Origin of the sequence: Nocardia sp. NPDC049707, from assembly GCF_040674855.1 — a bacterium.
Classification (GTDB): domain Bacteria; phylum Actinomycetota; class Actinomycetes; order Mycobacteriales; family Mycobacteriaceae; genus Nocardia.
Genome location: NZ_JBFANN010000001.1, coordinates 115,099 through 338,920 on the forward strand (window position 1 = coordinate 115,099; position 223,822 = coordinate 338,920).

General features: G+C 65.6%; 223 protein-coding genes and 12 pseudogenes (1 of these 235 cut by a window edge). 122 read left to right on the forward strand and 113 right to left on the reverse strand.

What is annotated here, in order from left to right; translation table 11 throughout:
- The 3 genes from AB0J29_RS00540 to AB0J29_RS00550 form a co-directional block, all read left to right on the forward strand.
- Positions 1-1,202, forward strand: partial view of a glycosyltransferase gene (locus tag AB0J29_RS00540; RefSeq protein WP_364777006.1) — the 3' portion only. 25 nt of this gene lie to the left of the window's left edge; only the last 1,202 of its 1,227 coding nucleotides appear in the window; its start codon lies beyond the left edge, outside the window; it ends in the stop codon at positions 1,200-1,202.
- A 29-nt stretch (positions 1,203-1,231) separates the two neighbouring features.
- Positions 1,232-3,442 (forward strand): RNA polymerase recycling motor ATPase HelR, encoded by a 2,211-nt coding sequence (gene helR / locus AB0J29_RS00545; protein WP_364777008.1) that lies wholly within the window; start codon positions 1,232-1,234, stop codon positions 3,440-3,442.
- Between the two features lie 204 nt (positions 3,443-3,646).
- On the forward strand, positions 3,647-3,829 hold the full coding sequence (locus tag AB0J29_RS00550) for a hypothetical protein (RefSeq protein WP_364777010.1): 183 nt from the start codon (positions 3,647-3,649) through the stop codon (positions 3,827-3,829).
- Positions 3,830-3,907: 78 nt separating this feature from the next.
- Here AB0J29_RS00550 and AB0J29_RS00555 read toward each other — a convergent pair whose 3' ends face one another.
- From AB0J29_RS00555 to AB0J29_RS00565, 3 genes are all read right to left on the reverse strand, one after another.
- A complete protein-coding gene (locus AB0J29_RS00555; RefSeq protein WP_364777012.1) occupies positions 3,908-4,384 on the reverse strand; it encodes a nuclear transport factor 2 family protein in 477 nt (158 codons plus the stop codon).
- Between the two features lie 186 nt (positions 4,385-4,570).
- A complete protein-coding gene (locus AB0J29_RS00560) occupies positions 4,571-5,035 on the reverse strand; it encodes a hypothetical protein (protein ID WP_364777014.1) in 465 nt (154 codons plus the stop codon).
- Positions 5,036-5,104: 69 nt separating this feature from the next.
- Positions 5,105-5,635, reverse strand: coding sequence for a DUF1772 domain-containing protein (locus tag AB0J29_RS00565; RefSeq protein WP_364777016.1), 531 nt, complete (start codon positions 5,633-5,635; stop codon positions 5,105-5,107).
- Between the two features lie 87 nt (positions 5,636-5,722).
- Here AB0J29_RS00565 and AB0J29_RS00570 point away from each other — a divergent pair, with 87 nt between their 5' ends.
- Together AB0J29_RS00570 and AB0J29_RS00575 are read left to right on the forward strand one after the other, a co-directional pair.
- Positions 5,723-6,310, forward strand: coding sequence for a TetR/AcrR family transcriptional regulator (locus tag AB0J29_RS00570; protein WP_364777018.1), 588 nt, complete (start codon positions 5,723-5,725; stop codon positions 6,308-6,310).
- Positions 6,311-6,361: 51 nt separating this feature from the next.
- Positions 6,362-6,910 carry a DinB family protein gene (locus AB0J29_RS00575; protein ID WP_364777020.1) on the forward strand — a complete coding sequence of 183 codons (549 nt, stop codon included), beginning with the start codon at positions 6,362-6,364 and terminating at the stop codon, positions 6,908-6,910.
- 157 nt (positions 6,911-7,067) lie between these two features.
- Here the strand turns inward: AB0J29_RS00575 and AB0J29_RS00580 are convergent, their stop codons facing one another.
- Positions 7,068-7,568 (reverse strand): GNAT family N-acetyltransferase, encoded by a 501-nt coding sequence (locus AB0J29_RS00580; protein WP_364777022.1) that lies wholly within the window; start codon positions 7,566-7,568, stop codon positions 7,068-7,070.
- 197 nt (positions 7,569-7,765) lie between these two features.
- A pseudogene (locus AB0J29_RS00585) lies at positions 7,766-7,920 on the reverse strand (response regulator transcription factor); the annotation flags it as partial.
- Between the two features lie 138 nt (positions 7,921-8,058).
- On the opposite strand from AB0J29_RS00585, the gene cqsA reads away from it, so the two are divergent.
- Positions 8,059-9,291 (forward strand): alpha-hydroxyketone-type quorum-sensing autoinducer synthase, encoded by a 1,233-nt coding sequence (gene cqsA, locus AB0J29_RS00590; protein ID WP_364777024.1) that lies wholly within the window; start codon positions 8,059-8,061, stop codon positions 9,289-9,291.
- 14 nt (positions 9,292-9,305) lie between these two features.
- On the opposite strand, the pseudogene AB0J29_RS00595 reads toward cqsA, so the two are convergent.
- The 3 genes and pseudogenes from AB0J29_RS00595 to AB0J29_RS00605 all read right to left on the reverse strand — a co-directional run.
- A pseudogene (locus AB0J29_RS00595) lies at positions 9,306-9,416 on the reverse strand (DNA-binding response regulator); the annotation flags it as partial.
- Between the two features lie 84 nt (positions 9,417-9,500).
- Positions 9,501-11,102, reverse strand: coding sequence for an NTF2-like N-terminal transpeptidase domain-containing protein (locus AB0J29_RS00600; protein ID WP_364777026.1), 1,602 nt, complete (start codon positions 11,100-11,102; stop codon positions 9,501-9,503).
- Positions 11,103-11,694: 592 nt separating this feature from the next.
- Complete coding sequence (locus tag AB0J29_RS00605) at positions 11,695-12,303, reverse strand: hypothetical protein (protein WP_364777028.1); 609 nt, start codon at positions 12,301-12,303, stop codon at positions 11,695-11,697.
- A gap of 283 nt (positions 12,304-12,586) precedes the next feature.
- Between AB0J29_RS00605 and AB0J29_RS00610 the strand changes: the two genes are divergently transcribed.
- From AB0J29_RS00610 to AB0J29_RS00620, 3 genes are all read left to right on the forward strand, one after another.
- Complete coding sequence (locus AB0J29_RS00610; RefSeq protein WP_364777030.1) at positions 12,587-13,165, forward strand: TetR/AcrR family transcriptional regulator; 579 nt, start codon at positions 12,587-12,589, stop codon at positions 13,163-13,165.
- Positions 13,162-14,382 carry an NADH:flavin oxidoreductase gene (locus tag AB0J29_RS00615; protein WP_364777032.1) on the forward strand — a complete coding sequence of 407 codons (1,221 nt, stop codon included), beginning with the start codon at positions 13,162-13,164 and terminating at the stop codon, positions 14,380-14,382. Before AB0J29_RS00610 ends, AB0J29_RS00615 begins: the two co-directional genes overlap by 4 nt.
- Before the next feature lie 61 nt (positions 14,383-14,443).
- Positions 14,444-14,602 (forward strand): SDR family oxidoreductase, encoded by a 159-nt coding sequence (locus AB0J29_RS00620; RefSeq protein ID WP_364777034.1) that lies wholly within the window; start codon positions 14,444-14,446, stop codon positions 14,600-14,602.
- Positions 14,603-14,643: 41 nt separating this feature from the next.
- Here AB0J29_RS00620 and AB0J29_RS00625 read toward each other — a convergent pair whose 3' ends face one another.
- Both AB0J29_RS00625 and AB0J29_RS00630 read right to left on the reverse strand, forming a co-directional pair.
- A complete protein-coding gene (locus tag AB0J29_RS00625) occupies positions 14,644-15,468 on the reverse strand; it encodes an alpha/beta fold hydrolase (protein ID WP_364777036.1) in 825 nt (274 codons plus the stop codon).
- An 8-nt stretch (positions 15,469-15,476) separates the two neighbouring features.
- A complete protein-coding gene (locus AB0J29_RS00630) occupies positions 15,477-16,970 on the reverse strand; it encodes a PucR family transcriptional regulator ligand-binding domain-containing protein (RefSeq protein WP_364777038.1) in 1,494 nt (497 codons plus the stop codon).
- 169 nt (positions 16,971-17,139) lie between these two features.
- Between AB0J29_RS00630 and uraD the strand changes: the two genes are divergently transcribed.
- From uraD to AB0J29_RS00725, 19 genes and pseudogenes are all read left to right on the forward strand, one after another.
- Positions 17,140-17,652: a 2-oxo-4-hydroxy-4-carboxy-5-ureidoimidazoline decarboxylase gene (uraD, locus tag AB0J29_RS00635; RefSeq protein ID WP_364777040.1), complete on the forward strand. Its 513-nt coding sequence runs from the start codon at positions 17,140-17,142 to the stop codon at positions 17,650-17,652.
- Positions 17,649-17,948, forward strand: coding sequence for a hydroxyisourate hydrolase (uraH, locus tag AB0J29_RS00640; RefSeq protein WP_364777042.1), 300 nt, complete (start codon positions 17,649-17,651; stop codon positions 17,946-17,948). The genes uraD and uraH overlap by 4 nt, the downstream gene beginning before the upstream one ends.
- A 3-nt stretch (positions 17,949-17,951) precedes the next feature.
- Positions 17,952-18,827 (forward strand): factor-independent urate hydroxylase, encoded by an 876-nt coding sequence (gene pucL, locus AB0J29_RS00645; protein ID WP_364777044.1) that lies wholly within the window; start codon positions 17,952-17,954, stop codon positions 18,825-18,827.
- Positions 18,828-18,829: 2 nt separating this feature from the next.
- Positions 18,830-19,705: an FAD binding domain-containing protein gene (locus tag AB0J29_RS00650; RefSeq protein WP_364777046.1), complete on the forward strand. Its 876-nt coding sequence runs from the start codon at positions 18,830-18,832 to the stop codon at positions 19,703-19,705.
- Complete coding sequence (locus AB0J29_RS00655; protein WP_364777048.1) at positions 19,705-20,175, forward strand: (2Fe-2S)-binding protein; 471 nt, start codon at positions 19,705-19,707, stop codon at positions 20,173-20,175. The genes AB0J29_RS00650 and AB0J29_RS00655 overlap by 1 nt, the downstream gene beginning before the upstream one ends.
- Entirely contained in the window at positions 20,172-21,563 is a 1,392-nt protein-coding gene (locus tag AB0J29_RS00660) for an 8-oxoguanine deaminase (protein WP_364777050.1), read from the forward strand. The genes AB0J29_RS00655 and AB0J29_RS00660 overlap by 4 nt, the downstream gene beginning before the upstream one ends.
- 94 nt (positions 21,564-21,657) lie before the next feature.
- Entirely contained in the window at positions 21,658-23,991 is a 2,334-nt protein-coding gene (locus tag AB0J29_RS00665; protein ID WP_364777052.1) for a molybdopterin cofactor-binding domain-containing protein, read from the forward strand.
- 124 nt (positions 23,992-24,115) lie between these two features.
- On the forward strand, positions 24,116-25,558 hold the full coding sequence (locus tag AB0J29_RS00670; RefSeq protein ID WP_364777054.1) for an NCS2 family permease: 1,443 nt from the start codon (positions 24,116-24,118) through the stop codon (positions 25,556-25,558).
- 4 nt (positions 25,559-25,562) lie between these two features.
- Positions 25,563-26,630 (forward strand): XdhC family protein, encoded by a 1,068-nt coding sequence (locus AB0J29_RS00675; RefSeq protein ID WP_364777056.1) that lies wholly within the window; start codon positions 25,563-25,565, stop codon positions 26,628-26,630.
- Positions 26,631-26,749: 119 nt separating this feature from the next.
- The gene (locus AB0J29_RS00680; RefSeq protein ID WP_364777058.1) at positions 26,750-27,130 is read left to right on the forward strand and encodes a gamma-glutamylcyclotransferase; all 381 of its coding nucleotides are present in this window, start codon (positions 26,750-26,752) and stop codon (positions 27,128-27,130) included.
- On the forward strand, positions 27,127-27,930 hold the full coding sequence (locus tag AB0J29_RS00685) for a TIM barrel protein (RefSeq protein ID WP_364777060.1): 804 nt from the start codon (positions 27,127-27,129) through the stop codon (positions 27,928-27,930). The genes AB0J29_RS00680 and AB0J29_RS00685 overlap by 4 nt, the downstream gene beginning before the upstream one ends.
- Positions 27,927-28,799 carry an NAD(P)-binding domain-containing protein gene (locus AB0J29_RS00690; RefSeq protein WP_364777062.1) on the forward strand — a complete coding sequence of 291 codons (873 nt, stop codon included), beginning with the start codon at positions 27,927-27,929 and terminating at the stop codon, positions 28,797-28,799. The genes AB0J29_RS00685 and AB0J29_RS00690 overlap by 4 nt, the downstream gene beginning before the upstream one ends.
- Positions 28,800-28,801: 2 nt before the next feature.
- Positions 28,802-30,577 carry a glyoxylate carboligase gene (gene gcl / locus AB0J29_RS00695; RefSeq protein WP_364777064.1) on the forward strand — a complete coding sequence of 592 codons (1,776 nt, stop codon included), beginning with the start codon at positions 28,802-28,804 and terminating at the stop codon, positions 30,575-30,577.
- Between the two features lie 7 nt (positions 30,578-30,584).
- Positions 30,585-31,679 (forward strand): annotated as a pseudogene (locus tag AB0J29_RS00700) (glycerate kinase); the annotation flags it as partial.
- 237 nt (positions 31,680-31,916) lie between these two features.
- Complete coding sequence (allB, locus tag AB0J29_RS00705; RefSeq protein WP_364777862.1) at positions 31,917-33,278, forward strand: allantoinase AllB; 1,362 nt, start codon at positions 31,917-31,919, stop codon at positions 33,276-33,278.
- On the forward strand, positions 33,275-34,441 hold the full coding sequence (gene alc, locus AB0J29_RS00710; RefSeq protein WP_364777066.1) for an allantoicase: 1,167 nt from the start codon (positions 33,275-33,277) through the stop codon (positions 34,439-34,441). Before allB ends, alc begins: the two co-directional genes overlap by 4 nt.
- 197 nt (positions 34,442-34,638) lie before the next feature.
- Positions 34,639-35,571, forward strand: a complete 933-nt coding sequence (locus AB0J29_RS00715) for a DMT family transporter (RefSeq protein WP_364777068.1) — start codon at positions 34,639-34,641, stop codon at positions 35,569-35,571.
- Positions 35,572-35,774: 203 nt separating this feature from the next.
- Complete coding sequence (locus AB0J29_RS00720; RefSeq protein WP_364777070.1) at positions 35,775-35,927, forward strand: hypothetical protein; 153 nt, start codon at positions 35,775-35,777, stop codon at positions 35,925-35,927.
- 164 nt (positions 35,928-36,091) lie between these two features.
- On the forward strand, positions 36,092-37,627 hold the full coding sequence (locus AB0J29_RS00725) for a DHA2 family efflux MFS transporter permease subunit (protein ID WP_364777072.1): 1,536 nt from the start codon (positions 36,092-36,094) through the stop codon (positions 37,625-37,627).
- A 42-nt stretch (positions 37,628-37,669) separates the two neighbouring features.
- Here AB0J29_RS00725 and AB0J29_RS00730 read toward each other — a convergent pair whose 3' ends face one another.
- A complete protein-coding gene (locus AB0J29_RS00730) occupies positions 37,670-38,455 on the reverse strand; it encodes an alpha/beta fold hydrolase (protein ID WP_364777074.1) in 786 nt (261 codons plus the stop codon).
- A gap of 13 nt (positions 38,456-38,468) precedes the next feature.
- Positions 38,469-38,900, reverse strand: a complete 432-nt coding sequence (locus AB0J29_RS00735) for an SRPBCC family protein (RefSeq protein WP_364777076.1) — start codon at positions 38,898-38,900, stop codon at positions 38,469-38,471.
- 420 nt (positions 38,901-39,320) lie between these two features.
- Between AB0J29_RS00735 and AB0J29_RS00740 the strand changes: the two genes are divergently transcribed.
- The 4 genes from AB0J29_RS00740 to AB0J29_RS00755 are packed head-to-tail and all read left to right on the forward strand — an operon-like array spanning position 39,321 to position 42,106.
- Complete coding sequence (locus tag AB0J29_RS00740) at positions 39,321-40,751, forward strand: sensor histidine kinase (RefSeq protein WP_364777078.1); 1,431 nt, start codon at positions 39,321-39,323, stop codon at positions 40,749-40,751.
- On the forward strand, positions 40,751-41,179 hold the full coding sequence (locus AB0J29_RS00745) for a roadblock/LC7 domain-containing protein (RefSeq protein WP_364777080.1): 429 nt from the start codon (positions 40,751-40,753) through the stop codon (positions 41,177-41,179). The genes AB0J29_RS00740 and AB0J29_RS00745 overlap by 1 nt, the downstream gene beginning before the upstream one ends.
- Positions 41,176-41,526, forward strand: coding sequence for a DUF742 domain-containing protein (locus AB0J29_RS00750; protein WP_040689530.1), 351 nt, complete (start codon positions 41,176-41,178; stop codon positions 41,524-41,526). Before AB0J29_RS00745 ends, AB0J29_RS00750 begins: the two co-directional genes overlap by 4 nt.
- Entirely contained in the window at positions 41,501-42,106 is a 606-nt protein-coding gene (locus AB0J29_RS00755) for an ATP/GTP-binding protein (protein WP_364777082.1), read from the forward strand. The genes AB0J29_RS00750 and AB0J29_RS00755 overlap by 26 nt, the downstream gene beginning before the upstream one ends.
- Positions 42,107-42,490: 384 nt before the next feature.
- Here the strand turns inward: AB0J29_RS00755 and AB0J29_RS00760 are convergent, their stop codons facing one another.
- Both AB0J29_RS00760 and AB0J29_RS00765 read right to left on the reverse strand, forming a co-directional pair.
- Entirely contained in the window at positions 42,491-43,402 is a 912-nt protein-coding gene (locus AB0J29_RS00760; protein ID WP_364777084.1) for an NAD(P)H-binding protein, read from the reverse strand.
- Positions 43,399-43,803, reverse strand: coding sequence for a hypothetical protein (locus AB0J29_RS00765; protein ID WP_364777086.1), 405 nt, complete (start codon positions 43,801-43,803; stop codon positions 43,399-43,401). Before AB0J29_RS00765 ends, AB0J29_RS00760 begins: the two co-directional genes overlap by 4 nt.
- Before the next feature lie 208 nt (positions 43,804-44,011).
- Here AB0J29_RS00765 and AB0J29_RS00770 point away from each other — a divergent pair, with 208 nt between their 5' ends.
- Positions 44,012-44,206 carry a hypothetical protein gene (locus tag AB0J29_RS00770; protein WP_364777088.1) on the forward strand — a complete coding sequence of 65 codons (195 nt, stop codon included), beginning with the start codon at positions 44,012-44,014 and terminating at the stop codon, positions 44,204-44,206.
- A 125-nt stretch (positions 44,207-44,331) separates the two neighbouring features.
- Here the strand turns inward: AB0J29_RS00770 and AB0J29_RS00775 are convergent, their stop codons facing one another.
- Positions 44,332-45,183, reverse strand: coding sequence for an alpha/beta fold hydrolase (locus AB0J29_RS00775; protein ID WP_364777090.1), 852 nt, complete (start codon positions 45,181-45,183; stop codon positions 44,332-44,334).
- Positions 45,184-45,364: 181 nt separating this feature from the next.
- Here AB0J29_RS00775 and AB0J29_RS00780 point away from each other — a divergent pair, with 181 nt between their 5' ends.
- Positions 45,365-45,763: a hypothetical protein gene (locus AB0J29_RS00780; protein WP_364777092.1), complete on the forward strand. Its 399-nt coding sequence runs from the start codon at positions 45,365-45,367 to the stop codon at positions 45,761-45,763.
- Between the two features lie 2 nt (positions 45,764-45,765).
- Here the strand turns inward: AB0J29_RS00780 and AB0J29_RS00785 are convergent, their stop codons facing one another.
- From AB0J29_RS00785 to AB0J29_RS00795, 3 genes are read right to left on the reverse strand one after another with little or no spacing between them, the layout of a single operon-like run.
- Positions 45,766-46,980 (reverse strand): sugar ABC transporter permease, encoded by a 1,215-nt coding sequence (locus AB0J29_RS00785; RefSeq protein ID WP_364777094.1) that lies wholly within the window; start codon positions 46,978-46,980, stop codon positions 45,766-45,768.
- Positions 46,980-47,714 carry an ATP-binding cassette domain-containing protein gene (locus tag AB0J29_RS00790; RefSeq protein ID WP_364777096.1) on the reverse strand — a complete coding sequence of 245 codons (735 nt, stop codon included), beginning with the start codon at positions 47,712-47,714 and terminating at the stop codon, positions 46,980-46,982. The genes AB0J29_RS00785 and AB0J29_RS00790 overlap by 1 nt, the downstream gene beginning before the upstream one ends.
- The gene (locus AB0J29_RS00795) at positions 47,711-48,787 is read right to left on the reverse strand and encodes a sugar ABC transporter substrate-binding protein (protein WP_364777098.1); all 1,077 of its coding nucleotides are present in this window, start codon (positions 48,785-48,787) and stop codon (positions 47,711-47,713) included. Before AB0J29_RS00795 ends, AB0J29_RS00790 begins: the two co-directional genes overlap by 4 nt.
- Before the next feature lie 107 nt (positions 48,788-48,894).
- On the opposite strand from AB0J29_RS00795, the gene AB0J29_RS00800 reads away from it, so the two are divergent.
- A complete protein-coding gene (locus tag AB0J29_RS00800) occupies positions 48,895-50,070 on the forward strand; it encodes an ROK family transcriptional regulator (protein ID WP_364777100.1) in 1,176 nt (391 codons plus the stop codon).
- A 22-nt stretch (positions 50,071-50,092) separates the two neighbouring features.
- Here the strand turns inward: AB0J29_RS00800 and AB0J29_RS00805 are convergent, their stop codons facing one another.
- Entirely contained in the window at positions 50,093-50,284 is a 192-nt protein-coding gene (locus AB0J29_RS00805) for a hypothetical protein (protein ID WP_364501969.1), read from the reverse strand.
- 317 nt (positions 50,285-50,601) lie between these two features.
- Between AB0J29_RS00805 and AB0J29_RS00810 the strand changes: the two genes are divergently transcribed.
- Positions 50,602-51,342 carry a protein phosphatase 2C domain-containing protein gene (locus AB0J29_RS00810; RefSeq protein ID WP_364777102.1) on the forward strand — a complete coding sequence of 247 codons (741 nt, stop codon included), beginning with the start codon at positions 50,602-50,604 and terminating at the stop codon, positions 51,340-51,342.
- A 112-nt stretch (positions 51,343-51,454) separates the two neighbouring features.
- Here the strand turns inward: AB0J29_RS00810 and AB0J29_RS00815 are convergent, their stop codons facing one another.
- Together AB0J29_RS00815 and AB0J29_RS00820 are read right to left on the reverse strand one after the other, a co-directional pair.
- Entirely contained in the window at positions 51,455-52,756 is a 1,302-nt protein-coding gene (locus AB0J29_RS00815; RefSeq protein ID WP_364777104.1) for a carotenoid oxygenase family protein, read from the reverse strand.
- A gap of 17 nt (positions 52,757-52,773) precedes the next feature.
- A complete protein-coding gene (locus AB0J29_RS00820; RefSeq protein WP_364777106.1) occupies positions 52,774-53,334 on the reverse strand; it encodes a hypothetical protein in 561 nt (186 codons plus the stop codon).
- A 90-nt stretch (positions 53,335-53,424) separates the two neighbouring features.
- On the opposite strand from AB0J29_RS00820, the gene AB0J29_RS00825 reads away from it, so the two are divergent.
- Together AB0J29_RS00825 and ald are read left to right on the forward strand one after the other, a co-directional pair.
- The gene (locus AB0J29_RS00825; RefSeq protein WP_364777108.1) at positions 53,425-53,943 is read left to right on the forward strand and encodes a PadR family transcriptional regulator; all 519 of its coding nucleotides are present in this window, start codon (positions 53,425-53,427) and stop codon (positions 53,941-53,943) included.
- 192 nt (positions 53,944-54,135) lie between these two features.
- Positions 54,136-55,242 (forward strand): alanine dehydrogenase, encoded by a 1,107-nt coding sequence (gene ald / locus AB0J29_RS00830; RefSeq protein WP_364777110.1) that lies wholly within the window; start codon positions 54,136-54,138, stop codon positions 55,240-55,242.
- A 28-nt stretch (positions 55,243-55,270) separates the two neighbouring features.
- Here ald and AB0J29_RS00835 read toward each other — a convergent pair whose 3' ends face one another.
- The gene (locus AB0J29_RS00835; protein ID WP_364777865.1) at positions 55,271-55,774 is read right to left on the reverse strand and encodes an Lrp/AsnC family transcriptional regulator; all 504 of its coding nucleotides are present in this window, start codon (positions 55,772-55,774) and stop codon (positions 55,271-55,273) included.
- Between the two features lie 239 nt (positions 55,775-56,013).
- Between AB0J29_RS00835 and AB0J29_RS00840 the strand changes: the two genes are divergently transcribed.
- A complete protein-coding gene (locus AB0J29_RS00840) occupies positions 56,014-56,934 on the forward strand; it encodes an EamA family transporter (protein WP_364777112.1) in 921 nt (306 codons plus the stop codon).
- 89 nt (positions 56,935-57,023) lie between these two features.
- Complete coding sequence (locus tag AB0J29_RS00845) at positions 57,024-57,182, forward strand: hypothetical protein (RefSeq protein WP_364777114.1); 159 nt, start codon at positions 57,024-57,026, stop codon at positions 57,180-57,182.
- Between the two features lie 46 nt (positions 57,183-57,228).
- On the opposite strand, the gene AB0J29_RS00850 is transcribed toward AB0J29_RS00845, so the two are convergent.
- The 7 genes from AB0J29_RS00850 to AB0J29_RS00880 all read right to left on the reverse strand — a co-directional run bounded on the left by AB0J29_RS00850 (position 57,229) and on the right by AB0J29_RS00880 (position 63,599).
- A complete protein-coding gene (locus tag AB0J29_RS00850) occupies positions 57,229-57,798 on the reverse strand; it encodes a DJ-1/PfpI family protein (RefSeq protein ID WP_364777116.1) in 570 nt (189 codons plus the stop codon).
- A 59-nt stretch (positions 57,799-57,857) separates the two neighbouring features.
- Entirely contained in the window at positions 57,858-59,246 is a 1,389-nt protein-coding gene (locus AB0J29_RS00855) for an amidase (protein WP_364777118.1), read from the reverse strand.
- A 190-nt stretch (positions 59,247-59,436) separates the two neighbouring features.
- A complete protein-coding gene (gene rbsD / locus AB0J29_RS00860; protein WP_364777120.1) occupies positions 59,437-59,826 on the reverse strand; it encodes a D-ribose pyranase in 390 nt (129 codons plus the stop codon).
- Positions 59,827-59,851: 25 nt separating this feature from the next.
- Positions 59,852-60,796 (reverse strand): ribokinase, encoded by a 945-nt coding sequence (locus AB0J29_RS00865; RefSeq protein WP_364777122.1) that lies wholly within the window; start codon positions 60,794-60,796, stop codon positions 59,852-59,854.
- The gene (locus tag AB0J29_RS00870; RefSeq protein ID WP_364777124.1) at positions 60,793-61,629 is read right to left on the reverse strand and encodes an ATP-binding cassette domain-containing protein; all 837 of its coding nucleotides are present in this window, start codon (positions 61,627-61,629) and stop codon (positions 60,793-60,795) included. The genes AB0J29_RS00865 and AB0J29_RS00870 overlap by 4 nt, the downstream gene beginning before the upstream one ends.
- A gap of 9 nt (positions 61,630-61,638) precedes the next feature.
- Complete coding sequence (locus AB0J29_RS00875; RefSeq protein WP_364777126.1) at positions 61,639-62,607, reverse strand: ABC transporter permease; 969 nt, start codon at positions 62,605-62,607, stop codon at positions 61,639-61,641.
- Entirely contained in the window at positions 62,604-63,599 is a 996-nt protein-coding gene (locus AB0J29_RS00880) for a substrate-binding domain-containing protein (protein WP_364777128.1), read from the reverse strand. Before AB0J29_RS00880 ends, AB0J29_RS00875 begins: the two co-directional genes overlap by 4 nt.
- A 161-nt stretch (positions 63,600-63,760) precedes the next feature.
- Here AB0J29_RS00880 and AB0J29_RS00885 point away from each other — a divergent pair, with 161 nt between their 5' ends.
- Both AB0J29_RS00885 and AB0J29_RS00890 read left to right on the forward strand, forming a co-directional pair.
- Positions 63,761-64,765, forward strand: a complete 1,005-nt coding sequence (locus AB0J29_RS00885) for a LacI family DNA-binding transcriptional regulator (RefSeq protein ID WP_364777130.1) — start codon at positions 63,761-63,763, stop codon at positions 64,763-64,765.
- 163 nt (positions 64,766-64,928) lie between these two features.
- The gene (locus AB0J29_RS00890) at positions 64,929-65,396 is read left to right on the forward strand and encodes an NUDIX domain-containing protein (RefSeq protein WP_364777132.1); all 468 of its coding nucleotides are present in this window, start codon (positions 64,929-64,931) and stop codon (positions 65,394-65,396) included.
- A 167-nt stretch (positions 65,397-65,563) separates the two neighbouring features.
- Here AB0J29_RS00890 and AB0J29_RS00895 read toward each other — a convergent pair whose 3' ends face one another.
- Entirely contained in the window at positions 65,564-65,794 is a 231-nt protein-coding gene (locus tag AB0J29_RS00895) for a hypothetical protein (RefSeq protein WP_364777134.1), read from the reverse strand.
- A 161-nt stretch (positions 65,795-65,955) separates the two neighbouring features.
- Here AB0J29_RS00895 and AB0J29_RS00900 point away from each other — a divergent pair, with 161 nt between their 5' ends.
- Positions 65,956-66,402 carry a MarR family transcriptional regulator gene (locus tag AB0J29_RS00900; protein ID WP_364777136.1) on the forward strand — a complete coding sequence of 149 codons (447 nt, stop codon included), beginning with the start codon at positions 65,956-65,958 and terminating at the stop codon, positions 66,400-66,402.
- A 137-nt stretch (positions 66,403-66,539) separates the two neighbouring features.
- The gene (locus tag AB0J29_RS00905) at positions 66,540-67,208 is read left to right on the forward strand and encodes a cyclase family protein (RefSeq protein WP_364777138.1); all 669 of its coding nucleotides are present in this window, start codon (positions 66,540-66,542) and stop codon (positions 67,206-67,208) included.
- A gap of 189 nt (positions 67,209-67,397) precedes the next feature.
- On the opposite strand, the gene AB0J29_RS00910 is transcribed toward AB0J29_RS00905, so the two are convergent.
- The 3 genes from AB0J29_RS00910 to pruA all read right to left on the reverse strand — a co-directional run bounded on the left by AB0J29_RS00910 (position 67,398) and on the right by pruA (position 71,602).
- Positions 67,398-68,831, reverse strand: coding sequence for an amino acid permease (locus AB0J29_RS00910; protein ID WP_364777140.1), 1,434 nt, complete (start codon positions 68,829-68,831; stop codon positions 67,398-67,400).
- Positions 68,832-68,996: 165 nt separating this feature from the next.
- On the reverse strand, positions 68,997-69,956 hold the full coding sequence (locus AB0J29_RS00915) for a proline dehydrogenase family protein (RefSeq protein WP_364777142.1): 960 nt from the start codon (positions 69,954-69,956) through the stop codon (positions 68,997-68,999).
- Complete coding sequence (gene pruA, locus AB0J29_RS00920) at positions 69,956-71,602, reverse strand: L-glutamate gamma-semialdehyde dehydrogenase (protein WP_364777144.1); 1,647 nt, start codon at positions 71,600-71,602, stop codon at positions 69,956-69,958. Before pruA ends, AB0J29_RS00915 begins: the two co-directional genes overlap by 1 nt.
- Positions 71,603-71,733: 131 nt before the next feature.
- On the opposite strand from pruA, the pseudogene AB0J29_RS00925 reads away from it, so the two are divergent.
- Positions 71,734-72,942 (forward strand): annotated as a pseudogene (locus AB0J29_RS00925) (helix-turn-helix domain-containing protein); the annotation flags it as partial.
- Positions 72,943-73,025: 83 nt separating this feature from the next.
- Positions 73,026-73,640 (forward strand): dihydrofolate reductase family protein, encoded by a 615-nt coding sequence (locus AB0J29_RS00930; protein WP_364777146.1) that lies wholly within the window; start codon positions 73,026-73,028, stop codon positions 73,638-73,640.
- Positions 73,641-73,782: 142 nt separating this feature from the next.
- On the opposite strand, the gene AB0J29_RS00935 is transcribed toward AB0J29_RS00930, so the two are convergent.
- Entirely contained in the window at positions 73,783-75,342 is a 1,560-nt protein-coding gene (locus AB0J29_RS00935; protein ID WP_364777148.1) for an amino acid permease, read from the reverse strand.
- Between the two features lie 162 nt (positions 75,343-75,504).
- Between AB0J29_RS00935 and AB0J29_RS00940 the strand changes: the two genes are divergently transcribed.
- Complete coding sequence (locus AB0J29_RS00940) at positions 75,505-77,040, forward strand: NAD(P)/FAD-dependent oxidoreductase (RefSeq protein WP_364777150.1); 1,536 nt, start codon at positions 75,505-75,507, stop codon at positions 77,038-77,040.
- 88 nt (positions 77,041-77,128) lie between these two features.
- The gene (locus AB0J29_RS00945) at positions 77,129-77,479 is read left to right on the forward strand and encodes a hypothetical protein (protein WP_364777152.1); all 351 of its coding nucleotides are present in this window, start codon (positions 77,129-77,131) and stop codon (positions 77,477-77,479) included.
- A gap of 9 nt (positions 77,480-77,488) precedes the next feature.
- Here AB0J29_RS00945 and AB0J29_RS00950 read toward each other — a convergent pair whose 3' ends face one another.
- The 8 genes and pseudogenes from AB0J29_RS00950 to AB0J29_RS00985 all read right to left on the reverse strand — a co-directional run.
- Complete coding sequence (locus AB0J29_RS00950; protein ID WP_364777154.1) at positions 77,489-77,626, reverse strand: hypothetical protein; 138 nt, start codon at positions 77,624-77,626, stop codon at positions 77,489-77,491.
- A gap of 327 nt (positions 77,627-77,953) precedes the next feature.
- Positions 77,954-79,153, reverse strand: a complete 1,200-nt coding sequence (locus tag AB0J29_RS00955) for a Dyp-type peroxidase (protein WP_364777156.1) — start codon at positions 79,151-79,153, stop codon at positions 77,954-77,956.
- Positions 79,146-79,616, reverse strand: coding sequence for a copper chaperone PCu(A)C (locus AB0J29_RS00960; RefSeq protein ID WP_364777868.1), 471 nt, complete (start codon positions 79,614-79,616; stop codon positions 79,146-79,148). Before AB0J29_RS00960 ends, AB0J29_RS00955 begins: the two co-directional genes overlap by 8 nt.
- 293 nt (positions 79,617-79,909) lie before the next feature.
- Positions 79,910-80,461 (reverse strand): hypothetical protein, encoded by a 552-nt coding sequence (locus tag AB0J29_RS00965; protein WP_364777158.1) that lies wholly within the window; start codon positions 80,459-80,461, stop codon positions 79,910-79,912.
- A 126-nt stretch (positions 80,462-80,587) separates the two neighbouring features.
- A complete protein-coding gene (locus AB0J29_RS00970; RefSeq protein ID WP_364777160.1) occupies positions 80,588-81,499 on the reverse strand; it encodes a TIGR03619 family F420-dependent LLM class oxidoreductase in 912 nt (303 codons plus the stop codon).
- Between the two features lie 460 nt (positions 81,500-81,959).
- A complete protein-coding gene (locus tag AB0J29_RS00975; protein ID WP_364777162.1) occupies positions 81,960-82,223 on the reverse strand; it encodes a transposase in 264 nt (87 codons plus the stop codon).
- Between the two features lie 117 nt (positions 82,224-82,340).
- On the reverse strand, positions 82,341-83,033 hold the full coding sequence (locus tag AB0J29_RS00980) for a carbon-nitrogen hydrolase family protein (protein ID WP_364777164.1): 693 nt from the start codon (positions 83,031-83,033) through the stop codon (positions 82,341-82,343).
- Between the two features lie 71 nt (positions 83,034-83,104).
- A pseudogene (locus tag AB0J29_RS00985) lies at positions 83,105-83,536 on the reverse strand (transposase); the annotation flags it as partial.
- 128 nt (positions 83,537-83,664) lie between these two features.
- On the opposite strand from AB0J29_RS00985, the gene AB0J29_RS00990 reads away from it, so the two are divergent.
- From AB0J29_RS00990 to AB0J29_RS01000, 3 genes and pseudogenes are all read left to right on the forward strand, one after another.
- Positions 83,665-84,294, forward strand: a complete 630-nt coding sequence (locus tag AB0J29_RS00990) for a TetR/AcrR family transcriptional regulator (RefSeq protein ID WP_364777166.1) — start codon at positions 83,665-83,667, stop codon at positions 84,292-84,294.
- Between the two features lie 25 nt (positions 84,295-84,319).
- The gene (locus AB0J29_RS00995; protein WP_364777871.1) at positions 84,320-85,201 is read left to right on the forward strand and encodes an alpha/beta hydrolase; all 882 of its coding nucleotides are present in this window, start codon (positions 84,320-84,322) and stop codon (positions 85,199-85,201) included.
- A 65-nt stretch (positions 85,202-85,266) separates the two neighbouring features.
- Positions 85,267-85,413: pseudogene (locus AB0J29_RS01000) on the forward strand (IS481 family transposase); the annotation flags it as partial.
- Between the two features lie 30 nt (positions 85,414-85,443).
- Here AB0J29_RS01000 and AB0J29_RS01005 read toward each other — a convergent pair.
- On the reverse strand, positions 85,444-85,656 hold the full coding sequence (locus AB0J29_RS01005) for a hypothetical protein (RefSeq protein ID WP_364777937.1): 213 nt from the start codon (positions 85,654-85,656) through the stop codon (positions 85,444-85,446).
- A 302-nt stretch (positions 85,657-85,958) separates the two neighbouring features.
- On the opposite strand from AB0J29_RS01005, the gene AB0J29_RS01010 reads away from it, so the two are divergent.
- Together AB0J29_RS01010 and AB0J29_RS01015 are read left to right on the forward strand one after the other, a co-directional pair.
- A complete protein-coding gene (locus tag AB0J29_RS01010; RefSeq protein ID WP_364777168.1) occupies positions 85,959-86,957 on the forward strand; it encodes a VWA domain-containing protein in 999 nt (332 codons plus the stop codon).
- Positions 86,958-87,266: 309 nt separating this feature from the next.
- Positions 87,267-88,220, forward strand: coding sequence for a DUF5996 family protein (locus tag AB0J29_RS01015; RefSeq protein ID WP_364777170.1), 954 nt, complete (start codon positions 87,267-87,269; stop codon positions 88,218-88,220).
- Between the two features lie 168 nt (positions 88,221-88,388).
- Here the strand turns inward: AB0J29_RS01015 and AB0J29_RS01020 are convergent, their stop codons facing one another.
- Both AB0J29_RS01020 and AB0J29_RS01025 read right to left on the reverse strand, forming a co-directional pair.
- On the reverse strand, positions 88,389-89,684 hold the full coding sequence (locus AB0J29_RS01020; RefSeq protein ID WP_364777172.1) for a glycosyltransferase: 1,296 nt from the start codon (positions 89,682-89,684) through the stop codon (positions 88,389-88,391).
- A 3-nt stretch (positions 89,685-89,687) separates the two neighbouring features.
- Complete coding sequence (locus AB0J29_RS01025; RefSeq protein WP_364777174.1) at positions 89,688-90,977, reverse strand: glycosyltransferase; 1,290 nt, start codon at positions 90,975-90,977, stop codon at positions 89,688-89,690.
- Between the two features lie 119 nt (positions 90,978-91,096).
- On the opposite strand from AB0J29_RS01025, the gene AB0J29_RS01030 reads away from it, so the two are divergent.
- Complete coding sequence (locus AB0J29_RS01030; RefSeq protein WP_364777874.1) at positions 91,097-92,086, forward strand: Gfo/Idh/MocA family oxidoreductase; 990 nt, start codon at positions 91,097-91,099, stop codon at positions 92,084-92,086.
- Here the strand turns inward: AB0J29_RS01030 and AB0J29_RS01035 are convergent.
- The 3 genes from AB0J29_RS01035 to AB0J29_RS01045 are packed head-to-tail and all read right to left on the reverse strand — an operon-like array spanning position 92,069 to position 105,485.
- The gene (locus AB0J29_RS01035; protein WP_364777176.1) at positions 92,069-93,145 is read right to left on the reverse strand and encodes an alpha/beta fold hydrolase; all 1,077 of its coding nucleotides are present in this window, start codon (positions 93,143-93,145) and stop codon (positions 92,069-92,071) included. The two genes, AB0J29_RS01030 and AB0J29_RS01035, sit on opposite strands and share 18 nt — an antisense overlap.
- On the reverse strand, positions 93,142-95,376 hold the full coding sequence (locus AB0J29_RS01040) for a thioester reductase domain-containing protein (protein ID WP_364777178.1): 2,235 nt from the start codon (positions 95,374-95,376) through the stop codon (positions 93,142-93,144). Before AB0J29_RS01040 ends, AB0J29_RS01035 begins: the two co-directional genes overlap by 4 nt.
- Entirely contained in the window at positions 95,373-105,485 is a 10,113-nt protein-coding gene (locus AB0J29_RS01045; protein WP_364777180.1) for an HAD-IIIC family phosphatase, read from the reverse strand. Before AB0J29_RS01045 ends, AB0J29_RS01040 begins: the two co-directional genes overlap by 4 nt.
- Before the next feature lie 244 nt (positions 105,486-105,729).
- Between AB0J29_RS01045 and AB0J29_RS01050 the strand changes: the two genes are divergently transcribed.
- Positions 105,730-107,058, forward strand: coding sequence for a cytochrome P450 (locus tag AB0J29_RS01050; RefSeq protein ID WP_364777182.1), 1,329 nt, complete (start codon positions 105,730-105,732; stop codon positions 107,056-107,058).
- Positions 107,059-107,099: 41 nt separating this feature from the next.
- On the forward strand, positions 107,100-107,471 hold the full coding sequence (locus AB0J29_RS01055) for a hypothetical protein (protein ID WP_364777877.1): 372 nt from the start codon (positions 107,100-107,102) through the stop codon (positions 107,469-107,471).
- Between the two features lie 207 nt (positions 107,472-107,678).
- On the opposite strand, the gene AB0J29_RS01060 is transcribed toward AB0J29_RS01055, so the two are convergent.
- The gene (locus AB0J29_RS01060; RefSeq protein WP_364777184.1) at positions 107,679-108,383 is read right to left on the reverse strand and encodes a class I SAM-dependent methyltransferase; all 705 of its coding nucleotides are present in this window, start codon (positions 108,381-108,383) and stop codon (positions 107,679-107,681) included.
- 964 nt (positions 108,384-109,347) lie between these two features.
- On the opposite strand from AB0J29_RS01060, the gene AB0J29_RS01065 reads away from it, so the two are divergent.
- The 3 genes from AB0J29_RS01065 (at position 109,348) to AB0J29_RS01075 (ending at position 112,579) form a co-directional block, all read left to right on the forward strand.
- Complete coding sequence (locus AB0J29_RS01065) at positions 109,348-110,415, forward strand: thiolase family protein (protein ID WP_364777880.1); 1,068 nt, start codon at positions 109,348-109,350, stop codon at positions 110,413-110,415.
- Between the two features lie 7 nt (positions 110,416-110,422).
- Positions 110,423-111,628: a cytochrome P450 gene (locus tag AB0J29_RS01070; RefSeq protein WP_364777186.1), complete on the forward strand. Its 1,206-nt coding sequence runs from the start codon at positions 110,423-110,425 to the stop codon at positions 111,626-111,628.
- A 237-nt stretch (positions 111,629-111,865) separates the two neighbouring features.
- Positions 111,866-112,579 carry a TetR/AcrR family transcriptional regulator gene (locus AB0J29_RS01075; RefSeq protein ID WP_364777188.1) on the forward strand — a complete coding sequence of 238 codons (714 nt, stop codon included), beginning with the start codon at positions 111,866-111,868 and terminating at the stop codon, positions 112,577-112,579.
- On the opposite strand, the gene AB0J29_RS01080 is transcribed toward AB0J29_RS01075, so the two are convergent.
- Positions 112,546-113,796 (reverse strand): FAD/NAD(P)-binding oxidoreductase, encoded by a 1,251-nt coding sequence (locus tag AB0J29_RS01080; RefSeq protein WP_364777190.1) that lies wholly within the window; start codon positions 113,794-113,796, stop codon positions 112,546-112,548. The genes AB0J29_RS01075 and AB0J29_RS01080 overlap by 34 nt on opposite strands.
- A complete protein-coding gene (locus AB0J29_RS01085; RefSeq protein WP_364777192.1) occupies positions 113,763-113,951 on the reverse strand; it encodes a ferredoxin in 189 nt (62 codons plus the stop codon). Before AB0J29_RS01085 ends, AB0J29_RS01080 begins: the two co-directional genes overlap by 34 nt.
- Before the next feature lie 136 nt (positions 113,952-114,087).
- Here AB0J29_RS01085 and AB0J29_RS01090 point away from each other — a divergent pair, with 136 nt between their 5' ends.
- Entirely contained in the window at positions 114,088-115,470 is a 1,383-nt protein-coding gene (locus AB0J29_RS01090; RefSeq protein ID WP_364777194.1) for a phenylacetate--CoA ligase family protein, read from the forward strand.
- A gap of 161 nt (positions 115,471-115,631) precedes the next feature.
- Here AB0J29_RS01090 and AB0J29_RS01095 read toward each other — a convergent pair whose 3' ends face one another.
- Positions 115,632-116,954: a family 1 glycosylhydrolase gene (locus tag AB0J29_RS01095; RefSeq protein WP_364777196.1), complete on the reverse strand. Its 1,323-nt coding sequence runs from the start codon at positions 116,952-116,954 to the stop codon at positions 115,632-115,634.
- 376 nt (positions 116,955-117,330) lie between these two features.
- Here AB0J29_RS01095 and hutH point away from each other — a divergent pair, with 376 nt between their 5' ends.
- From hutH to AB0J29_RS01110, 3 genes are all read left to right on the forward strand, one after another.
- The gene (gene hutH, locus AB0J29_RS01100; protein WP_364777198.1) at positions 117,331-118,878 is read left to right on the forward strand and encodes a histidine ammonia-lyase; all 1,548 of its coding nucleotides are present in this window, start codon (positions 117,331-117,333) and stop codon (positions 118,876-118,878) included.
- A 142-nt stretch (positions 118,879-119,020) separates the two neighbouring features.
- Positions 119,021-120,673 (forward strand): urocanate hydratase, encoded by a 1,653-nt coding sequence (gene hutU, locus AB0J29_RS01105; RefSeq protein ID WP_364777200.1) that lies wholly within the window; start codon positions 119,021-119,023, stop codon positions 120,671-120,673.
- A 392-nt stretch (positions 120,674-121,065) separates the two neighbouring features.
- Complete coding sequence (locus AB0J29_RS01110) at positions 121,066-121,803, forward strand: DJ-1/PfpI family protein (protein ID WP_364777883.1); 738 nt, start codon at positions 121,066-121,068, stop codon at positions 121,801-121,803.
- 14 nt (positions 121,804-121,817) lie between these two features.
- Here AB0J29_RS01110 and AB0J29_RS01115 read toward each other — a convergent pair whose 3' ends face one another.
- From AB0J29_RS01115 to AB0J29_RS01130, 4 genes are all read right to left on the reverse strand, one after another.
- Positions 121,818-122,186, reverse strand: coding sequence for a DUF1304 domain-containing protein (locus AB0J29_RS01115; protein ID WP_364777202.1), 369 nt, complete (start codon positions 122,184-122,186; stop codon positions 121,818-121,820).
- A gap of 50 nt (positions 122,187-122,236) precedes the next feature.
- Complete coding sequence (locus AB0J29_RS01120; protein ID WP_364777204.1) at positions 122,237-123,925, reverse strand: protein kinase; 1,689 nt, start codon at positions 123,923-123,925, stop codon at positions 122,237-122,239.
- A gap of 67 nt (positions 123,926-123,992) precedes the next feature.
- Entirely contained in the window at positions 123,993-124,883 is an 891-nt protein-coding gene (locus tag AB0J29_RS01125) for a bile acid:sodium symporter family protein (protein ID WP_364777207.1), read from the reverse strand.
- Positions 124,884-125,108: 225 nt separating this feature from the next.
- Positions 125,109-126,635, reverse strand: coding sequence for an FAD-dependent oxidoreductase (locus tag AB0J29_RS01130; RefSeq protein ID WP_364777209.1), 1,527 nt, complete (start codon positions 126,633-126,635; stop codon positions 125,109-125,111).
- 46 nt (positions 126,636-126,681) lie between these two features.
- On the opposite strand from AB0J29_RS01130, the gene AB0J29_RS01135 reads away from it, so the two are divergent.
- Positions 126,682-127,413, forward strand: a complete 732-nt coding sequence (locus AB0J29_RS01135) for a TetR/AcrR family transcriptional regulator (protein ID WP_364777211.1) — start codon at positions 126,682-126,684, stop codon at positions 127,411-127,413.
- Positions 127,414-127,420: 7 nt separating this feature from the next.
- On the opposite strand, the gene AB0J29_RS01140 is transcribed toward AB0J29_RS01135, so the two are convergent.
- Positions 127,421-127,564, reverse strand: a complete 144-nt coding sequence (locus AB0J29_RS01140; RefSeq protein ID WP_364777213.1) for a hypothetical protein — start codon at positions 127,562-127,564, stop codon at positions 127,421-127,423.
- 299 nt (positions 127,565-127,863) lie between these two features.
- Here AB0J29_RS01140 and AB0J29_RS01145 point away from each other — a divergent pair, with 299 nt between their 5' ends.
- Both AB0J29_RS01145 and AB0J29_RS01150 read left to right on the forward strand, forming a co-directional pair.
- Positions 127,864-129,903, forward strand: coding sequence for a CocE/NonD family hydrolase (locus AB0J29_RS01145; RefSeq protein WP_364777215.1), 2,040 nt, complete (start codon positions 127,864-127,866; stop codon positions 129,901-129,903).
- Between the two features lie 16 nt (positions 129,904-129,919).
- A pseudogene (locus AB0J29_RS01150) lies at positions 129,920-130,270 on the forward strand (hypothetical protein); the annotation flags it as partial.
- Here the strand turns inward: AB0J29_RS01150 and AB0J29_RS01155 are convergent.
- On the reverse strand, positions 130,259-131,179 hold the full coding sequence (locus AB0J29_RS01155; RefSeq protein ID WP_364777886.1) for an LLM class F420-dependent oxidoreductase: 921 nt from the start codon (positions 131,177-131,179) through the stop codon (positions 130,259-130,261). The pseudogene AB0J29_RS01150 and the gene AB0J29_RS01155 sit on opposite strands and share 12 nt — an antisense overlap.
- 455 nt (positions 131,180-131,634) lie before the next feature.
- Here AB0J29_RS01155 and AB0J29_RS01160 point away from each other — a divergent pair, with 455 nt between their 5' ends.
- Entirely contained in the window at positions 131,635-132,147 is a 513-nt protein-coding gene (locus tag AB0J29_RS01160) for a gluconokinase (protein ID WP_364777889.1), read from the forward strand.
- Position 132,148: 1 nt separating this feature from the next.
- On the opposite strand, the gene AB0J29_RS01165 is transcribed toward AB0J29_RS01160, so the two are convergent.
- Entirely contained in the window at positions 132,149-132,370 is a 222-nt protein-coding gene (locus AB0J29_RS01165; RefSeq protein ID WP_364777217.1) for a hypothetical protein, read from the reverse strand.
- 287 nt (positions 132,371-132,657) lie between these two features.
- On the opposite strand from AB0J29_RS01165, the pseudogene AB0J29_RS01170 reads away from it, so the two are divergent.
- Positions 132,658-133,056, forward strand: a pseudogene (locus tag AB0J29_RS01170) (phosphatase PAP2 family protein); the annotation flags it as partial.
- 17 nt (positions 133,057-133,073) lie between these two features.
- Here the strand turns inward: AB0J29_RS01170 and AB0J29_RS01175 are convergent.
- From AB0J29_RS01175 to AB0J29_RS01195, 5 genes are all read right to left on the reverse strand, one after another.
- Positions 133,074-133,874 (reverse strand): M50 family metallopeptidase, encoded by an 801-nt coding sequence (locus AB0J29_RS01175; RefSeq protein ID WP_364777219.1) that lies wholly within the window; start codon positions 133,872-133,874, stop codon positions 133,074-133,076.
- A 51-nt stretch (positions 133,875-133,925) separates the two neighbouring features.
- Entirely contained in the window at positions 133,926-134,975 is a 1,050-nt protein-coding gene (locus AB0J29_RS01180; RefSeq protein ID WP_364777221.1) for a Gfo/Idh/MocA family oxidoreductase, read from the reverse strand.
- Between the two features lie 70 nt (positions 134,976-135,045).
- The gene (locus AB0J29_RS01185) at positions 135,046-135,585 is read right to left on the reverse strand and encodes a hypothetical protein (RefSeq protein WP_364777223.1); all 540 of its coding nucleotides are present in this window, start codon (positions 135,583-135,585) and stop codon (positions 135,046-135,048) included.
- Between the two features lie 125 nt (positions 135,586-135,710).
- Entirely contained in the window at positions 135,711-136,382 is a 672-nt protein-coding gene (locus AB0J29_RS01190; RefSeq protein ID WP_364777225.1) for a response regulator, read from the reverse strand.
- The gene (locus AB0J29_RS01195; protein WP_364777227.1) at positions 136,364-138,064 is read right to left on the reverse strand and encodes a sensor histidine kinase; all 1,701 of its coding nucleotides are present in this window, start codon (positions 138,062-138,064) and stop codon (positions 136,364-136,366) included. Before AB0J29_RS01195 ends, AB0J29_RS01190 begins: the two co-directional genes overlap by 19 nt.
- A 146-nt stretch (positions 138,065-138,210) precedes the next feature.
- Here AB0J29_RS01195 and AB0J29_RS01200 point away from each other — a divergent pair, with 146 nt between their 5' ends.
- Genes AB0J29_RS01200 through AB0J29_RS01210 form a run of 3 tightly spaced genes read left to right on the forward strand, consistent with a single transcriptional unit; the run spans position 138,211 to position 140,949 of the window.
- Positions 138,211-139,017 carry an ABC transporter ATP-binding protein gene (locus AB0J29_RS01200; protein ID WP_364777229.1) on the forward strand — a complete coding sequence of 269 codons (807 nt, stop codon included), beginning with the start codon at positions 138,211-138,213 and terminating at the stop codon, positions 139,015-139,017.
- The gene (locus AB0J29_RS01205; protein WP_364777231.1) at positions 139,007-139,894 is read left to right on the forward strand and encodes an ABC transporter permease; all 888 of its coding nucleotides are present in this window, start codon (positions 139,007-139,009) and stop codon (positions 139,892-139,894) included. The genes AB0J29_RS01200 and AB0J29_RS01205 overlap by 11 nt, the downstream gene beginning before the upstream one ends.
- Positions 139,855-140,949 (forward strand): ABC transporter substrate-binding protein, encoded by a 1,095-nt coding sequence (locus AB0J29_RS01210; protein ID WP_364777233.1) that lies wholly within the window; start codon positions 139,855-139,857, stop codon positions 140,947-140,949. Before AB0J29_RS01205 ends, AB0J29_RS01210 begins: the two co-directional genes overlap by 40 nt.
- Positions 140,950-141,009: 60 nt before the next feature.
- Here AB0J29_RS01210 and AB0J29_RS01215 read toward each other — a convergent pair whose 3' ends face one another.
- Entirely contained in the window at positions 141,010-141,774 is a 765-nt protein-coding gene (locus AB0J29_RS01215; RefSeq protein ID WP_364777235.1) for a siderophore-interacting protein, read from the reverse strand.
- Positions 141,775-142,077: 303 nt separating this feature from the next.
- On the opposite strand from AB0J29_RS01215, the gene AB0J29_RS01220 reads away from it, so the two are divergent.
- The 3 genes from AB0J29_RS01220 to AB0J29_RS01230 are packed head-to-tail and all read left to right on the forward strand — an operon-like array spanning position 142,078 to position 145,262.
- Complete coding sequence (locus AB0J29_RS01220; RefSeq protein ID WP_364777237.1) at positions 142,078-143,505, forward strand: amino acid permease; 1,428 nt, start codon at positions 142,078-142,080, stop codon at positions 143,503-143,505.
- Positions 143,506-143,531: 26 nt separating this feature from the next.
- Positions 143,532-144,554, forward strand: coding sequence for an FAD-dependent monooxygenase (locus AB0J29_RS01225; protein ID WP_364777239.1), 1,023 nt, complete (start codon positions 143,532-143,534; stop codon positions 144,552-144,554).
- Between the two features lie 54 nt (positions 144,555-144,608).
- Positions 144,609-145,262, forward strand: coding sequence for a class I SAM-dependent methyltransferase (locus AB0J29_RS01230; RefSeq protein WP_364777241.1), 654 nt, complete (start codon positions 144,609-144,611; stop codon positions 145,260-145,262).
- 116 nt (positions 145,263-145,378) lie between these two features.
- Here the strand turns inward: AB0J29_RS01230 and AB0J29_RS01235 are convergent, their stop codons facing one another.
- Positions 145,379-145,594, reverse strand: coding sequence for an FAD-dependent oxidoreductase (locus tag AB0J29_RS01235; RefSeq protein WP_364777243.1), 216 nt, complete (start codon positions 145,592-145,594; stop codon positions 145,379-145,381).
- 250 nt (positions 145,595-145,844) lie between these two features.
- On the opposite strand from AB0J29_RS01235, the gene AB0J29_RS01240 reads away from it, so the two are divergent.
- Both AB0J29_RS01240 and AB0J29_RS01245 read left to right on the forward strand, forming a co-directional pair.
- Positions 145,845-146,054, forward strand: coding sequence for a hypothetical protein (locus AB0J29_RS01240; protein ID WP_364777245.1), 210 nt, complete (start codon positions 145,845-145,847; stop codon positions 146,052-146,054).
- Complete coding sequence (locus AB0J29_RS01245) at positions 146,051-146,788, forward strand: hypothetical protein (protein WP_364777247.1); 738 nt, start codon at positions 146,051-146,053, stop codon at positions 146,786-146,788. The genes AB0J29_RS01240 and AB0J29_RS01245 overlap by 4 nt, the downstream gene beginning before the upstream one ends.
- A 6-nt stretch (positions 146,789-146,794) precedes the next feature.
- Here the strand turns inward: AB0J29_RS01245 and AB0J29_RS01250 are convergent, their stop codons facing one another.
- Positions 146,795-148,207: an MDR family MFS transporter gene (locus AB0J29_RS01250; RefSeq protein WP_364777249.1), complete on the reverse strand. Its 1,413-nt coding sequence runs from the start codon at positions 148,205-148,207 to the stop codon at positions 146,795-146,797.
- A gap of 435 nt (positions 148,208-148,642) precedes the next feature.
- On the opposite strand from AB0J29_RS01250, the gene AB0J29_RS01255 reads away from it, so the two are divergent.
- Complete coding sequence (locus AB0J29_RS01255) at positions 148,643-149,524, forward strand: SDR family oxidoreductase (protein ID WP_364777251.1); 882 nt, start codon at positions 148,643-148,645, stop codon at positions 149,522-149,524.
- A gap of 12 nt (positions 149,525-149,536) precedes the next feature.
- Here AB0J29_RS01255 and AB0J29_RS01260 read toward each other — a convergent pair whose 3' ends face one another.
- Positions 149,537-150,286 (reverse strand): hypothetical protein, encoded by a 750-nt coding sequence (locus AB0J29_RS01260; protein ID WP_364777253.1) that lies wholly within the window; start codon positions 150,284-150,286, stop codon positions 149,537-149,539.
- Positions 150,287-150,444: 158 nt separating this feature from the next.
- Between AB0J29_RS01260 and AB0J29_RS01265 the strand changes: the two genes are divergently transcribed.
- Positions 150,445-151,461 carry an NADP-dependent oxidoreductase gene (locus AB0J29_RS01265; protein ID WP_364777255.1) on the forward strand — a complete coding sequence of 339 codons (1,017 nt, stop codon included), beginning with the start codon at positions 150,445-150,447 and terminating at the stop codon, positions 151,459-151,461.
- 294 nt (positions 151,462-151,755) lie between these two features.
- On the opposite strand, the gene AB0J29_RS01270 is transcribed toward AB0J29_RS01265, so the two are convergent.
- From AB0J29_RS01270 to AB0J29_RS01280, 3 genes are read right to left on the reverse strand one after another with little or no spacing between them, the layout of a single operon-like run.
- Positions 151,756-151,911, reverse strand: coding sequence for a hypothetical protein (locus tag AB0J29_RS01270; RefSeq protein WP_364777940.1), 156 nt, complete (start codon positions 151,909-151,911; stop codon positions 151,756-151,758).
- Positions 151,912-151,927: 16 nt separating this feature from the next.
- Positions 151,928-152,287 (reverse strand): hypothetical protein, encoded by a 360-nt coding sequence (locus tag AB0J29_RS01275; RefSeq protein ID WP_364777257.1) that lies wholly within the window; start codon positions 152,285-152,287, stop codon positions 151,928-151,930.
- A gap of 59 nt (positions 152,288-152,346) precedes the next feature.
- Complete coding sequence (locus AB0J29_RS01280; RefSeq protein ID WP_364777259.1) at positions 152,347-153,195, reverse strand: SAM-dependent methyltransferase; 849 nt, start codon at positions 153,193-153,195, stop codon at positions 152,347-152,349.
- Positions 153,196-153,471: 276 nt separating this feature from the next.
- Here AB0J29_RS01280 and AB0J29_RS01285 point away from each other — a divergent pair, with 276 nt between their 5' ends.
- The gene (locus AB0J29_RS01285; protein WP_364777892.1) at positions 153,472-153,747 is read left to right on the forward strand and encodes a hypothetical protein; all 276 of its coding nucleotides are present in this window, start codon (positions 153,472-153,474) and stop codon (positions 153,745-153,747) included.
- Between the two features lie 122 nt (positions 153,748-153,869).
- A complete protein-coding gene (locus AB0J29_RS01290; RefSeq protein ID WP_364777261.1) occupies positions 153,870-155,012 on the forward strand; it encodes an aminotransferase class I/II-fold pyridoxal phosphate-dependent enzyme in 1,143 nt (380 codons plus the stop codon).
- Here the strand turns inward: AB0J29_RS01290 and AB0J29_RS01295 are convergent.
- Both AB0J29_RS01295 and AB0J29_RS01300 read right to left on the reverse strand, forming a co-directional pair.
- A complete protein-coding gene (locus tag AB0J29_RS01295) occupies positions 154,984-156,024 on the reverse strand; it encodes a PDR/VanB family oxidoreductase (RefSeq protein WP_364777263.1) in 1,041 nt (346 codons plus the stop codon). The genes AB0J29_RS01290 and AB0J29_RS01295 overlap by 29 nt on opposite strands.
- Positions 156,024-156,320, reverse strand: a complete 297-nt coding sequence (locus tag AB0J29_RS01300) for a hypothetical protein (RefSeq protein WP_364777265.1) — start codon at positions 156,318-156,320, stop codon at positions 156,024-156,026. Before AB0J29_RS01300 ends, AB0J29_RS01295 begins: the two co-directional genes overlap by 1 nt.
- 99 nt (positions 156,321-156,419) lie before the next feature.
- On the opposite strand from AB0J29_RS01300, the gene AB0J29_RS01305 reads away from it, so the two are divergent.
- Both AB0J29_RS01305 and AB0J29_RS01310 read left to right on the forward strand, forming a co-directional pair.
- Complete coding sequence (locus AB0J29_RS01305) at positions 156,420-157,037, forward strand: helix-turn-helix domain-containing protein (protein WP_364777268.1); 618 nt, start codon at positions 156,420-156,422, stop codon at positions 157,035-157,037.
- A gap of 51 nt (positions 157,038-157,088) precedes the next feature.
- Positions 157,089-157,280 (forward strand): hypothetical protein, encoded by a 192-nt coding sequence (locus AB0J29_RS01310; RefSeq protein ID WP_364777270.1) that lies wholly within the window; start codon positions 157,089-157,091, stop codon positions 157,278-157,280.
- A gap of 12 nt (positions 157,281-157,292) precedes the next feature.
- Here the strand turns inward: AB0J29_RS01310 and AB0J29_RS01315 are convergent, their stop codons facing one another.
- Entirely contained in the window at positions 157,293-157,493 is a 201-nt protein-coding gene (locus tag AB0J29_RS01315) for a hypothetical protein (protein ID WP_364777272.1), read from the reverse strand.
- Between the two features lie 407 nt (positions 157,494-157,900).
- Between AB0J29_RS01315 and AB0J29_RS01320 the strand changes: the two genes are divergently transcribed.
- From AB0J29_RS01320 to AB0J29_RS01330, 3 genes and pseudogenes are all read left to right on the forward strand, one after another.
- Positions 157,901-158,227, forward strand: coding sequence for a hypothetical protein (locus AB0J29_RS01320; protein WP_364777274.1), 327 nt, complete (start codon positions 157,901-157,903; stop codon positions 158,225-158,227).
- 79 nt (positions 158,228-158,306) lie between these two features.
- Positions 158,307-158,792 (forward strand): annotated as a pseudogene (locus AB0J29_RS01325) (polyphosphate kinase 2); the annotation flags it as partial.
- Between the two features lie 71 nt (positions 158,793-158,863).
- On the forward strand, positions 158,864-159,574 hold the full coding sequence (locus tag AB0J29_RS01330; RefSeq protein ID WP_364777895.1) for a DNA alkylation repair protein: 711 nt from the start codon (positions 158,864-158,866) through the stop codon (positions 159,572-159,574).
- Here the strand turns inward: AB0J29_RS01330 and AB0J29_RS01335 are convergent.
- From AB0J29_RS01335 to AB0J29_RS01360, 6 genes are all read right to left on the reverse strand, one after another.
- On the reverse strand, positions 159,535-160,413 hold the full coding sequence (locus tag AB0J29_RS01335) for a proline dehydrogenase family protein (protein ID WP_364777276.1): 879 nt from the start codon (positions 160,411-160,413) through the stop codon (positions 159,535-159,537). The genes AB0J29_RS01330 and AB0J29_RS01335 overlap by 40 nt on opposite strands.
- Before the next feature lie 107 nt (positions 160,414-160,520).
- Positions 160,521-161,813 carry a dihydrolipoamide acetyltransferase family protein gene (locus tag AB0J29_RS01340; protein ID WP_364777278.1) on the reverse strand — a complete coding sequence of 431 codons (1,293 nt, stop codon included), beginning with the start codon at positions 161,811-161,813 and terminating at the stop codon, positions 160,521-160,523.
- Positions 161,814-161,826: 13 nt separating this feature from the next.
- The gene (locus AB0J29_RS01345) at positions 161,827-162,810 is read right to left on the reverse strand and encodes an alpha-ketoacid dehydrogenase subunit beta (RefSeq protein ID WP_364777280.1); all 984 of its coding nucleotides are present in this window, start codon (positions 162,808-162,810) and stop codon (positions 161,827-161,829) included.
- A gap of 41 nt (positions 162,811-162,851) precedes the next feature.
- Positions 162,852-163,913: a pyruvate dehydrogenase (acetyl-transferring) E1 component subunit alpha gene (gene pdhA, locus AB0J29_RS01350; protein ID WP_364777282.1), complete on the reverse strand. Its 1,062-nt coding sequence runs from the start codon at positions 163,911-163,913 to the stop codon at positions 162,852-162,854.
- A gap of 9 nt (positions 163,914-163,922) precedes the next feature.
- Positions 163,923-165,377, reverse strand: a complete 1,455-nt coding sequence (gene lpdA / locus AB0J29_RS01355) for a dihydrolipoyl dehydrogenase (protein WP_364777284.1) — start codon at positions 165,375-165,377, stop codon at positions 163,923-163,925.
- Between the two features lie 155 nt (positions 165,378-165,532).
- Complete coding sequence (locus AB0J29_RS01360) at positions 165,533-166,741, reverse strand: helix-turn-helix domain-containing protein (protein WP_364777286.1); 1,209 nt, start codon at positions 166,739-166,741, stop codon at positions 165,533-165,535.
- Between the two features lie 42 nt (positions 166,742-166,783).
- On the opposite strand from AB0J29_RS01360, the gene AB0J29_RS01365 reads away from it, so the two are divergent.
- A complete protein-coding gene (locus tag AB0J29_RS01365; RefSeq protein WP_364777288.1) occupies positions 166,784-166,915 on the forward strand; it encodes a hypothetical protein in 132 nt (43 codons plus the stop codon).
- A gap of 45 nt (positions 166,916-166,960) precedes the next feature.
- Here the strand turns inward: AB0J29_RS01365 and AB0J29_RS01370 are convergent, their stop codons facing one another.
- Entirely contained in the window at positions 166,961-167,455 is a 495-nt protein-coding gene (locus tag AB0J29_RS01370) for a phosphoribosyltransferase (protein WP_364777290.1), read from the reverse strand.
- A gap of 97 nt (positions 167,456-167,552) precedes the next feature.
- Here AB0J29_RS01370 and AB0J29_RS01375 point away from each other — a divergent pair, with 97 nt between their 5' ends.
- From AB0J29_RS01375 to AB0J29_RS01385, 3 genes are all read left to right on the forward strand, one after another.
- The gene (locus tag AB0J29_RS01375; protein WP_364777292.1) at positions 167,553-168,137 is read left to right on the forward strand and encodes an NAD(P)H-binding protein; all 585 of its coding nucleotides are present in this window, start codon (positions 167,553-167,555) and stop codon (positions 168,135-168,137) included.
- A gap of 114 nt (positions 168,138-168,251) precedes the next feature.
- Positions 168,252-168,617 carry a hypothetical protein gene (locus tag AB0J29_RS01380; RefSeq protein ID WP_364777294.1) on the forward strand — a complete coding sequence of 122 codons (366 nt, stop codon included), beginning with the start codon at positions 168,252-168,254 and terminating at the stop codon, positions 168,615-168,617.
- A 28-nt stretch (positions 168,618-168,645) separates the two neighbouring features.
- Positions 168,646-169,287 (forward strand): hypothetical protein, encoded by a 642-nt coding sequence (locus AB0J29_RS01385; RefSeq protein ID WP_364777296.1) that lies wholly within the window; start codon positions 168,646-168,648, stop codon positions 169,285-169,287.
- A gap of 25 nt (positions 169,288-169,312) precedes the next feature.
- Here AB0J29_RS01385 and AB0J29_RS01390 read toward each other — a convergent pair.
- Positions 169,313-169,984 (reverse strand): annotated as a pseudogene (locus AB0J29_RS01390) (HEAT repeat domain-containing protein); the annotation flags it as partial.
- A 1-nt stretch (position 169,985) separates the two neighbouring features.
- Positions 169,986-170,195, reverse strand: a pseudogene (locus tag AB0J29_RS01395) (GntR family transcriptional regulator); the annotation flags it as partial.
- A 514-nt stretch (positions 170,196-170,709) separates the two neighbouring features.
- Between AB0J29_RS01395 and AB0J29_RS01400 the strand changes: the two are divergent.
- Genes AB0J29_RS01400 through AB0J29_RS01415 form a run of 4 tightly spaced genes read left to right on the forward strand, consistent with a single transcriptional unit; the run spans position 170,710 to position 174,476 of the window.
- A complete protein-coding gene (locus tag AB0J29_RS01400) occupies positions 170,710-172,305 on the forward strand; it encodes a hypothetical protein (RefSeq protein ID WP_364777298.1) in 1,596 nt (531 codons plus the stop codon).
- A complete protein-coding gene (locus AB0J29_RS01405) occupies positions 172,302-172,772 on the forward strand; it encodes a FixH family protein (RefSeq protein ID WP_364777300.1) in 471 nt (156 codons plus the stop codon). The genes AB0J29_RS01400 and AB0J29_RS01405 overlap by 4 nt, the downstream gene beginning before the upstream one ends.
- Before the next feature lie 31 nt (positions 172,773-172,803).
- Positions 172,804-173,931 carry a hypothetical protein gene (locus tag AB0J29_RS01410; protein WP_364777302.1) on the forward strand — a complete coding sequence of 376 codons (1,128 nt, stop codon included), beginning with the start codon at positions 172,804-172,806 and terminating at the stop codon, positions 173,929-173,931.
- Positions 173,931-174,476, forward strand: coding sequence for a hypothetical protein (locus AB0J29_RS01415; RefSeq protein WP_364777304.1), 546 nt, complete (start codon positions 173,931-173,933; stop codon positions 174,474-174,476). The genes AB0J29_RS01410 and AB0J29_RS01415 overlap by 1 nt, the downstream gene beginning before the upstream one ends.
- Positions 174,477-174,478: 2 nt before the next feature.
- Here AB0J29_RS01415 and AB0J29_RS01420 read toward each other — a convergent pair whose 3' ends face one another.
- Positions 174,479-176,275 (reverse strand): acyl-CoA dehydrogenase, encoded by a 1,797-nt coding sequence (locus AB0J29_RS01420; protein ID WP_364777306.1) that lies wholly within the window; start codon positions 176,273-176,275, stop codon positions 174,479-174,481.
- A 110-nt stretch (positions 176,276-176,385) separates the two neighbouring features.
- On the opposite strand from AB0J29_RS01420, the gene AB0J29_RS01425 reads away from it, so the two are divergent.
- Positions 176,386-176,994, forward strand: a complete 609-nt coding sequence (locus AB0J29_RS01425; protein ID WP_364777308.1) for a QsdR family transcriptional regulator — start codon at positions 176,386-176,388, stop codon at positions 176,992-176,994.
- Here AB0J29_RS01425 and AB0J29_RS01430 read toward each other — a convergent pair.
- Both AB0J29_RS01430 and AB0J29_RS01435 read right to left on the reverse strand, forming a co-directional pair.
- Complete coding sequence (locus AB0J29_RS01430; protein WP_364777310.1) at positions 176,979-177,971, reverse strand: pyridoxal-phosphate dependent enzyme; 993 nt, start codon at positions 177,969-177,971, stop codon at positions 176,979-176,981. The two genes, AB0J29_RS01425 and AB0J29_RS01430, sit on opposite strands and share 16 nt — an antisense overlap.
- A gap of 267 nt (positions 177,972-178,238) precedes the next feature.
- On the reverse strand, positions 178,239-179,054 hold the full coding sequence (locus AB0J29_RS01435; RefSeq protein ID WP_364777312.1) for a class I SAM-dependent methyltransferase: 816 nt from the start codon (positions 179,052-179,054) through the stop codon (positions 178,239-178,241).
- A gap of 86 nt (positions 179,055-179,140) precedes the next feature.
- Here AB0J29_RS01435 and AB0J29_RS01440 point away from each other — a divergent pair, with 86 nt between their 5' ends.
- Positions 179,141-179,623: a MarR family transcriptional regulator gene (locus AB0J29_RS01440; protein ID WP_364777314.1), complete on the forward strand. Its 483-nt coding sequence runs from the start codon at positions 179,141-179,143 to the stop codon at positions 179,621-179,623.
- A 397-nt stretch (positions 179,624-180,020) separates the two neighbouring features.
- On the opposite strand, the gene AB0J29_RS01445 is transcribed toward AB0J29_RS01440, so the two are convergent.
- The 4 genes from AB0J29_RS01445 to AB0J29_RS01460 form a co-directional block, all read right to left on the reverse strand.
- Positions 180,021-180,440, reverse strand: coding sequence for a hypothetical protein (locus AB0J29_RS01445; protein WP_364777316.1), 420 nt, complete (start codon positions 180,438-180,440; stop codon positions 180,021-180,023).
- A 257-nt stretch (positions 180,441-180,697) separates the two neighbouring features.
- On the reverse strand, positions 180,698-180,877 hold the full coding sequence (locus AB0J29_RS01450) for a hypothetical protein (RefSeq protein WP_364777318.1): 180 nt from the start codon (positions 180,875-180,877) through the stop codon (positions 180,698-180,700).
- Positions 180,878-180,912: 35 nt separating this feature from the next.
- A complete protein-coding gene (locus tag AB0J29_RS01455; protein WP_364777321.1) occupies positions 180,913-181,164 on the reverse strand; it encodes a hypothetical protein in 252 nt (83 codons plus the stop codon).
- A gap of 74 nt (positions 181,165-181,238) precedes the next feature.
- Entirely contained in the window at positions 181,239-181,724 is a 486-nt protein-coding gene (locus AB0J29_RS01460) for a DNA-directed RNA polymerase subunit beta (RefSeq protein WP_364777323.1), read from the reverse strand.
- A 444-nt stretch (positions 181,725-182,168) separates the two neighbouring features.
- On the opposite strand from AB0J29_RS01460, the gene AB0J29_RS01465 reads away from it, so the two are divergent.
- Together AB0J29_RS01465 and AB0J29_RS01470 are read left to right on the forward strand one after the other, a co-directional pair.
- Complete coding sequence (locus tag AB0J29_RS01465; RefSeq protein WP_364777325.1) at positions 182,169-183,098, forward strand: helix-turn-helix transcriptional regulator; 930 nt, start codon at positions 182,169-182,171, stop codon at positions 183,096-183,098.
- A complete protein-coding gene (locus AB0J29_RS01470) occupies positions 183,095-183,301 on the forward strand; it encodes a DUF397 domain-containing protein (protein WP_364777328.1) in 207 nt (68 codons plus the stop codon). The genes AB0J29_RS01465 and AB0J29_RS01470 overlap by 4 nt, the downstream gene beginning before the upstream one ends.
- A gap of 71 nt (positions 183,302-183,372) precedes the next feature.
- Here the strand turns inward: AB0J29_RS01470 and AB0J29_RS01475 are convergent.
- Positions 183,373-183,591: pseudogene (locus AB0J29_RS01475) on the reverse strand (transposase); the annotation flags it as partial.
- Positions 183,592-183,861: 270 nt separating this feature from the next.
- The gene (locus AB0J29_RS01480) at positions 183,862-184,518 is read right to left on the reverse strand and encodes a TetR/AcrR family transcriptional regulator C-terminal domain-containing protein (RefSeq protein WP_364777331.1); all 657 of its coding nucleotides are present in this window, start codon (positions 184,516-184,518) and stop codon (positions 183,862-183,864) included.
- A 100-nt stretch (positions 184,519-184,618) separates the two neighbouring features.
- On the opposite strand from AB0J29_RS01480, the gene AB0J29_RS01485 reads away from it, so the two are divergent.
- Both AB0J29_RS01485 and AB0J29_RS01490 read left to right on the forward strand, forming a co-directional pair.
- On the forward strand, positions 184,619-185,005 hold the full coding sequence (locus AB0J29_RS01485) for a nitroreductase family deazaflavin-dependent oxidoreductase (RefSeq protein ID WP_364777334.1): 387 nt from the start codon (positions 184,619-184,621) through the stop codon (positions 185,003-185,005).
- Positions 185,006-185,287: 282 nt separating this feature from the next.
- Positions 185,288-186,220 (forward strand): MerR family transcriptional regulator, encoded by a 933-nt coding sequence (locus AB0J29_RS01490; protein ID WP_364777337.1) that lies wholly within the window; start codon positions 185,288-185,290, stop codon positions 186,218-186,220.
- A 6-nt stretch (positions 186,221-186,226) separates the two neighbouring features.
- Here the strand turns inward: AB0J29_RS01490 and cysC are convergent, their stop codons facing one another.
- Genes cysC through AB0J29_RS01505 form a run of 3 tightly spaced genes read right to left on the reverse strand, consistent with a single transcriptional unit; the run spans position 186,227 to position 189,917 of the window.
- The gene (cysC, locus tag AB0J29_RS01495) at positions 186,227-188,065 is read right to left on the reverse strand and encodes an adenylyl-sulfate kinase (protein WP_364777340.1); all 1,839 of its coding nucleotides are present in this window, start codon (positions 188,063-188,065) and stop codon (positions 186,227-186,229) included.
- Positions 188,065-188,997 carry a sulfate adenylyltransferase subunit CysD gene (gene cysD, locus AB0J29_RS01500; protein ID WP_364777343.1) on the reverse strand — a complete coding sequence of 311 codons (933 nt, stop codon included), beginning with the start codon at positions 188,995-188,997 and terminating at the stop codon, positions 188,065-188,067. The genes cysC and cysD overlap by 1 nt, the downstream gene beginning before the upstream one ends.
- Positions 188,998-189,029: 32 nt before the next feature.
- Positions 189,030-189,917: a helix-turn-helix domain-containing protein gene (locus AB0J29_RS01505; RefSeq protein ID WP_364777346.1), complete on the reverse strand. Its 888-nt coding sequence runs from the start codon at positions 189,915-189,917 to the stop codon at positions 189,030-189,032.
- Positions 189,918-190,006: 89 nt separating this feature from the next.
- Here AB0J29_RS01505 and AB0J29_RS01510 point away from each other — a divergent pair, with 89 nt between their 5' ends.
- The 3 genes from AB0J29_RS01510 to AB0J29_RS01520 are packed head-to-tail and all read left to right on the forward strand — an operon-like array spanning position 190,007 to position 193,119.
- Positions 190,007-191,170 (forward strand): hypothetical protein, encoded by a 1,164-nt coding sequence (locus AB0J29_RS01510; protein WP_364777349.1) that lies wholly within the window; start codon positions 190,007-190,009, stop codon positions 191,168-191,170.
- The gene (locus AB0J29_RS01515; RefSeq protein ID WP_364777352.1) at positions 191,170-191,946 is read left to right on the forward strand and encodes an SDR family oxidoreductase; all 777 of its coding nucleotides are present in this window, start codon (positions 191,170-191,172) and stop codon (positions 191,944-191,946) included. The genes AB0J29_RS01510 and AB0J29_RS01515 overlap by 1 nt, the downstream gene beginning before the upstream one ends.
- Positions 191,947-191,955: 9 nt before the next feature.
- Positions 191,956-193,119 carry a sulfotransferase gene (locus AB0J29_RS01520; protein WP_364777355.1) on the forward strand — a complete coding sequence of 388 codons (1,164 nt, stop codon included), beginning with the start codon at positions 191,956-191,958 and terminating at the stop codon, positions 193,117-193,119.
- 44 nt (positions 193,120-193,163) lie between these two features.
- On the opposite strand, the gene AB0J29_RS01525 is transcribed toward AB0J29_RS01520, so the two are convergent.
- The gene (locus AB0J29_RS01525) at positions 193,164-193,835 is read right to left on the reverse strand and encodes a PaaI family thioesterase (protein WP_364777358.1); all 672 of its coding nucleotides are present in this window, start codon (positions 193,833-193,835) and stop codon (positions 193,164-193,166) included.
- A 229-nt stretch (positions 193,836-194,064) separates the two neighbouring features.
- Between AB0J29_RS01525 and AB0J29_RS01530 the strand changes: the two genes are divergently transcribed.
- On the forward strand, positions 194,065-194,718 hold the full coding sequence (locus tag AB0J29_RS01530) for an HAD family phosphatase (protein ID WP_364777361.1): 654 nt from the start codon (positions 194,065-194,067) through the stop codon (positions 194,716-194,718).
- Between the two features lie 97 nt (positions 194,719-194,815).
- Here AB0J29_RS01530 and AB0J29_RS01535 read toward each other — a convergent pair whose 3' ends face one another.
- Entirely contained in the window at positions 194,816-195,436 is a 621-nt protein-coding gene (locus tag AB0J29_RS01535; protein WP_364777366.1) for a TetR family transcriptional regulator, read from the reverse strand.
- A 21-nt stretch (positions 195,437-195,457) separates the two neighbouring features.
- Here AB0J29_RS01535 and AB0J29_RS01540 point away from each other — a divergent pair, with 21 nt between their 5' ends.
- Together AB0J29_RS01540 and AB0J29_RS01545 are read left to right on the forward strand one after the other, a co-directional pair.
- Positions 195,458-195,826: a hypothetical protein gene (locus AB0J29_RS01540; protein ID WP_364777369.1), complete on the forward strand. Its 369-nt coding sequence runs from the start codon at positions 195,458-195,460 to the stop codon at positions 195,824-195,826.
- Positions 195,823-196,326 (forward strand): hypothetical protein, encoded by a 504-nt coding sequence (locus tag AB0J29_RS01545; RefSeq protein WP_364777372.1) that lies wholly within the window; start codon positions 195,823-195,825, stop codon positions 196,324-196,326. The genes AB0J29_RS01540 and AB0J29_RS01545 overlap by 4 nt, the downstream gene beginning before the upstream one ends.
- Positions 196,327-196,462: 136 nt before the next feature.
- On the opposite strand, the gene AB0J29_RS01550 is transcribed toward AB0J29_RS01545, so the two are convergent.
- From AB0J29_RS01550 to AB0J29_RS01565, 4 genes are read right to left on the reverse strand one after another with little or no spacing between them, the layout of a single operon-like run.
- On the reverse strand, positions 196,463-197,719 hold the full coding sequence (locus tag AB0J29_RS01550) for a sigma-70 family RNA polymerase sigma factor (RefSeq protein WP_364777375.1): 1,257 nt from the start codon (positions 197,717-197,719) through the stop codon (positions 196,463-196,465).
- 8 nt (positions 197,720-197,727) lie between these two features.
- Positions 197,728-198,075: a YciI family protein gene (locus tag AB0J29_RS01555; protein WP_364503209.1), complete on the reverse strand. Its 348-nt coding sequence runs from the start codon at positions 198,073-198,075 to the stop codon at positions 197,728-197,730.
- A 42-nt stretch (positions 198,076-198,117) separates the two neighbouring features.
- Entirely contained in the window at positions 198,118-198,999 is an 882-nt protein-coding gene (locus tag AB0J29_RS01560; RefSeq protein WP_364777378.1) for an ATP-binding cassette domain-containing protein, read from the reverse strand.
- Between the two features lie 43 nt (positions 199,000-199,042).
- On the reverse strand, positions 199,043-199,714 hold the full coding sequence (locus tag AB0J29_RS01565; RefSeq protein ID WP_364777381.1) for an FCD domain-containing protein: 672 nt from the start codon (positions 199,712-199,714) through the stop codon (positions 199,043-199,045).
- Between the two features lie 117 nt (positions 199,715-199,831).
- Here AB0J29_RS01565 and AB0J29_RS01570 point away from each other — a divergent pair, with 117 nt between their 5' ends.
- Positions 199,832-200,104 (forward strand): hypothetical protein, encoded by a 273-nt coding sequence (locus AB0J29_RS01570; protein ID WP_364777384.1) that lies wholly within the window; start codon positions 199,832-199,834, stop codon positions 200,102-200,104.
- 64 nt (positions 200,105-200,168) lie between these two features.
- Positions 200,169-202,448 carry a LuxR C-terminal-related transcriptional regulator gene (locus tag AB0J29_RS01575; RefSeq protein WP_364777387.1) on the forward strand — a complete coding sequence of 760 codons (2,280 nt, stop codon included), beginning with the start codon at positions 200,169-200,171 and terminating at the stop codon, positions 202,446-202,448.
- Between the two features lie 4 nt (positions 202,449-202,452).
- Here AB0J29_RS01575 and AB0J29_RS01580 read toward each other — a convergent pair whose 3' ends face one another.
- Positions 202,453-202,968 carry a DinB family protein gene (locus AB0J29_RS01580; RefSeq protein WP_364777390.1) on the reverse strand — a complete coding sequence of 172 codons (516 nt, stop codon included), beginning with the start codon at positions 202,966-202,968 and terminating at the stop codon, positions 202,453-202,455.
- A gap of 162 nt (positions 202,969-203,130) precedes the next feature.
- Positions 203,131-203,835: a response regulator transcription factor gene (locus AB0J29_RS01585; protein WP_364777393.1), complete on the reverse strand. Its 705-nt coding sequence runs from the start codon at positions 203,833-203,835 to the stop codon at positions 203,131-203,133.
- A 284-nt stretch (positions 203,836-204,119) separates the two neighbouring features.
- On the opposite strand from AB0J29_RS01585, the gene AB0J29_RS01590 reads away from it, so the two are divergent.
- Positions 204,120-204,761 carry a maleylpyruvate isomerase family mycothiol-dependent enzyme gene (locus AB0J29_RS01590; protein ID WP_364777396.1) on the forward strand — a complete coding sequence of 214 codons (642 nt, stop codon included), beginning with the start codon at positions 204,120-204,122 and terminating at the stop codon, positions 204,759-204,761.
- Between the two features lie 19 nt (positions 204,762-204,780).
- Here the strand turns inward: AB0J29_RS01590 and AB0J29_RS01595 are convergent, their stop codons facing one another.
- Complete coding sequence (locus AB0J29_RS01595) at positions 204,781-205,719, reverse strand: tyrosine-protein phosphatase (protein WP_364777399.1); 939 nt, start codon at positions 205,717-205,719, stop codon at positions 204,781-204,783.
- A gap of 57 nt (positions 205,720-205,776) precedes the next feature.
- The gene (locus tag AB0J29_RS01600; protein WP_364777898.1) at positions 205,777-205,932 is read right to left on the reverse strand and encodes a PEP-utilizing enzyme; all 156 of its coding nucleotides are present in this window, start codon (positions 205,930-205,932) and stop codon (positions 205,777-205,779) included.
- On the opposite strand from AB0J29_RS01600, the gene AB0J29_RS01605 reads away from it, so the two are divergent.
- The gene (locus AB0J29_RS01605; protein ID WP_364777943.1) at positions 205,871-206,026 is read left to right on the forward strand and encodes a hypothetical protein; all 156 of its coding nucleotides are present in this window, start codon (positions 205,871-205,873) and stop codon (positions 206,024-206,026) included. The genes AB0J29_RS01600 and AB0J29_RS01605 overlap by 62 nt on opposite strands.
- Before the next feature lie 165 nt (positions 206,027-206,191).
- Positions 206,192-206,455 (forward strand): hypothetical protein, encoded by a 264-nt coding sequence (locus AB0J29_RS01610; protein ID WP_364777402.1) that lies wholly within the window; start codon positions 206,192-206,194, stop codon positions 206,453-206,455.
- Here the strand turns inward: AB0J29_RS01610 and xylB are convergent.
- On the reverse strand, positions 206,443-207,855 hold the full coding sequence (xylB, locus tag AB0J29_RS01615; protein WP_364777405.1) for a xylulokinase: 1,413 nt from the start codon (positions 207,853-207,855) through the stop codon (positions 206,443-206,445). The genes AB0J29_RS01610 and xylB overlap by 13 nt on opposite strands.
- Entirely contained in the window at positions 207,855-208,853 is a 999-nt protein-coding gene (locus tag AB0J29_RS01620; protein WP_364777408.1) for a zinc-dependent alcohol dehydrogenase family protein, read from the reverse strand. The genes xylB and AB0J29_RS01620 overlap by 1 nt, the downstream gene beginning before the upstream one ends.
- A gap of 67 nt (positions 208,854-208,920) precedes the next feature.
- Here AB0J29_RS01620 and AB0J29_RS01625 point away from each other — a divergent pair, with 67 nt between their 5' ends.
- The 3 genes from AB0J29_RS01625 to AB0J29_RS01635 all read left to right on the forward strand — a co-directional run bounded on the left by AB0J29_RS01625 (position 208,921) and on the right by AB0J29_RS01635 (position 211,310).
- Complete coding sequence (locus tag AB0J29_RS01625; protein ID WP_364777411.1) at positions 208,921-209,433, forward strand: hypothetical protein; 513 nt, start codon at positions 208,921-208,923, stop codon at positions 209,431-209,433.
- A 205-nt stretch (positions 209,434-209,638) separates the two neighbouring features.
- A complete protein-coding gene (locus AB0J29_RS01630) occupies positions 209,639-210,121 on the forward strand; it encodes a cation:proton antiporter regulatory subunit (RefSeq protein ID WP_364777414.1) in 483 nt (160 codons plus the stop codon).
- A 4-nt stretch (positions 210,122-210,125) separates the two neighbouring features.
- Positions 210,126-211,310 (forward strand): cation:proton antiporter, encoded by a 1,185-nt coding sequence (locus AB0J29_RS01635; RefSeq protein ID WP_364777417.1) that lies wholly within the window; start codon positions 210,126-210,128, stop codon positions 211,308-211,310.
- Here AB0J29_RS01635 and AB0J29_RS01640 read toward each other — a convergent pair.
- A complete protein-coding gene (locus AB0J29_RS01640) occupies positions 211,212-212,159 on the reverse strand; it encodes a rhomboid-like protein (protein WP_364777420.1) in 948 nt (315 codons plus the stop codon). The genes AB0J29_RS01635 and AB0J29_RS01640 overlap by 99 nt on opposite strands.
- Before the next feature lie 280 nt (positions 212,160-212,439).
- Between AB0J29_RS01640 and AB0J29_RS01645 the strand changes: the two genes are divergently transcribed.
- The 3 genes from AB0J29_RS01645 (at position 212,440) to AB0J29_RS01655 (ending at position 214,346) form a co-directional block, all read left to right on the forward strand.
- Entirely contained in the window at positions 212,440-212,796 is a 357-nt protein-coding gene (locus tag AB0J29_RS01645; protein ID WP_364777423.1) for an ethanolamine ammonia-lyase light chain EutC, read from the forward strand.
- A 583-nt stretch (positions 212,797-213,379) separates the two neighbouring features.
- A complete protein-coding gene (locus tag AB0J29_RS01650) occupies positions 213,380-214,156 on the forward strand; it encodes an MHYT domain-containing protein (protein WP_364777426.1) in 777 nt (258 codons plus the stop codon).
- 40 nt (positions 214,157-214,196) lie between these two features.
- Entirely contained in the window at positions 214,197-214,346 is a 150-nt protein-coding gene (locus AB0J29_RS01655) for a hypothetical protein (protein ID WP_364777429.1), read from the forward strand.
- 412 nt (positions 214,347-214,758) lie between these two features.
- Here the strand turns inward: AB0J29_RS01655 and AB0J29_RS01660 are convergent, their stop codons facing one another.
- The gene (locus AB0J29_RS01660) at positions 214,759-216,111 is read right to left on the reverse strand and encodes an RNA polymerase sigma factor (RefSeq protein ID WP_364777432.1); all 1,353 of its coding nucleotides are present in this window, start codon (positions 216,109-216,111) and stop codon (positions 214,759-214,761) included.
- Positions 216,112-216,307: 196 nt separating this feature from the next.
- Entirely contained in the window at positions 216,308-217,066 is a 759-nt protein-coding gene (ppgK, locus tag AB0J29_RS01665; RefSeq protein ID WP_364777435.1) for a polyphosphate--glucose phosphotransferase, read from the reverse strand.
- Between the two features lie 180 nt (positions 217,067-217,246).
- On the opposite strand from ppgK, the gene AB0J29_RS01670 reads away from it, so the two are divergent.
- The gene (locus tag AB0J29_RS01670) at positions 217,247-218,152 is read left to right on the forward strand and encodes an inositol monophosphatase family protein (protein ID WP_364777438.1); all 906 of its coding nucleotides are present in this window, start codon (positions 217,247-217,249) and stop codon (positions 218,150-218,152) included.
- A 67-nt stretch (positions 218,153-218,219) separates the two neighbouring features.
- Here AB0J29_RS01670 and cei read toward each other — a convergent pair whose 3' ends face one another.
- The gene (gene cei / locus AB0J29_RS01675) at positions 218,220-218,900 is read right to left on the reverse strand and encodes an envelope integrity protein Cei (RefSeq protein ID WP_364777441.1); all 681 of its coding nucleotides are present in this window, start codon (positions 218,898-218,900) and stop codon (positions 218,220-218,222) included.
- A gap of 429 nt (positions 218,901-219,329) precedes the next feature.
- On the opposite strand from cei, the gene AB0J29_RS01680 reads away from it, so the two are divergent.
- Entirely contained in the window at positions 219,330-219,632 is a 303-nt protein-coding gene (locus AB0J29_RS01680; RefSeq protein WP_364503266.1) for a DUF4193 domain-containing protein, read from the forward strand.
- 67 nt (positions 219,633-219,699) lie between these two features.
- Here AB0J29_RS01680 and AB0J29_RS01685 read toward each other — a convergent pair whose 3' ends face one another.
- Positions 219,700-220,179 carry a DUF3093 domain-containing protein gene (locus tag AB0J29_RS01685; protein WP_364777444.1) on the reverse strand — a complete coding sequence of 160 codons (480 nt, stop codon included), beginning with the start codon at positions 220,177-220,179 and terminating at the stop codon, positions 219,700-219,702.
- A gap of 159 nt (positions 220,180-220,338) precedes the next feature.
- Between AB0J29_RS01685 and dut the strand changes: the two genes are divergently transcribed.
- On the forward strand, positions 220,339-220,833 hold the full coding sequence (gene dut, locus AB0J29_RS01690) for a dUTP diphosphatase (RefSeq protein WP_364777447.1): 495 nt from the start codon (positions 220,339-220,341) through the stop codon (positions 220,831-220,833).
- A complete protein-coding gene (locus tag AB0J29_RS01695) occupies positions 220,833-221,831 on the forward strand; it encodes a DUF3710 domain-containing protein (RefSeq protein WP_364777901.1) in 999 nt (332 codons plus the stop codon). Before dut ends, AB0J29_RS01695 begins: the two co-directional genes overlap by 1 nt.
- Here the strand turns inward: AB0J29_RS01695 and AB0J29_RS01700 are convergent.
- Positions 221,828-222,544, reverse strand: a complete 717-nt coding sequence (locus AB0J29_RS01700) for an alpha/beta hydrolase (protein WP_364777450.1) — start codon at positions 222,542-222,544, stop codon at positions 221,828-221,830. The two genes, AB0J29_RS01695 and AB0J29_RS01700, sit on opposite strands and share 4 nt — an antisense overlap.
- A 130-nt stretch (positions 222,545-222,674) precedes the next feature.
- Between AB0J29_RS01700 and AB0J29_RS01705 the strand changes: the two genes are divergently transcribed.
- Entirely contained in the window at positions 222,675-223,052 is a 378-nt protein-coding gene (locus tag AB0J29_RS01705; protein WP_040692536.1) for an OB-fold nucleic acid binding domain-containing protein, read from the forward strand.
- A 3-nt stretch (positions 223,053-223,055) separates the two neighbouring features.
- Positions 223,056-223,784 (forward strand): DUF3159 domain-containing protein, encoded by a 729-nt coding sequence (locus AB0J29_RS01710; protein ID WP_364777453.1) that lies wholly within the window; start codon positions 223,056-223,058, stop codon positions 223,782-223,784.
- Positions 223,785-223,822: the final 38 nt, after the last annotated feature.

A 223,822-nucleotide genomic window follows, 5' to 3' on the forward strand; every position in this document is an offset into this window, starting at 1 on the left:
GGTCGCGCGGAGATGTGGAGCCGATGGTGGCGCTAGCGGTACGGCTGCGGGAGCTCGGCGCGCAGGTACGGGTGTGTGCGCCACCGGATGAGGATTTCACGCGGCGGCTGGCCGAGGTCGGCGTGCCGATGGTGCCGATTGGTCAGTCGGTGCGGGCGGCGGGGGCGCCGCTGTCATCGGACCTGTCTCGGCATGCGACCGAATTGATCGCGAGGCAGTTCGACGCGGTCACCGCGGTCGCCGCCGCGGCGGCGGGGTGCGATGCGCTGGTTGCGACCGGAATGATGCCGGTCGTGGCCGGTGTGCGATCGGTGGCCGAGAACCTGGGCATCCGCTATGGGTACGTGACCTTCCACCAGCTCACGCTGCCGTCGCCGCACCGTCCGCCGCTCGCGTATCCGGGTCGGCCGTTTCCGCCGGATGTCGACCCGATTCCCGGACTGGACATCAACGCGCTGTTTGTTGCGGCGCTCAACACCTACCGGGCGTCGATCGGCCTGTCACCGGTGGACGATGTCCGCGATTATGTCCGCGATTACGTCATCGGCGATCGGCCGTGGCTCGCGACGGACCCGACCTTGGACCCGTGGCAGGAGACGCCGGATTTCGACGTTGTACAGACCGGCGCGTGGATCCTGCCGGACGCACGTCCGCTCCCGGCCGATTTGGCGGCGTTCCTGAAAGCTGGCGCACCGCCGGTGTTTGTGGGCTTCGGCAGCATGCCGATGCACGTCTCGGCCGACGTCGCCCGGGTGGCGATCGAGGCGATCCGCGCGCAGGGCCGCCGTGTGCTCGTCGGCCGCGGCTGGGCCGACCTGACTCTGATCGACGACCGGGATGACTGCTTCGTCGTGGGCGAGGTCAATCAGCAGGCGCTGTTCGCCCGCGTGGCCGCCGTCGTGCACCACGGCGGCGCGGGCACGACGACGACGGCGACCCGGGCCGGTGTGCCGCAGGTGGTGATACCTCAGGCGGCGGACCAGCCGTATTGGGCCGGTCGGGTGGCTGCGCTGGGGATCGGTGCGGCACACGACGGTTCGATTCCGAGCATCGAGTCCCTGTCGGCCGCGCTCGGCACGGCCCTGAGCCCCGAAACCCGCACACGAGCGACCGCCGTGGCCGACACGATCCGCACCGATGGGGCGACGGTGGCCGCGACGCTGCTATTCGATGCGCTAAGTCGAGAAACCGTGTCCGCGTGAACCTATCGAGCCGGGAAAGGAGGGGCATTTTGACTACCCAGGGGTATGAAGACGAACTGCGGTCCGAGCGGGACTATGTGGCCGGACTCTATGCGCGGCTCGATGCCGAACGCGCGCGAGTGAAGGGGCGGTACAGCGCGGCGTTGCGGGGAAATGGCGGGTCGCCGATGGAACGGGATGTCGAGGTGCGGGCGCTGGCCAAGGAGGCGAAGCGGCTGGACGTGGCGGACAACGGTCTGTGTTTCGGGCGGTTGGATACCGTGTCGGGCGAACATTCCTACATCGGCCGGATCGGCATTTTCGATGAGGACAACGAGTACGAACCGTTGTTGCTGGATTGGCGGGCGCCCGCCTCGCGCGCGTTCTACATCGCCACCGCCGCGACCCCAGAGAATATGCGTCGGCGCCGCCAGTTCCACACTCGTGGGCGTCACATTGTCGATTTCACCGATGAGGTTCTCGGCCGCCCGAGTGCCGGTGCGCGAGGGGACGCGGCGCTGCTCGCCGCGGTGAACGCACCGCGCGGTGCCGGGATGCGCGACATCGTGGCGACGATCCAGGCCGAACAGGACCAGATCATCCGGCTCGATCATTCGGGTGTGCTGGTGATCGAGGGTGGTCCAGGCACCGGCAAGACCGTGGTGGCGCTGCACCGCGTCGCGTACCTGCTCTACACCCAGCGGGAGCGGATGGAACGGCACGGGGTGCTCGTAGTCGGACCGAATCCGGCTTTCCTCGATCACATCGGCCGCGTGCTGCCATCGCTGGGCGAGACGAATGTCGTATTCATGACCACCGGCGACCTCATGCCCGGTCTGCGCGTCACCGCCGAGGACACCCCGGAAGCCATGCGGCACAAGGGTTCGCTGCGGATCCTGGACGTGCTCGCGACGGCGATCGCCGATCGCCAGCGGCTGCCGGAACAGCCGGTGCGCATCGAACTGACCGATGTCGCCATGCGGATCGACGCCGAGACAGCGGAGTGGGCAAGGGAGGAGGCGCGCGCGAGCGGGCTGCCGCACAACGAGGCCCGCGCGGTGTTCAGCGAGATCGTCACCTACGTGCTCACCGAACGGGCGATAGCCCGGATCGGCCGCGGCTGGCTGAACCGGAAGGATCGCGAAGCCTGGGAGAACCTGCGGACGGATCTGCTCGCCGAACTCGCCGACAACGACCAGTTCACCGCCGCGCTCGACGAACTCTGGCCGATAATGACGCCGGAAACACTACTGGCACAGCTGTATTCGTCCCCGGAGCGGTTGCATGCGACCGGTGCCGACCAGTCGCTGTGGCGTGCCGACGGTGCGGCGTGGACGGTGTCGGATGTGCCGCTGCTCGACGAACTGGTCGACCTGCTCGGCCGCGACAAGGCGGCCGACGAGGCCGCCGCACGCGCCGCCGAGCGGGAACGCAAGGCCGAGGCCGAGTACGCCGCCGGTGTGTTCGACACCCTCATCAAGCGCGAGGACCTGAACGACGACATCGGTCTGCTCGCCCAGGACATGCTCTACGCCGAAGACCTTGCCGAGCGTTTCCTCGAACGCGACACCCGTGAACTCGTGGAACGCGCTGCCGCGGACCGTGATTGGACCTACCGGCATATCGTGGTCGATGAGGCCCAGGAACTATCCGAAATGGACTGGCGGGTATTGATGCGGCGCTGTCCGGGCCGATCCTTCACGGTGGTCGGCGATCTCGCCCAACGCCGCTCGGTGGCCGGGGCGACATCGTGGGACGGGATCTTCGAGCCGTACGTGCCCGGACGCTGGGTCTACCGGTCGCTGTCGGTGAACTACCGCACCCCGGCGGAGATCATGACCGTCGCCGCCGCGGTGCTCGCCGAGTTCGCACCGGGAGTCCAGCCACCGGAGTCGGTCCGTGCGTGCGGTGTCCAGCCGTGGGTCAGGCGGGTGGCCGAGGGCGAATTATCCACTGATATAGCGGAATTCGTGCGCAACGAGGCGGTTCGCGAAGGCACCAGCGTCGTGATCGGGCCACCGGGTGTGCCGGGCACGGTGCCGGCATCGGAGACGAAGGGTCTGGAATTCGACGCCGTCCTGGTCGTGGAACCCGAGCGGATCCTCGCCGACGGTCCACGCGGCGCGGCCGAACTCTACGTCGCCCTTACTCGCGCCACCCAACGCCTCGGCGTCTTGCACAAGGGCCCCTTGCCGCAGGCCCTCACCGGACTTACCGAAATCCGCCCACCTGCCGAGTCCGGGAGTCAACAGTTGGCATAGCGATTCGCGTGGGCCCCAGGCATGTGAATTCGCCGGGGCCATCGAGGAGCTCGCCCGTGTGGAACAGTGCGCCGTTTGCGGTGGTGGAGACGGGATCACTCCATCGCACCACAAACGGGTCGCCCGACTCGTCCTCCGAAATGATGACGTACGCCGGGCCTTTCGGCCGACGAATGGCACCCGGCCTGGCGGCAGGATTACAGCATGCAGATACGACTCGCGACCATCTTCGGGGTATTGCTCGTTGTCGCTGGGGCAGCGTTGTGGCTTTTCGCGCGGGACGCCGAATTCTTCTGGTTCCGGGGTGGGCCACTTGGGGCCGTGCTCGTAGTGGTCGGGGTGATCGACATCGTAAACGCGCGCAGGACGGACCGGCGGCGGCTTTGACGTGGATGTGCTTCTCGATCGCGGCAGCGGCAACCGGGAAGGCTCCGCACGTCGGCCCGGCCGGCAACTGCGAGATTGCTATTGCGGTGCGTTCGAACCGCTTTGATCGTGCTCAGGTGCCTGTGTTTCGAATGCCTGGGCGACGGCGAGGCTGTCCTCGTAGACGTGATGACGGGTGATGAGGCCGTTTTCGATGGTGAGGTGTAGCGCGAAACGGGAACGATAGGCGCGTCCGGTGGCGCGGGCGGTCTGGCGGATTTCGCCCAGTACCACCGCATCCGGGCCGTCGACCAGGATGCGTTCGATCACGGTGCCCACCCGTTTGGGTAAGTGGTGGCGAGCGATTTCGCGGTAGTGTTCGGCCGCGTCGGCGCGCGTGGCGCGGTGCCGGATCCACGGGGTGGCGGATCGGTTGTGCTCGTTGTCCGGCCAATTCAGTTTCCAGTCGCTGACCGGGGCGTAGAGCGCGGCGGTGGCGTCCGGATCGCCCGCACCGATCCGGCGCAGCAACTCCTCGACGACGGTGCGAGTGGTGGTCGTCCCGAGATCGTTCATGCCTGCCACCGTGCCAGCACCGATGTGCCCCGTCGATTACCTCCGACGTAATACCTCAGCAATGATTCTCGGTTTCCTGGTCTCCGGGTGTTTCAACACACCCGCGTCGACGAGGGAGATGGCGTTACCGCGCAGCCGAAGCGACGCGGTAGACATCGAATTACGTTGGCTGGGCCCGGAGTTGGGCTAGCTGGCCTTGTATTCGACGGTGCAGTCGCCGTTGGTGTAGTTCTGGCCCGATCCGTGGTTGGCAGCTGCGAGTGTGAGCGGGACCCGGCCTGGCTCGGTCTTCATATCGGGAATGGTCAGCACGTTGTCGGAGCCCTGGACACGCGCTGTGGTCTCGGCTTGACCGTTCTTGCCAGTATCGAGATTCGACCAGGTGACGCGGAATATCTGGTCGTAGGGAGTCTCGGACTTCGCATCAGTGTGCATGGTCAGCGTGATCGATCCGTTGTTGTTCGGCTCGACGAATACCTCACTCGATGCCGTGACGGAGAAGTCGTCGGGCGTTGGATAGGTGATCGTGCACAGTTTTTCCGATGACGAGCCTGGCGCGGCGATTGCTCCGGGCGCGCCGACGAGTGCTGCCGCACCCAGGCATGAGATCGCGACGATGGCTGAAAAGCGGTAGGAGGTAAGCAAATTCATCAAAACCTTCCGAACGAACTGGCTGCTGGCCTTGAGCCTAACAGGGCAATACCGAGGGGCGGAGCACGTTCACCGGGCCGTTGCGGGGATCTCGGCCGAGGGGTTGTAGGCGGCAGGGCGGGGGGCTCGGGTGTCGTCGTGTGACCGGGTGGATCCGACGACGACTGCGATCACCAAGAGGAAGGCGAGCAGTGCGCAACCGGTCCGGGTGAAATGGAATAGTTCCCAACGCCGCAGGATATCGGCATAGTCGCTGGGCGGGGTGCCCACGGCCCAGCGCTTGATCTGCTGGTTGATCGGCACATTCCCGAACCGGGTCACCAGGAACGAGAGGAATGTCAGCGCTGAGGCACTCGCCGCGATCCAGCGGGGCCAGGACTTCGACCGCGTTGCCAGGATCAGTGTGCTCAGGACGGCGAGCCCCATCAGCGCCTGCATCACCGGGCCGTTGACCCGCATCAGCGCGGTATGGAAGGTGAATCGAACATCAAGGGGCACTTCGCGAAACGCGTACAGCACGTTCACCGCCCCGTATCCGAACGCCCCGGCGAGCAGACCGGGGAACAGCAGCGCCGCGGCGCGGACGGATTTCGACAGCATCGGAACTCCCATCTCAGATATCGCAACATCGAGTTGCGATATTGTCAGCGTGCCCTCTGCACGTCGATATCGCAACAAGGAGTTGCAATGAGTTCTGTCGCACCCCTCGGACGGGGACCGAAGGTTCGCGCTGCCGTGCTCGCCGCGGCCGTCGACGAGCTGAGCGAGCACGGGTACGCCGCGTTCACCGTCGACAACGTCGCCCAGCGCGCCGGTGTACACAAGACCACCGTCTATCGGCGCTGGCCCGACCGGGATGACCTGATCGCCGATGCGCTGGCCGACAGCGTTGCCGCGGAAATCCCCATCCCCGATACGGGTTCGATCGAGGACGACCTTCGCGCGCTGGCGCGCAGTCTTGTCGCATGGATCAGCAGCCCGTCCGGCCGGGCGGTCCTCGCTGTCATGCTGGCCAATGCCACCGGACAGCCGGCGCCACCCGCCTCCACCCGACATGCTTTCCGCGACCGCATCCGCAAGGCGCTGCCGGTCGTGACGCGCGCCGTCGAACGCGGTGAGCTTGCTGCTGGCACAAACCCCGCCGAGCTGATCAAAACCCTTGTGGCACCGATATATTTTCGCGCGCTGATCACCCGTGAGTCGGTGGACGACAGCACCGCCGACGCGGCCGCCGCAGTGGCGATGGCGGCGGCGCGCGCCGGTGTGTTCGGCTGAGTCGGGATAAATCAGTTGTCGCAATCAGTGCGGCCGAGCAGGCTGTCGTGCATGGTTGCGTCGCGTTCCGCTCTGCTGCGCTGGCAGTTCGAACTGGTCTGGTCGTTGTTCGAATTTCATCTCGAGCGACTGGAGCCGGGCGACTTCTTGTGGGAGCCGGCAGGTTTGACGTGGACAGTGCGCCAGGACGAGACCGGCGTCTGGGTGCCGGACTGGGCGGACTCCGAGCCCGATCCGATCCCCGTGCCCACCATCGGTTGGATCAGCTGGCATATCGGATGGTGGTGGAGCGTCACCATCGATCACCTGCGGGGCCGCACTCCACCGGACCGCACCGAGATCACCTGGCCGGGACCAGGGCCAGCGACCATCGACTGGCTGCGCGGCCTGCACAGGGACTGGTTGCAGATCCTGGACCAGAATGTCGATCTCGATGCGCCAACCGTGCTTCCATGGCAGAACGACCCCGACAAATCCATCGCCCACACCATCGCGTGGGTGAATGCCGAACTGATGAAGAACGCCACTGAGATCGGCCAGTTGCGGCTACTGCGGACGGCTCGGTCGCCAGAGGCTGTGCCGACACCCGGTCCTCGATGACGTCGTCGGGTAGATGGTCGATCGAAAACCAGTGAGTCGATCACCGCAGCCGACAGGCGTGTCGGCGAATCTATGCACCACTAGTTCGACGGGAAACCGTCAAGGGCGGGCAATTCCTGCCTCGGCTCGCGAATCTGGCGGGAAAACACCGGCTCACCTAGCTTTTCGGCGAAATGGCGATCTGTTTGACGTAACGGTGGGCGGGAACTGGTACTGGGCCGTTGGGGCCCGGGGCCTGGTGACTGAACAAGCCCTCATCGATCCATCCGTTGCGGGCATAGAAGGCGCGGGCTCGGGTGTTGCCCGGAACTACGGCCAACCAGGCTCGGGAATGCCCTTGCGCGCCTATGCGATGTTCGGCGGCGGCGAGTAGAGGGGTGGCGACTCCGGTGCCGCGGTGGTGGCGGGACAGGTAGACCTGGTCGACCTCGTCATCGAGGGTCATGACGAAACCGGCTACCTCGTTGTCGATGATCGCGACGACGGTGTCGTCGATGCGTTGGGCAGCGCGCGTACCGAAGGAGTCCGGTGGGCGGACGGCGATGAGTTCGTCGGGGACATTGCCGAGGTGGGCGTCGCGCCAGCCCTCGTACCAGATGGCCGCGATGGATTCGGCATCCTCGGGTTGGGCGGGACGCAGGTGCGGGGAATCGGTCATCTGGGGAATGTAGCGCGGTCGGAGTTGACATGAACCATGGTTGAGGTTGAAGGCTGGCGGTATGAATCGACCGGGTCGCCGGTGAACACCCGATCCGCTAGCGTCAGTGCGCGATTGATGTTTCCACACCGAGAGCATGTGCGACTGGACGGGAACCAGCGATCCGCCACCAGCACCGGTCCGCCGCGCGAGTGCTACACGACGACGTCATAGTCGTTCACCCGACTCGCTCCAGCACATCCGCGCCGTCGTACAGCACATCGACCGCCATCGCATGTCGCCGCAGCCCATAGGCTGTCGCGTCGGCCAGCAACCGCTCGTCCTCGACCACCAGTACCCCGCACCCGACCATCGGGCCCGTTGTCGCTGTCGGCTCTGTTAGCGCGACACTCGCGTCGAGTCGGTGAATCCTGCGCATGTCGCGATGGGGAATGATTCAATCTGCTCGGTGTGTGCTCTGTAGTAACTGATTGCAGTGAAAGGAGTTCAGATGACGATGTCGGTCGCCGACCGCATATTCCTTCGCGTCAACCGATTCCATACCGAACGCATCGCGGTCGCATGGGGCGGACGGCATATTCTGCACGGTCGCAAACCGAGGTCGGGTGACATCGTGCTGACCAGTAACGACCATCTCGCGCTCGCTCGCGAGCCGTATATCATCGGTGCGATGTGCGCGGCGTTGCAGAACGCGAGCGGGGGAGCGCCGCCGTCGGGCGTCTTCCTGCACGGCCCGGACCATCCGCAGATCGCGCTGGAGCGGACGCTTGCCGAACATATGCGGGCGGCGGCCGGAATTCTGTGTCAGTCGGGCTGGGATGCGAATGCCGGATTGCTCCAGTCGATCGCCGACGTGCATACGCCGGTCTATGTCGATCACATTGCCCATATGTCGTTCTGGCACGGCGCGAAAACCGCTGGTGCGCCGGTATATTCGTTCCGGCACAATTTTCCGGGCCATCTGCGCGAGGAGATTCGTCGACACGGCCCCGGCATCATCGCGGTGGATTCGATCTATGGCACCAACGGGAGCCGCTCTCCGCTGACCCAGATCTGCGATGTCGCCGACGAAACCGGCAGTGTGCTGGTGGTCGACGAATCGCATTCGCTCGGCACCGACGGGCCGTACGGCGCGGGCATGGTGGTCGCGCTCGGCCTCACCGACCGCGTGCCGTTCCGAATCGCCAGCCTTGCAACGGCTTTCGCGGGACGCGCCGGATTCATCGCCGCGAACAGTATCGACTTCGTCGACTACTTCAAGATGGAATCCGATCCCGCCGTCTTCTCCGCGACGCTGCTGCCGCACGATATCGCCGGTCTGGCCGCGACGCTCGAGGTGGTTCGCGTCGACGATTGGCGGCGGGTCCGGCTGCGCGAGATCTCCGCTGTCGTGCGCCGTGCGCTGATGGCATTGGAATTCGACCTGGAGGGTTCGGCCAGTCATATCGTCGCGCTGCAGACCGGTCCGGATGAGCGCACGATCGCGATCCGCGACTTTCTGGAGGCCCGCGGCGTTTTCGGTTCGGTCCTCTGCTGGCCGGTCACCGCGCCCGAGCGCGCGCTCATCCGCTTCTCGCTGCATGCCGGTCTCACCGATATGCAGGTGGATCGACTCATCCAGGTGTGCGCCGAGGTTCGCGACATCTTCGGCGCGATGGCACCGATGTGGCACGAAAGGCCCAGGCTCGAACCGCCTGCGGCGCAACTCGTGCCGACTCGGTGAGCTGGCCGGCGCAGCAGTCCGGTGCGTTTGTCGTCGACCTCATCGCGCGCGGACAGCAACAGCATCGGCGCGGCGACCCTGCCCGCGCGCAGCCGCCGCAACAGCCCGAACCCGTCCATGTCCGGCTCTGCTCTGCTCATTCAATCAGGGGGCCGTGCGGAACAACGGCCGAGCTCAGGACACGATGGGCGTTGGCTGTGAGCCGTCGGTCAGCTATCGGGCTCCGGATGGAAAATGCGTTTGGCTGCCTGAATCAGGGTCTCGCGGCTGTCCGGGTTCTCGACATGGAGCGCGAAGGTCAACTCGCCGGTATTCGCCAGCAGCCAGCCCTGCCCGCCCGTGGTGGTGATATATCCGCCGCCGCCGATCAGGCCACGGAGCTGGTCGACCGCCTTGGTGGGCAAGGGTGTCGACGCGGCGGAAGTCGTCGCCGGGCGACCGACCTCGATCATCGGCGGGGTTATGCGCCCATTGGCAATCGCGGCGGTGAAGATCGCCATGCCGTAGGGGCTGGCCTGGATGTCATTTGTCCGGCCGCCGCCTCGGACCTCATCGGTGCCCGGCGCCGGGATCCGCGAACTCGCCTTGTCCAGACCATTCAGCTCGAAATCGACGCCGAGGCCGAACATGCGGGCGGCCTGGGTGATCTCGTCGAGGGATACGTTCTGCGGCGGTTTGTGTGCGATGTTCGCCGCGGCCGTGCGCAGTAGTTCGGACGTGCCGCCGATCGGGGCGAGTCCGGCGAAGGCCATCGATTCGTTCGCGCTGGCCGCATTGTTGTCGGCGGCGGCGACTACGGCTCCGGTCGCGGTGCGGATGACGACCACGGCCGTTGGATTCCCGACGTAGTTGACCGCATCCTGGGCAGCGCGTTGCCAGTGCGGATCCAGGGTCGCGGACACATCCGGTGCCGGTGCGCCCAGCTGTCCGGCGAGGTTGGCTATCGGATGCCCGTCGAGTCCCGAGAGCTGCACCGCCCAGCCCGCGGTCCGGTCCCGGTTCTCCTGCCACGCCGTGCGCAGCGCGTCGAGCATGGGTGATTGGATGCGCCGGTCGGCGGCGATCAGCCGTGGCTGCGCCTGCGTCACCACCCCCGGAATCGGCGCGATATCCGGTTCGAGAACCGCGAAGTCGTCCTGCCGCAGATTCACCGCGACCACTGGCTTACCTTGGGCGGCGGCGAGTTGCGCGCGCAGGGACTCACCCGTGATCACCGGGGCAATCGGTTCGATGGCCTTGGCCAGCGCGTTGGTGGTGGCGACCGGATCGCTGATGCGGGTGGGATCGAGCCGGACCACATCGATGATCTGCTCGGTCATCAGTGTGTGTCCGAGGCCGTCCTTCACCACGGGTGTCGGCGGCGCGTAGGCCTTTACCAAGTGGACCGTGCTGCTGTTATCCAATTTCGGCACCACGATGGTCGGGTCCCAGGAGATGCGCCAGCCGGTCGCCAGCTTTCGCACCGTGCCCTGCGCATCGTAGGTCCATTGTCGATCGGGTCCGAATTTCCAACCGCCCTGCAGGGCGAAGATTCCTTCCCCCTTGCCCAATGGGATGAATTGGGTCAAATGGAAGTCCGGGGCACCCTTGCTCAGTCCGTCGAATACCTGTCGCAGCGACACCACGGCACTGCCCGGTTGGGCGGTCAACTTCGCGGCGTTATCCGCGTCCCGCTTGTTCAACAGTTCGGTGAACCGTTCGACCGCCACCCTGGCGTCCTCCGGATACTCGTCGAACGAACCGGCGCATCCGCCGAGTGCCAGTGCGAGGATTACGGCCCCCAGGGCCGCCGAGCAACGTGCGCGGATCATATGAAGTCCGGCGCGATGACCAGGGAAATACTCATCGGGATCCTCGATTCTCGAGTTCAACCGTGACTGATGGTCGTCAGCATCCGATAGCGCAGCGCACCGGACTTCGAGGCTAGCCCGCGCATTCGGCAGCAATCCACTCGATAAATCGGATAGCTGCCGAATTGCGATGGACTCGAAATATGGCCTTATGTTGGCTTCCCGCAACATGTTCGAGCCGAGCGAGGGACCCCGGCGAGTGGCCGAGGTCCCGTCGGATGACGACTGCGCGGTGGGCAGAAGACGCGAAGTTGTCGAGGATGTGCGCGAAAACGAGGCCGTCCTCGCCGGGATCGTTGCGCCAAGTCGTTCGGCTTCGCGACCGTGGCCGCGGCATCCTGGACGAGTGCGGAGAAGGTCGCGTGATCGGCCGACGCGTCGGTGGTACGCGAGATGCCGCCGCTGGGTGCTTCGCTCGCGGGATAGCTGACCAGGTCGTAGGTGTAGGCATTCGGGTCGGCGGCGTAACCCCAGCCGAACAGGTCGCGGCGAACTTCTCGACCGCTTGCGGCTTATCGCTGCCGACCTGGAGCCGCGGATCGGGTTGCTTCGGTCAGCGGCGGGGGGAGACCAGCATCGGTTCGTGTAGGTCGAAGAATTCGACTTCGCCCATGAGTTCGCTTTCCTCGTCGAACAGGGCGCGTAGATCGTCTGGGATCTCCAGCTTTTCGTGGGCGCGGGCCTCGGCTTCGGAGGTGAAGTAGACGGCCTCTACGTAACCGTCGCTGCCGTAGGTCGCCAAGGTGCCGCCGAGAATTTCGGGACGCAGTTCGTGGATGCGCTCGGTGCCTTCGGCGAGCAGTTCGCGCATGCGGCGCGGATTGCGGGTGTGGCCCTCCATGACCTGGACGAACCCGGCCTGATCCGAGCCACCGCCCAGCCACTGCGTTACCTCGGGGCAGTCCATGAATGTCACCGGTCCGTCGAAGCACTGCTCGGTCTCGGCCCACCACGCGCCCTGCTCCGGACGATCGCTATTGCGCCGAGCCGCCTCCTCGGATTCGAACCTCGTCAATGCGATGAACGTCCCGTCATTGCACAACCCGCTCGTCATCCCGAGATAGCCGGTGGCTCCCGGCTGCAAGTCCTTGGTCCACCGATCCATGCAGCGACGCAGCCGATCGGCGTCGGCAACCTTTCCTTGAATAACTTGGATGAACATCGAGTCCTCCTAGTGCGGAGGGGTCACTCCGCTGTGTTGCGAGGCTGACGCATCGTGGTCCACCGAGGGCGCTTGGACCGCACGGCCCGCGAACGCGGCCACCGCACAGCTAATGGTTCGCCGCCGGGTGGATGAACGCAAGCGTGGCGACTCGCCTAATCCAATGGCCAGTTCTCGACGTGTCTTCCGATGATCGGCATAGCGGGGCGCGGAATCGACCGGACCTGTTCCACTGATTCAATCAATGATTGAAATACCGATTGAGATGTGGTTGGCTACGTTCATGACAGAGAAGCTTTCGTCGGATACGCGGGGTCGTCTGCTCGCCGCGGCCGAGCGGTTATTGCTGACCGAGCGCTATGACGAAGTTTCCGTGCGGGCGATCTGTGCCGCGGCCGGGGCCAACCCGGCCGCGGTGCATTATCACTTCGGGTCAAAGGAGGCGCTGGTCACGGCGATGCTCGAGGACCGACTCGGGCCGCTGTGGGCCGACCGGTTGTCAGTGGTGACGGGTGCGCGCGGTTCGGTGGCCGACGTGGTGGACGTGGTGCTGGAACCGTTCGTCACGTTGGCCGATGATCCGGTGGGTCGCTTGCACTTACGGCTGCTGGCGCAGTTCGTCCTCGGCGGGCATCCGATGCTGTGGAATCAGCGGTGGTTCCGCATGGCGTCCTGGGTGGAATTGCTACCCGAGCTGACCGAGGCCGAAAGCCGTCGGCGCTGGGCCCTGGCCTTCGATCTGATCATCATGCGATTCGGCGGAACCGGATCGCAGGACCGGGGGATGTCGCAGGCGGCGATCGCCGCATTGCGGGAGTTCGTGGTGGCCGGTCTGACCGCCCCGTCGAAAGAACTGAAATGACAGACATATTCACACCGGCACGGCTCGGGCCGATCACTCTGCGCAATCGCGTGATCAAGGCGGCGACATTCGAGGGACGCACCCCGGATGCCCTGGTCACCGATGATCTGATTGCCTTCCACCGCGAAGTGGCGGCCGGCGGCGTCGGTATGACGACCGTCGCCTACTGTGCGGTGGCGCCGGGCGGGCGCACCGACCGGCATCAGATCTGGATGCGCCAGGAGGCGGTCCCGGGTCTGCGGCGGCTGACCGCTGCCGTACACGCCGAGGGCGCGGCGGTCAGCGCGCAGATCGGACATGCGGGTCCGGTCGCCAATGCGGCCTCCAACCGTTACCCCGCCCTCGCGCCGAGCCGTATGTTCAGTCCGCTGGGCATGAAACCGATGAAGGTGCCCAGAGAGCACGAGATCGGCGAACTCGTCGCGGCGCATGCCACGGCCGCGCGGCTGGCCGAGGAATCGGGGTTCGATGCGGTCGAGATCCACTTCGGGCACAACTATTTGACGAGTTCGTTCCTCAGCCCACTGCTCAACCGGCGCACCGATCGCTACGGTGGTTCGACCGAGAATCGAGCGCGGTTGGCGCGCGAAATCGCCCTTGCCGTCAAGGAAGCCGTGGGTGACCGGCTGGCGGTGACCGCGAAACTGAACATGGAGGACGGCGTCCGGGGCGGTCTGACGGTCGCGGAGTCGCTGCGAGTGGCGGCTTGGCTGGAAGCCGACGGCGCACTGGATGCTCTCGAATTGACCGCGGGCAGTTCGCTATTGAATCCGATGCTGCTGTTCCACGGCACCGCGCCGCGCAAATCGTTCGCGAAAGTGCTTCCGGCACCGGCACGTTGGGGCTTTCGCGTGGTCGGCCGCTCATTCTTGAAGGAGTACCCGTATCAGGAGGCATACCTCTTGGAGCGGGCCCGCCACTTCCGGCGGGAGTTGTCGATGCCGCTGATCCTGTTGGGTGGCATTACGAATCTGGACACCATGCGGCTCGCCAGGACCGAGGGCTTCGAATTCGTCGCCATGGCCCGTGCGCTGCTGCGTGAACCGAATCTGTTGCACCGCATCGAATCCGAGGTAGCCACCCGGTCCGCGTGTATCCACTGCAACGAATGCATGCCGACCATTTACACCGGAACCAAGTGCCTGTACCGGCTCGACAGCCCGGTGATCGCCGAAACGCCGCCGGTCGACGCCACCGTGCCGGAGGCGCGGGCGTGAGCGTCGTCAGCGGTGGTGCGCGCGGAATGGGCGCGGCACATATTCACTACGGAGGAAAGCGGTGGACGTCGATCGGAACGAGAACACCTTGGGCCGCTTGGGCTTGCCCGAGGAGGTGACGAGTCTGGTCGTTTTCCCGGCCGGTACCGAGTCGAGCTTCTGCAATGGTGCAGAGTACGCCGTCGACGGCGGCATGACCGCAGGGTCCGCCTTCGGCTGATCCCACGGCAATACGCGAGCCCGGCGCGGGCAAATCCCGAGTCAGCGCGCTTCGGCGCGGTCGGTCAAGAAGGTTTCGACCAGTTGGTTGACGACATCGGGAACTTCGGCGGCGGCGAGGTGTGCGGCATTCTCGATAACCGTCAGCTCCGCGCCGGGAATGCTGCGCGCCATGGACTCGAGTTCGGGTACCGGAAAGGTGCGATCCTCGCGACCGCCGACGACCAGGGTGGGGCAGGTGATCGCGGCGAAGCGGTCGCGTTGGTCCTGGCGCTCGATGACCACGGATCGGACCGCGTGCACGACCGATTTCGGGTCGTTGCGGCGGGCGGTATCGACGACTCGGCGCACGACATCGGGGCGCGTGCGTTCGGTTGTCGGTCCAAGGAAAGCACGCACCACCGATCGGGTGAGCGGCGGGCGGATACCGCGCAGAATACCGATGATGCCCAGCAGCGCCATGTACTGCAATTTCTGACCGGCCGGGGCCGGTGAGGCCGTGCCGTTCATCAGGATGGCGGATCGGACGCGGTCCGGAAATGCAGCGGCGAAGGTGCCACCGATCATCGCGCCCCAGGAGTTTCCGATGAAGTGGGTCCGCGGTAGTTCGAGGTGGTCGAGGATGTCGACCACACAGCCCGCGCAGTCGTCGAAGGTGAAGCCGTGGGTGAGTGGACCGGATTTTCCGTGGCCGGGTGGGTCCACCGCGATGGTCAGGTAGTTCTCGGCGAAGTGGGCGACCTGAGGGTCCCAGAGACCGGCGTCCATGAGCAGGCTCGGCCACAGCACGAGCGGATCGCCGTGCCCGGTTGTGACGACGTGCAAGGTACCGAGTCGGGTCGGGATGTAGAGATCCGTACTGTTCATGGGTTCCTTCAACGTAGGGCCAGGGCGAGGAAGAAGTCGACCCGGTCTTCGAGGCGGGACAGATCGCGGCCGGTGAGTTCTTCGATGCGCTGGATGCGATAGCGCAGGGTATTCACGTGAACGTGAAGTAGCTCAGCGCATTTGGTCCACGAGCCGGACACTTGGAGGAAGGTCTCCAAGGTGTGCACGAGGTCGGCGCGATTCTCCTGGTCGTAGCTGCTCAACGGGTCGAGCAGGCGCAGGCGGAACATGCGCCGAACTTCGTCGGGAACGCTGGCCAGCAGGAGCATATGGGTGGCCAGTTCGTCGTGGCCGACGACGCTGGTCGGGGTGGGGCGATCGGCGGCCAGGCGGCGGGCGTAACGGGCTTCTTCCACAGCACCGCGCAGACCTTCGCCGTCGACGATGCCGCTGATCCCGATCGAGAGGTGAGCGCCCCGCAGGCCGGGCTCCAAAGCGGTTACGGCGCGGTGGATTTCGCTGATTATCGAGTCTTCAGCGGGAATCAATGCGATGGCTTCGTCGTCGACCACACCCGCGGCCGGCCTTTTGCCGTACAGAATTTCGCGCAGCAGGACACGTAATTCACCGGGGCGCAAGGCATCTGCACCGGCGGCCACCGCGATATAGGTCTCGGCGGGGCCGAGGCCGGTCAGTGCGAGACGGGAAATGATCTCGGCGGGTTTGGCATCGGAGACGATCAGTTCGACGAGTTCCTGAGCCAGGCGGCCCTCGACGCTCTGGCGATCGTCGAGGCGAGCGCGTTCGAGGGATACGACGGCGGCGAGTTCGCCGGTCAGGGCGCGGCGTTCTTCCGGCCAGTCCTTGTGGTCGCCGTCGAAGACCAGAAACCAGTCGGCGGCGCGAGAAGTGCCGTGCTCGTCGACGGCGAACAGCGAGTAGCGAGCCTTGTTGTGGACCAGCACATGGGGGAGGCGCCGCGCGTTCAGGAACGCGGCCGTGACCTCGACCGGCGGTAGTGCGGCGGGTCCGGCCACCACGCGCCCGGTGGACGCAACGACCCAGCAACGCATCCCCAGATCGCGTTCGATCAGCTCCAGCACCGAGCTCAGTCCGGTACCCGAAACCAGTTGGCGGTGGCGATCGAGGATGGCGGTCAGATCGGCGGCGCGCCCGGTGGACAGATTGCGCGTCAACGTCTCGACGATCTGGGCGAAAGAGACATCCGCACTGACCCGGAACAGCGGCATCCGATGCCGCTCACAGGCCTCGACGATATCGGGCGGCGCGCTGCCGTAGCGGGCATCACCTGTGGCGAGTCCGGCGACTCCGGCCCGCGCCAGCGCCCGTACGAAGGTCTCGCTGTCCTCGGGGGTGCGATGCCAATACAACCCGGTCAGCACCAGCTCACCGCCGGAGAGAAAACGACTCGGATCGAGCATGTCGGTGGTTACTGCCCAGCGCACGAATCGGTCGAGTTCTTCCTCGCCGGTGACGAACTCGAGACCGAGATCCATGGTGAGAAGTGATCTGAGTCGCACACTTGCCGAGGCTAACAGCCAATCCTGAGCTAGCCCAGAGCCCACATTGGATATTTGCACAAACCTGCGCATGTGAACTGTCGCACACTTCAGATTTCTGGTTCCTAGCAGCGCTGATGAACGGCGGGTGTACTTACGACATCGCAAAACAAGCTCGATGGGAGATCGGATGTCCGGTGAGATCGGATGGCTCAACGCACTGCCTCCGGACCAGGCCGAGGCGGAACTGCTGACCTGCTGCGCCTCACGCGTCTGGGCGCAGAAGGTGGCGGCGCACCGGCCCTACGTGGACAGCATGAGCCTGACGGCCGCCGCGGTCGCCGGGGTGCGGGAGCTCGGTTGGCCCGATGTCGAGGAGGCGCTGTCGGCGCATCCGCGCATCGGCGACCGCGCGAAGGCTGGCACGAACGAGCGCGAGGCCAAGTGGTCCGCCGGTGAGCAGTCGGGGACCTCGGGAGCCAACCCCAAGACCCTCGATGACATCGCGGCGGGCAATCGGGCCTACGAACAGCGGTTCGGACACGTCTTCCTGATCCGCGCCGCAGGGCGCTCCGCCGACCAGATCCGCGCCGAACTGCGCAGGCGTCTGGCGAATACCGCCGAGGGCGAGCGCATCGCGACCCAACGCGAACTCGCCGATATCACCCGGCTGCGAATCCGAAAGCTGTTGGAGGACAGGTGAGTCTGTCCACCCATGTGCTGGATGCGGCATCCGGTCGCCCGGCGGCGGGGCTGCCGGTGCGGCTGGAAAAGGCCGACGGCAGCGTGCTTGCCGAGCGTCGCACCGATGACGACGGGCGCATCAAGGATCTGCCCGCGCCCGAAATCGGTATCCACCGGCTGATTTTCGAAACCGGTGAACTCAGTCCGTTCTTCCCGTCGGTGACCATCGACTTCCGTGTCACCGACCCAGCCGAGCACTACCACGTGCCGCTGTTACTCAGTCCCTATTCCTACTCAACCTACCGAGGTAGCTGAACAATGTCGATCAAGCTTGGGCCGAATAGGTACGGCAAAGCAGAAAACCGTGTCGTCCGGGTAACGAAAACCGGTGGCGTCCATGAGATCCGGGATCTGAACGTCGGTGTGTCGTTATCCGGGGATATGGAAGAGGTCCACCTGACCGGCGACAACGCGACGGTCCTGCCGACCGACACCCAGAAGAACACCGTCTTCGCCTTCGCCAAGGAACACGGCATCACCTCGCCGGAAGCGTTCGGTCTTGTGCTGGCACGGCATTTCGTCGATTCCCAGTCGACCATCCACCACGCGCGGGTCTCGCTGGAGGAGTACGCCTGGGAACGCATCGTGGTCGGCGCCGGCGACAAGCAGTATTCGTTCGTGCGCTCCGGCCAGGAAACTCGGACTGCGCGGGTGCACTACGACGGCGAAAACGCCTGGGTGGTTTCGGGTTTGACGGGGCTGGTCGTACTCAACTCGACCGGTTCGGAATTCCACGGCTACATCAAGGACAAGTACACAACGCTGCAGGAGGCCTACGATCGCGTACTGGCCACCGAAGTCAATGCGGAGTGGCGTTTCGCGAGCGAACCGGGGGACTGGGACAAGGCCTACCGCGAGGTCCGCGGCGCCCTGCTCGAGGCATTCGCCGATACCTACAGCTACTCGCTGCAGCAGACGCTCTACGCCATGGGCGACCGGGTGATCGCCGCGGTGCCCGAGGTCTGCGAGGTCCGACTGTCGCTGCCGAATAAGCACCACTTCGCCGTCGACCTGTCCAGCTGTGGACTGGAGAACGACAATGAAGTGTTCTACGCCGCCGACCGCCCCTATGGCCTGATCGAGGGCACCATACTCAGCGAGGATGCCCCCACGTCCGGACCGGCTTGGGAGTGACGATGGATTTCCTACGACCCGATACCTGGGCCGAGGCGCTGGCGCTCAAGGCCGCCAACCCGGAGGCCAAACCCATCCAGGGCGGCACCGATGTCATGGTCGAAATAAACTTCGACCACGGCCGTCCGACGGCATTGCTCGATCTGAACCGCTGTCGCGACCTGTTCGATTACTCCACCGAGCCCAACGGCCGGATCCGGATCGGCGCGGGCGTTCCGTACGTGCGCATCATCAACCGGCTCGGCCGCCAGTTGCCCGGTCTGGCCCAGGCTTCGCGTACCGTCGGTTCGCCACAGATCCGCAATCGCGGCACGGTCGGCGGCAATCTCGGTGGCGCGTCCCCGGCCGGTGACGCCCATCCCGCGCTGCTGGCTGGCAACGCGGTGATCGAGGTGGAATCGGCCGCGCGCGGCACCCGCCTGATCCCGATCGACGACTTCTATGTCTGGGTGAAGCGCAACGCCCTGGAGCCCGACGAACTGATCCGCGCCATCTGGCTCGAGCCCGCGAGCGGACCGCAGTACTTCGCCAAGGTCGGCACCCGCAATGCCATGGTGATCGCGGTCTGCGCGTTCTCGATCGCATTGCACCCCGAGACCCGCACGGTCGGCACCGGCATCGGATCCGCCGGACCGACGCCGCTGCGCGCCGAACCGGCCGAGCAGTTCCTCGCCGATGCGCTGAACTGGGATGACCCGGCCCCGTTGCCGTCCGATGTCGTCCGCGAATTCGGTGAACTGGTCTCGGCCGCCGCCAAGCCGATCGATGACGTGCGCGGCACCGCGGAGTACCGCAAACATGCCCTGAGGGTGCTGGCCCGCCGCACCCTGTCCTGGGCCTGGACGGACTACCTGGCAGAAAGCAGGAGGGCAGCCTGATGCGTGTGACCTTCGATGTGAATGGCTCGCAAGAGTCCGTCGACGATGTGTGGGAGGGCGAGAGCCTGCTCTACATGCTGCGTGAGCGCATGGGCCTGCCCGGTGCCAAGAACGCCTGTGAACAAGGCGAATGTGGTTCGTGCACAGTCTATTTGGACGGCACGCCGGTGTGTTCCTGCCTCGTGGCCGCGGGCCAGGTGCAGGATCGCTCGGTGCGTACCGTCGAGGGCCTGGCCGAGGGCGCGAAGCTCGATCCGATGCAGCAGGCGTTCGTCGAGGCCGGTGCGGTCCAATGCGGTTTCTGCACACCGGGTCTCATCGTGCAGGCGCACGATCTCATCGAACGCAATCCCGATCCCTCCGACGTGGAGATTCGCGAGGCGCTCGCCGGAAACCTCTGCCGCTGTACGGGATACGAGAAGATCCTCGACGCGGTGCGGTTGGCCGCGGCACGGAAAGCCGGCGGATGAGTACAGCCTCGCGTAGCGATTCCGGGAGCGGTGGTGGTCGGGTCACGGACGGGCGTAAGACTGTCGTTGACAATGCCTACATCGCCCCGGTGGTCGGTGCCGAGATCGCGTCCGGATATGTCGTCATCTCCGATGGCCGCATCGAAGCCCTCGGCGCGGGACCGGCACCGATCGTGCCCGGCGCCGAAACGATCGACGGCACCGGCTGTTTGGTGACCCCGGGCCTGGTAAACACCCATCACCACCTCTTCCAGTGGGCGAGCCAGGGCCTGTTCCAGGATTCCACCCTGTTCGAATGGCTGACCGGCCTCTACCGCACCTGGGCGCGCATGGATGCGGATGTCGTGTACGGTGCGGCTGCCGCCGGCCTGGGCTGGCTGGCGCTGACCGGCTGCACCACCAGCAGCGACCACCACTACATCTTCCCGAAAGGGCGCGGCGACCTGTTCGAGGCCGAGGTGCGCGCGGCGGGTGAGATCGGCCTACGTTTCCACCCGTGCCGCGGTTCCATGGACCGTGGACAGCGGGACGGCGGTCTGCCGCCGGATGAGGTGGTCGAGAGTCGCGACGAAATCCTTTCCCACACTGCCGAAGTCATCGATAAGTACCACGATCCGTCGTTCGATTCGATGCTGCGGGTCGCCGTCGCGCCCTGCTCGCCGTTCTCGGTGAGCGAGGGGCTCATGATCGATTCGGCGACGCTGGCCCGCGCCAAAGGTGTTCGGCTGCATACCCATCTCGCCGAAACGCTCGACGAGGAAGAGCACTGCATCGAGCAGATGAGCTGCACCCCGGTCGAATATATGGAAAAGCTGGGTTGGCTCGGCGAGGACGTCTGGTTCGCGCACGCGGTGCACCTGCACGACGCCGATATCCGGCGCTTCGCCGCGACCGGGAGCGGCTCCGCACATTGCCCCAGCTCGAATGCCCGGCTCGGTGCGGGTATCGCCCGCATCAGCGATCTGGTGGCCGCCGGTGCGCCGGTCGGCCTCGGTGTGGACGGTGCGGCCTCGAGCGAACTGACGTCGCTGGCCGGGGAAATGCGCCAGGCCATGCTGTTCCAGCGCGCGATCAACGGCCCGACGGCCTTCACCGCGCGCCAGGCGCTCGAGATCGGCACCCTGGGCGGTGCCCGTAATCTGGGCCGCCACAACGAGATCGGCAGTATCGAGCCCGGCAAACTCGCCGACCTCGCCATCTGGCGGGTCGACGGGTTCCGCTCGGCGATCGAGGATCCGATCTGCTCCCTGGTTTTCGGACCGACACCGCCGCTGGCCTGGCTGCTCGTCGGCGGGCGCACCGTCGTCGCGAACGACGAATTGCTCACCGTCGCACAGGATGTCGTCGCCCAAGCGGGTGTTGCGGCCCGGAAACGGCTGATGCGTTGATTGCCGTGACGACACTTCGCTGGCGTTCGGCTTCCCCCCTCGATTTATGCCGTCCCGGTCGGCGCAGGAACTTCCATCGAACTCAGGAGGATCGATGACCATCCCACGAACAACCCGGTTTCCGCAGCAGTTTGCCGCACCGGGCAAGGGCGGCATCGGCGAGAGCCCGCTGCGCCCTGACGGCACGCTCAAGGTGAAGGGCGAATTCGCCTATTCGTCGGACCTCTGGATCGACGGCATGCTGTGGGGCGCGACCCTGCGCAGCCCGCATCCGCGCGCGATTATCCGCAGTATCGATATCGCGCCCGCGCTCGCCATGACCGGAGTGCATGCGGTCCTCACCCATGAAGATGTGCCCGGGCGCAAGATGTACGGCCTCGAACACACCAGGGATCAACCGGTTCTGGCCATCGGAGAGGTGCGCCACCACGGTGAGCCCATCGCCCTCGTCGCCGCCGACCACCCCGAGATCGCCCGGCGTGCCCTCGCCGCCATCGACATCGATTGGGAGGTACTGGAACCCATTACCGATCCGATGGCGGTGATCTCGGCTCCGAAGCGGCTGAAGGTGCAGGAGCGCGGCGGCATCGTCCGGCATCAGCCGGTTCGCTTCGGCGACATCACCGCGGGCCGTGCGCTGGCCACCGTGGTGGTCACCGAGGAATACGAGGTGGGCATTCAGGACCAGGCATTCCTCGGGCCTGAATCCGGCCTGGTGATTCCGGCCGAGGACGGCGGGCTCGACTTCTATGTCGCCACCCAGTGGATACACAATGACCTGGTCCAGATCGGCCCGTGCCTCGGCCTGGACGACGACCAGATCCGCATGACCATGGCCGGTGTCGGGGGAGCCTTCGGTGGTCGCGAGGACCTGTCCATGCAGATCCACGCGGGCATGCTGGCCCTGCACACCGGCAAGCCCATCAAGATGGTGTACAACCGCGAGGAATCGTTCTTCGGGCACGTGCACCGGCATCCCGCGAAGATGCTCTACGAGTATGGTGCCGATGCCGCCGGAAAGCTCACCTACGCAAAGGTCATCATCGTCCTCGACGGAGGCGCATACACCTCGTCGACGGTGAATGTCACCGCTAACGCAGCCTCACTCGCCGTGGGCCCGTACGAGATTCCGCATGTCGAGATCGACGCGTACGGCGTATACACCAACAACCCGCCGTGCGGTGCGATGCGCGGATTCGGTGCGGTGCAGGCCTGTTTCGCACACGAGTCGATGATGGACAAGGTGGCCGAGGCGCTGGATCTCGATCCGGTGCACGTGCGTCAGATCAATGCCGTGTCACAGGGTTCCAAACTGCCGACCGGTCAGGTGTTGCACGCGCCGACGCCGATGGCCGAAATGCTCGGGCAGTTGCGGGATATGCCGATGCCACCCGATCTGGACGCCTCGGATATCCGGAACCTACCGGGCGGCGCATCACAGACCACCCACGGCGAGGGAGTGGTGCGTGGTGTCGGCTACGGGGTCGGGCTCAAGAACATCTGCTTCTCCGAGGGCTTCGACGACTATTCGACGGCACGGGTGCGGCTGGAAGTGATTGCGGGAGAACCGGTTGCGCTGGTGCACACCGCCGCCGCCGAGGTCGGCCAAGGGCTGGTAACGGTCGAGGCGCAGATCGCGCGCACCGAACTCGGTATCGAACGGGTCACCATTCACCCGGCCGACAACCAGGTCGGCGACGCGGGTTCCTCATCCGCCTCCCGGCAGACCTATATGACCGGTGGCGCGGTGAAGGCGGCCTGTGAAGCCGTGCGTGAGCGCGTTCTCGCCTTGGCCCAGGCCAAACTCGGTGCCTCCCTGGGGCTGAGACTGGTCGGCGGCAAGGTGGTGTCGCCCACCGGGGAGGTGCTCGCGGCGATTGTCGACGTCCTGGATGAGGGGGTTGTCGAGGAGACCCGCGAGTACCACCACCTGCCGACCAGCCCGATGGATCCGGTTACGGGACAAGGAAATAGCCACACCCAACTGGCTCTCTGCGTACACCGCGCGGTGGTGGACGTGGACACGGACCTCGGTCTGGTCAAGGTCGTCTCCCTGGATGCGGTCCAGGACGTGGGCAAGATCATGAACCCCCTGTCGCTGGAGGGCCAGATCCACGGCGGCTCCGTTCAGGGGCTCGGCCTGGCGGTCATGGAGGAAATCCAGGTAAAAGACGGTAAGGTGCGCAACCCGTCCTTCACCGACTACCTGATCCCGACGATTCTCGACACGCCGTCACAGCGGCTGGAGATTCTCGAGAATGCCGATCCGCACGCCCCCTACGGGCTGCGCGGCGCCGGAGAGCCACCCACGCTCTCCTCGACACCCGCGATCGCCGCGGCGATCCGTGACGCCTGCCGATCACGGGGTGGAAACGTGCGCATCAACCGTGTTCCGGTGCGACCGGAAGACATTATCCGGAGCAGTTGATCAACAGGGCAGCCGGGCCAACCAACCGTTGGCCCGGATAGACCCACAACCGCAGTACCCGAACCGTGCGGTCTGGACAGGAGCACCCGACCGTAGGCCGGCTACGCCCGAGGAGGGCACGCCAATGACCCACACGCAGAGCAAGCCCAGGACAGCAGAGCCGGTAGCAGGACGGTCTGCGCTCGACCGGTTCTTCCGGCTGAGCGAACGCCGAACCACCGTTTCCCGCGAAATCCGTGGCGGCATTACGACTTTCGTAGCTATCGCCTACATCATCATCTTGGTGCCGCTGGTTCTCAGCAGCGTCGCGGATGTCAACGGTGATAAGTTGAGCACCGCTCAACTCACCACGACCACCGCGTTCTCCGCGGGACTCAGCACCATCCTGATGGGTGTGGCGGGCAATGTGCCGTTGGCGCTCGCCGCCGGACTGGGTTTGGTTTCGGTGGTTGCCTTCCAGGCGGCACCGCATATGACCTGGCCGCAGGCCATGGGTCTGGTCGTGGTGATGGGTGTGATCATCGTGGTGATGGCGATGACCGGGCTGCGGACGATGATCGTCAATGCCATCCCGCTCGGTCTCAAGAATGCGATCGGCGTCGGGATCGGCATGTTCATCGCGATGATCGGACTGGTCTCGGCCGGGGTGGTCGGGCACGGCGCGCAGACCGGTCCGCCGGTCACCCTCGGGGCGGGTGGTCACCTGTCCGGTTGGCCCGTAGTGGTTTTCGCGGTCGGCCTGCTGGCGATGCTGGCTTTGTACATTCGCAAGGTGCCGGGTGCGATTCTGATCAGCATCGCCATTTCGACGGTGCTCGCCATTATCGTCAACGCGCTGGCGAAGATCGACCCGCAAACCTGGGGCCCGGTGGTGCCGGAGAAGCCGAAGGGGTTCTTCGCCGCACCCGACTTCGGGTTGGCATTGCATATCGACCTTTTCGGCGGATTCGCCGAGGCGGGTGCGGTGGTCGCGGGGGTGGTGCTGTTCACCCTGGTGCTGACCGGGTTCTTCGATGCTGTGGGAGCGGTTTTCGGAGTCTGTGACGAGGCCGGACTGCTCGATGAGAAGGGCACCATGCCGGGCATCGGCAAGGTCCTGACCATCGACGGTATCTCCCAGGTCATCGGCGGTGTCAGCGGTGGTGCCGGAAATACCGTGTTCGTCGAATCCGCGACCGGTGTCGGTGAGGGCGCCCGCACCGGACTGGCCAGCGTGGTGACCGGCGGATTGTTGTGCTTCACCGTCTTCTTCACCCCGCTTGCCGCCGTCGTGCCGATTCAGGCTGCCGCGCCGGCGCTGGTGATCGTCGGTGCGCTGATGATGACTCAGGCCCGCAAGATCGATTGGAACGATCTCGAGATTGCGGTGCCCGCCTTTCTGACGATCGTGGTGATGCCGTTCACCTACTCCATCACCAACGGTGTCGGCGCGGGCCTGATCGCGTACGTGGTGATCAAGCTGGCGTGCGGCAAGTTCCGGGAAATCCATTGGCTGGTTGGGATGCTCAGCCTCGTCTTCGCCGGTTACTTCGGCATCTCGGCCATCGAACTACTCTTGGGCGGATAGCAGCATGCGTGACCTTGCGGTAGAACTTCGGAAATGGCATGCGGCGGACAAGGATTACGCCGTGGCCACCATCATCGGTGTCACCGGAAGCGCGCCTCGGCCGCCCGGCGCGGCGCTGGCGGTCGACGCCGACGGCATTGTCATCGGAAGTATCTCAGGCGGCTGTGTCGAGGGCGCGGTCTACGAACTCTGCCGTGAGGTGCTGCGCACCGGGCAGCCCGTGCGCGAGACCTTCGGATACAGCGATGATGACGCCTTCGCGGTCGGCCTGACCTGCGGCGGCAAACTCGAGGTCTTCGTCCAGCGGATCACCGCGGTGGACCGGGTCGCCATCGAGGCGATGCTGCGTGCCGACGAGGCGGTGGCGCTGATACGGAGCCTGGAAACCGGTGCGGCCATGGCGATAGGGTCCTGGTGGACCGTCGGTGCCGGCTTCGACGAGGTGGTCGTGGCCGAGGCCAGGGCCGTGCTCGATACCGGCGCCACCGGTGTGCGGGAGATCGGCTGTGGCGCCGGTGCTGTCACGGTCTTCGTGGAATCATATGTACCGCCGCCGCGCATGATCGTCTTCGGCGCAATAGATTTCGCGGCTGCCGTGACCAGAATCGGCCGGTTCCTCGGATACCACGTCACGGTCTGCGATGCCCGTCCGGTATTCGCTACGCGTGCACGTTTTCCGGACGCCGACGAGGTCGTCGTGCAGTGGCCGCACCGGTATCTCGCACGCACACAGGTCGATTCGCGCACCGTGCTGTGTGTGCTCACCCACGACGCCAAATTCGATATTCCGCTGCTCGAGGTGGCGCTGCGCCTGCCGGTGGCCTATGTGGGCGCGATGGGTTCCCGCCGGACGCACGCGGACCGCATGGCCGGGCTGCGCGCCGCCGGGGTGACGGAATCCGAACTGGCCCAATTGCATTCGCCGATCGGGCTGGATCTCGGTGCGCGGACCGCGGAGGAGACCGCGGTATCGGTCGCCGCCGAGATCATCGCGGTGCGCCGCGGCGGCTCGACCCGCCCGCTCACCACCAGCGACGGACCGATCCACCGGGATCTGGTCCCCACCTGGTAGCTGGAGCATCCTACGAAATCGGCTTCGGGATACCCGATCTGCTTCGGGTTTATCGCCGCTATTCCGACAATGCGGTCGGCCCACATAATTGACGAAATCGCGAACAAAGGATTCACCGAATGCCGTTGATATTTCTGAATGGTTCCGCCATGCGCGGAGAACCGCTCAATCACCTACTCGGCGGCGCGCCTTTCGCGGGCGAAGTGAAAACCGCGCCGCGCTACCGTTTCTATTCGGTCGGCGATCGGTTCCCGGGCCTGGATCCTGTTGCCGACGGCGGTGAGTCGATCTCCGGTGAACTCTTCGATATCCCCATGGACGTGCTGCGCCAGCGGCTGCTGCCCGCCGAGCCACCCGAACTCGAACTCGGCGCGATCGAACTCGACGACGGCCGTTCGGTCCTATCGATGCTGCTGCGCCGCGCGCCGACCTCGTATCCGGAGCTGATCGATATCACCGCCATCGGCAGCTGGAAGAAATACCGTCAAGGAGCTCAATGAGTAATCAGGCCGGGGGCATCGCGTTCCCGAAATTCGATGTCAATTGCTCGATCCTGTTCACCGATCTCCCGCTGCTGCAACGCCCCGCCGCGGCAAAGCAGGCCGGATTCGACGCGGTCGAATTCTGGTGGCCGTTCGGCGATAATCCGACGCCGGGCGATAGCGAGATCGACGCGTTCGTCCGCGCGATCCGCGATGCCGGTGTGGAATTGGTCGGACTGAACTTCATCGACCTGATCCCGGCGGGCGGCCGTGGTCTGGTCTCGGTGCCGAGTGAGATCACCCGGTTCCGCGACAATATCGATGTCGCCGTCGGTATCGCCGAAGAGACCGGCTGCCGCGCGTTGAATGCCCTCTACGGCAATCGCGTCGCGGGCGAGAGCCCGGAAAAGCAGGACGAACTCGCGCTGGAGAACCTGAGTCTCGCCGCGCGGGCAGCCGGTTCGATCGGAGCCACCGTCCTCGTGGAGGCACTCAATTCCTTCGAGTCGCCGGACTATCCGATCGTCAGCGCCGCGCACGCCGTGCAGATCATCGAGCAGACCGGTGAACCCAACGTACGGTTCCTCTGCGACCTGTACCACCTGTCCCGCATGGGCGAAGACCTGAACTCGGTGATCCGTACACACGCGGCGCATCTCGGCCACGTCCAGATCGCCGACAATCCCGGTCGCGGCCGCCCCGGCACCGGTGAACTCGACTTCGGCGCGCTGTTCGAAACCCTGGCCGAAAGCGGCTACGACGGCTGGATCGGCCTCGAATACAAAGACCCCGAGCTGGATTGGAAGTGGATGAAATGAGCAGGATCGGTTTTATCGGCCTGGGGATCATGGGCAGCCCCATGGCGGGCCACCTCGTTGCCGCCGGGCACGAGGTGACCGGTTACGACATCGGTCCAACCGGACTCGAGAAGCTGAAGGCCGCGGGCGGTTCGGCCGCCGCCGGTGTCGCGGAAGCGGTGCGGGACGCCGACATCGTCATTACGATGCTGCCGCAGGACGAGCACGTCGAGGCGGTCTTCGCCGATGTGCTGGTACATGCCGCGCCCGGCACGCTGTACATCGATTTCTCCACCATCACGCCCAAGACCGCGCGCTGGACCGCCGAGCGGGGCGCCGAGAAGAACCTGCGGGTGCTCGACGCCCCGGTCTCCGGCGGTGAGCCGGGCGCGATCAATGCCGCGCTGTCGATCATGGTCGGCGGGAACGAGGCCGACTTCGCTGAGGCCACTCCGATTTTCGAGGCGGTCGGCAAGACCTTCGCCCTGGTGGGACCGAACGGTGCCGGTCAGGTGGTCAAGGCCGCCAACCAGCTCGTCGTCGGCGGTACCTACGCCCTGGTGGCCGAGGCGATCCTGCTGATGGAGAACCTGGGCGCGGATGCCGAGCGAGGACTCGATGTGCTGGCGGGCGGGCTCGCGGGCAGCAAGATCCTCGAACTCAAGCGTGCATCCATGCTGCGGCGGGATTTCAAGCCCGGTTTCCGAATCGACCTGCACCACAAGGATATGGGAATCATCCTGCAAGCCGCCCGCGACGCCGAGGTGTCGATCCCGATGGGCGCGCTGACCGCGCAGTTGATCGCCGCCGCCCGCGCGATGGGACACGGCTCGCTGGACCACTCGGGTCTGCTCAAGGTGACCGAGGCGCTGTCGGGTCGGGAGAGCTGACCGTGGCACGCATGCGCACCGTGGACGCCGCGGTTCTGATTCTCGAAAAGGAAGGTGCGACACAGGCATTCGGCTTGCCTGGCGCCGCGATCAATCCCTTCTACAGCGCGATGCGCGCACACGGCGGTATCAAGCATGTGCTGGCCCGCCACGTCGAGGCCGCCTCGCATATGGCGGAGGGGTACACCCGGGCGGCGGCCGGCAATATCGGGGTGTGCGTCGGCACCTCGGGGCCCGCTGGCACCGATATGATCACCGGACTGTATTCCGCCAGCGCGGATTCGATTCCTATCCTGTGCATCACCGGTCAGGCTCCGGTGGCCAAGTTGCACAAGGAGGACTTCCAGGCCGTCGATATCGCCGCCATCGCCGCACCGGTGAGCAAGTGGGCGGTGACCGTGCTCGAGCCTGCGCAGGTGCCAGGGACCTTCCAGAAGGCCTTCCGGTTGATGCGCGAGGGTCGGCCGGGGCCGGTCCTGATCGATCTGCCGATCGATGTGCAACTCGCCGAAATCGAGTTCGACATCGAGACCTACGAGCCGCTCACGGTGCACCGCCCGGCCGCGACCCGGGCGCAGGCGGTCAAGGCCATCGAGATGTTGAATGCGGCGCAGCGGCCGCTGATCGTCGCGGGTGGCGGCATCGTGAATGCCGATGCTGCGGCGCTGCTGGTCGAATTCGCCGAGCTCACCGGTGTTCCGGTGGTGCCGACGCTGATGGGCTGGGGCACGATTCCCGATGATCACGCGCTGCACGCGGGCATGGTCGGACTGCAGACCTCGCACCGGTACGGCAATGCCACCCTGCTCGAATCCGATTTCGTGCTCGGCATCGGAAACCGTTGGGCCAACCGGCATACCGGTGGTGTGGACACCTACACCAAGGACCGCACCTTCGTGCACGTCGATATCGAGCCGACCCAGATCGGTCGGGTATTCGCACCGGACTACGGCATCACCTCCGATGCGGGTGCGGCACTGCGCGTCTTCGTCGAGGTCGCGCGCGAGCTCGACAGGGCCGGACAGCTGCCCGATCGCAGTGTGTGGGCCGAGCAGTGCCGCAACCGGAAACAGGTGGGGCTGCGCAAGACGCACTTCGACGATATGCCGATCAAGCCGCAGCGCGTCTATGAGGAAATGAACAAGGCGTTCGGGCCCGATGTGCGCTACGTCAGCACCATCGGCCTGTCCCAGATCCAGGCAGCGCAGCTGCTACACGTCTACCGGCCGCGGCACTGGATCAATGCGGGCCAGGCCGGGCCGCTCGGTTGGACGGTGCCCGCGGCCATCGGCGTCGCGACGGCCGATCCGGATGCCACCGTGGTGGCGCTCTCGGGTGACTACGACTTCCAGTTCCTGATCGAGGAATTGGCGGTCGGCGCGCAATTCAATATCCCGTACATCCATGTCGTGGTGAACAATTCATACCTGGGTCTGATCCGACAGGCACAGCGGGCATTCGACATGGACTACTACGTGCAGCTCGCCTTCGACAATATCAACAGTCCGGAGCTGGCCGGGTACGGCGTCGACCACGTCAAGGTCGCGGAAGGCCTGGGCTGCAAGGCGATTCGGGTATTCGATCCGGCGGAGATCGGTTCGGCCCTCGACGAGGCGAAGAAGCTGGTGGCCGAATTCCGGGTGCCGGTGATCGTCGAGGTCATCCTGGAACGGGTGACGAATGTGTCGATGGGACTCGAGATCGACAATATCGTCGAATTCGAGGAACTGGCGCAGTCCGCGGCCGACGTCCCGACCGCGACTGCGAAACTGGACTGAGCGGCCCATGAGTCGAGTCCTGATCGCATCCGACAAGTTCAAGGGGTCATTGACCGCCGCACAGGTCGGTGCCGCTGTTCGCGCCGGTATCCACCGCGTCCGGCCCGATGCCGAGGTGTCGGTGGTGCCGATCGCGGACGGCGGGGACGGCACCGTCGCCGCCGCATTGGCCGCAGGGTTCGAGGCGGTCCCGGTGATCGCGTCCGGACCCACCGGCGAACCGGTGCGCACGGCGTATGCCCGCCGCGACGATACCGCCGTCGTGGAACTGGCGGACGTATCCGGACTCGTGCGACTACCGGGTGGGAATTTCGCACCGATGACAGCCACCAGCCGCGGCACCGGCCAGGTGATCGCCGCGGCGATCGACGCGGGCTGCCGCCGGGTGGTGCTCGGCATCGGCGGCAGTGCGGGCACCGATGGCGGCGCCGGGCTGCTCGCGGCGCTCGGTGCGCGTCTGCTCGATGCCGACGGCGCCGAAATCGACGACGGCGGTGCGGCATTGGCGCGATTGCGCACGATCGACCTTGCGCCGGTGTGGGAACGGCTGGCCGGGGTCGAGATCACCGTTGCCTGTGATGTGGATAATCCGCTCACCGGTCCGCGCGGTGCGGCGGCCGTCTACGGGCCGCAAAAGGGCACCGATGGTGACCAAGTTGTGGCGCTGGATGCGGCACTCACGCATTGGGCCGACTGTGTCGCGACCGCGATCGGTACCGATCTGCGTGCTCGCGCGGGTGCCGGGGCGGCTGGCGGGGTCGGGTTCGCAGCCGTTGCCGTGCTCGGCGCTCGGCTGCGTCCCGGGATCGAATTGGTTTTGGAGCTGTTCGGTTTCGCCGAGCGGGTGACCGGTGCGGATCTGGTGGTGACCGGGGAGGGCATGCTCGACGAACAGACTTTGTACGGCAAGGCACCGGCCGGTGTCGCTACCGCCGCTGGGGTCTCGGGTGTACCGGTAGTCGCCGTATGTGGCCGGAATACGTTGTCCACCAAGCGATTGCATGAGGCGGGTTTCTCCGCCGCATATGCCTTGGCCGATATCGAACCCGATATCGCGCGCTGCTTCGCGGAGGGTGAGCTGCTGCTCGAACAACTGGGTGTGCGGATTGCCACCGAACATCTGCCGCCGGATCCTACGACGGAGCGGCCATGTGCCGGGCAGCAGTCGCCGCAGACCGCTACGGACCACGCGCGACCCGGGGCTGCCGCTCCGGAGCACACCGTGGCCGATCTGGCCGACGACATCATCGCCACCACCGCAACGGCGGCGGCACAAGGACATTCGACGGGAGATTCCGATGCTTTCCGACGGAGTGGCGTAGTGCGGAAAAATTCCGAGATCCAGACGATCTCACCGGTTCCCGCACACCTGGATCTGGTGATCCGCGCGGAGCGGATCATCGGGACCACGGGGGAGACCAGCGGCTCGATCGGTGTGCGCGATGGCCGGATCGTGGCGATCGAGCCGCTGGACTCCGCCATGACCGCGAAGTCGGTCGTCGAGCTGGCCGCCGACGAGGTGCTGCTGCCCGGTGTTGTGGACGCCCATGTGCATGTCAACGATCCCGGCCGTACGGAATGGGAGGGCTTCCCGAGCGCGACGAAGGCGGCCGCGGCGGGCGGTGTCACCACCATTATCGATATGCCGCTCAACAGCATTCCGCCGACCTGCGATCTCGCGGCACTCGAGGTGAAGCGCAAGACCGCGCGGGATCGGGTGTACATCGATGTCGGATTCTGGGGCGGCGCGATTCCCGGCAATGTGGCCGACCTGCGGCAACTCCAGGACGCCGGGGTATTCGGCTTCAAATGCTTTCTGCTGCACTCCGGCGTCGACGAATTCCCGGCATTGGACGCCACTCAGCTGGAACTGGCCATGCGGGAGATCCGATTATTCGACGGCCTGCTCATCGTGCACGCCGAGGACGCGCACGCGATCGAGCACGCGCCGATTCCGCAGGGGGACAAGTACTCCGGGTTCCTGCGTTCGCGACCGCGCGGTGCGGAGAACCTGGCCGTCGCCAAGGTGATCGAACTGGCCAGATGGACCGGCTGCCGCGTGCACATACTGCACGTGTCGAGTTCGGATGTGCTGCCGATGATCGCCTCCGCCCGCCGCGACGGCGTCCGGATCACCGCCGAGACCTGTCCGCACTATCTGTCGTTCGCGTCGGAGGAAATCCCGGACGGTGCAACGCAGTTCAAATGCTGTCCGCCGATCCGCGAGAGCGGCAATCGCGAATTGCTCTGGGCCGGGTTGCGCGATGGCACCATCGATATGGTGGTCTCGGACCACTCGCCGTCGACCGCCGACCTGAAGTGCTTCGACACGGGTGACTTCGCCCGCGCCTGGGGTGGCATTTCCTCACTGCAACTCGGACTTTCGGCCGTCTGGACCGAGGCGCGATTGCGCGGATTCACCTTGGTCGACGTCGCTCGGTGGATGAGCCGAGCGCCCGCCGAACACGTGGGACTGCGACGCAAGGGCGCTATCGCGGTCGGCTACGACGCGGATTTCTGCGTCTTCGCACCCGATGACGCCTTCGTCGTCGACGTGCAGCGCTTGCACCACAAGAACGCCGTCACACCATACGCGGCCCGCCCACTCGCTGGTGCGGTCCGCGGTACCTGGTTGCGCGGCAACCGAATCGATATCGATGACGAGCCGCAGGGGCGGCTCCTGGCCCGAGGAGAATTATGACCGATCGATCCGCCCCCGCCTTCACCCGACTGCCCGATCTCGCCTCACGTGCACTCGCGGGCAGTGTGGTCTACGCCAATGACGAGTTGTTCGCCGAGCGGGAGAATCTGATCCGGCCCGGCCGTGCGGTTTTCAGCACCGAGGACTTCGGCCACAAGGGCAAGACCTACGACGGTTGGGAAACGCGGCGACGCCGCGAGACCGGCAATGACTACGCGGTGGTCCGGCTCGGCGTGCCGGGCCGGGTGCACGGTGTGGTCATCGACACAGCCTGGTTCATCGGCAATTACCCACCCTTCGCCTCGGTCGAGGCGACAAGTGTGGAGGGCCAGCCGTCCGCGGCGGAACTCCAGCAGGCCGACTGGGTGACCTTGGTCGCGAAGTCGGATATCGCGGGCAATACCGACAACTTCTTCGAGGTCACCGACGTGCGCCGCTTCACCCACGTCCGGCTCTCGATCTACCCGGACGGTGGTGTGGCCCGCTTCCGCGTACACGGGACCGCGCTGCCGGATCCCCGTTTCCTCAGTGGCACCGTCGATCTCGCCGCGCTGGAAAACGGCGGCGATGTGGTCGACTGCTCGAATATGTTCTTCTCCGCGCCGACCAATATCCTGCTGCCCGGCCGTTCACGGCAGATGAACGAGGGCTGGGAGGGCGCGCGTCGCCGCGACGCGGGCAATGATCACGTCACGGTGCGGCTGGGTGCGCGCGGGGCGATTCGACGGGTGGAGATCGATACCTCGAATTTTGTCGGCAATGCGCCCGGTTGGGCGGTGCTGCGTGGGGCCGATGCCGATTCCGGTGCGGATCTGGATGACCCGTCGTCGTGGCCCGAATTGCTGACGCGCACGCGGCTACAGCCGGATGCCAGGCACTTCTTCCAGATCGCGGCGGACGCACCGGTCACCCATGTGCGGCTCGATGTGTACCCCGACGGCGGTGTGGCCCGGTTGCGGGTGCACGGCGAGATCGATCCGGAGACCTTGGTCGGCAATACCGTCGCGTGGCTCGGGGCCCTGCCCGAAGCGCACGCACTTCAGGTACTCACCACCGATGGTGGGCTGTCTCATGACGCAGCGCGAAAGCTGCTCGCGGAAGGCCCCTTTGCGAGCCCCGACGTGGTGCCGTCGGCCGTGATAGACGCACTGCTCGCGGTGTAGTCGCAGATCGGACTGGTAATCGAAGCTGCCATCGCCGGTCGTCCAGCGGTGCCGTCAGGAACCAGGTGGCGAAGCGACGAGCAGCATCGGCACCAATCACACCGCGTGCGGCGAATAGTCGGTTCACGGGCTTCGACCGGCGTTGCGGCGTCCGAAAACCGCTGGCGCTGGTCGACCGGCTGATCTAGGTTCGGCCCATGGTGCGTGCGAATGGGTCGGTCGAGCGGCAAGCGATTGCCGCCGCCGCGGTGACGGTGGTCTTGTGGGCTTCGGCATTCGTCTTCATTCGCAGTGCGGGACACGACTTTTCGCCGGGTGCGCTGGCGCTCGGGCGATTGCTCGCCGCATCGATCACACTGGTGCCGATCCTGGTTGTTCGTGGTGAGGGTTTGCCGCCGCGGGCCGCATGGCCGGGCATCATCATCTCCGGGGTGCTGTGGTTCGGCGTCTATATGGTGGCCTTGAACTGGGGTGAGCGGAATGTCGACGCCGGGACCGCGGCGATGGTCGTTGGCATCGGCCCGGTGCTGATCGCGGTGCTCGGCGGGTTGGTCCTGCGGGAAGGATTTCCGGCCCGGCTGATGGTCGGACTGGTCGTATCGTTCGCCGGAACCTTGGTCGTCGGACTGTCGACCTCCGATGGCGGCGGCGCGGCGGTGCTCGGTGTCGCGCTGTGCCTGCTGGCGGCCATCGTCTGGGCCGCATCGACCATCGCACAGAAACCGGCGCTCGCGAGCGCATCCGCATTGCAGGTGGTCACCTTCGGCTCGGTCATCGGTACCGTCGCGTGCCTGCCGTTCTCTTGGCAACTGATCACCGAGGCGGCCGCCGCGCCGCTGTCGTCGACGCTGAGTCTGGTGTACCTGGGCGTCTTTCCCACCGCTTTGGCATTCACCACCTGGGCGTTCGCACTCGCCCGCACGACGGCCGGAAAGATGGGCGTAACCACCTACGCGGTCCCGGCCCTCGTCGTGCTGATGTCGTGGATGACACTGAACGAGGTGCCCGGCGCGCTCACCATCCTCGGCGGTGTCCTGTGCCTGGCCGGTGTCGCCATCACTCGGTCCCGGTCTCGGTCACGCGTCACCGCTTCCGTCGAATCCGAAGCCGCCGAATCCGCCGCACGCTGAGTACCAGTGCTGACCGCACGTCGTCGTTGGCCACCCGCCTCGAGCAGGTGGGCGCATCGGCACTATCGCGACCAGGCTTTGATCCTGACGCGCGTGTTCGTTGTCCCTGCGATGCGGCTGCTGGATACGGGAACGACGCGGGCCGCAGCGGTGTAGCGCGTTCGGCGGTGTGCGGGGCGGTCGCCGCGGCAGAATCGACAGGCGTGGACACCGTTGATCCCACGGTGGACCTGGTGGACCACGCATTGATCCGAAATGGGCGAGGTCGTCGCAGCGATTCGGCCGGAGTAGCGGCCTTTGCGACGCCCGGTACGGGCTGGGATGTGCAGGCGTTCGTACGGCATGTCATCGGGTAGATCCTGCGGAATTTCCCGACTTCGGCGCGTGGCGAAATGGTCGTTTGGGGAAACGTCGGGTTCCGGAACCAGGCGGTGCCGAAGCATCCCAGCGGAACCCCGACGTGCGGCGAAGGTCGCAGAATGTGCTGGTCATTTGGCCGACGAGATGCAAGGCTTAACCGGTGACACATCCTCCGGATACCACGTCGGTCGCAGCGGATCCCGCGACCGACAAGCTCGACATCGCGGTTTTCAAGGTGGCAGGGGTGGTCGTGCTCGGCGCGATCATGTCGATCCTTGATATCACCGTCGTAACCGTCGCGATCCCGAAATTCCAGAACGAGTTCCACACCACCACCGCGATCGCGGCCTGGTCGATGACCGGCTACACCCTCGCGCTGGCCAGCGTCATCCCGCTGACCGGTTGGGCGGCGGACCGATTCGGCACCAAACGGTTGTACATGCTCGCGCTGACGCTGTTCGTGCTCGGATCGGTGCTGTGCAGCCAGGCATGGGGCATGGAGTCGCTCATCGCTTTCCGTGTCATCCAGGGGCTCGGCGGCGGCATGTTGATGCCGCTGGGCATGACGATCATGACCCATGCGGCGGGCCCGCAACGCGTCGGGCGGGTGATGGCGGTGCTCGGGGTGCCGATGCTGCTCGGTCCGATCGCCGGTCCGATCCTGGGCGGTTGGCTGATCGACAGTTACGGCTGGAAGTGGATCTTCCTGATCAATGTTCCGGTCGGGATCGTCGCGCTCATCTTCGCCTTCATCGTGTTCCCTGCGGATAAGCCGGAGCCATCGGAGTCCTTCGACTTCCTCGGCATGCTGCTGGCCTCGCCGGGTCTGGCGCTGTTCCTGTTCGGCGTCTCCTCGATTCCGGGTGAGGGTACGGTCATGGCGCCCAAGGTGCTCATTTCCGCCGCCATCGGCTTGGTGCTCCTCGCCCTGTTCGTCGTGCACGCGCTGCGCATCGAACATCCGCTGATCGATCTGCATCTGTTCCGCAATCGGTCGCTGACCTTCGCGGTGTTGACCATGGTGCTGTTCGCGACCGCGTTCTTCGGTGCCGGTCTGCTGCTGCCGACGTATCTGCAGCAGGTACGCGGCGAGACGGCCATGGCGGCCGGTCTGCTGCTGGCGCCGCAGGGCCTCGGCGCGATGGTGACGATGCCGATCGCGGGCCGGCTGGTCGACAAGATCGGTCCGGGCAAAATCGTGCTGACCGGTATTTCGCTGATCTCGCTCGGCACTGTGTTCTTCGTGCAGTTGAAGGCGGATACGTCGTATCCGTACTTGTTGGGCGCGTTGTTCGTGATGGGCCTCGGCATGGGCTGCACCATGATGCCGACCATGACCGCGGCGATGCAGACGCTGACCCACCAGCAGGTCGCGCGCGGCACGACGCTGATGAACATCGTCAACCAGTCCGCCGGGTCGATCGGCACCGCGACGATGGCGGTGGTGCTCAGCAGCCTGCTGAACCGGCATCCATTCGCCAAGCCCGCGATCGCGTCGAACTACGATCCCTCGATTGCGGCGCAGTTGCCGCCCGGTGCGGTCGAGACCGGATTGAACCAGGCCGCGACGGCATTCAGCCACACCTACATTGTGGCGCTGGCGCTCATCGTGCTGACCTTGGTGCCCGCGGTGTTCCTGCCGCGCACCAAGCCGCAGACGGCCGAGGTAGCCGACACACCGGTGCTGGTTCATTAGCCCGCTCGGTCCGAGTTCGCCTGTGCACCAGGCGAACTCGGACTACGGACGGTTCGCGTCCAGGAACTCCAGCACGAGCGGGCTTGCGGTGCTTCGGAATTCGTCGAAATAGGCGTGCCGGGCGCCCGGGATCCACGCCAGCCGCGCACCCGGAATCCGTTCCGCGAGCACAGGCGCGTTGGCCGCGGGATTGAATCGGTCCTCGCTCCCGTGCACGATCAGCGTCGGAACCGTGATATCCGCGAGCACCTCCCACGCGTCGTGTTTGTTGCTCGCGTAGAGATGTCTGCGCTTCGCGTAGGCTGGCATGCCCGGATCGCCGAGGGTGTCGAACGGGCCGGACGTGTTCGCCAGATACCCCGGGGTGTACATCAGCTCCAACAGCGCCTGTCGCGCCGCCACCGGATCGGGCTGAGCCAGCGACTTGCGCACCTCGGCATCCCGCTCGACAGCGTGGCGACCACCCGGCGAGGTGCAGCCGAGCACCAGCGTATGCACCCGATCCGGGAACCGCGCGGCCAGCCACTGCGCGACCCGACCGCCCATGGAGGTGCCGTACACCGCGCTCTTCTCGATGCCGAGATCGTCGAGCACCGCGATGGCGTCCTCGGCGAATCCGAGGGTGCTGTAGGGGATGTCCGGCTTGTCGCTGTCACCGGTCCCGCGATAGTCCAGCGAGACGGTGCGATACGCGGTCTCGAAGTCGGCACGCACCGCATCCCACCAGTGGTGGTTATTGGCCTGCCCGGTGAGCAGCAGCAGCGGCGGGCCGTCGCCGCCGGTCTGATAGGCGATCCGGGTGCCATCCATGGCCTTGGCATACGGCACGTTCGAACTCCGATCAGCCGTAGAGCGCGACGAAACGCTCCAACGAGCGCTCGATATCGCCCCTGAGCGCCCGCGCGACACCGGAACCGATCGGGCCGAACAGGGGCGCGCCACCCAGATCGATATCGACGGTGACTTCCGAGCCCGCACCCTTGGCGGCGACGAGCAGTTCGAGCTTGAATTTGGTGCCGCCCTTGCCCTGGCCGCTCAAGGCCAGGCGCCGCGGCGGTTCAGCGGCCTTGACCGTCCAGGTGACTCGATTGCGCAGTCCCTTGACCGATGCGACACCGACCAGTTGGGTACCGACGGTGAGTTCGGCGGGCACCTCGTCGCGCCACGCCTCGTGCATCAGGAGCCATTTGTCGAGTTCGGTCAGGTTGGCGGTGTGCGACCAGGCCTCCTGCGGGGAAATCGGCACGTCGACGGACACCTTCAGCTTTGCCATTTGCGCATAGTATCCGGTACTCGCGGTTCGCTTTTGTGGCATTCGGACATAGCGGCCGGCTACTGAACCGGTTTCGAGCGGGTGCCGCCGGAGCGAAATTCCCGCAGGCCGAATCGAACCGATCGGGCGATGCGTGAAATGCGTGGGGGCGCTGGCGGTTCGAGGAATCGGAATGTGGCCTCGGATCGAGAGAGACTTCCGGGCGATGCTGCTACTGTGGGCGGGTCGTCGGGTGCCGAGCTACTGATCGGCTCGATCCGCGCGGTGGGTGATTCCTTCGAATTGCTTGCCCTGCGGGCACTCTGGGGTTGGTGCCAGTGTCTATGTGGCCGCATTCGACGAATGTAGATCCTGGTCGGCGTCGCGAGGAAGGCGAGACAACGCGCAGTGACACCGGCTGTCGCAACGACGAGAGAGCTGATGAATCAAGATATCGCCGTGGTGCTTTCATGGATCCTCGCCCCCGCTCTCATTATTGCCGTGGCGGCGGCGTTGTATGTAGCGCAGTACGCGAAACAACAGAAGCTCCGCGCCGACACGCTCAATAAAGCGATTCGGGCGCAGGAGGAAACCCTCGAGCACTTCGCCGGCCAGATACTGCCGGCGATGACCGATGCGGTGCGTCGCTTCGAGGCACCGGTTTCGGCTATCGAGGTACCGACGGGCCAGGAGAATTCCCGGTTCGTCCAGTGCCTGCAATGGATTTCCGAGCGGTACGCCGACGATCTGCGCATGGTGCAGTCGGAGGCACACGAGCACGCTGTGCACGAGGCCGAGGAAAACGCTCAGGAGACGATCAAGGCGACCGAGGACGGCACTCGCGTCGAGATCGAATCCGCCTCGCGGGCCGCGACCAGTGCGGCAGTGCGTTCCTTCGGCACTTCCGTGGTCAGCCTCGGCGCGGATGTCAGTCAGGTGGTGAGCGCCGCGCTGCGCGAGCACCGCGACGACGAGGTGTACGCCACCCTCACCCGCATCGACCACACCGTGCAGCAGATGCTGCGTCAGGCGCAGTCGTATGTGATCGTGTGTGGTGGTCTGCCGGGTCGGCGCTGGCCCGCGCAGTCGCTCACCGATGTGGTCGGCGGCGCGGTCGGCCGCGTCCGCGACTACCTGCGGGTGCGGGCCAACCAACTCGACCGCATCGTCATCAGCCGCGCGGTGGAACCGCTCGTGCACACCCTGGCCACCCTGCTGGACAACGCGCTGCGCTACTCGCCGCCGACGTCCTATGTGGATGTGAGCTTCCAGGAGGGCCACCACGGCGTCACGGTCATCATCGACGATGCCGGTGTGCGGATGAACGCGGAGCAGATGGAGGAGGCCAGGCAGGTGCTCGCCAACGAGCGCCCGATCGACATCCACCAGCTCGGCCCGTCCCCGCGCGTCGGTTTCCCCGGCATCGCGGCACTGGCTCGGCGCTACGGGTTCACCGTCTACATCGATGGCCCGAACGTCTACGGCGGTATGCGGGCGATGGTCTACATTCCCGAGGCACTGCTCGTCACCGCGGTGACGAACGGCGAGTCGGCCGCACCCGCCGTCACCCCGGCCCCGGAACCCGTGCCGACCGCGGTCACCGAGGATAAGCCCTTCGAGTTATCCCCGGTTCCGGTCTTGGCCGGGGTGGGCGAACAACCCGCCGAGAACGAGGACTTCGCTGTGCACGAGATCACCAGTGGTGGCTTACCCAAGCGACGCCGTCGGGCAGTGTCTGCGGTGCCCACTCAGGCCGGCACCGAATCCGAAGCGGGACAGGCTCGTCCCGAAATCGCCTCCGCCTGGCAGACGGGTTCCAAGAGCGGCCGTGAGGCTGTTGCCTCCGATAACAGCGAAGGGATGTCATCCTGATGGGCACACCGGTGACCGACAGCAAAAATAGGCTGGGTTGGCTACTCGAGGATCTCAGCAACGTTCCCGGCGTCCGGTTCGCGGTGCTGCTGTCCGACGATGGACTGCGGATCGCGCACTCCGACGGTGTCAACAAGGATGACGCCGAGCGTTTCGCCGCGGCCGCCTCAGGTCTGCGCTCACTAGGTAAAGCGCTCGGCGAATTCTGTGGTGGCCTCGGCAACAGCGTGCGTCAGAACATGACCGAATACGACCAGGGCATGATTCTCATCACCGCGGCGGGTGACGGTGCGCTGCTCGGTGTTTCGACGACGCCTGAGACCGATATCGGTCTGGTCGCACACCGCATGAACGAGCTCGCCGGGCGGGTCGGGCACGAGTTAGGCGCCCAGCCACGCGGGAGAGTTGAGGGCGGCTCGACGTCATGACGAGGTCCCGGCGAGACCCCGACTTGGTCCGGGCCTATGTGCGCACCGGGGGGCGGATTCGTCCCAGTCGTGACTTGGACCTGGTCACCTTAGTCGTCGCCGCCAAGGATCCGGCACCTGGTGCGACACCCGATGCGCGTCAGGTGCTGAACCTGTGCAGCCGTCGCAGCGCGTTGTCCATCGCCGAGATTGCCGCCTATCTCGACTTGCCGCCGTCCGTGGTGAAGATCGTCGTCGCCGATCTGCTGGACAGCGAACATCTGGCCACTCCGACCCCGGCCGAAGTCATGCCGGAGATCACTCTGCTCGAGGAGGTACTCAATGGGCTCCGCGCTCTCCCGGCCTGACCGCACTGTCGACTATGTGCCGGAGACTGTGACCCGGTCGGTAAAGCTCTTGGTGGCAGGCAATTTCGGTGTCGGCAAAACGACATTCGTGAACAGCGTTTCGGAGATCCGGCCGCTGCGCACGGAGGAGACGATCACCGAGGCCAGTGTCGGCATCGACGATATGGCCGGGCTACCCGGCAAATCGCAGACGACCGTGGCGATGGATTTCGGCCGCATCACGCTGAATCCCACACTCGCGCTGTATCTTTTCGGGACGCCGGGGCAGCGGCGCTTCGTCCCGCTGTGGGAGGAATTGGCGCGCGGCGCGCTCGGCGCCCTGGTCCTGGTGGACACCCGGCGCATCGAGAAGGCGGACGAGGTGCTCTCCGTGCTCGAGGAGCGCGGGGTGGCGTATTCGGTCGCGGTCAACCAGTTCGAAGGCGCCACGCGCTATCCGCTCGAAGAGATCCGTGACGCACTGGATCTCGCACCGGACACTCCGCTGACATCGCTCGACGCCCGGCAGCGCAGCACGTGTCTGATGTCGCTGATCACGCTCGTCGAGTTCCTGTTCCATCGTCAGGAGTCTCGGAAGTAACGATCCGTCGCACGACGAGGGCTATGCGATGCTCATGGCAAGCTGCCGGTGACGCTGGCGGCGGGGGAGTAGTCCACCTGAAAAGCCGGGCCCCCTTCCGATTTCGATCGGGAGGGGGTTCGTGCCTTTCCGGGGCCAGTCAGCTCAATACGTCGGTGCGGCCCTGTTTCCGGGCTTGGGCCAGCCCGCGCCGGGCCATTAATCCGTTGGCCAGCAACAGCAGTGTCGTGTTCGGGGGTGCGATGAAGCCCGACCGGGTGTGGGGTGCGTTAGGTCGCGTCGCTGCCGTCGATGTCGATCCAGCCGGTGTGCTGGCGGCATTCGAGACCGACGACCTGTCGGCGGTAGCGGCAAGGTGGTTCACGACGCCGTACCGCACGACCATTATGAGAACAGTTCCGAGTGTTCGGCCAGGTACTGCCCAACCGTGGATGGCGGCTGTCCCGTGATCTTCTCGACGTCGTCGGTGGCTCGGTCGTAGCGTCCAGCACGGTGTAGCAGTGCCAGTGTGGTCAGGTGCTGCTCGAGATGCGCGGGTAGACCTTGGGGCCTGAGGACCTCCTCGACCCAGGTTTCATGGGGAATGTCGGTGCCGCGAATCCGTCGGTGAAGTCCCAGGGTGTACTCGGCGGCCAGGCCATCGATATCCAAACTCACCGGACCGGTCAATTCGTAGACGTCGCCGATGCGTTGGGCGGGGTCTACCAGCACTGCCGCAACCGTGCGGGCCACGTCGCTGGTAGCTATCGGTGACGTGCGACCCGTTCCGAAGGGCAGGGCCAATACGTTTCGCTCGCGCAGCGACGGTGCCGCGAATCCGGTGAAGATCGGATTGTCCAGAAACACCGTCGGCCTGATGTGCACGACCGGCACACCCGACCAGTTCAAGACGTGCTCGGCGAGGTAGTGCAGCCGATGTTGACGAGACTCTCCCACACTGGTCAGCGTCATTTGAGAAACGGTCATCTGGGACATGTTCACGACCACCTCGAGGTGGCCGTATTCCAATGCGGCTTCGCAGACGACCACCGTTGCCTGCAGGTAGTCCGGCGAGACACTCATCGAAAAGAACATGCGATCGGTACCGGTCATCGCATCGACCACATCTCGTGGGTCGGTCAAGTCCCCGACTACGACTTCAGCGCCGAGTGCACGTAACGGCTCGGCTCGGGCGTCGTCGCGGTGCACCAACGCGCGAACGCGATCCCCACGTTCCCGCAATCGCTCGATCACCTGCCTGCTAACGCCACCGGTGCCACCACCCGCCCCGGTGATCAGGTACAGCGGCGCGCTCATGCTCCTCCTCGAGGTGTGTTTTCCCAATGCTTGGCAAGGGGTGTGCCGGCGAACCTCTCGAGCATCAAGCGGGACAACAGCAGCACGGAGCTGCGTGGCCGGTGGTTCACCACGAGGCGCTGGGCCTTTCCGGCGGCGTTGAAGGTAACCAGGACGATGACATGAATCGGCACGCCGCGGACTGATGAGGTGTAATCCTCGAGGAAACTGTTCTCGCCGCAGGGGCCGGCGTAGTGGAAGTCTTGGAACTCGTATATCTCGCGGGCGGCGACCACGACTTCATGGACGGCCTCCGCGCCTTGTATGGCGCCGTCCCACGCCGCGCCTTCCCCGGTTACGTCGTCGGCCAGGTTGTCCAGCCACAACGGGTAGTAGGGCTTGCCCAGATACGTCGATGTCATGCCGCGCCTTCCATCGAATCCGGCAGCGAGCCGGCTCGTCGATAAACGCCCACGATGTCTGACCTATGACCGTGCCACTATATTGCCTGGCAGCCCGGACTGCGGGGAATCCATTTGGACAATGTGGTTCGGCGCGCAGAGCTTGCCGACATGTCCGAATCGGCGCGGCGGTTCCGGCCATGGCCTGATCTCCACTGCGCTGACTCTGTTGAGTGATCAGCGCTTGAACGCGCTGCTTGGTTCGGCAACGCCGGTGGGGACGGGCCTGCCGCGATTTCTGCTGGACGGCGGACCGCAGCTCACCGCACTCGTCAGCATGTTCATCGACGACAAGGAGCGCGACTCCTCCGCATGGCCGCAGGTGCGCCGGTCTTTTCTCGATGAGGTACTGCAGATCGCTTGACGCCGGCCGGCAGGCCCGCGGGGTGCCGGTCAACGCCGTCAGCTCCGGACCCACCCGCACCGAGGGCCTCGGCCGTGGGCGAGGCGCTCGACGCGCTGGCGGCAGCAGCAGCCGCTGGCGTGCGGTCAGCGGTGGAGGAATTCGAGGGTGGCTCGTTCGAAGGCGGCCTTGGCTTCGATCATGACCCAGTGGCCGCTTTTCGGGAATACGTGTAGTTCCGCGTTGGGGATCTGGCGCATCGGTACCAATGCCATATCCGGTGGGCTGACTCGGTCGTCCAAGCCCCAGGTGAGCAGGGTTGGGCACTGCACCTTGTGCAGCATCGACCAGTACGGTGGCGTATTCGAATTCGCCAGGAATTTCTGCTGCATATCCCAGGCGGCGGAGCCGTACATCATCGCGGCGGTCTTCTGGGTGTCCGGATGCTGCGCGGCCGCCCAGCGCTCCTCGATGATTTCATCGGTGATCACCGCGGGGTCGTAGACCATGGCCCGCAACCAGCGCAGCAGTTTGTCCCGATCGGGTTTGTCGGCGAATTCCTGCAGCAGCCGGATCCCTTCGCTCGGACTGGAGCTGAAGATATTCGGACCGATCCCGCCGATGGTGACCAGCTTGCGCACCCGGTGCGGATGCTGAATCGCGAGATTCGCCGCGACGACACCACCCATCGAATTGCCGACCATGGCCGCGGATTCGATGCCGAGCCCATCCATGAATCGCAGCACCGCCGCGCCCGCGGTCAGCACGGGATGACCGTCGACCGGGTCGCTCACGCCGAAGCCGGGAAATTCCAGGATGTAGCAGTGGAAGTGCTCGGCGAAGACCGCGAGATTTCCGCGATAGTTCCGCCACCCGTTCACGCCGATCCCAGAGCCGTGCAGCAGTAACAGCGGTGGCCCGTCGCCCGCCTCGTGATAGCGCAGTACGCCCTGATCGGTGGTCAGCTCGCGTTTCGTGCCTTCGTATGTCACGTCCATACCCAACACGTTAGAACACGTTCTAGCTCGGATCGCGAATGACCGCTGATATCGGCGCGCAAAACCAACCGCCGGGTACACAATTGCGAAACGCTCGAGCGATTTCGGATATAGCGGCCCCGGTGGGCCACTATCTATGATCTCCGCTGGCAACTCGGCACCGCACGACGAGGACCGAATCATGAGCTACCGAACGATCACGACCGCGACTGTGCTGGGCACGGCGATCGCCGCCCTGGCGTGTATCGCGCCGACGGCAAACGCCGTGGTGACGCGGGTGGGTGTGCTGCCGGATTCGAATTACGGCCTGGCGACCAATTACGGCACCGATTGTCCGGCCACCGCCAAGGCATATGTCAGCAATGCAGCCGAACCGGTCGCCTTCTACGACAACGGAGTCCCGTTCGGAGTGGTCCGCCCGCTGGGCGGCATCGCCCAGCTGACGTGGATCCCGAAGACCACGGGCCCGCATACGATCAGCGCCGTGCAGGCCCCGGACGTCACGCCGATTGGAACGGTGGACGTCCGGGTCGGCACCGGTGTGCCCGTCGGCTTCGCCTGCCTCGTCTTCGGCAGCTGAACTCAGCGGGCCGCTTCGACTCCGCGCCGGGCCACCGAATCGATGGCAACCGCAACGGCGAGCACCGTGCCGGTGACCATGAACCGTACCGACGAATCGACATTCAACAGCAGCATGCCATTCGTAATCGATTGGATGACAAGGATTCCCAGCAGCGCCGCATAGGCGCGTCCACGTCCGCCGAAGAGACTGGTGCCGCCGATGACCGCCGCCGCGATGGCATTGAGCAGAATATCGCTGCCGCCGGAACTCTGGTTCACCGCGACCAGTCGAGATGCCGCGAGTATCCCGCCGACCGTTGCGAGCGCGGAACATCCGATGAACGCGGCGATGCGCACCCACGTGACATTGATCCCGGCCCGCCGCGCGGCCTCGGCATTGCCGCCAACGGCATAGATGCGCCGACCGAAGACGGTGCGCCGCAACACCAGATCGACGGCGAGGATGAGCCCACCGAAGATCACCAGGGTCAGCGGAACCCCGCGATCGGAGTTCAGTACCAGCACCGTGGCGGCCAGCAGCAGTGCCAGCCCGCCGGAGCGCACCGCGATCCACGCCGGAGCCGAAACCGTCAGTTCGGCGCGAACTCGCTGCCGCCGGGTCAGCAGACTCGCGATCAGATGCCCACCCGCCAGCACCGCCACCAGTAGCCAGGCCAGCCACGGCAGCAACCAGGTATCGCTGATCTTCGCGATCCCGCGATCGAACGGCAGATTGACCGTGCCTTCCTTGCCGAGCAGATACAGCATCAAGCCCTGCCAGCCGATCAACCCGGCCAGCGTCACCACGAACGACGGCATGTTCAGCTTCGTTCGCATCACCCCGTGCAGCAGCCCGATGGTCGCGCCGACGGCGAGCGCGGCGAATATCGCGAAGACCGGATTCCAGCCGTGGTGCACATACAGTTGTGTCATCACCACGGCCGTCAGCCCGCTCACCGATCCGGCCGACAGGTCGATCTCACCGAGCAGCAGCACCAGCACGATGCCGAGCGCGATGGTCCCGGTCGCGGCCATCTGCAAGGCCAGATTGGTGAGATTCTCCGCGGACAGGAAATGCGCGTTGAGTCGATCGAAGACCACCGCGATGATGACCAGCCCGACCGCCACCGGCATGGCGCCGACGTCGCCGCGACGCAGTCGATCCGCGAGCGCATCGGTCAGCCCGCGCGGCGGATTTCCTTGCAGTGTGGGTTGTTTCATGGCGAGCTCACTCATCACACGGCTCCCGTGATCGCGGCGACAATCGCCTCCTGACTGGCCTGCGCCGTCTCGAATTCGCCGGCATTGCGGCCGAGGCGTAGGACCACGATGCGATCGCTGACTGTCCGGACATCGACCAGATTGTGCGAAATCAACAGCACCGCGAGGCCGTGCTCGCGCAGGCGACCGATCAGCGCGAGCACCTGGGCGGTCTGCTCGACGCCGAGTGCGGCGGTCGGTTCGTCGAGGATCACCATCTTGGGCTGCCCGAGCAGCGCCCTGGCGATCGCGACGGACTGCCGCTGTCCGCCTGACAGCGCGGACACCGGTGCCCGCACATCCTTGATCTTCACATCCAGCGACCGCAGTAGGTCCCGTGCGCTGCGCTCCATCGCGATCTCGGAGAGCACGCTCAATTTCCTTGTCTCCGTGCCGAGATGGAGATTGGCGACGACATCGAGGTTGTCGCACAGTGCGAGATCCTGGAATACCGTGGTGATCCCGAGTGCTTGCGCATCCTGCGGACGGCCGATCCGCACCGGCGCCCCGGCGAAGGTGATCTCCCCCTCATCGGCGACGATCGCCCCGGAGATCACCTTCACCAGCGTCGATTTGCCCGCGCCGTTGTCACCGACGAGCGCGACCACCTCACCGGCCCGCACCTCGAGATCGGCACCGGCAAGTGCCTGTACTGCACCATAACGCTTGGTGATGCCGCGGGCGGCGAGAACGGTTGTCGCCGTCATCATTCGAGTCCCGCGGCCCGACATGCCGCCACGACATCCGGCGTGCAGATTTCGGTGACGGTGTAGAGGCCGTCTTTGACGATCGTGTCCTTCAGGTTGTCCTTGTGCACCGGGATCGCATCGAGCAGGAACGACGGAATTTTCGCCGAGCCGTTATCGGTTGTCGCAGGGGCAGTGGGCTTTTGGCCCTTGCCGACGGCGACAGCGAGTTCGGCTGCCTGTTCGGCCTGCGCCCGATAGTTCAGGTAGATGGTCATGGTCTGCTCGCCGGTCAGAATCCGTTGTACGGCAGTGAGTTCACCGTCCTGGCCGGTCAGCGGCGGCAGGTTCGCATAGCCGGCCCGCTTCAGCGCCGCGATGATTCCGCTGGCCATACCGTCGTTGGCCGAGTAGACGCCGACGATCGAATCCTTGCCGAGTGCGGTGATCGCCTGCTCCATCTCCTGCTGTGCCTTATCCGGTGACCAGTCGGGAGTGTCGAATTCCCTGGCGACCTTGACCTTTCCGTCGAGTGCCTGGTGCGCGCCGGTCTTGTAATCGCCGGCACTCGGATCGGTGGGCGCACCGTTGATCATCACCACCTGGCCCTTATCGACGGTGCCGCGCTTGTTCAGCTCGGCCAGCAGCGCCTCGCCCTGCACCCTGCCGACCTTCACATTGTCGAACGAGACGTAGTACTCGTAGCCGATACCGGAGATCAGCCGGTCATAGGCGATTACCGGGATCTTCTTCTGCTTGGCCTGATTGACCTGCGGCGCAACGGCATCGGCATTGACCGCGTCGAGCACGATGACATCGGCGCCCTGGGTGAGCGCGGATTCGAACTGACTCTGCTGTTTGGCCGCATCCTGATCGGCATTGAAGTAGAGCACCCGGCAATCGGCGCACAGCTGCTTGGTCTTCGCTTCGAACAGCGGTCGGTCGAATGCCTCGTAGCGGGTGGTCTTGGACTCCGGGAGCAGCAGCGCGATGGTTGGGTTGTCACCGCCCGATGTGGAATCGCTGGAGCCCGAGCTACAGCCCGCCGCCAGGACGAATGCGGCTGCCGCCGCCGTGATGAGCAGAATTCGACGCATGAGAATCACCGTGCCGAGAGGGATCAGAAGGTGCGCCCGGTTGAGCGTTGATAAGAAAGGTAGTTTACTAACAGCGGGGTGTCCAGTGGTTACGCGGAGGAGGATCGGTGAGTAGGATCGGCAATCCCCAACTGCTGCGGACGATGAACGAGCGACTGCTGCTCGATCGGCTCCGGGTGCACGGGCCGTCCTCGCGCGGAGAGCTGGCCAAGGCCAGCGGCCTGTCCAAACCGACCGTCTCGGCGGCGCTTTCGGGCCTGGAGGAAGCCGGCTTGGTGCGGCTGGTCGGTTCGCTGAGCGGGCGGCCGGGACCGACAACGGCGATCTATGACGTCAATGTGCGCGCCGGTGTGGTGGCGGGAGTCGATATCGGCAGGCACTGGGTCCGGCTCGCCATAGCGGATCTGCGCGGTGAATTCATCGCCCGTGGCGATATCCGCAATTCGGCCCGCTCGGCCGTCGACCTGGTGCGCCGGGTCCGCACACTGGCGCACCAGGTCGCGGCCGATGCCGAAATGGATTGGACGGCGGTGCATTACGCGGTAATCGGCAGCCCCGGTGTCCTCAATTCGGCCACCGGTCGGCTCGATTACGCCCCGAATCTGCCCGGTTGGGGCCGGGCGGGACTGGTCGGACAGTTGCGTGACGCGCTGGAAGTCGAGTCGGCGATCGAGAACGACATCAATCTCGCCGCCGTTGGGGAACTCACCTTCGGTGCGGGCGTTGGTGTGCGCAACTTCGTATTGGTCTCGATCGGCACCGGCGTCGGCATGGGCATCGTGATCAACGGTGAACTCTACGTCGGCAGTACCGGTGCCGCGGGTGAGGTTTCCTTCCTACCCGCCACCGAGGTCGACGCGCCGCCCGATGACGCGCGCCAGCGCGGTATGACCGAAACCGTTGCCGCGGCGGGCGGAGTCACCCGCAGTGCGCGGCGGGCCGGGATGAGCCCGGCCTCGGCGAAGGAGATCTTCGCCGCGGCCGCGGCCGGTGATGCGCGGGCGCGTTCGGTAGTCGAGGCCGAGGGCCGTCGCATCGGCGCCCTCATCACCGCGGTGGCGGCCATTCTGGATCCGGAACTCGTGGTTCTCGGCGGCGGTATCGGCCACAATGTCGACCTGCTCGGCGACTCCATTGCCCGGCGCATGGCCGAACTCGGGCCGCTGCGTCCGCGGATTGTCGCCAGCACGCTCGGCGATGACGGCGTGCTCAGCGGTGCGGTATCGCGTGCGCTCGGGGTGGCGCGCGATCGGCTCTTCGATCGACGCTCGCCGAGTGCGTGAGGTGGCATTCGGCCCCGGAGGCTCACAGCACCGCGATGGCCTTGAGTAGTAGCAGGGTCAGACCGGTGGTACCCGCGAAGGCGACGCCGCTATCGCGGATCACGATGCCCGCGGGAGAGCCGCTGACCTTGGAGAGGATTCCGGAAATCACCGCGACGATGATCCCGACGAGCACGGCGACGACAACGAACAAGACCCGAACGGTAGTGGACACTCGACGCTCCCTCGATGTGGATCGTCGCAGTGTAAAGGGTGTGATGGCTACCGGGTAGCAAAGTTGCCGATGCGGCGCGGCCAGGTCGTTTTGGTGGCCGCCGATCCGTACCTGCAGCCTGGCGCCGATCAGGGCATTGATCACCGCGCCGAGCCATCGTATTTCGGGAACCGGGCCCCTACGGCGGAGGCGCCGAGGATTCACAGAGTTTCCTTGGGTAATTTTGGCACGGTACACGGAAAATCAAGGTTCACTGGAGTTGCAGAGTTGTGCGGATCGGCAGCGTTGGCGCAGGTCCAGCCCAAGGAGGTCAGACCTTGCAGACAACCGCTTCGATCGCCGTCGTCCGCCCCGAGCAGGTACGGCTCGGCGGCATAACACCCGGTGTGGTGAGCACCCGTGGTCGGCGCTCGCTCAATGCCGACGCCTTCGCCACCTACACCGACCCCACCGTCGGGCGTACCGCGTTTGTTGTCGCCGACGGGGTCGGCGACAACCTGGCCGCGGCCAGGGCGGCGCGGACTGTGGCTTCGACCGCGGCGCGGATCGGGGCGGGCTACGGCGCATTGGCCGGTGTGGTTGCGGCCCAACAGGAGTTGCTGCGGCAGTTCCCGGAGCAGCAGGCCGATAGCGTGCTCGTGATCGCGGTGCTGCCCGCCGCCGATCAGCCCGATGGGCCGTGCGATATCGCCTGGGTCGGTGACTGTCGTGCCTACCGCTGGAATGGCCGGGTGCTGCATCAGATCACCACCGACCACACCGTCGCGGAGTACATGCGCGCCAAAGGGGTTCGCCCGGCGCACCGCATGGACCACCTCGTCACCACCTCCGCCCGCACCGCCAGTCCGGAGGTCATCGGTCGCGCCGCCACCGGATCGAGCCGGGGCCGACTGCTGTTGAGCACCGATGGCGTGCACAAGCGGCTCGATATGGTCGCGATCAAGTCGATACTGGTCGCTGGCCGAACCGCCGCCAATACTGCGGAAACCTTGGTGGACAACGCATTACAGGCGGGTAGCACCGATAATGCGACGGCACTCGTCGTGGACTGCCGGTAGCCTCAGCGATCACCGCGGAGTTCCCACTGTCCGAGGTCGCCGCCGAGGCGCACCGGTTGATGGGCGGTCGCGCCTCGACCGGCAAACCGGTGCTCGCCGTCAACGGCTGAAATCATTTGTCGGCGAGCCAGTTTCCGTGGAATCCGTAGGGCACCCGAGCGGGTAGGTGAACGGTCGCCAGTGGTGGCGCCGCCAGCTCGGACGCGTCGACGATGACGAGATCGCTGCGGTCGCTGTCGGCGTTGTAGACGTAGGTCATGAGATAACCGTCGCCGCCCGGGCTGTCGTCCGCGGGTGCGAAGGCGGCCTCGGCCGGAATGCGGCCCGGACCGAATTCGTGTGCCGTGCTGGTGCCGGTGTGCAGGTCATAGCGCAGCAATGCGCCGCTGTCCCCGGTGACGGTGGCATGGCCGAAGTGGGAATCCAGACCAGCGAGTCGATCGTCGATGCGCGGGAATTCGGCGTCGCGATCGTCGAGCTGTTCCTCGGTGACGACGCCGGTGACCAGATCGATGGTCCAGCGCCAGAGCGCGGCATGTTCGGGAATATCCGAATCCTGCCGCCACAGACTGGGATAGCGGATTACGTGCAGCACGATCCGGCCGGGCTCGTCGTGGGCGTTGAGCGTGTGGAAGACGTAGCATGGATCGATCGAGAACCATCGGATCGCGCCGTGCGGGTCGTCGCGACGCAGCACTCCGAGCCGGGCCGCGTAGTCGTCGCGCCACCGGAATGGCATGCCGCCACCGGATTTCGCGGTTTCGAGATCGAAAACCACGGGCAGATCCATGAATACGACATGCGCGGCGGTGAGGTTGAAGTCGTGGTGCATGGTCGCGGCCGGTACCTCGATCGGGCGGCTGACCAGCAGATTGCCCGCGGCGTCCGCGCGATGGTAGGTCAGATAGGGCGCGGTGTAGGCGTAGCCGAAGAAGTGCAGTTCGCCGGTGGTCGGGCAGGTCTTGGGGTGCGCGGTCATGGCGGTGCGCAGCTTGCCGTCGAAGTCGTAGGGGCCGACGGTATCCAGCTCGCAGGTCAATTCGTACGGATACGACGATTCGACGAGTGCCAGGGTGCGTCCGGCGTGCCGGATCACGTGGGTATTGGCGAGTCCGGCGGTGAGATCGACGTTGCCGTCGGCATCGCGGAGCTGAGCACCATCGGTGAAGGTGGACGTGCGGATCCACCGGTTGCGGTACGAGACCGCGCGACCCTGTTCCAGCCGGACGCCGTGCACCATGCCGTCGCCGAGGAACCAGTGCGCAGAGGCCGCGGCGTGCGGATTCGGGCCGTTGCGCAGATACCAGCCGGTCAATTCGGCCGGAATCGCTCCGGTGACCGGCAATTCGTAGGCGGTGAGTTCTTCGGTGACCGGCGCGTAGTTGCCGGTGAGGTGCGGTACGGAGGTGGTCATGATGAGAACCGATCTGTTCAGGATGCGGACGGGTCGAGTGTGTTCGCCTTCGCCTGGATGTAGGCGACGTAGCGGATCGTGAAGAGCACCGGAAGGACGAAGGCGAGCATCTGCACGATGGTGCGCACACCCGATACCGAGTGTGCGAGCGCGGCCAGCGCGACGCAGCCGATGACGAAACTCGCGGTCCACACCGAGGTGATGACATATGCCGTGCGAATGAAGACCGGGTGATCCCAAAGCTCCTGCGGCGTGGTCTGTTTGGCGATCGGCAAGGTGAACGGCGTGCGCACGGCCAGCGAGATGCCCGCGACCACCGCGAGCACGCCGGAGGACAGCGCAGGGACGTAGGGGTGCAGGGCGCTGTTCGGATCGGCGAAGGCGAGCACGGTCAGTGCCGCGAAGAAGACGACCGAGCCGATATCGATGGCCATCGCCGCCATGCGCCGACCGGCCCGGACCTGCTGGGCGATGCCGAGAACCGAGACGCCGAAGGCGACGAGCGCGGCCCATTGCCAGTACTGCGACGGGATCACCGCGAAGACGATCCATGGGGCGAAAGTGCGCAGATACGACATGTCCGAGAACTCCTCGATATTCCATTTGTGACATGTCTAAGTTAGAGGCTCCTCTTTCGACATGTCAATAGCGGAAGGTAAGGTGGTGGCATGAGTCTGCGGTATGCCCTGCTCGGACTGCTGGCCGATCGTCCCGCCAGCGGCTATGACCTGCTGCAACGATTCAAGGTGTCGCTGGCCAATGTCTGGCCCGCGACCCAGAGTCAGATCTATACCGAACTCACCAAACTCGCCGACGCGGGCTCGATCGCGGTATCGGATGAGGGGCCCCGCGGGCGCAAGGAATACACGATCACCGACGCCGGCCTGGCGGATCTGCGGGAGTGGCTCACCACGACCAAGCCGAAACGCGTGGCGCGCAACGAAATGCTGTTGCGCGTATTCTTCCTCGGCGCGGTTTCTCGCGCGTATGCCCGTGACTACCTGTCCGATATCGAAACCGGGTCCGCGAAGGCTGCGGCCGAACTGGCCACACTCGAGGCGTCGATCGATTGGGGCGATGACGACCTCTCTGTCTACGGCCGCATCGCGATGGAGTGGGGTAAGCGCTTCTATGCGATGAATCAGGAGTGGGCCGAGTGGGCCGTCGGTCAGATCCCGAAGCATTAGTACTGGCGTCGAATATGTTTCGGATCGGCAGTCCAGCAGATGCTCGAATATGAATTTCGACATGCTCAATCGGTAATCTGGAGAATTATCTTCACTGATTGGAGCTGATCTTGAATTATCTTCATAATAACACCAAGGCGATCGAACGATCGCATGTCGCTGATCCCGCCGGATCGACGTACAGGAGTGTTGATGAAGATCGGAATTCCCCGCGAGGTCAAGAACCATGAGTACCGGGTCGCGTGTACCCCCGCGGGTGCGCACGAGTTGGTTTCGCGCGGACACGAGGTGTATATCGAGGCCGGTGCCGGTCAGGGCTCGGCGTTCGAGGATATGGCGTACGCGGCCGTAGGGGCGCGGGTGCTGGATACCGCGGACGAGGTCTGGGGCACGGCGGAAATGGTGCTCAAGGTGAAAGAGCCGGTGGCCGAGGAGTATTCGCGCATGCGGGCCGGGCAACTGCTGTTCACCTACCTGCATCTGGCGGCATCCAAGGAGTGCACCGACGCACTGCTGAACTCCGGGATCACCTCGATCGCCTACGAGACCGTCACTGGGAAGGACGGATCGCTGCCGCTGCTGGCGCCGATGAGCGAGGTTGCGGGGCGGCTTGCGTCACAGGCCGGTGCTTATCACCTGATGCGCAGCGGCGGCGGCCGCGGCGTGCTGATGGGCGGTGTGCCGGGTACGCGTCCGGCCAAGGTGGTCGTATTGGGCGGCGGTGTTTCGGGGAGCAACGCGATCGCCGTCGCGGTCGGCATGCACGCCGACGTGACGGTATTGGATCTGAATATCGCGCGCCTGCGCGCGCTGGACGAACAGTGCCGCGGTCAGGTACGGACCATCATCTCCAACAGCTTCGAGGTGGAGAGTCTGGTCCGGGAGGCGGATCTGGTGATCGGCGCGGTGCTGGTCCCCGGCGCGAAGGCGCCGACGCTGGTGTCCAATGAGCTTGTCGCACAGATGAAGCCGGGTTCGGTGCTGGTCGATATCGCCATCGATCAGGGCGGTTGCTTCGCGGATTCGCGGCCGACCACCCACGCCGAGCCGATCTATCGGGTACACAATTCCGTCTTCTACTGCGTCGCCAATATGCCCGGCGCGGTACCGTACACCTCGACCGTGGCACTCACCAATGCCACACTGCCGTACGCGATTTCGCTCGCCGAGCGCGGCTGGCGCGACGCGGTCGCCGCGGACCAGGGCCTGGCCGCCGGTCTGAGCACGCACCGTGGCCATCTGCTGTCCGAATCCGTTGCGGCCGCACACAATTACGCCGCCGAGACGCTGGCGGCCTAACGGGACGGCCGCCGGCGGGGTGGGTGAGCTAAGCCATCGGGCTGGTTCTGGGGCGTACGTGCTCGAAGATGAGGATCGTCTCGGTGGAGGCGACCGCCCGGTGCGCGCTCAGATGTTGCAGTACGAAGACCCGAAGTTCCTCGGTGTCTGCCGTGGCAACGTGGATCAGATAGTCATCGGCGCCAGCGATGAAATACACATTCAGCACCTCATCGAGTTCGGCCAATTGCTCCCCGAACTCGGCGAGGTGCGGACGTGCGTTGGCATGCACCCGAACCGCGATCATGGCCTGTAGATTCCGGCCGAGGGCCGCCGGATCGATATCGGCATGGAATCCACGAATCACACCGCGCTCCACCAGCGACCGCACCCGCCCCAGACAGGTCGAAGGCGCGATACCTGCGACATCGGCGAGCGCGCTATTGGTCATGCGCCCGTCCCGTGCGAGCTGATCGAGCAGTATCCGGTCGATATCGTCCAGTTGCACCGCCGGACGCGGGGGCGTCCGCGCGGCACCGACCGCCGGTCCGATCGGTGAATCAATCTTCCTCACCGGCTCAACTCTATCGAAGCTCATTCGATCCAGGTCCGGTCATTGCGCTAGGATCGTCGCGTGGATATCTATTGGCATGCTGTCACGCCGCCGCCGTGCGCCTGATCGGGCGCACCTGCTGAATTTCTGATTCGCGGTCCGGGCTGTTCTTGCAGGCAGTCTTGGGGTGATGTCGTGCGCCCGTTTCGAATCCCTGTTGAATTCGATGACGGAAGTGCATGGCCTTGTCTGAGATCAAATCTGTTGTTGCGGTTGAACATTCGGGTGTTCAGTGGTTCAGCGGTTCGGTTCCCATCCTGACCGCGGCGGTGCTGTGGGGGACCACCGGAACCACCAGTTCTTTGGCTCCCGCGGGTGCGCCCGCCGCGGCGATCGGATCCGCCGGGTTGGTGCTCGGTGGGCTGTTGTTGTTCTTGTCCACCGGTAAGCGGTTGCGGTGCACGCCCGGTGAGTGGGGGTTGGTTGTTGTCGGGGCATTGGCGGTGGCGGGATATCCGGTCACCTTCTATCCGGCCGTGGCGCGGACGGGGGTGGCCGTTGCCACGGTGATCGCGCTCGGCAGTGCGCCGGTTTTCGCGGGGCTATTGGCCTGGGTCGCCGGGCAGGGTAAGCCGACCCGGCGGTGGGTCGGCGCCACCGCGGCGGCCGTACTCGGCTGTGCGGTGCTCGTCCTCGGGCCGGAGGTGACGGGCGGGACGGCGCCGGTCGACCTGATCGGCATCGTGCTCGCCGCATTCGGTGGGCTCACCTACGCCGTCTACTCGCTGATCGGCGGCCGGCTCATCGCGTACGGCCGTTCGTCGAATGCGGTGATGGGCACGATGTTCGGCATTGCCGGACTGCTCGTGCTGCCGGTTGTGTTGTGCACCAACACATCCTGGCTGCACACCGGTCGTGGCATCGCGGTGGCGCTGCACTTGGCGGTGTTCACCACCTTCGTCGCCTACCGCCTGTTCGGTTACGGTCTGCGGCATACGACTGCGCAGGTGGCGACGACATTGACACTCGCCGAACCCGCCGTGGCCGCGGTGCTCGGTGTGGTCGTGGTCGGTGAGCGGTTGCCGTTCGTATCGTGGTGTGGGTTGGCCGTCCTTGCCCTAGGTCTTGCCTTCCTGACGCTCGGCCCGCGCGACCGCTGACCGCTGGGTGTGCGACGCCGTCGGCTACCGATCCCCTTGGGTCGGTGCGAATTCGGCGGCGTCGAGCACCTTGCCGAAGGAGTGCAGGATTGCGGTTCGGCGAGCACGCGGGTGAACCGGTCGGCGGCGAAGGGCAGGCGCGCTTCGGCTGCGGTGGTTCAGGTGACCCGCGTGCCGTCGTCGACCTCGATGAAGATCAGTCGGCCGCCCTCGTGGTGCGTGCCGGAACGTTGCGCTCGACGAGGTAGCTGAATTCGTGCGGTGCGTCGTAGCCGGGAGATGGGACGCCAGGGCTTACCGAGTAGGCGCGGGCGCTTTGGCGCGCAATACCTCCAGGAAGGCCCGCATCCACTGCGGATGGTCCGGCCAGGCGCGACCTGTCACGATATTGCCGTCGACATATGCCGGACTGTCTTCCCACTGTGCGCCTACGGCATTCAGGTCCGGCGCCAACGCCGGATAGGCGCTCGACGACCGACCGTTCAGCGCGCCGACGGCAAGGAGAATCAACGGACCGTGGCACAGCGCCGCGATCGGTTTGTCCTCGTCGACGAAATGTTTGACGACCCTGCGGCACTGCGCATCGCCGCGCAGATACTCCGGGGCCCGTCCGCCGGGCAGGACCAACGCCGCGTACCGACTCGGGTCGACATCGGCCAGCGCGATATCGGCGGGCCAGGTGTGTCCGGGTTTCTCGGTATAGGTATCGAAACCGTCGACGAAGTCGTGCACGACGAACTGCAGCTTTTTGGCGGTCGGGGCGGCCACCTGGACCTCGTACCCCTCCTCGAGCAGCCGCTGGTACGGGTACATGACCTCCAGATCTTCGGCCGCGTCTCCGGTGATCAGCAATACGCTTGTCACGGCACATCACCTCCGGGCTGATTTTATCGACAATGGCGCAGGAGGCAGGGGCTTTCCGGCTATGCGGGGCGAGGGTGCGGGCGGATCTGTTCGAGTTGGGCGGCGACGGACAGGATGGTGGTCTCGCCATTCGTCGGTGCGATCAGTTGGACCGCTAGCGGGAGCCCGTCGGCGGCCATGCCCGCGGGGAGCGAGGCGGCGGGGTGTCCGGTCACATTCCAGAACAGGGTAAAGGCGATCATGGGGATCGAGGCGATTTGTGCGCGGATGGTATTCGCATTGTCGAGGACGCCGACCTGCGGCGGGCGGTGCGCGATGGTGGGGGTCAGCAGCAGATCGCAGTTGTCGAAGATGCGTTCGGCCTTGCGCGCCACCGCCGCACCGCGACGCATGGCCCATTCGACGACCGACCGACGTGCCCAGGAACCGAGCATGAGGGTTTGGCGAGTACGGCGTTCGAGCCGTTCCGGATGGTCGATGGACGGGATCTCCGCCCGCACACCGCCGTAGTACTGCGGATAGAAGGCGAACGTGAAATCGGGATAGTGTGGATCGACCTCGAAGACCGTATGGCCCAGTTGGGCAAGGAGTTCGGCGGTGTCGTGCACCGCGCGCACATGTTCGGGCACCGCTCTCGCGAGCATCGTCTGTGATTTCGTGCTGTAGCCGATGCGCAGGCCGGTCGGCGCGCGCCGCGCGGCCTCCTCGAACGACTGCACCGGATCGGGGGCATGGAAGCGGTCGATCGGGGTGGCGCCGCGGATGGCGTCGTACACGATCGCCGAATCCAGCACGCTTCGGGTGAGCGGGCCGATGACGCCCAACGACCACCACAGGTGTGCGTTGGGTGCGTTCGGCACCCGCCCGCGCTGGGTCTTCAAGCCGAAGAGTCCACAGCAGGCGGAGGGAATCCGGATCGAGCCGCCGCCGTCACCGCCGAGCGCGGCGGGCACCAGCCCCGCCGCGACCGCTGCGGCGGAACCACCGCTGGAGCCGCCGGTCGAGCGGGTCGGATCCCACGGATTGCGGGTCAGTCCGTAGGTTGTGGATTCGGTGTAGGGCCACTGCCCGAACTCCGGCATCGTGGTCTTGCCGACGATGACCGCACCCGCCGCCCGCAGCCGCCGCACCACCTCGGCATCGGCGATCGCCGGGGTGAGGTTGGCGCGGGTGCCGAAGGTGGTCGGGACGCCCGCCACGTCGATCTCGTCCTTCACCGCGATCGGGACGCCGTGCAGCGGTCCGCGCTCCGCGACGTCCTGCCGATCCCGTTCGATGGCTTCGGCGATGGCTTGGTCGTGCAGTACGCGTGTGAAGGCATTCAGCTCGCCGGCCTGTTCGATCCCGTCGAGCGTGGCCTCGATCAGTTCACGGGCCGTCAGCACCCCTTGGTCCAGCAGCTGCCGCTGCTCCCACACACCCGCGGATACGACCTCGCGAAGATCCATCTCTACCGCTCCTCCCGACCCACCTGCCGTGTTGTTCGCGCGAGCTGCGAGCAGTCGCCGAGCTGGCGTGACCTGTGGAATCAGTCATTATCCGAGCACCAGGACAGTGGTTAGTCAACTGACCGTTCCGCAAACGATACGGGCCGCGCGTGCGCTGGGTTCACTATCGCAGGTAACGATATTTCCGACGCTACAGCCAAGGCACCCCGGCCCGCAGCAACACATTGGCATACGGCCGGGCTTCGCCGGTGCGCACCACGAACCGGCAGGCCCCGATGCGCTGTTTGAAGTCGTCGTGGTCGATCAACTCCGCGTGCAGGCGGCGGCTGAGCAGGGCCGCGGCCTCCGGATTATGCTCCGCGACGGCGCGGCTGCCCCAGGCCGCTTCGACGGTGACCTCGTCGAGGATCAGGTCGAGGATCGGCTCGAACCGGGGGAATCCGTAGCTGATGCCCAGGTCGATGACCGGCACGCCGACGGGTGTCGGCAGACCGGAGTCGCTGACGGCGAAGAGGTCGGTATGGCGCAGCGCCGTGAGCGCCGCGAGTAATTCGGCGTGAATGAGTCCGCTGGTGCGCACAGTGTGATTCCTTCTCGAAGCGGGGTCAGACGAGTGGCCGGGCGGCGGGGATGGCCGCGAGCGCGGAGACGATCTGGTCCCCGGTGGGGTAGGAGGCGTGGGTTCCCGGTGTCTGGACGGCGAGCGCACCGGCCGCGGTGGCGTAGGCCACGGCGCCGCCGAGTGGCATACCGTCGGCGAGTGCGGCGGCCAGCGCACCGACGAAAGCGTCGCCCGCGCCGGTGGAATCGACCGAATTCACTTGTGGCGCAGCCTGATACCCACCGGAAACGGGCGCTGGCACATCGCAGCGGTGCGCCCAGACCGACCCGGCGGCGCCCAAGGTGGCCACGACGGATTCCACCCCCCGCAGGCACAGCGAACGGGCCAGGTGGAATGCCTGCTCGGGTGTCCGCGCGGTGGTTCCGGTCAATGCCGACAGCTCGGATTCGTTGACGATCAGTGGGTGGCAGCGGCGCAGCAGCTCATCCGGCAGCGCCGTCGCCGGAGCCGCATTGAGGACGAACCGGCGCGCCCGCCGTGCGGCCCATTCGACCACGTTCGGCGGTACTTCCAACTGTGCGACAACGACTTCCGCCGAGCGCAGCAAGCCGGCCTCGGTCATGGTGTCGAGTTCGGGTTCGGGCTCCCAGCGGAAGTTGGCGCCGGGATCGACCACGATCTGGTTCTCACCGTCGGCGACGGTGATGTAGGCCGTGCCGGTCCGGGCGTCCGGCACCTCGCGCAGCGCGGTGAGCTCGACGCCATACTCGCGCAACGATTTCCGCAGTCCGGGATCGGCGTCCCGGCCGATTCTGCCGATGAATTCGACCCGGCTGCCAGCCCGTGCCGCCGCGACGGCTTGATTGGAACCCTTGCCGCCCAGATTGGTTCGCGAGCGCAGTGCCAGCACCGTTTCGCCGGGCCGCGGCAGCTGTTCCACTTCACAGACGATGTCCTGGTTGACCGAGCCGAGGACGACAACAGTCACGACTGCACCCCGCTGGCGTTCGGCTCCGTCGTGACCGGAGGTGCTGCGTCGATGGTTCGCCCGCTTACGTCGGCTCCGGTCGCGCCGACCTCCAGATTGCCAGGTGCCGCACCGGTGATGAGTGCGACCAGCCGGTCGCCGTTTACCTCGTCGATCCGATGTGCCGCAACGGATCTGCCGCGCCGCAACACCACCACATTGTCACAGACCCGCATGACCTGTGCCAGATCGTGGCTGATGATCAAGACGGTGATCCCGCGCTCGCGCAGGCCGCGGACCAACTTCTCGACCGCGGCGGTCTCCCGCACACCCAGCGCGGCGGTGGGCTCGTCCATGATCACCATGGATTTGCCCCAGGCCACCGCGCGGGCGATGGCGATGCTCTGGCGTTGACCGCCGCTCATCCTGCGCACGGTGGTGCGCACCGAGGGCACATCGACATCCAGATCGCGCAGGATCTCACCGCTACGGGCGATCATCGCCCTGCGGTTGACGATGCCGAGCGGATATACCAACTCGCGATTGAGAAACAGGTTCTGCCACACGGCCAGATCGTCGATGAGGGCCAGATCCTGATATACGGTCTCGATGCCCAATTTGCGGGCGTCCTCCGGCGAACGCAGGCGCACCGGTTCGCCCTTGAACAGGATCTGCCCGGTATCCGGTGTCTGCACGCCGGTGAGACAGCGCACCAATGTCGACTTGCCCGCACCGTTGTCGCCGACCAGCGCGGTGACCTCACCCTCGGGAATCGTCAGCGAGATCCGAGCCAGCGCGCGCACCGAGTCGAACGACTTGGTGAGCTCGCGCGCCTCCAGCAATGGAATCGTCATATCCTCGGCCTACTTTCGGAAGCGGGCGATGCCGGCGGCCAGCAGCAGCACCGCGCCGACGGCGACCGGCTGGTAGTACTGCGAGATGCCGAGAATGGTGAACCCGTTGATCAGCGAGGTGAACAGCACCGCACCACAGACGGTGCCGAGCACCGACGCCTTGCCGCCGGACAGCGACGAACCGCCGAGCACCACCGCGGCGATCGAGCTCAGCAGGTAGGTGGTCTGCAACGACGGATCCGCGCCGCCATTACGGGCGACCAGCATGACACCGGCTATGCCGCACAGCAATCCGGACATGGCGTAGGCGAACAGCCGGATCCGGTTCACCGAGATACCGGTGTCGCGGGCGGCCTCCAGTCGGCCGCCGGTGGCGAGCAGATGGGTGCCGATCCGGGTGCGGAAGATGATGCCCGCCGCCACCAGCGCCGCCACCAATGCCAGCAGCCAGAACCAGCGCACCGGTCCGATGCCGTCGAGTGCGAGCTGTTGCAGGAAGCGGGAACTCACCGCCTGGGTATTGCCGTGTGTCAGCAGCAGTGTGATGCCGTTGAGTACGCTCAGCATGCCGAGCGTGACAACGAAATCGGTCATATGCAGCCGGCCGACCAGCACACCGTTGACGACGCCGACCGCCAGCCCGCTCAGGATCGCCGCCCCGATGGCAACCGCCATCGGGTAGCCGTGGCTGGCCAGATAGCCGAGAACGGCTGCCGCCCAAGGCAAGTTGGCACCGACCGACAAATCGATACCGCCGACGGTGATCGCGAACTGCTGGCCGAGGGCGAGCACGGTGAGGATCGTGGAGGCGACCAGTAGATCGCCGATATTGTCGGCCGTGAGGAAGTTCGGGGTAGCGATGAAGAACGCCACCCACAAAACGACCAGCGCGAGCGGTGCCGCGAATTCGGCGACCTTGGCGAGGATCTCCGTGCGCCCCTCACGCGCACGGAGTTCCTCGGTTGCCACTTCGGTCACTTGTTCAACAGCCCTTCCACCGGGTTGTCGAAGGCGACGATCGGACGCGGGAACGCCGCGATCTGCTGGTCGACATTGTCTTTGCCGATAAAGGCAATGGGGGAGACCACGCGCTCGGGCAGCTTCTTGTCCTGGTGGCGGGCCAGGCAGCTCTGCACCGCGAGTTGTCCTTCGGCATACGGGTATTGGGTCACCGTGCCGGTCAGGGTGCCCGCCTTGACGGCGTCGAGGGCGGCCTGGATGCCGTCGACGGAGATCACCTTGATCTGGCCGGTCCGGCCGGCGTTCTTGATGGCCTGTGCGGCGCCGAGGCCCATGGTGTCATTGGCGGCGAAGATGCCGGTGATATCCGGATGCGCCTTCAGGATCGCCTCGGTGACCTGTAGGCCCTTGTCCTGCTCGTAGTCGGCGGGCGCCTTCTGGACGATTTCCAGTTTGCCCGCGATGGCATCGGTGAAGCCTTGGTCGCGGTTGATGCCGTTCTGCTCGCCAGCGATGCCCTGCAGGATGGCCACCTTGCCGGTGCCGCCCAATGCCTCGAGCATCTTCTGCCCGGCGATCCGGCCCGCATCGAGATTGTCCGAACCGATGAAGCTCGCATACGACACCCCGGCCTGCGCGGAGGCCTTTGCATCGATCTGGGTGTCGAGGTTGAGGATCGGAATGTTCTTGCGCGCCACCGGCGTCAGCGGAGTGATCACATTCGTGGCATTGACCGGCACCACGCCGAAGCAGTCGTAGCCCTGCGCGGCCAGGGTGGAGATCTGGGCGTTCTCGCCGTCGGCGTCCGTCTCGGACTGCCCGGCCTGCACCGTAACCTTGACCCCGAGCTTCTGCCCCTCCGCGAGGGCGCCGTCGCGCAATGCCGCCCAGTAGGGATTGGTGAAGTTCCGGGTGACGATCGCGATCTTGAAATCGCCGTCGCTCCCGTCCTGTCCACCGCGGCCGCAGGCAGCGGCGGCGAGCACGCCGATGAGGACAAGCGGCGCCATTGCACGCCTGAAACGAGCATTCATCGTGAGTTCGACCTATCTCTAATATCAACTCGTGTTGATCAACGCGAGTTGATGAGTAGTGTGTGACCGGAGTCACCGGCTGTCAAGTACTGGTGTGGAGTGCTTGGATGGACGCTCGGAGCAAGGAGAGATTTCGGATGGCAGTCACACGAGCCGACGTGGCGCGGCTGGCCGGCACGTCGCCGGCGCTGGTGAGCTATGTGCTCAATGGCGGGCCGCGGCAGGTCGCGCCCGCGACCAAGGCGCGGATCGAGGCCGCTATCGCCGAACTCGGTTACCGGCCCAATATGTCGGCGCGCAGTCTGCGTATGAACCGTGGACATGCGCTGGGGCTGGTGATTCCGGATGGCGCGAATCCGTTCTTCGCCGAGCTGTCCGCGGTTATCGAGGCAGCCGCTTTCACGCGGGGGTATCCGCTGTTCGTCGGTAATGCCGCCGGTGACGAGGAACGTGAACGCGCCTATGTGCGCAGCTTCATTGATCGCAGAGTTGAAGGGTTGCTTGCGATTTCGTCGTCCTGGGAGACCGGCATCGCCGATGCGTGCGAGGAGGCGGGCATGGTGCTGGTGGCGGTGGACCGTGTCATCGATCCGGCGCGTTGTGCACATGTCATGTGCGATTCGGTTGCGGGCGCGGAGCAGGCCGTCGCCCATCTCATCGAACACGGGCACCGCGAAATCGCCTGCCTCAGCGGCCCGCACGTGTCCACCGCCGAGGACCGCGTGCAGGGCTACCGCAATGCGTTGGCGGCCGCCGGACTTGCCGAAGGACACATCGTGCGAACGGACTTCGGCGGCGCCGCGGGCTACCGCGCACTCGCCGATCTCATGGCCGACTCTTCCCGCCCCACAGCGGTTTTCGTGACCAGCGACCTGCAGGCGATGGGTATGCTGCGCGCCGCCTACGATGCTGGGCTGCGAGTACCCGACGATCTCGCGGTGGTCGCCTTCGACGGCATCGAATACTCCCGCTACACCCGCCCCGGGCTGACCACCATGGTCCAGCCCACCCGCCGCATGGGCCAAACCGCGGTCGATCTGCTGCTACAACAACTCGACGACCACACGCCCCGTCCCGGAGTGGTGAATCTCGAAGCGGTACTGCACACCAGAGGTTCGTGCGGCTGTCCCGACGAATTCTGAAGGCTGGATGCATTGCGACGTGAGGGGCCATGCAGCAGCCCGTTGGCCGGCATACTCCTGATGTATATTCCGGTGCCCTCCAGGGCGTTAGGCTGACCTCGCTCGGCCGTTCCTTATCGTAAAACCCCAGTTCAACTACTTGGAAAGAGGGGAGATGCACTTCATGACCGAAACGGTCACCACAAAGGCTCACGGCTCAGATACTCGGCGGCACACAGTCACCGGCGATGTTCACCTCGTGCTGCGGCGCGGCAATGAAGTGCTCTTCGGTCGGCGGCAGAACACCGGATTCGAGGATGGCGCCTGGCATCTGCCATCGGGTCATCTCGAAGCCGACGAATCGGTGGTCGCTGCACTCATTCGTGAGGCGGAGGAAGAAATCGGGATAAGTATCAAACACGAGGATGTCGAGTTTGCTCACATCATGCACAACTCGTCATCCGGTGGCCGGATGGCGTTCTTCTTCACTGTGATTAGCTGGCGGGGGGAGCCGCAAAATCGTGAGCCGGAGAAATGCGCTGAGCTGCAATGGTTTTCGGCGAATGAAGTGCCTGAGCGTATGATCGACTACTGCCGCGCGGCGATGGGCCACATCGCGAACGGGCATCCGTTCTCTACTTACGGCTGGTAATCATGAACAATCCGTCCGGGGCCTTGCTCGGCGCTGGCGGAACTCGGGACCGCACCTGAATTCCGCGTGCAGACAACGGGGCGGTAATCAGAGGGATCGAACGGTCCGTCGCGGCTGACTGACCCGTGACAGCGGAAGTGCTCGCCTCGATGGAGCGCCACCCCGCCTTATCGGCTCAGAACACCTTCCACTCGTTCAGCCACCCCGTCCGTCAATTCCGCGAACCGTGTCCGGCTCATCCGTTTCAGTTTCGTCTCGGTCTTGGATTCGTCCTCAGCGCCGTACTGCCACCACGCTTTATTCGTATGGCGGTCCATGACGAGGAGCTTCTTCTTGACCGCCGGGTCGCGCACCACCAGCGATACCGTGTACGGCTCGGCTGCCACGGCACGCACCATCGAGAAAGCGTGTGGGTGTATGCAAATGTGGACCATGCACACTATATGGCAGATACGCATTATGGGTCGGTCACACCTGATGTGTATGACGCATATTGCGTGGATATCTGGTGCTACGGAATCCAGGCACAGATTGGCGCGGATCGGCAGAAGGACCCGAAATGAACAAAACCATGGACAAGATCGAGTTCGAGGCCATGCTGTTCGGGCGGTACAGCCTCGCATCCCCGCAGATCGGCGGGCGTCGACTCGATCGCAGTGTGTATATGTTGCTCAATCGGCTGCGGATGGCAGGTCCGATGACGATCGGGCAGCTGAGTCAGGCGGTGGGGCAGGATGTGTCGACGCTGAACCGGCGGACCGCGGCCATGGTGCGCGACGGCGTGGTGGAACGCATCCCGGATCCGGATGGCGGCATGGCCCGCAAATTCCGCATTACCGCCGAAGGCGAACGGCAACTCGATCGCGAACGCGGCGAATCGATCGAAACCTTGGCGGTGATCCTGGCGGACTGGTCACCGCAGGACGCGGCCGCCTTCGCCGACTACCTGCAGCGATTCAATGTCGATATCGAGCGTTATCTCGGCCGTCCCTGGCCGCGCCCGTAGTTCGAACCTGGATCGCGGCAATCCACCCTTCGGCAGGCATGGGTGCTATTGGACCGTGGCCTGCGCGCGTGATGTGCGTGGTATGGGTGTGCGGTAGCTCGCCGCGTGCTGTGGGATCGGCGAGTACGGTCTTCAGCATGAGCAAGGCGATAGTTGAGCTGTCTCATCCGATCTCGGCCGGCATGCTCACCTATCCCGGGCTGCCCGGACCGCGAGTCACCACACATATTGCGCGTGACCGGTCGGCGCTGGTCGATATGACCTACGAGATCGCGCGCGTGGATACCGTCGGCAATACGGGGACATTCATCGACGCGCCCCTGCACTTCCATGCCGATGGCGCCGATATCGCCGAGCTGCCGTTGGAACGGCTGCTCAATGTGCCGATCATCATGATCCGCGCGGAGGGAATCCGCGCCGTGGGACCGGATGTGCTCGGCGACCCGGCGCGGCTATGGGGCAAGGCGGTGCTCGTGCACACCGGCTGGTCGGCGCGGTGGGGTTCGTCCGCGTATCGGGACCCCGGGCATCCGTACTTGGTCGGTGAGGTCGCGGACGCGCTGGTCGCCGCCAATGTGGCGCTGGTCGGCATCGACTCGCTCGATATCGATGACACGTCCTTGCCGACGCGGCCGTGCCATCACACACTGCTGGGTGCGGGAATCCCGATCATCGAGCAGATGACGAATCTGGACGCGGTTCCCGACACCGGCGCCAGGCTGGTGGCACTGCCGGCGCCGGTGCGCGGGATGGGCTCATTTCCGCTACGCGCTGTTGCCTGGACCGATCACTCGGTATTGCGGTGAACTCGGCGGCTGGTTTCGCCGAGACCGCAAGCGCCGCTGTCGGTTTCGATCTCGTGGATAAGGGCTCGCGCTGCGGCCGGGCCGGCCTCGAACAGTCGCGCACAATCGGGGACAACCACCTCGACCGTCCGCGAGCTGTCCGAGACCGTCTCGGTATCGACCGATGCCGCGGGGGAATCGGTCGATCGCCTACTGCGCCAGTGAGACGTTCCCGCCGCGCTCCAACTTGGAATGCATCCGCGAGTATCCGAAGTACACGGCGAGGCCGATCACCAGCCATACCGCGAAGCGCAGCCAGGTCTCCCATGGCAGCGACCAGATCAGGTAGATCGAGAAGCCGATGCCCACCAGCGGCACCACCGGCATGAGCGGCAACTTGAATGCGCGTGGCTCATCGGGGCGGGTCCGGCGCAGCACCATTACCGCGACGGAGACCACGATGAAGGCCATCAGGATGCCGATATTCGTCAGCTCCGCGACCACGGTGATATCCAGCAGACCCGCCATGGTGGCGGATCCGATGCCGACGATCCAGGTGACCCGGGTCGGCACCTTGCGGACCGGATGGGTCTTGGCGAACCACTCCGGCAGCAGTCCGTCGCGGCTCATCGCGAACCACACGCGAGTCACGCCGAGCATGAAGGTGAGCACGACGGTGACAATGCCGACGATGGCGCCGATCGCGATGATATTCGCGACGCCCGGCATGCCGACCGATTCGAAGGCGGTGGAGAAACCGCTGGTCGGGCTGATCTCGGTGTATTTCTGCATACCGGTCAGCACCAGCGTGGCCAGCACATACAGCACCATGGCGATGACCAGCGAGTAGATGATGGCCTTGGGTAGATGCTTCTTGCCGTCGATGGATTCCTCGGCGGCGGTGCTCATCGCGTCATAGCCGAAGACGGCGAAGAAGACTGTCGCCGCACCGGTCCACACCGCGCCGACACCGAACGGGAAGTACGGGGTGTAGTTGGAGCTGTCGATATGGAAGACACCGAGCACGATGATCAGCACCACCAATGCGACCTTGATGCCGACAGCGACCGTCTCGAAGCGGCCGACGCTCTTGATGCCGCGCGAGAGCAACCACGCGGTGCCCAAACAGAACAGCACCGCGAACACGTCGATCACGCGACCGTCTCCGGTGCCGTGCGCGCCCATCATCCAATCCGGCAGCGTGATATCGACTTGGCCAAGTAGGAATTTGAAGTATCCGGAGACACCGATCGCGACCACCGCCGCCACCGCGATGTACTCGAGCAACAGATCCCAGCCGATGAACCAGCCCGCGATCTCGCCCAGCGAGACATAGCCGTAGGTGTACGCGGATCCGGCCTTCGGAACCATCCCGGCGAATTCCGCGTAGCACAGCGCCGCGCAGGCGCTGGCGACACCGGCGATCAGGAACGAGATGAGCACCGATGGGCCCGTGACGGAATGCGCGACCGAACCGGCCAGGGCGAAAATGCCCGCACCGATAATGCCGCCGACGCCGATCGCCGTGAGCTGCCACAGTCCGAGTGACCGCTTCAGTTGCTCGTCTGCGGGCCCGGTCTCCTCCTCGATCTGCTCGAGGGGTTTGCGGCGCAACATCTGGCTGCGCAACTCCGCGAGGGACATGGGTCTTCCTTTCGTCCCCTGCGTTACCCGGCAGTGCAGCAACGCAGATCACATTCAGGGCAGCACTCAGCTAATCGGACCACAAACGCGCTGTGATCGGCCAGTTGTATAAATAAACTTCAGCGGCCTTGTCCGACTGCACAGACAAGGCCGCCGAGCCGGGGATCAGCGCTGGCTGCCCGGTCGCAGCGAGCGCAGGAAGAACGCGACATTGGCCGGGCGTTCGGCGAGTCGGCGCATGAAGTAGCCGTACCACTGGTCGCCATAGGGCACATAGACCCGAACGTGGCGGTCTTCGTGGACGAGTCGACGCTGTTCGGCGTCGCGGATGCCGTAGAGCATCTGGAATTCGAAATCGTCGCGGGTGCGCCGGGCTGCTCGGGCGAATTCCCCAGCGGCCTCGATGAGTGCCGGATCGTGGGTGGCGACCATCGGATAGCCGGCACCGCTCATCAGCACCCGCAGACAGTCCAGATAGGACTCGCCGACCTCGGCCCGGCTCTGATACGCCACCGACGCGGGTTCGCGATACGCGCCCTTGCACAGGCGAATTCGCGAGCCCGGTCCGGAAAAGTCCCGGCAGTCGGCCTCGGTGCGCCGCAGATAGGCCTGTAGGACGGTACCGAGCGATGGGAAGTCGGCGCGCAAGTCCCGCACGATCGACAACGTGGAATCGGTGGTGGTGTGATCCTCGGCGTCGATGGTGACCAGCACACCCGCATCCGCTGCGGCGGTGCAGATTTGGTGCGCGTGCTCGCGAGCGATCGCATGGCCGTCCGCGGGCAGGGATTGGCCGAGTGCCGAGAGTTTGAGCGAAACCTCCAGCGGCCCAACGGTTGCGGTCTGGCGCAACACCGTGAGCAACGACAGCAATGACAGATAGTGCGTCACCGTATTGCGCGCCTGCTCGATATCGGTGGTGTCCTCACCGAGGTAGTCGACGGTGACATACCGACCCGAACTCAGCAGATTCGCCACGGCCGCAACCGCATTCGGCTCGGACTCACCGGCGACGAATCGGTCCACCAGCTTCTTGGTGGCCGACATGCGGGTGACGGTGCGCTCCATGCGCGGTGAGCGCGAGGCGGCCAGCATGGCGGGACGAAGCAGACCGGACATGGTCATCAGATCTCCTCGGGCGCCTGGTGCGGATAGGTGTGCTCGGTCGGCGGGACGAAGGTCTCCTTGATGGTGCGGGCGGAGGTCCAGCGCAACAGATTCTGTGGTGAGCCGGCCTTGTCATTGGTGCCCGACGCGCGGGATCCGCCGAAGGGCTGCTGACCGACGACCGCACCGGTGGGTTTGTCGTTGATATAGAAGTTGCCCGCGGCGAAGCGCAGGCCTTCGGTCGCCTGGGCCACGGCAATGCGGTCGTCGGCGATGATCGCACCGGTCAGGCCGTAGGCCGAACCGCCGTCGACCAGTTCGAGGGCCGCCTCGAAGGATCCGGCCACCGAATCGTCGTAGACGTGGACCGCGAGAATCGGGCCGAAGTATTCGGTGCTGAACGCCTCGTCGGTGGGGTCGTCGCCGAGCAGGATGGTCGGGTCCACGAAATATCCGACGGTGTCGTCGGCACGTCCGCCGACCGCGATGGTCAGTCCCGGGGTGGCCTTGGCGCGGGCGATGGCATCGGCATTGCGATCGAAGGCGCGCTGATCGATGACCGCGCCACCGAAATGCGTGAAGTCGGTGACATCGCCGTAGCTCAGCGCGCCGACCTTATCGATGAGGTCACGACCCATCTTGGCCCACACCGACTTCGGGATGAAGGCACGCGAGGCGGCCGAGCACTTCTGCCCCTGATAGTCGAAGGCGCCGCGGATCAGCGCGGTAGTCAGCACGTCCGGATCCGCGGAGCTGTGCGCAAGCACGAAATCCTTGCCGCCGGTCTCGCCGACCAGGCGCGGATAGGTGTTGTAGTCCGCGATATTCATCGCGACCGAACGCCATAAATGCTGGAAGGTCGCGGTCGAACCGGTGAAGTGGATGCCGGCCAGCCGCCGATCGGTCAGCGCGACATCGGAGATCTTCGGGCCCGCGCCGTGCACCATATTGATGACACCGGGCGGCAGTCCGGCGGCCTCCAGCAGTTTCATCGTCCAATACGCGGCCACCGCCTGGGTCGGCGACGGCTTCCACAGGACGGTATTGCCCATCAGGGCGGGCGCGGTCGGCAGATTGGCCGCGATCGCGGTGAAGTTGAACGGGGTGATCGCATAGACGAAGCCCTCGAGCGGGCGGTACTCGACCTTGTTCCAGACACCCGGGGTCGAGATCGGCTGGTCGGCCAGGATCTGCCGGGCGAAATGCACATTGAAGCGCCAGAAATCGACCAGTTCGCACGGTGCATCGATCTCGGCCTGATACGCGGTCTTGGACTGCCCCAACATGGTCGCGGCGGCAATGGTTTCACGCCATGGACCGGACAGCAGATCCGCGGCCCGCAGGAAGATCGCCGCGCGATCCTCGAAGGACAGCGCCCGCCAGCCGGGTGCGGCGGTGGAGGCGGCGGCGATCGCGTCCTCGACATCGCCGGCCTCGGCGGTGGTGAGGGTGCCGAGTACGGCGGCATGATTGTGCGGCTGCACGACGTCGATGCTCTTACCCGAGGTGCGCCGGTGGGCACCGCCGATGACATGGTGGACCTCGGTCGGCGTAGCGGCCAGTTCGGTCAGTTTCGCCCGCAGGCGCGCGCGTTCGGCGCTGCCCGGTGCGAAGGTGCCGACCGGCTCGTTGGCCGGGCGTGGCGTGGACACGATGGCGTCCATACGTCCTCCTTACTGGTATATGACGGTGAGCCGAAGTCAACACCGCAAAACAGCCCGCAGAATCGGACAGGCGGACAAAGATGGGATGACCGGATTGGCGAGTCGTATGAAAGTGGGCAGTGGTCGTGGCTAGCGAGCGTGAGTTGGTGGCCGTTGACCTGGACCTATTCGGATTGGCGCAGATGGTCGCCCAGAACGCGGGCGGAATGGTGTCCATCGAGGACCCGCAATCGCATGTGCTCGCGTATTCGGCGTCCGATCAGGCAGCCGACCAGCTGCGGGTGCTGTCGATCCTCGGCCGGGAGGGGCCGCGCGACTATCTGCGAGTGCTGCGCGAGTGGGGCGTCTTCGATCGGCTGCGTGGCACCGACGACGTCATCGACATACCGGCCCACGAAGAGCTGGATATCAAGCGTCGCCTGGTGGTGAGCATTCGGGACCATGCCGAGGGAAGTCCGCCGCGGATGCTCGGCACGATCTGGCTGCAGCAGGGCGACCGGCCGTTCAAACCGGAAGCCGCGGAGATCCTGCGCGGTGCGTCGGCCATCGCCGCCCGGCTGATCTCGCGCAGTCTGGACGCGCCGTCCACCGAGGCGCTCCTGATTCAACGGCTGTTCGGAACCGGTGGCGGCACCGCCGATGTGCCCGCGGTGGCGAGCGCGTTGAATCTGCCGCTGACCGGTCCGGCCGCGGTGATCGGTTTCGCGGTCGCTCCCGGTGCGAAGTCGCGTGCCGCCCTGGGCAATATGCTTCGCTTGCGCGCCAGTTCATTTCGCAGTGATTCGGTGACCACCATCCTCGGCGACCGGGTGTATGTGCTGCTGCCGCAGTACCGATCCGCACATGCGGTGACCGCGTGGACCCATCAGCTGGTCGAACAACTCGAAGCCGAACTCGCACTGCGTGCCGCCATCGCCTGTCCCATTCCGGATCTGGCCCATGTCGCGGGCGCGCGCGCCGAGGTCGACCGGGTTCTCGACAGTACAGCCGCAACCTATCCGCGCGGCCGAGTGACCACGCTGGCCGAATCGCGTACCGCGGTACTGCTCGGTGAAATCCTCGATCTCGTTGGTACACGGCCGCAATTGCATGATCCGCGCCTGCGCAAGCTGCTGGACTACGACCGCAAGCACTCCGCGAATCTGTGCGAGAGCGTGCAGACCTATCTGCGTGAACACGGCGATGTGCGCAATGCCGCGACGGCGCTGCAGGTGCATCCGAATACCCTTCGCTACCGGATCCGGCGGGTCGAGGACATTCTCGGGATGGACCTCACCGATCCCGCCGATCGCCTGCTGCTCGAACTCCAACTCGCGCTGCATCGCCGATCGTCCGAATAGGCGAACACGCGAGCGATGATTGTTCCGGCTCCCGTCCGTCTGATCTGGTGACGTGGCATCAACCACCTACCAAGGAGATACTGATGCGGAAAATCACCGCGGGACTGTTCATCGCACTCGACGGCGTCGTCGAGAATCCTCAGGATTGGCACTTCCCGTACTTCAACGAGGAGATGGGCACTGCCGTGGACCGTCAGCTCGGCGCGGCCGATACGCTGCTGCTGGGCCGCAAGACCTACGAGAGTTTCGCCGGGGCCTGGCCGGAACGCGAGCTCGCGGGCGATGTAGACGCCGAGATGGCCAAGAAGCTCGGCGTCGCGCGCAAGATCGTGGTCTCGCATCAGGATCTCACCTTCACCTGGCGCAATTCCGAAGTGCTGAAGGGTGATCTGGTGGACGCCGTCACGGCGCTGAAGAACGAGCCCGGCGAGGCGCCCATCGGCATGAGCGGATCGGTATCCGTTGTCCGCCAGTTGCTCGAGGTGGGGCTCCTGGACGAACTGCACCTGCTTGTGCACCCGATCGCGGTGCGCAAGGGCCTGCGACTGTTCGAGGAAACCGACTCCGCGCTTGCGCTGCAATTACTTTCGTCCGATACCTTCAAAACCGGTGTCGTGCATCTGGTCTACGCCAAGGCGGCGGCCGAAGGCACCGAAGGGTACGACTACGCGAAACAGTTCCTGCCCCAAGAGGATTGATGCCTTGGGTGGCACACGTTTCCGTGACCATGTGCCACCTGGCGATCATTCTGCGTCGAGTACCTTGCGCGCACGGTCGTAATTCTCACGCCGCTCCAGAGGCGTTTGCGGCTATTCGCCGGGAACTGTTGGCACTCTTGGGTTAAGCGTTGGCCGGGGCCTCGGGTTCGTCGGCGGGCGAAGCATCCTCGACGGTGCGCTTGGGGCCGGTGAACCAGCTCTTGGCCGAGACCAGCCACCAGATGCCGATCGCGCCCACCACGCCGATCAGGGTGATCGGTGCGTAATTGACCGTGTTCCAGGTGAATTCGTTGTTCCACGGATAGCCGCGGTCATCGGTCGGCAGGATGAACAGCAGGCTGATCAACACGATCCAGATCAACGCGATAATGCCCACCGGACGATACCAGGAGCCGAGTTGCCATGGGCCGGTGTCGAATCGGCTGCCGTGCAACTGGCGCAACAGGATCGGGATGCCATAGGCGATGTAGAGGCCGATGGTGGCGACGGATGTGGCGGCCGCATAGGCGGTCGGCGCGTTCTCCGCAGGCACCAGCATCGACGGGATCAGCAGGACGAACGAGAAGAACGAGATGAACAGCACCGCGTGCACCGGCACCTTGCGGGCCGAAAGTCGGGACCAGTAGGCCGATCCCGGCACCGCACCGTCACGGGCGAAGGCGAACAGCATGCGCGAGGCCGAGGTGACCGAGGCGTAGCCGCAGAACAGCTGCGCGATCGCGGCGATGACCAGCAGCAGACCGGACCAGAACGAATTCAGCGAATTCTGCAGGATGTAGATCACCGGATAGCCACTGTTCTTGTTCGGATCCAGCGCATCGTCGAGATTCGGAATGGCGAAGGTCACCGCCATGATGAGCAGATATCCGGCAACGGCCGAGACGATGATGGTATTGATGATGCCCTTGGCCGCCGTGCGCGCGGCATCGTGGGTCTCCTCCGACATATGCGCCGACGCGTCATAGCCGGTGAACGTGTACTGCGCGTGCAGCAATCCGAGCAGGAAGCTGAATGCCACCCCGCCGAAGCCCACCGCGCTGTTGTCGACGGTTTCGGTGAAGACGAAGCCGACGCTCTGGTGGTGGCTCGCGCCGAAACCGAGTACGACGACGAAGATCGCCACCCCGCCGACATGCCACCAGGCCGAGATATTGTTGATGACCGCGGACAGATGCGGGCCGATCGCATTGAGGACGGCGTGCAGGACCAGGATCACGGTGAAGACCAAAAAGATTGCGGTGCGGTCGGTTCCGATATCGATGCCGATCACATTGAGCACCGCGGTGGTGAAGATGGCCGCACCGTAGTCGATGGCGGCGGTCACCGCGATCTGCCCGATCAGGTTGAACCACCCGGTGAACCAGCCCCAGACCGGCCCGCCCAATTCGGACGCCCACCAGTACAGTCCGCCGGAAGTCGGGTAGGCCGAGGCCAATTCGGCCATGGCCAGGCCGACGAACAACACCATGACCGAGACCAGCGGCCAGCCCCACGCCATGGTGATCGGGCCGCCGTTGGCCAGACCGATGCCGTAACTGGCCAATCCGCCGGTCAGGATGGAGACGATGGTGAAGCTGATGGCGAAGTTGGAGAATCCGGACCAGGATCTGGCCAATTCCTGTTTGTAGCCGAGTTCGGCGAGGCGCCGTTCGTCGTCGGATGGTGTGGTCGCTTCGGTCATGATCGCTCCCGGGTGAAAACGCCGCCCTCATACTGCGTTTGCCAGAAGCTCAGTGTGAAGTGAGCGCTGGTCAATCGCAGCGAAATATGGAAACCGGGCCGTAATCTCTCGGCAATTGCGCATTCCGGGCGCGAACCGCGAAATCCGTGGTAGGTAGGACGGATGCGACCGATGCGCTCCTCCTACGACGTGGTGGTGGTCGGTGGTGGTCACAATGGGCTGGTGGCCGCCGCATACCTGGCGCGAGCCGGACGTTCGGTGCTCGTGTTGGAGCGGCAGGACCATACCGGTGGGGCCGCTGTTTCGGCGCGGGTTTTTCCGGGCGTCGATGCGCGATTGTCGCGGTATTCGTATCTGGTGAGTCTGCTGCCGCGGCAGATCGTCGACGAGCTCGGGTTGCGGTTCGCGACGCGGCGTCGGCGGATCTCGTCGTATACGCCGGTCGGGGACGGCGGACTGCTGGTCGATACCGGTTCCGAGGCCCGGACCAGGGAGAGCTTCGTGCGGCTCACCGGATCGGATCGGGACTTCCGGGCCTGGCAAGAGTTCTACGGCGCGACCGGGCGGCTCGCACAGCGGGTGTTTCCAACGCTGACACAACCATTGCCGACGCGGTCCGCGCTCGAGCGGGTTGTCGATGATCGAGCCATGTGGGCGGCGCTGTTCGAGCGTCCGCTGGGGGAGACGATCGAGTCGACCTTTGCCGACGACACCGTGCGCGGAGTCGTGCTCACCGATGCACTCATCGGGACCTTCACCCATGCGCACGATCCGGAACTGCGGCAGAACCGGTGTTTTCTCTACCACGTGATCGGTGGCGGCACCGGCGACTGGGATGTGCCGATCGGCGGTATGGGCGCGCTCACCGACGCACTCGCCGCCGCGGCCCGCGCCGCCGGTGCGGAGCTGATCACCGATTGTGCGGTAACCGAGGTCGAATCCGACAATGTCACAGCGCAAGTGCGCTATCGGGATGGTGTGGTCGGCGCGCGACATGTGCTCGTCAATGCGGCGCCGTACGAGCTCAGCAAGTTGCTCGGCATACCGGGGGAGCCGAAACCCGAAGGCTCCCAACTGAAAGTGAATATGGTGCTGCGGCGGTTACCCCGGCTGCGCGACGCTGCGACAGATCCGCATGAGGCATTCGCCGGGACATTTCATATCGCCGAATCGTATTCGCAGTTGGAGCAGGCCTACCGCGAGGCATCGCGCGGACGGATACCATCGGCGCCACCATCGGAGATCTACTGCCATACCCTGACCGATCCCTCGATCCTCGCACCAGAGTCCGACTTGCACACCCTTACATTGTTCGGATTACACACTCCGGCAAGACTTTTCGAGTCAGATCCGGAAGGGGCGAAGACGGCGGCCGTGAAAGCCGCACTCGCCCAACTGGATGCGGTACTCGCCGAACCACTGGTCGATTGCCTCGCCGTCGACGCGAACGGTGCCCCCTGTATCGAAGCCAAGTCGCCGGTGGATCTGGAACGTGAGGTGGCTCTTCCCGGCGGTCATATCTTCCACCGAGACCTGGCCTTTCCATATCGTCGCGACGACGCCGATACGCCCGCGGCTCGCTGGGGCGTGGCCACGGACGTGCCGAATGTCTTCCTGTGCGGTGCGGGTGCGATTCGGGGCGGCGGAGTCAGTGGCATCCCCGGGCACAATGCCGCCATGGCTGTCCTCGAAGTATGACCGAAGTTCCCGAACGCTCACTCAGGCTGGACCGGGCTTCTACTACAGATTGTCGTTGATGCTTCGTGGATCAACTACGCTGTGGGGCATGACAGTCGTCTACAACCTGGTGGTCGTCACCCACCTGCTCGGTCTGGCCGCGGTGATCGGCGGTTACGCGGCCGGTCGGCCGAAGGTGTCGGAAGTGATGCTCTGGGGTGCACGTACGCAGATCGTCACCGGATTGATCCTGGTCGGCATGGCCGACGGCATCGGCTCGCTGGACAAGAATCTCGATATGGCCAAGATCGTGGTCAAACTGGTGATCGCGGTGGCAGTCGCCGGTCTGGCCGAGGTTGCGCACGCCGATGCCAAGCGCGGCAAGACGATTGCGTGGATGGCCGATGCTGCCGGAATATTGGCGATCGCCAATGTCTTCGTCGCCGTACTCTGGCACTGACTTTCGATATCAGTGTGCCGAGAAGGCAAGGTATAAAGCCGCATCCGGGTCGACGCCTATTCCGTTGACACCGGCTGAGGGCACCGCCGAAATGATCGCGTTCGGATAGTCGACGAATTCGCGGCCGGCATCGGTTGCCGTGGTCACCGATGGGCACCGACTGCAGGGCTGGCTCGGATTCGTCGGCGTGCTGGGTGACCCGAACCCACAGCATGTCGCCGACGCGGTCCACGACCGCGTTGTAGGGATCGGTCTTGTCCGAGAAGTACCGCTACATTTCGGTTTTCGCGGCACCGCGGTCTTGGCGAGCGTGGTATTTCATGCCGCAGCGCAAATGGTGCACGGCTGCAGTAGACGAGGTGTGCACCAAATGCACTGCAAGGTTCGATCGCCGGTAGCGCCGCATTCCGGCCACTGCCGGAATGCGGCACTACCGACCATGTGGAGGTGATCGCCACTGCGGCATGGTCGGCCTCAGCTCTCGAACAGACTCTGCCCGAGGTATCCCCCGGGCGCCGGCACGCCAGGAGGAATCACGAACACCGCTGATCCGACGGGTGTGGTCCAGGCATTGAGGGCATCGAATTCCGCCAGGCGGCGCTGCACCGGCAGATATTGCGTCGCGATATTGCGCTGATAGGCCGCGAACAGCAGGCCCGAATTCGAGGTGGCACCCAGGGCGGGCGTGTCGTCGTAGTTGTAACCACGCCGCAGAAACCGCTCGGAATCGGAGGCGTGGTGGGCCCGCGCGATATGTGCCGACGGCGGAATGACGGTGATGCCATGGGCATCGACCGCCATGAAGTCCGGATCGTCGGATTCGCGGGTCCCCGTCAGGGGCGCCCCGGTCGCGATGCGGCGTCCGATGCTGAGTTCCCGGCCCTCGGGATCGAGTTCGTCCCAGGTGTCGAGATTCATCGCGATCCGTCGCAGCACTATCGACGTCCCTCCGGCCAGCCACGGCAGCACCGCACCGTCATCCCATACCAGCCGATCGAAATCGGGCGTAGCGGGATCGATGTTCACCGAGCCGTCGAGCTGTCCCATCAGATTGCGCATTGTTTGCCCGGCAGCGGCATTGCGGAATCCACGCTGGGTCCAGCGCACCGTCACCAGCGAGCCCACACTTCTGGTGAGCGCCCGCACTGCATGCGCCACCGTCGTCGCCTCGTCCGCGCACACCTGCAGTAGCAGATCTCCCTCACAGAACGCGGAATCGAGGCGATCGATGGTGAAAGCAGGCAGTTGAGCCAGCCATGGTGGCCGCGCACGCTCCAGCCCGGCCACGGCGAACAGCCGCGGCCCGAATCCGATCGTCACCGTCAGCCGGGCCGCGCGAGTGGCGAGCTCGGGTTCGGTATCGGCCAGCGGCGGCTCGCCCTGCGTTAGCCGGGCCGCGTCCTCGGACCAGATTCGCAGCAGCCCGGCGATGTCCTCGCGTCCGGTGCCCGGCTTCAGGTCGAGACCGATGAACGCCGCGTGTAGTTGCGGTGTCGTGGCGATTCCAGCCTGATGTGGTCCGTAGAACGGTTCGCAGACTGTCCCCGGATCGGCGGTACCGCCCCCGCTTGCCCAGTGCTCGGCTCCCAGCGTGAGTCCGGCCACGCCGGCCACCCCGGCGGCCGCAGCGCTGCCGCCCAGCAACCGCCGCCGTGACAGGCGCCGCTCAGCCACCGTGTGCGGGGGCAGAACCGTCCCCCGTCGGTGCGTAGTTCTCCTGGTTGCCGGCGAAATCGCGGACCTGCCCGGTGAACGTGGTGCTGGTACCGTCGGCGAACTTCACAGTGACCGGGATCTGCGTTCCCGTGCGCAGCGGCGCCTTCAGGTCGATGAACATCAGGTGATCGGCGCCGGGTTTGAGCGTGGCGCTACCGTGCGCCGGGATCACGAGGCCGCCCGCTTTGGGACGCATCACCTTGCCGCCGTCCGCCACGACGACCTCGTGGATCTCCATGCGTGCCGAGGCTGGACTGGTGGCTTCGACAATGCGGATCTCGTGATCGCTGCGATTGGTCACATCGGCGAACGCAGCCGACATCCCGGCATCGGCGGCCTTGATCCACTGATTGCCGACCGTCACCGAATCGGCGTCGGCGGCAGCGGAATCAGTGCTGGACGAGCATGCGGCAGCAGTCATCGAGATCGCGGCAGCGGCAGCCAGAGCGATCACGCGCGACGATCGATGACGTCGGGGATCCGGCACGCTGACCGGGCGATGGCGATCGGCGTCGGCGCGACGAGAGTGAGTGAACATGAGTGAACTCCATGGCAATCGAAGTGGATCCACCCTGGTCCGGGCCTGACACCGTGACTGGTGTGTGCGGCGATCCGGAGTCCGTCGATCTGGCGACGCGGCACCGACCATGCGCACATCGCGATGGGTCACCGAATCGAGTCGGTTACTGCCGCACGCGAATCCACGCCGGGTCGTTACACCTGGACGGGGTGGGGGAAAATGAGGATATTCGTGCGCGCCGGTGGCCCGCGTCGGCCGGTGCCCGATGCCAGGACGAGTCGCCGTGGCGCTGCCACTGCGTGGTTCCGGCCCGTGCCGATCAGCGGACCGGTAGCGCCGAGCTGCCCGCCGACCGCGGTGACCGCGCGCCACACCCGCGAAATCGCCCGTCGCAGAGTTGTTTCCGCGCCGCGGATGAGGAAGGCGCCGACCACGACGGCGACCGCATGTGCCAACAGCATCGGCCCGGTGAGTACCGCATTGTGGCAGTGCGGTGACAGCGATAACGCCGCATGTCCGAGGATCTGCCCAGCGGCCAGCAATATCATCAGCCGGACCAGACCGGTGCGGGCATGGGCGGTGACGATCCCGATCACCGTGCACGCGGCCACGAGCAACATGACTGCGGCCGAACCCGGCGCCACCGCGCCGCCACCAGCGGCGTGCGCGGCGATACTCACCGCACCCGCTGCCGCACCGACGGATGCGCCACGCAGTCGTGTCGTCGAATCCGTCGTTGGTCGCACCCGGACATCGTATGACCGTCCGCGGCACCCCTGTCGATCAGGTAGGGGCCACTGGACGCGCCGTGACCCCGGTCACCTGGTCCGATGTGGTGCTGTACGACGGCGATACTTGTCCTGGCTCGCCGTTCAGCGCACCTCGCCGAGAATGCGCAACGCCGTATCGGCAGCCTGTTCGACGGTGCCGGCAACGTACATCAGATCGACGAAGAACTCTCGAAACCCGGTCTCGGCGGCCGCTGCCTCTATCGCTACGACGAGATCGCCGGGCCCGGTTCCGGGCGCCGCATTGATCCGTACGATCGTCTCGACAGCAGCGGGATCGCGCCCGGCGGCTCGTGCGGCCGTGTCGACCGCGGCGCGCCCGCGTCTCAGCGCCTCACCCTGCCCGGCAGGTCCCGGCACCCGCCATACCGGCAGCCAGCCGTCCGCGCGGCGGCCGACCCGCGCCAACGCCGCTGGTGTGAACGCTGCGAGGTGGATCGGCGGGTGTGGTTTCTGCACCGGGCCCAGCTCTCGTCGATGCTCCGGCACCGAGACATAGTGCCCCTGGTAGGAGGCCGGATCCGAACTCCAGATGGCTTGCAGCGCATCGAGTGTCTCGTCCAGGCGCGCCCCACGCCGGGCGAAGGGCACCTCAGCCGCCGCATACTCCTCCGGCGACCACCCGATACCGAATCCGGCGATCAACCGGCCGCCGCTGATCACATCGATACTGGTCAGCGACCGTGCGAGCAGGGCCGGTCGATACAGCGGCGCGATCAGCACATTGGTCCCCAGCCGCACCCGCCCGGTCGCAGCCGCGACCACCCCGAGCGTCACGAACGGATCCAGTACCGAATGGAATTCGGCCGGAATGCGATCCGTTCCGCCGTATCCGACAGTGGGATTCGTTGCGGCCAGCACGCGATCGCCCACCCAGAGACTATCCGCACCGGCTGCCTCCAACTCACCCGCGAACCACGCGATCCGTCGGCCCTGATGCGCCTGCGGCCCCAGCTGCGGAACCGCGAAACCGATCCGCAGGCCCTCCCCGGCCATCACAGCATCACCAACTTCGCCGCACGCAGGTCTTCGGGAAACACGAATCGCACCAACCCACCATAGCGGCGCACCGCAATACCGGCATCCGTTGGTAATGCCACCATCACGGCTTCAGCGCAGATCGCGCATTTCCGGACGATGCTTCCCCGTTTTACATTGGGGGGTAGTGGATCTGAGCGACGTCGACCCTCGGTTTCACCGCTGCCGCTGTCCTGGCTGTGGTCGCTACACTCGCTACACTCGCGGCAACAGCAATCGAGTGATCAGGGCGACTTGGTGACCGTCGGAAGGTGGCGTGACGGCGGCGGGCAAGGCGAACAGCGCCGCCGCGGCGGACAAACCGCCGTCTACGAGCCTGACTCATGCCGCGGCTCCCTGTCAGCCGCGCCTGGGGCAGGACGGCCAGCAGCAGGCCCAGGGTGTCCACAGGATATGGCGTTTACGGCCTCCGACCTGCTTACCGTTGTCCCACCCGCGTGAACATGTGGGAACAGTGTCGGCGCCGCGCGCCGATTGGGAGTCGATGATCGCCGTCGCCGGTGTCGGTTTGCGGCTCTCGTGAACCCGGCCGGTCTCGCAGGAGGTGGTTGATTCGTTGCCACACATCAGCTTTCGTCCATCGACGGAAGCTGTCGTACACCGTCGTCGGGGGCGGGAAATCCCGCGGCAGCGCCCGCCAGTCGATCCCACCGCGCACCAGATAGAACATCGCGTCCAGCATCAGTCGGCGGGGATGTTTCTCGCCGCGCCCGCCCTGCCGCCGGTATTGCCCGGGTTGGGCCGCAACCGCTCGAATGGGTGGACTGTCGGCTGGAAGCGAGCCGGTCCGGTGCGCGATCTACTGTTCGAAGGTGTGGCAGGCGAAGTCGCCGGGCTCGGTTCCGGCCTCGGCCAGTGGCATTCCGGTTGCGGACCAGATACCGGAACGGCCGGAAGTCTTGTCGTAACCCCCGCCGGTCGGGCCGGCGAACGCAGCTGTGGCCGCCCATACGCCGTGGTCGGCTGCCACCCTGCGAGCGCGTTCGGAGTGCAGTTCGGCCTCATCGCGACTGTGGAGCACACCGGCAACGTAGCCGTCGATGCCGTACGCGGCGGTCCGATCAGCATGCTCGGATATGCCGGTGTCTCGGCAGATGGCCAATCCCAACCGCCAACCGTCGATTTCCAATACCGCGGGCTCGCCCGGGTGGAATCGAGCATCCTCACTGCCGTGCAGGTATACCTTCCGGTAGGCCACCGAGGCGCCTCGGTGATCGACGGCGAGGATGCCGATAGAAGGTCCAGGCACTGGCGCGCCGACCAGCGCAACCGTATTGGTCTGGGCGCAGGCGGCGACGATGGGAGCCAGCCGTTCGTCCTGTGGCTCGATGACCTCGGCGTCCAGTTCGTACCCGGTCAGAGACATCTCAGGGAATACCACGACACGCGCGTTCGCCGCTCTGATCAGCTCGGCGTGCGCGTTCGCGTTACCTGCGACGTCGTGGGCTACGCACCGCGGCTGTGCCACCGCGATTCGCAAGGCTTTACGCATCTCGTTCTCCGCTCTCGCCCTTGGGAGAATAACCGGTGACGGCGCGGTTCCCAGTAGCGGGAGGCACACCATCACGGTGGTCGCGGTCCGGGCATGGGCGGCGGACGGTCAGGCTGCCCGCCCGTTGACAGGGTTGTTTTGTTCTCGAGCGTTGCGTAGAGAACGTCGCAGCGGCGGCGAGACAGGCAGATGAGGGCGGCGTTGTGTTTATTGCCCTCGCTGCGTTTGTGGGTGCACTCGGCGCGGCTGGCAGGGGCGCTGAGCGAAGCGAACGTCGAAAGGAACAGTGCCCGTTCGAGTTTGCGGTTCCCGGAGCGGGACAGGTGCTTGCCGGTGATGGAGGTGCCGGAGCGGCGGGTGACCGGTGCGATGCCGGCGTAGGCGGCCAGGTGCCCGGGTGAAGCGAACGCGGAGACATCGCCGATCTCGAGCAGGATGCAGGGGCAGGAAGTTATGCCGGGCCTGGCTGTCAAGATCTGCCAAACCATCGGCCACTGATCCAGCTGTACTGACCGGAGACGTTGATCGAGTGCGGCCATGTTTCGAGTGATATACGATACGGGACGTGTCGTATCTAAAAAGCTCGCTCAATGGTGGTCAGCCTTCTCGCGGCCGCCCGCGTGACGAGCACTTGGAGCAGCGCATACTTGCCGCTGTCGAGTCGCTCCTGTCGGAGTGTGGCTACGACGGCGTCACGTTCGAGGAGGTGGCCCGTCGGTCCGGCGCCTCCAAGGCGAGCTTGTACCGGCGGTGGAAGTCCAAGCGGGACATGGTGATCGCCACGCTGAAGGCTGGGCCCGCTCGTCGCGACGGAGCCGACCCTGTCGACACGGGCAGCCTGCGCGGCGACTTGCTGATGCTGTGTCGTCGGCTCGACCGCACCATGCGAGCAGCCGACAGCCAGACCGCCATGCTGCTTCTGCAAGCAGGGCTCGAGGACCCTGAGCTATGCGAGGCCATCGAGACGTCTGTCGGACCGACCGGAGCCCGCCTGCCACAGGAGGTGATCGACGCCGCGGTGCTTCGAGGTGAGCTTCCGCATGGCGTCGACCCCTTCCCGTTTGAAGAAGTCGTGGGCGCCGCCCTGCTGATTCGCAGAGTCAACGGGCTGCTGGTCGACGATGAGTACCTTGACGCCCTGGTCGACACCGTCCTGGTGCCGTCCCTGCGAACGACCTCAGGACATGGACGGCCACTGCCTGCCGGCATCTTCTCAGGCCGTCCGACACCCCTGCCGCCGCAGCACCCACTCCCCGAGTGAAGGAGAACCAGTGAACACCCCTGTCATCGAGGGCTTCGAGTACCGATTGATTCCAGGCGCTGACCATGTCGGGATCAACGTCGCCGTCGGCGGCGATGGCCCGGCTGTCGTTCTATTGCACGGTTTCCCGCAAACCCATTACATGTGGCGCCATGTCGCTCGGAAGCTTGCCGACACTCACACCGTGATCGTGCCGGACCTGCGCGGATACGGCAGCAGTGACAAGCCATCCGGCATCGACCCGGCGACGTACTCCAAGCGCACCATGGCCAATGACATCGTGAAGATCACCGGTTCCCTCGGATTCACCCGGTTCGGCCTCGTCGGACACGACCGCGGTGCTCTCGTCACTGTCCGGGCCGGCTTGGACCACCCAGAGGCGGTCGAGTACCTCGGCATTCTCGACGTTCTGCCCACCCTCGACACATGGGCGGTTCTCCAGGGCGTGGACGCCAAGGTGGCCTGGCACCTGTACCTGATGGCCCAACCCGTCGGCCTCCCCGAGAAGATGATCTCGGCCGTCGCCCCCGAATTCTTCGCATCCTTTCTGGAAGCCTGGGACACCGACGGGTCGACCTTCACGGCGCAGGAGCGCGACTATTACGTCGAGAGTTCGGCCGCGGCCGTCGATTCGATCGTGGCCGACTACCGGGCTACCGCCAGCGTCGACCTCGAGATGGATCGAGCCGACCGTGCCCGCGGTGCTCAGCTCACCATGCCCGTTGCCGTCATCTCACAAGACTGGGGCTCACAGCTCGGCTTCGACGCCGCAGCCCTCTGGAAGGCATGGGCCCCGGATATGACCTACGAGGCCACCACCGCCGGCCATTTCATGGCTGAGGAGAACCCGGATGAGATCGCCGCATTCATCAGCGGCCTAGCCGCTCGCGCTGATCGTCAGCACTGAATCGGCACATAACCGCAGGCCCCGCCGATCGCATCGTCGGCGCCCGCGCGCTGTTGCGGGACCGTATGCCTCACCCCGACGCCGCTCCCACCCTGAGGCACCGGTTGCTCGTCGCCAGCCCGTCGTCGATGACGGCCGGCCGATCAGCGAGGTCGCAAGTCTCGTGGCCAATTGTGAAGCGATGGGCCGGCCGCTACCTCGCTCGCGAGTCCGCCATGCGGCATTGGACTTCGCTGGGTGTGTCAGCGTCGTCGGCGACGCAACCAGCGATGAGGTCGGCCCAACCCAGAGCCACCGCGACGGCCGCCGAGCACAACCCAGAGCGTCAGGGCGATCAGGATCACCAAGAACAGGCCGGTACCGATCCATACCCCGGCCGGGGTGTAGGTGGGAACCGTGTCGGGACGGCCGCTGAATATCACCGCATTCAGCGCGATATTCGTGTGCAGGCGCATTGTCTCGGGCCTTCCCCGCAGTGTCGGAATCGGTGCGGAGACGATGGCGGTGTCATCGATACTCCGCCCTGTGATCCAGGGTATGCGTTGCGGCAAGATCGGCGTCGCGACTGGGCTCAGAGTCGTGTGTTGTGGCGGAAGGTGATGAACAGGCAAGCGATGGCGACCACCGGCCGGACGGAACCTGGAGGTCGCGCCGACATCGAAGCCGACCATATTCGGATTGCACACGTATGATCCGAGACAGATCGATGCGTGCCGGGCGCGGGCCCGGGAGGTAATGCGGGCGGAGGTCTGAGCCGATGAGTTTCTCCGATTTCGCCGCGCCGCTGTGGTTCGCATTCGCACTTGTCGTTCTCGCCCTCACCGTTGGCTACCTGCTCGTGCAACGGCACCGGACCAGGCAGACGCTGCGGTTCGCCAACATGGAACTGCTCGAGACCGTCGCCCCGAAACGATCGGGACCGGCACGCCATATTCCAGTGGCTTTGGGGCTGATCGGGCTGCTGGCATTGACGGTCGGGCTGGCCGGGCCGATGGCCGACAAACGCGTGCCACGCAACCGCGCCACAGTAATCCTGGTCATCGATGTGTCATTGTCGATGCAGGCCACCGACGTCACACCGAGCCGGTTGGCGGCCGCGCAGAAGGCGGCCAAGGGATTCGTCGACGACCTGACGCCGGGCATCAACCTCGGATTGGTCACCTTCGCGGGGACCGCGTCGCTGATGGTGTCCCCGACAACCAACCATGATCAGGTCATCACAGCGATCGACCACCTGCGTCTGGCCGAGCGGACCGCAACGGGCGAAGGGATTTTCACCGCGCTACAGGCGATCGAAACCTTCGGCAACCTCCTCGGCGGCGGGACCGAGCCACCACCGGCGCGGATCGTGCTCGAATCCGACGGCAAACAGACTGTCCCAGCCAACCAGAACGACCCCCGTGGTGGTTACACCGCCGCACGACAGGCCAAAAGCAAGAAGGTGCCCGTATCGACGATCTCGTTCGGCACGACCTGGGGCAAGGTGGAAATCCCCCGCGAACAGGGCGACGGTGTCGACGAGGTGCCGGTGCCCGTCGACGACGCCGCGTTGCAGCAGATCGCGAACCTCTCGGGCGGGAACTTCTTCACCGCCGCCAGCCTGGCCGATCTGCGCTCGGCCTACAGCACCCTCAGCGATCAGATCGGTTACGAAACCGTACGCGGGGACGCGAGCCGTCCCTGGATGATCCTGGCGGCGGTGCTGATCGCGGCCGCCTACACCGCGTCGCTGGTCCTGCGGCAGCGAATTCCCTGACCCGGCAACCGAAGACTGCGGAGCGGTCAGCATGCGACGACTCAGTTGGTGTGGCGCTTGGGGACAAATCACGCATCTGCCCGATAGCGCTGGCCGTGGTTGCGTTGCATCGATCTACCGAGGAGCAATCGACATCGTTCAATTCCAACGAACACATCCGGCTCATGAGCCACCGGCATCACCACCACCGGCAGCATCGCCGGTCACCAGTGCCGGTGCAACCCGCCACCCCGGCGATTACCGCATCGACCTTCCTGGACAAGGCGCTAGCATTCTGAACTGTCACCAACCGGCGAAGGGAAGACAGTGATGTCCGAATCGAATTCCATGGTGTGGCCGTCGCTGCGGGTCTCGGATTGGCAGGACACCCGCGAGACGTTGCACATGTGGTTGCAGGTGGTCGGGAAGATCCGGATGGCGCATGCGCCGCTGCTGAATCACTGGTGGCAGGTGACGCTGTATGTGAGCGCGCGGGGGCTGACGACCTCGGCGATCCCCTACGACAATGCGGTCTTCGACATCGAATTCGACTTCGTCGACCATCGGCTGGTGATCCGCGCCGATGACGGAAGTACGCGGTCCGTGGCGCTGGCGCCGAAGTCGGTGGCGCAGTTCTATGTCGAGACGATGCGGGCGCTCGACGAACTCGGACTCGGCACCCGTATTCAAGGGCGACCCAACGAAGTCGAGGAGTCCATCCCGTTCGCCGAAGACACCCGGCACCGGTCCTATGACCCGGATGCGGTGTGGTTGTTCTGGCGCCAGCTGGTGCGGGCGAACAAACTGCTGAACGAATTCCGTGCCGGCTATGTAGGTAAGGTCAGTCCGGTCCATTTCTATTGGGGCGCAATGGATCTGGCATGCACCAGGTTCTCCGGCCGGCCCGCGCCCATACATGCCGGCGGTGCGCCCCACTGCGCCGACTGGGTCATGGAGGAGGGGTATTCGCACGAGCTCAGCAGTTGCGGATTCTGGCCGGGCGGTGGAGCGGAAGGCGCGTTCTACGCATATGCCTACCCCGAACCCACAGGCTACGCCGACCATCCGGCAGGGGAGGGGTACTACGACCGTGACCTGGGTGAATTCGTTCTTCCCAACGAAGTGGTCCGGAAATCGAACGATCCGGACGCCGTGGTTGCCGAATTCCTGCGCCGGACCTACGAGGCCGCGTCGACGCTCGGCGACTGGGATCGGGGCGCACTCGAGTCCGATCCCTATCGTTGGGCACAGCAACGCGCCGCCACTCGCTGGTCGCGGCGATAGGGGCCTGCGTGCCAGTCGACGCCGACATTCGCTGGGATCCGCAATTCGGCAGACCGATCGGCGTATGCGCAGACACTGGATCGGATAGACGAACTTCTCGGCAGCGCGCCGATCGGGACGATTCCGCACCCTATCGAGATCTCGCCACGAACAAGTGATCGGGCCAGCCTACGAAGCGACGATGCCCGGCTGTCGTTTTCGGGTCCATCTCGCTTGTCGAGTCCGGTCGCCGGAGGGCTTATTCGGTACGGAGAGCGCTTCGGCGTAGACCGACAGAATTCGGGTGATGTGCCTCGATTGGCGCGGTTCATCGGCGTGCGCCGCGAGTGCCTCGCGCATCACGTGCAGGCGGGTTCGGTCCCGTGCGAGGGCGTGCAGCACGGTAGCGAGCGATTCCACCGATGGATCGGGGGCGCGGACGCCGCCGTCGTCGGGCACGGTTTCGGAGAGTTCGGGGTCGCAATACACGACCGGCAGACCCATCGCCACGGCTTCGAGCAGCACCATGCCCTGGGTATCGCAGTCGGAGGTGAGCAGTAGGAGGTCGTGGTTGCCCATGGCGCGCAGGCAATCGGCCTGCGCGACTTCGCCGTGCAGGTGGATGCGATGGCCCAGATCCGCCTTGGCTACCGCCGAGCGGGCGCGGTCGGCGAGCGGGCCGCTGCCGTAGATGTCCAGCGTGCATTCCTCGACCAGACGCGCGACCGCGATAGCTTCGAGCGGACGTTTCTCGGCAGACAAGCGACCACACCATAGGGCACGCAGCGGTGCTTCAGTGTCTGTCACCGTGCCGCCCGCGCCACGGATACGGTCGAGCAGGGCGTCATCGATCCCGTTGGACACCACGTGAATCGGCCGGTCCACGCCACGGGCGGCCAAACGACGGGCGAAGTGATGGGTCGGCACGATCACCCGGTCGGCTGCCTGGGCCTGCGCGATCAGCGGACGCCACGCGAGCCGGGCGATTCGGCTGTCGTCGTCGTATGCCGGTTGCCGGCCCAGCCGCACGAACCAGCCGTGCACCCACCGCATCGTCAAGGCGGCCAGAAATGGTGACGGCGAATACTTTTCGATGACCGTGTCATCGCGGCTCTGCATGGTCTGGACGATCGGGATGCCGTGCCTGCGCGCGGCGCGTGCGCCCGAGATCCCGCAGCCGTAGGTCGTCAGCGCGTGCACGATATCGATCGGGCCGCGCGCGCTGAACGCGGCATCGATCACGCGTTGGTTGGCTCGAGTCGGAAGGACCACCGGCAGCCCGTTCGACATCGACATCGGCGCCGCTCCGAGCACGACCGTATCGTCATCGGACGCCGTGGATCCCGATGCGGGAGCGCAGAATACGGTCACACGATGACCGAAGCGCCGCAGGCCGTCGCACAGTGACCGCATAGCGGTTTGGACGCCGCCCAGTGTTGCCGGGTGAAAGTCGGTGAAGATCGCGACGTGCACGGAATCGGCCACGGCTCAGGCCGATGTCGAGGCGGCGAGTCGTTGCACCGCGTCTGCCGCGGCGCGGACGCCGTTCTCGGCGGAGACTATGCGGCCGAGTTCCTCGGCCCTGCTACGCGCGTCGGGTGTCAGCGTCCGAACCAGCGCATCGTGCAGTCGATTTTCGGTCAACGACGGATACGGGAAGTCGGCCCCGATCCCGAGCGACGATATCCGCCAGCCGTAGAAGAACTGGTCGCTGTGCACCCCGATCACCACCGCGGGCAGGCCCGTCCGCAGCACATCGTGAGTATTTCCGCTGCCGCCGTGATGGACGACTGCGCGACACCGCGGGAGGATTCGGTCGTAGTCGAAGGAATCCAGGACAAACATTCGCCGGTCGTACCCGATACCACGGGGGTAGCCCTCTCCCTTCACGGTCACCAGGGCGCGAGCCCCCAGCCTACGGCAAACGGCGGCGATCAGATCGCAGCAACCGACCGGATCGAGGATCGGCATACCGGTCATGCAGAAGTAGATCGGCGGCTCGCCTTCGTCGAGCCATTCGGTCAGCGCCGGATCGACCACCGCCTCGCCCCACGCGTCACGCAGCCGAGCAGGCATAATCGGCGCACCGACGACGGTTGAGCGCTCCGGCCAGTCACCCGGCTTCGGCAACAGCACCGGACTCACCATGTGCACCAGCGGAATACCGTCTTCGCGCATGCGGCGGAACGGATTCCGGGGCGCACCGGGCAACTCCATCAGTTCGCGCACCCGCCGATCCACCCGGCGATATGCCACGCCGTAGGCGATTTCGAACGCCGAGTAGCTCGCCAGCCGTAGTCGCCGCGACGAGAACATTTGCTTGACCATGAACGACGACGGGAACTCACCGGTGCGCTCGAGCGGATAGGGCAAACCCCCGACCACGGTCTGCCCGGTCTTCTCCCTCCGCTCCATCGCCCACGGCAATGTCGAGGCGCACGACACGATCACCTCGGCCGATTCGCATGCGCCGCTGAGCACTTGGTGCATTCGCTCACCACGCTCGCCGGCCATGATCTTGACGGTGTCCAGCATGATCCGGACGAACGGCAGCGTCTTACCGGAGGACAGGGCGCGTTTGGCCGCGGGCGACTCCAGCAGTTCCGCAGAGTTGAACGGGATGACGTGCGGCTCGAAGCCCGAGCGCCGCACCACATCGGCGTAGTTCTCGGTGGCGGTGATCGCGACATCGTGTCCGCGCGACCGGAATTCATCGGCCAGGGCGAGATACGGCTGATGATCGCCCCGGGTTCCCGCCGTCAACAACGCAATACGCATATACCTTCGACTTCCGTTCGTGATCTGCTGTGATTCATCCACATTCGGGATCGTCGGACTGTCGGAGCAGCCCAGCCGAGGTGCGGTGTCGATGTTAGTGTCTGCCGGTGACCGAAGACATGCGCTCCGGGCTCCGTATCGGGGTCCTCGGTGCCGCCCGTATCGCGCCGGCTTCCCTGATCAAACCGGCCGAGCGGAATCCGGAGGTCGTCGTCGCAGCGGTGGCCGCCCGGGACCGGTCGGATGCGGAACGGTTCGCCCGCAAGCACCGCATCTCGCAGGTCTACGACAGCTATCAGGTCCTGATCGACGCGCCCGACCTCGACGCGGTCTATATCCCGCTGCCCAACGGTCTGCACGGTCGCTGGACGCGCGCCGCGATGCAGGCCGGTAAGCATGTGCTGTGCGAGAAGCCGTTCACCGCCAACGCCGCGGAGGCTCGTGAGATCGCTGCGCTGGCACGCGATTCCGATCGCGTGGTGATGGAGGCGTTCCACTACCGCTACCATCCGCTGATATCGGCCGCTGAACAGGTCATCGCGTCCGGCGAACTGGGGCCGCTGCTGCGGGTGGAAGCCGCGATGTGCTTTCCCCTGCCGAAATTCTCCGATATCCGCTACGACTACGCCCTCGCGGGTGGCGCGCTGATGGATGCGGGCTGCTACGCCGTGCACATGGTCCGCGTGCTCGGCGGCGAGAACCCGGAAGTGGTCGCGGCGCACGCCAAGCTGCGCGGATCGCGGATCGACCGCGCCATGACCGCCGAGCTGCGCTTCCCGTCCGGGCATACCGGCCGCATCCGGTGCTCGATGTGGTCGTCGGATGTGCTGCGCGTCGGCGCCACCGTCGTCGGCGAGCGCGGCCGGATGCGGCTGGTCAATCCGGTGCTGCCGCAGCTGGGACATGTGCTGTCGGTGCATTCGGAGGACGGCAGGCGGCTGCGGCGATTCACCCATCGCGCCTCCTATGACTACCAACTCGACGCCTTCGCCGCAGCGGTGTTGCGCGGCGAGCCGGTGCCCACCGCACCGAGCGATTCCGTCGACACCATGACTGTCATCGATGCCATCTACCACACCGCCGGCCTGCCGCTACGCGTGCCGAGCTGACGTCTCGTCGAAGAAATCGACGATATGTCCGAACACGTCCAGCGCCGCGCCGCGGCCGATGAAGGTGTCGAGGTGGCCGTAGGAGGGAATTTCGGTATAGCGGACATCGACTGTCGGATTGCGCGCCGAAAGTACCTCGTAGCACAGCTTGTTGGAATCGAGCCAGGCCTTGTTGCGGCTGCCCGACAGCAGCAGCACTGGACAGTCGATGCGATCGGCCTGGTCGAGCGCGTTCTCGGGGAGCGCCTGGTAGCGGTCGTCGTCGACGTTCCATCGGACCACGCTGTGCGCCAACTCCATCTGCCGTAGATGTGGCAGCACCGACAGTGGTATCGCGCCGAAGAGTTGGGCCAGCCGGTCGTGGGTGCGCGCATCGAGGTGGTCGTGTTCGAACAGCTCGGCGCCCATGCCCCAGCCGTGGTGGACCATGCGGCAGGTCGGGTCGGGGCAGTCGCCTTTGCGTGACAACGCGGCATAGATCGGGGTGCGCCAAGACCACAGCCCAACCTTGCGGAAGTCGGATTCGATGTGACTCAGGCGTGAGCTGATCAATTCGCTGCCGAGCAGCACTCGCACCCGCGCGGATGTGCTGACCTTCGGGGTCAGGAAGACGCCCTGCGCGACCACCCCGGCCAGTCCGGGAAGCAGTCCGGCCGTCATGCTCAGCGATAAGGCCAGCGCGCCGATGCAGTGCGCAACGACGAACAGTGGGCGGTCCCCGATCCGCTCCCTGATCTGCGCGACCGCCGCGGGTATGTCGTAGAGCGCGACATCGTCGAAGGTGTAGGACGGGCCGGATTCGTTGTACGGCAGGCGGCAGCTGCCGCGCCAGTCGAGCAGCCACGACTGGTAACCCGAATCGGCCAGTACATCGGTCACATTACGAATTTCGGGCAGCGCGAACATCTCCGACGACACCCCGTGTCCGTGCACCAGTAGCACCGCGGGTGCGTCGGCGGGCCCGACCCGACGCACTTCGAGGTCGACGCCGTCGGCGGTGCGGAACGAAATCACCTCTCCGGCACCGAGTTCCGGGCTGGTCGATCGTATTTCCGTCAACGGCGGTGCTCCTTACGCATCGCTCGGCGCAAATCCAGTAGATCGACACCCACTCGCAGGACCGGTTCCAGCAGGCTCTTGCCGAGTTGACCGCCGAACCAGCTGAGCCACAACAGTTTCGCCAGCCGCTGCTGGCGTTCGGACAGTCGTGGATCGATCTCGATGCCGTCGATCTGGTCGGGCAGATAGGTATGCATCGGCACGGCGACCTCACCGCGATAGGTTGCGGGCTCCCCGACGCGTCCGATTTCGATCACCTGGGTTCCGAGCTGACGCACCAGACGTCGCCGCGGCGCGGCGAATTTGTATCCCACCAGCCACCAGGCGTCACCGGACGAATCACGCAGCGTCAGTTGATAATGCATGATCGGATGCCGTACTTCGTGGCGTAGCGGTATCCCGTCGTGCGGTCGGATCGTCGCCGTGCCCGCAACGATGAGCGGCGCGTCGTGCAATCGAGCGCAGGTGAGCTCGCCGCCGACCTGGAGCGTTCGCGCGGTGAAGACCTGCGCGCTGCTCGCGATGGACAGGGTCAGTCGCAGATCGCAGGGGCTGTCGGCGGTGTCGTCGATCGGGCCGACCGTTCCGGTGAGTGTTTCGTTGAACCGCAGATAAGGTTGGTCGCCCGGCTGCGGTCCGATCCCCGCCATGGCCGCGAGCATCCGGCCGCGTGCCGCCGGACCGGTGGCGGGCGCGGGCAGGCCGGTGGTGGATACGAAGGCTTCGGTACGCGTCGCCGATGCGGGCGGCGCGGTCACCATCGCCGCCAACTGACGCCGCGCAACGGGACTCTGCAGGACTTGCGCCAGCGATTCCAATTCCGGCACCGGTTCCTCCCTGATCGCACGCACCACGTCATCGCACCACTGCCGCCAGTGCTGAACGCGAATACCCATACCGCCCAGCGTGGTTTCGGCGACCACCTGTTCGAGTGAGGTGGGCTGGCCGGTGAGGTGATAGATGTGGCCCCAGGCGCTCGGGGTGCCGACGATCTGCGCGGCCACCCGGCTGACCCAATCCACCGGGGCGGCATTGAGGTACCGGAATCCCGGCGCGGTGCGAAATCGCATCAGTGCCGCGGTGATGCCCGCGTTCAGGTCACGCGGGTTGTGCGCGCCGGTCTCCGGGTGGCTGCTGATTCCGCCGGGACGAAGGATGGTCACCACGAGTCCGTGCTCGCCCGCCCGGCGCAGCACGGACTCGGCGGCCCACTTGGATCGGTCGTATCCGATGGGCAGCGCGGCAACGTTGGTGGTCGGATCGTCCTCGCCCAACGTGGCGGCATCCGATCCATTGAATACCGCCAGCGAGGAGATATGGTGCACCGGTTTGGGACGGTCGGTGCAGGCCAGCTCCGCCAGGGTCAGCGGGCCGAGTACGTTGGTGCGGCGCAGCGACGGATAGCCGCGCAGGAAATCCACCGCGGCGCCCGCGTTGACGATCGAATCTACTTCCGCGGCAAGGGTTTTCCACCGCTCATCGGACAGGCCGAGTCGGGGTCGGCGAAGGTCGCCCGCCAGCGGCGTCACCCGCCGCCGCACCTCGCTCGACCAGGGCAGCGCGAAGCGCCGGACGGCGTGCTCGAGCCGTTGCGCGGCGGCGTGGTCGTCGTCGGCGCGGATCAGGCACACCACGTGGGCCTGGCTGTGCCGCAACAGGTCGAGCAGCAGGTGGCTGCCCAGGAAGCCGGTGGCTCCGGTCAGCAGGATGCGGCCCGGCGCGACCCGCTGCGGCGCCGCCACGAGCGGCAGCCGGTCGGCGCCTGCGAGGTCGGCGAAGAGTTGGGCGAGGTCGTCGGTATCGGCCTCGGGTTCCGTGTCCGGCCCGGGCCGTGCGGCTTCGGGGTGATCGGCCAGCCAGCGGTGCGCCAGCCTGCGCGGGCGCGCGTCGAAGAACACAGTATCGAGATCCGGATGGATGTCGAGTTCACGCGACAGTGCCGCGACCAATTCCACCGCGGCGAGCGAGGTGCCGCCCGCGTCGAAGAAGTCGGTATCGGCGTCGATGGGCGTCTCGGTGAACCGATTCGCCACCGCGGTGACCGCCGCGGTCAAACCGTCGACGTCCCACCGTCGCGCGCCACGCCCGGTCTCGACCAGCGATGCGGTGCCGGTGCGCGCCAGTAGGGCGGCGACATCCATTCCGGCAGTGCCGCGTTCGAGGGCTTCGCCGCGCGCACGACGGTCGACGGCTGTATTGCGGACCGACGTCGACTCGTCAGCACCGGTCACCGGGCCACCTCCGCGCCATTCGCCCGCGGCTCCCAGGACCGGAACTCCCGCAAGCGATCCGGTGTCACCGACACTTCCAGCGGTCGATCCTCGGAGTTGCTGCCGAACAGGTGTGCGGCCAATCGCCGGGCCGGTTCGTTGCGGGCGGTCTGCTGGACCGATATCCGTACCGTCGTACAGCCCAGGGCGTCGGCCCGGTCGGCCGACCAGCTCAGCAGCCGTTCCTCGACACCGCGGCCGAGGGCACGGCAGCTGAGCTGCCAGCCGCGAATCCACAGGCAGTCAGCATCCGCGCGCAGTGCGAGCACCGAGATCAGGCCGTAGTCGCCGAAGCGGTCGCGTGCTGTCGCGGTCCATACCTCACCCTCGTCACGCCACCGGTCGAGATCGTCGACCGTGACGGTGGCGAGGGTGAACTGGGTGGTCCGTCGTACCAGTTGTCGTGCGCGCTCGATGGTGGCCTCGGTCAGCAGCTCGACATCGACCTCGAGGTTCAACTGTTCGAGAAATTCCGCGAACTCCGCGACGGCGCGAGCACTGTCGCGCTCTCGCTCCTGATGGTAGAAGTCGGCTCGCGCACGGTCCTCTGCCGTCGCCGCGACCGGCACCATCGGCCACAGTCGCGTGATGAACGGTGCCAGTTCGTCGGCGGGGGGACATGTCACCGACAGCACCTCGGGCAGTAGCGCACGCATGCGCGCCACCTCGACCGGGTTGTCGTCGAGATAGCAGAAGCTGTCGAGTCCCAGCCTCAGTGTGCGCGCGACCTGCTCCAGCCGCTCGGGCTTATCGCCCCAGCCCGCGGAGACTGCGGCGAAATCGTCGCGACGCAGTGGGCTGTCGGGCCGGTCCAGGATGTCTCGGACGATATCGTCGTCGTTGTTGGTCACCAGTACCAGCAATGTTCCCGCGGTGCGCCACTGCGAAAGCCGCCGGGCAAGCACTCGACGTGGCTCGTCGAAAGTCACAGCGGCGAAACCGATTTCGCCCGCCGTACCGCTCCACAAGGTGTTATCTCCGTCCACGGCGATCACTTTCGGTGCGGGTTCGGTCACCGCGCCCACGGTCGCGACGAGGGTGAGCGCCACCGCCGCCTGGAATTCGGGAGTGAACGGCAGATGCGCCAGGATCTCGGTTCGGTCGTCGAAGGGATTGTCCACCGAATGGTCGCGCGTCCATTCGTTCGGTTCCAGCACCGCAACGCCGGGAATCTCGCGCAGGCGTTCGGCGACCAGCCGCTCCCACGCGACCAAACGTTCCTCGGGCCGGGCCGAAGGCAGGATCCCGACGACGACCGGCCTGCGCGTGCGTTCGACCAGTTCGCCAACTGCTGCTGGATAGTCGGCGGCGAGTTCGGTGAGCAGTTCGTCGGAGATCGCGCCGAACCGTTCCAGATCCGCCGCACGCAGTAGCACGATGCCCAGGGTCGTCGAGGGCTGCGCGAAGACGCCCGAGGGGTCGCGCAGGCAGGACAGCACATGGTGGTAGGGCGCCTCCGCGATGGTAATCGCCGTGGCATCCGAGGATGCCGCCACCGTCAATTCGGGTAGCCTACCCAGCGCGAACGTCGCGCCCAGGGCGGCACGAACACCGGAAACAGGTTGTTGCCCGGCGGTTTCGGTGCGGGCGGGCGCTCCGGGGTCGGCGACCGCGGCCGCGACCGTCGCCAGGTATTGCGCGCCGAATTCGGTGCAGGTCCGCTTGTCGATGATGTCGCTGTTGTAGGTGAACCACACCTGGCCGGTATCCGGCAGGACCGCCACCATGAGATCGAGATCGGAGTAACCGGTGCTCACCGGAACGACCTCGGCCTGCGCGACGGCGGAGTTGGCGCGCAGGTAGTTGAAATACACCTCGATCATCGGCGCATTGTCGCGGTACAGGCCCGCCGCAGCCAGCGCCGCCAGCACATCGGCGAAGCCCGCGCCCGGCGCGAGCAGATTCCGCAGCCGTTCACCGGTGCGCCGCAGCACGTCGGCGACGAGGTCACCGGTCAGAGCAGCCGCCGGGAAGGGCACAGGCACACCGAAATAGCCGACCGAGTCGGTGGCATCGGCGTGCATGCGGGTATCGACCGGAACCGCGAGGGCGAACCGGTCGACCTGTTGACGACGTGCGAGCGCAACGGTCAAGGCGCCGAGGAAGACCGCGGCGGGTGTGATACCGAGATCACGTGCCCGGTCCGCGACCCGGTCGTGCAATCCGGCAGGCATGTCCAGCACGACCGATCCGGCACCGTAGCTGCGCTGGGCCGGACGCGGATGCGCCAGGGTCAATTCGAGCCGACGAGTTCCGGAGAACGCCTCGCGCCATCGCGTGCCCCCGTCGTCGTCGCGGTCGCCCCTGCTCGGCTGCGCCGCGAGCAGCTGATGCATGTCACGGTTGGTCACGGCGTCGCCGAGCTGCGCACCGGACAGTTCCGCGGCGAGTTCGCCCGCGACGAGAAGCATCGACTGTACATCGCTCATGCTGTGATGCGCGCCGAAAAGCACTACCGGGTGGGCGGATTCGGCGTTCAGCAGTTCGAAGCGCCACAGCGGACCCGTTTCCAGGTCGAACGGCCGCGCCATCAGCTCTCGGAAGCATTCCTGGACAACGGCGTCATCGAGGTGGTCGAGGTCGCGCCAACCGGCAAGCGCGCCGGGGTCGCGACGAATCTCGAGCTGTCGTCCGTGCTCCTCGCTGGGCCGAATAGTGGTGCGCAGCGCGGCATGTCGGCGGGCCAGTCGCGCCAGCGCCTGATCCAGCAACGGTCGGGAGACCGGCACGGATAGTCGTACGGCGACACCACCGGTCTGCGCGGCGCTCGGGATACCGAGTTGCTCGGTCCGCAGCAGCCGCATCATGTCGCGGGTCACCGGTAGCACTTCGACCTCGGGCACCGCGGTGGCCACGACATCGGAACCGTCGGTGTCGGCCTGCCGCAGCACCTCGCCGACGAGATGATCGGCGAGGTCTGTGAGATTCTGCTCGGCGAGGATGGTGCCGAGCGGCACCGAGATTCCGGTGTGGTCGCGCACCTTGTTGCGTAGTTCGACCGCCATCAACGAGTCCAGACCCAGACTCTGGAAAGTCTCCTCGGCCGCGACGGTCTCGGTGCCCGCATGACCGAGCACCTCCCTGGTCCACTCGGCGACAGCGACCTTCGTCAGGGCGATCGCCTCCGCACGCGGTACGGTCCGCAGTTGTTCGGCGAATCGCGTTCCCGCCGTCACATCGACTGTCGCGCGGTCGGCCACGGCCCGGCGTGGCGCGCGGCGCACGAGTCCGCGCAGCAGCGGCGGGACGTCGGACGCGCGCCGCAGCACGTCGGTGTCGAGCAGCAGCGGGACCAGCACCGGATCACCGAGCCGCAACGCGGCATCGAAACAGGCCATTCCCTCCGGCACCGAGAACGCGCGGATACCCGCGCGCGTGATGCGCCGAATATCGGCCTGCGTCATGTGGTCGTGCATATCGACCTCCCACGCGCCCCAGGCCAGTGACTGGGCGGGCAGCCCGCGCGCGCGGCGGCGTAGCGCCAGCGCGTCGAGATAGGAGTTGGCGGCCGCGTAGTTGGCCTGCCCGGGTGTGCCGAACAGTCCGCCCGCCGCGGAGAACAGTACGAAGATCGACAGCTCCCGGTCGGCGGTCAGCTCGTGCAGATGGTGTGCCGCATCAACTTTCGGGCGCAGCACCGAGTCGAGCTGCTCGGGTGTCAACGAGCCGACTGTGCTGTCGTCGAGCACGCACGCCGCGTGGACCACACCGGCAAGCGGCATACCGTCGAGGAGCCGCGCCAGCGCCGACCGGTCGGCGATATCGCAACGTCGGAATCGCACGCGGGCACCGCGGCTCTCCAGATCGTCCCGCAACTCGCGGCCACCCGGGCCGTCGATACCGCGGCGGCTGACCAGCACCAAGTCTCGGGCACCGTACGCGTCGGCGAGATGGCGGGCCAATGCCGAACCGAGCCGACCAGGCGCACCCGTGACCAGAACGGCGCCGTCCCCCAGCGATACCCGGCCCTCCTGCGCTCGCCCCGCACTCCCCGCCAGCCGAGCCAGACGTGGCACGAACGCCACACCGTCGCGCACAGCCAACTGCTGTTCGTCTGCGGCGAGAAGGGCGGCGATATCCAATTCGGAGTCGGCCGTGTCGATCAGCACGATTCGGCCGGGATTCTCCGACTGGGCCGAGCGCACCAGTCCCCACACGACCGCACCCGCCGGATTCGGACTGTCCGCGCCGGGCAGGGCCACCGCACCGCGAGTGCGGACGACCAGCGTCGTCTTGTCGAATCGACTGTCGCCGATGAACGTTTGCAGCGCGGCCAGGATGTGCTGGGCGCTGTCGTGCACCTGCCCCGGCGAATCCCCTTCGGGCACCGGCAGAATAATCGCGTCGACGAGCCCCGGCCGGGCGGAATTCCACTCGCCTATCGTGCGCGTCCGGTTCGGCGCGGCAAGCGCGAGCTCCGACCACTCCATGCGGAACAGGTGACGGTTCGAGGTCGCGACCGATGCGGCGTCCCACTGCGCGGCGGCGACCGGTCGCAGCAGCAACGAACCCACCGACACCACGGGCCGTCCGGTCCGGTCGGTCGCCGACATGGTGACGGTGTCGGTGCCCGACCGGGTGAGCCGAACGCGCAGCGCGGTGGCGCCGGAGGCCCACAGCGCCACATCCGTCCACACGAACGGCAGCAGGGCGTGCTCGCCGTCGGCGGCGAACAGGGCGGTGGCGTGCAGCGCGGCATCGAGCAATGCCGGATGGATACCGAACTTCGCGGCATCGCCGTGCGCGGATTCGGCGAGTTCGACCTCAACGAAGATCTCGTCATCGCATCGCCATGCCGCGCGCACCGCCCGGAACTGCGGACCGTAGTGGTGCCCGCGTGCGAACAGCTGGGCGTAGAGGTCATCGACATCGACGCGTACCGCTTCCGCGGGCGGCCACACCGACGAATCGACCTGTGGGGGAACGGGGTCGGACTCCTCGACCAGCATGCCGTCGGCGTGGAGCGTCCACCGGGCATCCGGATCGTGTTCGTCGCGGGCGTAGATTCGCACCGTACGGCGGTCGTCGGCGTCGGCCGCGCCGACCACCGTCTGGATCTGCAATGCTGTGCGGTCGGGGACGAGCATCGGGGTGCGCAACACCAATTCACGCACCATCGGACTGTCCACCTCGTCACCGGCGCGGACGGCCAGTTCGACCAATGCGGCGCCGGGCATCAGCACCGTGTTCCGGCCAGCGTGATCGGCCACCCACGGCTGCTGCCGGCACGACACCCGGCCGGTCAGGATCACGCCACCCGAATCCGGCTGCGGCACAACGGCACCCAGAACAGGGTGGGCGACGTCTTGGAGTCCGAGTGAGGTGGTGTCGCGGTTGGCTCCGTCGGTCCAGAACCGCCGCTCGTCGAAGGCGTAGGTGGGCAGGTCGACGTGTCCGTATTCGGGAACCAGCCTGGTCCAGTCGAGTTCGTGGCCCGCGACGTACAGCTCGGCCTGCGCCCTGGCCAGGCAGGTGGGCCCGTCCTGATCCCGCACCAGCGAACCCACTGCCACCACCTCGCGCGCGAGTTCCTCCGACACCGTCTGCACCGCGGCGGTCAGCGACGGGTGCACGCCCATTTCGACGAAATATCGGAATCCATCCGCGATCATGCGCTCGATCGTGGCCGCGAACCGCACGGTCTCGCACGCGTTCCGATACCAGTAATCGGGTCCGATCGGTGCGCTTGTCATCGGTTCACTCGACACTGTCGAATACCACGGCGTTGCAGGCGAATTCGCGATTATCCCGGCCAGTTCGGCCGTCAATGGATCGCGGATCGATTCGATCAACCGGCAGTGCCCGGCGAATCCGGGCCCTGCCGCGCCGAGACGCGTGTAAATTCCCGCGCCGGACAGCTCTGCCAGCAGTTCCTCCACCGCGGCCTGCTCACCCGCCACGATCGTCGAACGTCGCACATTGACCGCCGCGATCGACACCCGGCCATCGAACTGTGCCAGCCGCCTGCCGACCTCGTCCTCGGGCAGGCCGACCATCGCCATCGCGCCCGGTTCGGTGATGGCCTGCATCAGACGGCTACGCGCGATGACAATCCGTGCGGCATCGCTCAATTCGATGACACCGGCGCAGTAGGCGGCGGTGATCTCGCCCTGACTGTGGCCGATCACCGCGTCCGGGGTGACGCCCACCGCGCGCCACGTGGCCGCGAGCGCGGCCATGGTCGCGAACAGAAGCGGCTGCACGACAGGGAAGTCAGCGAGGTCCGCAACGGTCATGGTGGTCAACCTGTCCGCCAGCGACCAGCCGAGCTGTGCGCCGAAAGCCTTGTCGCACTGGTCGAATTCGGCACGGAACTCCGCGGAGCCGGCGAGCATATCGCGGGCCATGCCGACCCACTGCGTCCCTTGCCCAGGGAAGACGAAGGCGGTCTTGGCGTTGGTGAGCACCGGTCCGGCGCCGAGAACGACATTCGGCGACGACCGGCCGTCCACCAGAACATGGAGCGCACCGACCATCTCGTCCCGATCGGCGGCCACCACGACCGCGCGCCGCTCGAACTGGGTGCGCTGCAACGCCAATGCGCGCGAGAGCGGCCTCGGTGCCAGTCGCGGATCGGCGACAACCAGGTCGAGCAGCCGCTCGACCTGGCCGTGCAGCGACGCCTGGCTGCGTGCCGAAATCGGCAGCAGTGCCACCGTCCTGTTGTCGGTCGACGAATCCGGCATGGCTGTGCGGCCGGTCGCGAGCTCGAGCGGAGCCTCCTCGAGGATCAGGTGCGCGTTCGTGCCGCTGAGTCCGAAGGCACTCACACCGGCACGCCGCGGCCGACTGTCCCGTTGCCACGACATCGGCTCGGCCTGCACCGCCACACCGCTTCGCGCCCAGTCGACCTGTGGTGACGGTACGCTCGCGTTCAAGGTGGCGGGGATCCGCTCGTGTTGCAGTGCGAGCACCAGTTTGATGACGCTGCCCACGCCGGCGGCGGCCTGGGTGTGCCCCACATTGGATTTCAGCGACCCGATACCGAGCGGCCGATCCGGGTCACGATCTGGCCCGAACACCCGTGCCAGTGCGCGCGCCTCGATCGGGTCCCCGAGCGCCGTGCCGGTGCCGTGCGCTTCGACGTAGTCGATATCGTGCGATGCCAGACGTGCGGCACGCAGCGCCGAGCGCAGCACCTGCTCCTGGGCCGCGCCATTGGGGGCGCTCAGGCCCTGGCTGCGGCCGTCCTGATTGACGGCGGAACCTCGAATGACCGCCAGCACCCGGTCTCCGTCGCGGCGAGCATCGGCGAGTCGCTTCAACAGCAGCAGACCGGCGCCCTCGGCCCACACCGTCCCGTCCGCGTCGGCGGAGAACGGCGCACACCGGCCCGTCGGCGACAGCACACCCAACCGGCACAGTTCGATATGGGCGGTCGGTGACATCAGTAGCGTGGCGCCGCCTGCCAAGGCGAGATCGCACTCGCCCGCGCGCAGCGCCTGCATCGCCAGGTGCATCGCGACGATCGACGAGGAGCAGGCCGTGTCCAGGGTGACCGCCGGACCGTGCAGCCCCAACGTGTAGGAGATCCGACCGGATGCCACACTCGGTGACAGACCGGTTCCGACCTGGCCGTTCAGCTGTTCTGGCGCGGGGTCGGCCAGATAGCCGGTGTTGTACACACCGAGGTACACGCCGGTCGCGCTGCCGTGCAGGGTGCGCGGATCGCGCCCCGATCGTTCGATCGCCTCCCAGCTCAGCTGCAACATCATGCGCTGCTGCGGATCCATCACCGCGGCCTCGCGCGGGCCGATACCGAAGAAGGTGGCGTCGAAGCGATCGATGCCGTCCACATATCCGCCACGGAAGGTGTATGCCTTACCGGTCGCGGCGGTGTCGGGGTCGTGCAGCCCGTCGATGTCCCAGCGGCCCGCGGGTACGTCGGTGAGCGCGTCACCGTTGCTGTCCAGCAGCCGCCACAGTGCCTCGGGTGAATCCGCGGTGCCAGGGAACCGGCAGGACATCGACAGAATCGCGATCGCGTCGTCGTCGTCGGTGTCGGCGCCCCCGGCCGACTCGGCATCGGCCGCAACCGCGGGGGTCGACAGGGTCGGCGCGGCAGATGCCAGTGCGGTAGCCACACCGTCGATCGTGGGGTGGTCGAACAGCAGATTGGTGTCGAGGAAACGTCCGACGAAATCCGACAGGTCGACCATCAGCTCGACCAGATCGGCCGAGCCCAAACCGAATTCGACCATCGGCCGATGCACATCGACCCGTTCCGGATCCAGCGCCGCATGCCGCGCGACCGCCGTCACCAGCCAGGATCGGAGCGCCTCCGTGGACGGCTCCGACACGGGCCGCTCTATGGCATCCCCGGTTGCCGTAATCGGTTCGTGGTCGTCGAGTTCATCCTCTGGCGACCGCATCGGAACGGTCAGCAGGGTAAGCAACTCGCCGGACAGATACGCCGCCCGGCATGCCGAACGCTGAATCTTTCCACTGCTGGTCTTGAAGATGGCGCCCGGCCGGATCAGTAGCACCGCCGCGAGCGTGAGCCCGTGGTCGGTTGCCACCGCGCCGCGTACGCTGCCCTCGATCTCGGCCAGTTCGCCGGGATCCTCGCTGCGCACCTCGGCCACCACAATCGGCTGCTCCCCGTCGAGTCCGACGTCGGCGGAGAAGGCCGCGACACAGCCGGCCCGGATGTTGTCGTGCGCGGCCTCGACGGTCGATTCGATGTCCTGCGGATAGTGATTGCGGCCGTCGACGATCAACAGATCCTTGCGTCTGCCGGTGACGAACAACTCACCGCCGAAGAGGAATCCGAGATCCCCCGTGCGGAGGAAGCGACGGTCGTCACCGGGCAGCGTCGCCCCGAACACCTCGTCGGTGGCCTGCTCGTCACGGAAATATCCGGCGGCGATGCTGTTCCCAGTCACCCAGATTTCGCCTTCGTCCCCGTCGGCGCGCTCGGTGCCGTTCTCCGGGTCGACAATCGCGATCATCATGCCCTCGGCCGGCTTTCCGACACCGACCAATTCGGCGCGGCCGCGATTTCCAGGGGCATCTCCTCCCACAACCCGGAGCGTCGGCGCCGCGTCGGTGGACGGCGCGGTCACGATCAGGGTCGCTTCGGCCAGACCGTAGACCGGCTGGTGAGATTCGGCGCGGAATCCGGCCCGGCCGAAGGTGTCGGTAAACCGCCGCATCGTCGACGCCCGCACCGGTTCGGCGCCGTTGAATGCCACCTGCCACCGGCTCAGGTCGAGTTGATCGATCTGCTCCGGGGAAATCCGGCGCACACACAGTTCGTAGGCGAAATTAGGTCCACCGCTGGTGTGAGCGCGGTAGGTAGAGATCGCCTGTAGCCACCGCTCGGGACGCTGCAGGAAATGCAGCGGCGACATCAGCACGGAATTGGTGCCGAGATAGATCGTGTGCAGCAGGGGAGCGATGAGTCCCATATCGTGGTACATCGGCAGCCAGCTGGCGAAGAGGGCACCGTCCCATGACTCGGCCAACGCGCGGTCGTGCCCGAGCCCCGCGGCGAGCGCCTTCTGGTTGTGCAGCAGGTTTTCATGGGTGAGGATCACACCGCGTGGCGTGCTGGTCGAGCCGGAGGTGTATTGGATGAACGCGACAGAATCGGGCCCGAGATCCGGCTCTCGCCACCGGGATTGCTGATCGCCTGCGATCTCGTCGGTGGCCAGCCACCGCACACCCGCCAACTCGGGAATCTCCGCACACAGCGCTGCTGAATCCGCGACGACTCGCCGCGGCGCCAGTACCACATCGACCTCGGCATGGGCCACCATCCGCCGCAGCCGGCGCAGCGAGCGGTTCTCCCATTCGGGCAGCGGGGCAGGAACGGCGACCACGCCGGTCACCAGACATCCGAAGAACGCCTCGATGAACTCCGGGCCCGCCGGATACAGCAACAGCGCCCGCCGCGGCATCGAATCCTGCAGGGCGGCGCCGATCGCCCGAGCTCGCAAACCCAGGTCGGCGTACAACATTTCGCGGACGACACCGTCGACGTCACCATTGTCCAGGAACCGATACACCAACTCGGTTGGCCGATTCTCGACCTGTCGAAACAGTCTCTCCACGAACGTGTTGCGCACGAACTTCTACTTCCTCTGCTGGTGGAACTCGAGATTCAGCCGGTCCCGGTCCCCTGTCCCACGGGTCGTGAAAGGCGGTGCATCGTGACTGATAGCGCCACAATATAGCCATCGCCGCACCTCCTGCCACGATCGATGCCGCCACAACCGCCCCGAATAATTGGGGCAGAAGTCGCTCGACATTCTTTGCCGCTGTGGCGATTTCACGTTTGCGAATCGTCTGGCCAGCGGTGAGGATGAGCACGTGTCACACACTCCGATATCGCTGCGTGAACTCCCCCGGCTACGCACCCGTCACCTCGCGCGGATCGGTGAACTGATGCGCCCCGGAACCCACCGTTCCCCCCTGCTGGACCTCGGGGAACGTTTCGTCGTCTCGCCGCCGGGATTTCCGACCATGCTGGTCACCCACGACATGGACGATGTGCGAGATCTGTTCGCCAATCACGATGACTTCTCGATCGGGCAGGTGCTGAGTCGGTTCTCCAGCCACGACCTGATGTTCGGCAAGCAGACACTGATCTTCCTCGATGGCGAGGAGCACCGCCGCGAACGCCGACTGTTCGCGCCGCCGTTCCAGAGCAAGGCATTGAAGTCCTATGAAGATCTCATGGTGGAGGTGGTCGAGCGCGAACTGCCTACCTGGCCGGTCGGTGAACCATTCGAGTTCTTGCAGGCCGGCTACGACCTGGCCATCGGCGTGCTGCTCGGCGTCGTTTTCGGCGACGTGGCTCCGGCCCGCAGGGACCGGCTGAAGCAAGCGGTGAGTCAGTGGTTCGGAGAGATCGAAAGCCGCGGTTTTCTCGCCGTCACCCTGCTCACCCCGCTGGTCGGTGGCTACACGCTGCCCTACCCGCCGCTCAGCCGCCGCCAATCCGAGGTCGACGCCGTCATCATCGAGGAGATCACCGCACGCCGAGCCACACCTGGCGGTATGACCGACCGAAATGATGTGCTGTCCCGGTATGTCGGCACCGAACTGGATCAACACGACGACGCCGCCCTGGCCCGCAATATGCGCGGCATCCTGCTCGGCGCCTACGAGACCACCGCGATCACGCTCGGCTGGATCGCCGCCATGCTGGCCCGCCATCCGGAAGCGATGGCCGAACTGGATGCGGCAGCCGACTCGGACGACCGCGCCCGGCTCGACGCATACCTCGACGCCGTGGTCGCCGAGACGATGCGACTGCGGCCGGTGTCCCCGTTCACCGGACGGCGAGCGCTGCGCGACACCGTGATCAACGGTGTCCACATCCCCAAGGGCGCCATCGTCATCGTCCCGATCCTGCTCATCCACGAATCACCGCGGCACTACCAGGACCCGATGGTCTTCCGCCCCGAACGCTTCCTCGACGAGCGACCCAACGGCCACACCTGGCTGACCTTCGGCGCTGGTCCGCATCGCTGCCTCGGTGCCCAATTCGCCCTGGCGGAAGCACGCATCCTCTTCCGCACAGTCCTCGAACACCGCCGCATCGACACAGCCCCCGGCCCGATCGAACCCCCACGCCGCTACCACACCGGCCTCAGCCCCGCCCACAACGCACGAATCACCCTCCTTCCCCGCTGACCCCATAACTCGACGGCCTCACCAACGCCACCGCCGAGACACTGGCTGAAACCCTCTGCCGCACGGTGGTCGAGCAGCCACTGTTCTGCGACCTCCTCGCCCACGCCCCCCTCAACCTGGAACGCCACGTCTCCATGGAATCGGTTCGGGCCTACAAGATTTCCGCCCTTGCGGCAGTGGCGGAGCTGGCCGAGACAAGTGCCCGCGCCCTCCCTGCACTCAGTAAGGAAGCGGCATGGGAACTCATCAGTGCGGTCAGCGTCCTCGCAGGAGCCCTATGGCAAATCGCGCACCCACCCGAGACGCTGGCCCGGCTGTACGAACAAGAACCGCAGCTCGCCCACGCCGCGGTCGACCTCCTGCCTCACCTGACCAAAACAATCCGGGCGACGACCCGCGGATTGATCACCTGAGCACTGCCATGTGCCAGCACGCAATGCATCGGTGGCCCAGATGTGAGGCGCCAGTGCATGGCGCTCCCTACTCCGGTATGCCGGGTTGAAGTCCGCTTTCGACACCGGACGTCGCGCGCCGAGACGGCGAGGCGCGAGCCGGTGTACTCGATGGTCGACGGTGCCTCCCGTCGGGCGGCGCAGCGCGCGAACTGGCTTTGTGGCGGGTCAGCCCCGCCGGGCGCACAGCAGCCAGGCGGGAACCGACTTGCGGCCACCGGGTTCGTCGCGGATGCCCTCGAACCGGAATCTCGGGCCGTCGGGAGTCAATTCGATGTCGCCCTCGGGCAGGTTGCCATGGATTCGCGCCGGCCTGATTTCATCGACCACCCAGTACTTCTCCACCGCTGCGCGAAGCTCGTCGGCGGTGACCGGCGCTGGCCCGGGTACGGGAACTTCAGGCAGGGCAGTCCGGTCGAAAACCAGCGCGAAATACGACGCGCCCGGTGCGGCGGCGCGCGCGATCGACTGCTGGTAGCCCGCCCGCGACTCGACCGGGATCGAATGGAACAGCGTGCTGTCGACGATGGTGCCGAAGCGGCCGTCGTTGCCGGTGATGGAGGTGATATCGGCGACCTCGAAGGAGGCGTTGGTCAGGCCGCGCCTGGTCGCCTCGGCGCGGGCCAGCTCGATCGCGGTCGGCGACAGGTCCAGTCCCACGGTGGTGTAGCCGCGCTCGGCCAGATACAGCGAGATCGCCGCCTCCCCGCATCCGACATCGAGGACATCGCCATGGAATTTGCCCTGCTCGATCAGCGCGGTGAGTTCCGGCTGGGGTTCCCCGATACTCCACGGTGGTTTGACGCCCGGCCCGAACGGGCCACCCGTGCCTTGGTAGACGGCTTCGAACTCGAAATCATCCGGCCCAGTCATAGCATATGAGTATCAGTGACGATGGTGTCTGTCAACGTCGTCGATGGCGCCAGGACAGGTCCGAACGTTAGTTCGCCCTGCTGGTTCCGTGGGGTTGGCGCCTCTCAGGGCTCGGATTCGACGCGCGACACCACCTCCCGCATCGGAAGGCAAAGTCAAGACCCACGCCGAGACCGTCTACGTCGTCACCTCGCTGTCGGCCGCCGACATCTCAGGCCCGAGCTGTGGCCGTCCTCAGGTTATGGCGCTCCTGCGAAACATGGTCATAGGCATGCTCCCACTGGCCGGATACGACACCATCACGCAGCCTCCGGTACTCCGGACGCGACCTTCAATGCTCCATCAAACTACTTCTGGCCAGCTGAAATGCGACTTTGCCTCGGTATGTAGCAGTCGCGAGCGCTGACTTGAAGCCCTTTGGAGGCAACAGCTCTGGAGGCATCAATCGCGAATGGTATATTCCACCAAACGGAAGGTAGAATTAATGAAGGCCGGCGCTCGAGTCGGTCCGCTCGTCTTGCAGCCGAGAGGGTTGAACCATGGAGGAGACTGATCCGCGACCTCGCGTAGTCACGCGAGGTGGAGACGTATTCGTCGTAGGCAATCGATGTACAGCATGTCGGTATCCCATGACATCGACTGCGCCCAGGTGTCCCATCTGCAGAAGCCCATTGGAGGTGGCCGAGTTCGCCCCCGAGGGGGAGATCTTCGCGTCGACGCGTCTACATGTAGCTGTACCGGGATACAGCCCACCTTTCTCCGTGGCCTATCTCGTTCTGGACGACGGCCCTCGGGTGCTGGTCCACACATCGTCGGAGAGCCCGCTTCCTGTGGGCTCTCGGGCCAGGTTGATCGGTGTCACCGAAGCCGGTAATCCGTTGGCGCACGCGATACATGCAGGAGTTGGCGAATGAACGCGGCGATACACGGGGTCGGCACGTCGATGTTCGGGCGTCAGCCCCACATGAGCGATGTCAGCCTGGTTCAGCAGGCCGTCGTGGAGGCTCTCGATGACGCCGAAGTCGATAGGGTCGATGCAGTCTTTGCGGGAACGGTCTTCGGAGTGACGGGGACAATCCAACGCTGCCTGCAGACCCTCGGCATCGTCGGAGTCCCGATCGTCACTGTTGAGAATGCGTGTGCAACCGGATCTACCGCCCTGTTCGAAGCCGTCCATGCAGTCGAGTCGGGGAGATACGAGAGCGTTTTATGCCTCGGTGTCGAGACCATGACTGCGCACTTCAGGGGTCCGATCACACCTGCCTACAACGATGCCGAGGGTGCCGCCGGCCTGGCGATGCCAGGAATCTACGGTCTCGCCGCCAGTAGGTACGGCCATTTGTACGATGTCGAGCTCGACGATCTCGCCCTGATCGCGGTCAAGAACCGCGCACACGGTTCGTTGAACCCGCGCGCCCAGCATGGGAAGTCGACAACGGTCGAAGAGGTGCTCAACAGCCGGATGGTGGCAGATCCGTTGACACTGCTGCAATGCTGCGACATCTCGGATGCCGCGGCAGCCGCGGTGGTCGGAGCTAAGCGAAAAGGCAAGCGGGACATCACGATACTCGCCAGCGCACTGCAGTCTGGACAACTGTGGGATCACCGGTCGGTCCACCCGTGGGGGTTCGAACTCATGCAGTCTGTCGCACGACAGGCTTGGGAGACGGCCGGACTCGGTCCCGCGGATATGAGCCTGTTCGAAGTCCATGATGCTTTCACGATCGGCGAGGTGACAGCCACCGAAGCGCTCGGACTCGCTCCGGCCGGACGGGGCCTCGAGCTGGTCAAGGCCGGTCACACAAGACTTGGAGGTCGCCAACCGGTGAACCCGTCCGGCGGGCTTTTGAGCAGAGGGCACGCCCTTGGTGCGACAGGGCTTGCGCAGATCGCAGAAGCAGTGTGGCAGCTCCGGGGGGAGGCCGGAGCACGTCAGGTCGACGATGCCCGAACCGCTGCAGTGGAGACGATGGGCGGCGGCGCCGCGGGAATCGATGGAAATGGTTGCGTTGTAACCATTTTGGGAGGATGAGGAACTTATGGATCACGATATCCTGAGCCAGGACAGGCTTGCGGACCCCTACCCGTACTTCGCCGAGATGCGAGCAACGTGCCCGGTGCACTGGAACGAGCAATACCGGGCTTGGTTCGTGTACCGGTACGACGACGTGGTGGCGGCATTGCGCGACCCTGCCTTCTCGTCGGATCGTGTGCGGCCCGTGTACAACGAGCGCCTGTCCGGCGAGCAGCGGCAGGCGAGGAAGGCCACCTACGACGTTCTCCAGCATTGGATGGTCTTCCTTGATCAACCTGATCACACGCGCATCCGGAAGTTGGTGATGCCTGCCTTCACACCGAAAGCAGTTGCCTCGATGCGCCCGCAGGTTGAAAAGGTGGTCGAGGAGGCCGTGCGCGCGATCACCGATCGGGGCGATTTCGATCTGGTGCGTGATCTCGCTTATCCGATTCCCGCTGTCGTGATCGCCGAGCTGATGGGGGTGCCGGCCCAGGATCGGGAGCTGTTCAAGCAATGGTCGGACGAGATCGTCGTGCTCGTCTTCGGCGCGAAGTCGACCCCGGATCGGCACGAACGTGCCCAGCGTGCCCTTACGGAGCTGACCGAGTACCTCCGTTCGCATATCTCGCGGCTGCGAAAGCAACCCGACGACAATTTGATCAGCCGCATTCTCGAATCCCGCGAGCAGGATCCGCCGCTGACCGACGACGAAGTGGTTTCCACCTGTGCGTTGCTCATATTCGGCGGGCACGAGACGACGACCAACATGATTGCCAACGGGACGCGCGCCTTCCTGCAAAACCCGAGCCAGTGGGAGTTGCTGAAAGAGGATCCGGCCATGGCGAGATCGGCGGTCGAGGAAGTTCTCCGTTTCGACGGTCCGGCCAAGATGGCCATGCGCAGAGTTGCGAAGGATGTCGAGTTGCGCGGCAGCCGGATGCGCGCCGGCGACACGGTCTACCTGGTACAAGCGTCCGCGAACCGCGACTCCGCGGTGTTCGACAATCCCGACACGTTCGACATCACTCGCACCTCGAACCGGCACGTCGGATTCGGTTTCGGTCTACATCATTGCCTGGGTAACTTCTTGGCCCGACTCGAAGGCCACCTCGCCTTCGAGGCTCTGGCAACCGGGTGCCCTGACATCGAGATCGCAGACTCGGCGCAGCAGTGGCATCCGACCCTGATCAGCCGTGGCATGACGTCGTTCCCGGTCACCAATCGCTGAAGGGCCGGCAGTCGCGCCCAGCCCGTCCAGCCCGTCCAGGTGGGGGGTGTCGAGATTCGATACCCCCACCGTTTCGTCATGGTGCCGTCACAGCGATGCCCGCATCGCTGCAATTAGAGTTGGTCAACGCACGCGGATCGCTCGGCATATACGAGGATCTTGCGTTGGGTAACCCGGAGTGGAGACTACGCACTCCGTTATAGTTCGCGGCTACGGCCGTCGATGAGAGGGGACGCGATGGTCCAGAAAGCGGCAAAGCGGGGCCGTCCGCGCCGCGGACCGGATGTCGAACGAGTTCAGGAAGTTCTCGACGCTGCGGCCGATGCTTTTCTGGCGAACGGATACGACGCCACCAGTATGCAGGACATTGCCGATGCGGTCGGCATCATGAAAGGCAGCCTGTACTACTACGTCGCATCCAAGGAGGACTTTCTCTTCCAGATCATCGAGCCTGCGTACATTACCGCTCTGGACGCAGTGGCACCGCTGTCCGACGATCCCCGCGCATCGCTCGACCGTCTGACGGATTTCGTCCACTCACATGTTTTGTTCGTGGCCGCCAACCTGCGGACATTCCGGATCCGGCTACGTGAGTTCAGCCAGCTGTCGCCGCTGCGTCAAAAGCAACTGAGCAGGAGCGAGGACGAGTATTACGCCGTACTCATGGGGATCATGCGTGACGGCGTCGACTCCGGTGACATCGATCCGGATATCGATGTGCGGCTGTCTTCGGTGGCCATCATCGGGATGCTGAACAGCATGACCGAGTGGTACTCCGCCGGTGGCAAGTACTCACCACAAGAACTCGCCTGCCAGCTGGCCGGCATGGTCTTGACCTCGCTGGGCTCCGACGCGGCGGTGCTGGCCACGGGTGGCCCCGAAGCGCTGCGCCGGAGCCCACGCAAGCGGCTCGAGAGTCAGCCCGCGACCGACGCCGCGGACAACGCGTAGAGCTGCTCGCCGATCCACGTGCGGTAGTGTCCGCTGCGGCGGGGCATACAGATCAACACGACCCCGACCGGCCGTCCCGCACGGTAGTAACCGACCGCACACTCTCCGCTCAGCTGTCCCTCGAGCACTTCGCAGCAATCGGCGATGCCGGGTGACCCGAACGAGTCCACTCGAACCGTCCCTTGGTCCGACCAGAAGGAGGGAAGTGGTTCAAAGGCGGGCAGTGCCGCTATCGGCGCCTCTGACAGATCGTGGATGATCGTGCGGGCCGCCTGGCGAGCGGTGTCTACCGCCATCTGCCAGTGCTCGAATCGACGCGGCACGGTGTCGAACAATGTGTTGGGGAAGCGTGCGACATCTCCTACCGCTGCGGTCGCCGCAACGCCCCCCAGCCGAAGCCATGAATCACACATCACCCCGTCGGTGGTATCGAGCCCGTTTCCCTCGAGCCACGTCACGTTCGGAGCCGAACCTACTGCTTCGACGACCACGTCCGCCGTCAAGTGGAACCCGTCGTCGAGGACGACCCCCGATACTCGGCCGATGCCCTCGTAGCACTGGACCGTTCTGCCAGGGTGGAAACGTATCCCGGCCGCGGTGTGTCTGCATTGAATTGCCTGACCCACCTCGCGGCCGAGTGGTCGGAGCATGGCGACCTCGTCGGTACAGACAACGTCGACCTCGCACCCCTTCGCGCGCGCGGCGGCGGCAACCTCACACCCGATGAATCCGGCACCGATGACGACCACCCGCCGACCGGGCCCCAATTCTCGGTGCACTGCTCGTGCGTCGTCGAGTGTCCGCAACGTGTGCCGTCCGGCGCGCGGTCCCGAGATCGGCAACGTCCGGGGAGTCACACCGGTCGCCGCGACGAGTGCATCGAACTCGACGACCTGCCCGTCCGACAGGTGCAGCCGCCTCTCGGCCAGATCCGCCTTGGTGACTGAAATGCCGAGTCGCCAATCGACGTCGTCGTCTGCTAATCGAGGGCGTAGTCGTACCTTGTCGAAGGTGCCACCATCCCACAAGATCTTCTTCGACAACGGTGGCCGCGTATACGGCATACTCGCCTCGGATCCGATCACGATGACGGACTCGTTCCACCCTGCGCTGCGAAGCGCCTCGGCAGTGCGAAGGCCTCCGAGTGATCCACCTGCAACTGCCACGGTGCGCATATGCAGCCTCAATCGACAATCGTGATTGCTTGCATGGGGCATGCATCCGCGGCCGCCTCCACCACTGCACGCTGATCATCGGCTGCTTCGACTCGGTACTGCAGCTTGCCGTCGCTGTCGAGATCGAATACCTCCGGCGCGGCGAAGACGCATTGCCCGTAGTGCTGGCATGAGCTCATGTCGACGTTGACTCGCATGGTTCCTCCTCTGATTTCAAGGTTAATCCACCTTCCGTTTGGTAGATAGAATAACACGGTGCTTGACATCACACTTCGTATGCCGCCATATTTCTACCTACGGTTTGGTAGAAATAATTCATCGGGAGAGTACGGCATGACCGACAGGCGAGACGAAGCTCAGCGACGCGCCCGCTCGACACGGTTCTGGGACGAAGCGCGCGAGACGATGCCGCGTCACGAACGCGACCAGCTGATCCTCGAACGGATTCAGCACCAGCTGCACTACGTGTACGAGAAATTGCCGTTCTATAGACGGCATTACGACGACCACGGATTCAAGCCCTCCGACGTCAAGTCCTTGGCGGACTTCACCGCGAAGGTGCCGGTGATCACCAAGAAGATGTTGGTCGAGAATCAGCAGCAGCACCCGCCGTTCGGCGACTACCTCGGTGTCCCGCGCAATCAGCTGGCCCGCATCCACGGCTCTTCGGGAACGATGGGAAAGCCGACGATGTATGGCGTCTCCCGCCGTGACTGGGGCCGGGCCCGCGAGGCGTCTGCCATGGCATTGTGGAGCGCTGGCGTCAGGCCCGACGACATCGTCCAGATCACCTTCCCCTTCGCCCTCTTCTTCGGCGGATGGGGGATATTGCAGGCCACTGAGGAGATCGGCGCGACGACCTTCCCCACCGGCTCGGTTGTCCCGACCGACAAGCAGATCGAACTCATGCACACGCTGGATTGCGATGTTGTCGTGGGAACGCCGTCATACCTCGTACACCTGGCTCAGCGCTCTCGCGAACTCGGCCTCGATGTCCGCGACAGTAAGGTCTCCCTACTCGTTGCCGGAGGCGAACCCGGTGCCAGCATCGCGTCGGTGCGAGAACTGCTGATGCAATTGTGGGCAAACCCCCTGATCGTTGACGCTTCCGCCGGCTCGACATCCGAGATGTACCCGTTCCTGTCCAACATCGGATGCACCGAATCGAACGGCGGAGTACACCTGTTCCAGGACGAGAACTACACCGAGATCGTCGATCGAAATGACCCGAACATCCTGGTACCCGCAGGAACGTCGGGAGCCACGGTGGCAACCCATCTGTGGCGAGAGTCCCAGCCGATGATTCGATTCTGGATGGGCGACGAAGGCGTCATCGACGACACTCCATGCCCGTGCGGACGCACCTATCCCCGTCTCCCGCGCGGCGTGTTCGGCCGGGTCGACGACATGCTCATCATCCGAGGAGCCAACGTCTATCCCAGCGCCATCGAGGCCGCGGTCCGCAGCGTCGACGGCGCTGGCGCCGAGTTCCGCATCTTCGTCGAGCGCGAGAACGCACTCGACGAACTTCGCGTCGAGGTCGAGCATGAACCCGACATGGACACCAAGGGCCTCGAGCAGTTGCGTCTGTCGCTCGAGGCCGCGATCAAACTGTCAATTCAGATCAGGGTGCCGGTGAGCGTAGTCGCTCCGGGAACTCATGAACAGCAGACCTTCAAATCCCGCAGGGTCGTTGACAATAGGCCGAAAGCTTGAGGTGCTCGACCAGTCGCCGTCCGCGCAATCGCGGAACCATGCAACTGAATCCTTGGGCACAGTCTCCGAACCTGGTTGATGTCGCCGTCGAGAATCCCAGCCCACGCCGCCGCATCCGGCGGCGTGTCACCGAACCCCGGCGAACGTTCGTGGTCAGCGCACTAAGGAACGCTGACGGTTGGGTCGCAACTGTCGGGTGGATCGACCAACCCGCAATCGACCGGTGCGCGGGTCGGACGGTAGCCGGTGGGGACGCCGCCGGATTGGATGATGCCGCGGTAGGCGTCGACCGCGTCGGTAGGTTTGCGGGCAAGGGTGGGATCGGAGCGGACGTCGACCGTGTACAGGCCGAATCGTGGTGTGTAGCTGCCCCATTCGTAGTTGTCGGTGAGGCTCCAGTAGTTGTAGCCGATGATATTCATGCCGTCGGCCTTGGCGCGCTGGATCCAGTAGACGGTGTCGCGAAGGTGATCGCTTCGGGTGTAGCCATCGGCGCGTGATTTTCCGTCCTCGGTGGGCATGCCGTTCTCCACGACATATAGTGGGCGGTCGGGAAACAACCGCGCGTAATGGCGCAGTGCATAGTAGATGCCCTCGGTGTGAATCGGGAGTTCCCACATTGCCGGACCCTCGTTCGAACCACCCTGTACCGCTCTATTCGCTTCCGGTAGCGGCGCGAAATAGTAGTCGACGCCGACGAAATCGAGCTTATCGGCGATCCGGTCCACGATCGGCTGATTCACCTCGGTCTCGGCGCCCGCAACATAGCCGAGATTGCTGGTGACCTGCGCATCGGGCAGGTCGTGATGGATGGTGTCGTAGATCGCGTTGTGCGCATCGGCGATTCGGTCCAGCATGGCCGGCGCCTCGTCCGGTGTAATGGCACCGATGCGCAGTTCGGTACCGATATAGGCGGCAGGTTCGTTGAAGGTGACCCACAATGGATTGCGAGAAGCATAGCGGTTCACCACCTTTCGCATATTGGCCAGCCAATCCTCGACCATGCCCGGATTGCGCCAGCCGCCGCGATCCGCGGCCCAGCCGGGATATACCCAGTGATCCAGGGTGAGCATCGGTCGCATACCGGTCGCGAGGATGCGCGCTATCACATTGTCGTAGAAGCCGAATGCCGCCTCGTCCCAGGTATCGGGTTGCGGCTGTATTCGCGCCCATTCGATGCCGATCCGATACACCCGGGCCCCGAGATGTGCGGCCAGGTTGATGTCGGAGATGTAGCGCTTGTAGAAGTCGACGGAATTCTCGTAGTCGTCCCCGGCCTGGCCGGTTTCGATATAGCGGGTCCAATTGCTGCCCGGCGCATGGCCTTCGGATTGGAAGCCCGATGATGCGACGCCCCACAGGAATTCTCGGCCGAACGGTGTGATGGTCGCCTGTGCGGGCGGCATCGCGAGGCCGGACAGTAGTAGCGCGGTCGCGTTGATCGCGAGCCCGACCAGGGTGCGTCGACGCCGCGGTGTTCGCATCGAACTCCTGTTCCCGTTCGGCACTGTCGGTCGGGCGCCACCAGGTGGGATCGGCCGCATCCGGTGATCTGTCAGCGTAGCTGTCGGATTGCTGAAATATGGGCAGCCGGTCGGTGTGTCGCGTGTGAGGTCAGCGGGCCTGCTCCAACTCCGTGATCAGGTGATAGGTGGTAGGGGGAATGCCCAGCTCGCGCCCGATCGCGGACGCGGCGACCGGTCCGGCCCGGGCACCATCAGTTGCGGCACGGCAAGGCCGCGCCGCAGCGGCGGGATATTGCTGCTCGTTCCCATGCCAGTTTCTCGGATTGTCTCGTATACCAGACAGAACCTGGCTCAGCCTCTTTCTTCACCCGCCCCGTGGCGGTGGAATGGGCATATGCCGGATACCACGCATTCACCGCCCGTGGAGCTGGACGGGCCGCTGACCGTCGAACGCATCGTTGCCGTTGCCCGCGACGGCGCCCAGGTTCGATTCAGCGAGGCCGCCGAGAAGCGGCTGACCAACGCGCGTCAGTATGTCGACGCGCTGGCCGCGGGCACGGTCCCGACCTACGGCGTCTCCACCGGCTTCGGCGCACTGGCCACCCGGCACATTCCGCCGGAGAGCCGGGCCGCGCTGCAGCGGTCGCTGATCCGCTCGCATGCCGCGGGCGCGGGCGCCGCGGTCGAGACCGAGGTGGTGCGCGCCATGATGTTGCTGCGGCTGCGGACCCTGGCCACCGGACACACCGGGGCGCGGCTGGAGACTGCGCTCACCTTGGCCGAGTTGATCAATGCGGGCATTACGCCGGTGGTGCACGAGTTCGGATCACTCGGCTGCTCCGGCGATCTCGCGCCCTTGGCCGCGGTCGCGTTGGCGCTGATGGGGGAGGGCGAGGTCACGGATTCTTCCGGCAACGTGATGACAGCAGCGGAAGCCTTGCGCGCCAAGGGAATCAAGCCCGTGACCCTCGCCGAGAAGGAAGGGCTCGCGCTCACCAACGGCACCGACGGCATGCTGGGCATGCTGGCGCTTGCCATCGATGACCTGCGTCAACTGCTCGATGTCGCCGATATCACCGCCGCCATGAGCGTGGAGGCACTACTCGGCACCGACCGGGTCTTCGCCGATGATCTGCAGGCGCTGCGCCCGCATCCGGGACAAGCGCGGTCCGCACGGCGCATGGCGGCCGCGCTCGCCGGATCGGAAATCGTTGCCAGCCACCGGGGTCCGGACTGCAACCGGGTGCAGGACGCGTATTCGTTGCGCTGCGCACCGCAGGTGCACGGCGCCGCCCGCGACACCCTCGCGCACGCCGAATTGGTGGCCGAACGGGAAATGGCCTCGGCGATCGACAATCCCGTCGTGCTCGCCGATGGCAGGTTGGAATCCAACGGCAACTTCCACGGTGCTCCGGTGGCGTATGTGCTCGACTTCCTCGCCATTCCGGTCGCCGATGTCGCGAGTATGGCCGAGCGGCGCACCGATCGAATGCTGGATATCGCACGCTCACACGGTCTTCCTGCGTTCCTCGCCGACGATCCGGGCGTCGACTCCGGCCACATGATCGCCCAGTACACCCAGGCGGGAATCGTCAGCGAACTCAAGCGCCTCGCGATGCCCGCATCGGTGGATTCGATTCCGAGCAGTGCGATGCAGGAAGACCATGTCTCGATGGGCTGGTCGGCCGCACGTAAATTGCGCAGGGCTGTCGACGGTCTCGCCACCGTTCTCGCCATCGAATACCTCACGGCCGCAAGGGCATTGGATCTACGCGCACCGCTACGGCCCGCCCCTGCCACCGCAGCGGCACTCGCCTTGCTCCGCACCGAGGTCGGCGGCCCGGGACCAGACCGACACCTCGCCCCGGAAATCGCCGCCGCGGCCGAATTGGTCCGCTCCGGCGAACTGCTCGCCGCCGTCACCCCTTACCTCGGCACCTAGGACAGTGAGCTCCCTTGTCGAACCCGAAGCGGTCCGGTTCCCGCATAGCGAATCAGGCTCGCGCACAGGGTCTACCTCGTGCGAGTCACCAAAGCTATGCGGCACCGACCTGCGGGCGGACCGTTGATATGGAGGCAATTCGATGACACGGACGGTGCGCGCGGCGCGTGGCACGCAACTGACGGCCAAGAACTGGCAGACCGAGGGTGCACTTCGGATGCTGCAGAACAATCTCGATCCCGAGGTGGCGGAGCGCCCGCAGGACCTGGTGGTCTACGGCGGCACCGGTAAGGCGGCGCGGAACTGGTCCAGCTTCGAGGCGCTCACCCGCACCCTCACCACACTCGAGGCCGATGAAACCCTGCTGGTGCAGTCCGGTAAGCCGGTCGGCGTATTCCGGACACACGAGTGGGCGCCGCGGGTGCTGATCGCCAATTCGAATCTGGTGGGCGATTGGGCGAGCTGGCCCGAATTCCGCAGGCTGGAATCGCTGGGCCTCACCATGTACGGACAGATGACCGCGGGTTCGTGGATCTATATCGGCACCCAGGGCATCCTGCAGGGCACCTACGAGACATTCGCTGCCGTGGCGGACAAGCGTTTCGGCGGCACTCTAGCCGGAACCCTCACGCTCACCGCGGGATTGGGTGGCATGGGTGGTGCGCAGCCGCTGGCCATCACCATGAACGGCGGGGTCGCCCTGGTGGTCGAATGCGATCCGGCGCGTGCCGAGCGGCGCGTGCACGATCGCTATCTCGACGAGATCGCCACCGATTTCGATGATGCGGTGCGCCGGGTCTGCACGGCGCGCAAGGAGCGAAAAGCCTTGTCGGTCGGTCTGATCGGCAATGCGTCCGAGGTACTGCCGAGATTGCTGGCGGCGGGTGTCGAGATCGATATCGTCACCGACCAGACTTCGGCGCACGACCCCCTCGCCTATCTGCCGCGGGGTGTCGCACTCGCGGACTGGGCCGACTACGCCGCGAAGAAGCCCGACGAATTCACCGACCGCTCGCGCGAATCCATGGCCGAACACGTCGACGCGATGCTCGGGTTCCTCGACCGCGGCGCCGAGGTCTTCGATTACGGCAATTCGCTGCGTGGCGAGGCGAAGCTGGGCGGCTGCGAACGCGCCTTCGACTTTCCCGGCTTCGTGCCCGCCTACATCCGGCCATTGTTCTGCGAGGGCAAGGGGCCGTTCCGCTGGGCCGCGCTGTCCGGTGATCCGGCGGATATCGCCGCGACCGACCGGGCCGTACTGGAACTGTTCCCGGAAAACCAATCCCTGCGCCGCTGGATCACCATGGCCAGGGAACGCGTTGCCTTCCAAGGACTTCCGGCTCGCATCTGCTGGCTCGGCTACGGTGAGCGGCACCTGGCCGGGCTCCGATTCAACGAGATGGTCGCACACGGTGAGTTGCGGGCTCCGGTGGTGATCGGCCGCGACCACCTCGATTCCGGCAGTGTCGCCTCGCCGTATCGCGAAACCGAGGCAATGGCCGATGGATCCGATGCCATTGCCGACTGGCCGCTGCTCAATGCGCTGGTCAACACGGCTTCCGGCGCGAGTTGGGTGTCCATCCACCACGGCGGTGGCGTCGGCATGGGCCGGTCCATCCACGCCGGACAGGTCTGTGTCGCCGACGGGACCGCGATGGCCGGACAGAAGATCGAGCGTGTGCTCACCAATGACCCCGGTATGGGCGTCATTCGGCATGTGGATGCCGGATACGAGCGCGCCGGCGCGATCGCCGCGGAGCGTGGCGTGCGAATCCCCATGCAGGAGAACACGTGACAGCGAATAGTCTGCTCGCCGAAACGCCGAGCTGGGCCGGGATGCGCGGCGCGGCGGATACTTCCGGCATGTCTGCGATCGTGCCGAACAGGAATTGCGGGACTGGTTCGTCGTCGATGCCCCCTCGGTCACCCATCTCGCCTACCGTCCGGGCGTCCCGCTGATACCGGCCCGTTTGGACAAAACCATAACGATGGCCGAATGGCCTGGTGCCACAGGATGATCCGACCTACGGGTCTTCCAGGGAACGTATCGCGGCGTCCACGAGTGTCATTGCGGTGTGGGCACACACGTCGACGGCCGCATCGGGTGCGCTCTTGCCCGGGCCCGCCAGCCACCACGCCATCGGTGGCTACTGTGGATGGTGGTATCCACCGTGGGAGGAACAGATCATGCAGATCGCCATCGTCGTCTATCCGGGTATGACCGCGCTCGATGTGATCGGGCCCTACGAGGTGCTGCGGCTGCTGCCCGACGCGCGGCTGCGTTTCGTCTGGCACGAGCCGGGACCGATCACCACCGACAGCGGTGTGCTGCTGCTCGGCGCGACGCATTCGCTCGACGAGACACCATCGCCCGATATCGTGCTCATCGGCGGCTCGGGTCCCGCGACCGCGGCCATGGTCGCCGACGAAAAGCTGCTCGCCTGGCTGCGTCAGGTGCACGAGACCTCGACCTGGACGACCTCGGTGTGCACCGGATCGGTGATCCTCGCCGCCGCCGGAATTCTGCGGGGCAAGCCCGCGACATCGCACTGGGGCGGTTTGTCGGCGCTGAAAGGGTTCGGCGCCGAACCGCGCCCCGAGGAACGGGTCGTGCGCGACGGCAAGATCGTGACCGCCGCGGGCGTCTCGGCGGGAATCGATCTCGGGCTGTGGCTGGCCGGTGAGATCGCGGGCAAGGACCAGGCCGAGGCGATCCAGCTGATGATCGAATACGATCCGCAGCCGCCGTTCGACAGCGGCCACATGCGCAAGGCGAGTCCGGCGACGCGGCGCAAGGTGGCCGAGCTGGTCGGTCGCGAGGGCGCCGAGCAACTCATCGCCGATCCGCCTACCGTGGTGCGGGAGGCGAGCGCCACCGCGAAGCTGTCCTGGTCGACGGCCATCGAGCAAGCTCGCGCCCGTTGACAACTCGGCAATCGTTAGTCGCTGCCCGCGGTCAGCACGGCGACCAGGGCGATCGCACCGGGCAGCGCTTGGACGAACAGGATCCGACGGTTCGCGGTGGCCGCACCGTAGATTCCGGCGACGACAACGCATGCGGTGAAGAAGATCATCGCGGCGAATCCGACCGGATCCGAGGCGATGATGCCCCAGATCAGACCTGCCGCCAGGAAGCCGTTGTAGAGGCCCTGGTTGGCGGCCAAAACCTTGGTCTGCTCGGCGAATTCGGCGGTGCTGCCGAAGGACGCGCGCACCCGCGGTGTGGTCCACAGGAACATCTCCATGACCAGGATGTAGATGTGCAGCAACGCCACCAGGCCGACCAGCACCTCGGCTACTACGCGCATAAACTATCTATCCCTTCGCCGCGTCATGGGACAAGGTGATATCGGCAGATTCAGGATGTTCGGGTCAGAGTTCCGGTCATATCGCCTGCGACACCGCTCGTGCGGTACGACAGCGTGCCATCGGATCGGAGTTCCACTCGCGACGTGGATCCGTCGTCGTTGCAGCCAACGCTGTCCTCGATCAGCTTGGCGGTCAGCATGATCACGTTCGCAGATGTAGCTGTCAGTGTCTCTGCTCGCCCGCATTTCAAGCCGATTATCTTGCCCGTATTCGATGAGGTGCCGATCTGCTGGCCGACTTCGCCGGAGTTGAGCCGCAGCACGATCTCATAACCTCCCAGTCCGTCACGGGCGATGCCGGTCCATGTGCCGACGAATTCTTCGGGTATCACGGACTCCGTGGCCGCCGCTGTGGTGCTCGTCGCGTAGGTTTGCTCCACCGAGGTCGTCATGGGTGCGTCGGGGGTGGCCACCGCCGAATCGCGCACCGGCGCCGCGGTATCGGTGGACTTGTCGGTGAGCTGCGCACCGATGATGAATGCGCCGACCGCGACGGTCGCGACGATCAATGCGGTCCGACGGGAACGTTTCTTCGGCGCTGACTGGGGCGGCCGGTGGTAGGCGGGTTGCGGTCCCGGCCGGTGCTGCGCGGGCGGATATGGCGCGTGCTGATGGTTCGGATTGGCTTGCGGCCCAGGGGGTCCGGATTGCCATGCGGTATTCCTGGACTGCCAGGTCACGGTATCCGGTGCGGGCCGGGACAACGGGTGGGGCGGTGTATGCGGCCCCGAATTCGATTGTGGCACCGGCCGGGAAATCGTCGGCGCCGGATCCGGCCTGATCGCCTCGACCGGCCCGGATTCCAGATCGAGCAGCGCGACCGCCCGCCGACTCACCTCTTCGAGCACCGGCGCGGGCAGCCAGCCGACGCGTTCCGGAACCCCGAGTCCGGCCAGGTGATCGAGTAGCTGCTGCGGAGTCGGGCGCGCCGCCACATCCTTGTTCAGACATGCCGCGATGAGCGGCCGCAGCCGGTCCGGCACCGCCGCGAGCCGCGGCTCCTCGTACACCACCCGATACAGCATCTGTACGGTCTCGCCGCTGCCGAACGGCCCCTGCCCGGTCGCCGCGTAGGCGAGCACACCGCCGAGTGCGAAGACATCGCCCTCGGGTCCCATGGTCGGCCCGACCACCTGCTCCGGACACATGAATCCCGGTGAGCCGATGACACTTCCGGTGGTGGTCAGCCCGCTGTCCTCGGCGGCCCGCGCGATGCCGAAGTCGATCACCTTCGGACCGTCCACGGCGAGCAGCACATTCGACGGTTTCAGATCGCGGTGCACGATTCCGGCGGCGTGCACGGCGATCAATGCCTCGGCCAGACCGTGCGCGAGCACCAGCAGTGTGTTCTCGTCGAACGTGCCGAACTGTTCGACCGCATCGGTCAGCGAGAATCCGGCGACATAGCCGGTCGCCAGCCATGGCGGGGTCGAATCCACATCCGCATCGAGCACCGGCGCGGTGAACTTCCCGCCGACTCGCCGCGCCGCGGTGACCTCGCGCCGGAACCGCTCCCGGAACTCGTTGCCGATCAGATCCGGTCGGATCACCTTCACCGCGACGGTGCGCCCGCCCGCGCTGCGTCCGAGGTACACCCGGCCCATACCGCCCGCACCGAGCAGGCCGAGTAGCCGGTAATCCCCGATCCGCGTGGGATCGTCTGTGCCGAGCGGTCGCATCGCGAACTGAGGTCCTCTCACCTGACGTTGAACACGCAAAGGCTACCTATGTCCGCGCTCGGCTGCCCTAGCCGGTAGCGGCCGGAACCGGTGTGGCAGCTGTGCGGCGCAGCTGCCGCGCCAACAAGTATGCGGCGACAGCGGCCGGAATGTTCATCAGCACCCCGTAGACCGCGGGCGGCACCGCCATCTGCGAATCGTGCAGCACGCTGGCGGCCACCGCGATCGCCAACGCGCCGTTATGGATGCCGATCTCCATGGCCGAGGCGATCGCCTGATCGGTCTCCACCCGGAACAAGCGCGGCACGGTGTACCCGATGACGAAGCTCAGTGTCGACAGCAGCAGACTGAGCGTGGCGAGCTTGCCGATGTTCTCGGTAAGCGTGTCGAACTCGCGCCCCACCGCTGTCACCACGACCAGCAACAGCACCACCGCCGAGACGATCTTGACGTTCTTGCGCATCCGCTCGGCCCATTCGGTGAACCGGCGATGCACCAGCATGCCCACCGCGACCGGGATCAAGACGATCGCGAACACCTGGGCGAACTTATCCGGGCGCAGCCCGATCGCCGCGTTATCGTCCATGAACAGCGTGAACGACAAGGTGACCACCAGCGGTAGGGTGAATACGGCGAGAATCGAATTGATCGCGGTCAGCGTGATATTCAGGGCCACATCGCCACCGGCGATATGGCTGAACAGATTCGCCGACGGCCCGCCCGGCGAGGCGACGAGCAACATCACCCCGACGGCCAGCGCACCCTCGAGCCGGAACAGGTAGACCAGACCCAGGCAGATCGCGGGTAGCACGATCATCTGACATACCAGCGCGACCACCGCGGCCTTGGGATATCGCAGTACCCTGGCGAAATCGTCGACGGTCAAGGTCAACCCGAGTCCGAACATCACCAGCGCAAGGGCCAGCGGTAGGAATACGGCGAAAAACATTGAACCCATTCAGATCTCCTCATCAGGACTCGGACGGATATCGACGTTATCGACTCACCGTCCGCACGACTACCCCACATGTGGGAGCCCGGATGGGGATGCGGCTCACACCGTCGGCGTGACCTACAAGACGCCCGGCAGTTGCAACGCCTGTTCGGAAGGCACCCTGACGCCGGTCCAATTCCATTGGGATGGAAAGCAAGTCCAGACGATCGGAACACCACCGAAATAACCTCAGGCACCCGATCGCATGATGCGATCCAGGGCTGCGCGCAGCTCTGCGGCCGGATCGCTCGGCAGGCTCGGCATGCGCCAGGCAATGATCTGATCGGGTCGCACGAGGAGTGCGCCGGTAGGGGAGAGGCCGACGGTTTCGGGCCAATCCTGCTCCAGTTCATGGATTTCCAGCGGCAACTGCTCGCGCGCCGCCTTCCATGCCGCGCCAGGCGGGCCGACCAAGAGGACGCAGGACGTTCCGATGAGGTCGAGTGTCGAGCGACCGTCGGGCAGGTGGTGATGGGGGAGTCGGGTGCCGGGTTGGCCGGTGAGGTCGAGATGCGCCATGGTGTGCGGGCTGCCGTCGTCGATGAGCGCGCCCGCGCGATAGCGATTGCCGAGGATCAGTGCGATCGGATCGGCGAGTGGTGTGGCGTCGGTGGATTCGCGATTCATGGTGCGCAGGTCGGCGGTACGGATGCTCGACTGGTCGGCGATGTACCAGCCGACCGGGCGGCGTTCGGTGTGGTAGGTGTCCAGCAGTGCCGGGTCGGCCCCGTCGCGCAGTACGGCTGCCAACTTCCAGGCGAGGTTGTGCACGTCCTCGATACCGCTATTAGCGCCAGCGGCGGCGAAGGGCGGCATGACATGAGCGGCGTCACCGGCTAGGAAGATGCGGCCCGTACGGTATCGCTCGGCGACGAACATTCCCGGCTCCCAAGGTAATACGCTGAGTAGCTCGATCGGGATATCCGGGACGCCGATGGCCGTTCGCAATACGTTCGGCCATTCGTCCAGGGGACGGTCGATTCCCGCGGTGGTGGTGAATATCCAGCGCTGTGATCCGTCGATCGAGGTGAAAGCTCCTGGCGTATCGGCATTCTCGATTTGGCAGAGGTTGAATTCGCGGCCGCGCACCAATTCCACGAGATCGGCGCGGAAGTACACATTGACGGCTCGGCCGAGCGTGCCACGACCATCGCGCGGAATTCCGAGCCGCTCGCGGATCGGACTCGAGGCACCGTCGGCGGCGATCAGGTAATCCGCGCGCAACCGCTCGACGGTACCGTCGGCGGCGCGCATCGTGGCAATGATGCCCTCGGGCTCGTCGGCGCAGCCGGTGAGTTCGACACCGAATCGGACATCGCAGCCGCGAGCCACAGCGATATGCCGCAGCACCGGTTCCAGCAGATCCTGGGCGCAGAGACAGGCGGTGGCCGGGGTGATGGTCGACCAGTCCGGCACACCGCCGGGCAGCGTGAAGGGGATCCGTTCGGCCTGGGCGAGTGTCGGACCAGCCGCGAAGTGCTGGTATTCCGCGAGGTCGCGGGCCGCGTCCAACACCTGGTCGGCGATGCCGAGCTGGCCGAACAGTTCCATCGTCCGGATATTGATGCGCCGGGCCTTGGGCTGCGGTGAGGTGGTCGGCCTGCGTTCGACCAGCACCGTGGCCACGCCCTGCCGACGCAGGAACAGCGCGGCCGATAGTCCGACCAATCCGCCGCCCACAATGAGAACACGTCGTTCGTGTACGTTGTACATCATGTGTACTACGTACACGAATGGTTGAATGCCTGGCAAGGAGGTGGCAATGCGCGAGGATTCGTCGCCGCCCGGACCGTTGATCTGGTCGCTACCGGAACCACCGGGCCGACCGACCACGACGCTGAGCCGGGCGAACATCCTGCGTGCGGCTTTGACCGTGGCCGATGCCGAGGGTGTGCGGGCACTGACCATGCGGCGGATCGCGACGGCGGTCGGTGCGTCCACGCCGATGTCGCTGTACCGCTATGTCGGGAGCAAGGACGGTCTGGTCGACTTGATGATTGACGCCGTCTACGGCGAGATTCCACTGTCCGCGAGCGCTTCCGGCCATTGGCGCACCGCACTCGAAGAGCTTTCGCTGGCCACCTGGTCGGTGATCCAGCGCCACCTCTGGTTCGGTGAACTCGTGCATACGAGGCCGCCGCTCGGTCCGAATGCGTTGCGCTACTTCGACTTCCGCTTCGCGCTCTTGGAACCGCTCGGGATCGCCGCCGACGATATGACGCTGATCACCGCCGCCGTCGACGGCCATCTCATCGGCGCCGCACTGCAACTGGCCGAAGAGAACCGCACGCGGGCCCGCTCCGGGCTGCACACCGACGATGAGTTGGCCGCCGCCGCGCAACCGATGCTGGACCCGATCCTCGCCGACGGTCGCTATCCGGCCTTCGCCCGCTGGATCGCCGCGCGCACCACCACGACCAACGTCGACCCCGTCGAGTGGACACTGACCAGTCTGCTGGACGGCATCACGGATCGTCTCGGGCTGTCGAAGTAGCCGCGGCTCAGTTCGCGGTGTCGAGCGGAACGTAGCGCACGAGGATGTTGTCGGAGACCTCGACCTTATCGATGGCGTTGTAGCGCTTGGAGAATTCGCGATTGGTGGACGAGAACGTCGGATCGAGCTCGACAAAGAAATAGCCGTCCATCGACCACGATGAGCTTGCGTGTTTCCGATCTTTTCGGTTCAGCAAGCCCCGCTGGCGTGTACCCGTTGATCCGAGCGCGGATCGGTGTTTCGACATAGTTCGACATGCGGCTCGGTCACGGTTCGATATCGCCGCATTGTTGGTTCGGCGAGTCCGCGAGCGCATCCGACGAACCGAACGGACCGCGGCTAGCGGGATATTCGCCAACGGGTTGCTATGGTCGTCGCGCGTCGATCAGGCGATCGTGTCTACATGCTGCGTACCAGTCGAGAAGGGATCATGTGTTGTCGGGGCATGGAGTGGCAACTGGGCTTTTGCGTGCGGTTCGACTGGCGACCGTTGTCGCCGCCGTGGTGACACTGGCTTCGAGTGGCGGTGGCTCCGCGACCGCCGAGCAAAGCGCCGGTAGCACCCTCGGTGAGCAGTGGACCGCCATGCACGACGGCCCGCAGGAATACGCCGATATCCATATCGACTGGGATGTTCCTATTCGTATGAGCGACGGCGTCATACTCAAGGCCAATGTGTATCGGCCCGTCGATGCTGCACAGCGGGTGGTCGACAAGCCGTTGCCGACGATCGTGAACCTCACGCCGTACACCAAGCTCATGAGCAATCTCGTCGATTCGGCATTCGCGACGCCCGGACTGCGGCCGTTCACCATGGATATGGTCCGGCGCATCAATCTGTCCGGTACGCCGATCAGTGGATTCGGTGAACTGATGCACGCACTCGACGGCGGCATGATCCAGACCGTGCTCGGCATCGACCGCAATCTCATCCGTAGCGGGTACGCGCTGGTGGTCGCGGACGTCCGGGGCACAGGCTTCTCCCAGGGCAAGTGGAACACCCTCGGTGCGCGTGAACAGTTGGACACCCGCGAGGTGATCGACTGGGCGGCCAACCAGCCGTTTTCCAACGGCAGTGTCGCGATGAGCGGCGGCTCCTATGCGGGCATCAATCAACTGCGCGCGGCCGAAAACGCCCCTGCCGCACTGAAAGCCATCTTCCCAGTGGAGGCGGGTAGCGATCTGATGCGTGATGTCGTCGCGCCGGGTGGCGGTGTCGGCACGACGTTCCTGCCGCTGTGGCTGAGCAATGTGAACCAGTCGAAGCTGATTCCCGACGTGCAGTCGATGCTCAACGGCACTTTCGACTGGAAATGGCTGCAGTCCAGGGCGGCCGATCCGGCGACCAATTCCGACCTGCTGGCCCAAGCGCTGCTCACCCCGTCGCTGGAACGGGTGCCGACGACGCTGGCCGCCGCACTCGATGACGACAGTGACTTCCGGCAGGGGATTCTGGGGCATCCGGACCGAATTACGGTGCCCACCTTCATGTATGGCGGCTGGCACGACATCTTCGCCAATAGCGCGTCCAAACTCTACAACGTGATTCCGCTGCCGCAGGCCGAGAAGCAGTTGCTGATCGGCGATACCTATCATGCGAATCCGGGCGCCGGTACCGGTGCGGCCGGCGCGCCACCCCGGCTGGATGTGCTGCAGCGGGTGTGGTTCGACAAGTGGCTCAAGGGCATCGATAACGGCATCGACAACTTCGGGCCGATCACGCTGTGGGAGCAGGGCTCGGGCTGGAAGACCATGGGGCAGTTCCCGGAAAACGGTGTCACACATCGGCGTGTCTATCTGTCCGCGTCTTCGAGCGATACCGCCGAGCATGCGGTGCACGACGGATCACTGTCGGCGACGAAGCCGGAGGACCACATCGCGCTGCAGGTGGCGCCCGGGGTGACCATGGCGTGCTCACGCGATGCCGCGCAGGGCTCCGCCGGTATCGCCGCGCCATTCGATATCTGCGCCAAGGACTCTCGCGTCGCCGAGGGCAATGGGCTGACCTTCACCAGTGCGCAGGTGCGTGAGCCGACGGTGATCTCCGGGCCGATCAATGTGCACCTGAACGCGGTTCACGATGCGACGGACGGCTATTGGGACGTCACCGTCAACGATGTCTCGCCCGACGGCACGTCGACCGTGCTGACCACCGGCCAGCTCACCGCGTCGCTGCGCGCGGTGGACGAGGCGAAAAGTATGCGCTCGGCGAGCGGCGATTATACTGCGCCGTACAACCCGATTACCCTGGACAGCATGCTGCCCGTCGCGCCGGGAAAGCCCGTGACACTGGATATCGCGGTCATCCCGACCCAGGCCGTTCTGCTGCCCGGCCACCGGCTGCGGGTGGATGTCTTCGCCGGAAACGCGCCGAAGGCATTGGCTTTCGGGCCGATGCTCAACAACACCGAGCTCAAGCCGCAATACCTGCGACTCGATCCGGATGCGCCGAGCTTCGTCAATCTGCCGACGAACCTGCCCATCGCCTGACGGTCGACATGCCGAAATGTACATCCTGAAGCCGCACCACCTGGTCGACGACAAGATCCACGCCCGTTCGACCGGTCCGTACTCGATGATTACCCGGCAGCCGTCCGACGGCGTGGTCGGTCGCGTGCAGGTGTATGAGGCGATCGTCATGGGCGAGAACATTCCGGAGCCGGGCACTCCGGAGTCGCTCGAGGTGCTCCTGAAGGAACTCCAGTCGCTGTGCCTCAACGTCGAGGCGCTGTCCTCCGACAGCGCCGCCATCGAAATGGGCGGCGCCGACGAGGATGATGTCGATCGCGCGGCTGCGAACCTTGGCACCGATCTATCCCGCAACGAGGCCGCCGCCGTGGACGGTCTAGAGCTGTGACATCACCTGGGCCGCAATGAGTTCCAGGTGCGCCAGATCGTCGAGGTCGAGGATCTGGAGATAGATACGGGACGCGCCGATCTCGGCGTAGCGGGCGATCTTGTCGACGACCTCGGCGGGGGAGCCCGCGAGCCCGTTGGTCTTCAGCTCCTCGACCTCGCGGCCGATGGCGGCGGCCCGGCGCGCCACCTCGGCATCGGAGGCACCGACACAGGCCACCAGGGCATTGGAGTAGATCAGATCGTCGGGGCGGCGGCCGCAAGCCTCGGCGGCGGCGCGCACGCGATCGAACTGGCGGGCGCTATCTTCGAGCGAGCCGAAGGGCATATTGAATTCGGTCGCGTAGGTGGCGGCCAGGCGCGGGGTGCGCGTCGCACCATGCCCGCCGATCAGCACTGGAACCGGATCCTGCACCGGCTTCGGCAGCGCGGGAGAGTCCTTGATCTGGTAGTGCGCGCCGTCGAAGGTGAACTTATCGCCGACCTTCGTCGCCCACAGGCCGGTGATGATCGCCAGCTGCTCCTCGAACCTGGTGAACTTGTCCTGCGGGAACGGGATGCCGTAGGCGGCATGTTCCTCGGCGAACCAGCCGCTGCCCAGTCCGAATTCGACTCGGCCACCGGACATCTGATCGACCTGGGCGACCTGGATGGCCAGTGGTCCCGGCAGCCGGAAGGTGGCGGCTGTCACCAGAGTGCCGAGCCGGATGCGCTCGGTTTCCCTGGCCAGCCCGGCCAGGGTGAGCCAGGCATCGGTCGGACCGGGCAGGCCATCGATGCCGCCCATGGCCAGATAGTGGTCGGAGCGAAAGAACGCGTCGAAACCCAGATCCTCGGTGGCTTTGGCGACGGTGAGCAGCGTGTCGTAGCTCGCACCCTGCTGCGGTTCGGTGAAGATGCGTAGTTCCATGCTGACCATGGTGCCCGCTCGAGATTGATCTTGTTGGTCGGGTCTGATGCGCGCCACGTCGCTCGCCCCGGCGGGCGAGGACCACACCATCCGACTGGGGGACCGCACCGATCGTGCGCGTCCGCAGCCCACCCGCACGCCTGTGAACTGTGGTGCCGCGGCGACCTCGGTGACATTCAGTTCTGACGGGAACACCGCCGCGCCGGGCGAAGGTATCGGCGGTGCGGCGGCCTTGCTTCGCTGGGCGACGCTCGTATTCCGAGCGTGCTGTGCGGTATTCGGGGTGTGGCCGGTGCGGTGTCGCCGTATTTCGATCATGTCACCCGACAGGGCCGGCACGACAAGGTAGCCGAGACTCGCGTCCACGCGGCGTCATAGTGCGGGCTACCGATAGGGTCGCGGGTGCCCGGCAAGTCACTGGAGGCCACATGGCGGCAGCACCGCGCAGCGATTCGATGACGGGTGGACCCGATCGGCCGGTTGTCGTCGTCATGGGCGTCTCCGGATGTGGCAAGTCCACGGTCGGTGCTCTGCTTGCCGAGACACTGCGGGTCGAATATGCCGAGGGTGACGATTTCCATCCGGCCGCGAATATCGAGAAGATGGCGGCCGGTGTGCCACTGACGGATGCGGATCGCGCGCCGTGGCTCGATATCGTGGCCGCATGGCTGGGGGAGCGGCGCGAGCGCGGTGGGGTGGTCAGCTGCTCGGCGCTGAAGCGCGGCTACCGTGACCGGCTGCGGGCGGCCGCACCGGAGACATTTTTCGTTCACCTGTCCGCATCGCGCGCGGAACTGGCCCACCGAATGCAGACCCGTCGCGGCCATTTCATGCCCGCGACATTGCTGGACTCGCAGCTCGCCGCATTGCAGCCATTGGCCCTGGATGAATTCGGCATCACCGTGGACGCGATCGCGAATCCCGCCGAACTGGTCCGCGCGGCGATAGCCGCCTGGGAGTCGAGCTGACTCAGCTGTTCGTGCGTCGCCGCACCACTCGGGTCGCCAGCCAGGCCACACCGAGCACGACCAGCGGGGTGAGCAGCAGCAGTGGTACCGTCGCCGCGCCCGCGAGCGGATGCAACCAGCCTGCGATGGTGTCGCATATCGCGTCGATCAGGGTGCGAGCCAACGCCGCCACTGGCGAGTGCTCGTCCGGTCCAGTGCTGGCGTGGTCCGGCCATCGATTCACGGCCAATACCCTACGACATCGGATCGGTATGTCCGGCGGTCCCCCGCGGGACACTCAGCAATCTCACAGCTGCGGGCTGGCATCGTGAGGGTATGACGAATCGCCAGCTACCGATATGGGGCATCGTGGTGCTGACCGCGGCGGTTGTCGGCATCGTCGGCAGTGTGCTCGGGCACGGTGGCATCACCGCGATCGATCAGCCGGGTATCGATTGGGTGGTCCAGCGGCGTACCGGGCTGGTGACGCCGGTCGCGATCGGGATCAGCGACTTGGGTGGCACGCCGGCGATGACCGCGTTGGCGGTGGTCCTCTGTCTGGTGCTTGCCTGGCGTCGGCGGTGGCCGGAGGTGGTGCTGGCCGGTGTCGCCTCCATCGGTGCGGGCGTGCTCGTCGTGGTCGGTAAGCATGTCGTCGGGCGTACTCGCCCGCCTGCGGCGGACCACCTCGTCACCGCGACCAATCAGGCTTTTCCGTCCGGACACAGTCTCGGAACGATGGTGGTGGTCGGACTCCTTGCCGCACTGGTGCTTTCGCGATTGCACCGTCCGGCCGTCCGTCGCATCGCCGTGACCGCCGCGGCGGTATTCGTGGTGGCCGTTGGTCTTTCCCGCTGGTATCTGGGCGTGCACTGGCCGACCGATGTGCTCGGCGGCTGGTGTATCGGCGCGCTGTGGCTCGTGCTGTGTTTGGCGGCGTACCGGCGCTATCTGGTCGGCAGGGTCGGTGTGGCGCAGGTACCGCCGGAGACATTGGGAATACAGACACCCGCGGCCTCGGAAAGCAACAGTGCCCCGCCGACCAGCGCGGCCACCGCGATGGCGCCGAAGACGAATACCCAGATCAGCCCCGGGATGTGAGTGAGCCGGGCGAGCTGATCGGCATCGGAGTCCGCACCCTGCGGCATATTCCAGCGGCGCACCCGCCCGCGCTGTAATTCGATCACCGGCCGAGTGCCCGCGAGCAGTAGGAACCACGCGCCGAGGTAGGCGAAACCGGCCTGCACCGTATCGGTTCCGAACCAGGACACGGCGAAGACGATAGCGCCCACGCCGAATACGGTCAGCAGTCCGTAGATATTGCGTACCTTGATCAGGACGGCGGCGAGCAAGGCGATCGCGGTCCAGAGCATGAGGGTGATCCGGTTGGCGCCGAGCAGGGCGGCGAAGCCGAGACCGAGCAGCGGTGGCGATGGATAGCCCGCCATCGCGGTCAGAATCATGCCGAGGCCGTAGGGTTTTCCGCTCGATACGGTCAAGCCCGAGGTGTCGGAGTGCAGTGTGATGCTGTTGAGCCTGCGGCCGGTGAGCAGCGCGGTCAGTGCATGACCGCCTTCGTGCGCGATGGTGACCACATTGCGGGTGATCCGCCACAGCGGGCTGTATCCGACCATTATCAGGGCCGCGGCAGCGGTCGCGAGGACCAACCACCACGGTGGTGCGGCCTGGGTTGTGGTGAGCCGGTCCGCGATGGAGGCTCCGCGCTCGACGAATTCCGCTGTTTGCACCGCCGCACCTTAACCGGCCGCGGCGAGCTTCGCTGAGTCGTCGCGAGACGGTCAGATGCTGACGAGCTCGCCTAGACCCGCCGATCTGCGTGCGGCGTCGAGCAATCGCAGGGTCGTGACGGCGTCGCGTGGGTCGACCGGAACGGGTGCGCCGTCCAGGAGTGCGGCGGCCATGCCGTGGTAGAACGCGGGGTAGTCGCCCGCGATCGTGGGGACCGGTTCGGCAACGGGTTCCGCGCCCAGCAAACCCCACCGCTCGGGTTCGATTGTGCCCCAGGGACCGTCACCTGGCCGATGGCCGGACCGCAGCGCTTCCTCCTGCGGATCCAATCCGTCAGTGAGGTAACCGGCTTCGGAACCGAGCACCCGAAAGCGCGGCCCCAGCCGCGGTGTTACCGCGCTCATCCACAGATGGGATCGCACACCCGAGGCGTGGGTGAGGGCGACGAAGGCATCGTCATCGGTCTGGATACTCGGCCGCCGCCGGTCCAGCTCGCCGTACACCGTGCGCACCGGGCCGAATAGCGTCACCGCCTGGTCGATCAGGTGACTGCCGAGATCGAACAGCAGTCCGGCGCCCTCATCGGCGGAACCGACCTCGCGCCAGCCGCCCTTCGGCACCGGACGCCACCGCTCGAACCGGGACTCGAAACGGCGCACTTCACCGAGCCGCCCGTCCGCGATCAGCTGTCGAACGGTCAGGAAATCGCCATCCCAGCGCCGGTTCTGGAATACCGACAGCACCAGCCCGGCGCGGTCGGCTCGCGCGATCAGCTCTTCGCCCTCGGCCACGCTCACCGCGAACGGCTTGTCGACGACCACCGGCAGCCCGGCATCCAAGGCCTGCCGCGCCAGCGGCGCGTGCGTCGCATTCGGCGTCGCGATAACCACGAGATCGATACCGGCCGGTTCGGCGAATAATTCCGCCGCATGCGTCAGTACCCGCACCCCGGGATGCTCGCGCCGCGCCTGCTCCGCCCGCTCGGACGACCCCGTGACCACCGCCGCCACCCGCATTCTCGGCTGCGCGGCGATCAGCGGCGCATGGAATACCGACCCGGCCAATCCGTACCCGACTATGGCGACCTGCAGGCTGCTCATCGCTCCGACGCTACCGGTGCCTCGGCCGCGGGAGGAGCGAGCGTCGCGCTGAGCGGTACCAGCGCCAGGATTACGCGCGGTTGGTGGTGTTCCAGAAGCCGATCCAGAGCGCGCCCCACCAGCATGCCTGGGAGATGAGAAGCGTCAGCGTGCCGCGGGCGGTCAATGCTCGGTCGAGGATGCCGCCGCGGGCCGCGACTCGGTCGGTGAAGGCGGATGCTTGTAGACCGTTCAGCGTCAGGACCACGACCAGCGCCATTTTGGTCTGGGTGGTGTGGTTGGCAATATTCGGTTCGAGGAGCACCCCGCTGGCGACCAGACCGATGACGCCGAGCCAGATGGGCAGTTGGAGGCGGTCGGCGACGGTCAGCATGTCGCGCAGGGGCATGCGGCGCAGGACCCAGGCCACGGCGAAATAGTCCACCACCAGCACCGCGCCGAAGCCTAGGACCAGCGATGCCAGGTGGATGAGCAAGGCCGCATGGTGCAGCGCCGGTGCGCAGTGCAATCGGGTCGACAACCAGATCGCCATCGCGAGCGCGGCGCAGGCGGCAACCGTCCGGATCGCGAAACCGCGTCGGGTACGCAGCCCGCCCACCAGTGCCGTCATCGGCCCCACCGCACATCACGGTCCCGCATTGTCGATCCTCACTCGCACACAACTCACCCAACCCAATTAAGGTTAGGCACGCCTAATGTTAGTGTCTCTGATTTCGGTCGAGATCGACAGGGCAGTCAGCGGCGCGGTATGGCGGTGTACTCCTGTTCGGGGCGGCCGGTGGTGCCGTAGCGCAGACGCATCCGAACGCTGCCCGCGGCGGCCAGGGCGGCGAGGTAGCGCTGGGCGGTGGCGCGCGAGATGCCGATGGCGGTGGCTACCTCGGCGGCGGACAGCGGTGCGGTGGCCTCGAGGACGGTGTGCAGGACAAGGTCTTTGGTGGGGGAGGCGATGACAGGAGTGGCGGTGGGCGTCGAGATCGGGCGCAGCGCTTGGAGTGCGGCTTCGATGCCCGCGTTATCGACCTGCGGTGCGGCGAGGGTGCGGCGGTAGCGGGCGTAACCGGCCAAGCGGGCCGCGAGCATGGTATGTGGGAAGGGTTTCACCAAATATGCGAGCGCGCCGGCAGTGAATGCGGCTCGGACGGTGGTGCTCTCGGTGGCCGCCGTCAAAACCATGGCTTCGCAATGTAATTCGCGCACCAGATCGATGCCCGAACCGTCGGGCAGAAACACATCGACCAGCGCCAGGTCGATCGCATGGGCGGCGTTGAGTTCGTGCGCGGCGGCCAGGGTGTTCGCGGTGCCCGCGACGGTGAAACCCGCGATGGATTCGACGATTCCGGCGTGCAGATTGGCCACGCGAAAGTCGTCGTCCACCACCAGCACGGTCAGATCTGTTGCGGCCATGGCATTTCGCTGTCTACTAGCACTCCGGGGATTCGGGCGATGAATTCGGCGCCGGTGAGCGGTGGTGCACCACCGCGCGCACTGGCCAGCCGGACATCGCCGCCGTACACGCGAGCGATCTGGCGGATCAGCGCGAGGCCGATACCGCGCCCGCCCGGCACGCCCCGATCCTCGCGGGTGGAGGTGCCCTCGGTGAACAGGGTGTCGATCAATTCGGGTGCGACACCGTCACCACTGTCCGCGACCGCGATGTGCAGTATCGAATCCTCCTGCACCAGTTCGACTTCCACCTGTTTGGTGGGATTGTCGGCGACGCGTGCCGCCTCGATCGCATTGTCGAGCAGATTGCCGAGCACCGTGGTGACATCGACGGGTTCGGCGAGATTGCCGTCCACCCAGGTATTCGGTCCGAGTACGAGTTCGACGCCGCTCTCGCGCGAATGCGCCGCCTTGGCCGCGAGGAAGGCCTGCAGATACGCGTCATGGATCGCATCGATGCCGGGCGTCGCCGCGCCGAGCGGGCCCGCGCCGATCAACTCGTCGATGACATGGGACGCCTCCTCGGTTCGCCCACTGTGCAGCAGGCCGCTGAGCAGGTGCATCTTGTTGGAGAACTCGTGGCGCTGGGCACGCAGCACGGTACTCATCGACTGCACCGCATCGAGTTGGCGGGTCAGTGCCTCCACATCGGTGCGATCACGCACGGTGAGAACGGCACCGAGATCGCGCCCTTCGCGGGCGACTGGGTGGGCCGCGACCACCACGATATGCGAGCCGATGGTGGCGGGTGTCGGTTGTTCGTCGAGCGCACGGAAAACCTCCAGCACCCGTGGCGTCAAACCGATCTCGTCGACCGGCTTGCCGATATCGGCGCTGATACCGAGCAGCCGCCGCGCCTCGTCATTGACAAACGTTGTGCGCCAAGCGGAATCGACGGCGAGCACACCGCGGCCGATGCCGTGCAGCACCGCCGCCTGACCTTGGACGAGTTCGGTCAGTTCGGCGGGTTCGAGTCCGAGCGTCAACCCGCGCCACCGCCGCGCCAGAAATGCCGATCCCGCGACGCCGATCAGCAGCGCCACCGCGATCAACAGCGCCGCGATGCGCAGATCGGAGAGCAATTGCCCGCGAATCGCGGTGGTCGAGATGCCGACGCTCACCGCACCGACAGTGTGATTCGAATCGAGTTCCACCACAGGAACTTTCGCGCGCACCGAAGGTCCGAGCGTACCGCGCTCCTTGACGATCACCTCCCGGCCCGCCAGCGCCTCCGAGGGATCGGTACTCACATGTTCGGTCAGGCGCGCCTGGTCCGGATGTGCCAACCGGATTCCGGCATCGTCGGTGATCACCACGAACAGTGCGCCGGTGCGCTGGGTCGTATCGATGGCGATCCGCTCCAGTGGTCCCGCGGTGAGCTGGGGCCGCAGTTCGGGGGTCACCGTGCCGGGTGCGTATCGGGCGACTTCCGCGCGCACCACCGGTTCGGCGGCGATGCTGCGCGCGATGGCGAGCGCGCGCTGTCCGTACTGATCGTTGAGCCGTTGACCGCTGACGTAGCCGAATACCGCGAAGGCGGCGGCGAGGGTCACCGCGACGATCACGATCTGCAGCAGCAGCACCTGGGTGCGCAACCGGAAGTGTCCGGTCGCGCGCCGTCGTGCTCTGCCGTCGTTGGCCATTTCCGCAGCATAAACCACACGGACGGGTGTGAGCAGAATGCGCACAACCTTCGAATCGGTCGTTTGCGCCGGTTGTGCGCATAAGCCTCGAAGTGTGACCCGGCCCACGTAGGTTCGCTCTACCTGATCCGCTAGGAGCAAGAAAAATGACCGAACCACTCATCGAGCTGCGGAGCGCGACGAAGCGCTTCCCCGGCACCGGCGGCGGAATCCACACCGCCGTCCGCAATCTCGACCTCGCGGTGCAACCCGGCGAATTCGTCGCCGTCGTCGGCCCGACGGGTTGCGGAAAGTCGACGACGCTGTCGTTGGTCTCCGGGCTGGAACCGGCCTCGGCCGGGCGGACGCTGGTGCGCGGCGAGGATGTCCACGGCATCCCGGACGGCATCGGCTATATGTTCCAGCAGGACGCGGTGCTGCCGTGGAAGAGCGTGATCGATAACGTCGCCCTCGGCCCGCGCCTGCGCGGCAAATCCAAGGCCGAAGCACGCGAACAGGCCCGCGGCTGGGTGCGCAAGGTCGGTCTCGCCGGATTCGAGAGCTACTACCCGCATCAGCTCTCCGGCGGTATGCGCAAGCGCGTCGCGCTGGCGCAAACCCTGGTCAACGATCCCGAGATCCTGCTCATGGATGAGCCGTTCAGTGCGCTGGATGTGCAGACCAGGCAGCTGATGCAGGACGAACTGCTGCGCGTATGGGCGGGTACCGGCGCGGCCGTCATCTTCGTCACCCACGATCTGGAAGAGGCGATCGTGCTCGCCGACCGCGTTGTCGTCATGACCGCGAGCCCGGCCACGGTCTGCGGCAACTTCCCGGTTTCGCTGGAACGTCCGCGCGATGTCGAGGAAGTCCGGCTCACCAACGAATTCCGGGACATCTACAAGGAAATCTGGGAAACGCTGCGCGATCAGGTCGAGGCAGCCCGAGGCAAGGGAGCCTCCCGTGTCGCATAACGTGCTCGACGATGTGGCGAAGTCCGGACCCGAGGTCGAAACCGAAACCGAGGAGCAGATTCTCGCGCGCGTGCGGACCAACCTCCGGCGCAACCGGCTGCGCACCTGGGGCTTGCGGATCGCCCTGATCGCGGTGTGGCTCGGCGCGTGGGAGCTCACCGCAACGGTGTGGATCGACCCGTTCTTCTACTCCAAGCCCTCGCTGATCTGGGACCGTCTGGTCGAATGGTTCACCGAGGGAACGCAATTCGGCTCGATCTGGCTGCAGATGTACACCACCGTGCAGGAAGCGGTACTCGGCTTCGTCATCGGCGCGGTGGCTGGTGTCGTACTCGGCACGCTGCTCGGCCGCAGCCGGTACTGGGCCGAGGTGCTCGCGCCGTTCATCAAGGCGCTCAACGCCGTTCCGCGTATCGTGCTGGCGTCGCTGTTCATCATCTGGTTCGGTCTCGGGCTCAGCTCGAAGGTCGCGACGGTCGTGGTGCTGGTGTTCTTCGCCGTATTCTTCAATGCCTTCACCGGTGCGCGTGAGGTCGACGGCAATGTCATCAATAATGCCCGCATTCTGGGTGCGAGCAAGCGTCAGGTGCTGAGTTCGATCGTGCTGCCGAGCGCGACCACCTGGATCCTGTCCAGCCTGCACACCGCCTTCGGTTTTGCGCTGATCGGCGCGGTCGTCGGTGAATATGCCGGTGCCAGCAAGGGTTTGGGTCTACTGATCAGCAATGCCCAGGGCACCTTCGATTCGGCCGGTATCTATGCGGGCATGATCATCATCACCGTCATCGCGCTGCTTGCCGAATGGGCGATCAGTGCGGCGGAGGGCCGGCTGCTGAAATGGCGTCCGTCGCAGGCGACTTCGAGCCACGGGATCTGATCATGCGGTACGTCAAACATCTGACGATCATTGTCGGAGTCATCGCGGCGCTGCTGCTGGCGACCGGTTGTCGGGACTCGCGCACCATTCCGATGGCCAACGGTCGGCCCCAGATCGCCATTATGGTCGGCGGTCTGGAGAAGGTGATCTACCTGCCCGCCATGCTCACCGAGCGGCTCGGCTTCTTCGAGCAGAACGATATCGACGTCAAACTGCTCGGCGAGCAGTCGGGCGCGAGTGCCGAAACCGCGCTGTTGACCGGCGATGTGCAGGCGGTGGTCGGCTTCTACGACCACACTATCGACCTACAGGCCAAGGAACAGTGCCTGACCTCGGTGGTCCAGTTCGCCGATGTGCCGGGCGAAGTCGAACTCGTCTCCAAGGCGGATGCGGCGAGTATCAATTCGCTGGCGGATCTGCGCGGCAAGAATCTCGGCGTGACCTCGCTCGGCTCCTCGACCGACTTCCTCACCCAGGCGCTCACCGGGCAGGTCGGCATGACCACCGCCGACTACACTCGCGTGAAAGTCGGTGCGGGACAGACCTTTATCGCTGGCATGAACCACAATGGCATCGATGCGGGTATGACCACCGACCCGACGGTCGCCACCATGGTGAACTCCGGTGAGGCGAAGATTCTGGTGGATATGCGCACCGAGGAGGGCACCCGCGCCGCATTGGGCGGGCTGTATCCGGCATCGTCGCTGTACATGCGCTGTGACACCGTCGACGCGCATCCGGATATCGTGCAGAAGATCGCGACCGCCTTCGTGCAGACGCTGCAGTGGATCAAGACGCACACCCCCGAGGAGATCGCCGCAAAAATGCCCTCGCAGTACGCGAGCGCGGGCCGGGATCTCTACGTCCAATCCATCCGCGACTCGATCGGCATGTTCAACGGCACCGGTCTGATGAAATCCGAAGGCGCCGAGAATGTGCTGAAAGTGCTCGGCAAGTACTCGAAGAATGTGGCACCCGTCCGGGACCGCATCGATCTGTCGAAGACCTACACGACCAAGTTCGTGCAGGAGGCGCTGCGCGCGAATCAGCAGTAGCGACACCATGAAATCCCATGGCGACCGGGGAACATCCGGTCGCCATGGGATTTCGGCCGTTCACCTGTTCGGCACAGCCGCGGTGTCCTTGGCCTTGAATTCGGCCTTCCATTCGCGGAAGCCCTCCTCGGTGCGGCCGCGCCGCCAATAGCCGGAGATCGAGGCCGCCCACTCGGCGCGGACGCCACGGTCGCGGCGCACGTAGCGGCGTAGATCCTGCATGACGGCGCGGGCCTCGCCGTGGATGAAGACCTGAACCTGCCCGTCGCGCCAGGTCGCCGCGCGCACGCCTTCGGCTAGTACCTTGCCCGGCTCGCGGGTGCCGCGATGCAGCCAAGTCAGCTCGATGCCGGTCGGCTTGTCCAGCTGCAGTTCGTCAGCGGGTTGGGCGACCTCGACGAAGGCCAGCCCGGCCGCATCGGCGGGCATCCCCTCGAGCGCCGCCGCGATCGCGGGCAGTGCCGCCTCGTCCCCGGCCAGCAGATGCCAGTCGGCGTCGGCGCGTGGCGCATAGGCTCCGCCCGGACCGAAGCAGTCGATGGTTTCGCCCGGCCGCACCGAAGCCGCCCACGGCCCGGCGATGCCCTCATCGCCGTGGTAGACGAAGTCTACGGCCAGCTCACCGGCATCGGGATCGATCGAGCGCACGGTGTAGGTGCGCAGCACATCGTGCCCGTCGCGCGGGAAAATGAACTTCACATACGAGTCGGTGAACTCGCTCGGCCGAAATGTGGCGAATCCAGGTCCGCCGAGATGCACCCGGATCAGACGCGGGGTCAACTGCTCGGTGCGCTGCACCGTCAGGGTGGTGCGGGGTCGTGTCAAGGTAACCTCCACAATTACTAATTAGGCTTGCCTTACCAACCGTACCCGGTTCTGTTCATCGTGCGGGTTACTGCGGACCCGCGAGCCGTCGCGTCACCGGATGGCCCCAACCGGACCGAGCGCTTCTTCGCCCGCGTGGCCGCCAGCCGCAACGGCCGCCACCGCCACCAGGGTCCCTGGCCGATCACGGCTTCTGCGCCTGCCTGAGCGCGGCATTGTCCGGGGCGGGCGGCGGGCCGGTGGTGCGGCCGGTAGCGTGACGGGCTGATGGATCTCGAGCTCCATGGGAAGGACTACACATCCATGACAGCCTCTGACCGTCAGCGACAAGCGGCGGCACCCACCAACCCGACGGTATCCGGCGAAGAGGGGTACGCCCGGGGGCTGAGCCCGCGGACCATTCAGATGATCGCGATCGGTGGTGCGATCGGCACGGGCCTGTTCTATGGTGCGGGCGGCGCGATCGAGCAGGCGGGGCCGGGGCTGATCCTGGCCTATCTCGCGGCTGGTCTGGCGATCTTCGTGATCATGCGCGCGCTGGGGGAGTTGCTGACCTATCGACCGGTCTCGGGCAGCTTCGCCGAGTACGCGCACGAATTTCTCGGGCGCTTCGCGGGATTCGTCACCGGCTGGTCGTACTGGGCGGTGTGGGTGGCGACCTGCATGGCCGAGATCACCGTCGCCGGGAAGTATGTGGAGTACTGGTTCGATATCGCGCCGTGGCTGACCGCCCTGGTGGTGTTGGCGGTGATGTTCTGCGCCAACCTGATCTCGGTTCGGCTGTTCGGTGAGGGCGAATTCTGGTTCTCCACCATCAAGGTCACCGCGATCATCGCGATGATCCTCATCGGCATCGGGGTGCTGACGATCGGCTTCGGTCATGCCGCCAATCCGACGGTCACCAATCTGTGGGCCGACGGCGGTGTATTCCCGAACGGGTTCGGCCAGTCGCTATTGGTGCTGCAGATCGTGCTGTTCGCCTACGTCGGCGTCGAACTGGTCGGCGTGACCGCGGGCGAGGCGCGGGACCCACGCAAGACGCTGCGCAAGGCGATCAACACCCTGCCGTTCCGCATCGGCCTGTTCTATGTCGGCGCGCTGGTGGTGATCATGTCGGTGGCCAGTTGGCGCACCTTCCACGCGGGTAAGAGCCCGTTCGTCGAGGTGTTCGAGCAGATCGGCATTCCGGGTGCTGCCGGGATCATCAATTTCGTGCTGCTCACCGCGGCGCTGTCGTCGTGTAATTCGGGCATCTACTCCACCGGCCGCATGCTGCGCACTCTGTCGCTGCACGGGGAGGCGCCCGCGGGGCTGAGCAAGCTCAGTTCGCGTGCGGTGCCGTACGTCGGTATCACCGCTTCGGCGGCCGCGATGGTCATCGGGGTGATCGTGAATGTGATCTCGCCGGATAAGGCGTTCAACTACATCACCTCGGTCAGCACCATCGGCATCATTTTCGTCTGGGGCGTAATCCTGGTGTGCCACCTGATCTATCGCGCCAAGGTCGGCCGTGGCGAACTGCCCGCTAGCGATTACCGCCTGCCCGGTGCGCCGATCACCACTTGGCTGGCGCTGGCCTTCCTGGGTTTGGTTGTCGTGCTGCTGTTCTGGACCGAGAGCGGGCGCACCGCGATTATTGTGGGAGCGGTCTGGGGTGTGCTGGTCTGCGGCGGCTATGTGGCGCTGACCAAACTCGGCAAGGGCGGCACGGTCACCGAACCGGTGGCCTAACGGTCCACATTGGACTGAGGAGTCACGTGGTCACCATTATCGGCGGCGGTATCGCGGGCACGGTCCTCGCCGGAGCCCTTGCACGCGATGGACTTCCGGCCACCGTGTACGAGCGGCGGTCCACCGTCGACGCGGGTGCTTTCCTCACTCTCGACGCGCGGGCGAACGCGGCGCTGGGCGAACTCGGGGTAGACCGCGCGGATTTGGACGCCGCGTCGTATGAGGTGCGCGCGCTCGGTGTGCACGACCTCGCCGGATATCGCGCGCAGCCCGGTGCCGGTCGGCGGATCTACTTCCGCCCGGATCTGCTACGAGTGCTCACCGACTTCGCGCACGCCACGTCCGCGGCCTTCCACTACGACCGTCCGGTGACCGACCTGGATATCGAGAACGGAACCCTATGGCTCGCAAGTGAATTGGTGACACCGGACGGGCCGATAATCGCCGCGGACGGTATCGACTCGCTCGTGCGCGCCCACCTGGAACCCGACCGGCCCGCGGTCTACTCGGGTCAGGTCGTCATCTACGGGGTCACGACCACCCCGATCACCCTGCCCACCGAAGAATCGGTACTGCACTTCCATCGCACCGGCAATGCCCGGCCGACCGACGCCTTCGGGCACCTGTGGAACGACGAGACGGCGGTATGGTTCGCCAGAATCCGTCGCCCCCCGATTCCCATGGCGGACAACGGTTTCCACCCCGTCGATGTCTGGGCGGAGCAGATCCACACCGCGCTGCCCACCATCCCGGAACTGATCGACTCGCTGCTCGCGATCACCGATAAGGTCCACGTCAGCAATGCCCGCGATGTGCCGCTGACCCATCCGCGCCCGCCTCGAGACGACGTCATCCTTTGTGGCGACGCCGATCACGCCATCTCGCCCGCCGCTGGCGTCGGTGCCCGTGACGCGATCGAGGATGCCGCCGCCCTCTACCGGGCACTCGTCGCCGAGAGGTCGATCGCCGAGACCATGGCGACCCGTCGTGACCAGATCCGCGCCGAGCGCGCCGAGGTCGCCGAGGCCTACCGCCGCGGCCGTTTCTGATGTCGGTGGGTTCGCGGTGGCAGCCTGGTCGACCTCGCGTGCGAGACTGGCTGGATGGCCGTGAATCGAGATGCCGATGCCAGCAGGTTAGCCGCGAAGTCGCTCGCGCAGGACGATCCGACCGGGTGGTTCGAGCAGCTGTATGCGGAGGCGGCCGCCGGGGCGGCGATTGTGCCGTGGGATCGTGATCAGCCCAATCCGATGGTGGTCGAGTGGACCGAGCGGCGCGCCTCGAACGGTGCCGGGCGGCGGGCATTGGTGATCGGCTGCGGGTACGGTCAGGATGCGGAATACATCGGGCGGTTCGGCTTCGCGACCACCGCCTTCGATATTTCGCCGACCGCGATTGCCGAAGTGCGCCAACGATTTCCGGAGTCGGCCGTGGAGTATGTGGTCGCCGACCTGCTGGACCCGCCCGCCGCGTGGCGGGATGCGTTCGATCTTGTCGTCGAGTCGATTACGGTGCAGTCGATGCCGGTGTCGGTGCGCGACACCGCGATCGCCAATATCCGGCGGACCGTGGCGCCCGGTGGTCAGTTGATCGTGATTGCCGGAATTCGAGCGGAGGGGGAGCAGGTCAGCGGACCGCCGTGGCCGCTCACTCGGTCGGAGATCAATTCGTTCGCCGATGGGCTACAGATAGTGGAGATCGAGCAGAATCCGCAGACGCAGCGTTGGCGGGCCGAATTCCGTCGACCAATGCCGTGATCTCCGCGGCGGCGCGTCCACCCGAGCGCACCACGGTGCATGCGCCGCTACCACGCGCGACATCCGATCCAACCGTCGCAGCCGGATGTACGCATCCAGCAGGGCGGACGAGGCGATCAATGGAATCCGACCGCGCAGCTTCCCGTGATGTTCGTACAGCTGCCGACCGGCGGTGTAGGCGGAAACGTCGCCAACCTCGATTCGTCGATCAGTGCCAGTACCCGGTCCTGATCGGGGCCGACCCACTGCCCAGCGACCTCGACGATCTTGCCGTCCCCGATCGGGTCGTGCACGGTGCGACCACCGACCCGATCACGCGCAGCGACGACCACGTATCGAATCCATCTCGGCGCAACGGGCGAGATCCGGCCAGTCGGCCGCCGATCACGGCGATATCCGCCGTGCGCTCGACACGGCGACCACCGATCCACCCGTGACCGATCGATTCGGTCGTATGCTCCGACGTCAGGACCGGCGCACTACCCCGTCGATGACCCCGAAGAGCATTGTTTTCTTGCATCCCGCCACACATCGCCCCACTGTTGGTCATGAGCGAACCTGATGCGCCCGATGGAGGCAACCATGGCAGAGCACACGCTGGCGGAACTGATATCTGATGAGCTACCCCCGGGCATTGCCGCGCTGAGCCCGGAGCACCAAGCTGAACTCGCCCAGGCGATCGAGGATGCCGGATGGCGGCAGATCGGCGAGCTCAGGGAGGCTGCCTCCGGCATGCTCGACGTCCTGCCGCGCTTGCTACGCGGCCCGGTCAAGAAGGCGGCCGGATTGTGACGGCGCAATTGCTGAAACTCGCACGAACACTGGGGGTTCCGGTCGAGCAGCTGGATTATCTCGGCGACGTACCCGATGCGGATCTGCGTGCCTTCCGCCTTCAGGTCACGGATCTGTTCGTGGCCGGTCAGGAGCCCGGACTGCGGCGGGTTGCCCAGGCGTCCAAGGTGATTCCGGCGCAGATCACCGCGAAAATGGTGGTGCGCAGCCGCGGTGCGCTACTCGCGGCCCGGATGTCGGGCGTGCTCGACCCGTCGCACGCGGTGGATGTCGCCAAGCGCCTCCCGGTCGACTTCCTCGCCGATATCGCTGCACGGCTCGATCCACGCCATGCCGCGGCCATAAACGGTGGCCTGCCCGAAGCGACCATTGTCGCGATCGGCAAAGAGCTTGCGGCCCGCGAAGATTGGCTCACCCTCGGCGATCTGGTCGCCTCGATCTCCGATACCGTGGCCCGCACCGCCGAATCCGCCCTCGATGGCGTCGCTCTCGTCCGCTCGGCCTACCTCATCGACGACGCCACGCAGCTGGCCCGCTTCGTCAACCTGGCATCGCCGGACAAACTCACCGAAATGCTTTATGCCACAGCCGAAAACGACCTCTGGTCGGAATATCGCTGCGTACTGGACGCCCTGTCCGAATCCGCCGTCGACGTCGTCCGCACCGCCGCCGAACAACTACCCGCCGAGCAACGGGACCGCGCGCTGGCCGAAATCGCGGAGCGGCGAGGCTGATAACTCTCACTCGGCGTTCGCGCCTCGGCGCGGCATCATCGCGGATGCGATCACCATCACCAAGGCCATGGCGGCCACCGCGAGGAAAACCAGATGCACCGCCGAGGACAGCAGTTCCGGTGCCGGATGGTCGGTGTCACCGACGCGCGAGTTCACGATCGCGCCGAAGATCGCGACACCGACCGCACTGCCCAATGACCTGGCGAACATATTCGCCGAGGTGACCACGCCGCGCTCGGACCACTCCGCCGTGGTCTGGGCCGCGATCAGGGTGGGTGTGGCGACCAGGCCCATGCCGGTGCCGATCACGAAACACGAAGCCGCGACCTGAATCAGCGTGGAGTTCTCATCGATCAGCAACGTGGTCGCGGCACCTAGCGTGGCCAGGGTGCTGCCGATCAGCGCGGTCGCGCGAAAACCGATGCGCAGGTAGACCTTTCCGGCTTGTGAGGCGGCCAGCGGCCAGCCGAGGGTGAGCGCACCGACGGTCAGACCGGCCAACAGTGCCCCGGTACCGAGTACGCCCTGGGTGAAGGTCGGCACATACGAGGTCATACCGAGCAGGATCGCGCCGACCAGGACCGAGACCAGGCTGCTGGCGATAATGACTCGACGCGTGAAAACCCACAGCGGCAGAATCGGATTCGCAGCCCGGCGCTCCACCAGCCCGAACAGCGCCAGCAGCAGTGCACTGCCGACGAAGATGCCGATGCTGGTCGGAGACGACCAGGCCCAGGCCTGTCCGCCCTCGAGCAATCCGAGAATCAGCGCCCCGGCGCCGATGGTGAGCAGTGCCGCACCGAGGTAGTCGACGCGCTGTCGGCGCCGTGGCGTGCTCTCCGCGAAGCTGCGCACCAGCATCCACCCAGCGAGGGCGGACAGCGGGATATTGATCAGGAAGATCCAGCGCCAGCTGACGTATTCGGCGAACAGCCCGCCCAGCAGCGGCCCGACCACCGCCGAGATCGCCCACACGCTGGCCAGATAGCCCTGCACTTTGGCGCGTTCGGTCAGGGTGTACAGATCACCGGCGATGGTCATGGTCATCGGCATGATGGCACCGGCGCCGATACCCTGCACCGCGCGGAAAATGATCAGCCCCAACATGCTCGTCGCCACACCGCACAGCAGCGAGCCGAGCGCGAAAACCGCGATGCCGAACAGGATTACCGGCTTGCGCCCGACCGTATCGGCAACCTTGCCGTACACCGGCACGGTAACCGCTTGTGTCAGTAGGTAAATCGAGAACAACCACGGGAATTGCGAAAATCCGCCGAGGCTGTCGGTGATGGTCAGCACCGCGGTCGCGATAATGGTGGAATCCAGCGCGACCAGCCCCGTCGCGAGCATCAGCGAAGCAAGGATCGCACCCCGATCGGATCGTAGACCGACAGATGACTCCACTGCCTCGGTTGCCACCGACCGGCCCCTCTCTTTCGCTGCACTAACTACCCGGAAGCAACGTATCGCGGTCGCGGCTATTCCCGCGCGGAATTATTTCGGCACCGGTCGGTCGGCGCGGTGCGGAATTCGGTCGCGATCTCCTCCTGCGGTGGCGGGCATCCACGTTTCGTGGCCATGGGGTGCTCGGCCGCGGGACGGGGTGCCGGTCTCTTGGATCGCGGCGAACCCGGGATGCGATTTCTACTGATTAGATGCGTGCTACTCATCGCGCTTGCGATCAAAGTGCCTGTTAGAGGCAGTTCCGAAGTTTTCCAACTTCGTCGGGGTGATCGGGCCATGATCCATCGAACAACGACCGAGACCAGGCGGTGAGGGGGAGTCCTCGCGCAACGTGTGACGATTCGGCAATGTGGATGCTGGTCAGTAGCTGACGGATTAGACTCGTGGACCATGACCGCCTTCACCGGCAAGGTTGTACTCATCACCGGCGGCGCGAGCGGCATAGGCGCAGAGGTCGCTAGACGGTTGCGCGCGCGGGGCGCGCACCTCGTGCTCGTCGATCTCGACATGTCCCGGCTGCGCGAACTCGCGAAGGAACTCGGCGGCGATGAGCATGTCGTGGCCGTCTCTGCCGACGTGCGCGACCTCGCCGCGATGGAGGCCGCGGTCGCGCAGGCGATCGAGAAGTTCGGCGGCATCGACATCGTCCTCGCGAACGCCGGAATCGCCAGCTACGGGTCAATCCTCGAGGTGGACCCCGCCGCCTTCCGGCAGGTGGTCGAGGTCAACCTCGTCGGTTGCTTCCACACCGTCCGCGCCGCCCTGCCGGCGGTCATCGAGCGGCGCGGTTACGTGCTGATCGTCGCCTCCCTCGCGGCCTATGTGGTGATGCCGACGATGGCGGCCTACAACGCCTCGAAGGCCGGGGTCGAGCATTTCGCGAACGCGTTGCGGCTCGAGGTCGCGCACTTCGGTGTCGATGTCGGGTCCGCGCACATGTCGTGGATCGACACCCCGCTCGTGCGGGAGAGTTTCGCCGATCTGCCCGCGACCACGCGAGCGCTCGCCGCGGTGCCGAGCCCGTTCCGTAAGACGACCTCGGTGCAGGAGTGCGGCGCCAGGTTCGAGCGGGGAATCGAGCGGCGCGCCAGGCGGATCAATGTGCCCGCCTGGGTCGGCGTCCTCCGCTGGTTGAGACCGCTGCTGCAGACGCCGTTCGCCGAACGCGAGAGCAGTAAGACCACCTCGGCCTGGCTGCCGGAGATCGACGCCGAGGTGGCCGGGCTCGGTCGTTCGCTCAGTGCCCGGACGCAGGCTCTCGGCAAGGACTAGCGTCTGCTTTCATCAGGGGTGCCAGGTGATCCGACCGCCCTGGAAGTCCTGCGCCTTCCCGCCCTGGTAGTCGTATTCCTCGCCCGTCGGGAAGCCGTAGCGCCCGGATTCCGCGCCATTGGACACCCACAGATCGCGGATCGCGCCCCAGACGACATGCACACCGGAACGCGGGGACCAATAGATCGCGCCGCCCGGGAACAGGTTGTAGCGCCCGTTGTCCGCGTGTGCGGCCGACTCGTCGGTGAGCGGGAACCCGAGCGCGCCGCTCTCCCAGCCGTAGGCTCCCCATTTATCGCGGATCGCGCCGCCGATCTGGTGCGCGGCGGTGCCGAGGGACCAGTAGATGGACCCGCCCTGGAAAACGTTGTAGGTGCCGGATCCCGACGGCGTGGACAGCTGACGGGTGACGGGGTAGCGCAGTACACCGGTCTCCCCGCCGAGGTCGCGCCACTTGTCGCGGATCGGGCCGCCGATCTCATTCGCGCCGGTATCGGGATGCCAATAGATCGAGGCATTGCGCTCGAATGTCTGGTATCGGCCCCCATTGGCGGCGTCGAGTTCGGGTCCGGTCGGGTCGCCGAGCGCACCCGGGCCGCCCACCTGGTCGTATTCGACCTCGATGGCTCCGCCGACGTCGTAGGGGCCGACGGGGCGCGCGGTCGCGGCGCCGAGGCCGACGCTCAGCAGCAAGGCCAGTGCGGCGGTGGTCGAGGTGAGCGCCGCCCGCGCGGGGCGTCCGATGCGAAATTGCGGTGCCAAATTAACTCCTGAGCAGGTCGTAGTCGAATACGAACTTCGGTGCAGCCGCGAACTGTCGTCAGGGGAGTCGACAGTTCTGTATCGGTGGCAGCACGCTATCCGTTAGCCAAATTAGCTATTCCATGCCTGGGTGAGTGGCTAGCGATAGGGTAAGCGATATGGTCGAGTCGACGAGGATTGTGCTGGCATCCCGGCCGGAGGGCGCACCGACCCCGGCGAATTTCCGCATCGAGACCACGACACTTCCCGAGCCCGGCGAGGGCGAGGTGATGCTGCGGACCCGGTATTTATCCCTCGATCCGTATATGCGCGGGCGGATGAGTGCCGCTGAATCATATGCGGCGCCAGTCGAGATCGGTGCTGTGATGGTCGGCGGCACCGTCGCCGACGTACTCGAATCACACGCTCCGTCACTTGCGAAAGGTGATGTGGTGCAAGCCTATTCGGGCTGGCAGACGCATCAGGTCGCGTCCGCGTCGGGACTGCGCAAGCTGGATCCGGACAAAGCGCCGATATCGACCGCGCTCGGTGTGCTCGGTATGCCGGGTTTCACGGCGTATTCCGGGCTGCTGAAGGTCGGGCAGCCGAAGGCAGGGGAGACCCTGGTGGTCGCCGCGGCCAGTGGCCCGGTCGGCTCCGCCGTCGGCCAGATCGCCCGCATCAAGGGTCTGCGGGCGGTCGGCATTGCGGGTGGCCCGGAGAAATGCGCTTATGTGCGCGAGGAATTGGGCTTCGATGCCGCAATCGACCATCGTGCACCGGATTTCGCCGATCGATTGCGCGCCGCGGTGCCCGATGGCATCGATATCTATTTCGAAAATGTCGGCGGTGCGGTGGCGGACGCGGTTTATCCGCTGCTGAATGCCTATGCACGCGTTCCGGTTTGCGGCCTGATTGCGAATTACAACGCGACCGGCACACCCGAGGGCCCGGATCGCCTGCCCGGCTTCTACGGTCGCATTCTGACCAAGAGTCTCACGGTGCGTGGATTCATCCAGACCGAATTCGTCCGGGAGATGTACAAGGATTTCCTGCGCGAGATGTCCGGCTGGATCGCCGAGGACCGGGTCCGCTACCGCGAGGACATTGTCGAAGGGCTCGAGCAGGCGCCGAAGGCGTTCATCGGCATGCTCGAGGGCCGTAACTTCGGCAAACTCGTGGTGCGGGTCGGGTAGCGGACCCAGCTCGGATTACACCGCCTGCGGCGACAGCACGATCGTGGCCGACCGCTCCGGTATTTCGCTCGCGGCGGCATCGGTGACGTACTCCAGCGGATAGACGGCCTCGACATCGAGGCGCCGTGTACTCATCGCCGCCATCCTCACGAATTCGCCGATCGGCGCCGCATCCGTGCCGATCGTCTGCGCGGCCCGCTTGGAACCCTGAAAAGCCCTTCACCACAGCCTGTTCGAAGATCAGCGGAACCGGATTGATGGACAGCGGCTGACCGGACAGCGCACCGAACGAGATCAGCTCACCGTGCCCGCCGCGAAGAGCTCCGGATCGGTGCCCACGCCGCTGCCACCCATTTCCGTGGGAGTGTTCAGCGCGGGGTCGATATTGCCGTCGGAGGTGCGCGGTAGGGGGCAATTCGATTGTGCACAACCGCATCGCGTCTGCCTCACGTCACACCCTGATTGCTCAGCCGGCGACGCTGCCACCGCCGATGCCCAGATAGACGATCATCATGGTGAACAAGAACCAGCCCCCGCCCTGCCAGATCGGCCAGCTCCGGCCGCGCCGCCATTCGCGATAGGTCTGCACGAATGCGCCGATGCCGCCGAGTATCAGCACCACGGTTGGTCCGGCCAGGACCGCGGTTTTCGCGGCGGTGTCACACAGCATGCTTTCCGCGGACGCGCAGGCCGCCCGGCCGGCCGCCCATATCGCGGTAATCACGAAGACGACCGCGGCCACCGCCAGCACCGCCGCCACATAGATCGCCACCCGGCGAAAGGTCCGGTCGTCCCCCGCCCACCGTTTCTCCAGATCGTTGACCATGATCGATCACCTCATGAGTGGGGTTGCCGACCGGCGTCGACCCAAACATCGGACGGTGATCAGGCCTTGCGGCCCACACCCGCCCAATACCACGCGGATTCCGGATCGGTCGGGACCGCTTGTGCTCGACCCGATAGGTCGCCGACCAATTCCGGATGCCAGGTGACGACGGGGACGACGCCCGGTTCGACGATCTCGGTGCCGGCGAACAGACTTTCGGTGTCGTCCCGGCTGCGCGGATTGAAGGTGATTCCGGCGGATTCGGCCGAGGCCACCACCCTGGCCATGGCGCGGGCGTCGAAATCGGCGGTGGGATGGGTGATCACGAGATAGCTGCCGGACGGCACCGCGGCCAGCAGGTTTTCGATAATGGTGTGCGGATCGTCGCGGTCGCGGAAATACATCATGATCGCGACCAGCATGATGGCGACGGGCCGGTTCAGATCCAGGGTCGCGGTCAGGGATGGCGCCCGCAGAATCGACGCCGGATCGTGCAGATCCGCGTGGATGAAGGCGGTTCTGCCCTCTCGGGTGCCGCGCATGAGCGCCCGTGCGTGGGCCAGGACAATGGGATCGTTGTCCACGTAGACCACGCGCGCATCCGAGGCGATGGTCTGGGCGACTTCGTGGGTATTGCCCGCGGCAGGGATGCCGGTCCCGATATCGAGGAACTGGGTGACGCCCGCATCGACGACGTAGCGCACCGCGCGGCCGAGGAAGGCCCGATTGGCGCGCGCCATACTCCGGATGGCCGGAATGTGGGTGGCTATCGCATCACCGAGTGCCCGGTCGGCCGGATAATTATCCTTTCCGCCGAGCCAATAATCGTAAACGCGAGCTTCATGAGCCACACTTGTGTCGATTTTGGCCCGCAACCCAGTGGCGGTTTCGGCCCAGCTATCCGGCATGAAGATTCTCTCCTGTGACGGGCGGGATGTCGGGTCCCGCAATCGCTGAGCTGCCAACGGTCGGCAGCCCGCTCCGGCGAATTTTCCTCGCTCAGGATAGGCGTGACGAATGCTCGGCAGGCGGGGATTCGAACCGCATTAGGGGATCGAATCCGGTGTGTCGGCCACGCCACATGATCTTGATGAGGTTGAATCTGTGGAGGTCGACGCGCTCTAGCGGTCCATTGCGAAGTCTTCTCCCAGCACCGGCATGCGACAAGGAGCATGAAAGTGAGCATGATTCTCGCTGCATTACACGACGCTGTGCTAGCCGAGATCAGTAATCCGGAGCCCGAGGCGCCGCCGGTGGCGGATAAGCTGATGCAAATGGGCCGGTATTTCACCTGGCTGATTCAGTTGTCCGGGGTCACCGCCATTAGCTATGGCGGTGGTCGCTTCGCCTGGGAGAAATGGTCCGGGGGCGGACTGCAGTCGCCGAAGATGATTGCCAGTGCGATGGCCGGTGGCGTGGTCGCGACCAGTGCGGGCACGATCATGAATGCCGTGATCTAGCGACGCGGAGCATGCGCTCGAATCGAGCGCCCGCACAGATAGCCGTGCGGGTGTTCGTCGTAGCCGTGGCATCAACGGAACCGTCCGGTAACCGTGGCGGACACTGAGCGAGGGGATTCGATATGTCGCCGACCTCGGAACTGGAGCATCGGCTTTCGCTGGATGAAAACCCTTATGGCCCTTTACCATCCGTGCGCGCCGCGCTGCGGGGCGCACGGCTGGCGGCGAACCGTTATCCGGAGTACCTGCCACGCAGGCTGCCCGGAATGATCGCCGAACAGCTCGGTGTACCGCCCGATCAGGTGGTGGTCGGCGCGGGTGCGACCGGGGTCATCAGGCATATCTTGCACGAGTTCGTCGCGCCCGGCGACGGCGTGGTGATGGCGACACCGACTTTCGACGGATATCCGGTGCTGACCGAGACCATCGGCGGTCGGGTGGTGGAGGTTCCGCTCACGGCCGACGGTTATCAAGATCTCGACGCCATGGGCGAGGCCATCGATGCGCGCACGCGAATGGCTGTGCTGTGCAGTCCGCACAATCCGACCGGCACCTGCATCGGACAGGCGGACCTCGAGGGGCTGCTCGATCGGATCGATCCATCGGTCACGGTCGTGCTCGACGAGGCGTACATCGACTTCGTCGCGAAGGCGGATCGAGTGGCCGTGGCCGATCTGATCGTGCGGTACCCGAATCTGGTTGTGCTGCGGACTTTTTCGAAGGCACATGGGTTGGCGGCGCCACGGGTCGGGTATGCGTTCGGAGCGGTCCCGGTGATTGCGCGAATTCGACGGCGGCAGTTGCCGTTCGGGGTGACCGCACCGGCCGAGGCGGGTGTGCGGGCGTGCTATGACGCCGAGGCGGAATTGGCGGTACGCACCGCGGCGATCACGCGCGAGTGTGGTCGGCTCACTACGGGGTTGCGCGAACTGGGCTTCGCGGTGCCGACGAGTGCGGCGAGCTTCGTGTACCTCGATTCCTGCGGTCCTGCCGAAATAGACCGGCTCCGTGCGGCTTTCGTGCGAGACGGAATCCAGGTCAAGCATTGCGGCACGGGTATCAGAATTACCGTCGGCGCTGCCGCGGCGACGGATGCGGTGCTTGCCGCATCGGCCTCGATTCCGATGCCGGGGAGTATCTTCCGAGGTCACCCGAGCCAAGGACTTTCGAATGCGATCCGCGACAGCGCGGCCGTTGTGCCGGGTGGCAGTGGAGCCAGGGTTGTCCTCCGGTCGTTCAGAGGTCGATTACGAGTTCGTCGCTGACAGCGCGCGAGACACACACCAGCATGTGATCGGCTCGTTCGGATTCGGCGAGCAGGCGGTCGCGGTGATCGACGGATCCGGCGGCCACGCCGACCTTGCAGGTGCCGCAGAAGCCCTGCTGGCAGGAGTAGGCGGTATCTGGGAGCCGACGGCGCAGCGCGGTCAGCGCGGTCTCGTCCGCGCCGACGCGGACCGTGCCGCCGGTGCGAGCGAGGGCGATATCGAATGCGCGGCCATCGGTGACCGGTAGCGCCGAGAAGCGCTCGGTGTGCAGCGATCCGGTCGGATTCAGCTCGAACATGCAGCGCTGCGCCGCCGCCAGCATCGGCGGCGGTCCGCAGACGTACACCGCTGCACCGGGTTCGGCGCGAGCAATGAGTTCGGCGATATCGGAGACACCGAATTCGTCGTCGGGACGGATATCCGCGTCGGGCAGTTCGTGCAGAAACGGCATGGTGTCGCGCGAGCGTCCGAGGTACACCAGCCGGCCGCGTGTACCCGCCACCCGCACCATCGGCAGGATCGGTGTGATGCCGATGCCACCGGCCAGGAACAGATACGACGGGGCGTCGACGAAGGTGAATGCGTTGCGGGGGCCGCGAATGCGCAGCCGGTCATCGGTGCGCAGCGTCTCGTGCACCTCGCGGGAGCCCCCGCCGCCGTCGGGGATGAGTCGCACCGCGATGCGGTAGCGGAACCGATCCGACGGATCCCCGCACAGCGAATACTGCCGCTGCCGTCCGGAGGGCAGAAATACGTCCACATGAGAGCCCGGTCGCCAGGTCGGCAGCGGGCCGCCCGCCGCCGCGCGCAGCGTCAGACTCACCACATCATCGGTCTGGGGTTCGATGTGCTCGATGCGCACATCGAGCTCGAATCCCGTGCGCCGCACCGGCTTCGGTCGTGAGAGCAGTGGGGCGGCCCCGCCTTCCACGAAGACGCTCTTGTAGGCGTCCATGATCGCGCCGAGTACCCGCAGGCTCATCGGCGTGCCATCGGTCGGATTGCCCATCAGCGACCCGCCGCCCGAGCCGCGGGCGAGTGCCCGAGATACCGCAATGGCTTGTCCATCGGACCCAGCTGCGCGGGACGGAAACCCGGTCCCGGATAGCGCGGGATCTCTGTCAGGACCACCGTCCAGCTGGGGATCACGCCGCGGCGGGTGGCACTGGCGCACTGCCGCGACCAGAATCGGCCTGTGCCGGCCTCCGGGTCCTTCCGGTCGAACTCGAAATGGACGTCGCGCGCAGTGATCGCGTGCACGCTGTCGCTGGAGGTGCGCTTCGTTGCGTCCGCCGTGTCGGGCATGCCAGGACCGTACAGTGCCACAAATTCCATTGCAATGTGGCAGCAGGTTGCGGCCATCGGCCACATTTCCGGCGTGGGCGGTCTGCTAGCGTCACATGCGTGACGGCGTCGAGAACACCCCTGAGCCGCCACGATGCGGCCGATCTCGAGGCACGGATCCTCGACGCCGCCTTGATCCAGTTCGCGAAGGTCGGCGTCAAGAAGACGACCATCGAGGATGTTGCCCGGCAGGCCGGGGTGGATCGGGTCACGGTATACCGGCGGGTGGGTTCGCGCGATGATCTCGTGCAGGCGGTGATCAGCCGTGAGGTCGCGACCCTGCTGGCGGTACTCGGCGCTATGCCCGAACGTCACGACAGTATCGATGATCTCGTCGCCGATATATTCGTCACGGTCGTCACGCGCTGGCGCACCCACCCCATGGTCGAGCGAATCCTCACGGTCGAACCCGAGCGGGTGATCATGAAACTCACGGTCGACGGCGCCACCACGTTCACCATGTGCCTCGCCGCAACCGCCACCATACTCGAAGGCGCGGTAGCGCGCGGACTCCTCGCCGACGCGGACGATTTGCGGACCCGTGCCGAAATCGTTTGCCGCGTAGTGCATTCACTCATCCTTGCCCCGCACGGTACGGCCCAGCTGGGGTCCGACGACGAGCTCGCCGCGTTCGCGCGCAGGTATCTGGTGCCGGTCGTCACCAACGCTCGCGGCTAGCGCGCACATTCGGGTCGGGCTGCCCGCGCGTCACGTACTGGTGATCCGCGGATGGCGGGATGGTTGTGCCCCTGCGCCGAGTCGATCGTCCGCTACTTCGCGGCCGGGGCGCATGAACCCGTTCGCCTGTCTGCGCGCTCCCGCACCGCAGCGATCCGGTCCATCGACGGTGGCGTGGTGTTGCTGATCATCTGGTGGCGCGCGCGGCCTCCGGCGCCGGATCTGGTTGTGGCCGCGGTGTGACCAGTCGGGTAGTCAGCCTGCGGTACCTGGTTGGGTGGTGGCGGTGGCTTCGGTCTGCGCGCTCGACTCACGCAGCACGCAGCGGCCGGTGCCGGCTACCACGTTGCTGAGTCGGGTGGAATTCGCCTGCCGCTGCGACCGGGCGGCCACCGGGAGCTGGCCAGGAGTGGCGATGCTGACGGTACGCAACGGCAGGCTGCTCGGCACGACCATATGGTCGATCGTTCGGTTGTGCCGGAACGTCGCGATCAGGTGCGGTCACCGCTCAGCCAACGCACCGCTTGATATCGGTTCGGTAACTTCAGGGAGCCACTCCTTTTCCGAACAGGCGCGAACGCCGCCGTTATCCGCCGAGGTCAGAGCTCGAATCCGGGCGCCAGGTCACGATTCGGTCTCGCGCGAGCGTGTGGAGTCGGATATCACATTCGGGCTTTTCTCGAAGCCGAATAACCGGCACGCTATCGATATCCAGTAGTTAGCAATCGTAGACATGAGGGAGCGGCAGTCGCGCCGCATGACAGGACGGATCGGTCGCCGACCACGGCGATTACCCCGTGTTGCGCCATCTTCCATATCGAATCGCTACCGCGGTCGATCGTAGTGTCGGCCTGGAGAACGCTATGGCTATCCGAACCTCCATATCCAACTCCTTCGAGACAATCGATACGGGTGTTCCCGCCGCCCGACCGAGTTCGCGGGCCGCGGATCCGGCGCGGTCCACCCGTGCCGTTCGCGATGAGCAGCTCGCGCCACTGAGGATCCCGGCACTGGTGGTCGGCGCACTGCTCATCTGCCTCGGTGTGGTGGCGCTGCTGCCGTTACCGGGATGGCTGCACGACTACGGCAGCTGGCTGGTCATTGCCGCTTACCTGCAATACATGGCCATGGCAACAACCGTGGAGGTATGGGGTCTGCGCATGTCCAGAAAGAGTCAACACCGCACGTGATACGCCTACGATGCGGCGTGAGTTCCGGCGCTGTCGGCTGTTCACCTTTCGGTCAGAGTATGCCGATAGTGTCTCGAAAATGACGGACGCCGCGACGTGGCAGCCATCGCTTGATTTCAGTGCGATCGGCGACCTCGAGCCCGCGGTCGAATTATTCGGCACCGCCGGTTTCGTCGTCGACGATTCGATGACGACCTGATCCTGATCACCGCCCAGGGCGGTCACGCCATCGACACCTGGCGTGACGGCTACCCCGACGCCGCGCGTCTGGCCCGCGGTAGGCGGAACCATCAGGCGGTTCATGGAGCGCCTCAACCCGCGCGGCGCGCGCGTGGTGGCGCTGGAAAAGTCGAGCACTCGCGAGTGACGCAGCGGTACTTCCAGCGCTACGTCGAACACCTAGCTGCGGGCGGGGGGATCGTGCTGTTCGACCGCTGTTGATACAACCGTTCCGGAGTCGAACGGGATGGGATCTTGCATCTGCGAACAGCATCGGCGATTCCTCGCCAAAGTTCCGCTCTTCGAGCGCATGCTCGTCGACGACGGCATCGACCTCGTCAGATTCTGATTCTCGCCGTGATATTTTTGCGCGCGCTGAATCTCCCGAGTGGTGGACAGGAGGCTGAGGTGGGCGAGATGGCGGTGGCCGAGGTGATGGTCGAGTTGGCCGCGCTCGAGGACCCGAGGATGCGCGAGGTGAACGAGAAACACGGTGACGATCACGGTGTAAACCTCAGCAAGCTGCGCGCGCTCGCGAAACGGCTGAAAACGCAGCAGGAACTCGCGCTCCGGCTCTGGGAGACCGATGACACCGCGGCAAGACTGCTGGCCACCCTGATCTGCCGTCCGAAGGCGTTCGAACGTGACGAGTTGGACGTCATGGTGCGCGAGGCGCGCACACCCAAGGTGCACGACTGGCTCGTGAACTACGTGGTGAAGAAGAACCCACACGCCGAAGAGCTGCGCCTGGCTTGGTTCGCCGATCCGGATCCGGTGGTCGCGAGTGCGGGCTGGGCGCTGACCATCGAGCGCGTGGTGAAGCAGCCCGAGGGCCTCGACCTCGCAGGACTGCTCGACGTTATCGAGGCAGAGATGAAAGACGCCCCAGATCGCCTCCAGTGGGCGATGAACCACTGCCTGGCTCAGATCGGGATCGAGCACGCCGTGCATCGTGCACGTGCAATCGACATCGGCGAGCGTTTACGGGTGCTCGAGGACTACCCGACGCCACCGAATTGCACGTCTCCGTTCGCGCCCATGTGGATTACCGAGATGGTGCGCCGACAGGCCGTGCCGCTGGATCCAGGTCAAGCGCCACGTGATTCGGCAAGTCGGCGCATCCAGTAGCGAAACCAGTTGTGCCCGAAGGGGATGTACACCCGAGCCGGCACGCCGCGAGCGACGAGATCGTTCAGCAGTTCCGGTCGCACTCCGAGCAACTGTTCCACCGGGACCGGACCGAGCGCGGTCAGCAGCGCCTCGCGAAGGACACCGTCATGGGTCGCCAGCGCGAACGGCGCGTCTGCTGCCGCCAGCCGATGGGCCAAGCGCATGAAGGCGATGTCGGTGGGCTCGCCGTACGGCAAGGCTAGATCGGGCGATTCGAGGTAGGCGCCCTTGACCAGTCGGATATGGACGCCCGCCGCGAGGAGACGCTCCATATCGTCAGGCGTTCGATGCAGGTTGGCCTGTGCGGTGGCGCCGAGGCGGTCGGCCATGCCTCGGCCGGCTACGTCGAGCACGCACTTCAGCACCGCGTCCGCGCGCGCGTGGTCTTCGGCGCCGACCTGGATCCGTCGACCCTCCGGCAACGCCTGCGCGATCGCCGCAAGATGGTCGGCACAGCCGGTCGGGTCGACATCGAGGCCGAGATGCGACAGATCGACAGAAAGCCATACGTCCTGCGGGAGGGCGGCGAGGTCGTCGGCCAGCCGCAGATAGTCATCAGCAACCTGGTGTGCGACCCGGGGATCATCGACCAGTTCACCGAACTGATCGATACTGGCGGCCACGCCACGCGCACGGAGTTCCCCGGCCACCCGGACCGCGTCGGCCGCTGTAGCCCCTGCGACATACCGTGACGCCGCTCGCCAAGCCAGGTCCGCACCGCGCGGCACAGCCCGAACCGCCTGCTCCACAACGACACTCGTGGCCAACCGAAACAAGATCGCGCGATCAATCGACATGATCGCATTCTGCCAGTCGGTCGACGGTCACCGGTTGTCCAGCAAAGCCCTCCGCTGGTAGCGGGGCTGTCCGGTGTGGTTGATCCGTTTCGTAGCTGCCAATCGAGTCAGGTGATGATGCGTAGCGGGTGCTCCAGGAGTTCGGTCAGTTGCTGGAGGAATCGTGCGGCGGTGGCGCCGTCGATTGCGCGGTGGTCGGCGGAGAGGGTGACGCGCAGGATGCTGCGGGTGATGACCTGGGTGTTGTCCAGGCGTAGTTCGTCTTTGGCGGCGCCGATGGCGAGAATGGCGGATTCGGGTGGGTTGATGACGGCGGTGAATTGTTCGATGCCGAACATGCCGAGGTTGGAGATGGTGAAGGTGCCGCCGCTCATTTCGTCGGCGCGGAGTTTGCGGTCGCGGGCGCGTTCGGCTTTGTCGCGGGTTTCGGTGGCGATTTCGGAGATGGGTTTGCGGTCGGCGTCGCGGATGACCGGGACGAGGAGTCCGACGGGGGTGGCGACCGCGATACCGAGGTGAATGCCGCGGTGCCGCAGGAGTTTGTCGTCGCTGATTGAGACGTTGACGGCGGGGTCGGTGCGCAGTGTTGTGGCGACGGCTTTGACGAGTAGATCGTTGACGCTGACCTTGGTTTTGCCTGCTTGTTCGAGGGTGCGGTTGATCTCGGCGCGGAAGGCCAGCAGGTCGGTGACGTCGATTGCGCTGGTCAAGTAGATGTGCGGGGCTTGCTGTTTGCTTTGGGTGAGGCGTTTGGCCGAGACCTGCTGGATGGTGCTGAGCGGGATCTCGTCGTAGTCGCCCGAGGTGGGAATCGCGGTCACAGCCGCGCCGGGCGGGGTGTCGGGGGTGGATTCGATGGTGCGGTGGGCGGATTCGACGTCGTGGCGGGTGATCCGTCCGCCGGGCCCGGTGCCGGTTACGGTGGCGAGGTCGATATCGAGTTCGCGGGCGATCTTGCGGGCCAGTGGTGAGGACTTCTCGCAGCGTCCGGTGTGTGTAGCCGCGGGAACAGTTCCGGCTGCGCCGATCGGATTATCCTGCGCACCAACGCTTCCCGACGGCGTTGGCGAAGTGGCCACACGCTCTTTCGCCGTATCACTGGATGCCGCAGCACTTTCGGCAGCCGCCTCGTTCGATCCGCCGGAGCCGCCCGGTGCGGACCGGGTGCCATCGCCGATCAGCGCGATCGTGTTGCCGATCGGGACTCGCGAGCCGGGTTCGAACAGGATCTGTTCGAGGATGCCGTCGTCGTAGGCTTCCAGTTCCATCAGGGCTTTGTCGGTTTCGATTTCGGCGAGGATATCGCCGCGGTTGATCGTGTCGCCGACTTGCTTGAGCCAAGCGACGATGACGCCTTCTTCCATGGTGTCGGAGAGGCGGGGCATGGTGATGTCGGGCATGTGTTGTCTCTCCTCAGCGGCGTCGGCCGACGGCCGCGAGTGTTTCCGCGGCGGCGGTGTAGAGGGATTCGGCGGACGGCAGCGCGATCTGTTCGAGGGTTTTGGCGTAGGGCAGTGGTACTTCGGCGGCGGCGACTCGTCGGACGGGGGCGTCGAGGTAGTCGAAGGCGCCGTCGGAGATGGAGGCGGCGATTTCCGCGCCGATGCCGTAGGTGAGCCAGTCGTCTTCGGCGACCACGGCGCAGCCGGTCTTGCGTACCGAGGTGACAATGGTGTCGCGGTCCAAGGGGCGCAGGCTGCGCAGGTCGATGACCTCGGCCGAGATCCCTTCGGCGGCAAGCCGTTCGGCGACTTGGGTGGCGATCGTCGCCATTCGTGAGTAGCCGATGAGGGTGATGTCGGTGCCCGCGCGTGTGACCGCTGCCTTGCCGATCTGGGCGGGCGGAAGATCCTCGGGTACTTCGCCTTTGGTGTTGTAGAGGGCGAGGTTTTCCAGGAACAGTACCGGGTCGTCGTCTTCGATCGCCGCGCGCAGCAGTGCGCGGGCGTCGGCTGGAGTGCTGGGGGCGACGACCTTCAGTCCGGGTACGAACGCGTAGTACAGCTCGATGTTCTGTGAGTGGGTGGCGCCGAGTTGTTGGCCGCCGCCACCGGGGGTGCGGATCACCATCGGGACGCTGGTCTGTCCGCCGAACATGCCGTAGATCTTGGCGGCGTGGTTGACGATCTGGTCCAACGCCAGCAGCGAGAAGTTGATCGTCATGAGTTCCACGACGGGGCGCAGGCCGAGCATGGCGGCGCCGATCGCGGCGCCGACGAATCCCTCTTCTGCGATCGGGGTGTCGCGGACCCGTTTGTCGCCGAATTCGGCGAGCAATCCAGCGGTGATCTTGTAGGAGCCTTCGAAGACGCCGATCTCCTCCCCGATCAGCAGGACGTCGTCATCGCGACGCATCTCCTCGCGCAGGGTTTCGCGCAGCGCTTCGCGATAGGTCATGACAGGCACGGTGGTGTCCTCAGCGGTTGCGGGAAGTGTTTTCAGAACAGCGGATCGGCTGGTAGCCGTCGGGACTCACCGGCCACCGGGGTGGCGTAGGTGTAATCGAACAGGCTCGTCGGCTCGGGGTGCGGACTGGTGTCGGCGAATGCCACGGCGGCGTCGACCCCTTCGCGCACCTCGGCTTCGATGGCGGCAACGGCGTCCTCGTCGAGGACACCGGCGGCGATCAGCTCGCGCTGTAGCCGCGCGACCGGATCGGATTCGAGTGCGGTCGAAACCGCTTCGGCGCTACGGTATTTCGCGGGGTCGACCACCGAATGCCCCTTGAGTCGGTGGCTGACGGCTTCGAGCAGGGCCGGTTTGCCCTCCCGGCGAGCGGCTTCCACCAGCTCGGTGGCGATATCCCGCACCGCGAGGACGTCGGTCCCATCGACTCGTTCGCCGCGCATCCGGTATGCGGTGGCCCGCTTGTAGAGATCGGGTTCGGCGGAGGACTGTTCGACGGTGGTGCCCATGCCGGTCTGGTTGTTGATGACAACGAACACCACGGGCAGGTGCCATAGTGCCGCGATATTCAGCGACTCGTGGAATGCGCCGATATTCGTTGTGCCGTCGCCCATTTGGCAGACCACCACATCATCGCCGCCGCGGTAGTCGATGGCCAGTGCGGCGCCGACGGCCAGCGGCAACTGGCCGCCTACGATGCCATAGCCGCCGAGCAGCCGGGTCGCGGTGTCGAACATATGCATCGAGCCGCCCCAGCCCTTGGAGGTGCCGGTGGATCGGCCGTAGAGCTCGGCCATCACCCGGCCGGGTTCGATGCCTTTGGCGATCGCATAGCCGTGTTCGCGGTAGTTGGTGAACAGGTAGTCGGTGGGGCGCATCGCTGCGGCGAGTCCGACGACGGTGGCTTCCTCGCCGAGGTTGAGATGGCAGTAGCCGCCGATCTTGGCCTGGGTGTAGCCCTGCGCGGTGCGCTCTTCGAAGCGGCGCACGAACAGCATGTCGCGGAAGTAGCCGCGCAGGGTATCGGGATCGGTTCCGCCGAATGCCTCGCGGGCTTTCGGTGTGGTTTTCCGGGGGGCGGTCCTCGTGGTCACGGTGGCTCCTCAGCGTTTGCGTGGCGCGATGTGTACGGGCAGTCCGAGTCCGGCCATTGCCGCCTCCATGCCGATCTCGCCGAGGGTCGGGTGGGCATGGATGGTGTCGGCCAGTTCGTCGAGCGTCGCCTCGAGCGAAATCGCCAATGCGCCTTCGGTGATCAGATCGCTCGCTGACGGGCCGATGATGTGCACACCAAGGACCTCCTGATGCTTTTGTCCGGCAACAATTTTCACGAAACCCTCGGTCTCGCCGAAGGTCTTGGCTCGCCCCAGGGCCGCGAACGGGAAGCGCGCGGTGATCACCTCGTGCCCAGCGGCTCGGGCGGCGGCCTCGGTGAGTCCGACGCTGGCGATCTCCGGATGGGTGAACGTGGCCGCGGGGATCACCGTGTAGTCGATACGCGCCTGGTGTCCGGCGATAACGTCGGCGGCGGTGAGGCCCTGATGGGAGGCGACGTGGGCGAGCAGCGCGCGACCGGTCACGTCGCCGATGGCGTAGACGTGTGCGGTGCCGGTACGCAACTGCTCATCGACGGTGATGAATCCGCGATCGTCGGTAGCGATTGCGGCGATGTCCAAGCCCAGGTCGGCGGTATTGGGCCGCCGACCGACACCGACCAGCACCACGTCGGCGTCCAACTCATGCGCCTGCGGGCCGTCGACCGTCACACGCAGTGTCTGATTCGACTGTTGCGTAATGGATTTCACCGTCGACCCGGTGCACACCGTGATCCCGCGCTTGGTGAAGGACCGGCCGAGCGCGTTCCCGATATCCGTGTCCTCCGCGGGAACGAGCCGGTCCTGCATTTCGACGATGGTGACCTCGGCGCCGAAGGTGGCGAACAAGCTGGCCCATTCGGCGCCGACCGCGCTGCCACCGATGATCACCAGCCGCCGCGGCACCTCGGTCAGCCCGAACGCGCCATCGGAAGTGATCACCCCGGGCAGATCAGCGCCCGGAATCGGCAGCCGAGCGGGCACCGAGCCGGTCGCGATGATCACATCACGGCCGCTGACCTGCTGGATCGGCGTGGTCGGGGCGGCGGCGTAGCGCGGGCCCTCCGGTCCCAGGGGGGAGGGGCCCACCTCGTGCACCTCGACGGTGCTGGGATCGATGAAGCGGGCATGGCCATGGATAACCTTCACCCCGTTGGCGGCAAGCAAACCCGCGACACCGTCGGTGAGTTCGGTGACGATGCCGTCCTTGCGCTGGCGAACGGCGGCGAAGTCGTAGCGCACATTGTCGGCGTAGACACCGAAATCCGCTGCGGCACTGACCGTCTGGAAAACCTCGGCGGATCGCAACATGGCCTTGGTCGGAATACAGCCCCAATTCAGGCAGACCCCGCCCGGCCGTTCCTTCTCCACCAAACCGACCGTCAAGCCGTGCTGGGCCGCGCGGATGGCGGCCACGTAGCCGCCGGGGCCGCCACCGACCACCAAAACATCGAAGTCCGGCACTCGTGGTGCTCCTCGTCTCGAACGATATCGACTCGGCACGGGTATGGCGCGAGTCATCTTCGACGAGTCTCGTCACCACCCAGCGCACAAACAATCACTCCGAAGCCCAGGAAATCGGTCCCGAAAATGGGCGCTGAGCCCAATTCCAACGGTGTCTATCGGGACTCTGCGGAGCCGGATCCGCCAAGTTGGAGTGCCGCGAGCGCCAGCGACAACTCCACATAGGAGCGCTGCCCCTCGAGCGGACGATCGAGCAGGGCCGAGATGCGTTGCAGCCGGTTGATCACGGTATTGCGGTGACAATGTAAACGCGGCGCGGCATTGGCCGCCGAGCAATTCTCCGCCAGCCACACCGCCAGCGTGTGCAGCAATGAGTCGCGCTCTTTGCCTGGCAGCGCCAGCACCGGGCCGAGGGTTCGGGCTACCAGCAGTTCGGTCAGGTCGGGCGAGCGCACCAGCAGCGCTTCCGGATACCGCTCGTCCAAGGCGACCACTCCCGTCGCGTCCAATCGCAATGTCTGCATCGCTATGACGGCGAGTGCGTGCGCCGCATCGACATCCGCGAGTCCCGCGACAGCAGGAGAGACTCCAGCCAGTCCCCGTATCTGGGGGCGAAGATGTGCCAGCACAGCGGCGCTGTCGTGACGTGCCAGCGACACCAGCCCGATCGTCGCATCCACACGGTCGTGCCACACCGACCGAATCCCCAACGCGCCCAACGCCGTCTCGGTGCCCGCACGCAGCGGCCGCCCCTCACCACCGCGGACCGCGACCACCAAATACCCACCGTGCGTTGGCAAGTTCAGCTCACGCGCCACCCGCGCCGCGAAGCTCGCATCATGCGCCCGGCCCGCGAGCAGATCCTCGATCAGCGCATGCCTGCGGCGCTCATCGCGGCGCACCTGTTCGAGCTCGGCGTTGCGGTACGAGGTGACCAACGCAGAGGACAACCCATCGACCACCGTCCACATCGCCGTACCCGCCGCACGGACCTCCCGCGCATCAATCGCCTCGGCCTTGTCCAGCAAGGCCTCCCACACAATCGCGCCGCCGAGCCGGAAGGTGCGCAGCATCGCCTCCAACGGCACCGCCTGCGCAGCGCGATGCCTACCGATCGCCGCAGCCACATCATCATGCTCGGGATCGGTCCCCGCCCCGCCCAGCAGATCCAGAATCCGAGTCAGATACTGCCGACACCCCTCCCGCAACTCCTTACGCGGCACCGATGTGTAATCCGTCCACTCCGGGTTATCGGTGAAAATCGCCGACAACAGCCGCCGGGTCAGCAGAGGAATCTCCGCACGGCAAGCCGCGGCCAACTTCCACGTACCCACAGTGGCGACGGGATGCTGAGATGTAGCCATAACACTCGACGCTACTCAGCACCGTGGAGTGAGCCACCGGCCATGCCGGCAGATGATCGAGGCCGTGATGGCCGAGTCGGCTATCCGGTCGAGCACCTTATCCAACTGCGCGACCAGGTCAACGCACTCGGCGCCCGCCTCGACGCCGCCACGGCCGAGCGCTCCGGCGGGTAGTCACCCGTGGTACGGGGCGTATGAAAAAGCGCCGAGTCGTGCGGCTCAGGCGTCGAGCACTCGGGCCTGCCGATCGACGACCGGCGGTTCGGTGGACCAGGGAAAGTTGATCCAGCGATTGGTGCGCCGCCACACGTATTCGCAATCGACCTCGGAATGCGGCTTCTGGTACACGACCGCGCAGCGCACCTCGGCGACATGGTCGATGCAGAAGTCGCGCACGAGTTTGAGGGTGGCGCCGGTATCGGCGACATCGTCGGCGATCAGGACCGTCGCACCAGCGAGATCGACCGCCTGCGGGACCGGCGGCAGCATGACGGGTAGATCGAAGCGCTGATCGATACCTGTGTAGAACTCGATATTCATGACGTGCAGGTTCTTGACGTCCAGTGCGTAACCGAGCGCCCCGGCGACGAATAGACCGCCACGTGCGATCGAGAGGATCAGATCCGGCTCGAACCCGTCCTTAGCGATTTCGATGGCGAGCTCGCGGCTCGCCGTCCCGAACAATTCCCAGGTCAGCACTTCCCGATCCGCCATAGATCCTCCATCTCCCGCGATACCGCCGGCTTAGAGCATACGACCAGCTACGCGGGCGCGTTCCGGACCATTTCATCCGGGAATTACGCTGGGGCGGGTGCGGATCTATCTGGCCGGTGCGACCGGTGTCATTGGAATCCGGTTGTTGCCGTTGTTGGTCGAGGCCGGGCACGAGGTTGCCGGGATGACCCGGTCTGTGGCCAGGGCCGACCAGGTACGTGCCGCCGGTGCGGAACCGGTGGTCTGCGATGTGTACGACCTCGACGAACTCACCGCGGCGGTCGTCGCCTTCCGGCCCGATCTGGTGATGCATCAGCTCACCGATCTCCCCGACGATGTCACGCTGCTTCCGGAACGCGCCGGTGCGAATGCGCGTATCCGCTCCGAGGGCACTCGGAATCTGATTGCCGCCGCCCAGGCCGCGGGCGCGAAACGTTTTCTCGCCCAGAGCATTGCGTGGGAGCTGCCCGCCGGTCGTGGTGCCGTCATCCAGGAACACGAGGCGGCGGTGCTCGATATCGGCGGCGTGGTCGTGAAGTACGGCCAATTCTATGGTCCGGGTACGTATTACGAATCCGAGCTGCCCGGTCATCCGCGCGTGCATGTGGATGATGCTGCCGCGCGGACGGTTTCGCTGGTCGATGCGCCCAGCGGCGTGGTGGTTATCGCGGATCCCGCCTGATTCTCGGCGCGATGGACGACTTGCGGCCTCGGTTCGTCGCCGAGCCGGTCGATGTGGAATACGGTGGCTGAGGGTGCTCGCCCGGATCTGCTCACATCCACGAAGGAGACCCGCTTGCGTAACACGCTGCTCATCACATCCGTACTCGGTGCCGCACTGGTGGCGATGCTGCCCGCTGGTGCGGCCGGTGCGCAGGCACCGGGCGACGGTCCGCTGAAGGTGCAGGCGACCACCGGTACCGATCAACTGCCGGTGACGGGAGTAGAGGTCGGCATCACCACTTGCGCCGCCGGTCCGGTGCTGGCCACCTTGACGACCGGGGGTGATGGGACCGTGACGCAGACGTTCCCGAACGGCTGCTACCAGGCGCAGGTGACCTCCGTTCCGTCCGGCTGTGAATTGGCGAGTATCGCCTACGTCCAGGTCAACGTGGCACCCGGCACGACACCGGTCGCTGGGTTCCAATTCCGCTGCGCATAAACCGATTTCGACTCGAGCCGGGCGGTCGATGGCCGCACGGAGCCCGAACTCCGTCGGGGTGAAGGCTGCTTGTGCCAGTGAATTCCGACGCGGGCCCAACTGGTCGCATCGCCAGGCTGTGGAGGTGGGTAGGCTTCCGATCGTGAGGTTTGGTCCGGTAGGGGCGACGGCGTTGGCTGTGCTTCTGTTGGCCATGTGTTCAGGCGATATGAGACCGACCTCGGCGCGGAAGGAAAACGTGTTGCTGCTGCCTGACAGCGAATCGTTGTTCATCAGAACCGATTTCGCCGACGATGCCGCGTGGGCTGAAACGCTGGACGCAGCGCTTCAGCCGTGGGATCTCGGTGATGGGATGCTCGCGTACGCGGGCATCACACCTGTCGATGACCGTCGCTTCGAAGGTCTGACGGTGGAGAAGTTGGAGAGTCTGCTGCCCGCACCACCGCCCTACTATCTGTTTCTGGTGGACAAGCGAACGATCACCGATTCCGAACATCCGATTCTCGTTGTGGATACGAGCCGGGCGAACGAAGACGTGGTTGGCTTTCAGACCTTCCGCGTGGTGCCGAGCGAAATGCCCGCCGTGGAGAACAACCTCTCTCTGGCGAACATGGACTTCGAGGACTTCTCCGACAGTGTCGACGCGGATGGGGTGTTCCGCGGCTTCTGATGCGGAACGTTCAGACGGTGTGCGGCTACGACAATGGGCGCACGCTGTCCAACGCGCGGCGCGCATAGGCGCGCACATCCGCATCGCTGTCATCGATCGCCAGCTTCAGCGCATCGTGCGCTGCCCCGCTGTGCGGCCAGGTGGCCAGTGACAATACCGCTGCCTTGCGCACATCGAGGTGCGGATCGCGCAAGGCGTCGGACAGTGGGGTGACGCCGAAATCAGGCTCCGCGCCGGCGAGCCCGCGGGCGGCACCCACCCGGACCTGCCACGCGGAGTGTGCGAGAGCGCCCATGAGCAGGGCTGTGTCATCCTGTGCGACATCGAGATTCGCGAAGGAGGCCAAAGCGGCGGCACGCACAAGGGGATCGCGATCCTCGGCCAGGGCGCGCGCGGTCTCGATACCCGGTCCGCCGATTGCCGACAACCCGTGCGCGACGGCAATGCGCACCTCACGGTTCTCATCGGCCGCCGCCGACGAGACCGCCTGCGAATCGTCGAGCGATACCAGCGCCCGTACCGACTCGATGCGCACGCGATGATCCGAATCCGTCAGCGCGGCAATGAATTGCGCCGCCGACCCGGCTCGCAGCGCGCGCAACAGATTCACGACGGTCGCCCGGACGACGGGGTCAGGAGAGTCGAGTCGATCGGCGAGACCGGTCGAATCGGGAAGCACTTCCACGAGTTCACGCAGACGGCACCCGATCGATCAGGCCTTCGTCCTTGAGCGGCGCGAGCGCATCGCGCACGGTATTGCGTGACGCGTCGTATTCCGCGACCAACTCCTGCTCGCTCGGCAGCACGTCGTCGAACGCGCCCGCATGAATCTGATGACGCAGCACGTCAGCTATCCGGCGCGCCTGGTCGGCCCGCAACCGTCGTACGGGCGTTGCCTCGGCTCCCACCTCCGCCACCTTTCTCTCGCTGACCTGCACGGTTAGCGACGATAGCTGGCGCTCCGACTCCCGAATGCCCGCAAGAGGGCGCCATAGCTCAGCGGATGTCATTGCGCCGTCCCCTACGGACTCTGACCTGGTCCGATGGGTCTCGAAGTGGCCATTGCGCCACCCTGTTCACGGTCGATGAGTTTCGATCACGCAGATTCGAACGACGGGCGGGAGGTGGTACGGAACAGGCCGCGCTCGGCTGGCCCAGAGCAGCAGCTTTCGCGGCGTGGTCCGGCCACCAGGGTTGCGCTGACCGAGCGAGCCCACGCCGATGCTGTAGCCAATTGTCTTTGGCGGCCCAATCACTGGACGTCGACTGGCGATTGAATCAGCGGGCGGCTGATCCGTGGTTCCGGCGGTGAGCCGGGGGATTATCCGGATGCCGGGATAAGACAGCCTCATACCAGCGGGGGAGGCGAAATCCCCGCTGGGTGTGATGCTCTCGCAGGTCCGCATCCCTACCATGACAGGCGTGGCTGTTGTCGCCGGTATCGGTCGTGCTCTGCTGGTCGCAGGGGTGTGTGCATTGTTGGTGTCGATCGGCGTGGGTCCCGCGTCGGCGGATTCGGCGTCCTCGGGTTCGGATATTTCGGTCGCGCAGTCGCTCGGTGATCGGGAGCTCACGATCATCTTGCGCAGGGTGACCAGTGTGCCCGGGCCATTACGGGTGGATGTGGTCACCCACGTGGGTACCGCCGCGGGGCGGCTGACTCTCGTGGCGACACCAACGGGGGTATCGGCACAGTCGAGGCAGCCCGCACCGGGAGCGCCCACCGCCGAGGCCGTTGTCGAACTCGGCGGTACCCCCGGAATGTATTCGGCCACTGTCCGAATGGACCGGGCCGGGCCGTGGGAGCTGGCCGTCGGCGACGGCACGCGGGTGGCGCGGATTCCGTTTGTCGTGCCCGCGCAGGTGACCTCGCCGCCCGAGCGCTTGGTGTACGGCGGGTTTCTGGTGGCTGGCGTACTGCTACCCGTCGCCGTGGTGATCGCGATTCGCGCTCGACGTAGCGCATTGGCTCTGATTCCGGCCGCCGGAATGGTGGCCGGGGTGGCGGTTTCGGTCACGGCCGCACTGCTTTCGGCATCGCTGCCGCTGCCGCCGCAACCCGGCGGACAGCTCGATCCCACGCTCGACAATGTCACCGATCCCTATGCCGTGAATCAGCCCCTGATTTCGGACTTTTCGCGGCCGCCGGTACTGCTCACAGTCGCGGGTGGGCCCGGGCGCGCTGAGCAGCCGGGCGATCTCGACCTCAGGCTGATCGATGCCGCCACCGGTGCGCCCGTCGACGATCTGGTTGTGCACGACAGTGCGCTCATGCATCTGCTGCTGGTCGGCCCGACCGGGCGCTTGCGGCATCTGCACCCGATTCGGATCGGACCCGGTCGGTATCAGGTTCACCTGGTCGCACCCGAGGCCGGGCAATATGCGCTGTCCGCGGAATTGGCGCGGCGCGGCGGTGGTGTGCAAATGATCCGCGCGGCAACCGGATTCACGGTGTCGCCGGGCGCGGCGACACCGGATTCCGCCAGCGCCACGGTGCATCTCGGTGGTGGTGACAAGTCCGCGTCGACCGTGATCGACGGTAACCAGGTCACAATCCGGACGACTACGCCGGTGGCAGGGTCGCCGACCACGATCACCGCCGAATTCGGCGACTCCGCTGATCTACAACCGTGGCTTGGCATGGTCGGCCACCTGATCATGGCGGGTCCACTGCCCGACGATCCGAATATTGCTGTAGCAGTGCAGAATTCACCCATCTGGGGCCATGGCCACTCGATGGGACCGACATCGATGCAGGGCATGTCCGACATGCCGGATATGGATATGCACGGCATGGATATGACCGCGCCCGCCGCGAGCCGCGGCAATATGCTCATGCCGCCCGCTAACGGTGAAAGCGCACCCGACGAGACGGTCGCCGCATACGGCCCCGATGTGCCGTTCACCTATACGTTCCCGATTGCCGGCCGCTATCGCCTCTGGATCCAGGTCGAACGGCACTACACCGTGCTCACGGTCCCCGTCGTTCTCGATGTCGCGGCGGGAGCGCAGCCATGAGCGAGCGTAGCGAGCGAACATCGGACACAGTCGAGCAAGCGAAGAACACGGCCACACCGCGGAAAAGCGTTCTCCTCGCCGGGGGAGCGGTGCTCGTCATCGCGCTGGCCGCCGTCGCCTGGTTCGTCTGGCCGCGCCCATCCGGTCCGCTCATATTGCACACCGGTACTCCACAGCACCTCGTCACGGTGTCCATCGACAGCCTCCGCATCGGTAGCACCGCAATGGATATCACCGTCACCGACCGCGCCGGCGCGACGAAAGATCATGCCGCAGTACGTATTCAGACGAACCAGCCGCTCATGGGGCACGCGGGACAGTCCATCGCGGCGACGGCCATCGGTCCGGGACACTTCCACGCCGCAGCGGTACCACTGATGATGACCGGCCCGTGGGAGCTTCGCCTATCGATAGATGAACACGACAGCGTCGACGAACTCGCGGTGCCGATCTGGGTCGGCGGCTGAAACCACGTACAGATCAGGAGGAATGATCACCATGAGCACATCAGCACCACCGGAGACGGTTGCAGCCGACTCCGGACCGAACGTCTCCGATGACTCCACCGCGGCCCGCATCGGCGCCTGGGGCGTATTGCTCGGCACCGTGGTCACATTGATCGGCCTGAGCTGGGATATCGAGTGGCACAACGAAGTCGGGCCGGACACCTTTTTCACCCTGCCGCATCTGTTCCTGTACTCCGGTAGCGCGATCTCCGGATTCGTCAGCCTGGCCATGGTTCTCATCGCCACCGCCGCCCAACGGGCCGGGCGGCCCGTGCCCCGGCTCGGCGGCACACCCATCCGGGTCTTCGGCAGCAACCTGACCGCACCGCTCGGCTATATGATCGCCGGAGCCGGTGCGGCATTGTTCCTGATCTACGGCCTGCTCGATCTGGAATGGCATTCGATCTACGGCTTCGACGCGGTGCTCAATACCCCGTCACATGTTGCGCTGTTCCTGTCCATCGGGCTCACCATGATCGGCAGCATCATCGTTTTCGCCGCCCACCGCGACCATCGCTGGGGCCGGATGGGCATTGTCGTTGCGATTCCGATTCTGATCACCTTCGCCCCGATTCCCACCAACGCGTTGAACAACCTGCATCTGCCCGTCGACCCGACCATCCTCGGCATCGTCGGGTTCGGGCCGATGCTGCTCATCCTCGGCGCCGCACTGCTGGCGCGTGCGGGCGCGGCCACTGCCATCGCGGTTTCGCTCGGCGCAATGCAGGCGATCCTGTGGTGGTTCTCGCCCTGGGCCGCGGAAACCTATGCGTCGGCGATCGGGTTGCCGCTGCGGGACGGCCTGACCGGACGGCCGCCGGACCTGCCCGCCATGATGCCGATGTTCCTGATCGTCGCGGCGCTCGCGGTCGAGGGCCTGTTCTGGCTGGCCCGCGCCCGTGGTTTCGATGCGCGGAAAATCGTATTGATCGCCGGTGCCGTGACCGGAGTCATCGTCGGCGTGACATTCCCGCTGCAGCTGAATCTCGTCCACGCCACATCGCACATCCCCCTCGGCGACATCGTGACGATCACAGTGCTTGGCATTCCGCTCGGCCTGCTCGCCGGATTCCTCGGCGGCCGGTTCACCGCCATGTTGCCCGCAGTGAAGGATGCGTGATGTCCGTACTCCGCAGGCTCGCCGTCACCGTACTGGCCATGATCACTCTGTCGCTGCTCGCCGTCGCTCCCGCGTCGGCCTACGCGCCGGTCGAGATCGTGCATACCGAGCGCGTCCAGGTGGGGCCGTACGGCGTGACCGTCGGCTTCTCCACCTGGCCCATCCGCGCGATGAAGTCGCTGGACTTCACCTTCATGCCCGATGGCGGCATCGCCGACAAATCCGGGACGCGGCATATGACCGGCCCCGCGATCCGACCCGGCCGCCGCGCCGCGCCGTTGGTCCGCCATCCCCGCAAGCGTGACTCCTGGGGCCTGGACGTCAAGGCCTTCGACGACCCCGGCACCTACACCTTCACCTTCGCGATCGACGGCCCGCTCGGACACGGCGAAGGGACCCTCGGCAATGTCACGGTGCTCGATCAGCCCGGCCCGCCGCTGCCGCTGAGCTGGACGATCGGCACCCTGCCATTGGTGGGTCTGCTGGTGTTCTTCGCCGTTGCCTGGCGTCGCACCCGACCTGGGCGGCAACCACTGGCCGTCTGACGTCAGAACCAGGCGTCGCGCATGTCCAGCGTGGTGCGGTCCATCAGCTCCAGCAGATCCAATTGCGGTGTGGTCTTGGGCAATTCATAGCGGAAGAAGAAGCGGGCCGCGGCGCGCTTGCCGTCGTAGAAGTCGCCGTCCTTGCCATGGGCGGCGAGCGCCTGCTCCAGCCAGATCCAAGCGACCACGACGTGTCCGAATGCCTCCAGGTAGATGCTGGAATTCGCCATGGCGGCGGCAATATCGCCGGAGGCGAACATCCAGCCGGTGACGGTGAGCAGCCGCTGCCAGACCGCGTCGAGCTGGCCGCCGAATTCGGTCCACTCGCCACCCGCCTCGGTGGCCGCGAGTACGGTCCGCTCGATTTGGGCGGCCAGTAGCCGCAGGCTCGCGCCGTCGTGCTGGATCACCTTGCGGCCCAACAGATCCAGACCTTGGATGCCGTGGGTGCCTTCGTGGATGGGGTTGAGGCGGTTATCGCGGTAGTGCTGTTCGACATCGTATTCGCGGGTGTAGCCGTAGCCGCCGTGCACCTGGATGGCGAGGTTATTGGCCTCCAGACACCATTGCGACGGCCAGCTCTTCGCCACGCCGGTCAGGATTTCCAGCAGCAGGGTGTAATCGCGTTTGGCGGTCGGATCCGTGGTGGCGTGTTCCAGATCGACAAGGCGGTTGCAGTAGAGCAGCAGCGCGAGCGCACCCTCCACATAAGACTTCTGCGCCAACAGCATGCGCCGCACATCGGCATGCTCGATGATCGGCACCTGCGGTGCGGCCGGGTCCTTGGCGGTGACCGCACGGCCCTGGCGGCGTTCACGGGCGTATTCGAGTGATTTCAGATATCCGGTGTAGCCCAAAGCCGTCGCGCCCAGACCGACACCGAGGCGCGCCTCGTTCATCATGTGGAACATGTAGGACAGGCCGCGATGCGGTTCGCCGACAAGGTAACCCACCGCACCGGGCGCACCATCCGGATTGTGCTTGCCCTCGCCGAAATTCAGCACCGTATTGGTGGTGCCCCGATATCCCATCTTGTGGTTCAACCCGGCCAGCACCACATCGTTGCGCGACCCGAGCGAACCGTCCTCGGCCACCAGGAATTTCGGCACGATGAACAGCGAGATGCCCTTGGTCCCGGCCGGTCCGCCCGGAATCTTGGCCAGGACGAGGTGCACGATATTGTCGGTCAGCTCGTGATCGCCGCCGGAGATCCACATTTTCGAGCCGAACAGCCGGTAGGTGCCGTCGTCCTGCGGTTCGGCGCGGGTGACGATATCGGCCAGTGACGAGCCCGCCTGTGGTTCGGACAGACACATCGTTCCGGTGAACCGGCCCTCGACCATGGGCTTGACGAAACGGTCGATCTGCTCCGGGGTGCCGTGCGCGGCAAGGAGATTGGCATTGCCGACGGTCAGGAAGACGTAGCCGGTGGTGCCGACATTGGCGGCCTGGAACCAGCAGAACCCGGCCGCCTCCAGCGTGGCCGGCAGCTGCAGCCCGCCGATCTCCTCATCCATCGCGGCGCCGATGAGATTGGCCTTGGTGAAGGCCTCGATGGCGGCCTTCACCTCTGGGATGATGGTGACCCGCTCGCCGTCGAAGGTCGGCTCATTGGTGTCGTTGCGCTTGTTGTGGGTGGCGAAGTGCTCGGTGGCCAGATCCGCGCAGAGGTCGAGAAAGCCGTCGAAGGTCTCCCGGGAGTGTTCGGTGAACCGGGGCAGCGCCGTGAGCTCTTCGACCCGCAGCCATTCGTAGAGCAGGAAGTCCAGGTCCCTACGGGAAATCAGGTTCGAGCGCACGGGCACATCCTCTCGCGGTGGCGGAGCACTGGCCCAGACGGGCGCGGTACTCGCTCGGGTTGGTTTGGTACGTTACTACGCATGTGTCGCGAATTGATTCCAGGGCTGGGATGACCAACACCTCCGGTGCCGCCCGTCCCGTCGGCCGTCCCGCCGCCGCCTCCCAGGACCAGGTGTTAGCTGCGGCCAGTGCCCAGTTCCTGGCCTGTGAGCGGGTCGATGTGCAGGCGATCGCGGCGGAACTCGGTTTGTCGCGCGCGACCATCTACCGCTGGTTCGGTTCGCGCGACGGTCTACTCGGCGCGGTCATCGTGTCGGAATTCGAGCAGATGGTCGTCGCGGCGCAGACGCGCGCCGACGGCACCGGCGCGTCGCGGGTGCTCGCCATGCTGGACCGGATGGCGCAGTGGCTGACGCGCAGCGAGCCATACCGGTATTTCATCGCGACCGAACAGGCCACCGCTGGCCGCATCATCACCACCAGTGACGGGCCGGTACAACCGAAGGTGGTCGGCGTGGTCGCGGATATTCTCGATACCGCGATCGCGGAGGGCTACCAGAACCGGGTCGACACCGAGACGTTCGCGTATGCCCTGGTCCGGCTCATCGAGGCGTTCCTGTATCAGGATGCGGTGACCGGCATTCGGGGTGATGTGGATCGGCTGCGCGCGGTGCTGGCGGTGATTCTGGGGCTGGATCCGGATCAACGAGGCCCGTAGGTATTGAGGAAGAGCACCGGTCCATCGCCGAAGTCGCCACGGGTATCCATATCCAGGAGTCCGGCCAAAGCCTTTGCGGTGTAAACGGTTTCCAGTTCCAGCCCATTGGTCGCAGCGAGCTTCTTCGCCGCGACGGCGGCCGGAGTTTCCTGGCCGTAACCCGGCCCGAGCCAGTCGCGCACTATCGTCACATCGTCGGGATGCAGACCGGGCGAGGTGAATTCCGCGCCTCGTGCGCGCAGTAGCGCCGCAGCCCGGTTCGCCAGCTTGACGATGTGCCGCGCGTCGAGCGGGAGCGAGTCGTTGACCACGACACCGACGACGCGGGTGCGCAATCCGGCAAGCCGTAGGCCGAGGGCCAAACCCGCTGCCGTGCCACCGGATCCGACGGCGGTTACCAGATGTGTCGGTTGCGGTAGTTCGCCCGCGGCGATCTGCGCCGCCAGTTCCAATGCGACCTCGACATAGCCGAGTGCGCCGATCGGCGACGATCCGCCGACGGGCACCAGATACGGTGGGGTGCGCCCGTGCATATGCCGCAGCAGCAGCCATGGTGCGGCCAGGACGGTGCGCAACTTGCTGTGCGTGAAATGTAGGGTGGCACCGGAGTTTTCCAGTCGTCGCAGCTGCGCGCGGACGTGGTCGTCCACCGGTTGGTCGACCAGCGCCAGCGCGGTGTCGATGCCGAATTCCCGGGCGTAGAGTGCCGTCGCCAGACCCCAGTTGGTTCCGGTGCCGCCGAAGGTGAGAATGGTGCGGGCACCGCGCCGTCGGGCCTCGGGCAATAGCCACTCCAGCTTGCGGATCTTATTGCCACCCCAGCCGCCGGAGCCATACCCGCTTTCGTCCTTGCACCACACACTGCTGTTGGTGCCGAGGTCCAGCGGGCGGACCGGTGTCGGCGCGACACCGAGCCGCGCGAACGGCAGCGTGCCGACCAGTTCGGGGAAGCGCTGGTGGAGCAGGGAGTCCGTCATAGTCGGACCATTATCGTGGTTCAGCTCCCTTCGGTGAGCAGTTGGTCCAGGCGAGCAGCGCAGACCTGGGAGATCACCCATGCCGAGGTGGCTGGACATGCGGTGCAAGGGCACGGAAAGCAGGACCGCGCAGAGGATTTCGCAGATTGCGGACCGCCCATCCGGTGCGGGCTTCGCACCCGGCGATAGTGCCGATGAGCGTCTTCGTGTGCTCGTGTGCACCGTGATGGACGCGGTTGTGAAGCAGTGCCTGGCTCCACCGTTCGATTAGAAGCGGAACCGCACGATGCGGGTGGACCGTTTCATGCCCGGCAGCAGGTTCAAGAGGCGGAACATGCGGCGTACGTTCGCGGGCGCTTTGGCCATCAGCACCGGTGAGTCGCTTATCGGCGCCTCGTCTACGAATTCGAGCCGCGGGTGCCAATTGGCCAGCGCGGCAGGATCGTTGAAGCCACAGTGGAACCGGGCGTCGTATTTGCGCAGGGTTGGGTCCCACTTCGAGGTGCGCCACGCCCACACCGCCACCGTGTCGAACTGTATCTGGCCGGTGGGGAAGGCGTCGACGACGCTGGTCAGCAGCCGCCGGACGTCGGCCTCGGTCAGGTAGGGCACCAGTCCCTCGGCGATCATCAGCACGGGCCGGCCGCGGGGGATACGGTCCAGCCAGGTCGGGTCGGTGACGCTGGAGCCGATCAGGGTGTAGTGCTCTCGCGGCGGCAGGAATTGTTGCCGCAGTTCGATGATGGAGGGGTAGTCCAGGTCGTACCAGTCGACGGTGGCGGGCGGGTCGATCCGGTACACCCGGGCGTCGAGGCCGCAGCCCAGGTGCAGCACCACGGCGTCGGGGTGATCGGCGAGGAAGCTTCGGGCCCAGTCGTCGTGGGCCTTGGCGCGTACCACGGCGACGAGGCCCATCTGGCTGGTGCCGAATCTGCGGTTGTCGTAGTCGGGGTCGAGGCGGCGCATCGCCTGCTCGGCGTATTTGTCGCCGAGGATCGGGTCCGACAGCCGGTTATCCAGTGCTTTGGCCCTGAGGACGGGGCTGGCGGTCTTCTGCACTCCGATGAGTTCGGTGTGTTGCACACCAGCTACGCTACTCATATTTCGCGAATTTCGTGAAATATATGACGAGATTCGCCTGCAGAGGCGACAGCAAGGAGGCTGCTTCGGTGACGCGAGCAGACGAGAGTGCGATCGCCGACTTCCGGGAACGGTTCGCACAGATCATGGTGGAATCCGGCATGCCCCGGATGGCCGCCCGCGTGTATGCCGCGCTGATGGTCACCGACTCCGGCAAGCTGTCGGCCGCCGAGCTCGCCGAGCGACTAGGCGGCGGCGCGTCGGCGATCTCGGGGGCGGTCAAGTACCTGGTGCAGGTGCGGCTGGTCGAACGGGGCCGGGAACCCGGTAGCCGGCGTGACTTCTGCCGGATCCATGAGCACACCTGGAGCCACTTCGTCAGCCAGTCCGATCCGGTTCTGGTCCAGGTGCAGGCCGGCGCCGACGAGGGCGCCGCTCTCTTGGGTCCCGACTCCCCCGCCGGGCGGCGGCTGGACGAGACCCGCCGGTTCTTCGCGTTCCTGCGCGAGGAGATCGAACAGTCGATGGCCAAGTGGCGGCGGCTCCAGGCGGCCGAACGCGAGTCCGGCTAGACGGTGGTGCCCTGCCGGGGGGTTACCCGCGGGCGGGGACGTCAGCCTCGATCCGCCGATGACCCGGCGGGCCGATTGGGTGTCGTTTTCCGGCTGGCCTCGATGTCCGCGGATGGGACCTGATTCGGGGCCGGAATGCATCCGTCGACCGGCGGACCGACGCGAGCAGATGCAGTAGGCACGGGAGCGGCCCGGCACCCTTCGAGGTGCTGGGCCGCTCTTGTGCTACCAGGTTCGGGGGCACGATGGAGTAGAGCTGGACGGCGAATCAGCAGCGCTGAGATGGCCGCGCTGGTTTCGGCATTCGAGCTCGGCCGCCCCCATTTCGTGCCCACAACCGCCCGGAATCCGCCGTCATCGCGGATCAATCACAGTCATGTGTTTGCGTCTGGTGGTTTCAACTGGCCGAGCCAGTGCGGACCTTGGGGGCGTTGGGGTCGTATATCACAGCGTCGGAATAGCCGATACGTGTTGGTTCGGTCGGCCGTTGAGTAGTTCTCTTGGGGAAATCGTTGCCCAGGGTCGAAGGTTCAGTTGTCACATGCGGTGGGCAGTTCACCCCTTTGACTTCCACAGTTTCGTGGGGTCGAACCACCACGTTGAAGGGGGTTTCGGTTTCTATTGCGGTGCCGATGATGCGGCAGTGCTGCCAGGCTTCGATGAGATAGGTGTCGTCGGTGTCGTTACGGCAACTCGTGGCCGAACACGACACCCCCGCGGGGAAGGGCCGCGCACTGGCCTGCGGGGCCAGTCCGACGACGGTGGCTGTGAGTACCGCGCCCGCGATACCCGAGACAGCCAGCAACCGGTTGAACAAATTGATCGTTGTCCTTTCGACTTTCCTGCATGCTGTGACATGCGCGATTTCCGACCACTGCCGCACTGGCGGACCCGGTGTCGACGGCGGCCCGGACGGTAGCCCGTCCATCGAAGTATGCATTCGCCTCGGTGGTGAGAACATCCGCCGGCGCCCAAGTGATCACCAGGTGACCGCCGTCGCTGCGGCCGGCCGGACACACGGACAGCGTGTGGTCCCAGGAGGCTTGAGCTGGTGGAAGCTGGATGTGTGTTCGATCAGGGGCCCACATACAACCGTTCATTGGGGAGACGCGGGTAGCCGCTGGCATCGCCAAGGTCCATGGTCACCGCATCGGCGTAGTGCCGCGCTTGGTGCTCCTGCATAAAAGTCAGCGCCGCGGTGAGGCAGGCGGCGAAGTCGAATCGTGCTCCGTGCAGGAACACGCTCAGATGCACATCCGGCTCTCCTGGGTTCGGAGATACGTTCGCGCTCACGGGTTCTCGCGGTCTATGACACTGACCGGCAGGACATCCATCGCTTCGTCGTTGCTTCGGTCGTCGTCGTAGTCGGCGGACCAACCGTCTTCATCCACCTCGGTAATCCCGTCGGAGGTGTGGCAGAGCCTGACGCTATCGATAGGCGCGAGGTTCAATTTCTCTGGCGTGTGTTCATGAAAAACCTTCAGCAATGCCACCACCGACGGCGCGATCTCGGTCCTACATTGCCGTTCAACCTCATTCATGGCGCACAACTCCGGAACCGCTGGGCGCGAAGTCGGCGCGGTCGTCGAAGACCCGCACGCCGTCCACGGACCACTCAAGCATGAGCGTCCCTCCGTTGCACGGGCCGGCACTGCCCTGAGCAGGCGCGGATCGCGTCGACCACCACAAGCCCGGACGGTCGGAACGCGCATCGGGGTGGTTCGATCCAGCGCCGGAACTGCTCACCTTGGTCGACCGGTGACGGTAACGCGACAGTGCCACCGGTTCGCACCACCGATACGTTCAGACGGAACATCTCGGCGAACAGGCGCACGTCATCGGGGATGTCGGGCCTGACCAAGTACGTCCAGCGGTTCGAGCGTGGATGCGACAGGATTGGACCAATGTCCGAACCCTGGTGCTGCATATGTATTTTCACGGCCTGGCCGAGGTGAGCAGGAAGCATCAGTGCCCAAACGTGTTCGGCCTTCATGATGATGCGGCCCAGGTGCGGCGGATCGATGTGCGCGGGCAGATCGCATACCCGCCGATAGAAGTGGCAGCGCGTCAATGGACTATCACCAAAAGCTATGTGGTCCATCGGTTTTAGACCTCAGTATCGGGTTGTTCGGTGTGGGTTCGCCACGGTTGCCACTCATGTAGGGCGTTGAGGTACTGCTCGAGAACATCAGCAGGAACACCGACCGCGAGTGCGGCAGGCGGTCCGACAAGCGGAATCCGTTGCGGTGGTTCTGGGTTCAACATCGTGCCCCCTCAGTACGGCGGTTAAGGTGCGCTCGGCCGGCAGCGGATTGCAAAAGATCGGTTTCCGGCGTCGAGCCGAGCAGACGCCTATAACATCACTCGTTCGAGGTACTTGGGTCACCCAACGTGCCACCCAACTGAACTGGCTCGTTTCCCCAGTAGATCACCCAAACTTGCAGGTAGAGTCACCCATTGGCGCGAATATTCGTCACCCGAAATCGGCAGAAAGCGCCACCCAATGATCGCGCGATCTGTCCAGCAGAATTGAGAGGCGCAAGCGATGGATGAGCCACTGAGCAGCGGGAGTAACGACAACGCCAACGCTGCGTCGTCACCCAATTCGCCTGACGAAACGGTCGTGAATGGCGTACCGCACCGCCAGTTGGGGCGCATCTTGCGAGAAATGCGAAGCGAGACCGGCCTTTCGATCCTGATTGCGTCGAAGGCCGTCGGCATGGGATCGGGGTCACTTCAACGGCTGGAGAGTGCGAAGGCGTCAAAGATTGACGATGCAAAGCTGACGAAGCTCTGTCGCCTCTATCAAAGGATGGATCGGCTCGACGAGCTGAAAACCCTTGCAGCGCAGCGACGCGAGCAAAGTTGGTGGGACGAACGAACCGATATGCTGGCTCCGAGCTTCAAAGTCTATTTGGGCCTTGAAGCTGCTGCGGAACGGCTGACCGTGTATCGGCCGGACATCATTTCGAGCCTGTTCCAGACCCAGGAATACGCAGAAGTACTGGACCGCATCTACTTTCGCGATGATTCGCCCGAAGAAAGGGCACAACGGATGGAGGTGCGGCGTAAGCGCCTGCACCTGATTCACCGTTCAGTGTCCCCCGTCGAGGTTGATCTAGTCATCGACGAGGGCGTACTGCGGCGGATCGTTGGCGGGCCGCGATTGATGAGCCGACAGCTTCGGTACCTCGCGGACTTGCCGCCGAACGTCTCGGTACGGGTACTGCCTGATGACGCCGGATACCCCATGGGTAAGGCGGTCGATGCGTTCACCCTGCTCGACTTCGGCGACGGCAAGCCGCCCGAGCCGCCAGTTGTGTATGTGGAAAGCTTCGCAGGAAGTATGCACCTGGAGACTCCTCGCAGTGTTCGCGCGTACCGGGAGGCGTTTCGGGTGATCCAACGGGTAGCGTTGGACGTAGCTGAAAGCAAACGCCTGCTGAGGCGGGTAGCGAAGGAGTACATGTCGTGAGCATCGACCTGTCGGGGGCACACTGGTTCAAGAGCCGCCACAGTGGCGGTAACGACAACTGTGTCGAAATCGCCCATCTTGACGGGGGCATGGTCGGTATGCGCGACTCCAAGAACCCGACCGGCGGGGCGCTCGTGTTCACTCCGGCTGAGTGGGACGCGTTCACCGCTGGCGTGAACGATGGCGAGTTCGACCGGCCGTAGGCTGGTCGCGGGTGTTCCTGAGCCTCGACACCCCGATAACACGGCTCTTGCGCTTCCGGTGGTGGTTGCCGCTAGGACAGCAGGATTCGGTGCCGGAGCAGGCGGAAGCTGGCCCGCTCATACGTTTGTCGTTTGATCAGTTTGCTTTGGTGTCGACGCCTTCGAGTGGCCCGTTGCTGTAGGGCAGGCTGAGGCCGGCCGCCACAGCATCGTGGTCCTGTTCGAGGCCGCGCAGGAAAGGATCGAGCTGTGAGTCCTGCTTCACGGACCTGCTTGATCCACGGGTCGAGGTCGCTGCCACGCCGACCATCGCCGGGTTCACGGCCGTGTTCCTGATCGGGCCGGGCGTGGTGCCCAACGGCAAGCATCGGAACTGAATTGGACGTGGTGGCAGCAGGTTCCGGGATATGTACGTCGTGGTGACGGCCGCGCTGATCATCGCGGGCGTGGTGCAGCTGCTGCGGCTGGGGGCCCGGACGCTCGCGGTGCCGAGTCAGGTCGGTTGACCACCTGAATTCCGTAGCCGGCCTCTCGCGATTTCCGTTGCTCGTCACGCGAATTCAGGCGGCTGCGTCGGCCTTTCGCCGTGCCTCGAGGCCGTCCAGTATCAGGTCGAGGCCGAAGTCGAATTCGGCGGTGTGGTCGTAATCCGGCCGCAGGGCATGGTCGACAATCATCGCCCTGAGGTGCGGCAGCTCGTCCGCGGGCAGGGCCGCGAGGATACCGTCCGCCACGTCCTGGACCTCGGCCGACGTCGTCATCGGCAGATTCGCTTCTTGCAGAACGTATCCGCCGATGTAGCTGTCCAGCAATGAGACCGCGTGCGCGGCCAACTCCAGGGTGAAGCCCGCGTTCAGGAGGACGCCGAGGACGGCGTCGTGGTGCCGCAGCGTGGCCGATCCCGGCGTGGGCCGCGAATCCAGCAGCCCGAGCGCCCACCGATGCCGGAACAGCACGGTCCGCGCGGATTCGGCGCGCGCCCGGATCGCGGTCCGCCAATCCCCCTCGGCCACGGGCAGTTCGATGGCCGTGAACACGGCGTCCACCACGCCGTCGAGCATCGCGTCCTTGTTCGGGACGTGGTGGTAAAGCGACATCGCCTCCACCCCGAGCTCCTGTGCCACCCGCCGCATGGTGATGGCTTCCGCGCCACCACGGTCCGCGACGCGGATGGCGGCGTCGAGCACCCGCTCCCTGCTGAGCGCTGGTCGTGTCATGAGTGGCTCCTCGTTGAATCCATTGACAGGCTTACAAGCGTAAGTCACCCTTACATATGTAAGCCAGCCTTACGCCCGTAAGCCAACCGAGGAGATTCTCATGCCGATGCCGAAATGGTGGGGCCACGTCAACAAGCGAGTCTTCAACCCCCGCGCCCTCGCGGGCGGCAAATGGCCGGTCCTCACCCACACCGGCCGCAACTCCGGAACCACCTACCGCACCCCACTCGACGCCTACCCCGTCGACGGCGGCTACCTGTTCATCCTCGTCTACGGCTCCCGCTCGGACTGGGTCCGCAACATCCTGGCCGCCGGCCACGCCCGCCTCCGAATCGACGGCCGCGACCTGGCACTCGGCACACCGCGCCTGGTCAGCGCCGCCGAAGCCCTCCAAGCCCTACCTGAAAAGTCCCACCCGCCACGGCTATTGCGCATCACCGAGTTTCTCCGGATGGATCTGGCCCCCGCGCCGCTGGAACCGGAATAACCGCACCAGGAGTCACGGACCACAGACTCCTAGCCCGATGACGTCAGCGAGTCGGTTGAGCTCCGGATAGATGTGGCTCTGGCGGGCTGTCTACGCATATCTCCGCAGCGAGCGTTCGAACCGCATCGACACATCGACTCCGGGCTACGATCCGGCCTCAGCCTAATGCCCGGCCCGACCTGCTCATCGGCGATATCCGCGAGTTCTTCCGCACCATCGGCTGAGCCGTAGCATCGCGCGGGGATTTGCGTCTCCACCAAGGGGAGACAGGAGAGTACGGGTATGGACGGCGACACGCTTTATCCGATCGGCGCGATGGCCGAACAGACCGGCCTCTCGGTCAAGACCATCCGGCTCTATGCCGACACGGGTGTGGTGCCGCCGACCACCCACAGCCCCGCCGGTTACCGGCTCTACGACGACGCCGCGCTCACCCGTCTGCAATTGGTGCGCACCCTGCGCGAACTCGGCATCGATCTACCCGCCATCCGACAGGTGCTCGACCGCAAGCTGACGGTGCCCGAGGTCGCGGCCGCACATGCCGACGCACTGGAATTCCAGATCAGCACGCTTCGGGTGCGGCGCACGGTGTTGCGAGCGATAGCCGAGCGGGGCTCGACCCCCGAGGAGATGGAACTCATGCACAAGCTCGTCGAACTCTCCGACGCCGAAAAACGCCGCCTCATCACCGAATTCGTCGAAGACACCTTCGGTGGTACCGATGCCAACCCGGAATTCGCCGATCTCATTCGCTCGGCAATGCCGGAACTGCCTGATGACCCGGAACCCGCCCAGGTGCGGGCCTGGGTGGAACTCGCCGAACTCACCCGAGATCCGGATTTCCGCGCATCGGTGCGCCGCATGGCGGAATACCAGGCCGCGCAGCGCGCCGACGGCGATACCACCGGCCTGCACCACGAGCTGACCGAACTCGTGCGCGAACGAGTCGGCCAGGCGCTCGCAGCCGGAATCGCACCGTCATCGGCCGCGGCCGTACCATTGGTCGCCGAGCTGACCGCCGCATACGCGACGACATTCGGCCGTCCCGATGACGCCGAGCTACGGAACTGGCTGCTGACCCGGCTCGAGGTCGCGGGAGATCCACGCGCCGAACGCTATTGGCAACTCCTCTCGATCATCAACGGCTGGACCGTCCCGCCGACCCTCGGTCCGGTATTCGACTGGATGGGCGCCGCGCTGCGGGCGAATCCCTGACCGATATCAGTCCAGCTCGGCCAGCTTGGCAAGGATGGCCGCGGCCATGGCCGCCGGATCGCCGTCCGCGGGCCGCAGCACCAGTTCGGCTCGGGTGGGCGCCTCGTAGGGATCGTCGATGCCGGTGAAACCGCGGATTTCACCGGCCCGAGCCTTGGCGTACATGCCCTTGGGATCGCGGGCTTCGCAGATCTCGAGTGGCGTATCGACGAAGATTTCGACGAAGGGGATGCCCGCGGCCTCGTGCACTGCACGGACCTTATTGCGATCGGTGGCGTAGGGACTGATCAGGGAAACCACCGCGACCACACCGGCTTCGGCGAACAGTCGCGCCACTTCGCCCACGCGGCGGACATTTTCGACACGATCGGCGGCGCCGAAGCCGAGGTCGGCATTGAGGCCATGGCGCAGGTTGTCACCGTCGAGCAGGAAGGCCGGGCGGCCCGCTGCGACCAGGTGACGCTCCAGTTCCACTGCGACGGAGGACTTTCCGGAGCCGGACAGGCCGGTGAGCCAGACCGTCAACCCCGCCGTCGGGCGCTCGTCGCGGCCGACGGCGGTGGCATGCCAGACGACACGGGAGGAGGGCAGGGTCGGTCCGGTGATCATGCCCGCGGCGACGGTGTTGTTGGTGGTGTCGTCGATCAGGATGAAGCTGCCGGTGGTGCGGTTGCGGCGGTACGGATCGAAGAGCAGGGGTTGACGAGTGCGTAGCTGGATGCGCCCGATCTCATTGAGCGACAATGAATTCGCGCTCTCATCGCGGTGCAGGGAATTGACGTCGAGCCGGTAGTCCAGGGCGCGTACCTCGGCGGTCGCGGTGCGCGTGGTGTGCCGGATGGTGTAGGTCGCGCCAGGGGTCAGTTCGGAATCCTCGGCGAACCAGCACACCATCGCATCCAGATCGCGTCCGATATGGGGCCGGTTCGCGGGGCGGCAGATCAGATCGCCACGGGATACGTCGAGGTGGTCGGCGAGCTGGATGGTAACGGACTGTGGTGGAAAGGCTTCCGCGATCGGTGTTCCGCCCGGACCCCAGATCGCCTCGACCGTGGTGGTGAATCCCGAAGGCAATACCGCGACCTCGTCGCCCGGTTTGAAGACACCACCGGATACGGTGCCCGCGTAACCACGGAAATCCACTGCGTGCCTGCGGGTTACATATTGCACCGGGAATCGCGCATCGATGAGATTACGGTCCGAGGCGATATGCACCTCCTCGAGGTGGTGCAGCAGGGGCGAGCCCTCGTACCAGGGCATGCTCGCACCACGGTGCACGATATTGTCACCGTGCAGCGCCGACATCGGAATGAAGGTCAGATCGGATACATCGAGTTTCGTTGCGAAGCCGACGAATTCCTCCTTGATCTCCTCGAACCGGTCCTGCGACCATCCGGCCAGATCCATCTTGTTCACACATAGCACCAGGTGCGGGATGCCGAGCAGGCTGGCCAGGAAGGCATGCCGTCGAGTCTGTTCCACAATGCCCTTGCGCGCGTCCACCAGGATCAGCGCGAGATCGGCGGTGGAGGCGCCGGTGACCATATTGCGCGTGTACTGAATGTGGCCGGGGGTGTCGGCGATAATGAATTTGCGCCGGGGCGTGGCGAAGTAGCGGTGCGCGACATCGATGGTGATGCCTTGTTCGCGTTCGGCGCGCAGACCGTCGGTGAGCAGCGCCAGATCCGGATAGTCGTCACCGCGCGCCTTACTGGTCCGCTCCACCGCGGCGAGCTGATCGGTGAAGATCGTCTTGGAATCGAACAGCAGACGGCCGATCAGCGTCGATTTGCCGTCGTCGACGCTGCCCGCGGTGGCCAGACGCAACAGGGTGGTGGTCGTCATCAGAAATACCCTTCCCGCTTACGGTCTTCCATGCCGGCCTCGGAAATACGGTCGTCGGCGCGGGTGGCGCCGCGCTCGGTGATTCGGGTGGCGGCGACTTCGGCGACCACATCGGCCGGGGTGGCCGCCGTCGATTCGACACATCCGGTGCATGTCGCATCGCCGACCGTCCGGAATCGCACCGTGCTGTCGTACGGCTGTTCGCCATCGATCAGGGTGAGAAATCGTGTGTGCGCCAACAACATTCCGTCGCGCTGCACCACCGGTCGACGGTGCGCGTAGTACAGCGACGGCAGCTCGATGCCCTCGGCGGCGATGTAATGCCAGATATCGAGCTCGGTCCAATTGGACAGCGGGAACACTCGGATATGTTCGCCCTTGCTGTGGCGGCCGTTGTAGAGGTTCCACAGCTCCGGTCGCTGATTGCGCGGATCCCACTGCCCGTACTCGTCACGGAAGCTGAATACGCGCTCCTTGGCGCGCGCCTTCTCCTCGTCGCGGCGCGCACCGCCGAATACCGCGTCATATCCGCCCTCGCGAATCGAGCGCAGCAAAGTGGCTGTCTGCAAACGGTTTCGGGAGGCGCGCGGTCCGGTCTCCTCCTTCACCCGGCCCGCATCGATATCGTCCTGCACGCTGCCGACCACCAGTCGCAGACCGAGCCGCTCGACCGTGCGGTCGCGGTATTCGATGACCTCGTCGAAATTGTGTCCGGTATCGATATGCAGCACCGGGAACGGCAGCGGCGCCGGCCAGAATGCCTTCGCCGCGAGATGCAACATGACGACCGAATCCTTGCCGCCGGAGAACAGCAGCACCGGCCGTTCGAAGGTGGCGGCGACTTCCCGGAATATATATGCCGACTCGGCCTCGAGCGCGTCCAGATGAGGCAGCTCGTAGGTGCTCGCCGTCGACTTCTCGTACTGGCTCACGACCCAAAACTAGAACACGTTTCGGCCATTGGTCAATGGTGGGCATCCGGCTTGTGACCCCCGGATTCGGCCGTCACGCGATCCGCGGCGGCCACGAGTGCCGTTCCGCGACGGTCGATCTCGGCGCCGGTAATGGCGGCTCCGACATACATCGTCAGCACCATGTTCTGTCTGCCGTCGCCGCCATAGGTGGGTGCCGCGAGCAGGCTTACCGGATGTTCTTTGCGTGGGCGCAGTTCGGTGCCGAGATGGACCCGCTCGCCGAGGCTGGTCACCAGTTCGCCGACGAGTTCGCGCAGCTCATTGGGTAGGTCGCTGGCCGCGACCCCGGCCAGCAAAGCGTACAACCGCCGACCTGTCGTGGTCAGGCTTTCGACCAGGTAGCCCCGCTCGCGGCACTCCGTCACGATCTGGCGTAGCCGGGCCTCGTCCTGGCGCAGCGGCACCGTCGGCGGTTTGCGCAACCAGGCGTCGAAGGCTGCGTCGGTATCCCAGAGCACGTACATCAGACCGACGGGCGGTGCGAAATGATAGGCGGCACCCACCTTGACCAGGCCCGGACCGGTGCTCTCCAGCACCATGATCTGCTCGCCGACCACGGCAGACGCGGTACAGGTGGTGCGGTAGAGCGCGGTGAGTTTCTCCAGCTCGGCGCGCGCGATGCCGGCGATGGCAAAGCTGTCCTGCGCGACCCGGCCCGCGGCGATAAGCGCTGGTCCGAGGCCATAGGTGCGGGTGTTCGGGTCGCGCATCAGATAGCCGCCCGCGGTCAGTTCGGTGAGGATGCCCAGGCAGGTCGGCTTGGCCAGGTCGAGTTCGCGGGCCAGTTCGGAGAGTCCGAAGCGTTTGCCGCGCCGCTCGACGAAGAAATCCAGTACCTGGACCACCCGTGCCGTCGGGGCGGATCTGCGCGCAACCATGGACAACTCCTAGAACAGGTTCTAATCTTGCTCATATCGAAATGTACCAGAGCGGTACATATTTGGAACAGCTACTTCGGAGAAGCCTCTTGCTGACACAGCCGTTCGCGCAAGCCATTGCCGCCGCCGAGGAGATCATCACCGGCGCACCGCATATTCGGACCGAACAGGACCTCGTCGAGGGCTATGACTACCTCGCGGGCAGTATTCGCGCCGCTATCCAGATGGCGTGGGCTTTCGATCGCGATTTTCCGTTCTTCGTCCAGTCCACCGGGCCGTACACGAAGATGGGTCTGGACAATCCGGACACCCTCTATTTCCATTCGTATCTGCGCCCCGATGCCGAATATGTGGTGACCGGAACCCGCGGCACCACCCGTGACCTCAGCTTCCAGGTGCTCAACGGCAACTATTCGCCGGTGGATGTACCGGACAGCCTGACCGCCTTCGATGACCGCGCCCTCGATATCGCGGCGGACGGTTCCTATGAGATCCGTTTCGGTCCGGGCCCGGCGGGGCCCGGCTACGTCCACCTCGCGCCGGATTCCGCCATGCTCGTGGTGCGTGAGGTCCACAGCGACTGGGCCACCGAGAAATCCGGGACGATTCGCATCCAGCGGGTGGACCGGATCGGCGACGCACCGCCGCCGCTGACCAAGGATCTGCTGACCAAGCGATACGACATCGCCGGGAAAATGCTGGTCTCGCGGCTGAATACCTTCCTGGCGTTCCCGAAGTGGTTCTATCTGAACCTGCCGGTCAATACGCTGACCGAACCGCGGTCCACCCCCGGCGGACTCACCACACAATTCTCCTCGGTGGGCCATTACGAACTCGACGACGATCAGGCGATGATCATTACGGTGCCGAAATCGGATGCGCCGTATCAGGGGTTCCAGCTCGGCAGCATGTGGTACCTGTCGCTGGACTACATCAACCACCAGACCAGCCTCACCGCCGACCAGGCCCGCGTCGATCCGGACGGCAAGATCCGTCTGGTGGTGAGCGAGCGGGACCCCGGACTGGCCAACTGGATCGAGCGCACTGGACATGCGCGGGGATACCTGCAGTTTCGCTGGCAGCGGCTGTCTCGAGATCTGAAGCCGGAGGACGGTCCGACGGTGGAGATGGTTTCGGTCGACGAAGTGCCGCAGCGGCTGCCATATTACGACGACGCTCGGGTGACACCGGAGGAATGGAAGGCGCGGATCGCGGCGCGTCAGGTTGCCGTGGCCGAAAGGATGCTCGGCTGATGTTGTTGCAGGACAAGGTGGTTGTCGTCTCGGGTGTTGGTCCGGGGTTGGGGCGCGCCATTGCGGTGCAGAGCGCGCGTGCGGGTGCCGATGTGGTGCTGGCCTCGCGGACCGAGTCCCGGCTGACCGAGGTGGCCGAGGAGATCACCGGACTCGGCAGGCGCGCGGTGGTGGTGCCGACCGATATCAATGATGAAGCGGCCGTGACGAATCTGGTCGAAACGGCGCAGAGCGCCTTCGGTCATGTCGACACGCTGGTGAACAATGCCTTCCAGATTCCGCCGATCACCGATCTGGCCGATGTCGACCTCGATGATGTGCGTGCCGGCTTCGAGACGAATGTGCTTGCCGCACTGCGGTTGACGCGTCTGTTCGTGCCTGCGCTCACCGAGTCGAAAGGGTCGGTGGTCATGATCAATTCGGCGGTGCTGCGGCATTCGCGGCGCACCTTCGGACCGTACAAGATGGCCAAGGCGAGTCTGCTCGCGCTGGCGCAGAGCCTGGCCACCGAACTCGGGCCGAAGGGCATTCGGGTGAATAGCGTTGCGCCCGGCTATATCTGGGCCGACAACTTGAAGTGGTACTTCAACTATTTGGCCGAGCAGCGCGGGATCACCGCCGAAGAGGTGTACGCCGAAACCGCCGAGACGATCGATCTGCGCAAGCTGCCCGAACCCGATGAGATCGCCGACGCCGTGGTCTTTTTCGCCTCTCATCTGGCGCGGGCGATCACCGGCGCGTGTCTGGATGTCAACGGCGGCGAATACCACCACTAGGAGATGACTGTGATCGGCAGAGACGACGTCGGCACCATCGACGATCTGCACGCTTCGGCGACCAAGGTCGTCGGACTGAGCGATTTCGGCGACGAAGGCTATCGCGAGGGGCTACGGGTGCTACTCGAGTCCTATGCCGAGGAGGCCGAGCTGACGCCCTTCGGCAATAAGGTCAATCGAGCCTTCCTGCGCGGTGCGCTGATTGCTCGGCTGCTGAGTGAGGCAGCGTGGCAACGCTTTCCGGAACACGCCGAGGTCGCGATCGAGCGTCCGATCTTCGTGACCGGGCTGCCGCGTTCGGGTACGACGGCGGTGCATCGGCTGCTCAATGCGGATCCGGCGCATCAGGGCCTGCAGATGTGGCTCACCGAGATGCCGCAGCCGCGACCGCCGCGCGACACCTGGGCGGACAATCCGGTGTACCAGCGGATCGAGGCGGCATTCGAACAGCACCATGTGGAACATCCGGAATTCATGGGCGTGCACCATATTTCGGCGGATCAGGTGGAGGAGTGCTGGCAGCTGCTGCGGCAGTCGCTGATGTCGGTGTCCTATGAATGCCTCGGTTATCTGCCCGGATATTCCGAATGGTTGCGCGAACAGGATTGGACCGATGCCTATCGCAGGCACCGGCGCAACCTACAGTTGATCGGGATGCCGGATGCCGACCGGCGGTGGGTATTGAAGAATCCGAGTCATCTGTTCGCGCTGGACGCGATCTTCGAGGTGTATCCGGATGCGCTGGTGATCCAGATGCATCGGGATCCGCGCACCATTATCGCCTCGGTGTGCAGCCTCAACGAGCAGGCGTCGGCGGGGTGGTCGGAGAAGTTCCGTGGTCCGGTCGTGGGTGCGGCGCAGTTGGATCTGTGGGCCAGGGGAGCCGATAAATTCCTGGCGGATCGCAAGCGGCACAATGCCGCTCAGTTCTGCGATGTGTACTACGACGATTTCGTCGCGGACCCGATCGGCACCGTCGGATCGATCTATCGGCACTTCGATATCGCGCTGAGCCCCGAGGCCGAAGCCGCGATGACGGCATTACATACGGAAAGTACCTCCGGCGCGGCGCGGCCCGTGCACCGCTACTCGCTCGAGGACTTCGGCCTCACCGCCGATCAGGTCGACGACCGGTTCGCCGAATACCGCAACAAACACTTCCCCAAAGGTTAGGACGCTCGAGATCGGGTGGTGTCGGTTCCACCCGATCTCGGTCCTCACCGCTGTCCGGTCCTGAGGACGATGAACAGCCCCTGTGCCTCGGCGCACAGGCGATCACCATCGTGCAGGGTGGCCCGGACATAGACCTTGCGGCCCTCCTGCCGTTCCACCCACGCGCGCACCTGCAGCTCGGTATCGAGTGGGGTGATCGAGCGGTAGTCGATGGTCAGCGATGCAGTGCGGGTCACCTCGCCCGTGTGCCTCGCCGCGGCCATGCCGAGCAGATCATCGAAGCCGAGCGCGACGTGTCCGCCATGGGCGGCATTATTGCCGCCGAGGTGGAAGGTGCGGAAGGTGATGCGGGCATCGACGCCGTCCCGGCTCGCCTGGTCGATGATGAACGGTGGGAGGGTGATATTTCCCCGGGACGGCAGGTCGACCCGGGTCCAGGTCGGGGCGGACCATTCGTCGACGATCGCGGCGTCCAGCTTGTCGTTGAGCTGTTTGAGAATGCCGATCGTCTCCAGCGCGAGCTCATCGGTCGGACAGGCCAGCCGGGCCCGATCCATCAGACCGCGCACCTGTTCGATGAACGCGCCGTAGTGCGGGCCGCCGCGCGAAATATCGAGGTCGTCCAGCTGTGCGTTGATCAGCTTCGACATCGGCCGGAATCCGCCCTCGTGGTGCTCGGCGTTCGGCAGCGCGACGCCGACCTGCTCTTCGTTCATATAGAACACGTTATCGGTTGCCGGTCGAATGCTCGTTCGGTGGGGCCGCGCGTTACGTCGACGGAGCGGACGAATGGGATGCGGCGGTGGGGTGCGCGGGCGGATCGGCTGGCCTACTGTGGGTACGCGTTCTTGAATCAGGTCGTCCGAAACCTCCACCGCGGGGCGGGTCGATGGCTGGCCATCGAGCCTTGCCGAGCGGTGTCGCTGGCGAAAGGCTTTGTCCCGTATGCATATTGCTGCTGTTGTCTTCGATATGGACGGTGTTCTGATCGACTCCGAGCCGGTGTGGGAGCAGGTGCGTCGCCAGTATGTGGCGAAGCAGGGCGGCCGCTGGCTACCCGATACGCAGCAGCGGTTGATGGGGATGAGTACCGGGGAGTGGTCGGAGTACCTCAGTACTGAACTCGGTGTCGGAGCGTCGCCGGAAACCGTGGCCAATGATGTGATCGATCAGATGGCGCAGCATTACGAGCAGTCGGTGCCGCTGCTGCCGGGGGCGATCGAGGCGGTGCAGCGCATCAGCGAGCACTGGCCGCTCGCGGTGGCCAGTTCGTCGCCGCGACCCTTGATCGACACAGTGCTCGGACGCACCGGGCTGATCGAATTCTTCGGCGTCACCTTCTCCACCGAGGAGGTCGACCGGGGTAAGCCCGCACCGGATGTCTACGTGGCGGCAGCCGCATTTCTGCGGCACAAGTCCACCGAATGCGCGGCCGTCGAGGATTCGAGCAATGGCCTGCGCGCGGCACACGCGGCGGGTATGCGCGTCATCGCCGCACCGCGCCCGGAATACCCACCCGCCGCGGACGCTCTCGCCCTGGCCGCCGTGGTGATCGATACCCTCGACGAACTCACTCCCGCCCTCGTCACGGGGAGCTAGCGTTGTTGTCGGTAGCTGGTGGGATGCCGCCGTGGTGGCACGGCACGGATCATTCCGGTTCTGCTCGGACCCGATGGTCGAGCAGCAAGCGGTGCTGTCACGCCATGTCGGCGCGGCGCGGTTCGTGTTCAGTGTAGGACTCGAGCAGGGCGCGGGCGGCGGCGGTGAGGTCGGCTTCCAGCCAGTCGGGGAGGGCGGGGGCCTGGGCGTGGCGGCGTAGGGCGGCGTAGGGGAGGTCGACAACGGCGCGGGTGACGGCGTCGATTTCGCGGTCGCCGGCGCGGCCGAAGCGGGCGGCGGCAATGCGGCGCATATGGTCGATGAGCGGTGCGTTCATTTGGTCGCGGCGGGCCCGGAATTCCGCGTCCGGGCCGCCGTCGAGCAGGTCGCTGGGGCGCAGGCTCAGCAAAAGCTTTGCGTCCTCGGGTAATTCGCGAGCGAAGTGGATGCTCGCCACGGCCATCGCGACCCCGGCCTCGACCGGATCCGGTTCGGTGGCGGCGGCCTTGACGCGGTCCTGGAAGCGTTCGAGCGCGCGCAGCCAGGCCGCGGTGAGTACGCCATTGCGGTTGCCGAAGCGATGGTAGAGCGTGCCGACGGGTGCACCACTGGCGGCCGCGATTGCCGCCACACTGGCGGCGCGGGGACCGTCGGTGAGCACGAGGGTGCGCGCTGCGTTGAGGATCACATCGGTGTCGTGCTTGCGGGGAGGTGCCATGTACTAGTACGTTCCTTCTATATGGAGCGATTGCCCTATATTGATCAGCATGCCAGATCGGTGGACGCGAATCGCGAGCGGGCGTGGAAAGCTTTGCTGAAAGTTGTCTGTAAGGATCCGAACGATCCGTCGAAGGCGCCGACCGGATTCGTGCTCGACGCCGCCGAGGAGCCCGGTCGGCTGGCACTGCGGGGACGCCACTGGTTCTCGCGTTATGCGCTGGTCTTCGAACTGGACGAGCAGGGGCCGAGCCGGACATTGGTGCGAGCGCGCAGCTGGGCCGAATTCCCTGGGCTGCACGGAAAAATCTACCGCGCGTTGGTCATCGGCACCGGCGGCCACAAGATCGTGGTGCGCGATATGCTGCGCCGAATCGCGGCCGCGGCATGATCCCGGGTTTGGTCTGGGGTGCCACCGAGGCCGAATGCGAGCTTCCGCTGCCCTGTGACGAGGTGCAACCCGGTGGGGTGCAGGCGGATCGGGCCATCAGCATCGATGCGCCACCCAGCGTGGTGTACGGCTGGCTGTGCCAATTGCGGGTCGCGCCGTACAGCTACGATCTGCTCGACAACTTCGGCAGGCGCAGCCCACGCCACCGCGATCCGGTGCTCACCGAACTCGAAGTGGGACAGCGGTTCATGTTCGCGTTCACGCTCGACTCTTTTGCGCTGTGCCGCCATATCACCCTGGTCTCCGGCAAGTTTTGTGTCACCTACGCGGTGCGCCCCGAAGCGGGCGGTACCCGCCTGATGGTCCGATCGCATTGCGGCGCACCATGGCTCATCGCCCGTGCGCTGGCCCTCGGCGATCTGCTCATGATGCGCAAACAGTTGCTGACACTGAAGGAACTGGCCGAGGTCGAGGCGCACGCCGCCGATGTAACGCGATAGCCGAGCGTGGCGTCGTACCCAATTCGACGCCACGGTCCCCGGCCTGGCCCGCCCGCAACGCCACATCGCCCACAGCGGTTGGCGGTTGCGCAAGTGCCGATGAGCGGTCGCGAGCGAAACCATGGGCACTACGCGGCTATTCACATCCGGACATACGGTCCCGCAGCAACGCCTGTTCGGCATTGTTGCCGGTCAGCTCCGCCGCACGAGCGAATTCGGCACGCGCTTCGTCCGGTCGACCGAGTCGGTCGAGCAGGTCACCGCGGACGGCGGGCAGCAGGTGATAGTTGCTCAACGTACCGGTGGCGCCGAGCGCATCGACGAGTTCGAGACCCGCGGCGGGTCCGTGCACCATGCCGACCGCGACGGCTCGATTCAGTTCGACGATCGGTGACGGAAAGCGTTCGGCGAGTACCGCATACAGGCCCGCGATGCGTCGCCAATCGGTCTCCTCGGTGCTCGGCGCCATGGCGTGTACGGCGGCGATCGCGGCTTGCAGCGCATAACGGCCCGGTCGTATCCCGCGTTCGCGGCTGACGGCATGGGATCGTCCGAGTGCGGCGTAACCACGTCGGATCAGTAGCTGATCCCACCGGGCGCGCTCCTGATTCGCCAGCAGCACAACGGTTTTCGATGGTCCCATCCGTGCGGCCGAGCGCGAGGCCTGCAATTCCAGTAGTGCGGCGAGGCCGTGTGTTTCCGGTTCGTCGGGCAGCAGATTCGCCAGCATCCGCGCCAATCGCAAGGCGTCCTCGCACAACTCGACGCGGATCCAATCATCGCCCGCCGTCGCCGAATAGCCTTCGTTGAAGATCAGGTAGACGACCTCCAGTACCGAATCCAAACGCCTGGCCAGTTCGTCATCATGCGGTACCGCATACGGCACGCGCCTGGCGGCGATGGTGCGTTTGGCCCGCACAATGCGTTGGGCGACAGTCGATTCCGGTACGACAAAGGCTCGTGCGATCTCCTCGGTGGTCAATCCGCCGAGCAACCGCAGCGTCAAGGCCACTCGGGCCGGTGGCGACAGCACCGGATGGCAGGCGGTGAAGATCATGCGCAACAGATCGTCTTCGATATCTTCCTGCGTCTCGAGCTCCGAAACGGTCCGCAATTCATGACCGACCAAGGTCAGCTTCCGGGTGAGGTTCTGATTGCGCCGCACCCGATCGATCGCTCGGTGCTTCGCGGTGAGCATGAGCCAGCCGCCCGGATTCGGCGGCACACCGTCGTCTGGCCACTGCTCCAGAGCCGCGACCAACGCGTCCTGGGCGAGTTCCTCGGCGGCGTCGATATCGCCGACGATCCGGGTCAGCCCGGCGACCAGGCGCGGCCATTCCATCCGCCACACGGTTTCGACGGCATCGCGGATCTGCTCGGGCGACCGGCTCATCTATCGGATCAGCCCTCGGCGAGCTGACGAATCTCGATCTCGATATCCCACTCCGGCCCGTGCACGCTCAGGAAGCGCGAGGTCCATTCCACCGCCTCCTGCTTCGTTTTCGTCTGCAGCAGACAGTACCCGCCGACGACCTCTTTCGATTCGGTGAACGGACCGTCCAGCACGGTCTGCTTACCGCCGCTCTGGGTGATCTTGGTGGCCTCGGTGATCGAATGCAAGCCAGCGGTATCCAGCAGCACCCCGGCCTTGGTCATTTCCTCGATCACCTTGTTGACCTGCTCGATGAGTGCCTCGTCGGGAACCGGCGCATTCGTCGGATCGACTCGGATCAGCATCATGTGTCGCATCTGGCCATCCTCGGTTCGGTGGTCGGCTTGTCCGACCCTCACTCAACGCATCGAACGGCGTCGGCTCGAATCGACATTCTCCCGGAAAATTCTTCTGGAAGTTTGCTGACCGGAAGTTTGCTGAGCGGACCAGGCGCGTACGGCGGCACGCGCGGTCCACCGGCCGTCGTCGTAGCGGACCGCCACGGGGTGGTCGAAGGCCGCGCTCACGGTCTCCGTCGTGACCGTTTCGGCCGCGGGACCGGCGGCAACGGTCCGGCCGTCGGCGATGAGCAGCGCGTGGGTCGTGGTGCTCGGCAGCTCCTCCAGATGATGCGTGACCAGGATCGACGCGACCTCGGGATGGGTTTCGCCGAGTGCGTCGATGGTTTCGAGGAGTTGTTCGCGGGCCGCCACATCGAGTCCGGTGGACGGCTCGTCGAACAGCAGCAGACTCGGTTCGGCGATGAGCGCACGCGCGATCAGGGTTCGGCCGCGTTCGCCCTGGGACAGCGTCGGCCAGTGCTCTTCGCCCTTGCCTTTGAGGCCGACGGTGTCGATCATGGCGTCGGCGCGGCGCAGATCCTCCGGCGTCGGCGTCCAGCGCATCGGGGTGTCGATGGTGGCGGTGATACCGGTGAGCACGACCTCGCGGACGGTCAGCCGATAGCGCAGTGGATGGCGCGGATTCACATGACCGATGCAGTGGCGCAGTGGGGCCAGCTCGACCCGCCCCATCCGCTGGCCGAGGATATCGACGGTGCCCGAGGTCGGGAAGGTGACCGCGGCGCAGAAACCGAGCAGCGTGCTCTTGCCCGCGCCATTGGGGCCGAGCAGCGCCCAGTGCTCGCCCGCGTGGACGGTCAGCGAGATGCCGTCGATGATCTGTTTGCCTTCGCGGCGGAAGGTGACATCGGTCAGTTGCAGGACCGGGGTTTCGGCCACGGGGGGTCTCCGTTCGGTTCGGTATGCGCGATCAAGCCGCGGGTCAGGTGAACGCGTCCTTCAGAGCCGTCAGATGCATTCGGCTGAATTCCGCTGCGGCGCTCGGATTTCGATGTGCGATCGCATCCGTGAGCCGAGTATGCGCGTCGTGGTCGGCGGGCTCGGAGGGGACCGGACGGATCTTCAGCATGTCGATCATCGCGACCCGTAGTCGGGGCAGGAAGCTGTCGAAGAGTTGGGTGAGCACATCGTTGTGGGCGGCGACGATGACGGCGCGGTGGAATGCCATATCGGCATCGACATGGTCGGCGATCGGCTCACCGTGCGGTTCGCGGGCGGCCAGTGCGCGGCGGATGGCGCGCAGGTCGGCGGGGGTGCGACGCTGTGCGGCCAGGGCGGCGGCCTCGGCCTCGATGGCGATGCGGGCCTCGATGACGGCGGCGATGGTGGCGCGGCGCAGCACCACATCCCAGTCCTCGGTGACATCCAGCGCGGTCACGAACACGCCCGCGCCCTGACGACTGTCGAGTACGCCCCTACCCGCCAATTCGCGGATCGCCTCGCGCAGTGTCGAGCGGCCTACGCCGAGCTGCGCGGCGAGGGTCTTTTCGCCCGGAAGGCGATGTCCCAGTGGCCATTCCCCGTTCCGGATACGGGTGAGCAGCAGTTCTGCCGCCTGTGCCGCGAGGGGATGTCGCCGAACCTGCGAGACCATCCGAACCTCTCTACTTGTCTGAGGAGTTGTCGACAGTCTAGCAATGAGATCACCGCCGCCGAACCGTACGAGCTGTTCGAGGCGACCTATCTGAACAGCGAAGCGGCATCGGACACGTTGACCGAATCTCCAGCGACCGACGCGTACACCGTGGTCACCCTCAGCATCGATGGTGTCGCCGAGCGCACCGAATATTGCGATATCGGTCCCGTCGAGGTGCTCACCGGGGCGCTGGCCCGGGTGGGCCATCCGAGCGAGGTGCTCGGCCATACCCAGCAGTCGATCGGGCGGGCAATGACGGGAACACGATCACCTATCTCGAGTACCGCGTCGGTGCCGGGACCGGATGGGCCGGCGGACGCGATAGTCTCCAAGCGGGTACCGATATGACATCTCGGTCGAAATGCCCGGGACGGTGGCCACGCATGAAAAGGTATGCAGCGTGGTGCGGCACGTGACAGGGAACCTCCCCGCTGAGGTGACGAGCTTTGTCGGTCGTGGCGCCGAGGTCGCCACGGCGCGCAAGCTGCTGTCCAGCACGCGGGTGCTCACCCTGACCGGGCCGGGCGGCGTCGGGAAGACCCGGCTCAGCCGGCGGGTGGGGGAGGCGGTGGGCCGCGCCTTCGCCGACGGTGTCTGGCTGGTCGAGGTGGCGCATGTGCACGACGGGGATTTGGTGGCGTTGACCGTCGCGCAGGCGCTCGGTCTGCGCGACGACACCACCTCACCCGTCGTCGGCCTGACCGAATTCCTGGCGGACAAGAGCCTGCTGCTGATCCTGGACAACTGCGAGCATTTGATCGGCGCGTGCGCCGAACTGGTGGACCGGCTGATTCCGGCGACCACCGATGTGCGGATTCTGGCGACCAGCCGCGAGCCGCTCGGGGTCTCCGGGGAACAGGTCATGCCCGTGGCGGCGCTCGCCGTGCCGGAGGCGGACGAGGGCGAGACTCGTCCAGTGCATATCGACAGCGACGCGCTGCGGCTGCTGATCGATCGAGCCGTCGCCGCCAATCCCGACTTCCACGTCACCGATGTCAATCGCGGCACGCTCGCGGCGATCTGTCGTCGCCTGGACGGCATACCGCTGGCACTCGAGCTGGCGGCATTGCGGTTGCGAGTGTTCACGCCGGATCAAGTGCTTGCCCGCCTCGACGATGCGATGCGGCTGCTCACCGCCGGGTTGCGCACCGCGCCGGAGCGGCAGCAGACCCTGGAGGCCGCGATCCGGTGGAGCTATGACCTGTGCACGCCCGACGAACAGCTCCTATGGGAGCAACTGTCGGTCTTCGCTGGCGGACTCGATCTGGAGGCCGCGGAGGCGGTCTGCGTGGTTCCGGACACGCTATTGGACGCATTGACCGGGTTGGTGGACAAGTCGGTGCTCGGTTACCTACAGAACAGCGACGGAACCGGGCGGTACACCATGCTCGAACCGCTGCGTCAGTTCGCCTTGGCGCGATTGGTCGCGCACGGTGCTGAGCGGGCGGTGCGCGTGCGTCATCGCGATTACTACCACGAGGTCGCCGCGCGTGGGCGCACCGCGTACTGGGGCAGCGATGACGTCACCTGGTTCCGCGATGTCACCCGGGAACATCCGAATATGCGTGCGGCACTACAGTTCTCGCTCGCCGATCCGGAAAGTGCCCATCGCGCACTGGAGCTCGCGACGGAACTGCGCCCGTTCTGGGAGCACTACCGCTTCCTGCTGGAGGGCTATCGCTGGCTGCTGGAGGCGTTGGAGAAGGATCTCGACCATACGAAGGATCGGGCGCGCGCACTTGCCGCCGCCTCGGTGATCGCCGCCATGCTGGCAGATCCGGAGAACGCGACGCGATTGGCGGGCGAATGTCTGCATATCGCAACGGAACTCGATGCCGAAGAGGTACTCGTCGAACATGCCCTGCTCGCTGCCCTCTTGGCATTCGCCGACGATGAACCGAGGCAGGCACTCGATATCGCCGAGGCCGCCTCGGATCGTGCGCGATCCTGCGCATACCACGGCGCCGAAATGGAAATTCTGGCCTTCGCGTATGTCTGTGCTCTGGTGCTCGACGACGATCGGGCGGACGCGATCGCGAATCGATTCCTCGCCCAGACCAAGGACTATGGGTCGCACCTGTTGGGTGGGTTGGGGCATTGGGCCGTGGGCACCAATTATTGGCGTAAAGGCGAGCAGGACAAGGCAATTGCCGAACTTCGCACGGCGGTCGAGCTGTTCAGTCTGTTCGACCGGTGTGCGTGGACGGCGTCCGGTTTCGACGGACTCGCGTGGGTGGCGACGGCCGAGGGTGATCTGAACCGGGCGGCGCGATTGATGGGTGCCGCGTCGACGGTGCGGCGCGGCAGTACCCAGCGGCTCGCCCATGAGATGACCGAATTCGTGGGGGACAAAGTGCGCCTACAGGTGCGCGATGCGATGGGCGAGAAGGAGTTTCGGGCCGCCTTCGATGCGGGCGCGGGTATGGAGTTGGCGGAGGCCGTTGATTATGCGCTCGGCAGACGGTCGCGTCCGGCGGCTCAGGCGGTGAAACCCGTTGCGGTGGAAATGCTCACCCGACGCGAGCGCGATGTCGCGCGGTTGATCGCGGCGGGCTACAGCAATAAGGGCATCGCGAGCGAATTGGTGATCTCGATCCGGACCGCGGAGAGCCACGTCGACCACATTCTCACCAAGTTGGGCTTCGCCTCGCGGACGCAGATCGCCGCGTGGGCCAGCCGGAATCAGCTCTGATGCGTCAGTCGCCGGTCGCGCCGTCGATGCGTTCGCGCAGGAAGTCGGCGTGGCCGTTGTGGCGCGCGTATTCCTCGATCATGTGCACATAGACCCAGCGCAGGCTGAATTCGGTGCTGCGATAGGTGAAAACGTGGTCCAGGGGTAGGTCCGCGACAGCGGCGTCGGCCGATTCGATCTCCGCGTGCAGTGTCGCCAGATCCGCGGCGGCATCGGCATCGGCGATATCGTCGAAATCTCCGTTCGGATTGTCTTCGCTGCAGTAGAGGTAGTCCAGCGGTTCGCCGCAGGCGGCGATGCGGAACCAGCCGCGTTCGCATTCGGCGAGGTGGCGGACCAAGCCGAGCAGCGACAACGTCGAGGGTGCGATGCCGCGCCGCTTCAGCTGTTCGGCCTCGAGCCCGGCGCATTTCCACAGCAGGGTGCGACGGTGCAGGTTCAGCCAGGTCTGCAGCATGGTCCGCTCGTCGGCGACCAGCGGCGGTGTGGTTCTGGTGATTTCGGGTGCGGTCCACGTCACCGGCCGACTGTAACGCCGAATCCGCGGCCTGATCTAATGAATTACTGCGACATAGGCTGGACATGATGATGTCTGTGTCGCCTCGGCGCCGCCAGTTATATGGTTGCCGTGGTGGCGCGTCGGGAAGAACTCCCGGTGATCGGAACAATCGGAGGTAGCGGTTTATACCGCGTGCAGCAAATTCGAATCGGTGGTCGACTCGTACGGGTCCGGACCCCAGCGATAGCCGAAGCCGCGGATATTCGTAATCAATGCGGGGCGGTCCAATTTGGCGCGTAACGAAGCCATATGCACATAGAGTTTCCGCGATACGGCCAGCATCGAGTCGCCCCAGACGCAATCCATCAATTGCTCACGGCTGACCGCGATTCCGGGCCGTTCGACCAGGACCCGTAGCAACTCGAACTCCAGCCGGGTGAGCGGAACCAGTTCCCCGGCCACCTCTACCCGCCGCGCCGCGAGATCTACGCGGACGTCTTCGCTGGTCACCGTCTTACCCCGGGCGACACTGGCAACGCCGACCCGACGTGTGACCGCCTCGAGTCGAGCGACCAACTCTCCGATGCGCGCGGGTTTGACGAGGTAGTCGTCGGCCCCGCTGTGCAGCCCCAGCACAATCGAACGCTCATCGTCGTGTTCGCCGAGAATCACCACCGGCACCGAGCTGACCTCGCGCAACTTGCGCAATACCTGCAACCCGTCCATATCCGGCAGGCCCACATCGAGGATAACGGCGTGATAGCCGTGATGCGCCAGGAGTAGGTCGGCCCCGCGATGTTTACGCTCCACCTGATGCCCGTGCAGTTCGAGCCCCTGCGCCAGGGTTGCACCCCCCTCGGCGTCATCGTCGATCATGATCAGCCGCATCTGTCTCACCTTCCCGCGCGATCCGCCGAATAGCAACGGACTTGCATGGTTGCCGCCGCCGCCCCAGCACGCAAAGTTATTCCATTGCCACCCTTGGGAAACGGCATTCCGAGCCCCTCGAGCGTCGGACTGGCCGGATGATCATTGGGAAACCATGGCGGCAAAACGCCCGAGAAGCCGCCGGCAGTTCCACCTGATCTTGCTCGATTTCCACCAGGACCGATGATTTCGAGGGCGACCGTTCGTCATAGGTGATGGAGGGGACCGGCTATGGAGGAGACGCGATGACGGAGACCCAGGTGCGGGCGGCGATCGAGGCGGAGCGGGGTGAGTTGGCGGAGCTGTTGGCCGGGCTGGCTGCCGAGCAGTGGGACGAGCCGACGTTGTGTGCCGGATGGCGAGTGCGGGAGGTCGTCGCGCATATCACCATGCCGTTTCGGTTGTCCACGCCGCGGTTCGCGCTCGAAATGCTCAAGGCGGGTGGGAATTTCAACAAAATGGCGGATCGGAGTGCGCGTGCCGATGCGATGGTGCTGACCGCCGAGGACCTGGTGGCCGCGGTACGTGACAATGTGAATCATCCGTGGAAGCCGCCGGGTGGCGGGTACGAGGGTGCGCTGAGCCACGATGTCATCCACGGTTTGGATATCACCGTCGCGCTCGGGCTCGCCCGCGTTGTCCCGGCCGATCGCATGCGGATGGTGCTCGGCGCGCTTTCGCCGAAGAGTGTCAACTTCTTCGGCGTCGACCTGGACGGGATCGAACTGCGGGCCGACGATCTCGACTTCGGTTACGGCTCGGGTTCGGTGCTCGCCGGGTCGGCCCAGGATTTGCTGCTGGTGTTGTGCGGCCGGACGCTGCCCGCAGGAAGTCTGCGCGGCGATGCGGCCGAGAGATTCACCGTGCCGGTGTCACCTTCGCGATGACACCGGCTCCGGCCGGATCTCAGGATTCGGTCAGCAGCTTCGCCTTCAGTGCGGCGAGCGTCGCGCCGTCGATGCCGAGCCCGTCACTGAGGAAGCGGTCGAACGACCCGTAGGACGCCTGGACCTGGTCGAACGCCGCGTCAAGGAACTCGCGCTGCACACCGAAGAACGGCTCCCACAGCGTGCGATCGGTCACCAGGCCCTGGGCGACGAGGCCGTCCAGCAGCGCCTTGTTCCCGGCCGCCAAGTTGTCGTTGGAGTCCAGGAAGTCGTTGTAGATCTGCCCCTTCGGCACATCCAGCGCGCTCATCAGGATCGCGGTCATCCAGCCGGTGCGGTCCTTACCCGCCGTGCAGTGGTACAGCACCGCACCCTGCGCGGTGGCGATGTCCTTGAACGCCTGGGCGAATCGGGCGCGTGCGGTGGGATCGGAAACGAACCAGGCGTAGTAGTCGCGCATGAACTCGGCGGCCTTGCCGTCGCCGAGTTCCTCCTGCTGTGCGGCCGGTCCGGCCTGGATCAGTCGCATCACCATGGCGTAGAAGTCATTGGCCGGATTGTAGATCGGCTGTTCGGTGCGGCGGATCGAAGCCGGGAGCTGATCGGGATCGCGGCCGGCTTCGGTGGGGTTGCGGAAGTCGATGACCTGAGTGATATTGAGCGACACCAGCTTCTGCTGTTCGTTGGCGTCGAGTTTGGCCAGTGCGTCGGCGCGATACACGACACCGGTCGCGACCTTGCTGCCACCCTTGGCCGGATAGCCGCCGATATCGCGGGCATTCGGCGCATGCGCCAGACCCAGCGGCCGCTCGGCCCGCCCCGGGGACCGCAGCACTGGCGCGGCCGGACCCGACAGCGCGGGCCCCGCCGATGCGGGACCGGCCAGCGCCGGGAGAACGCCGACCAGCACGGCGGCCGCGGCCGCGATCGTGCCGCGGAAAGCGCGCGAATTCTTCACGAGGGGTGTTCCTTTCATCAAAGACGCGGACCCGAGTTCGGGCCCGCACTCAGTCGGTTAGCGGCGTGGCCGTCCCGGCCGCGCCGTCCACACGCACACGCTGGCCGTCGGCGAGGCGGGTGGTCGCGGTCTCGGTATCGACGACACAGGGATGCCGAATTCCCGGGCGACGATCGCGGCATGTGATGCGGAGCCGCCGATATCGGTGATCATGTGCCCCACCGCGCGCCCGCTCGGCTCGGTGATTCTGGTGACCAAAACCCGCATCGACGTCCTCTCCGCACTGGCGCCGGGATACACGGCGTGACGCCGTTCACACACCATCGCGAGTGCGGGACGCGGCCACCGGTGCCAGTCCCACTGAACGGGAATTCCTGGCTCGACCATCGAGATGACCGATGCCACAGCCCGTGGGCCTGCGGCAGCCTCGATGCCATGACGGTCCGGACATCGGTCGAAAGAGACGCCGGGTGTGCCCGGGCCCGACCTGCCCGGCCTGGACATCGCCTCCGTGTCACGGGGACTGGGCTGCCACGCCGTCGACGTCGCCTCCGCCGGAGACCTCGAAAAGCAGCTCGAGATCGCCCTCGAATCCGGCACCACCACGGTGATCGTGGTGACCATCCGACCGGAGAAGGCCATGCTTCGACATGCCTGCCTACCTCGCGGTTTGCCGTCATGGTTGCCACGTGAACATCCACCGGTGTTCCCGTGGCACCGTATTCATCGAGCGTAGAGGGCCTGCCGTGTGCTCTCGTATGTCGCTCGGATCCGCCGCCCGATCGCCCCACCGTCGCTCGGCGCACGGACCTCGGCGATGGTATGTGCGGGCCAACTCGGCGGTCGTGCGGTGGCACTCAGGGCCCAGGCCGCCTGTCGGGCGGCCCCGAGTGCGACGTACTCGTTCGGCTCCGGGACCGTGACTGTGAGCCCGAAGATCTGGGCGGTCAGTTCGGCGACCAAGGCGGAGCGGGCCGCACCGCCGATGAGCAGGACGCGCTGGATCGGGATTCCGGCGCTGCGCAGGTGGTCGAGCGCGTCGGCCACATTACAGAGCATGCCCTCGACGGCGGCGCGTGCAATATGGCTGGGGCGCAAGGTTTCCGGTCGTAAACCGTGCAGACTGCCGGTGGCGTGCGGCAGATTCGGGGTGCGTTCGCCGGATAGGTAGGGCAGCATGACGACGCCTTCGGAGCCCGGCGGTGCCTGGCGCGCAAGGGTTTCCAGGCCCGTGCTGTCGACGCCGAGCAGTGCGGCGGTCGCATCCAGTACGCGAGCGGCGTTGAGCGTGCAGACCAGAGGTAGGAATGCGCCGGTCGCGTCGGCGAATCCGGCAATGGCCCCGGTGGCATCGGCACTGGGTGCGGCGGCGCGGATGTAGACGGTGCCGCTGGTGCCGAGTGAGATGACGACATCGCCGTCCGCGATGCCCAAACCCAGTGCGGCACCGGCATTATCGCCGGTGCCCGCTGCGACGAGGGCGCCGCCGGGTGCGCGGCCGACCGCTTCGGCGGGTCCGGCGACCCGGGGAAGTTCCGGTGTTCGGCCCCGGAAGGCATGGGCGAGTACGTCTGCGCGATATCGGCCGGTCGCGGGCGACCAGTAGCCGGTGCCCGAGGCCTCGCCGCGATCGGTGGTCGGTTCGACGGTGGGATCCGACGGCCCGCCGCGTAGTCGCCAGGTCAGATAGTCGTGCGGCAGCAGCACCCGCTGTGTGCGATCGGCGGCCTCGGGTTCGTGATCGGCCAGCCACCGCAGCTTGGTGACGGTGAATGCGGCCAGCGGCACACTGCCGACGGCATCGGCCCAGACCTGCGGGCCGCCGAGTTCGGCGATCAACTCTTCGGCCGCAGCGGCGGATCGGGTATCGTTCCACAGCAACGCATCCCGGACCGGCCGACCATCGGTGTCCAGCGCGACCAACCCGTGCTGCTGGCCCGCGATCGCCACCGCATCGGCCCGATCCAGCAACCCGTCGCCCGCTGAACACAATGCCTGCCACCAGGATTCGGCTGGTACCGCGGTGCCGTGCGGGTGCGGGGCGCGCGCCTGGTCCAGAATCTCGCCGGTATCCGCATCGCACAGTACGACCTTGCACGACTGGGTCGAGCTGTCGACTCCTGCGACGATGGCCATCAGGCACCCGGCCTGAGCTGGATCTTGCGGCCGGTACCCGCGCGGAAAGTCTGTAGCGCTTTGCCGAATTCGGCCAATCCGAAGCAGTGGGTGATCATGGTGTCCGCATCGATCACGCCCTTGCCCATGAGCTCCACCGCGCGACCGAAGCTGTGCAGCACTGCCATCGAACCCACGATGGTGATCTCGTCGTTGTAGATCCGGAACGGTGCGATCGATGCAGTCGCCGCGCCCGGCGCCACCCCGAACTGCTGGAACACCCCGCCCCGGCGCACCCGGCCGAGTCCGTCCTCGATGGCGGCGATCGCGCCCGTACAGTCGATGACCACCTCCCAACCCGGTGGGCGGTCGAATTCGTCGGCGGTGGTCGCGGTGGCATCCGCGCCGAGCTCGAGTGCCACCGCGAGTCGCGCGGTATTGATGTCGACCACCGACACCGACGCGGCCCCCGCGACCCGCGCCAGTTGCACCATGAGCAGACCCATGGTGCCCGCGCCGTACAGCAGATAGTGCGCGCCGAGCGCACCCGGCAGCACATCGAATGCGTGTACGGCACACGACAACGGCTCGACGAGCGCACCGTGCGTGGTCGACAGTGTCTCGGGCAGCCGATAGCAGTTCGCGGCGGGCACCGCGACGTATTCGGCCATCGCCCCATCGACAGTGTCGCCGATCGCGCCCCACCGTTCGCATAGATTCCCGCGCCCGATCACGCAGTAATGACACGCGCCGCAGAACAGCGACGGGTCTACCGCGACGGTATCGCCGATCCGCACACCGTCGACGGCGGGGCCCAATGCCACCACCACACCGGCGAACTCGTGACCTGGCACGATCGGATACGGCGTCGGTGGGAATTCGCCGTCGGCAATATGCACATCGGTGCCGCATATCCCCACCGCATCCACCCGCACCACGACCTCGCCTGGTCCGGGCGTCGGATCCGGCACATTCTGTACGGCGAATTTCCCAGGCGTCTCGATAACGACTGCGCGCATAGCACTACCTTGCACCCCGACACCGCCGACCCGTCGCATTTCGGCCCGCCGTATCGCGAATTTCCGGATGAGGCAGACTGGCGCGGTGAACGACGACCCGGACCGGCACGCTGACGTGCACGTCCGCACGGGCGACGGAACCACACTGCCCGACCTGACGGATCCGCTGCTGGACGATCTGCTGCGCGAACCACCCGACCCGAGGTATCCGGCCATTGTGCTGGAACGTGGCGAGCATGCCTACCTCCAGGCTCGTCTGCTCCCCGACGGCGTGTACGAACTCGAGCACCGCGCCGCCGGATCGGACGATTGCTTCCAGATGTACACCCCCGATGCCGAGCTCGTGCGCGATGTCATGTGGACGTGGATCGACGAAAACGCTTGGTGGCGTGACAGTGTCGGGTGGTATCGCATCGATCCGGCGGTCGCGGAATTGGAAGCCGCCCGACGCGAATTGTCTAGTCTGCTGGACGGACTTTCGGTCATGGACGGCATCGAGTCGGCCATGGACGATGCATTGAACCGCGCGGACGAGCTGCTCGCCTTGGAACTTCCGGATGACGAGCTGGACCGAGGTTAGACATCCCAGGTCCGTAAGTACACGACACCCGTCAGCGCTACCGGCAGCCCGCACCGACCGGCCGGGGCACGATCCAACCTCAGGAATCGACACTCGTTCCATGGTCGGGCAGTGCTCACCGACCGGCGGCTCGGGCGATCAACCTGGCGACCACCGACCACCACCGGCGGTAGGCTCGCCGATCGACTCCCATTAGGGTGGAGGTGTGAATGTCGATGTCACCGCCCTACCCGGGATCGGAGTACGCAAAGATTTCCAGCTGCGCTCGGGTCGCCGGGTCGGTGTGGTCGATCACCGTGATGGCGGTATCGACCTGATCGTCTCCAAAGCGGATGATCCGGATTCCTGTGCCGCGCAAGTGCCGCTGACGCCCGACGAGGCCGCGGTGCTCGCCAATCTGCTGGGGTCGCCGCAGTTGGTGGCGAAGCTACACGAGGATCACCGCGACCTCCCCGGGATCACCACCCGCCAGCTACCCATCGGCGAGGATTCGCCGTACGAGGGCCGCACCCTCGGCGAGACCGGAATGCGCACGCGCACCAAGGCTTCCATCGTCGCGGTGATGCGCGCGGGGCAGCTGCATCCCTCGCCGGGACCGGATTTCACCTTCACTGGCGATGACCTACTCGTGGTCGTCGGTACGCCCGACGGTCTGGACGCGGCCGCGAAGATCCTGACGCACGGGTGAGAGCGTGAACGAAACCGCGCTGGCCCTCATCGAGCTCGGGGCGGTGTTATTTGTCCTCGGCATGCTCGGGAGGGTGGCAGCACGCGTCGGCATGTCCCCGATTCCGCTGTACCTGCTCGGTGGGCTGGCCTTCGGCGAGGGCGGAATCGTCGAACTGGGCGCCGCGAACGAATTCGGCCATATGGCGGGCGAAATCGGCGTGGTGCTGTTGTTGCTATTGCTCGGCCTCGAATACACCGCGGCCGAATTGGTGACCGGATTGCGTCGCTCCTGGGCCGCGGGCCTGGTTGATCTCGTAGCGAACGCGACACCCGGCGTGGTGGTCGCCCTATTACTCGGCTGGGGGGTGAACGGAGCCATCACCCTGGCCGGGGTCACCTACATCTCGTCATCGGGCATTGTCGCCAAGGTGCTGAATGATCTCGGCCGCCTCGGCAACCGGGAAACCCCGGTGATCTTGTCGATTCTGGTCTTCGAGGATCTCGCGATGGCGATGTACCTGCCGATCCTCACCGCGGTCCTGGCCGGTACGAGTCTCCTGAGCGGGCTGACCGTGCTCGGTCTGGGCCTGGCCACTGTCACCCTCGTGTTGGTAGTTGCGCTGCGATACGGCCGGTACGTCTCGGCGATCGTGGACAGCAACGACCGCGAGGTATTCCTGTTGAAGCTGCTCGGCGCGGCGCTGCTGGTCGCCGGTCTGGCATCGGCATTGAGTGTTTCGGCGGCGGTCGGCGCATTCCTGCTCGGCATCGCGATCTCCGGTTCGACCGCCCGCGAGGCGACCAAACTGCTCGAACCGATCCGGGATCTGTTCGCGGCAATCTTTTTCGTGGCCTTCGGATTCAGCACCGACCCGCGGGCGATTCCGCCGGTGCTCGGCTGGGCGATCCTGCTCACGGTGGTCACCGTGCTGACCAAGGTCGCCACCGGCTGGTGGGCGGCAAGTCGGCAGGGCATTCGCCGGATGGGCCGGGCGCGCGCGGGCGTGGCACTGGTCGCGCACGGTGAATTCTCCATTGTCATTGCGGGTTTGGCTGTGGGCCTGGGTGCGGTCGACGGCCAGCTCGCCGCACTCGCCTCAGCCTATGTGCTACTGATGGCGGTGCTCGGCCCGATCGCGGCCCGCGCCGTCGAACCGGTCATCGGCTTGGTGCAGCGCCGCTCCAGATCCGCCGTCAGCACCGGATAGCGGTGGCGCTGTAGCGGAACTCGGCCCGGCAGCGTCACCGGCTGCGGGAATCCGGTGCGCCGCGAGCGGATTCGTCGCCGAGACCGGCGTCGACGCGCCGGATTCAGCCTCGCGTTCGGCACGGCGGCGTTCGATGCGCCGCCAGAAGGTCGATGCGATGAATCCGACCACCAAACCGATCAGGGCCGCGCACATATGCCCGTAGTCGGTGAAGGTCGGTCCGATCAGTAGTGCCGAGGCGAGGACCGCGACGATGACACCCGCCCACAGCACGCGGGCCACTCCGCGGAAGTGGAAGGCCATGGCCGCCAGAACCGCGGTGAATCCGTAGCTGGTGCCGACATCGGCCGCGTACTGCACGCGCACCGGGATGACGTGACGGTCGATGGCATGGCCGATCGCGGTGACGGTGAGTAGCGTCGCGCCGATATGTCCAGTGGCGAACAGCAGAATCCAGCGACCGGTGCCGAGCCAGCGTTCGGCGAAGCCCATGACCACCAGAATCTCGGCGATGGTGACCCAGGGGAATTGCCCCTGGGTCCAGAATGCCGACGCCACCAGCACCTGCACCGGGTTGTGCTGCATGTTGTAGAGGTTGGTGGAGGCCGAGAAGATAAGCCTGCGCTCCACCGAATCGCCGACCCCGCGCAGCGTCCACCAGGTGACGAACAAAGTGAACGCGTAGGCCGTACTTGCCGGCGCCGCGGACAGGTGCTGGCGTAGTTCGGGCACCAGTCGGCGCAGCAAGCGGGGCCGACGCAACCACGACCAGACCGCGCGCAACTCGTCACCGAGGTCGACGGTCTGCGTCCATGGGGAGTGGATTCGGCGCAAAGTGGGGGCAACCACAATGCACAAGTCTGCCGGTTCCTGAGCGCTTCTGTTCGCAGACCCACCACGTCTGTGTCCTGGCTCACCTGACCTGGTCGTTCCGCCGTAACGTCGAGTCACACCCAGGCAACATCCGCCTCGCAGAATTGGTCTGCCGACCAAGAGGTCGACAGACCAGGGTCGGCAGCAAATAAAACGGTCGACGAGCCCCGGATCACCGCCCCGACCAGCGACGAATCGCCGCACCCGATCGGCCCCGGGTGTTCGCGGCACTCACGCGTGCGGCAGCGGAGCTCGGGTGACCCGCTACACCCAGGACCTGCGCGGCACGCGATACGTCTTCGATCGGCTAGTGGAACTGCTCGCGAAGGTGCCCCGATATTCGATCGCACCGCCGGTGATCACCAGCCAGGCCAGGGTGGCGCTCGGCGATCACATCGCCGTGGGCGTGGGCGTGGGCGACGGTGGTGGTGTTGATCGGTGTACGTCCGGGTCTGTCGGTGGTGACAGCCTTGGCGGCTACCTACCCCACGTGCCTCGGCCTGGCCGTACCGATGCCCAATACGACTGCGTCTCCACTATCCGTCCGCCGGACGGCCTGGGATATCGGCACGCGGCGAAGGTAGTGGCGGGTGTGGTTTCCGGTACTCGGTAGGTCGGGTCGACTCGAAGGACACTGGACGCGCCGACGTGGCGGGTTGCGCCGACGTCATTTCGATCAGCGCAGGCTAGGCCCGGTCGGCGTTCATCGGACCGGGCTGAGCACGCACTTTCCCTGGCTGGATCCGGCGGGTTGCGCCACTTTCATGCAGACAGTGCACAGTCCGGCGCACGACGACGGTCAAGTCCGATTGGCGACCGAGCCCGACCCAACCCGGTGCCATTGGGCCGCAACGAGACTCGGCATGCGTACCTGAATCACTGCACTGTTCTCGCAATTGTGCGAACGCTTGTTGTCGACCGATGAACTCTTGAGATCTATTGTGCCCCAGCAGTATCGATGCTGATCGATAGCCAGAAGTGGCGATCGGCAAGATTCAAAGGAGGGGGACCGTGTGGTACGTATGGGTGACGAGTGATCGCCGCCGGGTAGCGGGCGCCGTCTCGCTGGCTGGATTCATCCTATGACAAATTTAGCGGATGGTAGTACTGTAAATTGCCGACCTGCTGGTTCTGTACAAGCGGGCGGGCTTGCGCTGTCGCTATGACGGCCGACGTCCGCCAACGAGGGAGTTCGCGTGCTGGAAATCGACCACTTCAGTCACGGGTTGCTCACGCCGGTACTGGCCTTTCTGATGTCATTCACCGGATCATTGCTGGGACTGCGGTGCGTGGTTCGGGCGCGGGCTGGTAGCGGCAACGCCGGATGGCTCGTCGCCGCGGCCGTCGCGATCGGCGGCACCGGTATCTGGGTCATGCATTTCATTGCCATGCTGGGCTTTTCGATCCACGGCGCATCCATTCGCTATGACGTGCCGATCACCCTGCTCAGCGCGGTGATCGCGATGGTGGTGGTGTGGATCGGGTTACGGGTCGCGCAGCTACCGATATTGGAGCCGGTGGCGCTATACGTCGGCGGTGCGATCACCGGCGTCGGCGTCGGCGCCATGCACTATTCCGGCATGTACGCGATGAAATCCGATGCGGTCATCGAATACGACGGCCGAATCGTATTGCTGTCCATGGTGATCGCGGTGATCGCCGCGACGGCGGCGCTGTGGTTTGCGCTGCATGTCCGCGGCACCATCGCCACTATCGGCGCGGCGCTGGTGATGGGCGTTGCGGTCTGCGGCATGCACTACACCGGCATGTTTGCGATGCATGTGCAGGACGGCCACCATATGCACCCGCCCGCGGGCGTGGGCGCGGCTCAACTGCTGACTCCGCTGACTGTCGGCATCGGCATGGTGACCATGATGCTGCTGCTACATATCGGCATCACCGATGTCGATGATCCGGCCTATGAGGGGGCACGCGGACCGCGACCGGCGCGCTACTGGCCGACCAGGGACTGACTCCGCATTGCCCTGTGAGCTTGTCGCGCCGGCAATTTCGATGGGTTCAGTAGCGCGCGGTACCGCGGTCCGCGTCGGCCGGTACGCGGTCGCGGACGGCGTTGTCGCCAACTTCACCGGCGGTAGCGGATCGAGTTCGGCACGTGGTGCGATGCGCAGCGGTGGCAGTTCGATACTGCGCTCGATCTAGGTCAGGCTGACGCTGATGAAGAGGAGTACGGCACCACACTGGCCACCACGATCAACGATGCGATCATGTCCATGGCACCGGCCCTTCGGGGGTGGGTATCTCCGGTGTGCGCTGCATCGCCGACATCCTGGTGCAGTGCGCGCCGCAGACCAGAATTGGTTGAAGGGCCGGACACTGTCTCGGTCGCGGATCGGTTGCGTAGCAGAGTGCCGAAAGGGTCTGTCGCAGAATCGATTCGGTTAAGACGATGGAAATCGGCAACGGGCACAGTCGGATTCGAGGGTAGCGGGACCGTAGACGGATCGAATACCGGCAGGGTTGCCGGTCGATGGGACGGCAAGAGGGGCAGTCGGGTGCGAAAAGGAAGCGCCCGCGCTGTTGGGCGCGGGCGCTTCGGATCGAACGAAACGAACTAGTCGAGGTAGTCGCGCAGGACCTGCGAGCGGCTCGGATGGCGCAGCTTGCTCATGGTCTTCGACTCGATCTGCCGGATGCGCTCACGGGTGACCCCGTACACCTGGCCGATCTCGTCGAGGGTACGCGGCTGGCCATCGGTCAGACCGAAGCGCAGCCGGACCACGCCCGCCTCGCGCTCCGACAGCGTCTCCAGCACCGACTGCAGCTGATCCTGCAGCAGCGTGAAGCTCACCGCGTCCACCGCGACCACGGCCTCGGAGTCCTCGATGAAGTCGCCGAGCTGGCTGTCGCCCTCATCGCCGATGGTCTGGTCCAGCGAGATGGGTTCACGCGCGTACTGCTGGATCTCGAGGACCTTCTCCGGCGTGATGTCCATTTCCTTGGCCAGCTCCTCCGGAGTGGGCTCGCGGCCCAGGTCCTGGAGCAGCTCACGCTGGATGCGGCCGAGCTTGTTGATGACCTCGACCATATGCACCGGGATGCGGATGGTGCGGGCCTGATCGGCCATGGCGCGGGTGATGGCCTGCCGGATCCACCACGTGGCGTACGTGGAGAACTTGTAGCCCTTGGTGTAGTCGAACTTCTCCACCGCGCGGATCAGACCGAGGTTGCCCTCCTGGATCAGGTCCAGGAATGCCATACCGCGGCCGGTGTAGCGCTTGGCCAGCGAGACCACCAGACGCAGGTTGGCTTCCAACAGATGGTTCTTGGCCCGGTTGCCGTCGCGCACGATCCAGGTGTAGTCGCGGCGCATCGCGACCGGCAGTTTCTCACCCTGCTCGGCGAACTCGCGCACCTTCTCCGCCGCGTAGAGACCGGCCTCGATCCGCTTGGCGAGTTCGACCTCCTCCTCGGCGTTGAGCAGTGCGACCTTGCCGATCTGCTTGAGGTAGGCACGCACCGAGTCAGCCGACGCAGTGAGCTCGGCATCCTTGCGGGCCTGGCGCAGCGCCTCGGATTCCTCCTCGTCCCAGACGAAGTCGCCGGAGGCCTTGTCCGCGGCGGACGGTTCTTCGGCCTCGCCCTCCTCGACCTCCTCTGCGACGTCCTCGACCAGTTCCTCGGCCTCGTCGGTGAGATCGTCCTCGGAAACCTCGAGATCGCCGAGATCCTCCAGATCCATATCCTCGGTCTCGAGGTTTTCGTCGCCGGGCTCGCCCTCCGGTCCGGCCTTCTTGGCCGGGCCCTTCGTAGCCTTCGCGGCGGCCTTCTTGGCCGGTGCCTTCTTGGCGGCGGCCTTCTTGGCCGGAGCCTTCTTCGCGGCAGCCTTGCGGACCGGCCGTGCTTCGGTTACATCTGCGGAGTCGGCATCGGCTGATTCGGCGGTCTGACGGGTCGTGGCTACCACGTACGCCCTTTCGTGACGGTCTCGTGCGGCGTCACGCCAGAGTGGTGTTCCGGCGGAGCGGTCTGTCGGGTTACACCGGCTGAGCGCCGGGTCTGGGGTTTCCGGCTCGCGGCCGGAGTATGTTCCATTGTAACGATCGAACCAGGGTACCTACGGCACGATCCCAGCAACGACTAATGCCGTACCCTCCGCGCGTCTACGGTGCGATGCCCGCATCGATCGCCATGGCCGCTCCGACGATGCCCGCAGTGTTCTCCAGGCGGGCGGGAATCACCGGGGTTCGGTTGGTGAGCAACGGAATCCATTGCTCGGCATCTCGGCTGATGCCGCCACCTGCGACGAAGACCTTCGGCCAGAACAAATTCTCCAGGCCGTCGAGCACAATGCTGACCCGGGCGGCCCACTGCTCGTAGGTCAGGCCGTCGCGATCCTTGATCGAGGCGGCGGCGCGGTGTTCGGTCTCCATGCCGCCGATCTCGAGATGACCGAGTTCGGTATTCGGCACCAGCGTGCCGTGGAACAGCAGTGCCGAGCCGATGCCGGTACCGAAGGTCAGCAACACCACCAGACCGTCGAAATCCTTTGCCGCGCCATAACGATCCTCGGCCAGACCGGCCGCGTCCGCGTCGTTGAGCACGGTGACGGTGCGGCCGTCGAGCGCCTGGGAGAACAGCGCCCGCGCGTCGGTGCCGATCCACGCCTCGTCGATATTGGCGGCCGTCTGTGCGACACCGTCCAGCACCACCGAGGGCAGCGTGATTCCGACCGGGCCGTCCCAGCCGGCCTGGGCGACGAGTTTGGTGACCGCGTCGGCGACCGCCTGCGGTGTCGAGGGATGCGGTGTCAGAATCTTGATCCGCTCGTGGACCAATGCGCCGGTGGCCAGATCCACCGCGGCGCCTTTGACGCCGCTGCCACCGATATCGATTCCGAATGCGTGCCCCCGAGCGGACATGACGTTCCCTCGTTCCTGTGCTGGCCGATGTGATGAACGCGCCGCCGCGCAGGAACTCACCACCGGCTGGTCGCGGAGCATGCGGTGATGTGCCCGACGACGGCGTTGTGTCGTGCACGACAAGAGTAATGGGCGGCCAGCGGTTCCCGTTCGCCGAGGATCTGTGATGGCATGGGGGTCATGCCGGAGACCACAGCGTCAGTTACCGCCCGCCCGACCGCGACACCATCCGAGGATATTGCCGAATTGCGCCGGATCGCGGTCCAACTCGCCGAAACCGCGGCCGCGCATGTGCGCTCGCGCCGCCCCGAGGTATTCGGTCCGGAGGGTGCGCGCGACGGGGCCGTGCAGACCAAGGGACACCCTACCGATCCGGTGACGATTGTCGATACCGAGACCGAGGACCTCATCCGGCGCCTGCTCGACGAGATACGCCCCGGCGATCCGATCCTCGGTGAGGAGGGCGGCGGCAGCCTGGACGGCGGTACCGGGGACACCGTGCAGTGGGTGGTCGACCCGATCGATGGCACCGTGAACTTCCTGTACGGCATTCCGGGCTATGCGATTTCGGTGGCCGCGATACGGGACGGACAACCCATCGCCGGTGCCGTGGTCGATGTCGCGCGGGCGGCGACCTACAGCGCCGCACTGCGGATGGGGGCCACGAAGGTGAGCGGTGACGGCACCGTGGAGCATCTGCGCTGCACGCCGGTGCGATCGGTGTCGATGGCCTTGGTGGCCACCGGATTCGCCTACGGCAAGCACCGCAGAGCCAGGCAGGCGGAGTTGGTCGCGCAGATCCTGCCGGAAATCCGCGATATCCGCCGCCTGGGCGCGGCGGCACTGGATCTGTGCTTCGTCGCCGAGGGCCGCATCGACGCGTACTACGAGCACGGACTCAACGCGTGGGACTGGGCGGCGGGCGCTTTGATAGCCGCTGAGGCGGGTGCGCAGCTGCGCTTGCCAGCGGCGATCAGCCCGGGTGCGGCGGGTGAGTTGGTCCTGGCCGCCGCACCGGGCGTGGCGAACGAGTTGACCGAACTGTTCGAACGTGTTGGCGCGACCGCCGCGATCCCGGACGCCTGAATAACGGATCGCCCCGGTCTGCCGAAGCGGCACACCGGGGCGATGAAGGTTGGTTCGGGGATGTCGGTCAGCAGCGCGCCACGCGCGCCGCGGACAGCAGTTTGGGATCGATCGACGGGGATCCGCCCGGCGCCGGATTCTTCAGCGATTTGAGCACTTCCTCGGCATCCGGGCTCGGCCGCAGCGATTCGCCGAATACCGAGCCGAGCACCAGGTCCACGGTGTCGTCGTTGCGTTGATCCTCGATCAACTCGGCGCACGGCGCGACCAACTGGACCGAGGCGGCCGCCGGTCGACCGTTCACACCGAAGCGGATCTGACCGGTGCAATTCAGGTCACCGTTGACGTAGACCGTATCGTTACCGAACTGCTGCCCCGGCGCACCCGCGAAGCCAAGATCGCCGAGCGCCGAGGCGATGTGGGTGGCCTGACCGCTCTTGTTGTTCGCGTTCAGCACGCGGACCTTCGAGGAAGCCAGCGGCGCCGGTTCGACATCGGTCAGCCGCGACTGGCCGACCCGCTGACCCAGCGGGGCCGGTTCGGGCGATTTCGCATCGGTGGCCGGGCCCGGCGAATTGCACGCCATCGCGGTTCCGCTGCTGTCCTCGGTGGTCAGGGCCTTGATCCACACCACGGTGCAGATCAGGAGTAGGACGCCGACCAGGATCAACCATGGCTGGTTGCGTCTCCGGACGAAGGGTTGACCCGCTCGATCCGTTGCGCTGCCTTCGGTGATGAGTGAAACCACGTGCACACTCTACGAAAGTGTTTCGAGGGCCGAGGGATGGCAGGTCGGTGGGTTCGGCCGGCGTGGGTAAAAGGCGCGGGTAAAAGCAGTGCGTAAGGTCTCGGTGAGCTCACGGTTGGTGTCGATTACCACTCAGTTTCGAATCGTCTGTGTTTTGATTGCGACTTTTGCCGTGGCGTCCGCTATTGTCTGGCGGCCCAGATCGAATCACCGCAGCCTGAATCGGTGGTCGGTCGCGGGAACAAGAAGGGCATGTCCTGCGTTTACCGAGCGCTATCAAAGGTGGGTCCGCATGGTCCGCCCTGATAGGGGACCGGTGTACGTGTGACGTGCACCACTGGCGGGGCGGTGCTGGTCATTCCGATTCGAGAGAATCGGGGTGAGTGGCCCGGTCCGGGATATACGTAGTAAGGACGAGGGGAAGACGACATGGCAACCGACTATGACGCACCGAGGCGCACTGAATCCGACGAAGTGTCGGAAGATTCGCTGGAGGAGCTGAAGGCTCGTCGCAACGAGGCACAGTCCGCCGTCGTGGATATCGACGAATCCGATACCGCGGAGTCGTTCGAGCTTCCCGGCGCGGACTTGTCCGAGGAGGTTCTGACAGTTCGGGTGATCCCGAAGCAGGCCGACGAGTTCACCTGTTCCAGCTGTTTCCTGGTCCATCACCGGAGCAGGCTGGCCAGTGACAGTGGCGGTCAGCTGATCTGCATGGACTGTGCAGCCTGATCTCCGGCGTGAGATCTGATCTCCAGACCGAGATCAACGGCCCAGCCCGCGCTCGGCACGCCCGGCTTCAGCCAGGTATGCCAAGCGCGGCCAAGACCCGGTCCGGCCGTCGCGTACTGATCAGCCAGTACGGCGTCGGATCATCCGGGTCGTCGAGCACAAGTAGCACCATCGGCCCCACCCATGGCCGATGGTGGACATAGGCGGCGGGGTCGAGCTGGCGGCCCAGCGCCGCGCTCTTGGCGGTGGGGGCCACCGTGGCCGATTTGGCCACGAAACTCACCGGCAGATGTGCGCGATCGGAGCGGATTTCACGGATGCCGGAGGCATCCTCGGCGACCTCCACCCGATGGCGGCTCAGCCACAACAACACCCACACCGGCACCGGAAACAGCAACGCGTAGGGCAACCAGGCGCGCAGACCTGGTGCGCCCGCATGGATTTCGGCGGCTAGCAGCCCCGTGATGGCGAACGCGATCGGCCACCACCACAGCGGCACCCACAGGCGCTCGCGGTAGGGCTCGAAGCTTCGGGGTTGTTGGTCCATAGTCACTTGGTTGGGCTGGTCCGACACGACTCAACACTAATTCACTGAGGTCGAGGGCGTACGCGTAGGCTCGGGCAATGTGAGCGAGCGCAGCGAGCGATTAATCAACACAGCCGCCTGGGCGGTTATGACGGAGTCGAGCGTCAGCGAGGCGCAATCATGAGCGCCCTTGCACCGATACCTTTGCTGCGACTTGATCCCGGCATTCCGGTGCCGACGCGTGCCCACCACGGCGACGCGGGCGTGGACCTGTGCACCACAGAGGACGTCATCATCGAACCGGGGGAACGTGTGCTGGTCGGCACCGGCGTCGCGGTCGCACTGCCGGTCGGCACGGTCGGCCTGATCCATCCCAGGTCCGGACTGGCCGCGAAAACCGGTCTGTCCGTGGTGAATACGCCGGGCACCGTCGATGCGGGCTATCGGGGCGAAATCAAGGTGTGCCTGATCAATCACGATCCGCGCACCCCGATCGAATTGCGTCGCGGCGATCGGATCGCGCAGCTGCTGGTGCAGCGGGTGGAACTGGTCGATTTCGTGGAGGTCGATGTCCTCGACGACACCACACGGGGTGCGGGCGGATATGGGTCGAGCGGTGGCCACGCGAGTCTGGCCGCGCCGGCCGACGAGGGCACGCTCGGCAAGGAGGCATGATGGGAATGTTCGGGAACAGACGCAATTCCGGCGGACGTGACGAGTACGCCGAGGATCGTTACGACGACGATTACGCCGACCGATACGGCGCGTACGGCGACGCGGATTACGACGATGAGCCGATCACGGACGAGAATCCCATCATCGATCCGATCACGGACGAGCACCCCATTATCGATCCGATCACCGACGAGAATCCGATCGTCCCAGCCGGCTACATCGCTGCGCACTACCGTGACGAACCCGATTACGACGACGAACCGGATGACGACTACGACGATGACGACGTCGCGGAGATGCCGAAATCCGGCCCGTACGACTACGACGAGGTCGCCGAGCTGCTGGACAATGTCTCCGATCAGCGGCTCGATCTGGGCTCGGTGATCCTGCCGGTGCCACCGGGTGGCCAATTGCAGGTCGAGATGACTCCGGACGGCACGCCGCAGGCGGTGCACCTGGCGACCGAACACGGTCGGATCACCGTCGCGGCCTATGCCGCGCCCAAGTCGGCAGGCCAATGGCGTTCGGTGGCAGCGGATCTCGCCGAATCGCTACGCAAGGACGGCGCCAGGGTCGCGGTGGAGACCGGACCGTGGGGCCGGGAAGTGCTCGCCATCACCGAGGGCGCGGATCTGCGCTTCATCGGGGTGGATGGTCCGCGATGGATGGTGCGGCTGGTGGCCGCGGGTCCGCAGGGCGCGGCCGATGACGGCGCTCCGCTGGTGCGGGCCGCGCGAGCGATCTTGACCGAGACCGTGATTCGACGCGGTGAGGATCCGATGCCGGTGCGTGAACCGCTGGCCGTCGTGCTGCCACCCGAGCTGGCCGAGCAACTGGCCGCCGCGCATCAGGCGCAGGTGGAGGCCCAGCAGCAGGCACTGGCCGCACAGCAGGCTGCTGTCCAGCCCACACCCCAGCCGCTGGTCCCGCCGAGCATGCCGAATGAACCGCGCCGCGGCGCGGACGGCTCCGCCATGCAGCAGCTCGGTCTGAACTAGAACGCCGCGAGTCCCGCGGTTCCGAGAATCGCGGGATCCGCACCGAGCTCATCGAGGGTGATCCGGATCAACGCGGCACGCGGGATCAGCTCGGCCCATTCCTCGGCGACCGACAACGGATGCACCGGATCGTCGACGGCGGTGACGATCGCGACGGGCACCTCGACGGTGCCGAGGCGTTCGGCATCGGGCCACTTGTAGTCGGCCGCCTCCTGCAGTGCCGCCGGCAGTTGCGGCCATTGCGAATGCCAGGACTGGGTGAGCGCGTCGGCGAGCCAGCGCGGGCTGCTCGCGCGCATCCGTGCCACGACCGTGTCGAGACCGTCCGCACGCAACTGGGCCGCGGTGGCGGCGGCGCTCAGCGCGGCCGGGCAGGCGGCGGTATCGGGTCCGGTCCAGGCCGGTAGCGCCGCCACTACGCCGGCTGCCGCCTCCGGATGTTCCGCCGCCCATTCGAGTGCGACCGCCGCGCCGAGGGAGATCCCGGTGGCCAGGACCGTGCCGCGGTCGGCGGCTGCGTCGAGCGCCGCCCGGTAGCTGGCAACTACTCCGCATGGATCGGGTTCGACAGCGATGAATTCGATTCCGCGTGCCGCACAAGCCGGTCCGAAGGCGCGGCGCGCGAAGTCGGAATCCGAGCCGGTTCCTGGCAACGCCACGGCGATCGAGGCGCGGCCGCCGCGGTCCGGCGCGAAATGTGGGGAGTCGAACACCGGTCCGAGCGTAGCGGGGGGAGGGTTGCGCATCTACAGTGGCGGGTATACGGCCAATAGCCGGTCGTTACCGGAACAACCACGATGACGTGTGACCCACGTCGTCTTGCTCCACGCAGGAGAGCGTTACATGTCATCCGCTGCCTCAGGTTATTTTCGCCGGCTGAGCCGCAGGCTGACCGAAGATATCGATCAGCTGGACGCCGAGGAACTCGCCGAATCGGCCGATGCGTCGGGTGCCTGCCGGGCTTCGGACTGTCAGCGCGGTGACGAGGCCACCATGCTCGGCCGACTACGCAGTGTCGAGGCGTGTCCGAAGTCCGTCGGCGCGAGTGTGCAGGCAGAGTTCTTCGACGGCACCGATGCCATCAGTCTGGTGTGGATCGGTCGCCGACGTATTCCCGGTATCGAACCGGGACGCAAAATCCTCGTCCGCGGTCGAGTAGGTGACCGGGATGGCCGTAAAGTGATCTACAACCCCTACTACGAACTGCGTGAGAACAGCTGACGTATGCCATCGAGCAACGAGAACGCCGCCGAGATCCACCCCCGAGGTCGTGAGCCGTTCGACGCGGGCCCGTCCGACGTCGTGGATCGCTCCGTCGACGCGGAAACCGAAGAGGCCGAACAAACCCTGCTCGAGCAGTTGGGCGGTTTCAGCGGCCTGATCTACTCGACCTTGCCGGTGCTGGTCTTCGTGCCCGTGAACACCTTTGCCGGGCTCACTGTGGCGATCTGGTCGGCACTCGGCGTGGCCGCCGCGATTCTGGTGTGGCGACTGGTGCGGCGCAGCCCCATCCAGCCCGCGATCTCCGGTTTTCTCGGAGTGGGCATCTGCGCGTTCATCGCCTATCGGATGGGTGAGGCGAAGGGCTTCTTCCTGTTCGGCATCTACACCAGCCTGGTGTACGCCGGGGTGTTCCTGGTGTCGATGCTGGTGCGCTGGCCGCTGGTCGGCGTGGTCTGGGGTGTGCTCAACGGCCACGGCACCGAATGGCGGTCCGATCGCCGCGTCGCGCGCCTCTACGACCTCGCGACCACCACCTGGGTGGTCGTGTTCGGCGCGCGCTATCTGGTGCAGTCACAGCTCTACGACACCGATCGCACCGGCTGGCTGGCCTTCGCGCGCATCGCGATGGGCTGGCCGCTGACCGCCGTCGCGCTGGCCGTCACCGTGTGGGCGGTGCGCCGGGCCGGACATCTGCCGGTGAGCCGGGGTACGGCCGCCGAAACGGCCTAGAGATTCCCGCCCCCGTCTTCGAGGGGGCGCGCCGGGGT

What these genes read in the sequence shown, in the direction of transcription:
- dut (WP_364777447.1), top strand. Translation starts at nt 220,339, where the DNA reads ATGAGCGCCCTTGCACCGATACCTTTGCTGCGACTTGATCCCGGCATT.
- AB0J29_RS00980 (WP_364777164.1), bottom strand. Translation starts at nt 83,033, where the DNA reads ATGCGTAAAGCCTTGCGAATCGCGGTGGCACAGCCGCGGTGCGTAGCC.
- AB0J29_RS01335 (WP_364777276.1), bottom strand. Translation starts at nt 160,413, where the DNA reads ATGTCGATTGATCGCGCGATCTTGTTTCGGTTGGCCACGAGTGTCGTT.
- AB0J29_RS01480 (WP_364777331.1), bottom strand. Translation starts at nt 184,518, where the DNA reads ATGACACGACCAGCGCTCAGCAGGGAGCGGGTGCTCGACGCCGCCATC.
- AB0J29_RS01515 (WP_364777352.1), top strand. Translation starts at nt 191,170, where the DNA reads ATGTTGTTGCAGGACAAGGTGGTTGTCGTCTCGGGTGTTGGTCCGGGG.
- alc (WP_364777066.1), top strand. Translation starts at nt 33,275, where the DNA reads ATGACCGATCGATCCGCCCCCGCCTTCACCCGACTGCCCGATCTCGCC.
- AB0J29_RS01340 (WP_364777278.1), bottom strand. Translation starts at nt 161,813, where the DNA reads ATGCCCGACATCACCATGCCCCGCCTCTCCGACACCATGGAAGAAGGC.
- AB0J29_RS01210 (WP_364777233.1), top strand. Translation starts at nt 139,855, where the DNA reads ATGGCGTCCGTCGCAGGCGACTTCGAGCCACGGGATCTGATCATGCGG.
- AB0J29_RS00840 (WP_364777112.1), top strand. Translation starts at nt 56,014, where the DNA reads ATGGCCTTGTCTGAGATCAAATCTGTTGTTGCGGTTGAACATTCGGGT.
- AB0J29_RS00765 (WP_364777086.1), bottom strand. Translation starts at nt 43,803, where the DNA reads ATGACATCGACGTATCTGGGCAAGCCCTACTACCCGTTGTGGCTGGAC.
- AB0J29_RS01240 (WP_364777245.1), top strand. Translation starts at nt 145,845, where the DNA reads ATGGCAGAGCACACGCTGGCGGAACTGATATCTGATGAGCTACCCCCG.
- AB0J29_RS00910 (WP_364777140.1), bottom strand. Translation starts at nt 68,831, where the DNA reads ATGTCCCTCGCGGAGTTGCGCAGCCAGATGTTGCGCCGCAAACCCCTC.
- AB0J29_RS01695 (WP_364777901.1), top strand. Translation starts at nt 220,833, where the DNA reads ATGGGAATGTTCGGGAACAGACGCAATTCCGGCGGACGTGACGAGTAC.
- AB0J29_RS01230 (WP_364777241.1), top strand. Translation starts at nt 144,609, where the DNA reads ATGGCCGTGAATCGAGATGCCGATGCCAGCAGGTTAGCCGCGAAGTCG.
- pucL (WP_364777044.1), top strand. Translation starts at nt 17,952, where the DNA reads ATGTCGATCAAGCTTGGGCCGAATAGGTACGGCAAAGCAGAAAACCGT.
- AB0J29_RS01060 (WP_364777184.1), bottom strand. Translation starts at nt 108,383, where the DNA reads ATGACTGGGCCGGATGATTTCGAGTTCGAAGCCGTCTACCAAGGCACG.
- AB0J29_RS01030 (WP_364777874.1), top strand. Translation starts at nt 91,097, where the DNA reads ATGCGCTCCGGGCTCCGTATCGGGGTCCTCGGTGCCGCCCGTATCGCG.
- AB0J29_RS01410 (WP_364777302.1), top strand. Translation starts at nt 172,804, where the DNA reads ATGAGCACATCAGCACCACCGGAGACGGTTGCAGCCGACTCCGGACCG.
- AB0J29_RS00600 (WP_364777026.1), bottom strand. Translation starts at nt 11,102, where the DNA reads ATGATCCGCGCACGTTGCTCGGCGGCCCTGGGGGCCGTAATCCTCGCA.
- AB0J29_RS00750 (WP_040689530.1), top strand. Translation starts at nt 41,176, where the DNA reads ATGACGAGGTCCCGGCGAGACCCCGACTTGGTCCGGGCCTATGTGCGC.
- AB0J29_RS00680 (WP_364777058.1), top strand. Translation starts at nt 26,750, where the DNA reads ATGCCGTTGATATTTCTGAATGGTTCCGCCATGCGCGGAGAACCGCTC.
- AB0J29_RS01330 (WP_364777895.1), top strand. Translation starts at nt 158,864, where the DNA reads ATGGCGGTGGCCGAGGTGATGGTCGAGTTGGCCGCGCTCGAGGACCCG.
- AB0J29_RS01160 (WP_364777889.1), top strand. Translation starts at nt 131,635, where the DNA reads ATGACGGGTGGACCCGATCGGCCGGTTGTCGTCGTCATGGGCGTCTCC.
- AB0J29_RS01085 (WP_364777192.1), bottom strand. Translation starts at nt 113,951, where the DNA reads ATGCGAGTCAACGTCGACATGAGCTCATGCCAGCACTACGGGCAATGC.
- AB0J29_RS01490 (WP_364777337.1), top strand. Translation starts at nt 185,288, where the DNA reads ATGGACGGCGACACGCTTTATCCGATCGGCGCGATGGCCGAACAGACC.
- AB0J29_RS01280 (WP_364777259.1), bottom strand. Translation starts at nt 153,195, where the DNA reads ATGCCGGATAGCTGGGCCGAAACCGCCACTGGGTTGCGGGCCAAAATC.
- AB0J29_RS01655 (WP_364777429.1), top strand. Translation starts at nt 214,197, where the DNA reads ATGGGTTCAGTAGCGCGCGGTACCGCGGTCCGCGTCGGCCGGTACGCG.
- AB0J29_RS00685 (WP_364777060.1), top strand. Translation starts at nt 27,127, where the DNA reads ATGAGTAATCAGGCCGGGGGCATCGCGTTCCCGAAATTCGATGTCAAT.
- AB0J29_RS01385 (WP_364777296.1), top strand. Translation starts at nt 168,646, where the DNA reads ATGGCCGCACGGAGCCCGAACTCCGTCGGGGTGAAGGCTGCTTGTGCC.
- AB0J29_RS01455 (WP_364777321.1), bottom strand. Translation starts at nt 181,164, where the DNA reads ATGAATGAGGTTGAACGGCAATGTAGGACCGAGATCGCGCCGTCGGTG.
- AB0J29_RS00575 (WP_364777020.1), top strand. Translation starts at nt 6,362, where the DNA reads ATGGTTGCGTCGCGTTCCGCTCTGCTGCGCTGGCAGTTCGAACTGGTC.
- uraD (WP_364777040.1), top strand. Translation starts at nt 17,140, where the DNA reads ATGTCCGGTGAGATCGGATGGCTCAACGCACTGCCTCCGGACCAGGCC.
- AB0J29_RS01290 (WP_364777261.1), top strand. Translation starts at nt 153,870, where the DNA reads ATGTCGCCGACCTCGGAACTGGAGCATCGGCTTTCGCTGGATGAAAAC.
- AB0J29_RS01590 (WP_364777396.1), top strand. Translation starts at nt 204,120, where the DNA reads ATGACGGAGACCCAGGTGCGGGCGGCGATCGAGGCGGAGCGGGGTGAG.
- AB0J29_RS01285 (WP_364777892.1), top strand. Translation starts at nt 153,472, where the DNA reads ATGATTCTCGCTGCATTACACGACGCTGTGCTAGCCGAGATCAGTAAT.
- AB0J29_RS01295 (WP_364777263.1), bottom strand. Translation starts at nt 156,024, where the DNA reads ATGGGCAATCCGACCGATGGCACGCCGATGAGCCTGCGGGTACTCGGC.
- AB0J29_RS01505 (WP_364777346.1), bottom strand. Translation starts at nt 189,917, where the DNA reads ATGGTTGCGCGCAGATCCGCCCCGACGGCACGGGTGGTCCAGGTACTG.
- AB0J29_RS00945 (WP_364777152.1), top strand. Translation starts at nt 77,129, where the DNA reads ATGACAGTCGTCTACAACCTGGTGGTCGTCACCCACCTGCTCGGTCTG.
- AB0J29_RS01540 (WP_364777369.1), top strand. Translation starts at nt 195,458, where the DNA reads ATGGAGCGATTGCCCTATATTGATCAGCATGCCAGATCGGTGGACGCG.
- pruA (WP_364777144.1), bottom strand. Translation starts at nt 71,602, where the DNA reads ATGGACGCCATCGTGTCCACGCCACGCCCGGCCAACGAGCCGGTCGGC.
- AB0J29_RS00565 (WP_364777016.1), bottom strand. Translation starts at nt 5,635, where the DNA reads ATGCTGTCGAAATCCGTCCGCGCCGCGGCGCTGCTGTTCCCCGGTCTG.
- AB0J29_RS00885 (WP_364777130.1), top strand. Translation starts at nt 63,761, where the DNA reads ATGGCAGTCACACGAGCCGACGTGGCGCGGCTGGCCGGCACGTCGCCG.
- ald (WP_364777110.1), top strand. Translation starts at nt 54,136, where the DNA reads ATGAAGATCGGAATTCCCCGCGAGGTCAAGAACCATGAGTACCGGGTC.
- AB0J29_RS00655 (WP_364777048.1), top strand. Translation starts at nt 19,705, where the DNA reads ATGCGTGTGACCTTCGATGTGAATGGCTCGCAAGAGTCCGTCGACGAT.
- AB0J29_RS00570 (WP_364777018.1), top strand. Translation starts at nt 5,723, where the DNA reads ATGAGTTCTGTCGCACCCCTCGGACGGGGACCGAAGGTTCGCGCTGCC.
- AB0J29_RS01425 (WP_364777308.1), top strand. Translation starts at nt 176,386, where the DNA reads ATGACCAACACCTCCGGTGCCGCCCGTCCCGTCGGCCGTCCCGCCGCC.
- AB0J29_RS01155 (WP_364777886.1), bottom strand. Translation starts at nt 131,179, where the DNA reads ATGGAACTACGCATCTTCACCGAACCGCAGCAGGGTGCGAGCTACGAC.
- AB0J29_RS01710 (WP_364777453.1), top strand. Translation starts at nt 223,056, where the DNA reads ATGCCATCGAGCAACGAGAACGCCGCCGAGATCCACCCCCGAGGTCGT.
- hutU (WP_364777200.1), top strand. Translation starts at nt 119,021, where the DNA reads ATGACACGGACGGTGCGCGCGGCGCGTGGCACGCAACTGACGGCCAAG.
- AB0J29_RS00975 (WP_364777162.1), bottom strand. Translation starts at nt 82,223, where the DNA reads ATGCTGGACGCGATGTTCTATCTGGTGCGCGGTGGGATCGACTGGCGG.
- AB0J29_RS01360 (WP_364777286.1), bottom strand. Translation starts at nt 166,741, where the DNA reads ATGGCTACATCTCAGCATCCCGTCGCCACTGTGGGTACGTGGAAGTTG.
- AB0J29_RS00560 (WP_364777014.1), bottom strand. Translation starts at nt 5,035, where the DNA reads ATGAATTTGCTTACCTCCTACCGCTTTTCAGCCATCGTCGCGATCTCA.
- AB0J29_RS01195 (WP_364777227.1), bottom strand. Translation starts at nt 138,064, where the DNA reads ATGGCCAACGACGGCAGAGCACGACGGCGCGCGACCGGACACTTCCGG.
- AB0J29_RS00880 (WP_364777128.1), bottom strand. Translation starts at nt 63,599, where the DNA reads ATGGCGCCGCTTGTCCTCATCGGCGTGCTCGCCGCCGCTGCCTGCGGC.
- AB0J29_RS00550 (WP_364777010.1), top strand. Translation starts at nt 3,647, where the DNA reads ATGCAGATACGACTCGCGACCATCTTCGGGGTATTGCTCGTTGTCGCT.
- AB0J29_RS00690 (WP_364777062.1), top strand. Translation starts at nt 27,927, where the DNA reads ATGAGCAGGATCGGTTTTATCGGCCTGGGGATCATGGGCAGCCCCATG.
- AB0J29_RS00780 (WP_364777092.1), top strand. Translation starts at nt 45,365, where the DNA reads ATGAGCTACCGAACGATCACGACCGCGACTGTGCTGGGCACGGCGATC.
- AB0J29_RS01565 (WP_364777381.1), bottom strand. Translation starts at nt 199,714, where the DNA reads ATGGTCTCGCAGGTTCGGCGACATCCCCTCGCGGCACAGGCGGCAGAA.
- AB0J29_RS01605 (WP_364777943.1), top strand. Translation starts at nt 205,871, where the DNA reads ATGCCGAATTCCCGGGCGACGATCGCGGCATGTGATGCGGAGCCGCCG.
- AB0J29_RS01080 (WP_364777190.1), bottom strand. Translation starts at nt 113,796, where the DNA reads ATGCCCCATGCAAGCAATCACGATTGTCGATTGAGGCTGCATATGCGC.
- AB0J29_RS00870 (WP_364777124.1), bottom strand. Translation starts at nt 61,629, where the DNA reads ATGACGATTCCATTGCTGGAGGCGCGCGAGCTCACCAAGTCGTTCGAC.
- AB0J29_RS01370 (WP_364777290.1), bottom strand. Translation starts at nt 167,455, where the DNA reads ATGGCGGATCGGGAAGTGCTGACCTGGGAATTGTTCGGGACGGCGAGC.
- AB0J29_RS00930 (WP_364777146.1), top strand. Translation starts at nt 73,026, where the DNA reads ATGCGGAAAATCACCGCGGGACTGTTCATCGCACTCGACGGCGTCGTC.
- AB0J29_RS01430 (WP_364777310.1), bottom strand. Translation starts at nt 177,971, where the DNA reads ATGACGGACTCCCTGCTCCACCAGCGCTTCCCCGAACTGGTCGGCACG.
- AB0J29_RS01310 (WP_364777270.1), top strand. Translation starts at nt 157,089, where the DNA reads ATGGCGGGATGGTTGTGCCCCTGCGCCGAGTCGATCGTCCGCTACTTC.
- AB0J29_RS01705 (WP_040692536.1), top strand. Translation starts at nt 222,675, where the DNA reads ATGTCATCCGCTGCCTCAGGTTATTTTCGCCGGCTGAGCCGCAGGCTG.
- AB0J29_RS00665 (WP_364777052.1), top strand. Translation starts at nt 21,658, where the DNA reads ATGACCATCCCACGAACAACCCGGTTTCCGCAGCAGTTTGCCGCACCG.
- AB0J29_RS01115 (WP_364777202.1), bottom strand. Translation starts at nt 122,186, where the DNA reads ATGCGCGTAGTAGCCGAGGTGCTGGTCGGCCTGGTGGCGTTGCTGCAC.
- AB0J29_RS01345 (WP_364777280.1), bottom strand. Translation starts at nt 162,810, where the DNA reads ATGACCTATCGCGAAGCGCTGCGCGAAACCCTGCGCGAGGAGATGCGT.
- AB0J29_RS00820 (WP_364777106.1), bottom strand. Translation starts at nt 53,334, where the DNA reads ATGTCGTATCTGCGCACTTTCGCCCCATGGATCGTCTTCGCGGTGATC.
- AB0J29_RS01405 (WP_364777300.1), top strand. Translation starts at nt 172,302, where the DNA reads ATGAGCGAGCGTAGCGAGCGAACATCGGACACAGTCGAGCAAGCGAAG.
- AB0J29_RS00815 (WP_364777104.1), bottom strand. Translation starts at nt 52,756, where the DNA reads ATGACCACCTCCGTACCGCACCTCACCGGCAACTACGCGCCGGTCACC.
- AB0J29_RS01130 (WP_364777209.1), bottom strand. Translation starts at nt 126,635, where the DNA reads ATGATGTACAACGTACACGAACGACGTGTTCTCATTGTGGGCGGCGGA.
- AB0J29_RS01600 (WP_364777898.1), bottom strand. Translation starts at nt 205,932, where the DNA reads ATGATCACCGATATCGGCGGCTCCGCATCACATGCCGCGATCGTCGCC.
- AB0J29_RS01525 (WP_364777358.1), bottom strand. Translation starts at nt 193,835, where the DNA reads ATGAACGAAGAGCAGGTCGGCGTCGCGCTGCCGAACGCCGAGCACCAC.
- AB0J29_RS00670 (WP_364777054.1), top strand. Translation starts at nt 24,116, where the DNA reads ATGACCCACACGCAGAGCAAGCCCAGGACAGCAGAGCCGGTAGCAGGA.
- AB0J29_RS01320 (WP_364777274.1), top strand. Translation starts at nt 157,901, where the DNA reads ATGGCTATCCGAACCTCCATATCCAACTCCTTCGAGACAATCGATACG.
- AB0J29_RS01545 (WP_364777372.1), top strand. Translation starts at nt 195,823, where the DNA reads ATGATCCCGGGTTTGGTCTGGGGTGCCACCGAGGCCGAATGCGAGCTT.
- AB0J29_RS01010 (WP_364777168.1), top strand. Translation starts at nt 85,959, where the DNA reads ATGAGTTTCTCCGATTTCGCCGCGCCGCTGTGGTTCGCATTCGCACTT.
- AB0J29_RS01535 (WP_364777366.1), bottom strand. Translation starts at nt 195,436, where the DNA reads ATGGCACCTCCCCGCAAGCACGACACCGATGTGATCCTCAACGCAGCG.
- AB0J29_RS01680 (WP_364503266.1), top strand. Translation starts at nt 219,330, where the DNA reads ATGGCAACCGACTATGACGCACCGAGGCGCACTGAATCCGACGAAGTG.
- AB0J29_RS01070 (WP_364777186.1), top strand. Translation starts at nt 110,423, where the DNA reads ATGGATCACGATATCCTGAGCCAGGACAGGCTTGCGGACCCCTACCCG.
- AB0J29_RS01620 (WP_364777408.1), bottom strand. Translation starts at nt 208,853, where the DNA reads ATGCGCGCAGTCGTTATCGAGACGCCTGGGAAATTCGCCGTACAGAAT.
- AB0J29_RS01415 (WP_364777304.1), top strand. Translation starts at nt 173,931, where the DNA reads ATGTCCGTACTCCGCAGGCTCGCCGTCACCGTACTGGCCATGATCACT.
- AB0J29_RS01585 (WP_364777393.1), bottom strand. Translation starts at nt 203,835, where the DNA reads ATGCGGCTGATCATGATCGACGATGACGCCGAGGGGGGTGCAACCCTG.
- AB0J29_RS00660 (WP_364777050.1), top strand. Translation starts at nt 20,172, where the DNA reads ATGAGTACAGCCTCGCGTAGCGATTCCGGGAGCGGTGGTGGTCGGGTC.
- AB0J29_RS01220 (WP_364777237.1), top strand. Translation starts at nt 142,078, where the DNA reads ATGACAGCCTCTGACCGTCAGCGACAAGCGGCGGCACCCACCAACCCG.
- AB0J29_RS00935 (WP_364777148.1), bottom strand. Translation starts at nt 75,342, where the DNA reads ATGACCGAAGCGACCACACCATCCGACGACGAACGGCGCCTCGCCGAA.
- AB0J29_RS00755 (WP_364777082.1), top strand. Translation starts at nt 41,501, where the DNA reads ATGGGCTCCGCGCTCTCCCGGCCTGACCGCACTGTCGACTATGTGCCG.
- AB0J29_RS01110 (WP_364777883.1), top strand. Translation starts at nt 121,066, where the DNA reads ATGCAGATCGCCATCGTCGTCTATCCGGGTATGACCGCGCTCGATGTG.
- AB0J29_RS01095 (WP_364777196.1), bottom strand. Translation starts at nt 116,954, where the DNA reads ATGCGAACACCGCGGCGTCGACGCACCCTGGTCGGGCTCGCGATCAAC.
- AB0J29_RS00745 (WP_364777080.1), top strand. Translation starts at nt 40,751, where the DNA reads ATGGGCACACCGGTGACCGACAGCAAAAATAGGCTGGGTTGGCTACTC.
- AB0J29_RS00775 (WP_364777090.1), bottom strand. Translation starts at nt 45,183, where the DNA reads ATGGACGTGACATACGAAGGCACGAAACGCGAGCTGACCACCGATCAG.
- AB0J29_RS01555 (WP_364503209.1), bottom strand. Translation starts at nt 198,075, where the DNA reads ATGCGACACATGATGCTGATCCGAGTCGATCCGACGAATGCGCCGGTT.
- xylB (WP_364777405.1), bottom strand. Translation starts at nt 207,855, where the DNA reads ATGGCCATCGTCGCAGGAGTCGACAGCTCGACCCAGTCGTGCAAGGTC.
- AB0J29_RS00675 (WP_364777056.1), top strand. Translation starts at nt 25,563, where the DNA reads ATGCGTGACCTTGCGGTAGAACTTCGGAAATGGCATGCGGCGGACAAG.
- AB0J29_RS01670 (WP_364777438.1), top strand. Translation starts at nt 217,247, where the DNA reads ATGCCGGAGACCACAGCGTCAGTTACCGCCCGCCCGACCGCGACACCA.
- AB0J29_RS00760 (WP_364777084.1), bottom strand. Translation starts at nt 43,402, where the DNA reads ATGAGCGCGCCGCTGTACCTGATCACCGGGGCGGGTGGTGGCACCGGT.
- AB0J29_RS00615 (WP_364777032.1), top strand. Translation starts at nt 13,162, where the DNA reads ATGACAGACATATTCACACCGGCACGGCTCGGGCCGATCACTCTGCGC.
- AB0J29_RS01135 (WP_364777211.1), top strand. Translation starts at nt 126,682, where the DNA reads ATGCGCGAGGATTCGTCGCCGCCCGGACCGTTGATCTGGTCGCTACCG.
- AB0J29_RS01090 (WP_364777194.1), top strand. Translation starts at nt 114,088, where the DNA reads ATGACCGACAGGCGAGACGAAGCTCAGCGACGCGCCCGCTCGACACGG.
- cysC (WP_364777340.1), bottom strand. Translation starts at nt 188,065, where the DNA reads ATGACGACCACCACCCTGTTGCGTCTGGCCACCGCGGGCAGCGTCGAC.
- AB0J29_RS01300 (WP_364777265.1), bottom strand. Translation starts at nt 156,320, where the DNA reads ATGCCCGACACGGCGGACGCAACGAAGCGCACCTCCAGCGACAGCGTG.
- AB0J29_RS00605 (WP_364777028.1), bottom strand. Translation starts at nt 12,303, where the DNA reads ATGTTCATCCAAGTTATTCAAGGAAAGGTTGCCGACGCCGATCGGCTG.
- AB0J29_RS00900 (WP_364777136.1), top strand. Translation starts at nt 65,956, where the DNA reads ATGAACAAAACCATGGACAAGATCGAGTTCGAGGCCATGCTGTTCGGG.
- AB0J29_RS01315 (WP_364777272.1), bottom strand. Translation starts at nt 157,493, where the DNA reads ATGGTCGTGCCGAGCAGCCTGCCGTTGCGTACCGTCAGCATCGCCACT.
- AB0J29_RS01460 (WP_364777323.1), bottom strand. Translation starts at nt 181,724, where the DNA reads ATGGACCACATAGCTTTTGGTGATAGTCCATTGACGCGCTGCCACTTC.
- AB0J29_RS01465 (WP_364777325.1), top strand. Translation starts at nt 182,169, where the DNA reads ATGGATGAGCCACTGAGCAGCGGGAGTAACGACAACGCCAACGCTGCG.
- AB0J29_RS00555 (WP_364777012.1), bottom strand. Translation starts at nt 4,384, where the DNA reads ATGAACGATCTCGGGACGACCACCACTCGCACCGTCGTCGAGGAGTTG.
- AB0J29_RS00890 (WP_364777132.1), top strand. Translation starts at nt 64,929, where the DNA reads ATGACCGAAACGGTCACCACAAAGGCTCACGGCTCAGATACTCGGCGG.
- AB0J29_RS01550 (WP_364777375.1), bottom strand. Translation starts at nt 197,719, where the DNA reads ATGAGCCGGTCGCCCGAGCAGATCCGCGATGCCGTCGAAACCGTGTGG.
- hutH (WP_364777198.1), top strand. Translation starts at nt 117,331, where the DNA reads ATGCCGGATACCACGCATTCACCGCCCGTGGAGCTGGACGGGCCGCTG.
- AB0J29_RS00940 (WP_364777150.1), top strand. Translation starts at nt 75,505, where the DNA reads ATGCGACCGATGCGCTCCTCCTACGACGTGGTGGTGGTCGGTGGTGGT.
- AB0J29_RS01065 (WP_364777880.1), top strand. Translation starts at nt 109,348, where the DNA reads ATGAGCGATGTCAGCCTGGTTCAGCAGGCCGTCGTGGAGGCTCTCGAT.
- AB0J29_RS01075 (WP_364777188.1), top strand. Translation starts at nt 111,866, where the DNA reads ATGGTCCAGAAAGCGGCAAAGCGGGGCCGTCCGCGCCGCGGACCGGAT.
- AB0J29_RS00715 (WP_364777068.1), top strand. Translation starts at nt 34,639, where the DNA reads ATGGTGCGTGCGAATGGGTCGGTCGAGCGGCAAGCGATTGCCGCCGCC.
- AB0J29_RS01190 (WP_364777225.1), bottom strand. Translation starts at nt 136,382, where the DNA reads ATGGCCGCAACAGATCTGACCGTGCTGGTGGTGGACGACGACTTTCGC.
- AB0J29_RS01275 (WP_364777257.1), bottom strand. Translation starts at nt 152,287, where the DNA reads ATGGTCAACGATCTGGAGAAACGGTGGGCGGGGGACGACCGGACCTTT.
- AB0J29_RS01255 (WP_364777251.1), top strand. Translation starts at nt 148,643, where the DNA reads ATGACCGCCTTCACCGGCAAGGTTGTACTCATCACCGGCGGCGCGAGC.
- AB0J29_RS01365 (WP_364777288.1), top strand. Translation starts at nt 166,784, where the DNA reads ATGCCGGCAGATGATCGAGGCCGTGATGGCCGAGTCGGCTATCCGGTC.
- AB0J29_RS01140 (WP_364777213.1), bottom strand. Translation starts at nt 127,564, where the DNA reads ATGGACGGCTATTTCTTTGTCGAGCTCGATCCGACGTTCTCGTCCACC.
- AB0J29_RS00735 (WP_364777076.1), bottom strand. Translation starts at nt 38,900, where the DNA reads ATGGCAAAGCTGAAGGTGTCCGTCGACGTGCCGATTTCCCCGCAGGAG.
- AB0J29_RS00785 (WP_364777094.1), bottom strand. Translation starts at nt 46,980, where the DNA reads ATGAGTGAGCTCGCCATGAAACAACCCACACTGCAAGGAAATCCGCCG.
- AB0J29_RS00580 (WP_364777022.1), bottom strand. Translation starts at nt 7,568, where the DNA reads ATGACCGATTCCCCGCACCTGCGTCCCGCCCAACCCGAGGATGCCGAA.
- AB0J29_RS00740 (WP_364777078.1), top strand. Translation starts at nt 39,321, where the DNA reads ATGAATCAAGATATCGCCGTGGTGCTTTCATGGATCCTCGCCCCCGCT.
- AB0J29_RS00795 (WP_364777098.1), bottom strand. Translation starts at nt 48,787, where the DNA reads ATGCGTCGAATTCTGCTCATCACGGCGGCGGCAGCCGCATTCGTCCTG.
- AB0J29_RS01180 (WP_364777221.1), bottom strand. Translation starts at nt 134,975, where the DNA reads ATGAGCAGCCTGCAGGTCGCCATAGTCGGGTACGGATTGGCCGGGTCG.
- AB0J29_RS00790 (WP_364777096.1), bottom strand. Translation starts at nt 47,714, where the DNA reads ATGATGACGGCGACAACCGTTCTCGCCGCCCGCGGCATCACCAAGCGT.
- AB0J29_RS01120 (WP_364777204.1), bottom strand. Translation starts at nt 123,925, where the DNA reads ATGCGACCGCTCGGCACAGACGATCCCACGCGGATCGGGGATTACCGG.
- AB0J29_RS01015 (WP_364777170.1), top strand. Translation starts at nt 87,267, where the DNA reads ATGTCCGAATCGAATTCCATGGTGTGGCCGTCGCTGCGGGTCTCGGAT.
- AB0J29_RS00895 (WP_364777134.1), bottom strand. Translation starts at nt 65,794, where the DNA reads ATGGTGCGTGCCGTGGCAGCCGAGCCGTACACGGTATCGCTGGTGGTG.
- AB0J29_RS00970 (WP_364777160.1), bottom strand. Translation starts at nt 81,499, where the DNA reads ATGGCCGGGGAGGGCCTGCGGATCGGTTTCGCGGTTCCGCAGCTGGGG.
- AB0J29_RS01625 (WP_364777411.1), top strand. Translation starts at nt 208,921, where the DNA reads ATGAGGCAGACTGGCGCGGTGAACGACGACCCGGACCGGCACGCTGAC.
- AB0J29_RS00825 (WP_364777108.1), top strand. Translation starts at nt 53,425, where the DNA reads ATGAGTCTGCGGTATGCCCTGCTCGGACTGCTGGCCGATCGTCCCGCC.
- AB0J29_RS01125 (WP_364777207.1), bottom strand. Translation starts at nt 124,883, where the DNA reads ATGGGTTCAATGTTTTTCGCCGTATTCCTACCGCTGGCCCTTGCGCTG.
- AB0J29_RS01530 (WP_364777361.1), top strand. Translation starts at nt 194,065, where the DNA reads ATGCATATTGCTGCTGTTGTCTTCGATATGGACGGTGTTCTGATCGAC.
- AB0J29_RS00650 (WP_364777046.1), top strand. Translation starts at nt 18,830, where the DNA reads ATGGATTTCCTACGACCCGATACCTGGGCCGAGGCGCTGGCGCTCAAG.
- AB0J29_RS00960 (WP_364777868.1), bottom strand. Translation starts at nt 79,616, where the DNA reads ATGACTGCTGCCGCATGCTCGTCCAGCACTGATTCCGCTGCCGCCGAC.
- AB0J29_RS00610 (WP_364777030.1), top strand. Translation starts at nt 12,587, where the DNA reads ATGACAGAGAAGCTTTCGTCGGATACGCGGGGTCGTCTGCTCGCCGCG.
- AB0J29_RS01200 (WP_364777229.1), top strand. Translation starts at nt 138,211, where the DNA reads ATGACCGAACCACTCATCGAGCTGCGGAGCGCGACGAAGCGCTTCCCC.
- AB0J29_RS00625 (WP_364777036.1), bottom strand. Translation starts at nt 15,468, where the DNA reads ATGAACAGTACGGATCTCTACATCCCGACCCGACTCGGTACCTTGCAC.
- ppgK (WP_364777435.1), bottom strand. Translation starts at nt 217,066, where the DNA reads ATGTCCGCTCGGGGGCACGCATTCGGAATCGATATCGGTGGCAGCGGC.
- AB0J29_RS01685 (WP_364777444.1), bottom strand. Translation starts at nt 220,179, where the DNA reads ATGGACCAACAACCCCGAAGCTTCGAGCCCTACCGCGAGCGCCTGTGG.
- AB0J29_RS00855 (WP_364777118.1), bottom strand. Translation starts at nt 59,246, where the DNA reads ATGGATCTTCGCGAGGTCGTATCCGCGGGTGTGTGGGAGCAGCGGCAG.
- AB0J29_RS01265 (WP_364777255.1), top strand. Translation starts at nt 150,445, where the DNA reads ATGGTCGAGTCGACGAGGATTGTGCTGGCATCCCGGCCGGAGGGCGCA.
- AB0J29_RS01485 (WP_364777334.1), top strand. Translation starts at nt 184,619, where the DNA reads ATGCCGATGCCGAAATGGTGGGGCCACGTCAACAAGCGAGTCTTCAAC.
- AB0J29_RS01025 (WP_364777174.1), bottom strand. Translation starts at nt 90,977, where the DNA reads ATGCGTATTGCGTTGTTGACGGCGGGAACCCGGGGCGATCATCAGCCG.
- AB0J29_RS00905 (WP_364777138.1), top strand. Translation starts at nt 66,540, where the DNA reads ATGAGCAAGGCGATAGTTGAGCTGTCTCATCCGATCTCGGCCGGCATG.
- AB0J29_RS00915 (WP_364777142.1), bottom strand. Translation starts at nt 69,956, where the DNA reads ATGACCATGTCCGGTCTGCTTCGTCCCGCCATGCTGGCCGCCTCGCGC.
- AB0J29_RS01005 (WP_364777937.1), bottom strand. Translation starts at nt 85,656, where the DNA reads ATGCGCCTGCACACGAATATCGCGCTGAATGCGGTGATATTCAGCGGC.
- AB0J29_RS01185 (WP_364777223.1), bottom strand. Translation starts at nt 135,585, where the DNA reads ATGACGGCACTGGTGGGCGGGCTGCGTACCCGACGCGGTTTCGCGATC.
- cqsA (WP_364777024.1), top strand. Translation starts at nt 8,059, where the DNA reads ATGACGATGTCGGTCGCCGACCGCATATTCCTTCGCGTCAACCGATTC.